Here is a 225655-nt window from a genome sequence, read left to right as displayed (position 1 = left end):
CTTCGACCTCGGGGTTGCGGTTGGTGCGGTCCAGGCCGATCACGTCGCCGTTGATGAGCTTGCCGCGCGGTTGCTCGGGTGCGGGCGGATCGGCCAGCTCGACGTACTTCTCACCGAGCAGGCTGGATTGGCGCAGCCGCGCGATGGCGTTGCCCGGCAGCTTGACGTCCCGGTTGACCTGCAGCGTCGCCTCGGCGTCCCAGGAACCGTCGGCGAGCCCGATCGCGCTGACCCGGCCGACCGGCACGTCGTTGACCCGCACCGCCGCGTTGGGCACCAGGTCGAGCACGTCCCGGAAGCGCACCTTGACCTGCAAGGGCTTGTCGCCGACGTCGGCGCCGCCGGGCAGCGGCAGCTGCGAGACGCCGGTGAACCCGCAGCCGGTCAGCAGCACCAGCGCGGCGACGGCCAGGCCGAGCAGTTTGCCCGCGCGCCCGCGGTTGAGCGTGATCACTGGCCACCTCCGGTGACGAGCGGTGCCCCGGCCGAACCGAGCGGCATCGCCGGCCCGCCGGATGCCCCGCCGCTCTGCGCGGGCGGATTGCCCTGCGCCTGGGACAGCAGATCGGCGATGCTGGAGACCGGCAGCAGCCCGTCCAGCACCGGCTGGATCGCCTTGCAGGCGTCGAGCACGTTGCCGGGCAGTTCGACCGGGGTACCGCCGGTGGGCTGGCGGACGAGCTTGCACACCGAGACCAGCGGCGGCTGGTTCAGCTCGTTGATCACCGCGCGGGTGTCCAGCGTCCCGGACGCGGCGTTGTAGGAGTTCTGCAGGTTGCCCAGCGCCAGCGGCGCGTCGGTCAGCGACTCGGCCAGCGCCGACTTCTGGTCGACCAGCACCTTGGCCACCGAGTTGAGCTGGTCCACATTGGACTTCAGGTTCTCCCGGTTGTCCCGGACGAAGCTCTCCACCTTGCCCAGCGCCACGGCGAGTTCGGCCATCGAGGCGCCGAGGTCCTCGCGCTCGCCGGCCAGCAGCGAGCTGACCTCCTGCATCTGGTCGTTGAACCGGCGCACCTGCTGGTCGTTGGCCGAGAGCATCCCGGTGAACTTCTGCAGGTTGTCCACCGTGGCGAACAGGTCCTTGCTGCTGCCGGAGAGCGTGGTGCCTGCCTGCCCCAGGTGCTGCAACGTGTCGGCGAGCGCCTGTCCGTTGCCGTCCAGGTTGGCCGCGCCGGTGTTGAGCAGATCGGTCAGCGCGCCGTTCTTGTTCGCTCCCTGCGGGCCGAGCGCGTGGGTGAGGTCGTTGAGGCTGCGGTAGACCTCGTCCAGCTCGACCGGCGTGGCGGTGCGCTCCTTCGGGATCACCGCGCCGTCGCGCAGCTGCGGCCCTCCCTTGTAGACGGGCGCCAGCTGCACGTACCGGTCGCTGACCACGCTCGGCGAAACCGCGACCGCGCGGGCTTCGGCGGGCACGTTCACGTCCCGGTCCAGCGACATGGTCACGCGCACCGTGCGGCCCTGCGGGACCACTTCGTCGACGGTGCCCATCGGCACGCCGAGCATCCGCACGTCCCCGCCGGGGTAGATGCCGACGGCCGCGGTGAAGTAGGCGGTGACGCGCTTGTCGTTGCCGGAGAACATCCACCACACGCCAGCGGTGGCCAGCAGCACCACCGCGCAGCCGATGGCCAGCAGGCGGGTGATCGGGAATTTCGCGGACCGGGTGCTCATGGCTTGCAGCCCTCCGGGTTGATCGGGCCGACGGCGGGCGGCAGCAGCCCGCAGATGTAGGTGTCGAACCAGCGACCGGTGCCGAGCACGTTGGAGAACAACCTGGTGAACGGTCCGAAGGCGGCGATGCTGCGGTTCAGGTTGTCCTGGTTGCGCTCCAGCATCGCGGTGACCTTGTCGAGCTGCTGCAGCGTGGGGCCGAGCTGCGCCTGGTTGTCGTCGACGAGTCCGCTCAGCTGCACCGACAACGCGCGGGTGCCGTCCAGCAGCGAGCTGATCTGCTCCCGCCGGTCGCGGATCTCCTCCAGCAGCAGGTTCCCGTCCTTGAGCAGCTTCTCGAACTCGGCGTTGCGGTCGGCGACCGTCTTGGACACGTTCGAGGTGTTCTCCAGCAGCTGCTTGAGCTGCTGGTCGCGGGAGGCGATCGTCTGCGAGAGCGCGGAGAGCCCGTTCAGCGCGCCCCGCACGTCACCCGGGGTGTTCGCGAAGGTGTCGGACATGACGCGGAAGCTCTGCGCGAGCTGATCGGAGTCGATCGAACCGACGGTGCGCTGCAACCCGCTGAACGCCTCGATGACGTCGTAGGGCGCCATCGTCCGGGACATCGGAATCGGGTCCGAACTGGACTGCTCGGCATCGCCGCGCGGGTCCAGCGCGAGGTACTTCTGCCCGAGCAGCGTCTTGATCTTGATGGCGGCGGTGGTGTTGTTGCCCACCCAGGAGTCGGTGACCCGGAACTTCACCGCCACGTGGTCGCCTTCCAGCTCCACCGAGCTGACCGTGCCGACCTTCACCCCGGCGACCCGGACCTCGTTGTCGGTCTTCAACCCGGCGGCTTCGCTGAAGTTCGCCTGGTACGTGGTGCCGCTGATCAGCGGCAACCGCTCGAAGTTCATCGCGAGGACGAACCCGAGCACCAGCACCAGCAACCCGGCGATGCCGATCTTGAGCGGGTCGCGTTTCTGGAAAGACGTCATCCTTGGCACCTCGGCTGGGTCGCCGGCAGCAGCGGCAGCGGCAGGTTCACGTCACCGACACCGACATTCCCGGAGACCCCGCACAGGAAGAAGTTGAACCAGGCACCGTGCGAAGCGGTCCGCGAGATCGTGTTCAGCTTGTCCGGCATGTTCTGCAGCACCCGCTCGGTGATGTCCTCGTTGTCGTTGAGGTTCTTGGACAGTTCGCCGAGCTGGTTGATGTCCTCCCGCAGCGGCGGGCGGGCCTCGGAGAGCAGTCCGGCGGTGGTGTTGGTCAGCCCGTCCAGCGCGCCGACCGCGTCCCCGATCGAGTCCCGGTCCGCCGAGAGCCCGGAAACGACCTGCTGCAGCTGCACGATCAGTCCGGACAGCTGCTGGTCGCGGGCGTTGACGGTGCCCAGCACGCCGTTGAGGTTGTTCACGACCTGGCCGATCACCTGGTCCTTCGCCGCGATCGCCGAAGTCAGCGACGAGGTGTGCGACAGCAGGCTCTGCACGGTGCCGCCCTCGCCCTGCAAGACCTGGATGATCTCGTAGGACAGCTGGTTCACGTCCTTCGGCGACAACGCCTGGAACAGCGGCTTGAACCCGCCGAGCAGCGTGGTCAGGTCCAGCGCGGGCTTGGTCTGCGCCAGCGGGATGGTGCCGCCTGCGGGCAAGTGCTGGTTGACCGGGCCGGGGCCCTGCTCCAGCGCGAGGTAGCGCTGACCGACCAGGTTCCGGTACTTGATCGTGGCGGTGACCGACTTCGGCAGCTCGCGCTGGGCGACGCTGAACTTCACCTCGGCCAGCCGCCGGTCGACCACCCGGATGTTCTCGATCTCGCCGACCTTGACCCCGGAGATCCGCACCTCGTCGCCCTCGTTCAGCGCGGTCACGTCGGTGAACCGGGCGGTGTAGGAGTTCGAGGAGCGCAGGTCGTTGTTCGCGATGGTCATGATCAGCAGGCCGGTGGCCAGCACGGTGACCAGCACGAAGATCAGGAATTTGACCAGCGGGCCGGTGATGCCGCGACCGTTCATCGGTAGCTCACCTCCGCTCCGCGCAAGACCGGGCCGACCAGCAGCGATCCCCAGCCGGGAACCTCCTTGGCAGGCACGCCCATCGACGGGGCAAGCACCGTGGAAACCATGTCCCGCTCCATCGGCGAGTTCTGCAGACCGAGTTCACCGCCGGCGGCCCCGGAAGCGGACTGCGGCGACGTGCTCGCGGGCGCGCCGCCTCCTGCGCCACCGCCCGAGCCGGGCAGCAACCCTTGATCGGCCGGGCGGGCGGCGGGCGGCGGCACCGAGCCGTCGTGCAGCGGGCCGTCCGGCGGGTACTGCGGGAACGGGTTCGGGCCGTTGCGGAAGTCGTAGCAGCGCGGCCCGCGCTTGTCCCCGTACTCCGGCTCGTCCTGGTTCGGTTCGTACTTGCCGCGGTTGGGCACGACCTCGAGCGTGATGTGCAGGCCCGGTTCGTCGGTGCCCGCGCCGAAGGCTTGGTTGACCCGCGGGATGAACTCGGCCATGTCCTTGGTGAAGCACGGGTAGGCCGGGGAGTACTTGGACAGCACGTCCAGCGTGGGCCGGGAGGTCTCGCCGAACCGGATCAGGTTCTGGCCGTTGGCTTCGAAGAACTTCGTCGCGTCCCCCGACGTCGTGGTCAGCTGCGAGGTCAGCGTCCGCAGGTTCTGCTGCTGATCCACCAGCGTCCGCGCCGTGGTCGAGAGGTTGCCCAACGCCTGCAGCACGTCCGGCGCCGCCTGCTCGTAGGTCTCCGCGACCCCGACCACCTCGCGCAGGTTCGCCTGCAGATCCGGCAACGACGGATTCAACTCGGACACGTAGGAGTTCAACCGCGAAATCGTGTCGCCGATCGACTGGCCCCGGCCCTCCAGCGCGTGGTTCAGCGAGTTCAGCGTCGTCGCCAGCTCGGCCGGATGGATCGCCTCCAGCACCGGCATCGTGTCCGACAGGACCTGCTCCAGCTCCACCGACGCCCGCGTGCGGTCCTGCGAGATCACATCCCCCGCCTGCAACCGGCCCGCCGGATCCTCGGGCGTGTCCAGGGACACGTACCGCTCACCGAACAACGTCCGCGGCAGCAGCCGCGCCGAAACGTTGGCGGGCAACAACTTCGCCTTGTCCGGCTCCAACTCCAGGTGCACCGCCGAGCCGTTGCGCGTCGGCTCCACTTCGGACACCCGGCCGACGATCATGCCGTGGGTCTTCACGTCCGAGTCCGGCAGCAGCTGGTTCCCGGTCGAAGCCGCCTTCAACACCACGTCCGTGCTGGAGGTGAACGCGCGCTGATACGTCGCCACCGTCAGGGCCAAGAACAGCACGATGCACATCAGCAGTGCTAAGCCCAATAGGCGCCGTCGCGCCGTGAACAGAGCGGTGCGAGTACTCATCCCGTGATCCGAACCGTCGTAGTGGTGCCCCAGATCGCGAGGCTGAGGAAGAAGTCGAGCAGCGCGGTCGTCACGATCGCGGTGCGCACCGCGCGGCCGACCGCGATGCCGACGCCCGCCGGTCCGCCGCTGGCCCGGTAGCCGTAGTAGCAGTGCGTCATGATCACCACGACGCTGAAGACCAGCACCTTGCCGAACGACCACAACACGTCTTCGGGTGGCAAGAACAAGTTGAAGTAGTGGTCGTAGGTGCCCGCGGACTGCCCGTAGAGCATCACCGTCACGGCCCGCGAGGAGATGTACGAGGTCAGCAGGCCCAGCACGTAGAGCGGCACCACCGCGACGAACCCGGCCACCACCCGCGTCGTCACCAGGTACGGCAGGCTCGGCACGCCCATGACCTCGAGCGCGTCGATCTCGTCGGAGATCCGCATCGCGCCGAGCTGCGCGGTGAACCCGGAACCGACCGTGGCCGACAGCGCCAGACCGGCCACCAGCGGCGCGATCTCGCGGGTGTTGAAGTACGCCGAGATGAACCCGGCGAACGCCGAGGTGCCCAGCTGGTTCAGCGCCGCGTAGCCCTGCAGCCCGACGACGGTGCCGGTGAACAGCGTCATGCCGATCATCACGCCGACCGTGCCGCCGATGACCGCCAGCGCCCCGCTGCCGAAGCTGACCTCGGTCAGCAGCCGCAGGGTTTCCTTGATGTAGCGGGTGAGCGCCTTCGGCACCCAGGCCAGCGTCCGCAGGTAGAACGACATCTGGTCGCCCAGGTCGTCCAGCGTCTCCAGCGGTCGCCGGAACACGCGCTTCGCGCGCTGCGAGATCGTCGTCATGACCCGCTCACATCCCCTTGGGCGGCACGAGCTGCATGTAGACCGTGGTGAGGATGAAGTTCACCGCGAACAGCAGCAGGAAGGTGATCACCACTGCCTGGTTCACCGCATCGCCAACGCCCTTGGGCCCTGGCGGCGGGTTCAGCCCGCGGTAGGCGGCGACCACCCCGGCCAGGAAGCCGAAGATCACCGCCTTGAGCTCGCTGATCCACACGTCCGGCAGCTGCGCCAGCGCGTTGAAGCTGGCCATGTAGGCACCCGGGGTGCCGCCCTGCATGATCACGTTGAAGAAGTAGCCGCCGAGCACGCCGACGACGCTGACCATGCCGTTGAGCAGCAGCGCCACCAGGATCGCCGCCAGCACCCGCGGCACCACCAGGCGCTGCACGACGGAGACGCCGAGTACCTCCATGGCGTCGATCTCGTCGCGGATCTTGCGCGACCCCAGGTCGGCGCAGATCGCCGAACCACCGGCGCCCGCGATCAGCAACGCGGTCACGATCGGGGCGGCCTGCTGGATGATCGCCAGCACGCTGGCCGCACCGGTGAACGACTGCGCGCCGATCTGCCTGGTCAGCGAGCCGAGCTGGAGCGCGATCACCGCGCCGAACGGGATCGACACCAGTGCGGTCGGCAGGATGGTGACGCTTGCGATGAACCAGCACTGCTGGATGAACTCGCGGTATTGGAACGGCCTGCTCGGCAGCTGCCGGCACACGTCGAGCCCGAGCGCGAACAACCGTCCCGTCTCACGCAGCCCTCCCGCTCCCGGGAAGGACCGTGCGCTGCTCGCCCGCGACTTCGTGGGCGGTGCGCTCACTGCTCACCGCCTTTCCGGCGACCGAACCAGCGGCGCCGTGCGCGCACCGGTTCCTCATCTGGCTGGTGCCCGGACGAGAACGGGGGCTCGCCGGGGTGCGGACGCGGCCGGGGCCGCGGGGTCGGGCCGGGTCGGGCCCCTCCGTCCTGCGCCGGGTTCGGCGGGAACTGGCCGGGGCCGGACTGATTCGCCGGACCGGGTTGATTCGCCGGACCGGGCTGGTTCGCCGGCCCCGGCTGGTTGGCCGGGCGGGGCTGATTGGCAGGACGGGCCTGGTTGGCCGGGCCGGGCTGGTGTGCCGGCGCCTGCTGGTGCTGCGGCGCGGCTTGCTGCTGGCGCTGCGCGGGCTGCTGGTGCTGCGGCGCTTGCTGCTGCGACGGAACCCGAGCCACATCGGCGGTCGGCAACGACCCGCTCATCGACGCGGCCGGAACCGGCGCAGCGCCCTCGCGTATGCCGTAGTACTCGCGGTCTTTCGCGCTGAGGCTGTTGACGATCTCGCGCTGAGCTTCCGGGGGCAGCGAACCGAGATTCGCCATCACCCGGTTCTGCCTGCGCCGCACCGCGGCCCGCTCCGGCAGTCCCGCGGTGGCCTCCAGCTGCGGAATGATGTGCGGCACCCGCGACTCGTCCTGCAACTCCGCGAGCTCGGCGGCGGCCTGCCCGGCGTCCTTCTCCTCGCTCATCCCGATCGGACCCTGCTTGCGGCCGTTGAGGAACTGCTCCACCACCGGCTCGGTGGAGGTCAGCAGCATTTCCCGCGGCCCGTACATCGCGAGGTTGCGGCGGAACAGCATTCCGATGTTGTCCGGCACCGTGCGCGCGGTGTTGATGTCGTGCGTGACGATCAGGCAGGTCGCGTCGATCTGCGCGTTCAAGTCGACGATCAACTGATTCAGATATGCGGTGCGCACCGGGTCCAGACCGGAGTCCGGCTCGTCGAACAGCAGGATCTCCGGATCCAGCACCAGCGCGCGCGCCAGGCCCGCGCGCTTGCGCATACCGCCGGAGATCTCACCGGGCAACTTGTCCTCGGCACCGATGAGACCGACCATCTCCATCTTCTCGAGGACCACTTCGCGGACCTGCGACTCGCCCTTGCGGGTGTGCTCGCGCAACGGGAACGCGATGTTGTCGTAAAGGTTCATCGAACCGAACAGCGCACCGTCCTGGAACAGCACGCCGAACAGCTTGCGCACCTCGTAAAGCTTGCTCTCCGAACAGTCGCAGACGTCCACGCCGTCGATCAGCACGCTGCCCTGCTCCGGTTTGAGCAAGCCGACCAGCGATTTCAGGAACACGGATTTACCGGTGCCGGAAGGTCCGAGCAGCACGCTGATCTCCCCGGTCGGCAGGGTCAGCGATACGTCCCGCCAGATGGTCTGCGCGCCGAAGGACTTGGACAAGCCCTCGACCTTCACCTCGACACCCATCCGGCACCTCCGCGTTCCGTCGTTGGCCGCGTTGCTCGTCGGCAGCGCTTCCGCCAGGTGCAGTAGTGCAACCCGGCCGGGAGCCTCGCATACGTGACTCGACTAACGAACGTCAGTAGCGTCACACCTGGCTAACGAGCGAGACCCGGACAGGTTACTCACGAGTTCAGTTGATTCCCAGAGGCGCACCGGAACTGTTCCGAAGTGTCCGAAACCATCGATCCGGCGGCCGAAATGATCAAGCGTTCGTGCGCGGAGCGCAAAAAAGCGGGCACTCTGCGCGAGTACCCGCTTGCAAAACCTTGCACGGCAGCCGTTCGAGCGGCAGCCGCATCCCGCGACGCCGAACCGCGGAACAGTCCGGCCGCCCCGCGAATCGTTATCGGATCGAACCTGCGGTCGTCGGCCACCGCAGATGAATGCGCGCGGAACGCGCGACAAAAGCCATTCGACGGGCGCGGAACGCGCGCCCGGGCGAACTATTCCGGAAAACGGAAAAGCCGACCGGTCCCGGGACCCTTGCGGCCCCGGGACCGAACGGTGAAGATCACTTCAGGGAGATCTTGGCGCCGGACTCCTCCAGCTTGGCCTTGGCGTCGTCGGCCTTCTCCTTGTCGACCTTCTCCAGGACGACCTTCGGGGCGCCCTCCACCATTTCCTTGGCCTCCTTCAGACCAAGGCCGGAGACGACCTCGCGGACGACCTTAATGACCTGGATCTTCTTGTCACCGGCGTCGTCGATGACGACGTCGAACTCGTCCTGCTCCTCCTCCTCGGCGGCCTCGGCACCGGCGGCGGCCGGGGCGGCGGCCGCGACCGGGGCGGCGGCGGTGACGTCGAAGGTCTCCTCGAACTGCTTCACGAACTCGGACAGCTCCAGGAGGGTCATCTCCTTGAAGACGTCCAGCAGCTCGTCGTTGCTCAGCTTGGCCATGTCGGCATTCCTTTCAGATCTGCGCCCGCCGCAGGCACGTGCGGGCGAGCGGTGCGGTGCACGGGCGTGGTCCCCGGTTGCGCGGCGCAGTCAGGGCCGGGCGGGTCGGGGCCGGGGGCGGATCAGGAGGCCGCCTCGTCGCCCTTCTTCTCCTCCAGCGCAGCGGCCATCCGTGCGACCTGCGAAGCAGGGGCGGCGAACAGGCTCGCGGCCTCGTTCAACTTGCCCTTCAGCGCACCGGCCAGCTTGCTGAGGGTGGCCTCGCGGGAGTCCAGCTCCGCGATGCGCTCGACCTCGGAGACCGAGATCGGGCGGCCGTCCATGTAGCCGCCCTTGATGACCAGGTTGCTGTTGGTCTTCTGGAACTCACGCAGCGCCTTGGCCGCGTCCACCGGTTCGCCCTCGATGAAGGCGATCGCGGTCGGCCCCAGGAACAGCTCGTCGAGCCCCTCCACCCCGGACTGCTCCGCGGCGCGCTTGACCAGCGTGTTCTTCGCGACCCGGTAGGTCGTGCCCTCGCCGAGGGCGTCGCGCAGCTGCCCGAGCTGCGCCATGGACAACCCGCGGTACTCGGTCACTACGGCGGCCGTGGCGGTGTTGAACCGCTCGGCGATCTCGTCGACCGCGTTGACCTTCTCGGGCTTTGCCATGTCGCCTCCTCTCTTCTAACGACTCGCCAACCCGCGGTGCGGGTTCGTAGCCGGCAAGTGATCCCGAGGAGACGAAAAACGCCCCGGCGCAGCAGGCACGGGGCGTACGTGGCACCGGCGCGAAAGCGTCCTGAATGAGGTGCCGCCTCGTCCTCCTGCGCGGGCCGCCCGCATCGCACGGGACCTTCGTTCCCCGGACCGGCGTGCGGCGCGGGGAAAGACCAGCGGTCTTAGGTGGAACTGCGGCGACTATACACGGCGGTTCACCAGGCACTCCGCGGCCACCCCCGGATTGCGCGGCAGGCCGCGGTGACATTGGCGCGGCAAAGCCGCGGCGACATTCGGGCGGCCCAGCCGCGGCGACATTCGGGCGGCCCAGCCGCGGCGACATCCCGGCGGCGCAACCGCACTGCATTGGTGCGGCACAGCCGCGGTGACTTTGGTGCGGCAAAGCCGCGGTGACATTGGTGCGGCAACGCCGCGGCGACATTCCGCAGCCGAGATCCGGCGACCTTGCCCGGCACGGCAGGATGTCAGGCGTGGCCGACCCGAACGAGTCGCACCGCGACGACCGATCCCAGCGCCCGGACGCGAAACCTGCTGCCGAGGCCGCCGACTCCGCCGAGATCGTGGAAGCAGAACTGGTCGAAACCCCGCCGGAGGCCGACCGGCAGCGCGCCGCGCCCGGCCCCGCCGACGACGAGCAGTTCCGGCAGTACCAGCAATTCCTCGAGTTCCAGCGGTTCCAGGAATGGCAGCGCCAGCAGGGCACGACCCAGCAGGGCGAAACACCGCCGGGCACGCCCCCGCCGGAGCAGGACGGCTCCGCCACCGGCTCGCCGCGGCGGCCCGAGCAGCGCGCACCCGGCTGGAAGAAGGCGCTGGGGCTGCTCCGGTACAAGATCGTGCGCAGGTTGATCTACCTCGTCGTGATCCTGCTGGTGCTGTACTACCTGCTGCACTCGCTGCTGGTCTCGTTCACCGGAGGGAGCGGCGGCTCCTCCGCGCCCGGCACGGGCGGTGGTTCGCAGGCTGCCGCGCCGATCGCACCGGGAGAGCCGGACCTGGCGATCTACGCGCTGTACAACTACATCGGCGGGAACTCGCCGGAACAGGCGTGCGCGTTGTTCACCGATACCGGCAAGGCGGCCTTCGCCGCGAGTTACGGCACCGGCGACTGCCCGTCCGCCGCGCGCCAGGCCCGGGCAGCGGTCACCGGACCGGCGAGCTACCGCGACCCGATGTTCCTCAACGCGCTGCAATCCACCGGCACCCAGACCAAGGTCGACTCCTGCGCGGTGCAGGTCGGCGGCGGTCCGGCGCTGGGCACCATGCGCATCAGCAGGCAGCCCGACGGCGGCTGGCTGATCGACCAGTACGCGCCCGCGAACTGCGGCTGAACGCAAAAAGGTGGGCCGCCCATCGCGGGACGGCCCACCTTCAGCTGCGGTGCTCGATCAGGCGGAAGCCTCGGTGAGGTTCCGCGTCAGCGCCGGGTCGACCGGGATGCCCGGGCCCATCGTCGTGGTGAAGGTGACCTTCTTCAGGTACCGGCCCTTCGAGGTGGACGGCTTGGACCGCAGGACCTCGTCCAGCGCGGCCGCGTAGTTCTCCACCAGCGCGTTGTTGTCGAACGACGCCTTGCCGATCACGAAGTGCAGGTTGGCCTGCTTGTCCACCCGGAAGCTGATCTTGCCGCCCTTGATGTCCGCGACGGCCTTGGAGACGTTCGGGGTGACGGTGCCGGTCTTCGGGTTCGGCATCAGGCCGCGCGGGCCGAGCACCCGCGCGATCTTGCCGACCTTGGCCATCTGGTCCGGGGTGGCGATCGCCGCGTCGAAATCGAGCCAGCCGCCCTGAATGCGCTCGATCAGCTCCTCCGAGCCGACCGCGTCCGCCCCGGCGGTCTCGGCCTCAGCGGCCTTGTCGCCGGTCGCGAACACGATGACCCGGGCGGTCTTGCCGGTGCCGTGCGGCAGGTTCACGGTGCCGCGGACCATCTGGTCGGCCTTGCGCGGGTCGACGCCCAGCCGCAACGCCACCTCGACGGTGGGGTCCATCTTGACCTTGGAGGTCTTCTTGGCCAGCTCGACGGCCTCCAGCGGCGCGTACAACCGCGCGCGGTCGACCAGCTCGGCGGCCTGCAGGTATGCCTTGCTGCGCTTAGTCATTTCCTCTGTCCTTAACGGGATCAGTCGTGGTCGAGCAGGGCTGCGCGAGCCCTCCCACACGGGCCTGGTCAGCCCTCGACGGTCAGGCCCATCGACTTGGCGGTACCGGTGATGATCTTCTCCGCCTGGTCCATGCTCTTGGCGTTGAGGTCGACCCACTTGGTCTGCGCGATCTCGCGGATCTGGTCCACGGTCACCTTGCCGACCTTGGACTTGTGCGGCTCACCGCTGCCCTTCTGCACGCCCGCGGCCTTGAGCAGCAGCTTCGCCGCCGGCGGGGTCTTCAGGTTGAAGGTGAACGAACGGTCCTCGAACACCGAGATCTCGACGGGCACCACGTCGCCGCGCTGGTTCTCGGTGGCGGCGTTGTAGGCCTTGCAGAACTCCATGATGTTCACGCCGTGCTGGCCGAGCGCGGGACCGACCGGCGGTGCCGGGTTGGCCTGGCCGGCCGAGATCTGCAGCTTGATGATCGCTGCGAGCTTCTTCTTCTTGGGCGGCATCTTCAGCTTCCTGTGTCCTCGGAGTGCTCGCCCGGCCCGTTCTCCCGGACCGGGCACGGGCGCGGGCCACGATGGCTTCGCCCGTCGCCGCGGGAGGTCCTGCCTGGTCCTCCCGCGGCCGGCCGGAATCCCCGTGTCGGCCGGTGGCGGCGCGGGGAGCCGGTCAGATCTTGGAGACCTGGTTGAACGACAGCTCGACCGGCGTCTCCCGGCCGAAGATCGAAACCAGCACCTTGAGCTTCTGGTTGTCCGCGTTGACCTCGCTGATCGTCGCGGGCAGCGTCGCGAACGGGCCGTCCATCACGGTGATCGACTCGCCCACCTCGAAGTCCACCTCGACCGACGGCTTCGCGGAAGCCGCGGCCGGCTCGGCGGCCTTCTTGCCCGGCTCCGGCTTGGCCTCCTTCTCGGCCTGCGGCGCCAGGAACTTCAGCACGTCGTTGATGCTCAGCGGCGAAGGCTGCGAGGTCGCGCCGATGAAGCCGGTTACCCCCGGCGTGTTGCGCACGGCGCTCCACGAGGAGTCGTTGAGCTCCATGCGCACCAGGATGTACCCGGGCAGCACCTTGCGCTGCACCATCTTGCGCTGGCCGTTCTTGATCTCGGTGACCTCTTCGGTGGGCACCTCGACCTGGAAGATGTAGTCCTCCACGTCCAGCGTCTGCGCGCGGGTCTCCAGGTTCGTCTTGACCTTGTTCTCGTAGCCCGCGTACGAGTGGATCACGTACCACTCGCCGGGAGCGCGGCGCAGTGCGGCGCGCAGCTCCTCGACCGGGTCCGGCTCGGCCTCGCCTTCGGTCTCCGCCTCGGCGTCGGTCTCCGTGCCGGTCGATTCCGCCTCGTCGGCCTGCTCGGCCGCGTCGGCGGAACCGGGGGCATCCGCGCCGGTGCTGTCCTGCTGCGCGTCGGCGCCGGCGGCTTCGGGCGAACCGGTGTCCTCGCCGGAGTCGGCGGCGCGCGCGGAGTCGACGGCCGCGGAGCCCGGGACCGCCTCGGCGGCCTCCGGCTCCTCGTTGCGGCCGGTCAGCTCCTGGCCCTCGTGGGGAGTCCCCTCTCCTGAGGTCACAGTCGGTCTCGCTTCCTCTCGTGCGTTGTGCGCCGGGTCGATGGCGGCTCGGCCCGCGTGGTCCGCCGGGCCGGTGGCGCTCAGCCGAACAGCCAGAGCACGCCCTTGGCGAACAGCACGTCCAGACCCGCCACGAACGCCACCATGATGCTGACGAACACCAGCACCACCAGCGTGTAGGTCACCAGCGCCCGGCGTGTCGGCCAGATGACCTTGCGCAGCTCGGCGACGACCTCGCGCAGGAAGCGCCAAACCTTGCGGAACGGCGAGACCCGACCCTGCCGACCGTCCCGCGAAGGGGTCGGCCGGCCCTTCGACTCGGTTGTGCGCGTCGAGCCGTTCGACCCGCTCGCGCTTTCCTGCCCGCCCTTGCGGGCGGCGGCACGGGAGGAGCGGCGCTCGCGTCGTGCGGCGGCGCCGGAAGGCTGGGCGGCGTCATCACGCTGCTCGTCCGGGCCAGCCCCCTGTTCGCGGTCGTCGCTCACGCCTGCATCCTCCGCTCACCGTGTGCATCGACGCAGGGGTGACAGGACTCGAACCTGCAACCTGCGGTTTTGGAGACCGCTGCTCTGCCAATTGAGCTACACCCCTTCGCGACCGGCGGTCGCGACGGCACACACGATACAGCCCGCTCCAGCACGACCGACGCCCAGTTCGGCCGCCCAGGTGCGAGTGCACCGGTATCCCGGGACGGGAAGTCTACGGCACGGTGCTGATCACTTCGCACGCGCGTCCCCGTTCGCCCGCCGCCCGCAGGTGGGGAGCGTGCCCGCAGCCGCGGTCCTCTGCAAAGATGCCCGCATGGCCGCACCAGAAACACAGCACACGAAGGCGCGCGTGTCCGCGCGCATCGGAGGGATCAGCGAGTCCGCGACGCTGGCGGTCGACGCCAAGGCGAAGGCGCTCAAGGCCGCGGGCAGGCCGGTGATCGGTTTCGGTGCCGGCGAGCCCGACTTCCCGACCCCGCAGCCCGTCGTCGACGCCGCGATCGCCGCGTGCTCCGACCCGCGCAACCACCGCTACAGCCCGGCTTCGGGCCTGCCGGAGCTGCGCGAGGCGGTCGCGGCCAAGACGCTGCGGGACTCCGGCTACCAGGTCGAGCCGAGCCAGGTCCTGATCACCAACGGCGGCAAGCAGGCCGTCTACCAGGCGTTCGCCGCGCTGCTCGACCCTGGCGACGAGGTCCTGCTGCCGGCGCCGTACTGGACCACCTACCCGGAGGCGATCACCCTCGCCGATGGCAAGCCGGTCGTGGTGCCCACCGACGACTCCACCGGCTACCTGGCGAGCGTCGAGCAGCTGGAGGCGGCGCGCACCCCGCGCACCAAGGTCCTGCTGTTCAACTCGCCCTCCAATCCGACCGGCGCGGTGTACCCGCCGGAGCAGATCGCCGCGATCGGCCGGTGGGCCGTCGAGCACGGCATCTGGGTGATCACCGACGAGATCTACGAGCACCTGGTCTACGGCGACGCCGAGCACGTCTCGATGCCGGTGGCGGTGCCGGAACTGGCCGACACCTGCGTGGTGCTCAACGGGGTCGCCAAGACCTACGCGATGACCGGCTGGCGGGTCGGCTGGATGATCGGCCCGAACGACGTCATCAAGGCGTCGACGAACCTGCAGTCGCACCTGTCGTCGAACGTCGCGAACGTTTCGCAGCGCGCGGCGCTGGAGGCCGTCAGCGGGCCGCTGGACGCGGTGGCCGAGATGCGGTCGGCCTTCGACCGCCGCCGCCGCAAGATCGTGGACCTGCTCTCGGCGATCCCCGGCGTGTCCTGCCCGGAACCGGAGGGCGCGTTCTACGTCTACCCGTCGGTGAAGGGGCTGCTGGGCAAGGAGATCCGCGGGCAGCGCCCGCAGACCAGCGTGGAGCTCGCGGAGATCGTGCTGGAGCAGGCCGAGGTCGCGGTCGTGCCCGGCGAGGCGTTCGGCACTCCCGGCTACTTCCGGTTGTCCTACGCGCTCGGCGACGACGACCTGGCCGAGGGCGTCGGCCGGGTCGCGGAGCTGCTCGGCGAAGCCGAGTAACCGCCCGGGCGACCGAAGACGAACGGACCGCGCATCCTCCGGGTGCGCGGTCCGTTTCAGTTCGTGCCGGAGTTCGCCGGGCGGGCCGCGGCACCGACCGTCCGGTTGATCCGGCGCGGCGCCTGAACTCGCGGCACCGGTTACTCCGGCAACCGGACGACGGCGCTGGCACCGCCGAGCACGCTCTGCTCGGCGCTGCGGGCGGTGATGTTCACCTTCACCGTGCCGTCCTCGTTGACCGCGGCGACCTTCCCGGACAGCTCGACGACGGCGCCGCCCTCGTCCGGCGCGGCACCGTCGTCGGGCACGGCGACGGGCCGGGTGAACCGCACCGAGTGGTCGACGATCGCGGCCGGGTCTCCGGTCCACTCGGTGACCAGCCGCGCCGAGAGCGCCATCGTGAGCATTCCGTGCGCGATCACGTCGGGCAGTCCCACCTCGGCGGCAAACCGCTCGTTCCAGTGGATCGGGTTGAAGTCGCCGGAGGCGCCCGCGTAGCGCACCAGGTCCGCGCGGGTCAGCGGCACGCTCAGCGGCGGCAGTTCGTCGCCCTTGGCGACCTCGGACGCACGTACCTTCACGCCTGCTCCTCCTCCGCTGCCGTACCGCGAGCCACCAGCGTGGACAGCGCGGTGCACACCGGTTCTCCCTCGACCGTGCCGATCTCGGCGCGCACGGTCAGGAAGTCGTTGCCCGCGCGGGCCTTGATGTCGTCCACGAAGACCGTGGCGCGCAACCGGTCCCCGGCCCGGATCGGGCGGTGGTGGGTGAAGCGCTGGTTGCCGTGCACGACCTTGCTGTAGTCCAGTCCGAGCGCCGGATCGTCGACCAAGGCGTCCTGCGCGCGCATGGTCAGGATGATCGCGAAGGTCGGCGGCGCGATCACGTCCGGGTGGCCCGCCGCCTTGGCGGCCTCCGGGTCCCGGTGCAGCGCCGAGCCGTCGTGGATCGCGTCGGCGAACTCGCGGATCTTCTCCCGGCCCACCTCGTAAGGCTCGGTCGGCGGGTACTCACGTCCGATGAATGCTTGGTCGAGCGGCACGCCACGCAGATTACCGCCGTCCGTCGCGCAGGCAGCCAGCGCGCGGTCGTCGCGCGTCGGGCGCCACCAAGTCGATAGGGCCGCCGGACGCGAAAAACCCGCCGCGGCCGGAGCCGGGCGGGTTTTCGGTGATCGGGAGACCGCTGTGCCTCAGCGGGTCTCCTTGTGCGTGCGATGCGTGCCGCAGTGCGTGCAGAACTTCTTCATCGCCAGCCGGTCGGGGTTGTTCCGCCGGTTCTTGTTGGTGATGTAGTTCCGGTTCTTGCACTCCTCGCAGGCCAGCGTGATCTTGGGGCGAACGTCGGTGGTGGCCACAGAGGTGCCCTTTCTCTCTAGTACTGCGTACCGGTCGGCTCGCTCGGGAAATGGGCGAACCACGAGCTGGTAGCGGTGGCCGGACTTGAACCGACGACACAGCGATTATGAGCCGCTTGCTCTACCGACTGAGCTACACCGCCATCCTGAGACCACCGGCTCGGCAGGTCTCAGCACCACCGAGGGTATCTCATGCAAAACAGCCGCAGCACCCAGGTAACCGAGCACCGCGACTGTCTACCGAGCCCCAATACGGAATCGAACCGTAGACCTTCTCCTTACCATGGAGACGCTCTACCGACTGAGCTATTGGGGCGTGCCCTTGCGGAGCGATTAGAACTCTACACACCCGCTGACCATGGTCGACAACCGGGGTCTGGTTCTATTGAACGCGCAGGTCAACGGCACTATTCCGGCGTTGGACCGGCGGCGGCGAGCGGAACCGGCCGATCAGTGCACGAGTGTGAGCACGGTCTCGGATCGCGATCCGCGCGCCTTCACCGTGCGGGCCTGCAACCACGCCTCGAACCGATCCTCCGGCAGCGGGCGCGAGATCAGGTAGCCCTGCGCGATGTCGCAGCGCATCCCGACGAGCTGGTCGCGAGCGGCGTCGTCCTCCACGCCCTCGGCCACGACCCGCAGATCCAGCGAGTGGCCCAGCTCGACGATGGTGCGCACCACCGCCATGTCGCTGAGGTCGGTGCCCATGCCGAGCACGAAGCTCTTGTCGATCTTCACCTCGTCCACCGGCAGCGTGCGCAGGTAGGCCAGCGAGGAGTAACCGGTGCCGAAATCGTCCACGGCCAGCACCACGCCCAGCGCGTGCAACCGCCGCAGCACCGGCATGGACCGCTCCGGCTCCTCCATCACCGACGACTCGGTGAGCTCGAAGGTCAGCAGCTCCGGCGGGATGTCGTGACGCAGCAGCGCCTCGCCGACGCGGTCCGGGAAGGACTCGTCGTTGAGGTTGCGCACCGAGAGGTTCACCGCGACCGACATCCGCAGATCCCGGTCCAGCCACTCCCGCACCTTGATCAACGCGCGCTCCAGCACGAACGAGGTCAGCGCGTCGACCAGGCCGGTCGCCTCGACCACCGGCACGAACTCGTCCGGGTCCAGCCGCCCGTACTCCGGGTGCCACCAGCGCACCAGCGCCTCGGCGCCGACGACCTGCCTGCCCGGCAGCGCGACCTTCGGCTGGTAGTGCACCTCGACCTGGCCGGTGTCCAGCGCCTGCCGGAACTGGGTGACCAGCTGGAAGCGGCGCAGGAAGACCTGCCCCATCGCGGGCGCGTAGCCGCGGACCACGTCTTTGCCGTTGCGGGCGGCCCGCACCGCCACGTCGGCGTGCTGCAGCAGGGTGTCGATGTCGTCCTCGTCATCGGCGTCGGCGGGCGCGGAAGACGAATACCCGGCGACCCCGGTGGCTTCGACCACCAGCCGGTCCAGCGGGTAGGGCTCGGCGATCACCTCGCAGAGCCGTTCGCCGAGCTGGTGCGCCTGCTGCTCGGTGCGGTCGATCAGCAGCACCGCGAACGAGTTGGCCTCCAGCCGCGCCAGCGGCACTTCGTGGCCGAGCTCGTCGCGCATCCGCTGCCCGGCGGCCACGACCATGCGGTCGCCCCAGGTGTAGCCGAGCGCTTCGCTGACCGTGGTGAGCAGGTCCAGATCCACCCGCAGCACGACCGCCGTGCGCTCGTTGCGCAGCTGCTCGGCGGCCATCTCGCGGAACCCGGCGCGGTTGAGCAGCCCGGTGAGCAGGTCGTGGTAGGCGTCGTGGCGCAGCCGCGCCAGCAGCCGCCGGTTGTCCATCGCGGTGGCCAAGTGGCTGGCCAGGGTGTGCAGCAGCCGCACGTCGGCCTGGCCGAAGCCGCGCCAGCGGCTGACCCTGTCGTGCGCCTCCACCGCGCCGAGCAGCTGGTTCGCGCCGCGCAGCGGCACCACCAAGGACTCGTAGGCGCCGCGCAGCCGCAACGCGCGACGCACCTCCTCGGGCGCTTCCAGCGTCCGGAACGAGCGGACGTGGGTGCCGGGCAGCTGCAGCAGCGGGTCGTCGCGCAGTGCCTGCGGGCTCGCCGACTCGGCCGCCTCGGGCAGCGGCTCACCTGCGACGAGCGTGCTGACTTCGCCACGGGGGTCCAGACGCAGGCGGACCACGACGCGCGTGGCGTTGAGCTGTTCGCGGATGCGTTCGGCGACCGGTTCCCACTCGCTGACCGAGGTCTCCGGGTCCGCCGCCTCCGCCGGAGCGCGCACCGCGGACTGCCCGGAACGCGCCACGCTGAGGCTGACGTCGCTGAGCGCCTCCAGGTCGCGCTGTTCGCGCAGCAGCCCGGAATACGCGCGGTAGAGCCCGATCACGGCGACGGCGACCAGCGCGACCAGCAACCATCCCCACTTGGTGCTGCGGGCCACCTCGTAGCCGATCAAGCCGACCGAGGTGTTCAGCAATCCGACCGCCAGGGTGCGCACCGCCAGCCGTGCGGCCGCGGTCAACCGCATGCCGCCGCCCAGCACGTGCAACGCCGCCAGCGCGAACCCGCAGGAGATCAGCGGAGAGGTCAGCGTGCCCAGCACCGGGCCGAACCAGGCCGGCGCGATCGGGTTCAGCGGATCGTCCAGCGCGTTGTTGACCGCGGTCGCCACCGCGAACGGCACCGCTACCTCGAGGCAGAAGACCCCGGCGTTGTAGACGACGTGGGTGGCCGCGCGCCGACCGACCTGCGCGCCCAGCCCGGCGAGCAGGTTCGCCGCGAGCACCACCTCGAACGGAGCGGTCAGCAGGCCGAGGATCAGCGGGATCTCGGTGAACGAGATGGTCCAGCCGACCCGCTTCACGTCCACGTCGATGGTCAGCTGCTCGGCCAGCAGGAACCCGACGGCCAGCAGCGGCCCGATGATCAGCAGCTCGGGGCCGTATTCGTGCCGCGTCCAGTAGGAGGTGAGTCCGGAGACCAGCAACCCGGCCAGCAGCACGAGCACGGAGAAGGTGGTGAACGAGCGCCTGCGCGCCGGATCGACCTCGGCTCGCACGGGCGGGCGCGGCGGGTCCAGCGTCGCCTGTGGATCGAGGGTGTGGTGACGCTCGATCATCCACCCTCCTCTGCCCGGCGACACGAATGTCGCACCGGAATGCCGCGCCGATCGTGACGCACGACGGCCACGGTTGGCCAGGGCCGGATGCCCCAGTCACCGCGCGCGCGGGCGGCGCAATCGCCCGTACCGGTATCGGGTGCCGACCGATTCGCCTGCGCAGAGCTTGGACTGACCAGCGCGTTCCGCGAACTGGCCGAGTGCGGGCGGGTCGTGCGGGAAAGCCCGCGGCGGCCCTGCGAGCGCTGTGAGAAAGGCCGCAGCAACCGATCACCATGCGCGCGGAGAGTGTTCATGGAACACCCTCCGTGATGTCGATTCCGTCGATCAGGGCAATGGGGACGGAGCGAGCCCGCTCCCGCCGCGGCTCGCCGGCAGGATCATGTCAAGCCGAGCTCGTCCAGGTAATCCCGCAACGCGCGGTCGAGGTCGGCCAAGCCCGACTCCTCGGACGGCAGGTGCCCGGCCCCGTGCAGCGCAGCGAACCGGCCCGCCGGACCGAGCCGGTCGAAGAACTCCCTGGAGAACCGCAGCGGCGTCCACCGGTCTTCCGCCGGATGCGCCAGCAGCACCGGCGGGCCCGCGTAGTCCTCCGGCTCCACCGCGGGCGGCGCGCAGACGAAGCTGCGCAGGAATCCCAGCGACATCCAGTTCCCGCCGCCCAGCGGATCCGCCCAGATCGCGTGCGCGAACTGGGCGTGGTTGGACATCGCGGCGATGTTGACCAGCCAGCGCGCCGGTGCCCACGCGGGCGGCAGCGGCATCGACACCGCCCCCGGCAGCAACCCGAGCAGCACCGACCACCGGCCGAGTTCCGGGGTGCTCGCCAGCCGGCGGCGAACGACCTCCCGCCGCGGGTCGGCCAGGCCGGTGGCCACGACTCCGGCGATGGGTGCGACCCCGGCGACGGGTGCGCCGCCGCTTCCCGCGCGGGCGGCCACGTCGTAGGCCAGCCGCCCGGCCGAGCCCACTCCCATCAGCACGATCGGCCGCTGATCCTTGCGCTGCTCGGCCACCACCAGGTCCGTGACGCACTGCTGCCAGGTCCGGTAGGTGACCTGCCGCAGCCCGCTGGCGGTGAGGCCGAAGCCGGGCAGGTCGGGGGCGAGGAACTCGACGTCCAGCGAGGGCAGCCTGCTGTAGGGCGCCAGCATCCGGCCGTATCCGCCGATGCCGTGCAGCGCGATGAGCTTCGCCGGGGCGTCCGGGCGCGGCACCCGGTCCACGTGCACCCGTCTGCCCCGCCACGACCACCAGCTCTCCGCCGGCGCTTCGCCGGGCGAGTCGAAGCTCATGCCGCTGGGGAAGTACTCCTGGTAGCGCAGCCAATGCTCGTGCTGCGCGTAGCTGGGACCGACGACGCTGTCGGAACCTGGGGAATGGACGGTACGCACGTCTCGAAAATACGGAGCGGGTTCAGCGATGCGCATCAGCCAGGAGAAGGCACGCTACTGGTTCTCGACCTCCCGAGTCGCCCGGTTGGGAACCGCCGATTCGGCCGGTGCACCGCACTTGGTGCCGGTGACTTTCGCGGTGCGCGAGAACGTGGTCGTCACCGCAGTGGACCACAAGCCGAAAACGACCACGTCGCTGAAACGGCTGCGCAACATCACCGAGAACCCTCGGGTGTCGTTGCTGGTCGACCACTACGAACACGATTGGTCGGCGCTGTGGTGGGTGCGCGCGGACGGCGTCGCCGAGATCGTCGCGGCCGCCGATCACCCGGAGCTCACCGAAGCGCTGGCGGCGAAATATGAGCAATATCGCAACCAGCCGCCGCAGCATTCGATGATCGTCGCGCGGATCGAGCGCTGGAGCGGCTGGAGCGCTTCCTGATGGTTCGACTTGCTCATTCGCGGATTTCCGCGTTCAGCCCGCCGGTTCCATGAGGTAGAACCGACGCCCCTGGTCGTCCGAGCAGCTCGCCAGCCGCCCGAACGGCCGCTGCTGCGACGGCTCGGCCTGCCCGCCGAGCTCGCGCACGCGCGCCAGCGAGGCGTCGATGTCGTCGACCCGGAAGCACAGCTGCACGTCGTCGTGCTGCCCGCCGTGCATTCCGGCCATCGGGTGCACGCCGTCGATCTGCCAACCGTCCGGGACGTTGCCGGCGGAGAAGCGCCAGCCGAGCAATCCGCCGTAGAACTCCTTCGCCGCCTCGGAATCCGGAGTGGCGATGGTGATGTAGTCGATGTCGCCCTGCCGCGGCCTGCGCGGTGCTTCCGCGAAGCCCGCCGCGGGAGTCGTGATCTGCCAGCGGTGCCCGAACGGGTCGTCGAGCCGTCCGGAGCGGCCGTAGAACCGGTCCTCGGCGTCCCAGATCTTCGGCGCGCCCGCGTCCCGCGCGCGCTGCAGCACCGCGTCGACGTCCGCGACCTGGAGGTTCAGGTTCACGCTGGCACCGCCGCGGGTCGCCGGGCTCGCCATGTCGATCTCCGGGAACTCGTCGGCGAGCATCAGCGCGCAACCGTCGACGTCGAGTTCGGCGTGCCCGATGCGGCCGTCGTCCATCACGTGCGGCTCGCCGCGCAGGCGCGCGCCGAAGACCGTGCCGTACCACTCGATCGCCTGCCTGGCGCCGTTGACCGCGAGGTACGGAGTGAGGGCGGTGCCGGTCCGTTCAACGGTGGTCATGGCGGTGCTCCCCTCGTCGTGCGCAGCCGCGTCGCTGCGCTCGCCCCATGGTGTCCCCGGGCACCGACATCGCGTCGGTTCCGGCGCGCCGGGTCGTAAGGTGCGTGGCGTGCCCGAACCGTCCGAACAGCAGGTCGCCACCGCAGAGCTGTCCCGCTTGGCGGCGGCGCTGGACGTGGTCGACGCCCGCGCCGAGCTGAACCACCGCTACCGCAAGCTGATCACCGATTCGCGGCAGGCGCTGGCCGCGCCCCGGGTCCGGCTCACCCAGGCCCGCGGTATCGGCAAGAAGCTGATGGTGCTGGTGAAAGCGGCCGGGCCGGACTTCCGCGCGGCGTTGGACGATGCCGAAGCCGCGGCGATCGACGCGGGGCTCGCGCAGGCCGACGAGCTCGTGTACGGGACGTGAGCCGGATTTCCGGCAGCGGGCACCGCCGGCTTTCGGCGGAACGCGGCGGCGAAGCTTGATCGACCGGTTCGGCGGGCACCCTCCCGGTGCACCCCCGCGAAACGGAGGACCGATGAACGCCCCCGAGCCGAACACCGAGCAGATCACCATCTGGCGCAACCTGCTGGACTCCTTCGCCCAGCTCAGCGCGGCCTGGCAGGCGGCGGAACAAGCGCAGCGCACCGCCGAGCAAGGCGCCGGACCCGGCACGTTGCAGATGCCGGAGTCGCTGGTCACGTCGTTCTCCCGAGCCGGGTCGGAGGCCTCCGACGCGCTCAGCGGTGTCGCCGCGGTGCTGTCCAGGCAGACCGGGAACGACGAGACGTTCGAGGGAGTCGCCGAATCGCAGCGCGAAGCCAGGGACGCTTGGGCTGCAGCGCATTCCGCGTTGTCCGACGAGGAGTCCTGAACCGGTTTCGGACCCGCACGATCTTGGCCGGGAAATACCCTGAGTCGAGCGTAGAACACGCATCGTGCGAAACCGCCCGGAAATCGCGCACGACCTTGAAGCCGACCGCCTTGATCTGAGTAGAATCCCCGATGCCCGACGGCGGTGATCTCCGCTGTGATCGGGTGGAACCGAACTGGGGAGTTCCCGCGTCATAGCGGTTCGCGAACACGGTCGCCACTGGTGGCAGCGGCGAGAACCGGGAGGGTGTTGCGTGAAGTTCGACATGGGGTCGTCGACGTTGTCGGCGTTGACGAAGCAGACGCAGGGTTCCAGCGATGATCTGGGCGCGTTGATCCGCCAGCTCATCACCGCCGCGGAACCCCTCGAAGGCAAGTTCAACGGGGCCGGGCGGGCCGCGTTCGACTCGTTCAAGGCACGGGCCGACGAGATCACCGGCGAGCTCAACGGCTCGCTGTCGGCGATCTTGGGCGGGCAGTCCGGCATGGACCGCTCGTTCGGCCAGGGCGATACCGAAATGGCCGACAACGCCTCGGCCAACCAAGGCTCGGCCAACTTCGACGCGGCCCGCTTCGGCGCCCGCTGAACCCGGGGGAATCGTCATGAGCATGGACCGGCGCAGCTTCGACACCGGCATCTCGCAATCCGTCCAAGGCGACATTCAAGGCATCATCGGACGCCTGGAATCGGTGATCTCGCAACGCGACCAGGCCGTGGCCGCAGCGATGGCCGACTTTCAGGCCGACGGCGTCTCCGACGACTACCACCACGTCGAGCAGCGCTGGAAGTCCGCGGCCACCGAAGTCCGCCAGATCATCAACCTGCTCAAGCAGACCATGGCCCAGAACGACGACTCCGCCAACAGCGCACTGTCGCGGGCGCGCTCCGCGGTGCAAGGCATCGGCTGACGCCGGCGAACTGGGGAGGGAACCGTCGTGGGCCGGTGGGACATCCAGCCGTCCGGAGTGCAGGGCGTGCTGCAGCGCGTGGAAGGCGTGGCCGAGCAGTTCGAGAGCCACGTGCGCTCGATCAACGAGGCGATGCAGGGCGCGGGCGCGGAAGCGTCGTCCGGGATCGTCGGGCAGGCGCTGCAAGGCTTCGCGGAGTCGCAGCGCAGCGACATCCAGTTCGTGTTCAGCCGCACCGGCGCCGCGATGACCGGTGTGGCCAACGCCACCCAGGCGTACGTCCAGGGTGATCTGGAGATGGCGGCCAACGCGCAGAGCAGCGCGAGCGCCGCACCGGAGCCCCGGATGCCCGGAGGCCCGCGGTGATCAACCCCGCCGAGATCCCGCAGATCCCCGGCGACATGGAGGCGCTGCGCGGGCACGCCGCCACGCTGCGCAGCTCCGGCTCGTCGTTCAGCTCGACCGGTGCGAACGTGCACTCCACCTGGCAGGGCCTGGCCGCGGTCTACGAGGCGCCGGAAGCCGGGCAGCTGCTGAACGCGACCCGCCCGGTCTCCGAGATCAGCGATTCCATCGGCGGCGACGTCGAACTCGTCGCGAAAGCGCTGACCACCTACGCCGACACCGTCGCGCCGATCAAAGCGCGGCTGGAGTCGCTGCGCACGCAGGCTCGGGCGTTCGTCGGCTCCGTCGAAGGCCACGACGACTGGCGCGAGGACGAGGGCAAGGTCGGCGCGCACAACCAGCTCCTCTCGCAGGTCAACGAGGCCGTCGCGGAATGGATGGCGGCGCAGCGCGCCTGCGCGAACGCGATCAACGCGACTTACGGCGGCACCCGGTACGTCGCCGACAACGGCGATGGGCGCCGGGAGGGCAACGAGTTCGGCTACTCCAAGGACCAGCTCAACTCGGCCATGGCCGGCGAGGGGCTGCCGTGGGGCAAGCCGGAGGAGCACGACGGCGGCATCCTCGGCGACGTCTCGGACTTCTTCGTCGGCATCAAGGACGGTGCCGTGCAGATGGTCACCGACCTCGGCGCGCTGATCGGCTACTCCGACGGGCAGTGGAGCTGGTCGACGGCCGGTGCGGCGTGGAAAGGCCTCGGCACCTTCGCGCTGGCGATCGGCACGTACTCGATGCCCGGTGGCATGACGCTGGACCAGTCGGTCGGCCTGCCCGGCTTCAAGCGCGGCGAGATGGGCGGCACGCTGCTCAACGCCGGCAAGTCCATCATCGCCTACGACCAGTGGGGCAACGGCCACAACGGCCGCGCCGCGGGCCAGGCCACTTTCAACGTCGTCTCCGCCGTGGTCGGCACCAAAGGCGCGGGCGGCGCGCTGCGCGGCACCGGAGCCGCCATCCAGGGCGCGAAAGCCGCCGGGACGGGCGCCCGCGTAGGCGGCGCCATGGTCCGCGCCGGGGACTTCGTCGCCAAGATGCCCACCGTCGGCGAACTCGGCCTCAAGGTCGCCAACAAGCTCGACGTCCACATCCCGCACCTCGGCCCGACACCCGCGGTCGCGGGCGCCGGACACCACGTCGACATGCACGTCCCGGAAACCCGCGGGCCGGAGGTCGCGCGGATGGACGGCGGCGGGCACGGCGACGGGCCGAGCCTGGGCGATGGGAGGCATCGGGGATCGGACGGGCCAACTACGTCCCAGTCGAGTGCACACGTCGGAGACGCGGCGGACGGCGGACACAAGCACGTTCCAAACGCCCCACAGACCCACCACGTACCGCAGGACGCACCCCACCTGACGCCGCACGAATCCGGCCACAGTCAGCACGCGCCGGACGGACACGGCGACACGCATAGCGGCACCAGTCACCCCGACACCGGTGACCACACCGATATCGACCATAGTGGAGCGCACGACAGCGGTCGCGGCGCAACACCGCACTCGCCCGACACCGAGCCTCAAGGGGTCCAGCCCGACGGATCTTGGCAGGGCGAACACGGGCTGCGCCTCGATCCTGGCGCCAACGCGGCAGCCGAGCGGTTCATCGAGCGTTCCGCGGCCAACGAACCCCGCATCACCGAACACATGCGGGTGATCGAAGGCTCCATCGACCACGGGCGCTTGGAAGGGCTGGACTTCCGCCTCAAAGGCGAGGATTCGCTCAAGCGCAAGCTCGCCACGGACATGGCCGAGGACATCAACGTCGCCCCGGACGAAGCGCTCGCCGGAATCCGCGACTCGGTCCGCTACACGCTGGAAGTCCCCTCCGGCAACTACAGCCACGGCGTCCAGCACGCGGTCCACCAACTGCAGTCCCAAGGCTTCGAGAACATCAAGTTCAAGAACACCTGGGACGAAAGCGGCTACAAGGGCATCAACTCGACCTGGCGCGACCCGGCCACCGGCCAGACCTTCGAGCTCCAGTTCCACACACCCGAGAGCTTCGCGGCCAAGATGGACGCGCACGAGCTCTACGAGCAGCAGCGCCTGCCGGGCAATTCACCGGAACGCATCGAGCAACTCCAAGCCCAGCAACGCGAGATCTTCGACCGCTTGCATCGGCCCTCCGGGACCGGGGAGCTGGCCGTGCAGTCTCACCCGGACGCGGCGCCGGATCTTGGTGACAACGTTGTTCCCGAAGGCCACCCAACAGGGCACAATGCCGACTCAGGAGGTACGGACCCGACTTCCGATGATCCTGGATCGGGCGAACACGCTGGTGCGGTCCACGACCCGGTTCATCGGCAGCAGCTGATCGACGAAGTCGAACGGCTTGGCCACAAGATCAATCGGGATGACGTCGTGCAAATCGGGCGCAACCGCGATATGCAGGTGACCTGGCTCGAAGGCGGCAACGAGCGAGCAGGACTCGGGCATATGCTCACGGACAAGCGTGTCGCGGAGTTCGACCGCGCCGGCATTCCGCGTGAAGACATCGGCGAGGTCGCGTTTCGAGCAGCCACCGAGGGAGAGCCAGTTGGCATCTCCGGCAAGGACCGGATCGTCTACGAGGTCGATTACCATGGAGAAACCAAACGGATCGCGGCGACGGTGGGTGACAACGGTTACATCGTCGGGGCCAATCCGATCAGCGCTGACAAGAAGTTGAAGCCGCTGCCCGGACTGGATGTGGAGTGAACAGATGAATCTCGTCGTGACCTTGATGTGCGAGTGGCGCGAGGCGCCACTCTGGGTTTCGCGGGACGGTGGCGTCGCGGATCCGTACGAGGTCGATGAGATCTCCGAAATGATCCTGCTGGACGACTCCCTGCTGCGAGATGTGGCCGAGTGGGACGCGCGGTTCCAAGCAACCTATCAACCTATCGACCCCGCAAGTTCAGGTTTTGCGACCAATGAGGATAAGCAGAAATTCCTCGCTGATGGCCGCGTCTTGGCCCAGCGATTGCGCGACTCGGTGGACGGTTCCGCCGTATCGGTGGAATACGCCGGTGACGGCTCGATCGAAGTCGAACCCGTCGGCCCGCCCGATAACGTCTTCTACTACGCCAAGATCGACGAAAATCACCCTCGCACCGATCCTCGCGGCGTCGTCCGGCGCCGGTTCGTAGACGAGGCTGCGCATGACGAGGCATTCACGCGGAACCTGCGCTGGGAGCCGACCGAATACCTCCGGCGCTACGAGTTGGGTCACAACGATGTGGAGCACGTGGAGATCAGCATCAGCGAGGCTGAGGAGTTCGTGCAACGGATGACCCGAGAATTCAGCCAGTGATCACCACCTTCGAGCAGTCCGCTGAAGCCGGACCGCATATCACTGCCATCCTCGGCGGCCGACGAGGTGGGAAATGGATCGATTGATGTCGAGATCGGAGGCGCTTGCAGCGGCCGAGGAGCTGCTCCGGGGTGAGTTCGGTCAAGAGATGCGGACGGAGCGCAGCGACGAGGTCGTCCTTCTGGAAGAGGACATGATCGAGTACGGAACGGCCTGGCTGGTCCCGTTCAACTCGCGCACCTACGTCGAGACGGGGAATCCCGTCAAGTTCCTCGTGCCCGGAGCCTGCTTGGCCCCCAAGGACGTTGCGATCGCCCCGCACTTCCCTCCGAGCGCCTTGCCCGTGGAGGAGTACCTCGACAAGGTACGGTCGAGATGAATTGGGCCATCTGATCGAGATCACGTAAAATAAGAATTCTTCTTGACAGCGCTCGGGTGCTGAGTGGTTCGACGCGCACCGAGATCAGGCGCAAATGAATCGATCCTTGGAAAACCCATCCGCTGGATGGCGCTCGAGCATGTCGCAGGCTCCGCCCGGTAGCCATGAAGCCCGAAGCAGGCTGCATGAATTCCTCGTGCGGCACTTCGGGGAAGAACTAAGCCACCCGGAGCTGGGGCCGATCGCTGTGCGCGAAGGGGTTGCGCAGGATTTCGATGTCGCCGAGACGTTCGTGGTCGACACCGTCCGAGCCATCGGCAACGGGAATCCGGCCGACGGCCTGATGAGCGGCGGGGTCGTGGTTCCGAAGGACGGCTCGCCGGTGCAATGGGCGCCTACGACAGTGCCGGTGGAGGAGTACGTGCAGGCTGTCTCCGACGGCGAGCGCTGGTGGTCGACCGGCGGCGCCAAACCGGTCGGAAGTCGTCTACTACGGGTTGATCACGCCGGGGCGTACGCGCAGCGATCCGAGTGGAATCCTGCGTCGGCGCACCGCAGCGGGAAAGACGAGCGACGAAGTCTTCACGAGAAATCTCCGGTGGGAGCCGACCGCCCACTTCCGCAAGTACGAACTCGGCCACAACGACGACGACCACGTCGAGATCACCCCCGCGGAAGCGGCCGCGTTCGTCCGGCGAGTCGCACACCGTGCGAGGCCCCAGAACGTCGACGAACCCCGCGCGTACTCCCGGACCGAAGAAAAGCAGGCGTTCCTGGCGAACGCCAAGGAATCGGCGAAGCGGCGGCGCGAGATGCCGCCGGAGGAGCAACGGCCGTTCCCGCGGCCGGATCGGTTCTCGGGCGAACCGCTCGGGACGGACGGCGACGGGCACATCAGGACCCGCCGGTCCGAGTGAGCTACTCGCGGGCGGACTGCCCGAAGTGTTCGAGGACGTCGGTGAGCACCTCGTACGGTGCCCGCGAGTCATCGGTGAGCGAGCACCAGGCCGCTTGCCGGCGGTCGAGTCCGAGCAGCTGGACCTGCGCGGGCGCGCGCCGGGCGTGTTCGGCGCCGTGTTCCGCGACTATTCGATGGCCGAGCAGGATGCCGTGGGGCAGCGGGGGCGGGTTCGGCTTGTTCCAGCGCAGGCCGTCGAGGCGGCCGGGTTGGGTCGCGACCAGCATGGAGCGGGCGTTGCCTGCCACTGCGGCCGCGAGCTGGTCGATCGCGGCTCGGCCGACCGCGCGGGCAGCGGGCCCGGCCAGCCGCAGGCGCTCCCGCACCCCCTCCTGGACTCGAGTCACTTCAATCGTGCCGATCGCGGTCGCGGAATCCTGACCGCCGACGAGAACCACCGTGGACGGATTCGGCGCGCGCTGTTCGCAGTGCCGGGTGAGCTCCCGCGGCGACCACGGTTCGGAAGCCGGTTCGGCCACGCCCCAACCGCTCGGCCGACCGCCGGTGAGCGCCTGCACCGCCGCTTCCGCGCTCAAGCCGAGCTGCAGCGAAGCATGGGCGCCGTGCAGCGTGGTGACCTGCACTTCGACGCTTTCCGAACCGGTGGCCACCAGCGGGCCCGGCGCCCCGGCGGCGGCGAACCGGGCGCCGTCCCAGTGCAGCGGCTCACCGGTGAAACCGTCGCGGAACCGCTCCTCGTCCTCGCGCACGATCCACTGCGCGTGCCCGTCGTCGATGAACAGTTCGAGCGGGTAGGTGATCTGGCTGCGCAGCGGCGTGAGGATCTGCAGCACCCGGCCGTCCCGCGCCGCGCTCACCGCGGCGTCGGTGAGCCAGCCGGTCAGCGCCACCACCCGCCGGTCCTGCTCGACGACGACGGCCTGCGCGGTTTCCCGGTCGGCGGCGGGGTGGTTCAGCGGGTCGACCACGACACACCCCCGGACGCGGCGATCAGCGCGCCGGTGAAGTTCCGGGCCGCTGCCTCGGCTTCCGGATCGCGCCCAGGGGCGTGGGTTTCCACCCACCACGCGGGATGCGGCGCGTCGCCGACGCCGAGCAGCCGCTGCGCCTCACCGGGAACCTGGACGAGGCGGGCGCCTTCGGTGCTCAGCAGCAACCGGCCGTCCTCGCGGTAGAGCTGGATCAGCTTGGACTCGTCGATCGTGTTGACCCGCAGCTGCGTTCCCGCGGCCCGCATCGCGGCGATCAGCTCGCCAGGGCCCGGCTGGTCGCGGCACAGCGCGACGATGTCGAAAGTCACGATCTTCTCCCAGTGCTCGCCCTCAGTGTTAATAGCAGCGGTTACGTGTCCCCCAGATAAGCGCTCTGCACCATGCGCATCGGATCGCCCGGCCTGATCAGCTGCGCCCGCCCCGGCGGCAAGGTCGTGGGCCGGACGCCGGGGAACAACTGGCCCTCCGAACGGTCGCCGGACATCAGCAGGCTCAGGCAACCGGACTCCCGGACACCCATGGTGAACGGCTCGAACAATCCGCGGGCCGCACCCATCACCCGCCGCGTCAGCACCACGTGCAGCCCGAGGTCGCGGCCAGCGGCCAGGTGCGGCACGAACGGCGCCAGCGGTTGGCTGCCGGAGGCGGCGAGCACGTCGTAGTCGTCGACGACCAGCACGATCCGCGGGCCGGCCGGGTGCTCCGGGTCGCCGCGTTTGACCAGCTCCTGGCACACGGCCTGGGCGAGCTGGTTCGCCAGCGCGTGGTTGGTCGCATAACCGCCCAGGTGCTCGTCCGGCACCAGATCACCGAGCCCGTGCCTCGGGTCGAACACCGCGAAGGTGATCTCGTCGGCCGGATACCGGCGCACCAGCTCGCCGGTGACCAGCTTCAGCAGGTTCGTCTTGCCGGTGGCCGAGTCGCCGAGCACCAGCAGGTGCTGGTCGCGGCCGAACAGGTCCAGCACCGCGGGCTCGAAGTCCTGCTCGAACCGGCCCAGCGGCACCCCGCGGGACTGGGGTGATCCGTCGGACTGGGGTGATCCGTCGGACTGGGGCAGCTCCGCCGGATCCAGCACCGCGGGCAGCACCCGGATCGGCGGCGGCACCGGACCGGTCCACGTGCTGCGCACCAGCGCCGCGGCTTCGGCCAGGCCGCTGCCCGCCGGGTCGGCCACCGAATCCAGCCGCGGCAGCGCGAGCTGCCCGAACAGCTTGTCCGCGGTGAGCGCGCGGCCGTTGTCGGCGATGGTGCGGGCCAGCTTCCCCTCGATGCTGGACTCGGCGGAGTCGGTCAGCTTCAGCTCGATCCGGTTGCCGAAACCGACCTGCTGCGCCCCGCGCACCTCGTTCCAGCGCCGCGCGGTGGCCACCACGTGGATGCCGTAGCGGCCGCCGCGGGCCAGCAGGTCGTGCACCCGCGGCTCGATCGACTCGAAGGCGGCCGCCAGCTGGCCGTAGCCGTCGAGCAGCAGCACCACCTCGGTGCAAGGCAGCTCGCCGGGCTCACCGCGCAGTTGCGCGATGTCGTCGATCTGCTTGCGCTGGAACAGCTTCTCCCGGTCGGCGAGCATCCCGTGCAGTTCGTCGATGGTGCGGCGCACCCGCTCGAAGTCGTCGCGCCCGGCGACACCGCCCACGTGCGGCAGCTCGGCCAGCCCGCGCAGGCCGTTGCCGAGCAGGTCGATGGCGTAAACGCCGACGTCGGTCGGCCGGTGGGTGCTCGCCAGGCCCAGCGCCAGAGTGCGCAGCGCGGTCGTCTTCCCGGTGCCGGGACCGCCGAGGATCATCAGGTTGCCGCCGGACTCGGCCAGGTCGAGCGTCCAGGTGCCTTGCCACTGGTGCGCCGGATCGTCCAGCAGCCCGACCGGCACCGGCAGCCCGCCGTCCGATTTCGCGCGCAGCCGCAACCCGTCCTCGGTGATGTCGAAACCGCCCGCGGCCCGGTCCAGCGACACCGCCCGTGGCAACGGTTCCAGCCAGATCGGCGCCACCGGTGCACCGACCGGTTCGAGCTGAGCCACGATCGTCGAAAGCAGCGTCGGTCCGTCGGTGCGGCGGGTGGCCTGCGCCTGATCCGCCTGCTCCGCCGCGCCGGGTTCGCCGTAGGCCGGGACCGGCAGCACCCGCGGCCGGTCGGTCGCGGCGGGCTGCGGCTCCGCGGACTCGTCCGGCGGGCCGGACACGTAGGCGGATTTGAACTGGTCGTAGACGCTGGTGTCGACCTTGAGGTACCCGGCGCCGGGCAGCGGCGGCAGGTGGAACGCGTCCGGGGTGTCCAGCACCGTGCGGCTCTCCATCTCGGAGAGCGTGCGCAGCCCCAGCCGGTAGGACAGGTAGGTGTCCAGCCCGCGCAGCTTGCCGCCTTCGATGCGCTGGCTGGACAGCAGCAGGTGCACCCCGCCGGACCGGCCGATCCGGCCGATGCGCAGGAACAGCTCGATGAACTCCGGTTTCGCGGTCATCAGCTCGCCGAACTCGTCGATGACCACGAACAGGTGCTGCAGCGGTGGCAGTTCCGGCGGTTCGCCCAGCGCCGCGCGGCGCATCGCGTACTGGGTGATGTCCACGCTCTTGTCCGCGTCGGCCAGCAGCTGCTGCCTGCGCTGCACCTCGCCGTCGAGGCTGGCGTACATCCGCTCCACCAGCGAGGAGTCCGACTCCAGGTTCGTGATCAGCCCCGCCACGTGCGGCAGGTTCTCGAACGGGGCGAACGTGGCGCCGCCCTTGTAGTCGACCAGCACCATGCTGACCTGCTCCGGCGGGTGCGTGACCGCCAGCGCCAGCACCAGCGTGCGCAGCAGCTCGCTCTTGCCGGAACCGGTGGCGCCGACGCACAGCCCGTGCGGGCCCATGCCGAGCTGCGCGGACTCCTTCAGATCCAGCAGCGTCGGGCTGCCCAGCCCGGTGACGCCGATCGGCACCCGCAGGAAGTCCCGCTCGCCGCGCCTGCTGCGCAACTTGTCCGGGTCCAGGCGCGCCGGGTCGTCGATGCCCAGCAGCGACAGGAAATCCGCCGGCGGCGTGCCGGAACCGTCGTCGTAGGAGTCCGCGGACAGCCGGAGCGGAGCGAGTTCCCGGGCGAGTCCGGTGGCGAACGCCTGCGAAGTCAGCTCCAGCGCACCGCTGATCGAAGCGGCCGGGGAGAGCTGCTCCACGGTGAGCCCGTCGCCCACGGTGATCCGGCTGGAGATCTCGCTCGGCTCGTGCAGCCGGTCGGCCAGCAGGTGCAGCACCGTCACCCCGAGCCGGTCCAGGCCCACGCCCTGGTCCGGTGTGGACAGCGCACCGGCGACGCCGCCGTAGGCGTCGTCGATCACCAGCAGCCGCGAGCGGGTCACCGACTCGGACTGCCCGGAACCGTGCCGGAACGCCTGCGCGGCGCGGGTGGCCCGGTCGGAGAGGTCGTCGGCGAGCAGCGCGGCGAGGCGTTGCGCGTCCGGCGCGAACAGCGGTTGCGGGCCTGCGGGACCGATGGAGCCGCGGTCCAGCGCGTGCGGTAGCCAGCGCACCCACGCCCATTCCGGTTCCCGCTCCGGCGGTGCGATCACCGCGATGGTGACGTCGTCCGGTGCGTGCGTGGCCGCGACCTGCACCAGCAGCGTCCGCGCGGCGTCGAGCACCTCGGCCCGGTCTGCGCCGATCAGCGAAACATCGCCCGCGCGGTCCAAGTTCGCCCGCAGCGGCAGGTGCGGGACGGTGCCGAAGCGGCGGCGCAGCGCCTCGGCCTCGGCGAGCATGAACGGGTCCGGCGGGTTGACCGGGTTGCCCTCCACCCGCATCCGCAGCTCCCGCACCGGCTGGTGCCCGGTGCCCAGCCGGACCCGCAGGAAGTCCGGGTCGCGGCGGCGGCGTTCCCACAGCCGCGCCGGATCGCCGACCAGGTCCAGCAGTTCCGCGGCGGGCGGGTCGGGTGCGGCGGCGCGGCGCTGGAAGTCCCGCTCCCAGTCGCGCAGCTGGTCCCGGAGCTGTTCGAGGTGGTCGAGGTAGCGCTCGCGCTGCTGGCGGCGCTTGCGGGTGGCCTGCCCGCGCTGGGTGACGTAGAACAGCCCGGCCGCGCACACCGACACCAGCATCACGCAGGCGCCGAGCGCGGCGAACCCGGTGCCGCGGAAGACCATCATCATGGTCATCGACGCGGCCGCCCCGGCCATCGGCAGCAGTCCCTGCACACCGGCGGCGGTCTTGCCCTCGGGCAGCAGCGGCGGCGGGTCCAGGTCCAGCGGTTCCTGCGCTTGCAGCGGGCGCACCGCGCGCGCCGGCCGGTGCACCAGGCGGGTGGTCAACTGCGCCTCCTCCCTACAGCGTCCGCGACCGGCGCAACGACCAGGCCGCGAGCCGGGAGCCCGCGGTGATCGTGGGCTCGGCGAGCCGCCCCGGGTCGATGGTGCCGCCGGACGCGACGTGCCGGTCGTAGGGCAGCACCACGACGGGAAGGCCGAGGCGGGAGAACAGCGCCTCCGCTGGACCTCGCTTCAGCGTCGCGACGCCCTGCTGGTCCGCGGCGTTCAACGCCACCACGACGTGTTGGAGGGCGGCCGGGCCGATGCGCGCCAGCGCGTCCGCGGTCGTGCGCACTCCGTCCGGGGTCGCAGGGGTCACGACGACCACCGAATGCGCGTCGGAGAGCACCGCGCTGGTCGCCGGAGCGTTCAGCCCCGTTCCGCAATCCAGCACCGCGACCGCGAACAGCCGGGACAGCGCCCGCGTCACGTCCCGCGCGAGCTGATGCTGCGCGCCGGACGATCCGGGCGCGACCCACAACCCGCGCGAGGTGCGCGGCAGCAACCGCTCGATGCTGCCGAGGCTCTGCCCGCTGGCGGTGCGCAGCGCGGGAGCCAGGCCGGGCAGCGTCATCGCGGTGTCCACGCCGAGCCGCCAAGCCAGCGAGCCGGATTCCGGTTCGGCGTCCAGCGCCAGCACCGGCTCGGTCCGGCGGGTCGCGAACACCGAACCGAGCAGTGCCGCGACCGCGGTCTTGCCCGCACCGCCGCGCACCGAGGTCACCGCGATGCGGCGCCCGGTGGTGATCGGGGCCTGCACGGCCGCGAGGACTTCTTCGAGTTCGCGCGGCTGCTTCGAGCTGCCGAACACGCGCGCCACGGCCCGGGTGACGCGGCGGGCGGTGCTGTCGCCGCGCGGTGCCTGCCCGGTGAGTTCGCTGCGCTTCGGCGGCTGGTTCGGCGCGGGTTGCTGCGGCGCGGGTTGCTGGGGCCCGGGTGGCTGGAACCCGGGTTGTTGCGGACCGGACGGGTCCGTCGCAGCCGGATTCGGTCCCGGCGCGGCCGGTGCGGCGAACGGGCCGGGCTGGGATTGCGGATGAGCCCAATTCGACGGATTCCGGCTCGGCGGATTCGGGCTCGGCGGCCCTTGGCCGGGCTGGATCTGCGGCGGCTGGTCGGAATGTTCCGGGTACGGGTGGGTTCGGCCGTGCGGTGACCAACCTTGGTGCGGCTGGGCCTGGACGGGGCCGGAGCTGTTCGTGCCGGAATGGGTCGAGCCGGAATGGGTCGAGCCGGGGCGGCCCGCCTGGCCGCGGCCCGCCGGGCCGGCCTCCGGATGCCCGCCAGGAAGCGGCTGGTCCGGCCGCGTCCGCTCCTCCTGCGCCCGTTGACCTTGGAACCGGCTCGGGTCGATCCGCTGGGTGCGCTCCGCGCCCTGACCTTGCGCCTCCGCTGGGCTCTGCACAGCGTCCTGCCCGGACTGCGGCTGCTGCCCGGACTGCGCTCCGGACGTCTCCGGAGCGGATTCCGGAGCCCCGGCAGCTTCGGACGCCCGGTCGCTACCGGCGGCTCCCGGCAGCTGATCCGGCCGCACCTGCTGGGTCGCGTCGGCGTCCTGCTCCCACGGCGGCCGGTCGGTCGCGCCACCTCGCCACGGCCGCCCGGCGGGCGGTTCCGGCGTGCGATCCGATGTGGACACTTTCGAGCGCCTTTCCTGGTTGCGGGTGTGCGGGGGAGCCGGCGAGGCCGCGGAACTAGTTCAGCAACTGCGAGTAGAGCCCGAACACGCCGACCGCGACCGGCACCATCGCGATCACCGCGATCCCTTCGACGCGGTCGGCGATCTGCCGGGCACGCGCCTGCACGTGCGCGGGCGGCCGGTAGGTCAACGCCACGAATCCGGCCGCGAGCACCAGCAGGGCGACCAGCGCGGCACCCCACCACTGGGCGGGCAGCGCCTCGGCCCATCGGCTCACCAGCCCGGCCACCACTACCAGCGTCGCCGCGGTCAGCGCCGCGACTTCCACGACCAGCGGGCAGGCGCGGGTGCGCAGGAAAGTGCTCACCCCCAGCAGGCAGGCCAATGCAAGGGCCCAAGCATTGGCGCCGTGCGCGAGCACCCAGCCCGCCACCGCGGCCGAGGCGGCAGTGCACAGCACGGCCAGCGCCAGTCCGCGGTGCGCCGAGTCCACCGCGGCCCGGACGGACCCCCGGCTCGCGGGCCGCTCACCGAGCTGCTGATCATCGAGCCTGGTCAGCCCGGAGGTCACCAATGCGATCCGCGGCAGCAGTCCCAACAGGACGGTGCTGGCCAACGCCAGCACCGTCGCCGTCCACAGCAGCGGAAACCCGAGCACGGGCGGAACGACCCACAACGCCAGCAGCCCGAACAGCGCTCCCGCCCCGGTCAGCCCGGAACGCGGCCGCCGGTTCGCCGCACTGGCGCCCAGCACGGTCAGGCCGGCCAACGCGATCCACGCGACCAAGCGCTGCGGCCATTCCGGCGACCACTGCGGCACCGCGGTGGCCGCGACCGCAGCGCCCGCCAGCAGCACGGCCGTCCCGGCCGCGCGCACCCCGCCGATCCCGAGCGCACTACCCGCGATCAGCACGACCAACCCGGCCGCGAGCGCGGCAACGGGCGGCACGACCGGCAGCGCCATCGCCACCGCCCACGCCCCGGCCGCGGCGATGACGCCGGTAGCCACCCAGCGCCGAGCCGCGTCGCCCCAGCGGCCCGGCCGCCGTTCCAGGTCGTCGGCGACTTCGTCGGTCACGTCGTGCACGACCGCGGGCATCGGCGCATCGCTGATCCGGTCCACGCGCAGCAGCGCACCATCGGCGATGTCCGCCGAGCGCGGGCTCTGGTCGAGTTCCACGACCGTGCCGTCGAACAGCGAAAGCCGGTACGACTGCGGCGACTCGACGGTGCGGTAACCGAGCAGCCGCACGATCTCCGGCAACAGCTCGCCCAGCGCCGTCTCGGACGGGATGACCAGGTCCACCCGCCGCCAGGGCGCGGCGAGGGTGACGCGGGTGAGCGTGCCCGTGGCCGCTGCGGGGTTCATCGCACCACCTGGCTCTGCTTCTGCTGCGTCAGCGCGTTCTCCAGGAACGAGAAGCCGACGCAGCCCGCGCAGGCCACCGCGGCCACGATGAGGCTGATCGCGAAGCGCTTCAGGTTGTCGACGGTCGCCCGCTGGCGGCGCGCACGCCCCCACAGCAACGACTCCCGCAACCGTCCGCGCCGGACGGCCACCGATTCGAGCAGCTGGGCGTCGTACTCTCGTGCCACTCGCGGCATGGTACTCAGCCGATTACTGATCATGCGGGCTAATCGGTGCTCCCGGGGGGGCGTCGGAGTTCCCGGGGCTCATCGATGATCCCGGCGCCCGGCTGCGATCTCGGGGCGCATCAGTGCCCGCGGCGCTCAGAGCATCCGGACCATGTTGTCGATGGTGGCCACCGACGGCAGCTCCGCGCGGCTGCGCACCAGCGGTTCCAGCTGCTCCCAGCGGGACTTCAGCCGATGCGGCCGCGGTTCGTCGTCGGCGAGTTCCTCTTGCAGCACCTCGAGGTGCCGCCGCGCTTCCCGGAACTCCTCGCGCGCCGACCCGGTCAGTTCCGCGCCCAGTTCGCCGACCTTCGCGCGCAGCGAGTCGAGCTCACCGGCTGCGGCGTTGTACACGACCGAACCGACGTGCACCTCGTTGTGATCTCCGATGGTGTTCGCGCCCGTGAAGTTCCCGCCTTGCACGATCGTCGTGTTCTTCGGTTCCTCGGCAGGAGGTCGCGCCGCAGGGCTCATGACTCCTCCTGCGGCTCGGCGGGTTGTGCGGCGTTCGCGGTCTCGACCCGGGCCGCCGAGTTCGCGCCGAAGGTGTTCGCGCCGGTGAAGGTGCCGCCGTTGATGACCGTGGTGTTGATGACCGCGTTGCGCCGCGCTTCGAACTCGTCGGTGGAGAAGCCGTTGTCGTGCAGGTGGCGGTGCACCGCCGACAGCGTTCTCCGTTCGATCAGCTTGACGTAGCGCAGGCCGTCCAACTCCTGGAACTCGTTGCCGAATTCGGTGGCTGCGACCACCTCGCGGATGCTCTGCACGCTGCCGTAGTCGGCTTCCCGCGAGGCGCCGTGCTCCGGCAGCACCATCCGGCGCAGCCCACCGGCCGCGGTGCGCACCCGGGAGGGCAGGCTCGACGGGAACCGCAGCAGCTCCAGCGCCGCCGCGCGCACCGAGCCGCCGGAAGCGGCCGGACCGCTGTGCCTGCTGTCGATCGGCAGCAGGCAGTAGGCGCTCCACTCCAGGTAGAGCGTCCGGTCGTCGCAGCCGACGTGGAAGAAGGTGGACACCACGACGTCCGATTCCCACCCGGCGACCGAGCTGCGCTGGAAGTGCCGCGCCCACTCCGGCCCGCGGTCGGCGATCTGCTCGACCAGCTCCGGAGCAACCGCGGGCACCGGGCGCCCGCCCCGGTCCGGCAGCAGCGTCCGGCCGAGCGGGCTCTCGGCGTGGGCCGACATCGTTCCCGCGTGCACCGCGACCACCGGGTCGACGGTGAGCCCGCGCAGCCGCGAACCCGGAACCAGCAGGTCGGACGAGTGCATCTGGCGCAGTTCCGCGGCGACCGCGCGGTACAGGTCGAGCGGCCGCACGTCGGCACCACCGGCTTCGCCTTCCGGCAGCCCCTCCTTGTGCAGCGGGATCACCATCGACCACTGGTTCAGCCGGTCGCCATGTCCCGGGAAGGCGCTCCACCCGGATTGCACCAGGACGTTCCCGGAATCCGGGCGGGCGGACATCTCACCCAGCAGGCGGCCGTGACGCCGCGTCCCCACCGTTCGCACGGCCTTGCCCAGCCGCGCGACCGGCGAGTCGGTGCCGCCCGAGACGAGCAGCTGATCACTCACCAGCACGGCGAACAAACCCGCCAGCCAAGCGATCACGAGCAACGACGACAGCGGCGAATCGGGCAGCGCGTGCAGCGAGTCGTCGATGTCGAACGCGTCGTCCAGCGGGCCTTCCAACTCCGACGCCAGCAGTGACCACAGCAGGAACGCGACGATCACGTGCGCCACCCCGGCGCGTAACCGCTCCGGCACGCGCCTGCGCCGGAAAACCCGCGCCAGCAGCCGCACGAGCAGCCAAACGGCGATGAAACCGAGCCAGAACCACACGAGCCCCGCATCCGCGTAGTACAGCGCCACGCCCATGACCAGGCTGAACACCAGCAGCACCAGGTCGCGGAGGCCGCGCCGGTACCGGGCGGCCAGTGAATGGCCCAGCACCGCGGCCGCGTCCACTCCCGGTTCGGGCGGCAGCGCCTGCTGGGGACTGCGCAGGTAGGCACCGATCACCGCGTCCGAAAGCTTGGGGACATGTCCCGTGGCCGTGGCCAGCCGCTGCGTGTTCCGCTCCCGCTGCCGCGCCAGCCCGGCTGCGTCGTCCGCGGTGACCGCGGCCGACGGCGTTGTCCCGTTGTTCAATCGGACCCCCGTGGCAGTCGATGTCGCGCAATTGTGGTGACGTCGACGATCAGGGAAGCCGCTTCCGTGCGGTTTTCACCCGCTGAGCCCATTCGTGCGCGGGGTCGCACGCGAAACGGCCGGGCACCCGCGGAATCGCGGATGCCCGGCCGGGCCGGCGCGGTGCGCCGCTTCTCGCCGGAAGTCAGGCCCGTTCGGCCTGCAAGTGCCACATCGGGAAGGTGAACCGGCCGTTGTCGTCGGTGATCGCCGCACCGGCGTCGAAGGGCATGAATTGCTCGAAATGGCGCGCCGCGGTTTCCGGGTCGAACGCCCCGGAGTAGCGGACCTGCTCGATCGCGTTGATCCGCCAGTGCTCGCCGAGGTTCGTGCGCAGGTCGTCCTGGCTGACCGTCGCGGGCGCCGGTGCGTCTTCGACGTCGGCGAAGCAGAGCACGTGCAGCTTGGCGCCGGGTTTGGTGACCCGGTGCAGCGCTGCGCCGTACGCGGCGCGCGACTCCGCGGGCAGGCAGTGGTAGAGGGCGCTGTCCAGGACGGTGTCGAACTCCTGCGGAACCCCTTCCATGGTGGTCGCGTCGGCGACCTGGAAGTCGGCCCGGACCCCGCGGGCGGCCGCGCGTTCACGCGCCGTTCCGAGCGCCGTCGCCGATCCGTCCACACCGGTCACGGAATAGCCGCGCTCGGCGAGGAAGATCGCGTTGTCGCCGGGCCCGCATCCGGCGTCGAGCACGCGGCCGGTGATGCCGCCGTCCCGCTCCAGCTGCACGAGCACCGGCTGGGGCTCGCCGATGTCCCACGGCGCGCGGTCGAACTCGATGTCGGCGAACCCGCCTTCACCTCGGTAGAAGGACTCGAAGTCGACGCTTCCGATGTCGATTCCGGCTCCGGACCGATTGGTCATGCATCGCTCCCTGGCTGTATTAATCGGACGGTCGGTAGATTACTCCGGCCGTCAAGCTGACCCTGTCCGCTAGCCTCTGCCCCTCGAGGAGGTCCGAAATGGCACGAACGACCGGTAGCTCCGCGGCCCGCACCCGGGCGCGGGTGCTGCAAGCGGCCCGCGAGCTGTTCACCGAGCGCAGCTACGCGGGCACGTCGATCCGGGACATCGCCGAGCGCCTGGAGATGACGAAAGCCGCGCTGTACTACCACTTCCCGGCCAAGGAGGACCTGCTGCGCGAGCTCGTCGCGCCGGTCGTCGACGAGCTCGGCGCGTGCGTGCGGGCGGCCGAGGACGGCAGCGAATCCTCGCGGCGGCTGCTGCGCCGGGTCGTCGACCTCTTCGACGACCACCGGCACATCATCCGCGGCACCCTCTACGACGCTTCGGCGCGCAGCGTGCTGCTGGCCAAGGACGACATGTTCGCCGACGTCCGGGCGCTGGAGAACGCCTTGGCAGCCTCCGACGACCCGGCCGACCTGCTGCTGGCCCGGTGCGCGATCGGCACGGTGCGCGGCGCGATCATCTCCACCGGCGACATCGACTCGCTGGCGCTGAACCGACCGCCGGAGGCCGACGTCGGTCCGCGCCTTTCCGAGCAGGACCGCGAGCTGGTCACGAACGCGGCGGTCGCGGTGCTCGACACCGGTGCGCGCGACGACTGAGGCCGGGCCCGCGCGACGACGCGGGCCCGGCCGCGGGTTCAGCCGCCGAACCCGGCGCCCGCCGCGCCCGCGGGCACCGGCTCGTCCTTCGCCAGCGCGCCGAACAGCTGGGCGGCCTTCTCCGCATCCCACTTGATCACCGACGCGCCGTCGCTGCTCTCGCCGAAACCGCTCATCGGCACCGTGGTCGTGATGCCCTTGCCGGAGGCGATCCCGTTCATCGCGAACGCCAGGGCGCCCAGATGCCACACGTGCTCGTCGCGACCGACCAGGAACGCCCCGGAGGTGTCGGTGATCAGCGGGAACAACCGGAACGGGTTGAGCAGCACCTGCGGACTCGACGCCCGCTCGGTCAGCGCGGCGAGGAATTCCCGCTGGTGCTCGACGCGGTCGAGGTCGCCGCGGGAGGACGCGCGGCTGCGCACGTAGCCCAGCGCCTGCGGGCCGTTCACCGTCTGGCAACCGGGCTGCAGGTCCAAGCTCGCCTTCGGGTCGGTCATCCGCTCCTTGACGCACAGGTCGACGCCGCCGACGGCGTCGGTGATGTCGGCGAAGCCGCCGAGGCCGATCTCCGCGTAGTGATCGATGCGCACTCCGGTGGCGCCCTCGACGGTGCGGCTGAGCAGCTCCGGCCCGCCGTAGGCGAAGGCTGCGTTGAGCTTGTCCTTGCCCTTGCCCGGGATCCGCACGTAGGAGTCGCGCGGCAGGCTCACCATCGTCGGCTCCCCGCCGCTTTCCGGGATGTGCACCAGCATCATCGTGTCGGTGCGCCTACCGGCCGCATCGCCGGTGCCCAGTTCGGCCTGCCGCTCGGCGTCCAGCCCTTCGCGGCTGTCCGAACCCACCAGCAGCCAGTTCGTGCCGGGACCGGCAGCGGGCCGTTCGCCGCCCGCGGGCAACGCGTCCTCCCGCTTCAACGACATGTCCACGTACAGGCCGAAGCCGGCCAGGGCCAGCAGCAGCACGACGAGGACGATCAGGACGTTTCGTCCGGTACGCCGTTTCCGGCGAGTTCGCCGCGGCGGTGCGTCATTCGGCTGTCGCGCTGTGTAAGTCATTCCGCCCTCGAATTCGCGCCCAGCGGCGCACCGTTGTCCTGTGCCGTGCGGCGCGCAAGCATGGCCAAAATGCGCGTGCCGGGTTAGGACGAAAACCACACGGAAAAGCAACGATGCGCAAACGCGGCCATCACGCAGGAATAACTCGTTGCATTCATCGACTAATCCGTTGCGGATTTCAACAATCGTTTCCGCTGGCACGGTCGGGGGTGCCGAACGATTTTCGCGTTCGTCGCGCGTTACTGCGCCGTCCCGCCCACTTCGCGCGCGACCGGCGCGGGGTTGTTGCCGCCTGTCAGCGGTCCGCACAATCGCCGCCCATGAACCATCCCCAGCGCGGCCCTAATCAGTACCCGCAGTACGGAAATCCGCCCCCGCCCGGGCACGGACCGCATTACGGGTACGACCAGAATCCTTACCCGCCGCACCAGTACGATCACGGTGCGCCGCCGGACGGCTATTACGACCGGCCACCGGAAGGCCGCTCCAGGGACGGGCGCGGCGACCGCGGCGACTCCGGCGCCAATACGCTCGCCAACATCGTCGACGTCCTCACCAGCGTGATCGTGCTGGCTTTCGTGCTGCACATCCTGTTCGTCGTTTTCGACGCGAACCAGGGAAACCAATTCGTCTCCGCCGTCTACACCCTGGCCAAGACGCTGGTGCTGGGCTTGGGCGACGTGTTCACGCCGAACGACGCGCTGCTGGGCGTCGTGCTCAACTACGGGGTGGCGGCGCTGGTCTACCTGGTCATCGGCCGACTGATCGCCAGAGCGCTCCGGCGCAGGTGAACCGCTTCCCGGCGGCGTGCGCGCGCAGCCACGCGCGCACGCCGCCGCGGCCGCACGAAGACCGCGGTCAGCGGCGCGGCAGCCACCTCCGGCGGCGCAGCTCCCCGCGCCGGGAAAGCCAACCGGCGAATTCCGCGGCATCCGCGCGAGCTTTGGAACCGGCCGCGCGCGGCTGCTCCGCGGCGTAGCGCTCGAACAACGACCGGAACCGGTCGCCGAGCAGTTCCGGCAAGTCCGGACGCAGCCGCGCGACGACTCGCCGCCGCTTGTCCAGCAACGCCTGCTGCTGAACCCGCAACTGCGCGCGGTCGAACCCCGGCGGGTCCTGGCGCTGACCGAGCAACGCGCCCAGCAGTTCCGCTTGCTGGGCCGCCAGCCGCTCCCGGCTCACCGCGCCACCGCCCGGCGAATCGCGGCGAGCTCGGCGGCCAGCTCGTCGTCATCGGGGAACCGGTCGTCCCGTTCCAGCAGCACCCCGCGCGGCCGGGTGCGCGCACCCAGCTCGCAGAGCAGTTCCAGCACTTCCGGCAACACCGGGTGAGCGTGCGTGTCGTGGTAGGTGCCGTCGCGCCAGACACCGCCACCGACGTGCACGTAAGCGACTCGTTCCAGCGGCACGGTGTCCAGGAACGCAGCGGGGTCGGTGCCGAGGTTGTGCGCGTTGGCGTAGAGGTTGGCGACGTCCACGATCAGCAGGCAGCCGGTGCGCTCGACGAGCCTGGCGAGGAACTCCGCTTCGCCGAACTCGGCACCCGGCCATTCCACCAGCGCGGCCACGTGCTCCAGGGCCAGCGGGACCGGGAGCTCGTCCTGGGCGCGCCGCACGTTGTCGACCAGCACGTCCAGCGATTCGCGGGTGCGCGGTGGCGGGAGGATGTGCCCGGCTTCCCACTCGCCGGCGCGGGTGAATGCGACGTGGTCGCTGACCAGCGGCGCGTCGACCGCCGCGGCCACTCGCGCCAGGTGCCGCACCCGCTCGGTCCGCAGCGGTTCCGCTCCGGCCAGCGACAGCGACACGGCGTGCGGCAAGGCGGGCGTTCCCCGTTGCAGCAGCAGGCGCAGCGACTCCGGGATGCGGCGCGGGTCGACGTCCTCGGCGATGAACTCGACGAAATCGGTCCGCAGCCGTTCCACGGTGAGATCGATTTCGGCCCGCCAGCCGATCCCGACACCCAGCACCGGTGATTCCGAGGCGGTCAACCGCCGCCTCCTCCGCCGCAGCCACCACCACCGCCACCGCCGCAGCCACCGCCACCACCGACGCCGCCCGCTCGTCCGCCGCGAGCGGAGTTCGGCGGCTCCAGCAGCTCCGCGATCGTCCGGTCCGGGTAGGCGCTCAGGCCGTACGCGGCGACCTGGTTGGCGGCGTCATCCTCCGGCAACCGGGAAGCGTGGTCCTGCGTGCCGCTCTCGGCGTGCTTGCCCGTGCTCGGCCGCACAACGGCGTCCCCGGCGTCCGTGGGCATCGGGTGCCCGCATTTCCCGGCCGCGAACAGCCACACGAAAAGCGTGATCGCCAACTCGATGATCAGGCCGCCGATCGGGAAGCCGAGCTCTGCCCCGTTGACCGCCCGCACCACGTTGATCAGCATCAACACCGGAAAGCCCCACAGCAGGACCAGCAACATCGTGCGATGGCGGGCGGAGACGATCAGGCGGTCTTCGCGCAGCAGGTGCAGCAGCGAGTCGCAGTACTCGCTCTCCTTGAACTGCGCGCGAACTCGGCTGACGGTGCTGCGGTCACCGAGCCCCTCCAGCAGTTGGCGCTGCACGTCGTCGGCGGGCCTGCGGCCGGTGCTGTAGAGCTCGCGGCGCCGGTTCACCCGAACCGCCCCGAGTTCGATCAATCCCGCCAACGCGGTGTCGGCCACCCGTCCCGACGCGCCGTTGAGGTATGCCCTGGCGTAGAGACCGGGATCCGTTTTCTCGCCCGCCCAGACCTGCTTCTCCTTCGCCTGCGCGCGAACCGCGAACAGGCATACGCACAACATGGCCAGGACCAGCGCGTACGCCAGCAGGTAATCCGGGCCGTTCAGTCCCCACGGACTGTCCACGCGTTCCCCCTCGACATGGCATCCCCCGAGCTGCACCGCACTTTAGAACAACCAAGCCGATCGCAGAGAGGGCTGATCCGGGGAAACGGAAACGGGCTGCACCGGGCGCGAACAGCCGAATGGCGGGCGACCGCAGCCGCCCGCCATTCGTGAATTCGCCGGTCAGACCGCGGCCAGCTCCGGTTCGCGCTGCGGCCGGGCCGGCGCGAGCTCGTCGGTCCCGGACCCCTCGGCCACCGTCTCCTCGGACGCGGCCTCCTCGGACACCGACTCGTCGGACGCCGACCGGGCGGGGACCTTGCGCTGAACCTTGCGGTCCACGCTCGCCGACACCACGGCCAGCCCCAGCCCGAGCATGGTCAACGCGGACCCGACCATGCTGGGACCGGTCAGCCCGAGCCCGTGGGCGATGGCGAGACCGCCCAGGCAGGCGCCGATGGAGTTCGCGATGTTGAAGGCGGACTGCACGGCCGCCGAGACCAGCAGCGGCGTTCCACCGGCCTTCTCCATGATCATCGCTTGCATGATCGGCGCGACCATGAAGCCGCCGACACCGATCAGGAAGACCGTCACCGCGGCGGCCACCTGGTTGCCCGATGTGACCGTGAACGCACCGAGCACCGCCGCGACGCCGATCAGCGCGGCGTAGAGGCCGGGCACCAGCGCCTTGTCGGCCACCCGGCCGCCGAGGACGTTGCCGACCGTCATGCCGAGCCCGGCCACCATCAGCAGCACCGTCGCGCCGGTCTCGGAGTAACCGGACACGCCGGTGAGGATGGGCGTCAGGTAGCTCAGGCACGCGAACGTGCCGCCCAGACCGAAGGTGACGATCGCCAGCGCCAGCCACACCTGCGGCTTGCGGAAGGCGGCGAGCTGGCCGCGCACCGAGGTCTCCTCCGGCCCCGGCCTGCCCATGGCGGGCAGCAAGCGGGCGATGGCGGCGATGGCGAGGACGCCGACCGCGGCGACGACGGCGAACGTGGCGCGCCAGCCGACCTGCTGGCCCAGCAGCGTGCCCAGCGGGACGCCGACGACGTTGGCCAGCGTCAGGCCCATGAACATCATCGAGACGGCCTTGGCCCGGTCGGCCTTGCGCACGAGGCCGGCTGCGACCACGGCCCCGACGCCGAAGAAGGCGCCGTGCGGCAGCCCGGCCACGAAGCGGAACGCCATGCCCACTCCGGCGCTCGGCGCCAGCGCGAACAGCGCATTGCCCGCGGTGAACAGCCCCATGGTTCCCATCAGGACGGTCTTCCTGGGTAGCCGGTTGCCCAGCAGCGTGAGGGTCGGCGCCCCGATCACGACCCCCAGCGCGTAGCCGGTGATCAGGTTCCCGGCAGTGGATATCGAAACGCCGAGGTCGGCGGCGGCCTGCGGCAGCACGCCCATCATGACGAATTCGGTCGTGCCGATACCGAATGCGCCGAGGGCGAGTGCGAGCAGCGCTATGGGCACAGTTCTCCTCTCGGGGGAAGCGGAGTGATGAGGCAGCGCCATTGCTGAATCGATACAGGCTTTGCTCAAAAGAAGAGACAGTCGGTCGCGGTGGAGGTCGCTGTCGGCTGTCTTGGTTCCCAGTCTCCGAGCTCCGCCGAGGACGTGTCCACCCAGCTGGCGGTGAACCTCACCACCGGGCGTAGCAACGGCGGCGTCCGGTTGTCACCCACTCGTTGGGCCAACCTGCGGAGTCCTCTCGCAGGTCACGCGAGTGATGGCACCCCGTGACCGACTGCAGCGCACCCAGCGCTGCACCGCCCCGAACACCGACGAATCAGACAATGCACAGCTTCGCTGAGCTAGTTCTAGCCGACGTCTCGGGGGTGCTGATCAATTGCGGCGTCGCCGAGTTGGCACCCATCCCATGACCAGGCCCAGCACCACGAGGCTCACGACGATTGCCGCGCCCGCAACGACCAAGTTCGGTGTTCTGATCAAGTCGAACAGGTTCAGCGCAGCCAACGCCACAACACCGCCGCAGAGCACGAGCAGCACGCCGACCGCGATCCGTTGTTTGACCGGATGACTCATAGCGCCGTTGCCCGAACGGATTGCAGACCACCGGCGTGAACGGCGGCGCACCGATCAAGTACACGTAGCTCGAGCCGTTCTCGTGCTTGCACACGTTCACCACGGCGGAAAGGAACGCGAGCACTGCTGAAATGGCGCCGGCAGGCGCGCTGTTCCCCAGCTGCACCGACACCGGCCACAATGACCGATTCACCCGCGGCGCAGGTCGAGACCTTGCCGGCAAGATACGAGTCCAAGCTGACGGCGCCCGTCCGAATCAAATGCGCGGCCACGCGGCGACGAGCTCCCGGTCGCCGCTGACGAACAGGCCCAGCGGGTCACGCCGGTGCCACAGTCCGAGCAGCAGGTCGGAAGCAGCGCCGCGCAGGGTGGTCACCGGGCCCGGGCGCGGCAGATCGCGGCGGACGTGCCGGTCGAGATCGGTCATTTCGAGGACGATCGTGGCCTCCGCCTCGGGTGTCGCGCCACCGGCGAGCGCGGTGCCGATGAACACGTGCAGGTACTCATCGACGCCGTCGAGCGCGATGTCGGCAGGCACCGGGTCCGGACTGCGACTGATCAGCCGCGCCGCGTCCCAGCGGTGAATCGCCACGTCCTGCGCGCAGCGGCGCAGCCAAAACTTCGCGGTCTGCGGCCCGATCGACCAGTTCGGCACCGCTGCCTGCGGATCGGTCCCGCGCAGCAGCGAGAGCAGCTCCTCGAGAGTCCGATCCCACTCCAGCGTGCAAGCCCCGGGATCGATAACGGGAACCGGAGCCGCGATGTCGCCCTTCCCGTCGTACAAGCCGCGCAGCCAGCGGGTGAAACCGGTCAGGTGCGCGAGCAGATCCGCGCCGGTCCAGTCCGGACAGCTCGGCACGGTCTGCGCAGGGTGCAACCGGCACAGCCGGCCGATCTCGGCGCCGTCCACGGCGATGCTGTCGAGGTAACGACCGGGGGCCAGCGGCGACATCATGGCGTCGAGTGTTTCAACTCGACGCCGAGGCGGCGCCCGATTTCGCCGACCTCCCGGCATCTCACCGCGACCATGCTCCCCGCCTCGGGGTGCGAGAGCTCGCTAATCAGCGAGTAATCCGTTCGCGAGAGCGGTGCAGGAGCCTCCCGCAGCCTGCTGATCGGACCCCGTGCCACCAGAACTCCCGGCGAAGGAGTCAGGGGTCGTCGGTGTCCTTGCGGCGGCGTGACGTGATGAACGCTCTGATTCCGATCACGATCCCGATGAGGATGGCGAGTTCGCCCATCGTGATCAGTGTTGCGGCTCCGAAGTGAACCCCCGTGCCGGGAGTGTGGACCGATAAGGACCACACGAGTCCCGCGACGAACACGGCCACACCGGACAGGACGACGCTCAACGGACGTGCAGCGGGTTTACGCGCGAGACCCATCACAGCGGATTTCCTTGTCGGACAGCGCACAATGACCCGGTGACCGTTTCGGCAGGTCACCGGGGCGTCGTGGCTGGTGTGCCGGGTAGAGGATTCGAACCTTTGAAGCTTGCGCGGCTGATTTACAGTCAGCTCCCTGACCACACCTGGCCTGCCAGTCAAGGCCGAGCACAGGTTGCCATGGCCGGTGATCGGCCAGACGACTCCGCCCGGCGGTCGGCCCACGGCCGGGTGCCCGCGAGCCGTCGGTGGTTGATCGGGTCAGCGCTCGGTCGTAGCGGGTTTCGAGTCGAGTTCGGCCTCGATGCGAGCGAGGCGCTGGTTAATCTCTGCTAGCTCGTCGCTGTGCACCGAGTGGGTTTCATACACAGCCTGCTCAACGATCTCTCGCAGCAGAGCGGTGTACCGGACCCCCCGTGCTTGAGCGAGCTTCTTCAACGCCTCGACCACATCGGCCGGAAGCCGCAGAGATGTCGTCTTCATCGGCTGTGGTTCGACCCACTGCCCTTGTTCCATCTCTTCGGAGGTGTCATGTGCGTCGTAGTAGGCGGCCAGCTCATCGAGCTCTTCGGTCGACCTCGCTTGACCTTGATCCTTTTTCTTCGTTGCCGTCATAGTTATCGCGCCTTCCGCAGGAACGTTTGCTTCTCGCTCGGCGTCATATCGCGTGCGGTCACGATGTAAGCCGCACCAGGGTGGCCGTTGGCAGGCGCTACCACCACGAACAGGTAGCGCCCTGCATAGGTGCGTCCGTAAATCAGCGTGGTGTTGCCCCGCCCAGAGACCATCCAGTGCGGACGTTCGAGGATGGCTTCTCGGGTCTCTTTCAGCGTCACGCCATGCCGAGCGATGTGCTGTGCGGACCTCTCGCTCTCTTTCACCTCCTTGAACTGAGCCATAGGCACAGCGTAATGCAAACGCATTACGCAATGCAAGCGCATTACGTCGGCCCTGCCTAGCGGCGCTACGGCCGCGCGGCAACACAAAACGGCCCGGTGCCCTGTCTGTGCAGGTCACCGGGCCGTCGTGGCTGGTGTGCCGGGTAGAGGATTCGAACCTCTGAAGCTTGCGCGGCTGATTTACAGTCAGCTCCCTTTGGCCACTCGGGCAACCCGGCGGTGCGAACCAGCGCCTGCTGGCTTGCGGGCTCAAGGGTACAGAAGCGCGGCGAACGGCTCGGCGAGGGGGGGCGGGCCGGTAGCGTGGCCGGGCGAAGTGACTGACGTCAGCAGGAGGTTGTGCGGTGGCAGACCCGTCGTTCGACGTGGTGAGCAAGGTGGACCGGCAGGAGGTGGACAACGCGCTGAACCAGGCGAGCAAGGAGCTGTCCAACCGTTTCGACTTCCGCGGCACCGGTACCAAGATCGAGTGGTCCGGGCAGGAGGCGATCACGCTGGAGTCCGAGACCGAGGAGCGCTGCCGGGCCGCGATCGACGTGTTCAAGGAGAAGTTGATCAAGCGCGGGGTCTCGTTGAAGGCGTTCGACGTCGGCGATCCCGCCAACTCCGGCCAGGTGTACCGGGTCACCGGCAAGGTCAAGCAGGGCATCGAGCAGGACGTCGCGAAGAAGATCTCCAAGAAGATCCGCGACGAGGCGCCGAAGGGCGTGCAGGCCCAGATCCAGGGCGACCAGCTGCGGGTGTCCGGCAAGAAGAAGGACCACTTGCAGGACGTGATCCAGCTGCTGAAGTCGTCGGACTTCGAGGTCGCGCTGCAGTTCGAGAACTTCCGCTGAAGATCCGCGCGCCCGGGCCGGGTGCCGCTCGGGGGACAGGCGGCACCCGGTCCGGGCGTTCGAGGCTCCGGGAACCGCCCGGAGCACCCCGAGTGGGATGCGGAGACCCCGCGGGATGTGTCGCTCGGCGGGCGGTTGAACGTTTCACCAGTTCTGCCCGCCCACGGCAACGAGTCCTGGTGGAAACTGCCATCCGGCCGTCGGGATTCCTCTACGGTGGTGAGCGACCGAACGGGCGCTGGAGGGATGCCGGGTGAAGGGAATCGTGCTGGCCGGTGGCAGCGGCACCCGGCTGCACCCGTTGACGCAGGGCGTGTCCAAGCAGCTGCTGCCGGTTTACGACAAGCCGATGGTCTACTACCCGCTGTCGGTGCTGATGCTCGCCGGGATCCGCGACGTACTGCTGATCTCCACCCCGGTCGACCTGCCGCTGTTCCAGCGGCTGCTCGGGGACGGTTCGCAGTTCGGGCTGCGCATCGAATACGCCGAGCAGCCGCAGCCGAACGGGCTCGCCGAGGCGTTCGTGATCGGCGCGGATTTCATCGGCGATGATCCGGTGGCGCTGGTGCTGGGCGACAACATCTTCTACGGGCAGGGCTTCTCGCGGGTGTTGCAGCGCAGCGCCCAAGAACTGGACGGCTGCATGCTGTTCGGATACCCGGTGCGCGACCCGCAGCGCTACGGCGTCGGCGAGATCGACGCGGACGGCAAGCTCCGATCGATCGTGGAGAAGCCGCAGCAGCCGCGCTCCAACAAGGCCATCACCGGCCTGTACTTCTACGACAACGACGTGGTCCGCATCGCAGGCGAGCTGCGGCCGTCGGCGCGCGGCGAACTCGAGATCACCGACGTCAACAACGCGTACGTGGCGGCCGGGCGGGCGCAGCTGACCGAACTCGGCCGCGGCTACGCCTGGCTGGACACCGGTACGCACGACTCGCTGCTGGAAGCCGGCCAGTTCGTGCAGGTGCTGGAGCACCGCCAAGGGGTGCGGATCGCGTGCCTCGAGGAGATAGCGCTGCGGATGGGCTACATCTCCGCCGACGACTGCCACGCGCTGGGCAGCAAGCTCGCCAAATCCGCCTACGGCGAGTACGTCATGGACATCGCGCGCGCCGCGGGCGCCACCGGCTGAACCGGAGCGGGTCTGCGGCGTCGGACCGAATCAGGGTTCCGGGGCGGAATCATGGCGCCGAGCGCCGACCCGCCATGCCTTCCAAGCGCTGCACCCGGTCGCTGATCGGCGGGTGCGTGGAGAACATCCGCGCCATCCGCTCACCCGGCCGGAACGGGTTCGCGATCATCAGGTGCGATTGCGAAACCAGCTGCGGCTCCGGTGCCAGCGGCGCCTGCTGCGTACCGCGCTCCAGCTTGCGCAGCGCCGAGGCCAACGCCAGGGGGTCACCGGTGAGCTCCGAGCCCGACGCGTCCGCCTGGTACTCCCGCGAGCGGCTCACCGCCATCTGCACCACCGCGGCCGCGACCGGCCCCAGCAGCGCGACGAGCAGCATCGCCACCGGGCTCGGCCGGTCCTCGTCGTCGCCGCCGAACATGCCGAACAACATCCCGAAGTTCGCCAGGAACGTCACCACCGACGCCAGCGCACCGGCCACGCTGGAGATCAGGATGTCCCGGTTGTACACGTGCGAGAGCTCGTGCCCGAGCACCGCGCGCAGCTCCCGCTCGTCCAGCAGCTCCAGGATTCCGGTGGTGCAGCACACCGCGGCGTTGCGCGGGTTGCGGCCGGTGGCGAACGCGTTCGGTGCCTTGGTGGGGCTGATGTAGAGCGTCGGCATCGGTTGCCGCGCCGAGGTCGCCAGCTCCCGCACGATCCGGTACATGGCGGGCTGCTGCGCCTCCGAGACCGGCTGCGCGTGCATCGAGCGCAACGCCAGCTTCGCCGAGTTGAAGTACGAGTACCCGTTCATCCCCAGCGCCACCAGCAGCCCCACGACGAGGCCGACCCGCCCGAACAGCCCGCCGATCAGCACGACCAGCGCACTCAGGCCGCCGAGCAGCACCGCGGTCTTCAGACCGTTGAGGTGCCCGCCGAATCCGTGTCCGCGCATGGTCTCGCCCACTCGTCCTTCGCCTCCGGGTGCCGCGTGCCACGACCCGCGCCCAGCGCCGGGTCCACTTGGGAAACGAGCGGTGCGGGGGCGAAGTTCCGCTATCGGGACGTGCCGCAGGCCACCCGCCGGCGGAACCGGAGTTTTTTCGTCCGCTGTGCACGTTGCAACGCTGACCTGCACCGGAACGATCAGCCCGCACGGGACCGGATGCGCAAGATCGACCGGGCCTAGCATGACCCGCGCCACCTAGTCGCACGACTTTCCCGCCCGGGGGGTGGCGGGAGAGCGGAAAGGAACGAAGAGATGTTCGCCAGACTGCGCAAACGCCGATCGAGCAACGGCGCCGCGCCCCGCCCCGGTGCGGGCAACGCCGGCTACCTTCCCGAAACCCCCCTCGACGGCGGTGTGATCAGCTGCCAGGTGCACGACGAGCAGGGCAGGCTGCTGCCGGGCGCCACCGTCACGATCAACGACCGGCTCGGCCAGGTGATCGCCCAAGCAGACACCGACACCTACGGATCGTTCCTGGCCACCGTCCAGCCGGGGGAGCACAAGATCTCCATCAACGCGGGGGGCTACAAGCGCAAGAGCACCCGCATCGAGGTGCGGGTCAACCAGCACACCTCGCTCGGCGGGGTGCAGCTGGAACAGGACGAGTCGCTCGCGCTGCCGCAGCCCGGGGTGTGGAACTTCGACCCGATGCACACCGAGATGCACTTCGTGGCCCAGCACGTGGGCATGTCGAAGATCCGCGGCCGGTTCAACAACTTCGAGGGCCGCATCCAGATCGCGCCGCGGTTCGAGGACTCGCGGATCGACGTGGTGATCGACGCGGACAGCATCGACACCGGCGTCGACATGCGCGACAACCACCTGCGCTCCAGCGACTTCCTGGACGTGGAGAAGTACCCGAAGCTGTACTTCACCAGCAGCAAGTTCCAGCAGGTGCGCGGGGACCGCTGGCTGATCGACGGGATGTTCACGCTGCGCGGCACCAGCAGTCCCGTGCAGCTCGACACCGCCTACCTCGGGCAGCGGTACTGGAACGCCCCCGGAACCGGTTTCGACCCGCACCAGCGGGCGGCGTGCAAGGCCACGACCACGCTCCGCCGCGAGGATTACGCGGTGAACTGGAAGACCGCCCTGTCCACCGGCATCGCGATCGTCGGTTCCACGATCGACATCGAACTCGGCGTGCAGGCCGTGCTGGAGGAGTGACCGCCCGCGCCGGCGGTTGCGGGGAACCGTCGGCGCTTCGCAGACGCGAGCGGCTGCGGGCCGCTGCGAGCGGGTTCGGGGAAGCGGCGAAGACGCTTGCGGCCGAGCAGCCGGCACCGCACGCGACTCCTCCCTAGAAGCTGTGCAGCTCCATCGTGCAGCACTTCGGGCCGCCGCCGGACTTGCGCAGCTCCGAGACGTCGAGCAGCACCGGCTCATAGCCGCGTGCGCGCAAGTGCGCGGCCAGGCCGGTCGCCTCCAGCGGCAGCACCACGTTGCGGCCGTCCGAGACGCCATTGAGGCCCAGGCAGGACGCATCGGCCTCGTCGGCGATCACCGCGTCCGGGTACAGCCGCTCCAGCACCCGGCGGGACCCCGCGGAGAACGCCTCGGGGTAGTAGGCGATCTGCGGCTGCGCCCCCTGCTCCAGCACGAACAACGCGGTGTCCAGGTGGTAGAACCGGCTGTCGACCAGCTGCAAGGACACCACCGGCACCCCGAGCGCCTCCTGCGCCTCGGCGTGCGCGGCCGGTTCCGTGCGGAACCCCGACCCGGCGAGCAGCAGACCACCGGTCCAGGCGAAGTCGCCTTCCGCTTCGTTGACCCGGGACGGCATCACGATCTCGCGGTGCCCGCATTCGGTGAACCAGCGGCGGAAGTGCTCGGCCTCCGCGGCGCGCTCCGGGGCGCGGAACCGGGCGCCGAGGGCGCGACCGCCGATCACGACACCGGTGTTGGCCGCGAACACCATGTCCGGCAGACCCGGGTGCGCGGGCCTGACCTGCACCGAATGCCCCAACCGCTGGTAGGTGCGGCGCAATTCGAGCCACTGCTGCATCGCCACGCTGGTGTCCACCGGCTCGTCCGGATCCATCCACGGGTTGATCGCGTACTCCACGGCGAAGTGCTCCGGAGGGCACATCACGTAGCTGCGGCGGGTGGTGGTGCGCTGCTGGACGGGCGTGACCGCGAGAGCGGCTGTGTCGGTCATGATGCGAAATCTAGACGCGGCTTTGGCGGCATTCAACAACGCTGCATTGCTTTCCATGCGCCAGAATGTTGCGCATGGACTCCTTGGACCAGCGAATCGTTTCGCAGCTCGTCTCCGACGCGCGCGCGAGCTACGCCGAAATCGGAACGGCGGTCGGGCTTTCCGCGCCCGCGGTGAAGCGGCGCGTGGACAAACTGCTGGACCTGGGGATCCTGCGCGGGTTCACGGCCGTGGTCGATCCGGAGGCGCTGGGCTGGGGCACCGAAGCGTTCGTCGAGGTGCACTGCCACGGCAACGTGCCCACGCATCGGATCCGCAGCGGGCTGGAACCGCTGCCGGAAGTGGTGGCCGCCTACACCGTCTCCGGTCCGGCGGACGCGATCGTGCACCTGCGGGCGGCCGACATCCACCACCTGGAAACCGCGCTGGAGCGGTTGCGGGCCGTGGAGTTCATCAACCGCACGGTCTCCACGGTCGTGCTCTCGCGGTTGCTGGAGCGGCCTCCGCAACCGTGAAACGGCAACGCCGGGAACTCAGCCCTCGGCGTCCCACGGCTCGAAACCGGCTTCTTCGGCATCGGCGGTGGTCCGGAACCACACCTCGGCGACGATCCGGTCGTACTGCGGCGAGTCCGGGGTGTGGTACTGCCGCGAGGCGAAGTGCCCCTTGATCATGCCGTCCTGCTGCTCCGGCTCCTGCGGCTCGGCCAGCGACGCCCGCCTGCGGTTGGCCTGGGCCTGCGGGTCGTGCGCCCATTCCGGGGCACCCCGCTTGCCCGGCCGGGGACCGGCCCCGGGCGTGCGGCGCGGCAGCGGCGTCTGCTCGGACTCGTCGACGATCGGGATCTGGGTGGTGACCTCGGACTCGCCGGGGCGCTCGGCGGCGAGGTCCTGCGAACGGTTCTCGACCAGCGTGCGCAGGTTGTCGGCGAAACCGGGCGGGCCCTCGCGGCCGTCGGTTCCCGGCTCGTCCGCGGGCGCCTGCCGATCGGTGTGGTCGGCCACCGGTTCCGCCGGTGCGCCCGGATCCGGCCAGTCCGGCAGCTCCTTCTGCTGGAACCACGAGCTGGAGGACTCGGCGGGGCGGTCCGCCGCCGGGTCCGCGTCCGGCCGGTTCCGGGTGAACGCGGCGGCGCTCCCGCCGAGCCCGGAGATCGCCGGGCGGTTCAGCGAAACGGTGTCCTCGGCCCGAGCTGCGCTGCCGTTCGTGCCCGCGGAGCCGACACCGCTGGTGTCCCAGGCATCGGCGCCGTTCGTGCCCGCGGCGTCGGTCCCGTTCGACCACGCGGGGTCGGCGCCGTTCGACACGGCGCGGCCGGTGTGCTCGCCCGGTGCCGCGCTCGGCCACCAACCGCCGGGCTGAGCCGGGTCGGCGTCCTCGGCCCAAGCCCGGACTCGCTCACGCACCGAAGAACTATCGCTGCGGTCTTGCTCCGCAGCGCGGGCCTGCTCCGGCTGTTCGGCGTCAGCCGCCCTGCCGGGCTCGGCGTAGTCGTCGAGCACCAAGTCGGCGACCTGCGAGCCGCCGCCAGCGCGCACCGACACCGCGGCCCGGTCGTCCGGCGCAGCGGGCTCGTCCGCTTCCGCGATCGGCAACCGCGCGGTGCCCTCCGGCGAAGCCCACACGCGGTCCGGGTCGAACCGTTCCTCCTCGGCGGGTCCCGGCACCGGCTCGGCCACCGCGGTTTCGTCGAGCGGCGCGGACGGTTCGTGCGACCGCCAGACCTGGCGTTCCCGGCGCGCCTCGGTGGCGGCCACGTAGTCGTCGTAGTCCCGCGCCACCGCACGCAGCCTGCGGCGCGCGGGCCAGGCGAACAGCAACCAGGTGATCAACGATCCGAGCAGGAACCCGGCTATGCTCCAAAGCCACACCTGCGTAAACAGCCACACCACCGGCGACGTCCCTCCTCAAAGGCCACCTAGGTTCTGTTTAAGAAGCGGCGTTAGCCGCTTGCGGGTGCCCGAGGACTCAGCCGGACCACCGGCGGGTTCTCAGGCGTCTTCTGGCGAGGACAGCTCAGACGCCGAGTAGGGAACTACTTAAGGATGAGATCCCGGAGCCAGAAGGCGCCTGAGGTTCCGCCACCCGACCAGCTACCCGAACCAATTCCAAACCTCTCCTAGGGGCACTGAGCCCAGCCAGGCTACGTCCCCGAGCCAGCGGCCTGTACCCAGGCGTCCCGGCGGGCACCCGAATTCACGATCGGGGGATGCGTTCAGCGGTTCACCGGGTGCGGGCCACGACGTAGTGCACGAGCGCCGTCAACGCCTCCCTGGCCGGGCAGTCCGGCAGGGCGCTGAGCACCCGCTGCGCCTGCTCGGCGTAATCGTCCAGCGTCTCCCGCGCGCTCTCCAGGCCACTGGATTCGCGCAGCAGCTTCAACGCCTCGGCTACGTCGGCGTCCGCGGTCAACGGCTCGGCCAGCAGTTCCCGCAGCCGCGGATCGGTGTCCGCGGCGCTGAGCGCGTACAGCATCGGCAGCGTCCGCACGCCTTCCCGCAGGTCGGTGCCCGGGGTCTTGCCGGAGTCCGTCGCGGGCGAGGCGATGTCGATCACGTCGTCGGAGATCTGGAACGCGATCCCGATGAGCTTGCCGAACTCCTCCAGCGCCGCGACGTGCGCGGGCGGCGCCCCCGAGGCGTTGCCGCCGAACCGGCCCGCCGTGGCGATCAGCGAACCGGTCTTCTCGTAGATCACCTGCAGGTAGTGCTGCACCGGATCGTCGTCTTCGCGGGCACCCACGGTCTCCCGCATCTGGCCGGTGACCAGCGCCTCGAACGTGATCGCGATCTGGCGCACCGCGTCAGGGCCGAGGTCGGCCACCAGCCGCGAAGCGTGCGCCATCAGGAAGTCGCCGGTCAGGATCGCCACCGAGTTGTCCCAGCGCACGTTCGCGCTGGTGGCGCCGCGGCGCATGGTGGCCTCGTCCATCACGTCGTCGTGGTAGAGCGTGGACAGGTGCACCATCTCGATCACCGTCGCCGAGGTGATCACCGCGTCCGGCGCCGGGTCGGCGAAGTGCGCGGCCAGCAGCGTGAACAGCGGGCGGAACCGCTTGCCGCCCGCGTCCACCAGGTGCAGCGAAGTGCGGGTGGCGAAGTCGAAATCGCTGCGCACCGAGTCGTGCAGCAAGGCTTCGACGCGGTCCATGCCCGCCGAGACGGACTCCGCCAGCGCCGGATCGGCGATGTCGAAGCCGCTCGCCGCCGCCTGGGCCGCCCGCGACACGTCCCTGATCGGATCACCAGATGGGCTGCTCACGTCACCGTCGCCTTCGCTCCCCCACCGAAACGCCCTACGGGCGGGCACTCTACGACACGAAACCACCCACACCGGCCCAGTCCAGGGCCACCGTCGGCAGCACGCCCAGCAACAGCGTCACGACCACGCCCAGCGTGATCGCCGCGGTCGTGAACGCTCCCGGCACGCTCACGGTGGGCCCGTCCGCGGCCGGTTCGCTGAAGTACATCAGCACGATGACACGAAGGTAGAAGAACGCCGCAACCGCACTGGCCACCAGGGCCACCACCACCAGCGGCGCCATGCCGTCCGCGAACGCGGCCTCGAAAACGACGAATTTCCCGACGAAACCGCTCGTCAGCGGAATCCCGGCCAGCGCGAACAGCAGGAACGTGAACACCGCCGCCAGCAGCGGCGACCGCTTCGCCAGCCCGGCCCAGTCGGAAAGGTGAGTAGCCTCACCATCCGCCGTGCGCACGAGGCTGATCACGCCGAACACCGCGATCGTGGTGAAGCCGTAGGCCAGCAGGTAGAACATCGTGCCGGACAGCCCGCGGTCGGTGAGCGCGATCGCCCCGATCAGCAGGAACCCCGCGTGCGCGATGGACGAGTACGCGATCATGCGCTTGATGTCGCTCTGGGTCAGGCCGAGCACCACGCCGATCACCATCGAGACGATCGCCACGGCCCACAGCACGCCGCGCCACTCCCAGCTCGAAGCCTGGAACGCGACCTGCAGCACCCGCAGGATCCCGCCGAACGCGGCGACCTTCGTGCAGGCGGCCATGAATCCGGTGACCGCGGTCGGCGCACCGTGGTAGACGTCCGGCGTCCAGGTGTGGAACGGGCCGACCGAGCCCTTGAACAGCAGGCCCACCACCAGCAGGCCCAGCCCGGCGAACAGCAGCGTGTCCGAGCGGTCGGTACCCGCGGTGGCCTCGGCGATCGCCGCGAGCCGCACCGAACCGGCGTAGCCGTACAGCAGCGCCAGCCCGTACAGGAAGAACGCGGACGCGAACGCGCCGAGCAGGAAGTACTTCACCGCGGCTTCCTGCGACAGCAGCCTGCGCCGCTTGGCCAGCCCGCACATCAGGTACAGCGGCAGGCTCAGCACCTCGAGCGCGATGAACATCGTGAGCAGGTCGTTCGCCGCGCAGAACACCATCATCCCGCCCAGCGAGAACAGGGCGAGCGGGAACACCTCGGTGCGCATCCCGGCGGTGGGAGCGCGCTCGGCGCCGGGCCCGGGTTTGGGCGCCGCGGCCTCCGCGACGAACGCGCCGCCCGGTTCCACCGAGCGGTCCGCGATCAGCAGGATCGCCGCCAGCCCCAGGCCCAGCAGCGTGCCCCACAGGAACAGCGTCGGCGGGTCCACGGCGATCGAGTCGGACAGCGTGGTCAGGCCGGTGGTGCTGCTGCCGCCGGCGAAGACGCCGAGCGCGATCCCGGCGGCGATCAGCGACAGCAGGCTCAGCGCGACCTGGCTGCTCCAGCGGCCGCGCCGCGGCACGAAGGCTTCGACGAGCACGCCGACGCAGGCGGCGCCGAGCACGATCAGCACCGGCGTGATCGCCGCGTAGTCGATCGGCGGGGGCTTGATCTGCTGCTGCGCGAGGACCGCGACCTGGTCAGTGGCACCCACTTCAGTTCCCTCCCTGCGAGGTCACGGGGTCGGACGCGCCGACATCGCTCATGGTCGCCCCGACCGCGGGCGAGATCACCTCCAGCACCGGCTTCGGGTAGAAGCCCAGCGCCAGCACCAGCACGATCAGCGGAGTGAGCACGGCGATCTCGCGCGGTTTGAGGTCGGTGACCCGCGCCCGATGCGCGCCGGTCTTGTTCGGGTCCGTGACCGCGCCCGGCCCGCCCGCGGTGCCGACCAGCGCGTCGCCGCGCACCGGGCCTTGCATGATCCGCTGGTAGAGCCACAGCACGTAGACGGCGGCGAGCACCATGCCGACCGTGGCCAGCACCGTGTAGACGGGCCTGGTCGGGAAGGCGCCCAGCAGCACCAGGAACTCGCTGATGAACGAGTTCGTGCCGGGCAGCGACAACGTGCTCAGCCCGGCGATCAGCAGCGTGCCCGCCAGCAGCGGCGTGACCTTGGACATGCCGCCGTAGTCGGCGATCCGGGTGGACCCGCCGCGCGCGATGATCATGCCGATGACCAGGATCAGCAGGCCGGTCGCGATGCTGTGGTTGATCATGTACGAGACCGCGCCGACCTGCGCCTGCGAGGTGTAGGCGAAGATCCCCAGCGCGATGAACCCGAAGTGCGCGATAGACACGTAGGCGATGAACCGCTTGAGATCGGTCTGCCCGAACGCCTGCAGCGAGCCGTAGAGCACCCCGAGCACCGCCAGCACCAGCACCAGCGGCGCCAGCACCCGCGAGGCCTCCGGCGTCAGCGGCAGGCTGTAGCGCAGGAAGCCGAACGTGCCGACCTTGTCCAGCACGCCGACGACGATCACCGCGACGCCGATCGGCGCCTGCTGCGCCGCGTCCGGCAGCCAGGTGTGCAGCGGCACCAGCGGCGCCTTGATCGCGAACGCGGTGAAGAAGCCGAGGAAGATCCACACCTGCACGCTCAGCGGCGCGTCCGCCAGGATCGGCACCAGCGCGGCCCAGTCGAACGTTCCCTGGCCGGTGGCCTGCGCGGCGTAGGCGTAGGCGCCGATGGCGGAGCCCAGCATGATCAGGCCGCCGAGGAACGAGTACAGGAAGAACTTCACCGCCGCGTACTTGCCGCGCTCGCCGCCGTACCCCCCGATCAGGAAGTACATCGGGATCAGCATGATCTCGAACAGCACGTAGAACAGGAACACGTCGGTCGCGGCGAACACCGCCACCGTCAGCGCCTGCTCCACCAGCAGCAGCGCGAAGAACCCGCCGTGGCTGCGGCCCGCGGGCAGCCGCTCGCCCCAGCTGAAGCCGAGCACCAGCGGCATCAGCAGCGCGATCACCGCGACCATCACCAGCGCGATGCCGTCCACGGCGAACGACAGCCGGATGTCGAAGGCCGGGATCCACTCCACCGAGGAGGCCAGCTGCAGCCGCGGCCCGGCCGGGTCGTAGGCGAACCAGGCGCCCGCGGCGAGCGCGAACTCGGCCAGCGAGACCGCCAGCGCGGTCCACTTCGCGGCCGGTGCGTTGTGCCGCAGCAGCCCCACCGCCACGGCCCCGGCCAGCGGTAGCAGGATCAACGCGAGGAGCAGGGTCATCGGGTCTCCTCCCTCGATGCCTCGATGACGGGCAGTTCTCCGGAGGGAACCGCGAGAAGGCGCTCGGCGATCATGGCGTCCCCACCGCCATCAGCGCGGCGATCAGGATCACGCCGCCGCAGAGCATCGACAGCGCGTACGAGCGCACGAAGCCGGTCTGCCAGCGCCGCATCCAGCCGGAGCCGCCCTGCAGCGCACCGGCCAGGCCGTTCACCGCGCCGTCGACGGCCTTGTCGTCGAACGCGACCAGGCCGCGGGTGAGCCCGAACGCCGGTTTCACCGCGACGAGGTCGTTGAGCCGGTTCCCGCCCAGGTCGGCCCGCGCGGCCCGCACCACCGGCGACACCCGCTGCGGACGGGTGACCGGCACCTGCTTGCGCCCGACGGCCAGCCAGGCGACCAGCACGCCCGCGGCCGAGAGCGCGACGGTCAGCACCGGGATCACCGAGTGCGGCAGCGCCCCGCCGTGCGCTTCCTGGAGTTCACCGAGCGACGGCGCGAGGAACGTGACGAGCCGGTCGCCGACCGCGAAGAACGCGCCCGCGCCGATCGAACCGATCGCCAGCACGATCATCGGGCCGGTCATGATCGGCGGGGATTCGTGCGGGTGGAATTCCTGACCGTCCGCGGACTTCAGGTTCTCCCAGCGCTTCTCGCCGAAGAACGTCAGCAGCATCAGCCGCGTCATGTAGAACGCGGTCAGCGCCGCGCCCAGCAGGGCCGCCCCGCCGAACACCCAGCCCTGCCAGCCTTCTTGGCCGAACGCGGCCTCGATGATCGCGTCCTTGGAGTAGTAGCCGGACAGGAACGGGAACCCGATCAGCGCCAGGTAGCCGAGCCCGAAGGTGGCGAAGGTGATCGGCAGGTGCTTGGCCAGCCCGCCGAACTTGCGCATGTCGACCTCGTCGCGCATCGCGTGCATCACCGAGCCGGCGCCGAGGAACAGCCCGGCCTTGAAGAACCCGTGCGTGAGCAGGTGCATGATCCCGAGCGCGTACCCGGCCGGGCCGAGCCCGACGGCGAGGATCATGTAGCCGATCTGGCTCACCGTGGAGTACGCGAGGACCTTCTTGATGTCGTCGTAGGCGCAGCCGATCACGCACCCGACCAGCAGCGTCACCGCGCCGATGACGGTGACCACCAGCCGCCCGTCCGGCGAGAGCGTGAACAGCGGGTTGGCGCGCGCGATCAGGTACACGCCCGCGGTGACCATGGTGGCCGCGTGGATCAGCGCGGAAACCGGCGTCGGGCCTTCCATCGCGTCCGGCAGCCACGCCTGCAACGGCACCTGACCGGACTTGCCGCACGCGCCCAGCAGCAGCAACAAGGTGATCGCCAGCAGCACGCCCGGGGTGAGCTCGTCCGCGCGGGCGAAGACCTCGGTGTACTGCGTGGTGCCGAGCTTCGCGAACAGCAGGAAGATCGCCAGCGCCAGGCCGACGTCGCCGACCCGGTTCATCACGAACGCCTTGGTCGCCGCCGCGGCCGCCGACGGCCGGTGCTGCCAGAACCCGATCAGCAGGTAGGACGCCAGCCCGACGCCCTCCCAGCCGAGGTAGAGCGTCACGAAGCTGTTGCCCAGCACCAGGATCAGCATCGCGGCCACGAACAGGTTCAGGTAGCCGAAGAACCGCCGCCGCTCGGAGTTGTCCCGGCCCTCGCGCCCCTGCTGGTCGTGCGCCATGTAGCCGACCGAGTAGAGGTGGATCAGCGCGCCCACTCCGGTGATCAGCAGCACGAACACCATCGACAGCGGATCCAGCCGCAGGCCGAAGTCCACCTGCAGCGCGTTCACCGGGATCCACGAGAACAGGTGCAGCTCGCGCACCGGGGCCACGTCACCGGAGATGGAGGTGAACAGCAGCACCCCGTAGGCGAAGGCCGCGATCACGGTGGCGCAGCCGAGCAGGTGCCCCCACCCGTTGGCGCGCCGCCCGGCCAGCAGCAGCACCGCCGCGCCGAGCAGCGGCAGCGCGATCAGCAGCCAGGCGTTGCCCTGGATGGCGCCCTGCGCGGCCTGCACGGCCGAGCCGGGACCTGCTAGCTCGGGGCCTGCCAGCTCGGGGCCTGCCAGCTCGGGGCCTGCCAGCTCAAGACCGACAGCCGGAAACGTCGTCGTCACGCCAGGTCTCCCTCGATGAGCGCGGTCAGTACTTGAGCAGGTTCGCGTCGTCGACCGAGGCCGACCGGCGGGTGCGGAAGATCGACATGATGATCGCCAGCCCCACCACGACCTCGGCTGCGGCGACGACCATCACGAAGAACGCCATCACCTGCCCGTGCACCGAGCCCTCGATCCGGGCGAAGGTCACCAGCGTGAGGTTGACCGCGTTGAGCATCAGCTCCACGCACATGAACACGACGATCGCGTTGCGCCGCACCAGCACGCCGACGGCGCCGATGCTGAACAGCAGCGCGGACAGCAACAGGTAGTAGGTCGGGGTCACTGCCGGACCTCCTCGGGTGCGGCGTGCCCGGACTCGGACCGCCCGTTGTTGCCGTTGTCCCCGTTGCCGTTGCCCTCGTCGCCGGACCGGGTTCCGTTGCGCTGCCCGGGTTCCGCGGTGTCCGGTGCGGACTCGGGCTTCTCGTGCTTGCCGCGCCGTTCGGGCGTGGTGAGCGCGTGCGGGTCCGGCTGCTCGGTGCGGCCCGCGACGGCGGCGCGTTCGCGGGTGAGCCGTTCCGCAGGCAGGTTGTCCAAGATCTCGGACAGCGACTCGGGAGCCACCGTGCCGTCCGGCAGCAGCGCGGGCGTGGCGACCGAGTTGGCGGTCGCGTACACGCCGGGACCCGGTAGCGGCGACGGCCGCGCACCGCGGAACCGGGCGTCGGCCCGCTCCCGCTGGCCGATCTTGGCCGCCCGGCCCTTGCCGCCGTAGGCCAGCACCATCGCGCCGATCGCCGCGGTGATCAGCAGCGCGGAGGTCAGCTCGAACGGGAACAGGTAGTCGGTGAAGATCAGCGCACCGAGCCCGCCTGCGCCGCCGCCCTGCGGCGACCACGGGTCCAGCGGCGCCGCCACCGGCACGTCGGTCAGCGACCGCGCCAGCCCGGTCACCAGCAGCAGCGCGAAGCCCACCCCGGCCACCGCGGCCGCCAGCCGCTGCCCGCGCAGCACTTCCACCACCGAGTCCGACGAGTCCCGCCCGACCATCATCAGCACGAACAGGAACAGCATCATGATCGCGCCGGTGTAGACGATGATCTGGGTGAACCCGAGGAACTGCGCGCTCTGCGCCATGTAGAGCACCCCGAGGCTGAGCATCGTCAGCACCAGCCACAGCGCCGAGTGCACGGCGTTGCGGGCGAACACCATGCCGAGCGCCCCGACCAGCGACAGCGGGCCGAGGATCCAGAACACCGCGGTCTCACCGGCGCCGACCACGTCCGCGGCCTGCTGCTGGGCGAGCACCGCCGTTGCCGCGAGCATCACCGCCGCGCCTCCTCTTGGCCGGTCTCGACGGTCTCGCCCGACGGCACTCCGGCCTGCCGCGCGAGTTCGGGGCCGCGCACGTAGTAGTCCTGCTCGTCCTCGCCGAGCCGCATCGGGTGCGGCGGCTGCTCCATGCCGGGCAGCAGCGGCGCCAGCAGGTCCTCCTTGGTGTAGATCAGGTTCTGCCGGTTGTCGTCGGCGGTCTCGTACTCGTTGGTCATGGTCAGCGACCGCGTCGGGCACGCCTCGATGCACAGGCCGCAGCCGATGCAGCGCAGGTAGTTGATCTGGTAGTCGGCGCCGAAGCGCTCACCGGGCGAGTACCGCGCGTCGTCGGTGTTGTCCCCGCCCTCGACGAAGATCGCGTCGGCCGGGCAGGCCCAGGCGCACAGTTCGCAGCCCACGCACTTCTCCAGCCCGTCCGGGTGCCGGTTGAGCTGGTGGCGGCCGTGGAACCGGGGCGCGGTGACCTTCTTGACCTCGGGGTACTCCTCGGTGACGACCTTCTTGAACATGGTCGAGAAGGTGACGCCGAAACCTTTCAGCGGATCAAACACTGCCCGCTCCCTCCTTCGAGCCGTCCTCGGCCCCGGACGGCACCTGCCGCCGCCGCGGTGGGGTCGGGGGCACTTGCAGGTCCAGCGGTGGCACCGGGTAGCCGCTGCCGGACAGCGGCGCCGCGGGCTCCTCCGGTTCCGGTTCGCCGCGGCCGGGCAGCAGGAACACGACTGCGGCCAGCGCGACGATCACGACCGCGCCGATGATCAGTGCCGGTGGCGAGGCGAGCAGCTGCTCGTTGCGCAGCGCGCGGATCACGGTGACCACCACGATCCACACCAGGCTCACCGGGACCAGCAGCTTCCAGCCGAGGTTCATGAACTGGTCGTAGCGCAGCCGCGGCAGCGTGCCGCGCAGCCACACGAACACGAACAGGAAGAACAGCGTCTTGCCGAGGAACCACAGCACGGGCCACCAGCCGGTGTTGAGCACCCCGTCGCCGATCAGGCTCAGCGGCCACGGCGCGTGCCAGCCGCCGAGGAACAGCGTGGTGGCCAGCGCCGAGACGGTGACCATGTTGATGTACTCGGCGAGGAAGAACAGCGCGAACTTCAGCGAGGAGTACTCGGTGTGGAACCCGCCGACCAGCTCGGACTCGGCTTCCGGCAGGTCGAACGGGGCGCGGTTGGTCTCGCCGACCATGGACACCGCGTAGACCAGGAAGCTGACCGGCAGCACCAGCGCGAACCAGCCGTTCGTCTGCGCCTCGACGATGCCCGATGTGGACAGCGTGCCCGAGTACATGATCACCGCGACGAACGACAGGCCCATCGCGATCTCGTAGGAGATCACCTGAGCGGCCGAGCGCAACGACCCCAGCAGCGGGTACGGCGAACCGGACGCCCACCCGGCGAGCACGATGCCGTAGACGCCGATGGAGGCCATCGCCAGCACGACCAGCAACCCGACCGGCAGCTCCACCAGCTGCAGCGCGGTGCGCTCCCCGAAGATCGTGACCTCCGGCCCGATCGGCATCACCGAGAACGACACCAGCGCGGGCGCCGCGGAGATCACCGGCGCCAGGAAGTACACCCACTTGTCCGCCAGCACCGGGCGGATGTCCTCCTTGAACGCGAGCTTGAGCCCGTCGGCCAGCGACTGCAGGATGCCGAACGGTCCGGCGCGGTTCGGTCCGGGCCGGTGCTGCATCCGCCCGAGCACGCGGCGCTCGGCCCAGATCGTCAGCAGCGTCATCAGGACCAGGAAGGCGAAGATCGCGACGACCTTGATCAGGACCAGCCAGATCGGGTCGTCGGCGATCAGCTCCGCGGTGTGGGTCATGACCGGCTCCCCTCGGCGTCCGGACCTGCCGGCGCCTGCCCGGTGTGCCCGTTACCGGTGTGCCCGTTGGCCCCGTTGATGCCGTGCCCGGCGACGCTGTCGCCCCCGGCTGGGAACGTGGCGGCGGGCGCGAGCGCGACCGCGGCGCCGTGCCCGACGCCGAGCGCCCGGTTCACCTTCGACGGCCCGGATTCCGACGGCAGCCAGACCACGTCGTCCGGCATCTCGGTCACCTCGGCTTCCAGCGAGATCGCGCCGCGGTCACCGCGGACCTCGACCTGCTGCCGCGGCCCGAGCCCGAGCCGCCGCGCGGTGCCCGGCGAAAGCATCGCGACCGGGCGGCGCCGGGTGCCCGCGAGGTTCGGTTCCCCGTCCTGCAGCGACCCGTCGTCGAGCAGCAGCCGCCAGGTCGCCAGCAGCGCACGGCCCGGTCCTGGTGGGGACACCGGCCGCACCGGTTCTTCCGGTGGTGCTGCCCGCGGCCGGTCGCTTATCCCGAGCCGGTCGAGCTCGGCGCGGGATGCCGCCGGGGTCTGGGTGAACAGGTCGGCGTCCATCTCCACCGCGAGGGTGTCCAGCACGCGGCAGTCCGGCAGCGCACCGCTGCCTTCGATCGTGACGGCGAACTCGCGGCGGCGGCCTTCCCAGTTCAGGTAGCTGCCGGACTTCTCGACGCTCGGCGCGATCGGCAGCACCACGTCGGCGTGTTCGGTGACGCCGCTGGGTCGCAGTTCCAGGCTCACCACGAACCCGGCGCGCGCCAGGGCTTGGGCGGCCAGTTCCGGATCGGGCAGGTCGTCCGGGTCGACGCCGCCGACCAGCAGCCCGGACAGTTCGCCGCGCGCGGCGGCGGTGAGGATGCCGGTGGTGTCCCGGCCGGGGATGCCGGGCAGGCTCGGCTGTCCCCACTCGCGGGCGAGTTCCACGCAGGAGTTCAGGTCGGTGACGCTGCGCCCGCCGGGCAGCAGGTTCGGCAACGCGCCCGCTTCGACCGCGCCGCGTTCCCCGGCACGCCGCGGGATCCAGGCGATCCCGGCGCCGGTGCGCGCGGCGGTGCGCACGATTTCGGAGTACAGCCCGGGAATCTGCGCGGCGCGCTCACCGACGGCGAGCACCGCGCCGTCCGCGCGCAGCAGTTCGTCCACTTCGGACGGAAGCGCGGCGAGCGCGGCGGCCTCCCCACCGGGCGGGCAAGGCAGCAGCGCACCGGCGTCGATCGGCCCGCCACCGCCCATGATCCGGGTGGTCTTCTCCACCCCGGGCGAGTTCCACTGCCCGAGGTGGAAGACCTTCGTGCTGCCCTTGCGAGCCGCTTTGCGCAGCCGCAGGAACACGATCGGCGATTCCTCCTCCGGCTCGAAGGCCACGCACAGCACCGCGGGCGCGGCCTCCAGGTCCGCGTAGGTCACCGCGCCGGAGCCCGGCCCCATGCCGACCACAGTGGACTCCAGGAACGCCAGCTCCTCGTCCGAGTGCGCCCGCGCACGGGCGTCGATGTCGTTGGTGCGCAACGCGATCCGCGCGAACTTCGAGTAGGCGTAGGCGTCCTCGACGGTCAGCCGCCCGCCCGGCAGCACACCGACGCCGTGTTCGTCGCGCGCGGCGATGAGCCCGTCGGCGGCCGTGCGCAACGCCTCCGTCCACGACGCCGGTCGCAGCGCACCGTTCTCCCGCACCTGCGGCCGCGTGAACCGGTCGGTGGCGGTGGCGTAGCGGAACGCGAACCGGCCCTTGTCGCAGGTCCACTCCTCGTTGACCTCCGGGTCCTCACCCGCGAGCCGGCGCATCACCTTGCCGCGCCGCCAGTCCGTGCGGGTAGCGCAGCCCGAAGAGCAGTGCTCGCACACACCGGGCGTGGACACCAGGTCGAACGGCCGGGACCGGAACCGGTAGGCCGCACTGGTCAACGCGCCCACCGGGCAGATCTGGATGGTGTTGCCGGAGAAGTAGGACTGGAACGGCTGCTGCTCGGCGATCCCGATCTGCTGCACCGCGCCGCGCTCCAGCAGCTCGATGAACGGATCACCCGCGATCTGCTTGGAAAAGCGGGTGCAGCGCTGGCACAGCACGCAACGCTCGCGGTCCAGCAGCACCTGCGCCGAGATCGGCACCGGCTTGGCGAAGGTCCGCTTGGTGTCGTGGAACCGGGATTCCGCGCGCCCGTGCTTGAGCGCCTGGTTCTGCAGCGGGCACTCGCCGCCCTTGTCGCAGATCGGGCAGTCCAGCGGGTGGTTGATCAGCAGCAGCTCCATCATGCCCTGCTGCGCCTTGTCCGCCACCGGTGAGCTGCGCTGCGTCTTGACGACCATCCCGTCTGCGACGGTGATGGTGCAGCTGGCCTGCGGCTTGGGCATCGCCCGGCCGTTCATCTCCACCTCGACCAGGCACTGCCTGCACGCGCCCGCGGGATCCAGCAGCGGGTGGTCGCAGAAGCGCGGGATGGTGATGCCCATCCGCTCGGCGGTGCGGATCAGCAGCTCGCCCTTCGGCGCGTCGATCTCGACGCCGTCGATGGTGAGCCGGACGTGCCCCTCCGGGACCGGCTTGCTCTCTCGCTCGGGTGCCACCGTCATCGGGCCGCTCCTGCCAGTGCGGGCTCGCCCGGCTCGGCGCCGGGCCGGTTCTGCTGACACAGCGCGAGGAATTCCTCGCGGAAGTACTTGATGCCGCTGGTGATCGGACTGACCGCGCCGTCGCCGAGCGCGCAGAACGAGCGGCCGAAGATGTTGTCGCAGACGTCGAGCAGCGTCTCGATGTCCTCTTCGGTGCCGTTGCCGCCGACCATCCGCTCCAGCACCTGCGCGAGCCAGAACGTGCCCTCGCGGCAGGGCGTGCACTTGCCGCAGGACTCGTGCTCGTAGAACTGGGTCCACTTCATGACCGCCCACGGCACCGAAACCGTCTCGTTGAACACCATCAGCGCCGTGGTGCCCAGCATCGATCCGGCCTCGGCCGCGCCCTCGAAGTCCAGCGGCACGTCCAGGTGCTCGGCGGTGAACAGCGGTGTCGAGGAACCGCCCGGGGTCCAGAACTTCAGCGGAATCCCGTCTTTCATCCCGCCGGCGAGTTCCAGCAGCTCCCGCAGCGTGGTGCCCAGCGGTGCCTCGTACTGGCCGGGCCGCTCGACGTGGCCGGACAGCGAGAAGATCTTCGGCCCCGGCGACTTCTCCCGCCCCATGGTGCGGAACCAGTCCGAACCGCCGTTGACGATGAACGGCACCGAGGCGATCGTCTCGACGTTGTTCACCGTCGTCGGGCAGGCGTAGAGCCCTGCCGCGGCCGGGAACGGCGGTTTGAGCCGCGGCTGGCCGCGCTTGCCTTCCAGCGAGTCCAGCAGCGCGGTCTCCTCACCGCAGATGTAGGCGCCCGCACCCGCGTGCACGACGATGTCGCAGTCGAACCCGGAACCGAGGATGTTCTTGCCCAGGTAGCCCGCCTCGTACGCCTCCTGCACCGCGTTGTTCAGCCGCCGGATGCAGTGCAGCGCCTCGCCCCGCACGTAGATCAGGCAGTGGTGCGCGCGCATGGCGTAGCTCGCGATGATGCAGCCCTCGATCAGCGAGTGCGGATCGGCCATCATCAGCGGGATGTCCTTGCAGGTGCCCGGTTCGCCCTCGTCCGCGTTGATCACGAGGTAGTGCGGTTTGACCGGCTCCTTCGGCATGAATCCCCACTTCACGCCCGCCGGGAACCCGGCACCGCCGCGGCCGCGCAGGCCCGCGGTCTTGACCAGCTCGATCAGCTCGTCCGGCTGCGCGGCCAGCGCCTTGCGCAGCGCGGTGTAGCCCTCCAGCCGCTCGTAGGTGCGGATGCTCCACGAGTCCGGCGACAGCCACCGCTTGGTGAGCACCGGGGTCAGCGGGTCCGGCCGGGAGTTCGCGTCGGTCATGGTCACTCCTTCTCCGGCAGCGGCGGGATCGGTGCGTCGTCCGGCATCGCGGGGGAGGTCCATCCGCGCTGCTCGGCCATCCCGGCGCCGCGCAGCGTCTCCGGCGCGGCCGACGGCCCGTCCACTGTGTCGCCGAGGCGAGCGCCCGGCCGGTCGAAGAACCCGGCGAGCTGGCGCTCGGTGGTGCGGAAGTCGGTCAGCGGGGCGCCGCGCGTGGGCGCCGGCTTCTCCCCGCGCTGCAACGCTTTCACCAGTTCCAGCGCGGATTCCGGCTGCTGCTTGTCGTAGTACTCGTAATCGACCTGCAGCACCGGGGCGAGGTCGCAGGCCGCGAGGCATTCCGCGTGCTCCAACGTCAGCGAGCCCTCTTCGCCCGGTGTGCCCGCGGTTTCGTCGTGCCCGACGCCCAAGTGCTCGGAGAGTCCCTTGTAGATCTCGTCGCCGCCGAGCGCCGCGCACAACGTGTTCGTGCAAACGCTGACGATGTGCCGCCCGCACGGCGTGCGCTTGTACATCGTGTAGAAGGTGGCGACCGCGCTGACCTCCGCGGCCGACAGCGCGAGCTGCTCGGCGCAGAACTCGATGCCGTCGTTGCTGACGTGGCCCTGCACCGACTGCACCAGGTGCAGCATCGGCAGCAGCGCCGACCGCGACTCCGGGTAGCGCTCGACGATCTTGCGCGCGTCGGCGCGCACGTCCTCGCCGAACACCTGCTCCCGCGGCGGGGAGATCGTGTGCTCGGTGGTGGTGAAATCGAACTGCTCGGTCATCGGTCCACCCCGCCCATCACCGGATCGATCGAGGCGACCGCCGCGATCACGTCCGCTACCAGGCCGCCCTCGGACATCGCCGGGAACGCCTGGAGGTTCACGAAGCTCGGTTCCCGCACGTGCACCCGCATCGGCCGGGTGCCGCCGTCGGAGACCAGGTGGTAGCCGAGCTCGCCGCGCGGCGACTCCACCGGCGAGTACACCTGCCCCGGCGGCACGTCGAAGCCCTCGGTGACCAGCTTGAAGTGGTGGATCAGGGACTCCATGGACTGGCCCATGATCTTGCGGACGTGCTCCAGCGAGTTGCCCATGCCGTCCGGTCCGATGCTCAGCTTCGCGGGCCAGGCGATCTTCGGGTCCTCGACCATGACCGGGCCGGGCTCGAGCTTGTCCAGGCACTGCCGGACGATCTTCAGCGACTGGTGGATCTCCTCCAGCCGCAGCTGGAACCGCGCGAAGCAGTCCCCGTCGGTGCTGGTCGGCACCTCGAACTCGAAGTCCTCGTAGCCGCAGTACGGCTCGATCTTGCGCAGGTCCCACGCGATGCCCGCGGAACGCAGCATCGGGCCGGTCACGCCGAGCTGCAGCGCGCCGTCCAGCGGCAGGTAGCCGACGTCCTGCAGGCGCTGCTTCCAGATCGGCTGGCCGGAGAACAGCTTGTGGTAGTCCGGCAGCCGGGAGTCCATGACCTTGATGAACTCCAGCACCTTCTCCCGGTAGCCCTCCGGCAGGTCCTGGGCGACCCCGCCGGGCCGGATGAAGGCGTGGTTCATCCGCAGCCCGGTGAGGAACTCCAGCAGGTGCAGCACTTCCTCGCGGTCGCGGAAGCCGAAGGTCATGCCGGTGGTGGAACCGAGCTCCATCGCGCCGGTGGCCATGAACACCAGGTGCGAGGAGATCCGGTTCAGCTCCATGAGCATGACCCGGAACGTCTGCGCCCGCGGCGGAGCCTCGATCTCCAGCAGCTTCTCCACGCCGAGGCAGTACGCGGCCTCGTTGTACAGCGGCGCCAGGTAGTCCATCCGCGTCACGAACGTGACGCCCTGGGTCCAGGTGCGGTACTCGGTGTTCTTCTCGATCCCGGTGTGCAGGTAGCCGATCACCGAGCGGGCCTGGGTGACCGTCTCGCCCTCCAGCTCCAGGACCAGGCGCAGCACGCCGTGCGTGGACGGGTGCTGCGGTCCCAGGTTGATGACGACGCGCTCGTCACCGGCCGTCTCGTCCAGGAACTCGTCCCAGTCGCCGCCGGTGACGGTGTAGATCCGGCCCTCGGTGGTCTCCCGCGGCGCGGCGGGATCGGTCGGACCGGTGGTGGGATCGGTCAGTGGTTCGGTGGTCATGTTCAGCACCTCTCCGCGTGCTGCCTACCGGTGATCATGTGTAGGCCCGGCGCTGGTCCGGCGGCGGTATTTCGGCGCCGCCCTTGTACTCCACGGGAATCCCGCCCAGCGGGTAGTCCTTGCGCTGCGGGTGCCCGTCCCAGTCGTCCGGCATCAGGATCCGGGTCAGCGCGGGGTGCCCGTCGTAGATCAGGCCGAACATGTCCCACGCTTCCCGCTCCTGGAAATCCGCGGTCGGGTAGACGGAAACGACCGAGGGCAGGTGCGGATCGTCGACGTCCACGGCCACTTCCAGCCGGATGCGGCGGCGGTAGGTCATCGACGTCAGGTGGTAGACCGAGTGCAGCCGCTGCGGCACGTCCGGGCCGTAGTCCACTCCGGACACCGAGCTGCACAGCTCGAACCGCAGGGCTTCGTCGTCGCGCAGCGAGCGGCAGGTTTCCACCAGGTGCTCGCGGTCGATGTAGAAGGTGATCTCCCCGCGGTCCACTGTGGTCTGCTGCACCGCGGACTCGATCCCCTTGTCGCGCAACGCTTCCAGCAGCGCGTCCGCGACGTCGTCGAACCATCCGCCGAACGGCCGCTGCGCCTGCTGCGGGACGTGCGCGGGCAGCTGCAGCCCGCCGTAGCCGGAGGTGTCACCGCTGCCCTGCACGCCGAACATGCCCTTGCGGGCGCGTCCGGCCACGACCGGACCCTGCCGGTGCGCGGCAGCGCCTTCACCTTCCCTGGCCGGTTCCAGCCCCTGCCCGGGGCGTTCCGCGCTGGAGCCCTTCTCGCCGGGGTCGGGTGTGGTCCGCTTCGAGTCCGTCATGGCTCACCTGCCCGCCCCGAGCTGCCGCTCGACTTGTTCGCGCTGCGCGCCGGTCTCGACGGCCAGCGCCCCCTCGGAACCCATTTCCTTCTGCTGCGCCCGTTGCTGGCGCTCGGCCCGCTTGCGCTGGGAGCGGTTCTTCGGCGCGTAGCGCTCGGAGGAGGCGACGAGTTCGGTGCGCTCGCCGCTGTCCGCGCGGATCGCGGCGCGCTTGGCGTTGATCGGCTCGTCCATGACCTTGGCGTGCAGCTTCAAGATCGCGTCGAGCAGCATCTCCGGACGCGGCGGGCAGCCCGGCAGGTACATGTCCACCGGCACCACGTGGTCCACGCCCTGCACGACCGCGTAGTTGTTGAACATGCCGCCGGTGGAGGCGCACACGCCCATCGCCAGCACCCAGCGCGGCTCCGGCATCTGGTCGTAGATCTGCCGCAGCACCGGGGCCATCTTGTTGGTCACCCGGCCCGCGACGATCATCAGATCGGCCTGCCGCGGGGTGGCCGAGAAGCGCTCCATGCCGAACCGCGCGACGTCGTAGCGGGACCCGCCGATCGTCATCATCTCGATCGCGCAGCAGGCCAACCCGAAGGTCGCCGGCCACATCGACGTCTTCCGGGTCCAGTTGACGAGCTTTTCGACGTTGGCCAACAGGATGCCGTTGGGCAACTGCTCCTCTAGGCCCATCTCGGCACTTCCTTCCGCTTCGCCATTGAGAACGGTCAGTGCTCGCCCGAGGCCGCGCCGGGCGCTAATTCCAGTCGAGTCCCCCTCGGCGCCACACGTAGGCGTAGGCGAAGCCGACGGTGGCGATGAACAGCACGACCTCGACCACGCCGAACAGGCCGAGGGAGTCCGCGGAGACCGCGAACGGGTAGAGGAAGACCATCTCGATGTCGAACAGGATGAACAGCATCGCCGTGAGGTAGTAGGCGATCGGCATCCGGCCGCCGCCCATCACCGGCTGCGGCGACGGTTCGATCCCGCACTCGTAGGCGTCGAGCTTGGCCTTGTTGTAGCGGCGGGGGCCGACGATCGGGGCGATGGCGACCGAGAACACGGCGAATCCCAGCGCCAGCGCGAACATCAGCACCAGCGGGACGTACGGGTCGAGAACACCCGAAGCACTCGAACCACCCACGGCACTGCCCTCCTTGCGGCCCCCGCCGCGACGAACGTCACGTCTGCGGTTGTCGGTTGCGCACTCTATGCGCTCGCCCGTTTCCGTTTTGCAGTGAGGCGAACCTAACTTTGTGAGTTCTCACACCGTCTGGCGACCATCTGACCAGACGCGGACTCTCAGGCGCTAGGGGTGAGCCGAGTAGTGGCGCTGATCACACGGTCCATCGCGTCGCCGTCGCGTCCGTCGTAGAGATTTGCCAGCAGTTTCAACACGAAACGCATCAACGTGCGGCGCGGCAGACCGTGCTTGGTCGCCATCCGCATCACGGTCGGATTGCCTATCAACTTGCTGAAGATGTTGCCCATCCGGAAGTAGCCGCCCATCGCTTCGGAAACCGCGGCCGGGTACCGGTGCAGCGCGTGCTCCCGCGACGGCCCCGCCGGACGGGCGAACGCCTGCGCCACGCATTCGGCGGCCAGCCGTGCCGACTCCATGGCGTAGGCGATTCCTTCGCCGTTGAACGGGTTGACCATCCCGCCCGCGTCACCGACCAGCAGCAGCCCGTCGCGGTAGTGCGGCTTGCGGTTGAAGCCCATCGGCAGCGCCGCGCCGCCGACCCGGCCGTTGGCGTTCTCGTCCCGGAAACCCCATTCCTCCGGGGTGCCGTCCAGCCACGACTTGAGCAGCTGGCGGTAGTCGGTCTTGCCGTAGGCGCTGGAGGTGGACAGGATGCCCAGCCCCACGTTCACCGTCCCGTCGCCCATCCCGAAGATCCAGCCGTAGCCGGGCAGCAGCTTCGGATCGTCCGGCGCGGAGCGGTCCCACAGCTCCAGGTGCGACTCCATGAAGTCGTCCTTGGTGCGCGGGCTGTCGTAGTAGCGGCGCACCGCCACGCCCATCGGGCGCTGGTCGCTCTTCTCGATGCCCATCGACAGCGCGAGCCGGGCGGAGACGCCGTCGCAACCGACCACGATCGGCGCGCGGTAGGTCACCGGCACCTTATCGGGGCCGGACTTGGCGGTGACGCCTTCGACGCGGCCGGTGCGCTCGTTGCGCACGGCCCCGGTCACGCTGGTCTGCTGCACCATGCGGGCACCCGCTTGCTGGGCGCCGCGGGCGAGCAGGTCGTCGAAGTCGTTGCGCGGGCGGACCACACCGTAGGGCGGGAATTCCGCCAGCTCCGGCCAGTCCAGTTCGAGCGTGACACCGCCGCCGACGACCCGAAGTCCCCTGTTGTGCAGCCAGCCCGCCTCCTCGCGGGTGTCCACCCCGAGGTCGATGAGCTGCTTGACGCCGCGCGGCGTGATGCCGTCGCCGCAGACCTTCTCGCGGGGGAAGACGCTCTTCTCCAGCAGCAGGACGTCCAGGCCCGACCGGGCCAGGTACGTCGCCGCGGTCGCTCCGGCCGGTCCGGCGCCGACGACGATGACGTCGGCGTCGTCGTTCGGGCCGCGTCGACTGGGGGCGCTGGTCATGACACTCCTTGATCGCCGTGCTCGGTGCGCGCCGCGGCGGGGCCCGGCCCGGGCGGTGACCGGCTCCCGGCCCCGGTCCCGCGGGCCCGCGCTGCTCGGAGCCCGGTGCCCGGTTCGACCGGAGTCCCGTTCGCCGGGCGGCCGCCCGGCCCGCGCCGCCCCACCACGACGCCGGAGAACCCGCTTGTGAACGAGTTCACTATCTCCCCGAGTCTAGGCCGGTCAACGGACTCGATCGACCCCGTTCGGTAGGCCGCTCGGGTGACTGTCATCGCAGGTGGGGCTCGTGATCTGGGGATGCCGTGCGGCGGCTCACCCGGATGCCGCCGCCTGCTGCGGCGGTTCGGCGGGCCGGACTCAATCCGGCAGCGGCATGGCCAGCAGTCGGTAGCTGAGGCACTTGCCGTGGGTGTCCAGTGCCAGCGAGGTGGTCACGCCGCCGTCCAGGGCCTGGTGGCAAACGAACTGCAAGCCGCACAGCAGCGGCAATTCGTAGCGGACGACCTCGCCGCGCACGTGATCGGCCAGGTGCGCGCGCACCCGCTCGGCGGTGATCTCCCGGACCAACCGGTCGTAGTCGCGGTCGTCGCGCGGGAACAGCGACAGCGTCGAGGTGTCGCCCTTGTCGCCTGCTCGGCAGTGCGCGATCTCATGCAGCAGCATCGCCGGTCTCCAGCACGGTCACCTCGGGCGTCACCTGGTCCCGCGGCAGCAGCGCGGAGACGACGCCGAGCACTTCGCGCACGGACGTGCGCACTCCGCCGCCGCCCGCCGGGCCGTTGGTGTAGAGCGCTTCGACCTCGTGGCAGACCAGCTCGGCGGTCTCCGCGGTCGGCGCCATCGCCGCGATCCGCAGGCGGCAGTCGGCTGCGGCGCCGTCCACCTCCACGGGCCCGGCGGCACCGCCGGCTCCATCGGCACCACCGGCTCGGCCGGCTCCGTCGCCGCCATCGACACCGCCGACGCCACGCACCTCCGCGCGCATCCGCAGGTCAGCGCCGCGCAACCGCTCGGTCACCACGTCCGCCGCCAGCCGCGCGCGGCGTGCCGCGTTCGGACCGGCGTAGCTGATCTCGGCCTCGGCCCGGTGCCCGGCGCGGTAGCCGACGCTGACCTTGAGCCGGTCCGGACGTTCCCGGCCGCGCGCGCCCGCGACCCGCACCCGGTCCGGACCGGCCGGTTCGGCCGTGACGCCGCGGAAGTCCAGCACGACGTCCGGGGTGATGTAGCCGGTCGGGTCGGTGACCTCGTAGAGCAGCTGCTCGCGCACGGTCGCTCGCGAGATCGTCCCGCCGGTGCCCGCGAGTTTGCCGAGCACGGCCGGACCGTCCGCGGCGACGTCGGCGAACGGGAAGCCGAGCTCGGCCGGTCGCGGAACGTCGTTGAGCCCCGGGTCGGCGAAGTAGCCGCCGGTGACCTGGCCCGCGCACTCCAGCAGGTGCCCGGTCAGCGTTCCCGCCGCGGCGAGCGCCGGATCGCGCAGGTCCCAGCCGAGGCGGTGCGCGATCGGCGCCAGGAACAGCGACGGATCGGCGACCCGTCCGGTCAGCACCACCGAGGCGCCGGTCCGCAACGCGGGCAGCAGGTCCTCGGCGCCGAGGTAGGCGTTCGCCGAGACGACTTCGCCGTGCTCGCCGAGCGGCCTGCCGTCCTCCAGCGCCGGGGCCGACAGATCGATCCGATCCAGCACGTCATCGCCGGTCAGCACGGCCACCCGGCCGGTGAGGCCGTGCTCGCGCAGCAGATCGCGAGCCACCTCGGCCGCGGCCGGAGGGTTCGCCGCGCCCATGTTGCTCACCAGCCGCACCCCGCGCCGCGCCGCCACCGGCAGCAACCTGCGCAGCCGGGCGCGCAGCATCGGGTCGTAGCCGGTGGCCGGGTCGGCGAGCCTGCGCTGCTGGCCGAGCGCGATGGTGCGTTCGGCGAGGCACTCCAGCACCAGGTCGTCGAGCCCGGCGTGCTCGGCCAGCGCCGCCGCGGGCTCGATCCGGTCTCCGGCGAAACCCGCTCCGCTGCCGATCCGCGTCGTCCGGTTCACAGTCGTCCGGTTCACAGTCGTCCGGTTCACAGTCGTCCGGTTCACAGTCGTCCGGTTCACAGTCGTCCGGTTCACAGGGCTCCCGTCAGCAGCGCCACCGCGCTCATCACCAGCGTCGTGCCGAACGCCCACTTGAAGATGAACCGCTGGTGCTCGCCGAGGTCCACGCCGGTCATGCCGAGCAGGATGAACGTGGAGGCGGTCAGCGGGCTCAGCGGGAAACCGGTGGTCATCTGCCCGAGCACCGCGGCCCGGCCGACCGACAGCGGATCGCCGCCGAGCGCGGCGGTGGTCTCGGCCAGCACCGGCACGACGCCGAAGTAGTAGGCGTCCGGGGTGAACACCAGGCTCAGCGGCATCCCGAGCACGGCGCTGACCACGGGCAGCGCACCGCTCGCCCCGCTCGGCACGACCGCGACCAGCGTCTCGGCCATCGCCCGGATCATGCCGGTGCCGGTGAGCACGCCGGTGAACACGCCCGCCGCGAAGATCATCGTGGTGACCAGCACGACGTTGTGGCCGTGCCGGGTGAACAGCTCGCGCTGGGCGTCCCAGCCCGGCCGGTTGATCAGCAGCGCGAGCAGGAACGCCAGGATGAACAGCACCTCGAGGTCGGCCAGCTGGGTCAGCAGCGCCACGACCAGCAGCAGCGTCAACGCCGCGTTGAGCCGGAAGCGGATGCGCGCCGGGCGGTTGAGCCGGGGCCGGTCCACCTCCGGCGCGGCACCGACGCCGATGCGCCTGCGCTCGGCCCGGCCGATCAGGTAGGCCGCCACCAGCACCCAGGCGATGCCCGCCAGCATCGCGGGCAGCACCGGCAGGAACAGCTCCGCACCGTCGGTGCCCAGCGCGGCCATCGCGCGAGCCGTCGGACCGCCCCACGGGACCATGTTCATCACGCCCGCGCCCAGGCACACGACTCCGGCCAGCACCAGCGGGCGCATCCCGAGCCGCCGGTAGATCGGCAGCAGCGCGGACACGGTGATCAGGAACGTGGAGGCGCCGTCGCCGTCGAGCGCCACCAGCAGCGTGAGCACCGCGGTGCCGACGGTGATCTTGAGCGGGTCGCCGCCCGCCCAGCGCAGGATTCGGGACACCACCGGGTCGAACAGCCCGGCATCGACCATCAGGCTGAAGTACAGCACCGCGAACGTGATCATGATGGCGACCGGGGCGACCGTGCTCAGCCCGTCGGCGACGAGCTCGCCCAGCCGCGGTCCCGCGCCGATCACCACCGCCGCGAGCAGCGGCACCAGGGTCAGCGCCAGCAGCACCGACACCCGCCGGGACAGCACCAGGGCCAGGAATATCCCGATCGTCAGGAAACCGGCAACGGCGAGCATCGGACCTCCGGCGTTGGAGCTGCGAGCACTGTGAGCCGCGTCGCACATCGCGGTCAAACATCGATTCCGGATAGATTCATGGCCGATGCGCATGGATCTCACGTTGCAGCAGCTCAGGCTGGTGGTCGCGGTGCACGACGCGGGCGGCTTCACGCTCGCCGCGCAGCGGTTGCACCTGGCCCAGTCCTCGCTGAGCCGGACCGTGCGCGAGGTGGAGCGCAAGCTCGGCGTCGAGCTGTTCCGGCGCACCACCCGCGAGCTGGCGAGCACCCCGGAGGGCGCGGAGTTCTGCGCCGTCGCGCGCCGGATCGTGGGCTCCTTCGACGCCGGGATGAACCACTTCGACGGCTTCCTCGCCGGGGCCCGCGGCCAGGTCCGGATCGCGACGCTGCCGTCGCCGGCTGCGATGCTGCTGCCGCCGGTGATCTCCGCCTACCGCGCGGCGCACCCGCACGTCGACGTCGCCATCGAAGACGCGTTGTCCGGCGAGGTGCTGCGGCGGGTCCGCTCCGGTGCGGTCGATCTCGCGGTGACCGTGCGGCTGGACGGCTCGGAGGACGACCTGGAGGTGTACCCGCTGGCCGCCGACCGGTTCTGCTGCGTTTTCCCGGCAGGGCACCGGTTCGCGGACCGCACCCGGCTGGAGTGGGCCGATCTCGCCGATGAGCCCTGCATCGCGTTCGACACCAGCAGCAGCATCCGCTGGCACACCGACCGCGCCGTGCCGAACGCACGGCCGGCGCTGGAGGCGCGCAACATCGCGGCCGTCGCCGGGCTGGTCGCGGCCGGGCTCGGGGTTTCCGCGGTGCCCGGGCTGGTGCTGCCGCTGATGGAATTCGCCGGGCTCGGCCACCTGCCGCTGTCCGGGCCGGAGGTGCACCGGCGCGTCGTGGTCATCCGCGACCCGGCGCGGCCGTTGGCACCGGCGGCCGACGCGTTCCTGCGGACCTTGCGCAGCCCGGCGGGCGAGCTGCCCGCGGAGGCGTCTTGGCAGCTGCGCTGATCATGCTCAGCAGCGCCGCTCCCGGAGCGAACGCGGGCTGCTCAGCCGAGTTCGGGTTTGAACGCGCGGTGCACCGCCACCGCGCCGCCCATCAGGTCGCGCCAAGCGACCTTCGACCAACCGGCGGAGCCGATCTTCGCGGCCAGCGCGGGCTGGTGCGGCCACGCCCGGATCGACTCGGCGAGGTAGACGTAGGCGTCCGGGTTGGACGAGACCGCGCGGGCGATCGGCGGCAACGCGCGCATCACGTAGTTCATGTAGACCGTCCGGAACGGTTCCCAGGTGGGCGTGGAGAACTCGCACACCACGAGCCGCCCGCCGGGGCGCACCACGCGCGCCATCTCACGCAGTCCCGCGACCGTGTCCACCAGGTTGCGCAGCCCGAACGAGATCGTCACCGCGTCGAACGCGGCGTCGGCGAACGGCAGCCGCAGCGCGTCCGCGGCCACCAGCGGCAACCCCCGGTCGCGGCCGACCGAGAGCATCCCGAGCGAGAAGTCGGCCGCCACGCACCACGCGCCGGACTCGGCGAACTCCGCGGTCGAGACGCCGCTGCCCGCGGCCAGGTCGAGCACCCGCTCGCCCGGCTCGGGCGCCAGCGCTTCGCGGGTGACGCGCCGCCAGTGCCGGTCCTGGCCGAACGACAGCACCGTGTTGGTCAGGTCGTAGCGCTTCGCGACGCCGTCGAACATCGCGGCGACCTCGCGAGGGTCCTTGTCCAAACCGGCCCGAGACACGCTCGCAGCCTACGTGCCGCGAGCGCTCACGCGGCCATCCGGTCGTCGCGCGGACGCCCGATGACCTCCGCGTAGTGCTCGATGAGTTCTTCGCACACGGCAGGCCACGTGCGTTGCGCGACGGAATTGCGCGCGGCCGAACCGAACCTCGCACGCAGCAGCGGATCCCGAAGCGCCTGCACCGCATCCCGCAACGCCTGCGCGTGCGCGTCCGGGTCGTGCGGGGGCAGCAGGTAACCGGTGCGTCCGGGCTGCACGAGGTCGCGCGGGCCACCGGCGTCCGGTGCGATCGCGGGAACGCCGGAAGCCATCGCCTCCTGCACCGCCTGGCAGAACGTCTCGTACGGGCCGGTGTGCACGAACACGTCCAGGCTCGCGTAGATCCGCGCCAGTTCCTCTCCGGTCTGCAAGCCGAGGAACGCGGCGTCCGGCAACTGCTCGGCGAGGTCTTGGCGCTGCGGCCCGTCGCCGACCACCACGACCCGCACACCCGGCACGTCGTGCAGCGCGGCCAACCTTTCGATGTGCTTCTCCGGCGCGAGCCTGCCCACGTAGCCGACGAGCAGTTCGCCGTTCGGAGCGAGTTCGGCGCGCAACGCCCGATCCCGCTTGCCCGGCGCGAACCGCGCGGTGTCGACGCCGCGGCCCCAGCGGTGCACTCGCGGAATCCCGCGCTCGCGCAAGGCTTCGGCCGCCCAGGTGGACGGCGCCAGCGTGCGGTCCGCGCCGCAGTGCAACCGCCGCGTCCAGCGCCAAGCCGCCCGCGCGGTCAGCCCGAGCCCGTAGGACTCGGCGAATCCGGCGACATCGGTCTGGTAAACCGCGACCGACGGCACACCGAGCTTGCGCGCCGCCGCCAAGCCGCGCGCCCCGACCACGAACGGCGATGCCAGGTGCACGAGGTCCGGGCCGAATTCCTGCATCGCGTGCAGCAACCGGCGGGTCGGGAACCCGATCGGCAGCGACGAGACCACCGGCAGGTCCACGGCGGGCAGCCGGATCACGGGGGTTCCTTCGTGCTCCTCCGGGCCGGCACCCGGGGCGATCACGAGGGCCTGGCCGCCTCGGCGGCGCACGTGCTCGACCACCCGCAACACGGAGTTCGTGACCCCGTTGACCTGCGGCAGAAAGCTTTCCGACACGATGGCGATCCGCACGGTGCACACCGTGGCGAGCCATCCCGGCGCCCAGACGACCGCCACGTGACGGCAGGCCCAACGTCTTCCGAAACTCCTCCCAACACGCAGGCGGCTCCCGATCCCGCAGGTGGTCCTTCGCAGGTGGCGCGGTACCGCCACGGAACGCTCGTCGCGACTCCCATTCACGTCCACCTCCGCGTAGCGCCCCGGTCACCCGCAGCGCGCACGCTGGAGCGGCATGACGGTCTTGCCCTCCCAACCGCGCATCGAACCCGGGCTGTTGTCGCGCGCGCTGGAAGTCGCCGGGCGCCTCGCGAACGATGCGGCGGACGTGATCACCGCGACGGCCGGGCGGGGCGCCAGCCCGGCCGACACCGACTCGCCGTTCGACTGGGTGACCGACACCGGGCGCACCCTGGAACGGCACACCAGGCGCGTGCTCGCCGACGAATTCCCCGGCGTGCCGGTGTTCGGCGAGGAATTCGACTCCACGCCCGACGCGGGCACGACCGTCGCCGAACAGCTCACCGCACGCGGCTCCTCGGCGCGTTACCGCTGGTCGGTGGACCCGGTGGACGGCACAGCGAACTACGTGGCCGGGTTGCCGTGGTGCGCCTACAGCCTGGCGATGCTCGACGAGCACGGGCCGGTGGTGGGCGTGGTCGCCGACCCGTACCGCTCGCAGATCTACGCGGCCGCGCGGGACCGCGGGATGCGGGCGAACGGCAGCCCGGTGCGGTTGGCGGACCGGCAGGACACCCGCGCGGGCATCGTGTGCACCGAGCTCACCCGCAGCGGCCCGTGGCCGGGCATAGACCGGTTCATCAGCAATGCGGCCGCCGCGCAAGTGGGAGTCCGGTTGCTGGGCTCGCCCGCGCTGGCGATCACGCAGGTGGCGCTGGGCCACGCCATGGCCGCGGTGCTGGATGCCTACGAGGAGTGGGACGTGGCCGGTGCGTTGTCGCTGGCCGCGGAGTCCGGTGCCGCCGTGCTGGATCGGCGCGGTGAGCCGTCGCCGCTGCCCGCGGGCGGGCTGCTGGTGGCGGCGCCTGCGGTGGCCGGTGAAGTGCTGGACTGGTGGCGGCAGGCGACCGGCTGATCAGGTTTCCAGCGGACAGGTAGCCGAATCTCAGCGCCCAAGTCCCGCCCGGGTTCCGACCTCTCGGGTCCCGGCGCAGTGGCCTCCGACGGCATCGGCGCGGCAGGTTCCTGCCGGAGAACCGCGGACATCGGCCGCAGCAGCGGGAACTGGTCGCGCAGCACCGCGACGTCACCGCGCAGGCGGGACAGGTCCGGATCCGCCACCAGCCGCTGAACGATCTCCAACAGCTCCTCGGCGATCGAGCCGAAGCGTTCGGCGGCATCGGCGACCTGCCCGCAGACCCGTCCCCGCACCTGGGCGCCGCGCGCCTGCTCCGGCGGGTTCTCGGCCGCCAAACCGCGCCCCAGCTCGACCAGCGCGGCCACGTTCGGCAGCTCGGCGTCCATCCGCCGGACCACCATGAGCAGTCCCTCGCGGGCGGGCGCGGACGAGACCGAATGCACCGCGCTCGCAGCGCGCGACACGGCTTGCTCACAACGGTCCAGGTCACGAGCCCAACAGTCGTAGCGGGCCGGTCGCACCGGGGCCGGCGCGGACGTGGTCCGGCTGCTGCGCGCGCTCAACAGCCGCAACAGCGCCGCAGCAAGCGCGCCCGCGACCGCACCGGCCAGCACCGCCGACCACAAAGCGTTCATCACCAGGTGTGCCTTCCGCTTGGCTTCCGCGCACCGATCTCGCCCCTTGCGTCGGTGGCGGACCACGGCGGGGGATCTTCGGCGACACCGCCTCCACAGTGCACCCGGCACGGCCCGGATTTCGTCCGGGAAAGTACTCATTCGTCAACGATGATCAGGACATTTCGACCGGATCCGCGCGCACCAGGTGCTGCATGTCCGCGAGCACGAACGGCATCGACTCGGTGTGCACCCCGTACCGGCCGCCGCGTTCGGAGAACTCGGCCCGCGCCAAGTCCGGCAACTGGAGCCGGGCCACCGACAACGCCTCGTCCACGGCGGTGGCCACGTCGGTGCGCACCGAATCCGGATGCACCGCCGCACCCGCCTCGGCCAACCTGACCTCCACCGGGTGTGCGGCGAACAACTCCCCGGCGAGCGGCCACAACCGGTGCAGCGCCGCCAGCATCCGCCGCCGGGATTCGCCGTCGCCGAGCAGGATCACCCACTGCGCGGCGTGTTCCCGGTGCCTGCGCAGGTCCTGCCCGCACCGCTGGGCGATGTCGCTGAGCACCGGATCCCGGCTGCTCGCCAGCCGCTCGAAAATCGCGTGCCGCCAGGTGGCGAACAGCAGCAACCTGCCGATCGTGCCGGCGAAATCACCACCCGGTCCCGGCCCGCAGTCGATCTCGGCGAGCCGGACGTTCCGGAACTGACCGCTGTCCCGGTGGTAGGCGAGCCGATCGACGTCCGCACCGGTGAGTTCCGCCGCGCGGGACAGCAGCGTCCGCGCCTGGTCCAGCAGGTCGATCGCGATGCCCGCCAGCGCGGCGCTCTCCTCCAGGTCCGGCCCGCGCACGCCCCAACCGGAAAGCCGGTGCGCCATCAGCAACGCGTCATCGCCGAGCATCAGGCCGTACTGCGCGAGGTCCACGGCGGCGACGCCCGGCGGGACCGAACGGTTCACGATCCGCGACGGCGGTGTCCCCAGCACCCAGCCACGCTGCTGGTCAGCGCCGGTGTCCCGCTCGGTGGCGTGGCCGCCGGAACCGGCCGGCTGCTGCCTGCCCACCGGCCTGATGCGGGTCCGCTCGATGGGATGTCCCGGTCCGGAGTCGAAGCTCACTGCGTTCATCTCGCTCACCACCTCACGGCGGTGCCGGCGTCGGCGCCCGCGAAAACACCCGCGTCTCGGGATCACGGCTCCACTGTGAACCCGCCCGAGGCGGCGCAGAAGGGACGGATTCCCCGGATCAGCTGCCTGCGGAGCGCTCGGCGGAGCGGCGCAACAACCACCACGCCGGCAACACGACCAGCCAGAGCACGACGAGCACACCGGCCACCGGCAGCAGCGAGAGCACCATGCCGCGGCCGGCGACGCGCACCAGGTCGGGGTTGCGGGTGTCGTACTCGACCTGCACGTACTGGCCCTTCTGCAAACCGGCCGGGTAGAGCACCCCGTTCGCCGGGATGTAGACGCCGCCTTCCGGGGTGCTGAACCGGACGACCGTGCGGGTCATCGACGTGCCGACCACTTCGGCGACGCCGCTGCCGCGGGATTCGGAGATCGTGCGGTCGTCGATCGCGCAGGCCACCACGACCGACAGGCCCAGCAAGCTGATCAGCACGCCCAGCGCCAGCACCGCCCGGGCCCCGACGCGGCGCACCCGGTGCGCGGGCCAACGAGATGCCGCGGTCCCGCCCGCACCGCCGGCCGCTTCCGACTCCGCTTCGCTCGCCACGGCCGCCGATTGTAGGGAGCCGGACCTCGGCTACCGCGGGGCAGTGCGCATACCCTCGGCGGAGTGGCGACCCCGAGCCCTCTCCGCGTCCGCACCCGCGAGATCCCCGACGACGATCCCCGCTACCACCGCCCGCTGCTGGACCTGCTGCCGAACCGCGCCGCGATGAGCTGGGTGCGGGACGGGTCCGGGCTGGTCGGCTGGGGCGTGGCCGCCAGGTTCGACACCGCTGGACCGGACCGCTTCGCCGAGACCGACACGTATTGGCACGAGCTGTGCGCACGGATGGACGTCGACGACGAGGTCCGGCTGCCCGGCACCGGTCCCGTCGCGTTCACCAGCTTGGCGTTCGGTGACCAGCCGGGAGATTCCGTGCTGCTGGTGCCTCGGGTGGTGATCGGCCAGCGGGACGGCGTCCGCTGGATCACCACCGTCGGCGAAGACGCCGCCGACGGAAACGCAGCCGACGAACCGGTGTTGCCGGTGCACGGACCGGGCACTGTGCGCTACGGCGACGGCCGGTTGCCGGCCACCGGATACCGCGACGTGGTCGCCGAGGCGGTGCGGACGCTGGCCAATGGCGGCGAGGTGCGGAAGGTGGTGCTCGCGCACGACCTGCTGGCCGAGACCTCGGAACCGCTGGATCCGCGGTTCCTGCTGGACAACCTGGCCAGGCGGTATCCGAGCTGCTGGACGTTCGCGGTCGACGGGCTGGTCGGTGCCACACCGGAGCTGCTGCTGGAGCGCACCGGGCACCGGGTGCGCTCGCACGTGCTGGCCGGGACGGCCTGGCCCCGTCCGGGCGTCAGCGCCGACGAACTGGCCGCGGGTTTGCTCGACTCGGCCAAGGACCGCGCGGAGCACGCGTTCGCCACGGAATCGGTCGCCGCGGAACTGCGCCCGTTCTGCGGGGAGCTGGCGGTGCCTGCGCAGCCGGAGGTGTTGCGGCTGCGCAACGTGCTGCACCTGGCTTCGCTGATCAGCGGCGAACTGCACCAGCACGCGGCGAGCAACGGCGTCGCCGCACTGCTGCGGCTGGCCTCCGCGCTGCACCCGACCGCAGCCGTCGGTGGCACTCCGACCGCCGAAGCGGTCGAACTCATCGAGAAGCTCGAGCCCATGGACCGCGGCCGGTACACCGGCCCGGTCGGCTGGGTCGACGGAGCAGGCAACGGTGCGCTGGGTCTCGCGTTGCGCTGCGCGCAGATCGAGCACCAGCCGGGCGACAGCGCCGCAGTGCCGGACGGCGGCAGCACGGTCCGGCTGTTCGCCGGCGGCGGCATCGTCACGGGCTCCGATCCCGATCAAGAGGTCGCCGAGGCCGCGGCGAAACTGCGTCCGATTCGCGAAGCCCTGGAAGGCGACGCCTGAACGCACCGCCCGGCCCGCGCGCAGGTGGGCGGCGCGTCCGGCGAGCGATCAGTGGTGGTCGTGCACCCGCTGATGCGTTGCGTCGATCTCGGCCACCGACTTCGGCGGTGTGCTCCCGGCACGGGTCGCCGACTCCGGGATCCCGCTGTCCGCTCCCGGCGCGGGCTTGCCCGGTGTGAACAGCCAGATCCGGAAGAACTCGTCGAGCTGCTTGCCGGAACGCTGCCCGGCCAGCGCGATGAAGTCCTCGATCTTCCCGTTGGAATACCGCTTCTCCGAGACCCAGGTGCGCACCGCGTCCAGCAGCGCCTCGTCCCCGATGACGTTGCGCAAGGCGTGCAAGGTCATCGCACCGCGGTCGTAGACGGCGTCGCCGAAGACGTTCTCCACACCGGGATCACCTGGCGGCACCTGCCAGAACGGGTCGTCCGCTGGAAGTGCCGAGTAGTAGTGGTCGAACAGCTCCTGCGCGGTGCCGTTGCCCTTCGCCTCCGACCAGAGCCACTCCGCGTAGGTCGCGAAGCCCTCGTTGAGCCAGATGTTGCGCCAGGTGTCCACCGACACCGAGTCGCCGAACCATTGGTGGGCGTTCTCGTGCACCACCACGGACGTGTTCGCGCCGTCGTCGAAGAACTTCGGGCTGTAGGTGGGCCGCCCCTGGTTCTCCAGCGCGAAGCCCATGTCCTGCGACGCGGACACGAGCCCGCCCTGGGTCTGGAACGGGTACTCGCCGAACAGCCCGGACAGGAACTCCAAGATCTCCGGGGTGCGTTCCACGCTGGCCCGCGCCGCACCGGCGTTCGGCCCGAGATCCTCCGCGTACGCCGTGACCGACTGCTGACCGAACGCGCCGGGCTTGGTCTCGACCGCGTACTGCCCGATGCCGATGAAGGCCAGGTAGGTCGCGGTGGGCTTCGGGTTGCGCCACTTCCAGGTGGTCCACCCGGCCTGCGACTCGGTGTCGGTGTTGGTGCCGTTGGAGACCACCTTGGTGCCGTCCGGCACCGCGACCGAGATGTCGAAGGTGGCCTTGTCCCGCGGGTGGTCGTTGCCGGGGAACCACCACGCGGAGATCTCGGGCTGACCGACCGCGAGCGCGCCGTCCGGTGTCCGGATCCACGGGTTGGTGCCGCCGACCTCGACGCTGGAGGGCACCCCGGCGTACTCGACGACGAAGGTGGCGGGCGCGCCTTCGGGCAGGTCCTGCGACGGCGTGACGGTGAGCTCGCTGCCCCGCTGGCCGAACTCGGCGGGCGCGCCGTTGACCCGGATCGACTTCACCGGGAGCGCGAAGTCGAGGTTGAACGCGGACAGGTCCTGCGTCGGGTTCGCCACGATCGTCGTGGTCCCCGCCAGGTGATCATCGGCCGGGTCGTAGCGCAGCTGCACGTCGTAGTGCGAGACGTCGTAGCCGCCGTTGCCGTACTCCGGGAAGTACGGGTCGCCCAGACCCGGTGCGCCCGGGCTCCCGGTGCCCGCCGCCGCGGGCTGCGCGAGGAAGGCCGCGGCACAGCACGTGGCGGCGGCGACTCGCAGTCCATGTCGTCGGAACACCAGGACACACCTCCCGAAGATCAGGTTCGCTCGCCGCAGCCTACGAATCGCACCGCAAACCCCGCGACACACTGCCGGGTGGGTTTTTTCCCAGAGGAAGCGAGAATTTTCGGCAATGCCGCCGGTGTCCGCGTGCGGAGCACTGTCGCGCAATCACGCGACCCGCTCAGATCGACTCACGCCGCAGGTCAAGAGTGTCCACTAAGGACTGCGCGGCGACGTGCACCGCTTTCCGCCGACACCGGGAGCACAGCGCTGGAGCCGCGATGAGCAGAAGCGGCCCGCCGATGCGCCTCCCGATGATTGGGAACCGGTGATCTCAACAGGTGGCGGCGAAGGGATCAGCCGAGCAGCGCGGAATTCACCACCGCTTGCAGGCGCCCGTGCAGACTCCGCGTCTGCGTCCGGTCCGCCTGGACCTCGACCACCCGCAGGCCCCGCGCACCGTGCAACGCCTGCGCGAACTCCGAACGCTGCCGCACCCGGACGTGCTCCACCCCGTGCGCGGCGCAGAGCGCGGCGAGATCGGTGCCGTGCGGGGTGCCGAAGACCCGCTCGAACGAGGCCCGGTGCTCCGGAGTGCCCTGCTCCAGCAGCGAGAAGATCCCGCCGCCGTCGTCGTTGAACACGACCATCGTCAGGTCCGGGCGCTGCTCGTGCGGCCCCAGCAGCAGCCCGTTGCTGTCGTGCAGGAAGGTCAGGTCCCCGAGCAGCGCGTAGCACGGACCGTCGTGCGCGGTGGCCGCACCGACGGCGGTGGACACCGTTCCGTCGATGCCCGCCACTCCCCGGTTCCGGTGCACCGTCACGTCCGGACGGTGCCGAGCGGCCAACGCCACGTCCCTGGTCGGGTTGGACGATCCGAGCACCAGCAGCGACCGCGCGGGCAGCTCGTCGACCAGGTCGCGGGCCAGCACCGGTCCGTTCGGCCAGCGCTCCAGGTCCAGCGCCGCGTGCAGCGCGGCGGACACCTTCTGGTCGGCCTGCTGCCACGCGGTGAGCCAGTCCGGGTCGGCCTCCAGCTCCGGCGCGGCACCGAAGGAACGGGCCACCTCCCGCACGGCGTGCCCGGGCGCGGGCCAGTCGACCGCGGCGCCGTGCGCCAGCAGCACCTCCACCCCGGCATCGGTCAACAGCGACTGCACCTGCCGGAAGACCGTGGGCCTGCCCACGCACAGCACCTGTTCCGGCCGGTGCTCGCGCACGAACTCGGGCAGGTTCAGCAGCCACATGCCGGTGTCCACGGCCGCCGAACCGGCCAGCCCCACCCCGCCGGTCTCCGAAACGACCGGCCACCCGTGGCGCTCGCCCCAGTCCGCGGCCGCCTCGGCGTCTCCGTCGGCGACCAGCACCAGACCGCGCCGGGCGGTCAGCCCGCGCAGGCTGCTCGGCGCACCACCGCGTTCGGCGATCTCGGTCCACCGCGCCCCGCCGGGACGTCCGTCCAGCGACTCGCACCAGTCGAGGTCGCCGTCCGGCACCAGCGGCTCGCGGAACGGCAGGTTCAAGTGCACCGGCCCCGAGTGCGGGGAACCCCCGGCCGCGTTTGCCGCGCGGCAGGTCTGGCTGCGCCAGTACGCCTGCTGACCGGGCCGGTTCTCGGCCACCGCCAGCTCGTCGAACATCCGGACTTCGGAGCCGAACATCCGGTGCTGGTCGATCGTCTGGTTCGCGCCCGCTGCCCGCAGCTCCGGCGGCCGGTCGGCGGTGAGCACCAGCAGCGGTATCCCGGAGTGCGCGGCCTCGCTCACCGCGGGATGCAGGTTCGCCGCCGCCGTGCCGGAAGTGCCCACGACGGCGACCGGCCTGCCGTCGACGGCGGCCAGCCCCAGCGCCAGGAACCCCGCGCTGCGCTCGTCGATGCGCACGTGCAGCCGCAGCCGCCCTGCCGCGTCCGCGGCGTGCAGCGCGAAGGACAGCGGTGCGTTGCGCGATCCCGGGGAGAGCACGACGTGGCCGATCTCGTTGCGGATCAGTTCGTCGACGATGACCTCGGCCTGTGCCGCGGACGGATTCAACCCATCACCCCGGACTCCCTCGAAAGCTGCCCCCTGCGGACCGCTCCCAGTGTCGCCCGGGACACCGGACCATTCGGACCCGGTACCGGCTGCGCCACCGGAACGGGCGGCCGCTGGGCCCCCGGGACGGACAAGCGCTGGGCCGCCGCACCGCGCGGCCGGCGCCCTCCTGATGTTCCGGGCGCCGGGGCTCGGCCTATTGTCCCAGGCGTGCTGAACTCCCGTGTTTCTGAGCTGTTCGACCCGGCCGCGTGGGAGCCGGTGGCCGGGTTCGACTTCACCGACATCACCTATCACCGCTGCGTCGAGGACGGTCCGGGACGCGGCACCGTCCGGATCGCCTTCGACCGCCCGGACGTGCGCAACGCCTTCCGCCCGCACACCGTCGACGAGCTGTTCCGCGCGCTCGATCACGCGCGGATGACCAGCGACGTCGGGTGCGTGCTGCTGACCGGCAACGGCCCGTCCGCGAAGGACGGCGGCTGGGCCTTCTGCTCCGGTGGTGATCAGCGCATCCGCGGCCGTTCCGGATACCAGTACGCCTCCGGGGACACCTCGGAGACCGTCGATCCCGCCCGCGCGGGCCGGCTGCACATCCTGGAGGTGCAGCGCCTGATCCGGTTCATGCCCAAGGTCGTGATCGCCGTGGTCCCGGGCTGGGCCGCCGGCGGCGGGCACAGCTTGCACGTGGTGTGCGATCTCACGCTGGCCAGCGACGAGCACGCCCGCTTCAAGCAGACCGACGCCGACGTCGGCAGCTTCGACGGCGGGTTCGGCAGCGCCTACCTGGCTCGCCAGGCCGGGCAGAAGTTCGCCCGCGAGATCTTCTTCCTCGGCCGCCCGTACTCCGCCCAGCAGGCCCACGAGATGGGGATGGTCAACGAGGTCGTCGAGCACGCCGAGCTGGAGTCGACCGCGTTGCAGTGGGCGCGGGAGGTCAACGGCAAGTCGCCCACCGCGCAGCGGATGCTCAAGTACGCCTTCAACGCCATCGACGACGGGCTGATCGGCCAGCAGCTGTTCGCGGGCGAGACCACCCGGCTCGCGTACATGACCGACGAAGCGGTCGAGGGCCGCGATGCGTTCTTGCAGCGCAGGGAGCCGGACTGGAGCGAGTTCCCCTGGTACTACTGACCGCGCCACCGGGCCGCGGGCAGCGCTGAGCGCCGGTGGCCGGGGCGCCTCCGCCGCGGCCACCGGCAGCGCGCAGGGAAGTTCGCAGCCGTTGCGGTCCTGGAGCCGCACGCCCATCGTCATCACCGCTTCCGCTCGTCACCGGTCTCTGCAAGAACCATCGGCCGGCCGGGTCGAACAGTTGAGCGAGTTCATCCGAACTGGTGATCGAGTTGTGATGGACGGAACCGTTGCCGCAGGCCGCCGACCCGCCGCGAGCACCGGCAGGCGCAAGATGAGCGGTATGCCGACCGCCCGCGAACCCCGGCCCGGTGCGCTCCGCTCCCGGGAACTCCGAGAACTGCCCGTCCCCGCGGGAGCAGCGGCGCTGACCGTGCTGCCCGACCTGCGCCGGGCCCTCAGCGGCGAAGGCCCGGCGCTGCTCCCGGTGCCAGCGGGCAGCGACCCCGCACCCGCCTTGGGCGCGGGTGAACCGCTGGAGTCCGATGAGGACGATCCCGCGGACCCGACGGCCCTGGTCATCGCGACGTCCGGTTCCACAGGAACACCCAAGGGCGTGCTGCTGCCCGCGACCGCGCTGCGCGCATCGGCCGAGTCGACGCACCGCCACCTCGGCGGCCCGGGGCACTGGCTGCTGGCGATGCCTGCGCACCACATCGCAGGCATCCAGGTGCTGGTCCGGTCCCTGATCGCCGGAACGGACCCGGATGCGGTGGACACTTCGGACGGTTTCCGCCCGGATCGGTTCGCCGAAGCCGCGCAACGGACTTTGACCACCCGGGGAAGGCACTACACCGCGTTGGTTCCCACTCAGCTGCACCGCCTGCTCGACGACGCCTCCGCCGGCCTGGAAGCCCTGCGCGGATTCGACGCGGTCCTGCTCGGCGGAGCGGCCACGCCACCCGCGCTGCTGCGCCGCGCGCGCGAGACCGGTGTCCGGGTGGTCACCACCTACGGCATGAGCGAGACCTCCGGTGGCTGCGTCTACGACGGCGTGCCGTTGGACGGGGTACGGGTGCGAGTCGAGGCCCCCTCCGGTGCCGCGGAGTCCGGCACGGCCGGTCCGGTGTCGCTGTCCGGCCCGACGCTGGCCCGCGGCTACCGGCGGCAGACTCCGGCCGCGGCGTTCGACGACGGCTGGTTCCGCACCGGCGACCTCGGCCGGTGGTCGGGGGACCGGTTGGAGATCGTGGGCCGCGCCGACGACTTGATCATCACCGGCGGCGTGAACATCGCCCCGGCCCAGGTGGAACGCGTGCTCGGCGAACTCGACGGCGTGCGCGAGGTCTGCGTGCTCGGGGTGGACGACGCCGAATGGGGCCAGGCGGTGGTGGCCGCGGTCGTGCCCGCCGACCCGGCGGCGCCCCCGCGGGCGGAAGCGCTGCGCGCGGCGGTGCGCGCCGAAGCGGGCCCCGCGGCCGTGCCCAAGCGGGTGGAGTTCCTGGCCGAACTGCCGTTGCGCGGGCCGGGCAAGCCGGACCGGCGGGCGTTGCGGTCGACTCTTCATCAGTGACCACGAGCGGTGCGAGATGATGACCCCCATGGCGACTGTCACTCAGTGGATCGAAGGCGCGCGGCTGCGCACATTGCCGAACGCGATCACGCCCGTGCTGGTCGGAACCGGCGCGGCCGCCGGGGTGGACGGGTGGTCCGCACCGATCGCGCTGCTGGCGCTGGCGGTGTCGGTGCTGCTGATCATCGGGGTGAACTTCGCCAACGACTACTCGGACGGAGTCCGCGGCACCGATGACAGCCGGGTCGGGCCGATGCGCCTGGTCGGCTCCGGCGCAGCGACGCCGGGGTCGGTGCGCACGGCCGCGTTCACCTGCTTCGGCTTGGGCGCGCTGGCCGGGATCGGCGTGGTGCTGCTCAGCGGTCAGTGGTGGATGCTGCTGGTCGGGCTGCTGTGCATCGGTGGCGCCTGGTTCTACACCGGCGGCAAGCGCCCGTACGGCTATTCCGGGCTCGGTGAGGTCGCCGTGTTCGTCTTCTTCGGCCTGGTCGCGGTGCTGGGGACGATGTTCGCGCAGGCGGGCACGGTCAGCGGGTTCGCCATCGGTGGCGCGGTCGCGGTGGGCGCGTTCTCCAGCGCCGTGCTCGTGGCGAACAACCTGCGCGACATCCCCGGCGACCGGGTCACCGGCAAGCGCACCCTGGCGGTGCTGCTCGGCGATCGGGACACCCGCACGCTCTACTTGGCGCTGGTGCTGATCCCGTTCCTGATCACGGTGCTGACCGGGCTGCGCAATTCGTGGGCACTGGTGGGTTTCCTCGCGCTGCCGCTGCTGATCAACCCGGTGCGGGCGGTGACCGGCGGCGCTTCCGGGCGCGGGCTGATCCCGACGCTGCGGGACACCGGCCTGGCGATGCTGGTGTGGGGCGCGGCGACCGGGGTCGCGCTGGCCGCCGGCTGAGCCCCGGCTCAGCTCGTCGACACAGCTGAGCTCCGGCTCGGCCCGTCGACACAGCTGAGCTCCGGCTCAGCCCGTCGACACAGCTGAACCCCGGCTCAGCCTGCGGACACAGCCGAGCTCGCCTCAGCGCACCCCGGCCAGCACGTACTGCGCGACCCCCTGCGCGGTCTCGCAGTCGTCCGAGTCGGCTTCCGGCGCGTTCACCGTGACCTGCAAGGTCGCCCCGGCCTGCGGCGCGAACACGGTGCAGTCGTTGACGTGCAGCTGCTGGGTGCCGCGCACCGCGCCGAGCTCGACCTCTTCGTCGCCGAGCCCGCCGAAACCGTCCGGTTGCGAGCCGATCAGGATCGACCGCGACCCGTTCTGCGCCTCGAACTGGCAGCCGCGCACCGACGGCTCCAAGCCGATCTCGCGCGGCGCGCCCGCGCCCACCGGGAACGCGAGCTTGCCGAGTTCGTCCACCGTGACCAGCCCGCACAGCTGTTTCGCTGAGGCGTCCGCGAGCGCGCGGCGCTGCTCCGGCGGCACCTGCCGAGTGATCGACGGGGCGACCGACTCGGGCTGACTGGTGGTGGTCCCCGGCGAGGTGGTCGCGGGTGCGGGACCGGGCCCGCCCTGGGTGCATCCGGCCGCGAGCAGGGTGATCAGCGCGGCGGGCACGATCGCGCGCATGTCACCTCCTGGAACGACTGCTGATCGCAGAGTACGTGCCGTCGCCAGGACCGCCGCGGACGGCTCAGCCCGCGACCGGCCACGCGCCGGTGCGGTGGAACTCCGCCAGCACCTCGAGGGGCCCGCTCAGGTCCATCCCTTGCGCGGCCACCCATTCGTCGTCGTAGTAGGTGTTCGCGTAGCGCTCGCCGCCGTCGCAGAGCAGCGTGACGATGCTGCCGCCGCGCCCGTCCCGCACCATCTCGGCGATCAAGCCGAACGCGCCCCACAGGTTCGTCCCGGTGGATCCGCCGACCCGGCGGCCGAGCACGTCCGCGGCCCAGCGGACGGTGGCGATGGAGGCCGCGTCGGTGACCTTGACCATGCGGTCGATGGCCTCTCCGACGAAGGAGGGCTCCACCCGGGGCCTGCCGATGCCCTCGATCAGCGAGCCGCGGGAACCGGTCTGCGCCGGATCGCCGCGGCGCCAGGCGTCGAAGAAGACCGAGTGCTCCGGGTCGACCACCGCGAGCCGGGTGCGGTGCCGCCGGTAGCGGATGTAGCGGCCGAGGGTCGCGCTGGTGCCGCCGGTTCCCGCGCCGGTGACGATCCACTCCGGCACCGGGTGCCGCTCCAACGCCATCTGCTCGAAGATCGACTCGGCGATGTTGTTGTTCCCGCGCCAGTCGGTGGCGCGTTCGGCGTGGGTGAACTGGTCCATGAAGTGCCCGCCGAGTTCGCCGGCGAGCCGCCGGGACTCCGCGTAGATCGCGTCCGCGCGATCCACGTAGTGGCAGGTGCCGCCGTGCCGTTCGATGAGCGCGACCTTCTCCGCGCTGGTCGAGCGGGGCATCACGGCGATGAACGGCAGGCCGAGCAGGTGCGCGAAGTGCGCCTCGGAAACCGCGGTGGAACCGGAGGACGCCTCGATCACCGGCGTGTTCTCCGTCACCCATCCGTTGCAGATGGCGTAGAGGAACAGCGATCGGGCCAACCGGTGTTTGAGCGAACCGGTCGGATGCGTTGACTCGTCCTTGAGGTAAAGGTCGATGCCCCACTCCGGCGGCAGCGGGAACCGCAGCAGGTGAGTGTCGGCGCTGCGGTTCGCGTCGGCCTCGATGAGCCGGACGGCTTCGTTGCACCAGGCCCGCGTGCTCCCGCAGGAGCGGTCCACGACAGCGCGGGCCCGCTCGACGTCACTGCTGGTCATCGGACTCGTCGCGGTCGCCGCGGAGCTGCGCGCGGAGTTCTTCGCGGCGCTGCGCCCGGTGCACCATGCCCGCCGCGACGCGGCGGCGCAGCTTGCCGAACACCAGCATCGACAACGGCATCACGACCACTACGGACACGGCCGCGGCCACCAGCACCGGCACCTGGCAGGCGGCGATCACGGCGGTGACCGCGACCAGCAGTCCCAGCCTCGCCAAGGTGTAAAGCGCGATGTCCCGCGCCAGGTTCGTCCGCCCGTCCGGCCCCGCGTGCTCGGCCACCTGCTGTTCCTGCACGTCAGCCAGGGTAGAGCACGGCCGTTGCGGCCCAGCGCCCGGCGGTCCCGCCCGATGCGCCGGTTTCGTCCCTTACCTTCCCTTTACCTGGAGCCAAATGTTCGAGTACCTGACCATCCGGGTGCCAGGATGCGACCGGAATGCCCGAAAACCGTCCGCATTGTGGAGGTCCGCTGTGACCGCGACGACTCCCCAGTCTCGTCAGAACGGCCAGGAACAACTGCTCACCCCTGGTGAGGTCGCCTCGCTGTTCCGGGTCGACCCCAAGACGGTCACGAGATGGGCGACCGCGGGCCGGATCGGCTCCATCCGCACGCCCGGCGGGCACCGCCGGTTCCGCGAGTCGGAGGTCCGCACGCTGCTGGCCGAGCTCACCAACGACGTCCGCTCCGCTTGATCCGCACCCGGGGGACCCGCCCGCGCGGCGGGCTCCCCGGGTCGTTGCCTGATCGGCGCACCCACCGACCCCGCCACTCGGGCTAGTCTCGGCGGGGAAGTGTTGGAGGTGTCCGATGATCTACGTCCTGGCAGCGATCGGCGCGCTCACCGTCGCCGTACTGATGTGGCGGGCCTTCGGCCCGATGCGCGACGACGAACCGGAAAGCGCCTCCGGCCGCAGGACGGTGGCACCCGACGACGATCCCGAGTTCCTGCGGCGGCTCGGCGAGCAGCAGCAGCGCAACACCGGCGACCACGACCAGGACTGATCCCGGCCGACCAGGACTGATCCGGGCGCGGCCGCCCGCGGTCACACCTGCCGCTGCCTGCCGAACGCCTGCGGGAAGTCGTCGGCGACGATCGCGGCCAGCTCCAGCAGCGCCAGCCTGGTCGGCGCGGCGAGCTGGTCGAGCTCCACCTCGGCGCCCTCTTCCAGGTGCGCGTCGAACGGGATGCGCGCCACCGAGCGGCAACGCGACCCGAAGTGCGCGCTGAGCTTGTCCACGTCGACCTTGCCGGAACCCGGCCGCACCGAATTGATCACCGCGACCGAGCGCGCCACCAGCGAGCCGTAGCCGTGCGCGTCCAGCCAGTCCAATGTGGCCGAAGCACTGCGCGCACCGTCTATCGAGCCGGGCGAGACGATCACCAGTGAGTCCGCGACGTCCAGCACGCCCTTCATCGCCGAGTGCATCAGTCCGGTGCCGCAGTCGGTGAGCAGGATGTTGTAGAAGTGCTCCAGCAGCGTCACGGTGCGCTGGTAGTCGTCCTCGCTGAACGCCTCGGAGACCGCCGGGTCCTGCTCGCTGGCGAGGATCTCCAACCGGCTCGGGCCCTGCGAGGTGTACGAGCGCACGTCGCTGTACTTGCGGATGCGCTGCGCGTCGCGCAGCAGGTGCCGCACCGTCGCGGTCGTCTCCAGCGGGATCTTCTGGCTGAGCGTGCCGCGGTCCGGGTTCGCGTCCACCGCGATCACCCGGTCACCGCGCAGCGACGAGAAGGTGGAGCCCAGCGTCGCGGTGGTGGTGGTCTTGCCGACGCCGCCCTTCAGGCTCAGCATCGCGATCTTGTAGCAGCCCTGCAGCGGCTGGTTGATCCGGCCGATCAGCTCCCGGCGGCGCACGTCCGAAGCGGATTCGCCCAGGTTGATCGAGCGGCCGCTGGCCACGTAGAGGGCCTTGCGCCAACCGGACTGCGGTGGGCGCCTGGTCTGCCGGAGCAGCTGCGCCGAGGACAGGTCCTGGCCGAACGCCTGCTGGTTGCCGCCCTGCGGCGGTTGCTGCGGCGGGAACCCCTGGGGCTGCCCGGGATTCGGCTGCTGGGGGTTCTGCGGGTATCCGGGCTGCTGCGGGAACGGACCGGCCGCGGGCGCGTACGGCCCGGACGGGACACCGCCCACCTGGTGCGGCCCGGACTGCCCGGGCGGTGCCGGGAACGGCCCGGAGCCCCCCGGCGGCACCTGGTGCGGTCCGGACTGTCCACCTTGGACGGGCTGGGGGCCGGGCGGGCCCTGCGCCGGGTTCGGCCCGGGCGCGCCGGCCTGCTGCTGCGGGCCGGACTGGGTCGGGTCGACGTAGAGCGGCCCGGACTGCGGGCGGACGTCCGGGAACGGCTGTCCACCTTGGACACCGGGTGCCGGGTAGTGCTGCGGCGGCATCTCCGGCGGCTGCAGCGGGGTGTTGTTCGGCGTCGTGCCCGGCTCGACGTACGGCGCTTGGGCGGACTCCTGCGGGCCGTAGCCGTAATCCGGTGCGCCGTGCCCGGCCGGGCCGTTCGACGCCGCGGACGGGTTCCGGGCTTCCGTGGACGCCTCCGGGCGCGGGCCGTCAGCGGCCGCACCGGGCGACGTCGAACCCGCCTCGCGCTGCGTTTCGGGCTCTTCGTAGCGTCCGGTCACCGTTCCCGTACCTCCTGCACTTGGCTCGATCATTACCGGGACGAGTGCCGGCCGCCCGCGTGACGCGGGTGGCCGGACGCCGCGCTCCGGCTCGGATCATGGACTCACAGCCCAGCGTACGAGTGCAGCCCGGAGACGACGATGTTGATGAAGAACAGGTTGAAGATCATCACGGCCAGCCCGGCGATGTTGACCCAGGCGGCCCGCACGCCGCGCCATCCCGCGGTCGCGCGCGCGTGCAAGTACGCAGCGTAGACGACCCAGGCGATGAACGAGCAGGTCTCCTTCGGGTCCCAGCCCCAGAACCGGCCCCAGGCGGCCTCCGCCCAGATCGCCCCGGCGATGATCGCGAACGTCCACACCGGGAAGATGATCACGGTGGCGCGGTAGGCCATCCGGTCCAGCGCCTGCCCGGCGGGCAGCCGGGAACCGAATTTCACCATTTTCAGCGGGTTGTTCTCGTACCGCGCGCGCAGCAGGTACAGCACGCTGGCGGTACCCGCGAACATCAGCGCACCGCTGGAGATGATCGCCGCGGTCACGTGGATCACGATCCAGTAGGACTGCAGCGCGGGCTGCAGCGGAGCCGCCTTCGCGTACAGCACCGTGCCGGACAGGAACAGCAGCAGCACCACCGGCAGCAGCAGGAAACCGCCGAGCCCGCGCAACTGCGCCGGAGTCGCGTCGCGGCGCTCGGCCCGCATCTGCCGGAACAGCACGATCGTCCAGGCGATCACCGCCGCGAGGCAGATCGCCGAGCCGAACTCGTACATGTTGCCCCACGGCGCCCGGCCGGTCGCGACCCCGCGGAAGATCAACGAGGCGGCGTGCACCAGCGCGCCGAGCACCGTCATCGACACCGCCATGCCGCCGAAGCGCTCGGACAGCGGGCGGCCCTGCGGCTGCTCGACCCGGCCGACGCCGCCGTTGGACTCCGCGGCCGAGCCACCGCCCGCGGTGACCAGCTCCGCCTCCCGCGCGGCCTTGACCTGCTTGCGACCGCCGTAGGCGAATTCGGCGAAGTACAGCAGCATGGCCGCGATGTAGATCACGACCGAGGTCGCGAAGGCCATGTCGCTGTAGGTGGACAGCGTCTGGTTGACCGGCATCAGCTCTTCCTTCCGCGCACGGATTCCGACCCGGAAGGCTCCGCGTCGGAGCCATCGGTCCCGAGCAAGTCCTTGGCCAACCTGGTGAATTCTTCGCCATAGCCGGCCTGATCGGTCCGGGCGAGTCCGCCGACCTCGACAACGGTACGCGCGGAACCGTCCTGTTCGGCCTCCGGGTGCGAGGCCACCCGCACCCAGATCCGGCGGCGCTTGATGCTCAGCGAAGCGGTCAGCCCGAAGATCACCGCGATCGCCGCGATCAGCACGTACTGCTGGGACGGGTCGTGCGAGACCTGCAGGTTGGCCCACCGCTCGACGCCGTCGAAGTGCACCTTGGTGCCGTCGGCGAGCCGGAGCTCCTGCCCGACGCGCAGGTTCTCCCGCGCGACCCGCTGCAGCCGCCCGGACTCGACCATCTTCTGGTCCACGCCGAAGATCGACTGCCCGCGTCCGGAGTCCAGCCCGAGGTCGCCGCGCAGCACGTCCACCGCCGCAGCCGGGTCCAGCAGGTCCGGGAACCGCGAACCGAGCACCTTGCCGTCGTAGCCGGCCGTCGGCGCGAACAGCCCGGTAACCGCCATCTGGGTCTCGCGCCGCTGCTTCTCATCGGTCACGCCGGGCTGGTCGAACTTGGTGGCGCCCTGGGACAACTTCGTCGTCGTGTCCATCGGCTGCCACTGCACGGTGCTGGTGCGCTTCTGCCCGTCCGGCCAGGTGACGGTGAACGTCGGCGCGTAGCCCTCACCGGTCAGGTAGACCCGGTCGCCAGCAGTGCGCAGCGGATGGTTCACCTGCAGATCGTGCTGCTGCCAGTCGCCGCTGGCCAGGTCCTCCCCGGACTGGTAGTCCACGTCGGCCTGGAAACCCGCAGGCTGTCCGGTGTGCTGGTACTTGACGTTGAGGTCGTTGACCCGCAAGCAGAACGGGCTCAGCCGGGTTCCGTCCACGTTCAGCCCGGCGCGGAACGAGTCGTAGTTGTAGGTGCCGGAGTTGCAGAACTCCGAACCGTCGGCCATCACGATGACCTGGCCCTCGTAGCTGTAGAGCTTGCCGCCCGCGAGCCCGATCAACAGGGCCACCAGTGCGAAGTGGAACACCAGGTTCCCGGCCTCGCGCAGGTAGCCGCGCTCCGCGCTGATCGAGCGGCGGCCTTCGTCGTCGGTGCGCTCGTCCTTGCGCCAGCCGCGCAGCTTGCGGTTCGCGGTTGCCAGCACCTCGTCCGGCGTTCCGTCCACAGTGGCCGTCGCGTGGTGCGGCATCCGCTCGAGATTCCGCGGCGTGCGCACCGGTCTGCCGCGCAGCTGCCGGTAGTACTCCAGGCAGCGCGGCAGCAGGCAGCCGATCAGCGAGATGAACAGCAGCACGTAGATCGAGGCGAACCAGACCGAGCTGAACACCTCGAACACGCCCAGCTTGTCCAGGATCGGCGCGACCTTCGGGTAATCCTTGAAGTACTTGTCGACCTCGCCCGGGTTCAGCGAGCGCTGCGGGATCAGCGCGCCGGGCAGCGCGGCCATCGCCAGCAGGAACAGCAGCACCAGCGCGGTGCGCATGGACGTCAGGCCGCGCCAGGTGTTGCGCAGGAAAGCCAGGGCGGTGCGGACTCGGGACATCAGATCGGTGTCTCGAATCCGTTTACAGGTTCACGCAAAACCGCGATCAGTTCTCCCCAAAGACCGGTGACGAGCAGCAAGCCCACCACTACCAGCAGCGCACCACCGGCGATCTGGATGACGCGCCCGCGGCCGCGCAGCCAGCCCGCGCTGCGCACCGCCCACCGGGCACCCAGCGCCAGCAGCACGAACGGGAGGCCGAGGCCGAAGCAGTAGGCGGCAACGAGCAGCACACCGCGCACGGCCGTGCTGGTGCTCACGTCGGTGCCGATCGCCAGCGACATCACACCGGTCAACGTCGGCCCGAGGCACGGTGTCCACCCGAGACCGAACACGGCACCCAGCAGCGGGGCGCCCCACAGTCCGGCCTGCGGGACCTTGTGCACCCGCACGTCGCGTTGCAGCGCGGGCACCAGGCCGATGAACACGAGTCCCATCGCGACCGTGATCACTCCGCCGATGCGTTGCAGCAGCGGCTCGTTGGCCAGCAACGCGTCGGACAACCCGAGCAGCAGCAGCGAACTGGCGCCGAACACGACGCTGAACCCGGCCACGAACAGCAGCGCGGCCCCGGCGACCCGCCAGCGGCCGCGGCGCGTGCGCTGCGCCTCGCCCGCGTCGATCGGCGGGGATTCCGCGCCGACGACGCCCGCGAGGTAGGCGAGATAGCCCGGCACCAGCGGGACCACGCACGGCGAAGCGAAGCTGACGGCCCCGGCGAGCACCGCGATGACGGCCGCGAACAGCAGCGGGCCGGACGCGGCGAGCTCGGTCGGGTTCACGGCTCCGAGGGTAGGGCCGAGGCTAGTGTGGCTACGCACCACCCCGCGTGACCACGCGCACAACCACTTGCCAGGCCCGCACCGGCTCGCGCTCGGGCGCGCCGGAGCGATCAGCAGCCGCTCGCGGACCGGCCGGATTCCGCTCAGCGCCGAAGACCTGCAAGCGGCAACGGCGGAGCACTACGCGGGAACGTGGTCGGCCTCGAGCTGCGCGGCCCGCTCGGTGATCAGCCGGACCGAGTCGTCCGCGGACAGCGCGGCTCCGGCCACCCGGGACAGCGACTCGAAGAACGGCGCGGTTTCCGCGCTGTCGTCCAGGAAAGCACCGGACCGCAGGTGCTCGACGTGCACGATGGGCCGTTGCCGCCGGAACTCCAGCAGCATCTGATCGCCGTTCATGCCCGCGTGCGCACCCGCCGCGAACGGCACGACCTGCACCGTGATGTGCGCGCGCCGGGCCATCCGCAGCACGTGCCGGAGCTGGTCGAGCATCACCTCCGGCCCGCCGACGGGGCGGCACAGCACCGCCTCGTCCAGGTAGGCGCGGAACCGCACCGGCTCCTGCTCCCTGGTCAGCACGCCTTGCCTGCCGAGCCGCAGCGCGACGTGCGATTCCAGGTCGGCACCGGTGACACCGCCCGCGGTCAGCACCGCCCGCGCGTAGTCGGCGGTCTGCAGCAGCCCCGGCACCAGCGCCAGCGCGACATCGGTGATCTCGGTGGCGAACCGCTCGTAGTCGATCAGCGCGGCCAGTGCAGCCGGTGTTCCGGCGTGCCCGCCGACCTCCCACCAGCGCGGCTCGGCGGCGGCCTGCACCAGCTCGAAGAGCCGGGCGCGTTCCGGGCCGGTGACCCCCAAGGTGCCCAGCAGCGTCGCCATCTCGGTTTCACCGGGAACGCGTTCGCCGGATTCGATGCGGCCCAGCGTCGCCCTGGACCATCCGCAGCGCTGCGCGAGTTGTTCCAGCCGCAGCGCGGCGTTCTTGCGCAACGTGCGGATTTCCATGCCGAGGCTGCGGGCGCGGACGCTGGATCCGGCCGCGCCGGGAGTGCGCTGTTGAGCAGGGCTTTCCCCGGCGTCGGTTGCTCGAACGCTGGACATAGCAGGAATCTATTTTCTGCGCTGAGACCGTGCCATCGCTCGATTCGGTGAAGCGGATTGCCTTTCCGCGTTCCGGGACGGTCTCATTCTGGAATGAGCGCGACCGCGCGGCCCCGCTCCGGCAAACCGACCCCGGCATACCGACTGCGGCAACACCGACGGGGCAACACCGACTCGGCAACGCGAACCGCCGCAACACCGGCCGACTGCGGCGACCCGGTCACCGTCCGCCAGCCGCTCCGCCGGAACACCGCAGGCGGACCGGGACCGCTCGACCACCGGTCGCACCTGCCGCGCCGGTCGAGGCGCGAACCGAACGACGCGGAATGGAGCCACGATGCCCCGGCAGCAAGGCTTGACCTACGTGTGGCGCCCGATCCCGACCGGGCGGCACGCCTTCGCTGCCGCAGCACTGGACGCGGCGCCGGATTCGCCGGTCACCTCCTACTGCGGAGTGCACACCGAAGCGGGCGAGCTGCACGGGCGGACCGAGCGGGAATGGGTGCAGCAGGGCACCTGCATGGAATGCTGGCGGGCCTTGACCGGATCCCGCGTCCAATAGGTGCGCCCGTGAGTCAGCCTCGGGCAGCCTGCTCCGACGCGATCTTCTGCACTTCGGGGAGCAGTTCGCTCTCCAGCATCTCGGTCAGGAAGATCGCAGCCACCCGGTGCTGCCGGTCCAGCACGATGGTGGAAGGCACGGCGCTGCGCGGATAGTTGCGCAACGCCAGCAGCGAACGACCCGACGCGTCGAAAATGGACGGGTAGGTGAGTCCGCGATCGCGGTGGAAGTCCCGCGCCGCCGAGCGGCTGTCCCGCACGTCGATGCCGAGCACCTGCACGCCCTGCGGACCCAACTTGTCCTGCACCGCCTGCAGGTCGTCGGCCTCCGAGCGGCATGGGCCGCACCACGAACCCCACAGGTTCAGCACCACGACCTGGTTCGGGAAGTCCTTGATCCCGATCTGCTCGCCTTCCTCCAGCAAGCTGTCCCCGCCCAGGCTGGCCAGCGGCTTGCGCTCGGCGGGCGGGTAGAAGATGCGGGTCTGCCCGCCCGGCGAGACGAACGTGAACTCGGAGCCCTGGTCCACCGCGTCCTTGCCCGCCGTGGCGCAGCCGCCCACCAGCGCGAGCACCGTGACCGCGAGCACCAACCGCAGCAACAGCTTCCTCATGCCCCGGTCACCCTCGGATCGGTTTCGCCTGCCGGTTCCGCGTAAGCCACCCGCACCAGTTCCTCGTCCCGGAAGACCAGGCTGGTCAGCGAAGCCAGCGAGCACTGCCGGTTGCGCGGGTCGTGCCACATCCGCTTTCCCTCCACGAAGCGGCGCAACGTCCAGATCGGGAGCTGGTGCGACACGCACACCGCCTCGTTGCCCGCGGCGGCGGCCCTGGCGCGCTGCGCGGCGGCGAGCATCCGGTGCGCGACGCGCAGGTAGGGCTCGCCCCAGGACGGGGCGAACGGGTTCCACAGCTTCGGCCAGTGCTGCGGCGAGCGCAGCGCGCCGTCACCGACGGAAACCCGCAGGCCCTCGAACTTGTTCTCGGACTCGATCAGCCGCTCGTCGGTGTGCACGTCCAGCGCGAACGCCGCGGTGATCGGTTCCGCGGTCTGCTGGGCGCGCTGCAGCGGCGAGGCCGCGACGTGCGTCACCGGGCGCCCGGTCAGGAACTCCGCGACCGTCTTCGCCTGGCGTTCGCCCTGGTCGGACAGCCGGTAGCCGGGCAGCCGCCCGTAGAGGACCTGCTCCGGGTTGTAGACCTCGCCGTGCCGCAGGAAGTGCACGATCGTCTTGACCGGGCTCACGCGGGCTCCTTCGCCGCGGCCGCGGCGGCCGCGGCGTGCGGAGCGGCTTCGGCGATCCGCTCGAACGCCCCCTCGTCCATCGCGGCGTTGACGAACCAGCACTCGAACGCGCTCGGCGGCGGGTAGACGCCGCGGTCCAGGAAGGCGTTGAAGAAGGCCGGGAAGCGCCACGCCTGCTGCGCCTGCGCCTGCTCGTAGTTCGTCACCGGCGTTTCGCTGAAGAACACGCTGACCAGGTTGCCCGCGAACGCGACCTGGTGCGGCACGCCTTGCGCGGACAGCGCCGAGCCGAGCAGATCGCCCAGCCGCGCCGCGTTGCGGTCCAGCGCCGCGTAGACGTCCGCGTCCGCGGCGCGCAGGTTGGCCAGCCCGGCAGCGACCGCGACCGGGTTCCCGGCCAAGGTGCCCGCCTGGTACACCGGCCCGGTCGGCGCCAGCAGCTCCATCACGTCGGCGCGGCCGCCGAACGCCGCGGCGGGCAGGCCACCGGACATGACCTTGCCGAAGGAGTAGAGGTCGCCTGCCACGCCGTCCAGGCCGAACCAGCCCGAAGCCGAGACTCGGAAGCCGGTCATCACCTCGTCCATGATCAGCAGCGCCCCGGCGGCGCTGGTGATCTCGCGCAGCGCCGCGTTGAAGCCGGGCTGCGGAGCGATCGCGCCCATGTTGCCCGCGGCGGCCTCGGTGATCACGCACGCGATGTCGTCGCCGTGCTCGGCGAACGCGGTGCGCACCGCGTCGACGTCGTTGTACGGCAGGACGATGGTGTCCGCGGCCTGCGCGCCGGTGACCCCCGGCGTGCTCGGCAGCCCCAGCGTCGCCAGCCCCGAACCCGCGCCTGCCAGCAGCGAGTCGACGTGCCCGTGGTAACAGCCCGCGAACTTCACCACCTTGCGCTTGCCGGTGAACGCGCGCGCCAGCCGCACCGAGCTCATCGTGGCCTCGGTGCCGGAGTTGACCAGCCGGACCTGCTGCACCGGCTCGACCCGGCGGATGATCTCGGCGGAGAGCTCGATCTCACCGACGCCCGGCGTGCCGAAGGACAGCCCGCTGCCCGCGGCGTCCTGCACGGCCTTGACCACGTCCGGATGCGCGTGCCCGTTGACCATCGGCCCCCACGAGGAGACGAGGTCGACGTACTCGTTGCCGTCGGCGTCCCACATGCGAGGACCTTCGGCGCGCACCATGAACCGCGGGGTGCCACCGACGGACCGGAAGGCGCGCACCGGGGAATTGACGCCACCCGGGGTGACTTCCTGCGCTCGATCGAACAACTCCCGCGAACGGGGCGCCGCAGGATTCGGGTTGCCAGGGGTTTCGGCTGTCACGCCTCCAGTCTGACAGGCCGCGGAGTGTGCGTTGCCGCACCCCGCGCGGGCCCCGGCCGTCAGCGGCGCGGTCCGCGGGAGCGGCGCACCCGCCATGCCAGCATCGACTGCCGGACCACGTCGATCACGGCGAAGGCCGCCGCGGTCGCGGCGGTGACGCTGAGCCCGACCCAGTTGCCCGCGATCCGGGTCGAGTGCATCGGCGCCCCGTCCGCACCCGGCACCTCGACGCTCGATCGCGACTCGCCCCAGCACCACCACGCGGCGAACACGAGCGCGATGATCAGCAGAACTTCCCCGGCTGCGATGGCCAGCCGCCACGGCTGCGCCAGCCGCCCGGCCGGGGCAGCGGTGTTCGCGGTGTCCTCGTGCGGCATCGGCCCGTCGGCCGAACACGGTTCCGGAAACGTCACGCCACGCAGGGTCTCACGCGGTCGTGCGACCCGACGCCGCGTCGTGGGTCCACGGCTCCGCCCGGCTCTTGAGCTCTGTCCGGTCCGCGGCGCAGCCGCTGAGCAGCCGCCTAGGGCTCGACCAGCAGCGGCCGCAGTTCCTCGAGCAAAGCTGCGGGGTCCTTGGCCCAGGCCAGCACTACGCGGTCGTCCGCTAACCGCAGCGGAATCTCGCCCATGCCCTTCGGCGGGGTGAAACCGCCGCCCAGCACCGGCACGCCCATCGGCGCTCCCACGTCGGTGATCGCGGCGATCCGCGCGATCTCCAGGTCTTCCCGGCCGACCGTGAGCAGCGTCGGCGTCAACCGCACCAGCAGCGCGCGCCGCCGCGCGTACACCCACGCCGCGGCCGCCACGGCCAGCACTCCGGCCAGCAGCAGCCACGCGGCGAGGTTCACGACACCGGGTGTGAGGAGTTCGACGAGCAGTCCGCAGCCGGCGAAGACCGGCCCCCACGCGACGGGCCACCAGGTCGAACCGTCCTCGGCGTAGAGGACCGGGCCGGTTTCGGCGTCACTCATGCTCGCCGGTCACCCATTCCGTTCCGGTCTTCGACCAGCAGCACCACGCGGCCGCGCCGCCGAGCACCAGCACGATGAGGTTGACCACGGTCAGGGATTGGCTGCCGAGCATCATCACCACCTGCACCGCCAGCAGCACGGACACCCCGATCCTGGACCACGGCCGCCGGGTCAGGATCAGCAGCCCCAGCACGACGTATCCGGCGGCGAAGACCACCGCGATGCCGGTGTTGATCAGCAGCAGTTGCAGCGTCCGGTCCGCCGCCTGCTCGGGTGCCGCCGCGTGGTTGGCCACCAGCTGCTGCTGCAGCGCGGACCGTCCCGCCCACGAGAAGGCCGTCTGCACGAGCAGGAAGGCCGCCAGCGCGCACCAGAGCCCGACGCCCGCGCGCACCGCCTGCGGCGCGGTGTTCGCGGCGCTCACCGGTACGACCTCGCTGCGAAGTACCACTGCGAAGGCTTGAGGTAGCTGAGCACGATGAACGCGGCCATCGCGACGAGTTCCAAGGCGCTGCGCGCGTAGCCGAGCGCGACGAGGCCGGCGGGTTCGACCACGCCGGGCGGCAGTTCACCCTCGCCCCAGCCCGAACCGCCGACGATCAGGCCGGACAACGCGGCGAGCACCCAGACCGCGGCGAACACGGTGAGCGTGACCCGCGCCCAGTTCCGGCCCGCGCGGAGGCTGAACCCGAAGATGATCCACAACGCGGTCAGCACCACCAGCACGACCGTGGCGACCACGAAGAACGCCACGAGCACGTTGGCAGCGGTCTGCGCCGCCAGTTCTTGCTGCCCGCCTGCGAACTCCGCGGCCAAGAGTTCCCGCGTGAAGCCCTGGGTCTGGAAGAAGCTCACCGCGTAGAGCACCGTGGCCACCACCGGCACCACCACCGCGAGCCAGAATGCGGCTTCGACGGTTCCCGGCCTGCGCGGCTCGCCCGGATCCGGTGCGGACGGCGCCGCGTACGGGTCGGCCTGCTGGTATTGCGGGTAGCCGCCCGGCTGCTGCGGAAATCCACTCGGTGGCGGCTGCTGGCCGCGCTGCTGCCAAGGATCGTGCGGTGACGTCACGTGCAGAACAGTAGAAATCCGGCAAGGTCGCTGTCCACCTGTTCGATCAACATCACCGGTTCGCGAGCACCTGGCGTGCCGATCAGGGGCGGTAGGTGAAGTGATCGCGCGCCGAGCTCGCGAACATGCACAGCACCGTCGCGCTCAGCGCCACGACCTGCGCCGCCTCCAGCACCACGTACAGCGGGCCGTACGGGTTCTTGCCCACCAGCGCCAGCAGGCTCGAGACCGCCCACACGAACGCGATGGAGGTCAGCACCAGTCGTGCCCACTCGCGGCCGCGGAGCATCGCGAACAGCAACAGCGACCACAACGCCGCCGCGAGCACGGCCATCGCCACCAGGCCGCCGAGGATGCCGAGGTAGACGCTGCGGACGTCGCCGCCGGTGAGCAGGAACTCGGCGTCTCCGAGCATCCGCAGCAGCAGGTCGTCGGAGGCGACGCATTGCACCGCCAGCAGCGCCGAGCCGATCATCACGTCGACCACGCCGAGCCAGAACGCCGCGGTCACCGGCCGCGGGCGGCCCGCATCGGGCTCGCCGACCCAAGCCGGGGAATCGACGGCGCCGGCCTGCGGCCAGGGCGACGCTTGCAGCGCGCCGGAACCGCCGGGCGAGGAATCCGAGTCCGGTTCCGGCCGGGAATCCTGCGAGCTGTTCACATCATCGAGCGTAGATCAGAACAGCCGGATGCTCCCGCGCCGAAATAGCGGGAAACCCCACTACCGGAGGAACGGCGGCCCCTGCATCGGCGGCCCCTGCATCGGCGGGAACGACCGCGGCGCACCGCGCTGGTAGAACCGGTTGGAGTCCGGCAGGAACATCAACACCAGCGCGGCCGCGTGCAACAGCGCCACGAAGACGCTGAAGACGATGTCCAGCGGCGCGATGTCCGCGCCGACCATCCGCACCACCTCGGCGCGCCCCAGCACCGCGAGCGTCAGCAGCGTGACCAGCGTGCCGAACACGCCGAACCCGCCGAACACCGCCAGCACCACGCGCGCCCAGTTGCGGCCTTGCAGCATCCGGGTCGACAAACCGGCGTAGACCACGACAATCGCCGAGGCGAACAGCAGCGTGATCAGCACCCCGTTGTTCGCGGCCGCGTCCAGCTCCTGCTGGTTGAGCTGCGGAGCCGCACCGTGCAGCTCGTTGATCAGCCGCTCCCGGTCGGCCAGCTGCCACAGCGACCGCACGAACTCGAACGCCGCGGCCGCGATCCACAACCACCGGGCCAGCTCCAACGTCCGCGGCGCGGGTGGCTGTCCCTGCGGTTCGGAAGCACCCTCGGACGACTGCGGTGCGATCACTTGAGCCCCAGGCTTTCCCGGTACCACTGGGACAGCTCGGTCGCGTAGTAGGTCAGCACGATGTCCGCGCCCGCGCGCCGGATGGAGGTCACCGTCTCCTGCACGATGCGCCGCCGGTCCAGCCAGCCGTGCGCGGCGGTCGCCTCGATCATCGAGTACTCACCGGAGACCTGGTAGGCCGCGACCGGCACGTCGGACAGCGCCGCCACGTCGCGCAGCACGTCCAGGTAGGACATGGCGGGCTTGACCATCACCATGTCCGCACCCTCGGCCAGGTCCAGGTCCGCTTCGCGCAGCCCTTCCCGGCCGTTGCCGGGGTCCTGCTGGTAGGTGTTGCGGTCCCCGGACAGCTGCGAGTCCACGGCCTCCCGGAACGGCCCGTAGAACGCCGAGGCGTACTTCGCCGAGTAGGCCAGCACCGAGGTGTCGGCGAACCCGGTCGCGTCCAGCGAATCCCGGATCACCGAAACCTGGCCGTCCATCATGCCGCTCGGCGAGATCACCTGCGCCCCGGCCTCGGCCTGCGCGACCGCCATCTCGCCGTAGACCTGCAGCGTCCGGTCGTTGTCCACCACGCCGTCGTCGTCCAGCACACCGCAGTGGCCGTGGTCGGTGAACTCGTCCAGGCAGGTGTCGGCCATCAGGACCGTGCTGTCGCCGACCTCGGCGGCCAGGTCCCGCAGCCCGGTGTTGAGCACGCCGTTCGGGTCCACCGCGCCGGAACCGGTGGCGTCGTGCTCGGCGGGCACGCCGAACAGCATCAGCCCGCCCACTCCGGCGCTGACCGCTTCGGTCGCAGCTTTGCGCAGCGAATCCCGGCTGTGGTGCACCACGCCCGGCATGGAGGTGATGCCCACCGGTTCGGACAAGCCCTCCCGCAGGAACATCGGCAGCACCAGGTGCCTCGGTTCCACGCTCGTTTCGGAAACCAGCCGGCGCACGGCGGCGGTGCGGCGCAACCTGCGCGGGCGATGCGACGGATACATCGGCGAGCTCCTCGCGACGACGAACGGCGACCGGCGAGCGGTCGCGAATCAGGCGGATCTCCGGGCACCGCGAGCCGGTGTCCACGGCCTCCCCAGGACCAGCCTGCCAGTGCCGGAAAGCAACGTGGCCCGGACCCCGCGTTCGCGAGATCCGGGCCACGACGTCGTCAGCTCCGGCGGGCGCGCTTGGCCTTCTTCGGCGGCGGCAGCGCTCCCTCGGCGCGCAGCTTGGCCGCGTGCTCGGCCAGCGCGTCGACCAGCGCCGGTACCTGCGCCAGCTCGGGCTGCACGTCCACCCGCAGGCCGAATTCCTTGGCCGTCTCGGCCGTGTTCGGGCCGATGCAGGCCACCAGCGTGCGCGCGTGCGGCTTGCCCGCGATGCCGACCAGGTTCCGCACCGTCGACGAGGAGGTGAAGCACACCGCGTCGAACCCGCCGGTCTTGATCATCTCGCGGGTCTCGGCGGGCGGCGGCGCGGCCCGCACCGTGCGGTAGGCCGTCACGTCGTCGATCTCCCAGCCGCGCTCGCGCAACCCCGCCGACAGCGTCTCGGTGGCGATGTCCGCGCGCGGCAGCAGCACCCGGTCCACCGGGTCGAGCACGTCGTCGTGCGGCGGGAAGTCCTGCAGCAGTCCTTCGCTGGTCTGGTCGCCCGAGGGCAGCAGCTCCGGGGTGATGCCGAACGAGCGGACCTTCTCCGCGGTGGCCTCGCCGACGCAGGCGAGCTTCACACCGGAGAACGCGCGCGCGTCCAGGCCGAACTCGCGGAACTTCTCCCACACCGCGCGGACCGCGTTGGTCGAGGTGAACACCACCCACTGGTAGCGGCCGTCGACCAGGCCCTTCACCGCGCGCTCCATCTGCGCGGGGCTGCGCGGCGGCTCCACCGAGATCGTCGGCACCTCGTGCGAGACGGCGCCGTGCGACCAGAGCCGCTCGCTCATCGAACCGGCCTGCTCCTTGGTGCGCGGCACCAGGATCTTCCAGCCGTACAGCGCGCGGGACTCCCACCAGGACAGCCCGGAGCGCTCCGAGCTGACCGATCCGATCGTCACCACCAGCGGGCCTTGCAGCTCACCCGCGTCCGCGGGCAGCGAGGCCAGCGTGGTGTCGATCGTGCGCTGCTGGACCGTGGTTCCGGACGAGGTCACCGCGACCGGGGTCTGCGCGGCCATGCCGTGCTCGACCAGCGCCGAAGCGGCCTCCGCCAGGTGGCTGCCGGTCGCGTGCAGCACCAGCGCACCCGGCTGCGCGGCCAGCGCCGCCCAGTCCACCTCACCGCGCACGTCGACCTCGGTGTGGCCGGCGCCGAGCGCGACACCCGCGTAGGCGGGCACCGCGCTGCCCGGCGAAACCCCGGGCACGATGTCGAACGCGGCGTCGGTGCGCGCGACCTCGCGGACCTCGCGGACCACGGCGTCCGAGGTCAGCGGGTCACCGGAGACCAGCCGGACCACCGGCCGCCCGGTTCCCGCCTCGTTCGCCAGGTCCTGGGCCACCTCGCCCGGCTCGCCCACGGCGGGGCGCACCTCGGAGCCGTCCGCGGCCATCGCGACCACGTCGGCGGGCACATCCGGATCGGTCACCACCAGCGAAGCAGTGGTGAGCACATACTTCGCCCGAACGGTGAGCAGTCCCGCGTCACCGGGGCCGGAGCCCACGAATGCGATCCGTCCTGGGCTCTTGCGTGTCATCAGGGCACTCCCCATCAACTACTACCGGGACCGCTGAGCAAAGCGTCCCTGGCATCGAGCAGCTCGGCGGCCAGCGCCCGGCCGAGCTGCTCTGCGGCGGTCGTCTCACCAGTGCTGGAGGCGCGCACCAAACGATTCCCGTCGGTCGCCACGACCCCGCGCACGGACAGCCGCTGTGCCAGGCCGCCGTCCGGTTCGAGGTCCTCCACCACTTCGGCCAGCGCGCCGATCGGCGCACTGCAACCGGCCTCCAGCGCAGCCAACATGGCGCGCTCGGCGGTCACCGCGGCGCGGCAGGCCGGGTCGTCCAGAACGGACTGGAGCAGGTGCTCGTTGTCCACGTCGTCGACGCGGCATTCCACGGCCAGCGCGCCCTGGGCGGGCGCGGGCAGCATCTGGAGTGGATCGAGCGATTCCGTGATCACCCCGAGCCGGCCGACTCGGGCCAGCCCGGCGCGCGCGAGCACGACGGCGTCCATCTCGCCGTCGCTCACCTTGCGCAGGCGGGTGTCCACGTTGCCGCGGATGCCGCGCACCTCCAGACCGAGGCCGAGGGCCTCCAGCTGGCTGGCGCGACGCGGCGAACCGGTGCCCACGACGGAGCCCGGAGGAAGTTCGCCGAGCGTCAAACCGTCCCGTGCCACCAGCGCGTCCCGCGGGTCCTCCCGGGCGGGTACGGCGGCCAGCGACAACCGGGGGTCCGGTTCGGTCGGCAGGTCTTTGTAGGAATGCACCGCGACGTCCACCTCGCCGCCCGCGAGCGCCTCGCGCAGCGCGGAGGTGAACACCCCGACGCCGATCTCGGCGATCGGAGCCATCGAGCGGTCCCCGGGCGTGGCCACCCGCACCAGCTCGGTCGAGTAACCCGCGGCTTCCAGCGCTTCGGCGACCGTGCTGCTTTGCGCCATCGCCAGCGCGCTGCCCCGGGTCCCGATGCGCAGCGTCTTGTTCACCGGTTTTCACCGTCCTGTTCCGGCCCGTCCGGCTCGGAGGCGCCCTGTTCGGAGCTCCGCAGCAATGCCTGCGCGGAGCGTGCGCCGGTGACCGGCACGTCCTCTGCCGAACGGGGCGCGCGAATCGCGGCGGGGGATTGCGGGTCGAGTTCGAACAGCTCGCGCAGCGCCTCGGCGTAGCCGGAGCCGCCGGGCACCGAGGCGAGCTCCTTGACCCGCACGGTCGGCGCGTGCAGCAGCTTGTCCACCACGCGGCGCACCGTGCGGTTCAGCTCGTTGCGCACGTCGCCGTCCAGGTCGGCGGGCAGCCGGGAGTCCAGCCGCAGCAGCTCGGAATCCACCACCTCGGCGGCGCGCTTGCGCAGCGCCGTCACGGTCGGGGTGACCTCCGCCGAGCGCTGCGCGGCCAGGTAGCCGCGCAGCTCTTCGGCCACGATCCGGTCGGCGCGTTCGCTCTCGCTGCCACCGCGCTGCTCGGTCAGCCGCTGCTGCAGGGTCTCCAGGTCGACCACGGCCACTCCGGCCAGCTCGGCCACGCCGGGAGAGGTGTCCCGCGGCAGCCCGAGGTCGCAGAACAGCAGCGGCCGCTGCGGATCCTGCCGGTCCTGCACCGCACCGGCGACGATGTCCTCGGTGACCACCGCACCGACCGCGCCGGTGCAGGTCACCACGAGGTCGGCGGCGGTGATCGCGGTTCGCAGCCGGTCCAGTTCGACGGTGCCGGCCGCGACGCCCTCGGCGCGCAGCGACTCGGCGAGCCGCGCACCGTTGGCGGCGGTCCGGTTGGCGATCGTCACCTCGGCGATCCCGGCGCGCCGCAGCTGCGCGGCGGCCAGCGCGCCCATCGAGCCCGCGCCGACCAGCAGCGCGCGCCGACCGGCCACGCCGCCCAAAGCGGCCTCGGCGTCCGAAAGCGCCTCGGAGACCACCGAGGCACCGGCGCCGTCGATCTCGGTTTCGGCGTGCACCCGCTTGCCGACGCGCAACGCCTGCTGCGCCAGCTCGTGCAGCGTGCGGCCAACGGTCCCGGCCTGATCGGCGACCCCGTACGCCTGCCGCAGCTGACCCAGGATCTGGGCCTCGCCGACGACCATCGAGTCCAGGCCGGCGGCAACCGAGAACAGGTGCTCGACGGCCGCACCGGCGTAGTGCACGTAGAAGTGGTCGGCCAGCTCGGCGACCTCGGCACCGGCCTGCCTGGCCAGCACCGCGGTCACGTCGTCCAGCCCGCCGTGGAAGGTCTCGGCGACCGCGTACACCTCGACGCGGTTGCAGGTGGAGACCAGGAAGGCCTCGCTGATGTGGTCCCGGGCGATCAGCTCGTCGAGCACCTTGCCGACGTCCTCGGCGCCGATCGCGGCGCGCTCCAGCACCCGGACCGGCGCGGTCCGGTGCGAAAGCCCGACGGTGAGCAGGTTCACGGCCGAACCACCATCCCGTCCGCATCCTCGCGCTGCTGCGCGGGTTCCGAATTCCCTTCGCCGTCCGCGCCGCGGCCCGGCGGACCCCCGTCGCCCGCGATGCCGGTACCGACGGCCGCCGCCTCCTGATTGCGCCGCGCCACGTGGAACGAAAGGATCTGCATCTCCACCGCCAGGTCGACCTTGCGCACCTCGACGTGCTCGGGGACCTGCAGGACGACCGGTGCGAAGTTCAGGATGCACACCACGCCGCCCTCGACCAACCGATCGCACACCTCCTGCGCGCCTTCGGCCGGGGTGGCGATCACGCCGATGGTGACCTCCCGCTCGCGGCAGACATCGACGATGTCCTCGACCGCGTTGACCGGGATGCCGCCGACCGGCACGTCCAGCAGATCCGGATCCAGGTCGAACAGCGCGGCGACCGGGAAGCCGCGGTTGAGGAAGCCGCCGTAGTTCGCGAGCGCGTGCCCCAGGTTACCGATACCCACGACGGCGACGCGGTGCTTGCGGGTCAGCCCCAGCGTCCGCTCGATCTGCCCGATCAGCACGCCGACCTCGTAGCCGACGCCGCGGGTTCCGTAGGAGCCGATGTAGGACAGGTCCTTGCGCAGCTTCGCCGAGTTCACTCCGGCGAACGCGGCCAGTTCCTCGCTGGAAACGGTTCCGGTGCCCTGCTCGTCCAGGCTGGAGAGCACGCGCAGGTACACGGCCAGCCGCGCGACGGCCGCCTCCGGGATGGCCCTCGCGCGCTCCCGCGCGGCGGGTACGTCGATCGACTCGGGTGACCGTCCGGACCCGGACGGGACTTCCGCCGACTGCCCGGCTTCGTCCCGCACGCCCTCTCCGTGGGCCGTCACTGGCGCTCCCTTGACCTGCCTTGGTGATGCTGCCCGCCGCGCCCGCTCCGCGGGAGCGCACACCGGCGAACACGGGGTGCGAACCGCCGACTCCGCTGGCACGGCTCCGTCGACCACCGTAGCCACTTGTGAAGACGGGCACAAAGTCCGCGTGCGCTGCCTACGACGGCCGCACGAGCACCCCGCTCCATGATGTCCGAAACGCCGCCGGGAACCAAAACGGCTGGTCAGCGCGATGGCTGAGAATGCCCCCGCGAGCGGCGGAGGCGGTGCTGCCGGGTACCGGCGGATCAGTCGTTGATCTTGAACGGTGCCGAACGACACATGCCAGGACAGCCGTGCTCAGCGCTGCAGCGCCGCCCGCAACCGCGCGGGCTCGACCTTCCAGAAGCCGTGCTCGGCGCCGTCCACCAGGATCACCGGGACCCGGTCGCCGTACTCGGCGCGCTGCTCGGCGTCCGCGTCGACGTCCTCGGTCGTGCAGCGGGCGCCGAGTTCGGAGCAGATCTCGCGCACCGCGGTCACCGCCTCGTCGCAAAGGTGGCACTGCTCGCGCACCAGCACCGTCACCGCGTGCCCGCTGCCCGGCTGCTCGGACACCGCCACCTCCCCGCTTCGTTCGGCCCGCTTCGTTCGGCCCGCGTCGTTCGCCGTCCGACCGTACTGAACGGCTCACTCGGCCGGCCGCGAGCCGCGCAGCGGCCTGCGGGCGACCTTGCCCGTCGGCGAGTGCGGCAACGAGGCCGCGAACACGACCGACGCGGGCACCTTGAACTTCGCCAGCCGCGCGGCGCAGTGCTCGCGCACGCCGTCCGCGGTGAGCCCCGCGTCCGGATCGGCGACCACGACGGCTTTGATCGTTTCGCCCTGCGCCTCGTCCGGCACGCCGATCGCGGCCGCCTCCCGCACCCCGGGCAGCTCGGCCAGCACCGACTCGATCTCGTGCGGGAACACGTTGAAACCGTGCACCACGATCAGGTCGGTGGCCCGGTCCACCAGGTGCAGGTCACCGTCGGCGTCGAAGTAGCCGACGTCGCCGGTGCGGAACCAGCCGTCCTGGTCCGGGCCGTGCACCGCGTCCGGCCAGTAGCCGCGGAACAGGTTCGGCCCGCGCGCCGCTACCCGCCCGGTGTCCCCTTCCTCGATGGACGAACCGTCGGCGTCGACCAGCCGCAGCTGCACGTCCGGCAGCGGGCGGCCCACCGAACCCGGCTTCGCCCGCGCGCTGGCCAGCGTCGTGGTCAGCACCGGACCGGTCTCGGTGAGCCCGTAGCCCTCGAAGATGTCCAGCCCGGTCGCCGAGCGCACCGCCGTGGCCACGTCCACGCCCAGCGGAGCGGCGCCGGAGGTCAGCAACCGGACCGTCGACATGCTTTGCCGCAGGCGCTGCGCCGGGACCTTCAGCCACGCCTGGTACATCGGCGGCACGCCGACCACGGCGGTGACCCGGAATTCGGCGATCGCGGCCAGAGCCTCCTCCGGGTCGAACTCGGGCAGCAGCACCGCCGTGGCGCCGACCGAGGCGACCTGCAGCAGCCCAGGGCCGAGCCCGTAGACGTGGTACATCGGCAGCGCGAGCAGCACCCGGTCGGCGGCGTTGACCGGCATCGGCCGCAGCCGCGCGCATTGGCGCACGTTGGCCAGCAGCGCCGAGTGCGACAGCATCGCGCCGCGCGCGGGCCCGGAGGTGCCCGAGGTGTAGCAGAGCACGGCCAGGTCGCTGCCCGGTGACTCGACCTCAGCCCCGGCCGCTTCGGTGTCCACCGTCGGCGCCAGCACCGCGACCCCGTCGAACGACTCGTTGCCCAGCAACAGCCGTGCACCGCTGTCCTCGAGCACGCGCAACGTCTCGAGCCGCGGAGACGCGGGGGACAGCGGCACGGCGATGGCACCGGCGCGCAGCACCGCGAACAGCGCGACGCAGAACTCCACGCCGTTCGGCAGCGCCATCGCGACCCGGTCGCCGGGCTGCACGCCGGCCGCGCGCAGCCGCAGGGCTTGCCCGGTCACCGCGGCGTCCAGTTCGGACCAGGTCAGTTCGCGACCGGTGCCCGCGTCCAGCACCGCCGGGTGCTGCGGCCCGCGTTCGGCGGCCGACCGCAGCAGGCGCGCCAGGTTCGGGTCCTGCTCGGCACCGCCGCCCAGCAGCGGCGGGCAGGTTTCGGCCGACATGGCTGCACCTCCTTTCGGGCGCCGGTCAAACGGGTGGTCCGGCACCGGGCTGACCCCCGCAGTCTTGCACGGAGTGTTTTACGTCACCCGAGCGCGCGTCCCGCATGCCGCGCAAACCGCGATGAATCCGAGACCTGCAAGCACTACCTACTTCTGAGTAACAACCCGTATGCTCCGGCGCACGCCCCCGACTCAGATCGTTGCACCAGGCCAGCAGCCAACTCGGTGACCCGGGGTGCGGCGGTCGGCACCGCGGCAGGGTCGCCCCCACGGCAGGAGGTCGGTCGAAACAATGCCCACCAGCACGCTGCCCAGCCCGGCACCATCGCCCGCTACGGCACCGGCCACCGGCCGGCACGCGGGCCTCGCGGCACGCAGGCACGCACCGACCCGTCCGGCCGCGGCGCCGCACAGCGACAGCTGGCGCCACGTCGACGCGGCGCAGAACGGCGACAACGACGCCTTCGGCAGGCTCTACGACGAGTACTCGCACATCGTCTACCGGTACGTGCTGTTCCGGGTCAGCGATCACTGCCTGGCCGAGGACATCACCAGCGAGACCTTCCTGCGGGCGCTGCGGCGCATCGCGACCGTCAGCTACCAGGGCCGGGACGTGGCCGCGTGGTTCATCACGATCGCCAAGAACCTCGTGCTCGACCACGTGAAGTCCAGCCGCAACCGGCTGGAGGTCCCGGCCGCCGACCTCACCGACACGCACCGGCCGCAGACCCAGTGCGGGCCGGAGCAGCAAGTGCTCGACGCCGCCACCCAGCACGAGCTGTTGCACTGCGTCCGGCAGCTCAACCCGGACCAGCGGGAGTGCATCCGACTGCGATTCATGCAGGGGCTCTCGGTCACCGAGACCGCGCAGCGGATGCAGCGCGGAGAAGGGGCGGTCAAAGCCCTGCAGCATCGCGCGGTGCGCCGCCTCGCGCACCTGCTGCCGGACGACGTGCGCTGAGCGAACGGATCACGATCATGTTCCGGCCGGGTCGATCGGCGTGGACCGGGCCAACCGGACGGCAGGCAGCCTCTAAGCTGGGAGCCTGCTGATCCGGGTCGCCGCGCCGGCGGCAACGGCCCGCGCACCAGCCACCAGACCAGGAGACACACCAAGCCGGAGACCGGGAGGCGCGGCGGTGCCGACACGTCCAGGCTCAGCCGGAGGCCAGGGCGACGGCTGTCCGGGCGACGACCAGCGCAGCCTCGGCGGGCACGATGCCGACCAGCCGAACCGGAACGGCACCGGCGACGGCCCGGCCGAAGGCCGCGCGCGCAACGGCCGGGGCAGCGACGATCCGAACGGCCCGGTTCCGGCGCAGCTCCCGCTGGACAGCGCGAAGCTCGCCGGACGCGCCTCCGCGGAGGCCGCCGTCGCCGGTGCCGAACCGGACGGCGCGCTGGCCGCGCCCCCCGACCTCACCGCGGCGGCGTTCTTCGACGTGGACAACACGATGATGATGGGCGCGTCGCTGTTCCACTTCGCCCGCGGGATGGCCGCGCGGAAGTTCTTCACCGCCGCCGACCTGGCCGGATTCGCCTGGCAGCAGCTCAAGTTCCGCGTCGGCGGCCGGGAGAGCGCGGGCGACGTGCAGGCCAGCCGGGAGCAGGCGCTGTCGTTCGTGGCCGGGCGCAGCGTCGCCGAGCTGGTCGAACTCAGCGAGGAGATCTACGACGAGCTGCTGGCCGACCGGATCTGGGCGGGCACCCGCGCGCTGGCCCAGATGCACCTGGACGCCGGTCAGCGGGTGTGGCTGGTCACCGCGACCCCGGTGGAGCTGGCGCAGATCATCGCGCGGCGGCTCGGGCTGACCGGAGCGCTCGGCACGGTGGCCGGGCACGCCGACGGTGTCTACACCGGCCGGCTGGTCGGGGAGATGCTGCACGGCCGGGCCAAGGCGCACGCGGTGCGCGCCCTCGCGGCCAGCGAGGGGCTGGACCTGCGCCGCTGCACCGCGTACTCGGACTCGGCCAACGACGTGCCGATGCTGTCCGCGGTGGGCACCGCGGTCGCGGTGAACCCGGACCAGCGCTTGCGGGACATCGCGCGCTCGCGCGGCTGGGAGATCCGCGACTTCCGCACCGGCCGCAAGGCGGCCCGCATCGGCGCGCAGTCGATGCTCGGCGCCGGTGCCGTGGCCGGAGCGATCGCCGCAGGACTCGCCTACCGGCGCCGGGACCGCTCCTGAGCGAGGCGGCGGGCTGTTCAGCCGAGGAAGACGCTGCGGCGCTGGGAGAGCAGCCGGTAGAGGGTCTGCTGGATGATCTCCCGGACCTGGTCGCTGAGGCTGAACACCACCATCGGATCGTCCGCGGCGCCGTCCCCGTACGAAGCGGTCTCCACCGGCTCGCCGAACTCGATGTACCACTTCGACGGCAGCGGAACCGCCCCGAGCGGCCCGAAGTGCGGGAAGAACGGCGTCACCGGGAAGTACGGCAGCCCCAGCAGCCGGGCCAGCGGCTTGAGGTCGCCGATCTTCGGGTAGATCTCCTCCGCGCCGACGATCGAGCAGGGCACGATCGGCACCCCGGTCCGCATCGCCGCCGAGACGAACCCGCCGCGGCCGAACCGCTGCAACTTGTAGCGGTCCCGGAACGGCTTGCCGACGCCCTTGAAGCCCTCCGGCCACACCCCGACCAGCTCGCCAGCCCGCATCAGCCGCTCCGCGTCCGGGTTGCAGGCCAGCGTGTGCCCGGCCTTGCGGGCGATGGACCCGACCACCGGCAGCCGGAACACCAGGTCCGCGCCCAGCATCCGCAGGTGCCGCCCGGGATCGTGGTGATCGCGCAGCGCCACCGTCGTCATCAGCGCGTCCAGCGGCAGCGTGCCGGAGTGGTTCGCGACGACCAGCGCGCCAGAGTCGGGCACGTTGTGCAGCCCGATGGTCTCGACCCGGAACCACTTCTCGTACAGCGGCCGCAGCGGCGGCACGACGAGGTGGTCGGTGAGGTCCTCGTCGAAGCCGAACTCGTCCACCCGGTAGTCGCCGAGCAGCCGGCGCCGGGCGAAGGCCATCGCATCGGCGACCGCGTCCTCCCAGCCGCCGTCCGCGGGCACCGCGTCCGGCACCGGCGCCACCGGCCCGCGGCGGGTTCCGGGGCCGCGCTGCTCCGCCGGGTGCAGCGGGATCACGCGCGCATCAGCCATCAGGTCTCCCATCACCGCAGTCGGGCGAGCAGGTCACCGACGCCGTGCTCCAGCGCGGTGACGCGCTCCGGGTCGATCACCGGGTGCAGGTCCCGCCCGCGCACGAAGTCGTCGAACGCCTGCTGGGTCGTCCAGCGCGGGGTGAACCCGAAGCGCTCCCGCAGCTTCGTGGTGTCCACCACCCGGCCGAAGTTGAGGAACCGCATCTGCTCGGGGGAGAAGTCCACCAGCCGGGCACCGCGGAAGAACCGGCTCATCGCGGGCACCCCCAGCCGCGGCACCGGGACCGCGACGCGACCGGCGCGGCGGATCGCCTGCGAGAGCATCAGGACCCCGTCGCCGCCGACGTTGAAGACCCCGGGCAACGCCTGCGCGGTCGCCTTCTCCAGCACCGCCAGCGCGTCCTCGGAGTGCAGCAGCTGCATCCGGGCGTCGTAGCCGAGCACGGTCGGCACCAGCGGCAGGGCGAAGTAGCGGGTGAGGTCGGCGTCGATGCGCGGTCCGATCAAGTGCGTGAACCGCAGCGTCGTGATGTCCACGTCGGGCCTGCGCCTGCCGAAGCCGCGCACGTAGCCCTCGATCTCCCCGGCGTCCTTGGCGTAACCGGAGGACGGCACGTCCTTGGGTTCCATGTCCTCGGTGAACACCGCCGGATCGCGCGGGCTCGCGCCGTAAACGGCGGTCGTGGACTTCACCACCAGCCTGCGCACCAGCGGCGATTTCTGGCAGGCGGCCAGCAGTTGCATGGTGCCGATGACGTTGAGCTCCTTCATCGCGGCCCGCCCTTCGGGGCCGGCGTTCGAGCTCACCGCCGCGTGCACGACCGTGTCCACGTTCGCCCCGGAGATCACCTTGGCGATCAGCGGGTTGCGGATGTCGGCGCGCACGAACTCGGTGCGGCCGAGCCTGCGCTGCAGGTCCGGACGCGGCGGGGCGGTGTCCACGCCGAGCACTCGTTCGATCGCGGGGTCCGCGGCCAGCCGGGCGGCGAGGTGCCCGCCGAGGAAGCTGCTGACGCCGGTCACGAGCACGACGTTCGGCACCATGGTTCTCCCCGAGATGTGCGGCCGGAAAGCGATCGCTCGCGCTTGCGCGAACCAGCGCGGCACCGAAAGCACGAACCTCGCTCGTGATGCTACCGAGAGCGCGCGAGGCCCCGGTTACGTGCGCGGAAACGCCGAGGGCGATCGGTGGGAACCCCAACAGCGCACCCGGAGCCGGGCAACCCGAGATCGCGTACACCACCGGAGCGGGTGGTAAACGAACCGCCGCCGACCGCAACGGGTCGGCGGCGGTGCAAAACGCCGGGCGGCGCGCCCCCGGGTACCGGGTCGCGTCGGCGCGAGGTCTTACTTGCCCAACTTGCGACGCTGGACGCGGGTCCGGCGCAGAAGCTTGCGGTGCTTCTTCTTGGACATGCGCTTGCGGCGCTTCTTGATGACCGAGCCCATGCGGCATCCTTCGCTGTCGGCGGTGCTACGAATCCCGTGCCGGTGCGGGCCGCTCCCTGGCGCAGCCGGTGTGGCACCGGCACCAGGCACGAACGATCCCGCAGCTTACCGCGCCGCCGGTGCCGCCCTGACGGAGTGGTCCCGGCACGGCGGCACGGCGTGCGCGGCGAGCACCGCGCTCGAACAGCGAATCCGTTGCTGCGGAGCGAAAAACCGCTCCTCAACCCGCGTTGTAGTAGGCGTGCTCCAGGTAGTGGTGCACGTCGCTCTCCGCCACGCGGAAGGAACGGCCCACTCGCGCGGCGGGGAGCTCACCTGCGTGCACCAGCCGGTACACGGTCATCTTGGACACCCGCATCATCCTGGCCACCTCGGCCACGGTGAGGAACTGCACCTGACCGGCCTGCGGGGGCGCTTGCTGGCTGGGTTCCGAGTTCGCGGACATGCTTCACCGAGCCCTTCGCACACCACGCTCCGCCGGCTTCCCCTCCGGCGGACACTGCACGGGCGTGCCCTGTCGAGAGTAGCGGGACGGCTGGGATGGCTGCGATGCACGAACGACCCGGTTTCAGGAGTTTGCGCCCGTCAGCGGCGGGGAAGCGGGCGCTCAGTCGTGCGCGCGGCCCAGTTCCGCCGATCGGTTCCTGGCGGCCTCGACGGCGTCGGTGAGCGCGGCGCGCACCCCGTGCTTGTCGAGTTCGCGGATGCCCGCGGCGGTCGTGCCCGCCGGGGACGTCACCGCTTCGCGCAGCAGCGCCGGATGGTTCTCCGGTCCGTCGCGCAGCATCGTGGCCGCGCCCATCGCGGCCTGCACCACCAGGTCCTTGGCGGTGCCGCGCGGGACGCCGAGCAGGACTCCCGCGTCCGTCATGGCCTCGACCAGGTAGAAGAAGTAGGCGGGCCCGGACCCGGACAGCGCGGTCACCGCGTCCTGCTGCTGCTCCGGCACGCGCGCCACGCGGCCGACGCTGCCGAGCAGTTCCTCCGCCAGGTCCAGGTGCTCGTCGGTGGCGTGCGCGCCGCCGGAGATCGCGCTCATCGCCTCGCCCACCAGCATCGGAGTGTTCGGCATGACGCGGATGACCGGCGTGCCCTCGGCCAGCCGCCGCTCGAAGAGCTTGGCGGGCAGACCCGCGCACATCGACACCAGCAGCTTGTCCGGCCCCAGCAACGGCGCGACCTCGTCCAGCAGCGGGTCGATGTCCTGCGGCTTGACCGCCACCACCAGCACGTCCGCGCGGTTCGCCGCGGTGGGCACGTCGACGTGCTCGATGCCGTACTTCCCGGTCAGTTCGGCGGCCCGCTGCGAGTAGCGCTCGGTGAACATCAGCTCGGCCGGGGCACGCCCGGCGTCCAGCAGCCCCGCGAGCAGCGACTCGCCGATCTTGCCCGCTCCGAGTACGGCAATGGTCTTCATGCGGCACAGGGTGCCAGAACACCTGGAGTAGACCCTCCCCCAGGCGGCGGGCGCGCGGTTAGTGTGTCCGCACCCTGAAGCGTGCCGGACGAGGAGGTCCGAATCCGATGCTGAGCACCATGCACGACGGCCCGCTGTCGATCGCCAGGATCCTGGCACAAGGCACCGGTCCGCACGGCTCCTCCGAGGTCGTGACCTGGACCGGCGCGGAGCCGAGGCGGCGCAGCTACGCCGAGGTCGGCAGGCGGGTGGCTCAGCTGGCGCACGCGCTGCGGCAGCTCGGCGTCACCGGTGACCAGCGGGTCGCCACGTTCATGTGGAACAACGCCGAGCACCTGGAGACCTACCTGGCGGTGCCGTCGATGGGCGCCGTGCTGCACACGCTGAACATCCGGCTGTTCCCGGAGCAGATCACTTACATCGCCGACCACGCCGAGGACCACGTGGTCGTCGTGGACGGCAGCCTGCTGCCGCTGTTCGGGAAGATCCTGCCGACGCTGAGCACCGTCCGGCACGTGATCGTCGCCAACGGCGACGCGTCGGCCCTGGAAGCGCCCGCGGGCGTTCAGGTGCACGACTACGACCAGCTGCTGCGCGGCCACCCGGACACCTTCGACTGGCCCGAAGTGGACGAACACGCCGCCGCCGCGATGTGCTACACCTCCGGCACCACCGGCAACCCGAAGGGCGTCGTCTACTCGCACCGCTCGATCTGGCTGCACTCGATGCAGGTGTGCATGTCGGACGGGATGGGCCTGGCGCAGTCCGACCGCGGGCTGGCCGTGGTGCCGATGTTCCACGCCATGTCCTGGGGCCTGCCCTACGCCGCGTTGATGGTCGGCGCCTCGCTGGTGATGCCGGACCGGTTCTTGCAGCCCGAGCCGCTGGTGCGGATGCTCAGCACGCTGCACCCGACGATGGCGGCCGCGGTGCCGACGATCTGGCAGGGCGTGCTGCAGCACCTCGACGCCGATCCGCAGGACATCTCCGCGCTGCGGGAGGTCGTGGTGGGCGGCTCGGCGTGCCCGCCCTCGCTGATGCGGAGCTTCCAGGAGCGCTACGGCGTGCCGGTGCTGCACGCGTGGGGCATGACCGAGACCTCGCCGCTGGGCAGCGTCGCGCGCCCGCCCGCCGCCGCGACCGGCGAGGCGCAATGGCCCTACCGGGAGTCGCAGGGCCGGCTGTCGTCTGCCGTCGAGGCGCGGCTGATCGGCGAGGGCGGCACCGAGCAGCCGTGGGACGGCAAGAGCGTCGGTGAGCTGGAGGTGCGCGGCCCGTGGGTCGCCTCGTCCTATTACCGCGACGACGACCCGGACAAGTTCGACGACGGCTGGCTGCGCACCGGCGACGTCGGCACGCTGTCCCCGGACGGCTTCCTGCGGCTGACCGACCGGGCCAAGGACGTGATCAAGTCCGGTGGCGAGTGGATCTCCTCGGTGGAGCTGGAGAACCAGATCGTCGCGCACCCCGCCGTGGCCGAGGCGATGGTCGTCGGCGTGCCGGACGAGAAGTGGGACGAGCGGCCGCTTGCCGCCGTGGTGCTGCTCGATGGCCAGCAGGCCGACGCCGCCGAGCTGCGGGAGTTCCTGACCGGGCGGGTCGCCAAGTGGCAGGTTCCGGACCACTGGGCGTTCCTGGCGGAGGCACCGAAGACCAGCGTCGGCAAGTACGACAAGAAGCATCTGCGCAAGCAGCACGCCGAAGGCGGCTTGGACATCAAGCACGCCTAGGACCCCTGATCGGCGATCGCCGGAGGGGCCGCCGCGCCATCGGCCGAATCGTGCTGGTGATCCGGCGCCGACCGCGGCCTTGCGAGGCCGCGGTCGGCGCGGGTCACTCCTCGGTCTGCTCGGACTCGTCCGCGGCATCGGACTCCGCGGAGTCGATCGACTTCTCCTTCTTGCGCTCCGCTCCGGAGAACGTGCCCTGCAGGTCCTCCAGGTGCTCCCGCGCCAGATGCGTCAGGTGCAGCGACCGGTCGTAGGCGGCGCCCTGCACGGTCGGCTGCGCCGCCGCGGTCCACTGCTCCTGCGCACCGCAGAGCTTGCAGAACTGCCCGCCGCCGGAGTGCCGGTACTCCTGCTGCAGCGGGTGGATGCGCACGGTGGGCACGGTGATCTCCCTCGTTCGACGGTGGCGGACCGCCAGCCTAACCCCGGCACCGCGGCACGACGCCGACGTCGATCAGTCCGGCGCGCGCAACGGGCTCAGCGCGAGCTGCCTCGCCTGGCACACCAGCTTGCCGGTGGAGTCGATCACCAGCGTGTCCTCGTCGAACCAGGCACCGTGCACCGCCTTCGACTCCACCACCAGCCGCAGCCAGCCGTTCGCCGGGCGCGCCCGCAGCAGCGCCGTGAGCTGCACCGTCGGCGACCAGCCGAACCTGCCCAGGTTGAACGTCACGGGCATCGTCAGGTCGCCTGCGACCAGGCCGAACAGCACGTCCGGCTGCCCGGCGTGCGGTCGCACCCACAGCCGCAGCCGCAGCGGATCCGAGGTGCTGCCGCGCAGGAAACCGGCACCGCGCGGATCGATCCGCATGTCGCAGGTGCGCGTGAGGCCCGGCGCGGCGCGGGTGTCCGGGTTGGCGAGGTCGACCGCGTCCTGCGGCGGATTCACCGGCATCTCCGGCAGGTCCGAGTACGCCGGTTCCTCGTCCGGCAGCTCGCCGAGCGTGATCATGGCGTCCACGCAGGTCTGCCCGCTCTGCTCCAGCACCGAGCGCACCGCGGTCACGGTCCGCCCGGCCTTGAGCCGTTCGGTGCGCAGCAGCACCGGGCCCACCTTCGGCGGGCGCAGGTATTGCGCGCTGACCGAGAGCGGTTGCAGCGAACCGCCGCCGACGGCTGCCCGGCTCAGCAGGGCCAGCAAGTAGCCGCCGTGCGGACGTTCGCCCACCGCCCAGTCGGGGTGCAGATCGGCGGCGAACGTGCCGTTGCCGAGCGGTCGGATGGCGAGGGTGTCGAAGAAGGGGGTGGCGTTCACGCGTGGCCTGCGAAGTGCCGGCGCGGCCCGTTTCCGGGCGAGACGCGCAGATTATTCATGAGCACGATTCTACGAACCCGCGAGGAAGTTGATCACTACCCGGTGTGCGGAGCATCCTGTCGAGGCGCGCCCGGCGCCTGCAGGTGCAGCCGGCAGAACACCAGCGCCTCCGCGAGCTGCGCAGCCCGTTCCTGCGGTGTGCGCGCCTTGCGGGTGTTGACCTCCAGCACCACCGAGCCGGGATACCCGTCCGCGGCCAGCGCCTCGCAGACCTGCGCGCACGGCTGGCCGCCGTGGCCGGGGACGAGATGTTCATCACGCGGAGCGCCGGTGCCGTCCGCCAGGTGCACGTGCGCCAGCCGGTCCTGCATCCGCTTGTACAGCTCCAGCACGTCCGCGTGCGCCGCCGCGGCGTGCGAGATGTCCAGCGTGTAGCTGCGGTAGCCGACGTCGGTCGGGTCCGGGGAGGGTGTGAACGCCGACAGCCCCGAAGACCGGCCGCCGCGCAACCGGTTCAGCCGGTTCGGCGGGCGGATCGGGAACATGTTCTCCACCGCGACCCGGATGCCGCTGGTCTCCTCCAGCTCGCCGACCAGCTCGCCGAAGCCGTCGGCGTAGCGGCGCTGCCAGCGGAACGGGGGATGCACCACGACCGTCGAGGCACCGAGATCACTCGCGGCCGCCACCGCCCGGCGCAGCCGCTCCTCCGGTTCCGGCGACCACACCCGCTGCGTGATCAGCAGGCACGGCGCGTGCACCGCGAGGATCGGCACCCCGTGCTCCTGCGCCAGCCGGTGCAGCGCGTCGACGTCCTGGCTGACCGCGTCCGCCCACACCATCACCTCGACCCCGTCGAAGCCCAGGTCGGCGGCCATCTCGAAAGCAGCCCGCGCGGGCTGCGGCCACACCGAGGCGCTGGACAGGCCCACCGGGATCTCCGGACGCGCTTGGTCGAGCGGAGCCGGCTGTGCTTGCGGTGCCATCTCCTGTCCTACCGTCGCGCTCACCCGCCGCCCGGTGCCGCCCCGCCTTCCCCGGGCAGGCCCGCCGAAGCCGGGCATGCGCGGCGCGACCGGGCTCACTGGCTGATCAGCAGCAGCGCGGCGGGCGACACGGTGCAGATCAGGCCGACCAGCACCGCGAGCAGGATCGTCTGCAGGTCGTCGGTGCGCAAGAACTTCCGGGCGATGAACACCAGCGCACCGGTGATCGCCAGCGCCGCGACCAGCGCGGCGATCGGGATGGAGGTCCACAGCCAGCGGAACGCCACCCAGACCACGCCGCCCGCGACCAGCCCGGCGCCGCCCTGCAGCGCCAGCACCGCCCACTCCTTGCCGGTGGTCTGGTGCGGCTCCTCGTCGTCCGCGTCGTAGTCGGCGCGGTAGTCGTCGGCGTCCATCCCGGCGGGCAGCGCCGCGTCGTAGTCGTCGGCGTCGTAAGCGTCGTAGTCGGCACCACCGGCCGGGTAGTCGTCGTAGTCGCCGCGCGCGTAGTCGTCCTGGCGGTATCCCTCGTAGTCGTAGTCCTCGTAGGGATAGTCGTAGGGGTCGTCCGCAGGCGCGTCCTCGCCGACGCCGGGATAGGCCATCATCGCGGTGCCGTCGCCCGCGCTCCTGGCTTCCGCCTGCACCCGGGGCAGCTGTTCGGTGGCACCTTCGACCGGAGGCGCCGCCATGTTCGACGGGTTCTGCACCGGCGGGACCTGCGAGCCGGTGCCCAGCGGTGGGTGCTGGACCGTCGAGGGCCCGTCCGGGCCCGCCCCGTCACCGGCGTCGGCGGGCGCGTTGCGCGGCGGCGAACCGGCTGCGGCGAACCGGCGGGCCCAGAAGCTCACGCCGCTCTCGCCCACTGCCGGGCCTTCTTCCTCGGCCTGGTGGGCTTCCGGCGGCATGGCGCTGCCGGGCGGAGCTTGACCCGGCTGCGGCGCGGCGCGTTGCGGGCCGGTGGACGGGCCGAACTGTCCGGTGGGCGGCGGTGCTTGCGGGGGCGCTGGGTTCTGGGCAGCCGGATTCTGGGCGGCCGGACTCTGGGCAGCCGAACTCTGGGCGGCCGGATTCTGGGCGGCCGGACTCTGGGCGGCCGGACTCTGGGCGGCCGGACTCTGGGCGGGAGGTGGCTGCGCGGGCGGCGGGCCTGCGGGCGGGGCCTGCGGCGCCGGTGGCTGCGCGTTCGCCGGATTCCCGGCGGGCGGCTGCGCGGTCGGAGCCGGGGCGCTCGGCGGCTGCGCATTCGGAGGTTGGGCGTTCGGGGCCGGACCACCTGCCTGCGGCGGGTTCGGCGGACCGGCGGGCGGCTGCGGAACCGGCGGCTGCTGCGCCCCGCTCGCGGAATCGGCACCGGGCTCCCGGACCTCTTCCTGAATGGCCCGCATCTGCCCGCTGTCCGAGAGCACCCGGTCGATGATCGCCTGCGGAGCCGTTTCGCTCGGGTCCTCGGCACGCCTGCGGCGCCGGTGGGCGCTGCGCTGCGAGCCACCGCCGTACTCGGCGAGCAGCTCCGCGACGGTGCGCTGGCTCGGGTGCTCCGACCCGCTGTCCCGACTCATCGATCCCACCGTGCCGTTTGCTGGGCTTGCCGTCCAGTTCCCCGATCAGCGTGTGCCTGCGCCGCGGGTGTCGACCCGACCGGTGCCCCGACCGATGCAATAGTGCGCATCGCAGTGTGGTCCTCTCCGTTGGCGTGGTCCAGCCGCCGGAGGATGATCCCTTCACGCAGCGCCCACGGGCAGATGTCGAGCTCTTCGACCTGCAGTGCGCGCAGCACCGCCTCGGCGACCAGCGCACCGCTGACCAGCTGGTGCGCGCGGGCGCTGCTCACCCCGTCCAGCGCGGCCAGGTCCGCCGAGGACATCCGGGTGATGAACGCCAGCAGCTGCTGCAACCCGGTGGCGGTGAGCTTGCGCGGCGCCCGCGGACCGGCCGAGGCCGGGGCGGCACCGGTCAGCCGGGCCAGCGAGCGGAACGTCTTGGACGTCGCCACCGCGCGGTCCGGACGCCCGTTCGCGCGGAAGTCCTCTGCGGTCGGCGCGAGCTGCTCGTCCAGCCATTCGCGCAGTTCACCGACCTGCTGCTGGCTCGGCGGATCCTGCGGCAGCCTGGTGCGGTTGACGCGTCCGGCCCCGAGCGGCAGCGAAGCGGCCAGGTCCGGCAGCTCGTCGATGCCGATCGCCATCTCCAGCGAACCGCCACCGATGTCGGCCAGCAGCAACCGCCCGGCCGACCAGCCGAACCAGCGGCGCACGGCGAGGAACGTCAGCCGCGCTTCCTGCTCGCCGCTGAGCACTTGCAGCTCGACACCCGTCTCGTCGTGCACCCGCTGCAGCACTTCCGCGGAGTTCTCGGCTTCCCGGATCGCCGAGGTCGCGAAGCCCATCAGGTCCTCGCAGCCGGTCCGCACCGCCGCGGTTTCGGCTTCCGCGACGGTGCGCACCAGCTCATCGGCGTCGGCCGCGGCCAGTCTGCGCTCCGGGCCGATCCGCTCGGCCAGCCGCAGCACCGTCTTCTCCGAAGTCATCGGGGTCGGATGCGCACCACGAAAGGCGTCCACCACGAGCAGGTGGACGGTGTTTGATCCGACGTCGAGCACCCCTAGGCGCATGTCCGCCAACGTTACCGGCCGCAACCGGGCGGCCGGTCCGGGTGGGGGCGGAAAACCGTTCGAGCCCGGCGCAGCGCCGTTCTCACACCTCGAACTTGTAACCGAGGCCACGCACGGTGACCAGGTACTGCGGTTCCGCAGGGTCCGGTTCCAACTTGGAACGCAGTCGCTTGACGTGCACGTCGAGGGTCTTGGTGTCGCCGACGTAGTCCGCACCCCACACCCGGTCGATCAGCTGGCCGCGGGTGAGCACCCGGCCCACGTTGCGCAGCAGGTACTCCAGCAGGTCGAACTCCTTGAGCGGCAGGCTGATCTCCTCGCCCGCGACCGTGACGACGTGCCGCTCCACGTCCATCCGCACCGGCCCGGCCTCGAGGGCCTGCGGCAGCAGCTCCTCGGCCTCGCCGCCGCGGCGCAGCACCGCGCGCACCCGCGCGATCAGCTCCCGCGCCGAGTACGGCTTGGTGACGTAGTCGTCGGCGCCGAGCTCCAGGCCGACCACCTTGTCGATCTCGCTGTCCCGGGCGGTGACCATGATCACCGGCACCGCGGAGCGCTGCCGCAACTGCTTGCACACGTCGGTGCCGCTCATGCCGGGCAGCATCAGGTCCAGCAGCACGATGTCCGCGCCGTTGCGGTCGAACTCGTCCAGCGCCTCCTGGCCGGTCGGCGCGACCGCCGCGGTGAATCCCTCCTTGCGCAGCATGAACGCCAGTGGGTCGGCGAAGGACTCCTCGTCCTCCACGATCAGCACCCTGGTCACCGGACTCCTCCCGTTTCGACGGTCGTACTCCCGCTGTCGGTCACGGCCCGGCCCGCACCGCGGTCCCGATCCGCCGTTGCGTGCCGGTCGTGCCCCTGTTCGTCCTCGTCCGCGGGTTGCTCCTGCTCACCGGCTGCGCCGGGTTCGGCCTCCTCCTGCCCGGCGCCGTGCCGCGGAATGCGGAGCGTGAACGTGGAGCCGGTGCCGGGCCTGCTCCACAGCTTCACCTCGCCGCCGTGGTTGGCGGCCACGTGCTTGACGATGGCCAGCCCCAGCCCGGTGCCGCCGGTTGCGCGCGAGCGAGCCGGGTCGACCCGGAAGAAGCGCTCGAACACGCGCTGCTGGTGCTGCGGTTCGATGCCGATGCCCCGGTCGGTCACCGCGATCTCGACGAACTCGCCCGCCATCCGGCGGCTGATCGAGACCGGCGAACCGTGCGGGGAGTACGACACCGCGTTGTCGATCAGGTTGCTCAGCGCGGTGACCAGCAACGTGCTGTCGCCGTCCAGCAGCAGGCCGGTCGGCTCGTCCACGGCGATCTCGATGCCCGCGGACTCCGCGGCGACCCGGGAGCGGCCGAGCGCTTCCTCGATCACCGCGTCGACCTCGACGGTGGTCAGCTCCGGCAGCCGTTCCGCGCCCTGCAACCGGGACAGCGCGATCAGCTCGGAGACCAGGGTTCCCAGCCGGGTCGACTCGTGCAGGATCTTGGTGGAGAAGCGGCGCACCTCTTCGGGGTCGTCGGCCGCGTCCAGCACCGCCTCCGCCAGCAGCGCGAGCGCGCCAACGGGAGTTTTCAGCTCGTGCGAAACGTTGGCCACGAAGTCCCGGCGGGTCGCCTCCAGCCGCACCGCGTCGGACTCGTCGCCCGCGTCGATCACGGTGAATCCGTCGCCGAGCGGGCGGACCTCGCCGTGCACCGCCGCGGGCCCCCGCCCGCGCAGCGAGCGGTTGACCGGGGAGAGGTCCACCGCGACCGGTTCCCCGGATTCCAGCGCCTGCCCGGCGGCCGTGCGCGCGCGGACGTCGGCCTGGTTGTCCCGTACGAAGCCGAGTTCGTCGGCGCGCGGGTTGTGCAGCACGACGTCGCCGAAGCGGTTCAGCACGACGATGCCGTTGTTGGTGGCGTGCACCAGCCGCTGCAACAAGTCGGCGACGGTCGGCCCCGCCGGCCTGCGGGGGGTGCGGTGACTCGTCGCCCGCGCGGCCAGGAAGCCGGCCGCCACACCGATCGCCAGCACGCCGATGATCAGGGCGGTATAGCCCAATGCGGTCACGTCAGCATCGTAAGCAGGCGACGGCGGGGGTGGACCAGCCCGCGAGCTCGATCCGTGATGCCCGTGACACGAACCGGCGAGTTCTTCACCCGCGGTTCACCGTCCGGTGCGCGGCGGTTCAGCCGTGGACCGGGCTCGTGTCGCCGCGGGTGGACGCGGCGGAGCCGGAACGCCCGCGCATCTCCTGTTCGAGTGACCGGCTGCGCGGCTACCGAAGGTATCCGTGCCGCCACCCGGCGCATTGCCCGGCGGCGGCACGGTCCTGCTTCGTTCAGCGGCCCTTCGTTCAGCGGCCCTTCGTTCAGCCGCCCTTCGTTCAGCGGCCTGGGTTCAGCCGCCCTGGGTTCAGCCGCCCTGGGTTCAGCGGCCCTGCTTGGCCACGGCCGCGGCGGCCGACGCGGCGGCATCGGGGTCCAGGTAGGTACCGCCCGGGTTGGTCGGTGCCAGGTCGGCGTCGAGGTCGTAGCGCAGCGGGATTCCGGTCGGGATGTTCAGCCCGGCGATGTCCGAGTCGGAGATCCCGTCCAAGTGCTTGACCATCGCGCGCAGCGAGTTGCCGTGCGCGGCGACCAGCACCGTCCGCCCGGCCCGCAGGTCCGGCACCACCGCGCTCTCCCAGTAGGGCAGCAGCCGCGCCACCACGTCCTTGAGGCACTCGGTGCGCGGCATCTCCGCGCCGAGATCGGCGTAGCGCGGGTCGCCTTCCTGGCTGTACTCGTCGGTCGGCTCGATCTCCGGCGGCGGCGTGTCGTAGGAGCGGCGCCAGAGCATGAACTGCTCCTCGCCGTACGTCTCCATCGTCTGCTTCTTGTTCTTGCCCTGAAGCGCGCCGTAGTGCCGCTCGTTGAGGCGCCAGTCCCGGCGCACCGGGATCCAGTGCCGCTCGGCGGTGTCCAGCGCGATGTTGGCGGTGGTGATCGCCCGGCGCAGCAGCGAGGTGTGCAGCACATCGGGCAGCACACCGGTCTCGCGGAGCAGCTCGCCGCCGCGTTGCGCCTCGCCCTTGCCCTTCTCCGACAGGGGGACGTCGACCCAGCCCGTGAACAGGTTCTCGGCGTTCCAGGTGCTTTCCCCGTGCCGCAGCAGTACCAGAGTCCCGACAGTCATGGCTTCAGGTTATGCCAGGGCGCGCGGCGGGCGTGCCGGGCCGTTCGGGGCGGGCGCTCGGCCCTTCACGGTGGACGCGAATTGATCACGTTGCGCCAGCGGGCCACCGTTTCGAGTGACGATCTTCGGGTGCGCGGAGCGACCGCGGCGGCTCGCGGATTTCGTTGCTCTTGTCACCTTACGGTTATCGATTCACCGTGGCGCCGTGACACGTGCGAGCAGGCGATCACTCTGCAGTGCAGGATCTCCGGCCTGCGATTTCGTTGCGTTACGTCCCGTGTCGAATATCACTCGTACGGAGTAATGCGTCGGCCTTGTGGCCAGTGCGTGACTCTGCGAAGTTGTCACTGCTCTCGCTGATCGGCTCCCACGCACTCCCCGATCGCGCGAGAGCGAACGAGCGCGGTTCGTCTCCCCCGTCGATCCGCGCCCCGCCGGGCCTGGGGTGCCCCCCGCCCACTTGGCCCGCTGGCGGGACCCCCACGCGGGGCGGTTCGAGCTCGCGACTCCCCCTCTCTCCCGAGCCGTCCCGCGCGGTCCGCTAGTTCGCAGGCGGACGAATTCCAGCCGCCGTGCCGCTCACACCGCTCTGCTGAGCACGGCGCTGCGCTCACACAGCTGTGCCGAGCACGCAGTTCGGCCGATCACACCGTCGTGTCGAGCACGCAGCTGCGTCGCTCAGGAGTCGGGCCGAGCACGCAGCTGTGCCGATCACCGCGCCTCGCCGACCGGGCTCTCCGGCGCCTGCGCGTCGTCCGCGGGCCACAACGGCCCGTCCCGCCGGACCAGCTCGGTGAACGGCCGGAGGTTCGCCAGCGACTCGCCGCGCGACTCCCGCCAGCCCCACTCCCGCCGGATGGCGGTGCGGAACCCCAGCTCCAGCAGCGTGTTGAAGTCGCCGTCGGCGGCTTCCAGCACCTGGCCCAGCACCCGGTCGAGCTCGTCCGCGGTCACCGCGTGCAAACCGACGCGCCCCACCAAGTAGATGTCGCCGGTGCTGTCGATCGTGTAGTGCACGCCGTAGAGCCTGGCGTTGCGCCGCAGCAGGTAGCGGTAGACGTCCTCGTGCGCCTCGTCCGGCTGCCTGCACACGAACGCCTCCACCACCAGCGCGTGCTCGGCGACGATCAGCCAGCAGTTGGTCTGCAACTTCTTGGTGCCGGGCAAGGTCACGAAGAACCGGCCCGGGGACTCGTGCCGGTAGTCGAGTTCGCTCGAATCGAGCGCGGACTTGATGGTCGCGTCGGCGGTCACGCCGTCACCTCCCGGAAGCTGAACTGCGAGTGGAAAGTTCTCCTCGCTCGCGCATAAGTGTCCAGCAACGCCTCCGTGGTGCGATCCCAGGAGAACCGCTGCGCGTGCTCGACCGTGCCCGCCGCCAGCCGCCGCCGGTGCGCGGGATCGGCGACCGAGCTCAGCGCGTCCGCCCACTGCTCGATGCGGTGCCCCTGCACGAGCAGTCCGGAACGCTCGTCGGCCACTGCGACCGGGAGCCCGCCGACGGCCGCGGCGACCACCGGCGTCCCGCACGCCTGCGCTTCCAGGGCCACCAGGCCGAACGATTCGTTGTAGCTGGGCACCGCGACAACGTCGGCGGCGCGGTAGACGTCGGCCAGCGCCTCGCCGCGCTGCGGCGGCAGGAACCGGACCACGTCGGTGATGCCGAGCTGCGCGGCCAGCTCGTGCAGCGACTCGGGCCGGTCCAGCCCGCTGCCGGACGGACCGCCGACGATCAGCACGGTCAGTTCCGCGCGCAGTTCGGGGCGCCGCCGGAGCAGTTCCGCGGCCGCCCGCAGCAGCACGTCCGGCGCCTTCAACGGCTGGATCCGGCCAACGAACGCGAACACCAGCGACGCGGCGGGCAGCCCCAGCCGAGCCCGCGCCGCATCAGCAGCGCCCGGGGTGAACCGGCGCAGGTCCACTCCCGGCGGGATCGTGGCCACCGCTTCCGGTTCCGCGCCGTAGAGCTCCACCAGATCGGCGGCCTCCACACCGGTGTTCGCGACCAGCCGGTCCGCTTCGGACACGACCTGCTCCTCGCCGACCACGCGGACCCGCGGTTCCGGGGTGTCGCCTTCGGCCAGCGCGGCGTTCTTGACCTTCGCCAAGGTGTGCGCGGTGTGCACCAGCGGGACGCCCCAGCGTTCCCGCGCCAGCCAGCCGACCTGTCCGGACAGCCAGTAGTGCGAGTGGACGATGTCGTAGAAGCCGGGCTCGTGGCGCGCTTCCGCCCGCAACGCGCCTGCCGCGAACGCGCATAACTGGGCGGGGAGCTCGTGCTTGTCCAGCCCCTCGAACGGTCCGGCCACCACGTGCCGCACGGTCACGCCGGGAGCCAGCTCGGCGACGGGCGGCATCTCCGACGAGGTCGCACGGGTGAAGATCTCCACCTCGGTGCCCTGCTCGGCCAGCCTGGTCGCGGTCTGGGCGATGTAGACGTTCATCCCGCCCGCGTCGCCGGTGCCGGGCTGCTCCAGCGGCGAAGTGTGCAACGAGAACACGGCGGCCCGGCGCGGCCGCATCCGGACGGTGCTGGAAGTCATCGGCTGCCCATCGCAGATCGGGAACGCACCACGGCGCCCGAGCTGGTCCGCGCGCGCGTGGGCGGGCATCCGCCTTCCCGGACGCCTTGAGTCCCGACGCCGCACCCGGGGAAAACATTCCTGGGAGCCGGAACGCGGTGCGCCACGCCGCGCACCCGCCCGCGCCGACCAGGCTCGTCCCGCAGCCCGCGTGACCGCGTTCACACCCCGCGATTGCGAAGGTCCCGTGCCGGTGGGCACTCCCACCAGCACGGGACCGGCACGTTCGCACACGGTGTCGGCGCGCTGCTCGCGCCGGGATGCGGATCAGCGGTGCGCGCCGACGGTGCGGCGACTCCGGCCGATCCGGAAAGGACCGATCCTCACAGCGCCGACTTCTGCTGCCACTGACCCCAGTCCAGCAGCCAGTCGAACACCTCGTAGCGCGGCTCCATCGCCCGCACACCACCGCTGACCTCGATCGGATCGCCGACCATGGCGCTGTCGAAGTACGCCTTGGCGTCCGCCTCGGACAGGTTGATGCAGCCGTGCGAAGTGTTGACCTTGCCGAGGTTGGCGCGGTTCTCCTCGTTCTCGTGGATGAACTCGCCGTGGTTGGACATCCGGATGGCCCACTTCTTCTCCACGTCGGTGTAGCCGTACCGCGGGTTGTCCATGATCTCGACGGGGTTCTTCTGCATCACCATGTAGGTGCCGTTCGGCGTGTTCAGCTCCGGATCCTTGTCCTTGCCGTAGCTGGCCGCGTAGCTGGCGACCTGCTTGCCGTCCCGCTCGACCACCATCTGGTGCGTCTGCGCGTCGGCCTTCACGATCTGCGCGCGGCCGATGCTGAACTTGGTGGTCAGGTCCTCGCGTCCGTAGGCGCCCTTGCCGTAGTGCACCCCGTAGAGGTTCGCGTCCACTTCGACCTGGGTGTTCGCCGGCCAGTACTCCTTCGGCCGCCAGTCCACCTGGGTGCTGGACAGCCATGCCCAGGAGCCTTCGACCGGGACCGAGGTGCGCACCGCCAGCGCCCGCTCCGCGGCGGCCTTGTCGGTGACCGGCTCGTCGAACTTCACGCTGATCGGCATCGCGATGCCGACCTCGCTGTGGTCGGTGGGGTTGATCGTGGCGCGCACCTTCTTGTCCGGCGACACCGTGCGGAACGAGCCCTGCACCTGCACGGTCTTGCCGTCGACGCCGGTAGCCTGGCCGGACCAGGTGTAGTCCTTGCCGTAGCCGAGCGCTTCGCCCGCGGTCCAGCTGTGCCCGTCGGGGGAGAGCTGACCGCCGACCTCCTTGCCGTCGCCGTTGGTGAGCTTGACCGAGTCGAGCCGTCCCTGCTCGACGCTGGCGCGGATCGGAGCGGCGGGGTTGATGTCGGCACCGCCGCCGGGCTCCAGGTGCACCTGCGCCTTCGGCGCCGACGCCCGGGAACCCGATCCGCCGCCGGACGCGGATTGGGCTCCGCACCCCGATATCAGCAGCACGGCCGCCAGCGCTCCCGCCAGCGCAGCCCACAGCAGCCGTATCCGCGACCGACTCACCCTGCTCAGCACTCCTTGACCCCGATCCGTTCCGACATGACTTGCATTGGGTAGACGTGCGGCGCTCCGCCAAGATGCCGCCGATCAGCAGTGTGTCGCGTCACAGCTGTCGGCCTTCGGGCGGGCCGGTGCCGTGGATCGCTTCCCCGGGTAGTCGGGCGGCGACTCGGGGTGCGCCGATGACCTGCGGCGATCTTCATCGGCGAGCGCGCGGGGGCGGGATCGGAGCGGACCGCGCGGAAATCGACGGTCCACAATGGAACAGATCACGGTCCGGGAACGTGTGCGAACTCACCGCGGTCACACGCCGATGTGCTGGTGCTGCACGCAAAGTTCCACATCGAGTTCGGCGAGCACGTCCACGATCGGACTGGCGAACCCGGTCGATCCGGTGCGGCACCCCGCGAACAGCAAACCGACCACCCGCCCGTCGCTGTTGACCACCGCGCTGCCCGCGTCACCGGAGGCGGTGAAGCAACCATCGACGGCGTCGATCCGGATCTGCTCGCGCAGCACCCGCACCCCGAGCGCCGCGCCGTGATCCACCCGCAGCGTCGCGTCCACAGAGGACACGACTCCTGCGGTGAGCCCGCTGCCGTGCCCGCTCTTGCGCACCGGCTCGCCCGGGTAAGCCGCGCACTGACCGGCGATCGGGCCGATGCCCGGGATCACCGGCGAGTGCTGCACGCCGCATCCGAGAGTCACCGCCGCCGCATCGACCCGCCCGGACAGCGCACCGCGCGCCAGCTCGGCGAACACGTACCCGGTGTCCGGATCGACCATCCGGTCGCCGACCGCCCAAGCATCGTCCAGGCACGCGACGTCGAACGTCGTCAGCCCCATGGCCGCTGCCGCGGGCTGGTGCCCGATCACCAGCGCACCCAGCGTTCCGGTGCGGCGGTAGCGGCCCGCGTTGCGGACCTCCGGCGGGGACAGCTGCACCGACCGGCACGGCGCCACGCCGTCCCCGCCGGTGACCGCGCCGTCGTGCGCGAAATCGCGGCCGCGCAACGCCACCGACTCCTCCGCGCCGTGGTGGGCGTGCTGCAGAACCGGCTTTTCCTCGATGACGTCGGTGGGGATGCCCAGCACGTCCGGCGGGATCTGCGTGCCGGGCCAAACCCGGTCGGGCGCGCGCTTGCGCGCCACCGACACCACGATTCCCTGCCTGCCGGTGCCCCGGCCTGCGATGCGCTTCTCGCCGATGTCGACGGCCGTCACCCCGGGGAGGTCCAGCAGCTGGTCCTCCACCGCGCGTTTGATCGGCCGAATGACCGCTCTGTCCCGAAGTTCCCTGATGCTGAGCATGGCGGCCCTCCAGCTACCATTTAACACTCAGGGTAAGCATTAGTCACGAAGAGTCACTCCGACGGCCCTCCGGAACGCTGGAAACCGCCCCGGCCGAACGCCCTTGCGGACTCCTCGGACAGCGAGCCCGGAAAACACGCTTCAGATCGAACAGTCCACGAGTACCGGTTCCGGTGCCAGCGACACGCCGAACGCGGAACGTACCCCCTCGCGCACTTCACGCGCGAGACCCAGCAGGTCTTCGGTGCAGGCCGAGCCGCGGTTGGTCAACGCCAGCGTGTGCTTGCCGGACAACGCGGCCCGCGCCGCGCCACCGGGGTGCCCCTTGCCGAACCCGGCGCGTTCGATCAGCCAGGCCGCGGAGAGCTTGGTGCGCCCGTCGCCCGCCGGGTACTGCGGAACCCGCTCGTCCGGGCCGACCCGAGTGGCGATCAGCTCCAGCACCCCGGGAAGGTCGGCGGTGTCCACGATCGGATTGGTGAAGAACGAGCCGGCGCTCCAGGTGTCGTGGTCGGCCGGGTCGAGCACCATCCCCTTCGTCCGCCGCAACTCCAGCACCGCTTCCCGAGCGCGGGCGACGTCGACCCGCGCGCCCGGCTGCACCTCCAGCGCGCGGGCGAGTTCGGCGTAGCGGATCGGCGCGGACTCGGCGCCGTCCCGCAGCAGGTAGCGGGCGCGCAGCACCACCGCTTCGTCGCTGTGCTTGAGCGAGCTGCCGCGGTAGACCAGCCCCAGATCCTCGGCCAGCACGGTGCGGATCCGGCCCGTGCGCCGGTCCAGCAGGTCCACCGAGACCAGCATCTCGGAGATCTCCACGCCGTAGGCACCGACGTTCTGCACCGGTGTCGCACCGGTCAGCCCCGGAATCCCGGACAGGCACTCCAGATTCCCCAGGCCCTGGTGCACCGTGTCGGCGACGACGTCGTCCCAGTCCTCACCGGCCTCGACGGTCAGCTGCACGAAACCGTCCACGATGTCGTAGCTGCGGCCGCGGGTGGCGACCCGCACCACCCGGCCGTCGAACCCGGAGTCGGCGACGACGAGGTTCGACCCGCCGCCCAGCACCAGCAGCGGCTGGCCGGCGGCGTCCGACTCGCGGACCGCCTCGGCCAGTTCGTCGGGATGCTCGGCGAGCACGAACTCTGCGGCCGGGCCGCCCAGCCGCAGCGTCGTGTACTCCGCCAAGGGGTGTTCGCCGGGGGTTCGAGCGCCGGCCGGGCCGCCGCGGATTCCTTCGGCACCGGACATCGAGGAGTTCACGACTGCCAAAGGTAACCTTCCGCCCATGGCACGCCGCATCGAGCACCGGAGCACCTCCGAGTGGGCATCGTCGCAGGTGCACCAGGCGCTCATCGACATCGACTACCTGCGGGACCGGCTCGCCGAGCTCGGCGGCACCCGCAACGAGCTGGTCAAGCACGACGTCCTCGGTGATGCGGTCCGCTTCCAGCTGCGCCAGGGGGTCAGCACGGAGGCGCTGCCGCCGGTCGCGCGCACCGTGGCTGGCGCGGGTGATCTGGTGATCGACCGCACCGAGTCCTGGCGGTGCGAAGAGCCCGGCCACTACAACGGCGAGATCGCCGCCGAGGTCGCCGGGGTGCCGTGCACCATCACCGGTTCGATGTGGCTGCGGGACCTGCCCGAGACCGGCAGCGAGTTCCTCGTGGACGGCGAGGTGCGGGTGAACGTGCCGTTCGTCGGCGGGCGGGTGGAAGACCTGGTGGCCGAGCAGGTGCAGAAACTGCTCGCCCGGGAGGAGCAGTTCACCGGGGAATGGCTCGCGAAGCATTCGCAGTGAACCACCCGTCGTCCGGCGATTCCGCCCCTGCCATGCCTTCGCACGCCCGAATCCGCAGGTCCATGCCTTGAACCAGCCGCGCAAACGCGCCCCGCGACTCGCCGCGGGCCGCGCCAGGGCACTCGGCATGGCCACCCGGGGCACCACCAACCCGAACCGGCTGCGGCGCGTGGACCGCTGGATCACCGGCGCACCGTGGGCCGCCCGCGCGCTGCGATCGGCGGCGGATCCGCTGGTCGTCGATCTCGGATTCGGCTCGGCACCGACCACCACGGTCGAGCTCGCCGAACGGCTGCGGCCGCTGCGGCCGGATGCGCGGGTGTTCGGCCTGGAGATCGATCCCGAGCGGGTCGAAGCCGGGCGGCGGGTCGCGGTACCGCCCGGCCTGAACTTCCGGCGCGGCGGATTCGAGCTGGCGGGCCTGGCGGCGGGCATCGGCGGCGCGGCCGGTCCCGTGCTCGTGCGCGCGTTCAACGTGCTGCGCCAGTACACCGAGCCGGAAGCCTGGAAGGCGTGGGAGGAGCTGCGCGGCAGGCTCGCCCCCGGCGGGTTGCTGGTGGAGGGCACCTGCGACGAGATCGGACGACGTTGCTGCTGGGTCACGCTGGACCGCGGCGGGCCCCGCACGTTCACGCTGGCCTGCCTGCCCGCGGACCTGGCGCGACCGTCCGATCTGGCCGAACGGCTGCCGAAGACGCTGATCCACCGCAACGTCCCCGGCGAGAAGGTGCACGCGTTGCTCAGCGACCTCGACTCCTGCTGGGCGCGGGCCGCGCCGCTGGTCCCGTACGGCCCGCGGGCCCGCTGGGCGGAGTCGGTGCGGTCGCTGGCCGCCCGCGGCTGGCCGGTGCTGGATCGCCCGCGGCGCTGGCGCGCCGGCGAGCTGACCGTCGCCTGGTCCGCCGTGGCTCCCGCTGGTGCTACCGGCTCGTAGACTCCGCGGCATGGTCGGCGAACTTTCGCAAGCAGTGTTGAAAGAGCAGGTCGGAGCGTTCCGCGCGGCTGCGGTGGCAGCTGGTCCGGACGCCACCGTGCCCACCTGCCCCGGCTGGGACGTGCGCAAGCTGCTGCGCCACCTGGCCCGCGTCTACGCGATGGTGCAGCTGGGCCTCGAAACCGGCCCGGACGATCAGCGGCCACGGCCGCCGGCCGCGCCCGACGCGTTCGACGCGGCGCTGACCTGGTTCGACGAGCGCTTCGCCGAACTCACCACGGCGCTTTCCGCGCCGGACCCGCAGCGGGCGGTGTGGGCGTTCTTCCCGGGTGGCACACCCGAGTCGTGGACCCGGCGCATGACGCACGAAACCGCGATCCACCGCCTCGACGCGGTGCTGGCCGCGGACGGCGGTTCGGAGCTGATCTTCGATCCGGAGCTGGCCGCGGACGGGATCGACGAGATGCTCACCGTCATCGCGCCGCTGGGCGACTGGTCGCAGTCCGCGCACCAGGGCCGGGTGCTCTACCACGCCGCCGACGCCGGGCGGACCTGGCTGGTGCGGTTCCTGGCCGGGCAGCCACCGCAGATCGGAGCGCCCGCCGATGCCGCGCTGGGCGCCGACGAGGTCGACGCGACCGTCGCGGGCACCGCCGACGCGGTCTACCGCCGGGTCTGGGGCCGCCCGAGCGGCGCGATGATCACCGGCGACGCAGCGCTCGGCGGGCTCGTCGCCGGGCGTTGATCCCGGCCGAGACGGCCTTGCGGTGCGAGAATGCGCAGCTGTGTCGTACGTGATCAGCCTCAGCTGCCCGGACCGCACCGGGATCGTCGCCCGCATCACGTCGTTCCTCGCCGAGCACGGCGGATGGATCGTCGAGGCCGGTTACCACACCGACCCGGACACCAACTGGTTCTTCACCCGCCAGGTCGTCCGCGCGGACTCGCTGCCGTTCGGCGTGGACGAACTGCGGGAACGCGTCGGCCGGGTCGCCGCGGAGCTGGGCAGCACGAGCTGGCAGGTCACCGACACCGAACAGCGGCGGCGCGTGGTGATCCTGGTTTCCCGCGAAGGCCACTGCCTGCACGACCTGCTCGGGCGGATCTCCTCCGGGGAGATCGACGTGGACCTGCGGGCGGTGATCGGCAACCACCCGCGGCTGCGCCCGATCACCGAGGCGCACGGCGTGCCGTTCCACCACGTGCCGTTCCCGCCCGCGGCGGACCCGGAAGGCAAGGCCGCTGCCTTCCAGGAGATCCGCGCACTGGCGGACGGCCACCAGCCGCACGCGCTCGTGCTGGCCCGGTTCATGCAGGTCGTGCCGTCCGAGCTCTGCGAAGCGTGGGCGGGCAGGGCGTTGAACATCCACCACAGCTTCCTGCCGTCGTTCGCCGGTGCCCGCCCGTACCACCAGGCGTACGAGCGCGGGGTGAAGCTGGTGGGCGCCACCTGCCACTACGTGACGGCCGAGCTCGACGCGGGGCCGATCATCGAGCAGGACGTGACCCGCGTCGACCACACCGACTCCGTCGCGGACATCATCCGGCAGGGCCGCGACATCGAGAAGATCGTGCTGGCCCGCGGGCTGCGGGCGCACCTGGAGGACCGCGTCCTGGTGCACGGCAAACGCACCGTCGTGTTCTGAGCGCCGATCGGCACGCTCAGGCACTTCACCGCGCGCCGCGCCGTAGTGGGCGGGCCTTCACTCCGCGGGCGCGGGGCGGGCCAGGTCGGGGAGTGTTTCGGCGCCGGGCAGATCGGCCAGCACCTCGCCCGCCGTGAGGATCTTGCTGCCGCGCAGGCCGCTGCCGACCACCACGGCCGGAGTGCGCGCCACCGCCGCGTCGACCAGCACCGGCCACCCGGCGGGCAGCCCGAACGCAGTGATGCCGCCGTAGGCCATGCCGGTCAGCGACACCGCGTCGTCCATCGCCGTGAACGAGGCTTTCCGCACGTCCAGCCGCCGCCGGACCACGCCGTTCACATCAGCGCGGGTGGTCGCCAGCACCAAGCAAGCCGCGTGCCGGACTTCGCCGCCGCGCTTGCCGGTAACCACGACGCAGTTCGCCGACAGCTCCAACGGCGAGCCGTAGTGCGCGCAGAACTCGGCGGTGTCGGCCAGCGCCGGGTCGATCTCGGCGACACCGACGCGAGCGGCTTCGGTCCCCGGCAACGCCCGTACCGCGGCGAGCACCGGCTCAGCCAGCAGTTCCGGGCGGTCGAGGGCGGGCGAGACCTGCAACGTCCCGGCCGCGAGCGACCAGTCAACAGCCATGCGCCGACGATACGGGGTCCTGCCGAGGAATCAGCCGCCCAGGAAACCGCTCAGCAACGCCCGCACTTCGCGGCGGTGGGTGACCATCGGCGCGCGGGAATCCAGCAATTCCAGCCGTGCGCCCGGAAAAGCTTCGGCGGTTCGCCGCGCCGCCGAAGCCGGATGCATCGGATCCTCGGTGGCCCCGATGACCAGCACCTCGGAACGCACCGCGCGCAAGGTTCCCGCGTCGTCGAGCACCCGCTGATCGCTCAGGGCGTGCAATGCGGCCCCCAGGCGCTGCAGCGCCGACACGCGGAGTTCGACATGCTCGCCGACCTGCGCTTCGGGCGGAAACTCGGCGGCGACCAGCTCGCGCAGCGCCGCGCCGCCGTCGTCCGCGGCGACGGCCTCGGCCAGCCGCTCCAACGCCCACGCCGAGGTCACCTCGCGGGGACCGTCCAACGCGGCGGGCAGCAGCAGCGCCAACCGCTCGAACCGCCCAGGGCGTTCGGCGACGATCCTGGTCAACGCCCCGGTGCCGAGCGAGACGCCGACCGCGCGGGTCGCGCCGACCGCGTCCGCGACCGACCGCACGTCCTCGGCGATCGTCCCGTAACGCCAGTAGCCCTCCGGCGCATCCGGCGCGTTCCCATGGCTCGGCAGCGTGAGCACGACCCGGGTGCCGGGCAGGCCGGACGCGGGGATCCGCGCTTCACCTTCGGTCGCGCCCAGACCGTGCGCCACCAGCGTGACCGGCGAACCCCGGCCGTAGGAGTTCCAGCGCGCACCCGAAGGCAGCTCACCGGCGGGCCCGGCCGAGGCGCCGGTGGCTACCAGGAGCTGCCCTTCTGCACTTCGGTGACCTTGGGCCGGACGTCGACCAGGTAGACCAGCACGGCGATCAGCGCGGCGATCCAGATGATCGTGATCGGACCGCTGGTGAGCACCGCGAGCAGGATCAGGCCGGCACCGGTGATGCCCAGCCACGCGGGCTTGGACAGCTTCCCGACGGCCGTGAACGCGTCGGAGCGCTGCAACAGCGCGTGCACGAAGGCGTACAGCCCGGTCGGGATCCCCGCCAGCCAGATGATCTTGAGGATCCAGAACTGCAGCAGCAGCTCCGGCACTACGGATGACAAACCCACGAGTTCACCTTACGTGCGTCGGGGGCCCCGGAGAACCGTCCGGGGCCCCGACGTGCCGTGCGGGCTCAGCTGCCCGCCTTGCCCTTGCTCTGCTTCGAGCCGGTGCCCTTCGCGGAGCCGGTGGACTTGGCCGCCGAGGTGCGGTTGGCCGTCTTCTGCGCGGTGCTGCGCGTCGCCGTCGCGGTCTCCGAACCGGTCTCCTCGACCGACTCGGCCACGTCGTCGGAGGTTTCGCGCACCGTCTGGGCGGCGGAGGCGCTGGCCTGCTCGGTGCTCCGCGCGGCCTTCTCGCCGAACGAGCGGCTCGCGGTGCTCACCTTGCCGAGCACGTCGTCGGCCAGCCCGCGCGCGTCGGTCACGGCCGCTTCCATCCGGCCCTGCGCCTGCTCGACCTGGCCCCAGGCGCGCTGCACACCGGGCTGGGACTGGAAGCGCTCGAACGCGGTCTCACCGCGCTCGGCGAGGTAGCCGTAGAGCTGCACGGCCGACTGGGTGTATTCGTCGACGAGCTTGCGCAGCTCCGCCGGATCGAACCGCTCGCGCAGGTCCTGCGGCAGCTCGTTGACGCCGCTGCGGGCGGACTCGGCGCCTTCGTTCAGCTTGCTGCGCAGCTTGCCGAGCGCATCGGCGATGGTGTGCGCGGCGAGATCGCCCGCGCCGAGCGCGGCCAGCAGCGGCGTGCGGGCCTGGTCCACGGCCTCACCCAGCGGCTGGCCGTTGCCGGTCTCGTTCGTCTTGGTGGTGCCTTCGGTGCGCGTCGCCATAGCGGATCACTCCTTGAGCAGGTCGGTGCCGTCCGGCTCCGGCGCGTCGGTGGATTCGGAGCCGTCGTGTTCTCGCCGGAACGAGGCGTAGATGTCGAGCAGGACCTGCTTCTGCCGCTCGCTGAGTTCGTCGTCGGCGAGGATCGCGTCCACCACCGGCCCGCCCTCGCGGCGTTCCAAGATCCCGGCCTGCACGTACAGCGCCTCCGCGGAGATCCGCAGTGCCGTGGCGATCTGCTGCAGGATCTCCGCGCTGGGTTTGCGCAGGCCGCGTTCGACCTGGCTGAGGTACGGGTTGGACACGCCCGCGCTCTTCGCGAGCTGGCGCAGCGAGATCTGGGCGTTGCTGCGTTGCGCCCGGATGTAACCGCCGAGGTCGCTGACCGCCTGGTTCACGGCCTTGTTGACGGTCTTGTCCACCCGCTCCATCGCCTGCGCTCCTTCCGGTTCGCCGTCCACGGTAGGCGCGAGTGCTAGCTCTAGCAAGCAGGGTGCTTGCACCCCTCCGAGTGAGCTGCGCAACGCCGGGCAGGAACCCCCTGAGCAGCACCGACTCCGTCAGGAGCCTGCGCACATGCAGAACGGGTGCCCGTCCGGATCGGCGTACACGCGGAAAGTCGCATCGAGCTGATCGGACGGCTGCGGCAGTTGGCGCGCACCGGCGGCCACCGCGCGCTCGTGCCCTTCGGCGAGCGTCGCCACCCGCACGTCGACGTGCATCATCTGCGGGCGCGCACGATCCGGCCAGGTCGGCGGCACGAACCCGGGGTCGAGCTGGAAGGCCAGCCGCGTGCCGCCCGATGGGTCCGCCAGCTCCACCCATTCCTCGGCGGATTCGGGCTCATCGATCTCCCAACCCAGCAAGCGCCCGTAGAACTCCGCGAGCGCGCGCGGATCCGGGGTGTCGATCGCGAACGCCGCGAGGCGCAGCGGGGAAGTGGTAGCAGCGGTCATGGCGGAACCCCTCGTCTCGTCCTGTTCTCCCAGCCCTGCTCCGCGAACCAACGCCCTTCGAGGAACCAGTAAAAAGATTATGGCGGTTATCCGTGCTAGCTGCAACCGGCTAATCGCCTACGATGGTGTTCGTGAACAGCAAAGCCGTCGCCGACCGAGCTCCTGCGCAGGCTTTCGCGGACCTGGACCCCGAACGCGACGTCGAGCTGGTGCTGGCTTTCCTCAACACCTGCGACGCCGAAGCGGGAACCGAGATGCTCGGGACGGCCGAGTCGTGGCGGCAGTGGTGCGCCGGACAGGGCCTGGGTGCGGCCGAGGCCCCGGGACGAGCGCAAGACATCCGCGACGCCATGCGCCACGCCGTGTCCTGCGACCACGCCGCTTTTCCACCCGAATCCGCGCCCGGCAGTCCGATGAGCTGGAACGTTCCGGTGGTACTGCGGGACGGGATCCCCGTGCTCGCCGGCGCCGATGCACTCGGACGAGTGCTGGTGGCGGCTGTGCACCTGGTGCACACCGGCCACTGGGACCGGATCAAGATCTGCCCAGCGTCGAACTGCCTGTGGGCGTTCTACGACAGATCCCGGAACAAGTCCCGGACGTGGTGCTCCATGCGGGTCTGCGGGAACCGGGAGAAGGCCCGGTCCTGGCGGGAACGCCACACCGCACCGGGCTGATCCCGCCGCCGTGCCCGCCGCACCGGCGCGCCCGGCCGCTCAGAGCACGAGCTGGGTGAGGGTGTAGATCGCCAGGCCGGCCAGCGCGCCGACCACGGTGCCGTTGATCCGGATGAACTGGAGATCGCGGCCCACCTGGAGCTCGATCTTGCGGGAGGTCTCCTCGGCGTCCCAGCGCTCCACGGTGTCCGTGATCAGCGTGGTGATCTCGGCGCGGTAGTGCGAGACGACGTACACCGCGGCGCCTTCCAGCCATCCGTCGACCTTGGCGCGCAGCTCGGGCTCTTCGACGAGGCGCCTTCCGAGTCCCTGCAGTCCGTCGCGGACCCGCAGCCGCAGCTCGCTGGAGGGGTCCTCGGCCGCGTCCAGCAGCATCCTCTTGGCAGTGCCCCACGCGGAGGCGACCAGGTTCTGCACCTCCGGGTGCGCGATCACCTGGCGCTTGATCTGCTCGGCCTTGGCGATCGTTTGCTCGTCGTGCTGCAGGTCGTGCGCGAAGTCGACCAGGAACCGGTCCACCGCCTTGCGCATCTGGTGGTCCGGGTCGGTCTTGACCGCCCACGCGAACGACAGCACCTCGGCGTAGATCTTGTCCGCGACCATGCCGTCGAAGAACTTCGGCGACCACGAGGGCGCCCGCTGGCTGACCACGCGCAGCACCGTTTCGTGGTTGTCCCGCACCCAGTCGTAAGCGCGGTCGCAGACCAGATCGACCAGCCGGTGGTGCGAACCGTCCGCGAAGACCTGCCCGAGGATCCGGCCCAGCGGTGGCCCCCACGGCTGGGCGAGGACTTTGCGCAGCACCGCCTGCTCCAGGACGGCCTGCACGTCCTCGTCCCGGAAGACCTGCACGGCGCCGCGCACCGCGGTCGCCAGCTCCGAGGTCACGCGCTCGGCGTGGTCGGCGTCGTCGAGCCACACCCCGACCCGGTGGCCGATGTCGGCCCGGCCCAGCTTGTCCCGCACCACCGGCTCGGCCAGGAAGTTCGAGCCGACGAATTCCCCGAGGTTGTGTCCCAGCGCGTCCTTGCGGGTGGGGATGATCGCGGTGTGCGGGATCGGCAGTCCCATCGGACGCCGGAACAGCGCCGTCACCGCGAACCAGTCCGCCAGCGCACCGACCATGCCCGCTTCGGCCGCGGCCCGGACGTAGCCGGCCCACGCCGCCCCCTCGTGCTCCCGCCACTGCGCGAGCACGTAGATCACGGCGACGGCGAGCAGCAGACCGCCCGCGACGGTCTTCATCCGCCGCAGCGCACGTCGCTTGAGCTCGTCCGCCTCGGTCGCCCCTGTCGTTCGCACCCCTCGATTCTTACAGCACACCGCCGCCCGTCCGGCGTGATCGAGCCCGGCGACACCGCCGGAAGCGGGTCCGCAGGGCGGGACGGGCCGAGTGCACCCGTTCGGATCGGCCGTCGATTCGACTACGCTGCCGTGCCGTGCGTTCTGAAGCTCTCACCTCCCGGTTGCGCCCGTTCACCTCGACGATCTTCGCCGAGATCACCGAACTGGCCCGGCGGACCGGCGCGGTGAACCTGGGGCAGGGCTTCCCGGACACCGACGGACCGGCGGGCATGCTCCAGGCCGCGCAGCGGGCCATCGCCGACGGCGTCAACCAGTACCCGCCCGGCGCGGGCGAGCCCGAGCTGCGCGCCGCGATCTCCGAGCACCGCCGTGCGCACTACGGCATCGAGCACGATCCGGAGGGCGAGGTCCTGGTGACCGTCGGCGCCACCGAAGCGATCACCGCTTCGATGCTCGCGCTGATCGAGCCCGGCGACGAAGTGGTCCTCGTCGAGCCCTACTACGACTCCTACCCGGTCGCCGTGGCCATGGCAGGTGGCGTCCGCCGCACCGTCGGCCTGCGGCAGGGACCGGACCACCGCTTCGAGCTCGACCTGGACGCCCTGCGCGCGGCAGTGGGGCCGCGGACCCGCGCGCTGGTGCTGAACTCGCCGCACAACCCCACGGGCACGGTGCTCACCGACACCGAGCTGGCCGCGGTCGCGCAGGTCTGCCGCGAGAACGACCTGATCGCCATCACCGACGAGGTCTACGAGCACCTGCTCTACGACGGGCGGGCGCACACCCCGCTGGCCACGCTGCCGGGGATGGCCGAGCGCACCGTGTCGATCTCCAGCGTCGGCAAGAGCTTCAGCGCCACCGGCTGGAAGATCGGCTGGGCGTGCGGCCCGGCCGAGCTGATCGCCGCGGTGCGGGCGGCCAAGCAGTTCCTCACCTTCGTCGGCGGCGCCCCGTTCCAGCCCGCGGTGGCGCACGCCCTGCGGCACGAACTCGACTGGGTCCGGGATCTGCGGGATGGCTTGCAGCGCAAGCGGGACCGACTCGCCAACGGACTCGCCGAGGCCGGTCTGGACGTGCTGGCCAGCGAAGGCACCTACTTCATCTGCGCGGACGTGCGCCCGCTCGGTTTCACCGACGGGGCCGAGCTGGCCCGGGCACTGCCGGAGAAGGTCGGGGTCGCCGCGATCCCGGTGCAGGTGTTCTGCGACAACCCGGAGGACACCCGGCACCTGGTGCGCTTCGCGTTCTGCAAACGGGACGAGATGTTGGACGAAGGTATCCGGCGGCTGCACAAGCTCGCCTCGTCCTGATCCGCGGGCACGCAGCAGCGCCTGGCCGGTCATGATCGGCCTCCGTATCCGAGGCAGAGGAACCCCGTTTCGCCGTGCCGCGCCTGCGCCGAGGCCAGCGCCTCGGCCGGGGCCACGCCGCGACGGAGCGAATCGTGCAGCGCCACCATCACGTGCACGGTCCGCTCGTCGGGAATCGGCACGACGCTGGCGATCACCGTCACCGTCCCCCGCCCGAGCAGCGTCGCGGCGAGGCCGGTGAGCTGGTCGGCGCGGCCCACCACCGAGCGGCCCGCTTCGCAGGCCGACAGCACCACCGTGCGCGGGCCGCTGCGCAGCCGGTCCAGGTCGTAGCCGTACAGCGGCCCGTCGGCCAGGTCCAGGCAGGACAGCAGCGGCTGGTCGGCGCGGAACCAACCGTGTGCCGCGATGTGCGCCGCACCGGCACCGTCCACAGCGGACAGGACCTGTTCTGCACCGGCGTCTGCGCCGGTCAGCAACCGGCCGCCGCCGGCGCGGTGCAACGCCCGCACCTCCCGTTCAGCGTGTTCCAGACCAGGGCCCGCGACCCACACCGATTCCCCGTCGGATTCGCTTCGACCGTCCGCCCTGCCGCGCATCCAACAGCGCAGCGAAGGCGCCACCGTGACGCTGCGTCCGCGGCAGGCGGGCAAGGCCGACCACGGGACGGCGTGCAACCGACCGGTGGGAACCACCAGCAAACTGCGACCTCCGGACAGCGAGTCGACCAGCGGGCCGAGTAGGCGCTGCTGGAGAGCATCCGCCGTGACCTGCGCGCTGCTCAGGAAGGCTGCGTGCTGTCGTTCGTCCCCGGACTCCGCGGCCCTGCCCAGCGCGTGGCGCAGCCGTTGCGCCTCGGCCACCGCGCCGTCTTCCGAACCGAGCGAGTGCAACTGGATCCGACCGTCCACAACGGACACGGCGTGCAACTCCCCGTCGTGCGCGAACAAGGTCAGCAGCACCGCATCGCCGATGGCGGTGACCACCTCGTCGATCCCGAACGCGCCCGCGGACTCCCCGGCCCCGCCCTCGACCAGCAGTGCCCGATCCCGGACGTGCCGTTCCAACGTGCTGATCTCGGACATCGCATGACGCAACCGCGCGTCCTTCGCGCCCCACATCCCGGCCACCGCCGAGCGCAGCCGCACCAGCGCCGTGCGCAGCTCCGGATCGGAGGGCGGGCGCAGCGCCCGGCGGTGCAACGCGCTCACCCGGCCGCGTTCGGTCCAGCGCAGCGCGGTTCGAGGATCACCGGTGCGCAGTGCCGCCCGGACCGCCGTCGCGCCGAGTTCCTCCGCCAGTCCGAACGCTTCGATCCGCAGCTCCAGCGCCGCGATACCGGCCGCGTGCGTCTCGACGGCGCGCAGACCTTCGCGGCAGGAGTCGAACAGCCGAACCGTGTCACCGGCGTCCTCGGCCAGCAGTGCCTCGGCGAGCCGGCCCAACGCCAGTTGTCGCGCGTCACCCGGTGCCGCACCGCGCACCGTCGCCGCCAGTTCCAGCAGGTGTCGCGCCGTAGTCCGGTGGCCGCGGCCCGCGGCCACCCGGGCCGCGGTGAGCCACAGCTCGGCCGCCGCAGTGCTCCACCCGTGCGCCGCGCAGGCCGAACCGGCACGCCGCGCCGACGCGAGATCGCGCCGGGTCGCCTCCCCGGCCCGCAACCTCGCCTGCCACCGGGTCGCAACCGCCAGTGCGGTCCACGCCGGACGACGCTGGGAGCGGAACAACCGAGCGGCCTGCTGCGCAGCGTTGATCGCTTCCAGCGGTTCTCCCGCGCGCAGCGCACATCCCGCCAGCGCCAGCCTGGTCTCGGCGAGCCGCACCGCGCGGCCGAGCCGTTCCAGCCGGTCGGCCGCTCGCAGCAGCTCGGCTCGCGCGGGCTCGTGCATACCTGCGCCTGCGAGTGCCTCCGCGCGGTCCACCAGGACCTCCGGGCACTGGTCGGGGTCCACGCCCCGCACCCGCGCCTGGTCGAACAGCTGCAACGCGCGCGGCAGATCTCCCGCCCGCAACGCCACGCAGCCCCGGTTGTGCCTGCACAGCGCGGCACGGTTGACCCGGCCATGGGTGCGGAACGTCCGTTCGGCCGCGGCCAGGTCCGACTCCGCCTCGTCGAGCCGGTTGCGGTACAGGTGCGCCAGCCCGCGCCCGACCAGCGCATTCGCCGCCCACTGGTGGTCGTTGTGCCCGGTCAACCGCGGCAATGCCGCGGACAGGTCGCGGACCGCCTCGTCATAGCGGTCCTCCTGGCACCGCAGCAGGCCGCGCAGGCAGGTGGCCCTCGCGAGGTCACCGCCGCTCAGGTGCGGCTCCGCGGTCAGCAGGTGCTGCCACGCGGCATCCGGATCACCGCGGTCCAACTCGGTCCACGCGTAGGTCAGCCGCACCTGCGCCGCCCGATCCCATAGCCGCGCGCGGAGCGCGGCCGCAAGAGCGAGCCGGGCGTGTTGCCGCGCGTCCGACGAACGCCCCTGCTCGACCGCGACCAGGCAGGCGACGTGCCTGGCGAGCACTCGCAGCTGCGGATCCCCGGCTGTGGCCAGCACTTCCTCGGCGACGCGCAAGGCGCCAGCCGGGTCCACACCGACCCGATCCCGCCACCACAGCACCGACGACTCGGAGATCCTCGCCGGTGCGACGGCGGTCCCCGCGCTCAACAGACCAGCCAATCAGCCACGGCGGGCGCCGCCGCGCCCGCCGGCCGGAACACGACGCTCAACGGCCCGCTGTGCAGATCGGCCGCACCGTACCGGCCGTTCTCGTCCAGCTCCGCGATGTGGTGATCATCGGCGCAGCGCAAGACGACCTCACCTTGCGGAACGCCATCGCCCGCTTGGTTGAGCACGATCCCGGACGCTCGGAGCATCCCGCCGACCATCAGCACCAAGTCGACCTCGACGATCCGCCCCGGCATCAGATACGTCAGCACCCGCGTCCGAGACGCGGCGCCGTGCAGCCGGGTGTTGGCCGGTTCGTCGGCCGAGTCCCCGATCAGCTCCAACCCCGACGGATCTTCGAAACCGTGCGCCCGGCCCACGGCTGCATAAGCGGCGGTGAGCATCCGTCCCGGTGGCGGATCGCACTGGTGGAACAGATCGTCCAGCACGCGCAGCTCCGCTGGTTTCCGCGTCCTCATCCGGCGGCCTCCTCCGGAACCGAGCCACCGGAAAGCTGCTCCCGCAGCGCCGCCAGGCACCGCCCCTTCTTCGGGCCGATGCTGCCCCGCGGCATCCCCAGGGCCTTGCCGACCTGCTCGTAGCTGGCATCCGGCGCCACCGCGACCACCCGCAACAATTGCTGGCACCGCAACGACATCTGCGCGAACGCCTGCCACATCCGGGAAACCGTCAGCGAGCGCAGCGCGCTGCTCTCCGGCCCGTCGCCCCCGTCGACCACGTCCAGGATCCCGTTCTCGAATCCGACCGGTGACTCCCGACGCCGCGCCTTCGACAACCGGACGGCCTCCCGCCGCGCGGTCGTGGCCAGCCATCCCGGTAACGCACGGGGATCACGCACGCTCCCCAGCTTCTCCGCGAGCAGCAGCCACGTCGCCTGGCACACGTCTTCCGCATCGGTCACCGTGGGCGAATACGCTCTGGCTGCAGCCCACACGACCGCGCTGTTGCGGTCCACGAGCTCCCGCCAGGCCAACTGGTCCCCGGCCGCCGCCCGCTCCATCAGCTCCGGCTCCCCAGCCGGATCGGAACCGTCCTGCACGGCACGCATCGGGCACCTCCCCTCTTGATCGCCTTCTCGCGATTAAGAGGGGCGAGACCGCCGATCAGATTCACCCCACCCCAATTAACCCTCGAACGGGTAACGCCGGAGGACGGTACTGATCGCGTCGTCCCTGCTCCGCCCTTCCCGGAGTGCGGCCGCCACCGCGGCCGCGACCTGCGGTGCGGCGAACGAGGTCCCACTCCAGCGCGCGAAGCCGTAGTCGCGCTCGCTCCCGGGCCGCAGCCGCACGAAACTGCTCACCACGTCCACGCCCGGCGCACACGCATCGACCCAGCCGCCGGAGTTCGAGAACTCGGCGAGCCCGCCTTGCCTGTCACCCGCGGCCACCCCCAGGACCCGCGGCGACGCGGCGGGCCAGAACGGCCGCGACGAGCTGTGGTTGCCCGCAGCCGCCACCAGCACGCTGCCCGCGAACCGCTCGATCTCCGCCCGCAACACCGGTGGGCATTCGTCGTCGGGCGTGTGGCAGCCGGAGGTCATCACGACCACGCCGACCGGCTCACCGCGCCGCCGGGCATCGGCGCGCAACGCCCGCAGTCCGGCCACGACCGTCATGTCGTCGGTGAACCCCAGCGAGGAAAGCACCTTCTGCACCCGGAGCGCGGCGCCCGGCGCGTGGCGCAGCACCACACCGGACACGAACGTTCCGTGCCCCGCTTGGCGGTCCTGATCGCTGTCGTCGTCGGCGTCCAGGACTTCCGGCACCTCCTCGAACCAAGATCGCCCGGCGAACCAGGGATGCGGGTCGCAGCCGGTGTCCAGCACACCCACGGTCACGTCCCAGTGCTGGTCCGAGGGCTCGGGGACCGGCGGCGCCGGGTCCGGCTCCGCCCCGCTGCCGAACATCACCGGCGTGCCGAACATGACCGGCGAACCGATGTGCAGGTGGTTCGCGCAGGCGTCCGGCACGTCGCAGGCGATGTCCACGCAGCGATCCCGCTCGGACGGCCGCAATCGAATCCGCGCAAGTTCCAGATCGTCGTCCTGCTGAACCCGATCGACCCAACGGCGCACCCGCGACAACGCCGCGTCGAGGGAGTCCCGCGCGACGACCAGTTCACCTCGGCGCACCAGGCATTCCGTGGGGCCGCCCTGGTCGTGCACCAGGACGTCGTGGCCGTAGTGCGCCCAGTTCCGGCCCAGTTCGGCGGCGCTGAACCGGCCTCCGATCGTAGAGTCCACAGCGGACACTGTGCGGTCGGTCACCGGGTTCGTCCACTCGGGACACACCGTAGTGGCAAGCGGCGCGGGTCTCGTCGCGGTACGCGCGTGATCTGCGCTGCGAACGGCTTCAGTAGACCGCCTGTACGGGTGGTTGAAACCGGTGTGGGCTCCCGACCATCCTGTAGCGGGGGACCATTGATCCCACTTGTTCCGGGCTCCGGCCGCCAGACGGGCCGGCCGGAGAAGGCGGTCCGCCGGGACCGCGGCCGAGCAGCCGGAACGACAGCAGTCGACGAACAGGCCGCCAGGAAACAGGCAGCCGGAAATTGGCGGTGGTGCAGGTGACCGGTAGCTGCGCGCGGCGCAGGCACTGGTCCCGCCTGCGCGCCTGCACCACGCGGGCCGTCGCCGCCGCGGGCATCGCGGCCGGTGCCTGGCTGCTCGGCACCGGCGTCGCGGCGGCCGAGCCGGAACGGTTGCCGGACGTGTCCGCGCAGGTGCAGGAAGCCATGCCGGACATCGCCGCGCGAACCGAAGCCGCGCAGCCCGACGAGATCGAGATCGCCGAACCGCGCTCCCCGGAAGTCGAACAAGTCCGAGTCGAAGAACCCGACGTCCAGCTGACCACGGCCGTGCAAGAACCGATCGACGCCTCGCTCGGCGAGGAAGTCACGGCACCCGCGCGCGGCGTCGAGCAGGCCGACGAGGCCGTTTCGCCGGAGAGCTCCGCACCACCGGCGACCACATCTCTGACACCGCAAAAGCCGATCCCGAACGCCGAAATCCCCGTCCCGGCTCCACCGCGGGCCGACGCTGCACGCCCCGCAGAGCAACACATCGGCCACGCCGACAGCGCGTGGAGCCCGCCCGACGCCGTGCAAGCGCCGGAAGTGCACCAAAAGGCACCACCTGAACCGTCGCCGGTTCCACCGCCACCCGCACCCAGCACGATCACCGCACCTACCTCGTCCGCGCCGGGACATGAGTTGCGCGGGCCGCATGCCGTCCTGCCCGCGCAAGTCCGGCTATCCGGGCCTGCTCGCGCCGCAGGCGGCCACGCCGAGCCGCCCGCCTTGCGCGGCATCGCTCTGGGCGAACCGTCCGCCGCACCCGACTGAACCGGGGTCCGGCCGGGCCTCCGGCGCGCACATCGCAACCGCAGTCTCCCGTCCCGCCGCCTGCGCCCGGCCGGACGGGATCGGGGGCGCTTTCCGGACGAGCGAATGTTGACCTGACCTGTCACTCGCCCGGAAGCCCCGACCCCGGTGCCGCACTGCCCCTGCGGCACCGGGGTGCCCGCGGTCGCTCTCCGGCACGACGAGGGGCCGTGCCGGAGGGCGAACCGCCGGGCGTCAATTCACCGGAACGTCCAGCGGACACGGACTGGTGGTGCCGCCGAGCGGCGCGGCCACCGCCGCGATCCGCCGCACCGACTGCCGGAGTTCATCCACGGGCAGGGTGTACGGGAACCGCAGATAGCGCTCCAGCGAGCCCTGCACCGCGAACCGGCTGCCCGGAACCAGCCGCAGCCCGTGCTGTTCGGCGGCCACGACCAACCGGCTGCTCACCGGGGAACCCAAGTCGCACCACAACGACAGCCCGCCGTCCGGAACGCGGAACCGCCAGCCGGGAAGGTGCTCCGCCAGCTCGGCGATCAAGACATCCCGCAGCCGCGCCACCTCTTCGCGTCTGCGGCGCAACACCGGATCCGGATCGCGGAGCAGTTCGGTCAGCAGCAGTTGCTCCAGGACTGGACTGCCGAGATCCACCGCAGCCCGGTCCAGCAGCAGGCGCTGCACCAGGTCCTCCGGCGCCCGGACCCAGCCCAGCCGCAGACCGCCCCAGAACGACTTGCCCGCCGACCCGAGCGTGATCACCCGGCCCTCGTCGAACGCGGCCACCGGCGCGGGCGCTTCGCCGTCGGTCAGGTCCAGATCGACCAACGTCTCGTCGATCACCGCGGGAGTTCTGGTCCGGCGCAGCATCCCGGCGAGCCGTTCCCGCCCGTCGGCGCCCATCCGGATGCCGGTCGGGTTCTGGAAGTCCGGGATCAGGTACGCGAGCTTCGGGTTGGCCTGGTGCAGCGTCGCCGACATCAACTCGAGGTCCCACCCCTGCGCGAGCATCGGCACGGCCACCGCCTCGGCACCGACGCCCCGAATGGCCTGCAGCGGGTTCGGGTAGGTGGGGTGCTCCACCAGCACCCGTTCACCCGGAGACACCAGTGCGCGCAGCACGAGCGCGAAGCCGTGCTGGGCGCCGTTGGTCACCAGGATCTGCTGCGGGTTCGTGGGCAGACCGCGGCGCGCGTAGCTCGCGGCGATCAGTTCGCGCAGCTCGGGGAGGCCGAACGCCTGGTAGCCGTGCCCGCTGAGGTGCTCGGGCAGCAGGCACCGGGCGCGATCCAGTGCAGTGGTCAGCTCCGGTGGCGCGGGCAGCGTCGCTTGCGCGAGGTTGATGAACTCGCCGGTCGCCGGGGGCCAGCCGCCCGGATCGGGGTTCGCGCGGTCGCCGGGGAGCCGGACCCAAGAACCGGATCCCTGCCTGCTGGCTGCGAAACCCTCTTCGCGCAGCAGTTCCAGCGCGCGCACCACGAGGGTGCGGCTCACCCCGAGCGCTTCGGCGAACTCGCGCTCGGCAGGCAGCCGGGTACCGGGCGGCAACCGGCCGTCGAGGACGAGCCGCCGCACGGCGCGGTGCAGGCCGCGGGAGCTGGGGCGGCCGGAGTGCCAGTCCTGGAGCAGGTCCGCGATACCGCGGGCGCCGACTCGACCGATCACGCGGGACATGGGTCCAATAATTGCAGATTGGACCTCGTACTCGGTACCAATACCCGGGTACCTCTCGAAACATGACTTCGACAACGGCTCAGGTGGATCTTTCGCCGATACCGGTGCGAGTGCGCCCGGCCGCCCGGCTGCCGCAGCTGCTGATCGGGCTTTGGCTCTACGGCACGAGCATGGCGTTGATGGTCCGCGCCGGGCTCGGATTGTCGCCGTGGGACGTGCTGCACGACGGGCTGACCAACCGGCTGGGCTGGAGCTTCGGTGCTGTCACGGCGTTGACCAGCATCATCGTGCTGCTGCTGTGGGTGCCGCTGCGGCAGCGACCGGGCATCGGCACCGTCGCCAACGTCGTGGTCGTAGCCGGGTCGGTGGATGTGGCGCTGGCCGTGCTGCCGCAGGCGCACGCGCTGGTCTGGCAGCTCGCGTTGCTGGTGGGGGGAGTGCTGCTGAACGGCGCGGCCACTGCGGTGTACGTCGGCGCCCGGCTCGGCCCCGGGCCGCGGGACGGCCTGATGACCGGCTTGCACGCGCGCACCGGCTGGTCGGTGCGGGTGGCGCGGACCGTTGTCGAACTCGTCGTGCTCGCCGCCGGGTGGCTGCTGGGCGGTTCCGTCGGCGTCGGGACCGTCGTGTACGCCCTGCTGATCGGGGTTCTCACGCAGTCGCTGCTGCCGTTGGTCGCGGTGCGCCGCAGCGGACAATCGGACCATGCCTAGCGTTGAAGTCGCGGAACAGGCCGGTGATCACTTCTCCGGACCCGACCGGAGCGAGGACGTGGTGCTGGTGCTGCCCAACGCGGTGGCGGTGCTCGATGGCGCGACGTCGTTGAGTCCGGCGGCACGCTCCGGAGGCTGGTACGCCGCGCAGCTCGCCGAGGCGTTGCGGCCGCGCTTGGCCGTTCCGGGCGCGGACCTGGCGGATGTGCTCGCCGAGGCGATCAGCGATGTGGCGGACACCTGGGAACTCCGGCCCGGCGCCTCCCCTTCGAGCACTGCATCGCTGTTGCGCTGGGACGACGACCACGTCGAGGCCCTGGTTCTCGCGGACAGCCCGATCGTGGTGTTCACCGGGGACGGCCCGCAGCCGGTGATCGACGACCAGCTCGCGGCGCTGGGCAGCGGCGGCGGTTACCGCGAACGCCTGCTTTCCGGCGGCGGATTCGGCGCAGGGCACCGCCGCGCGCTGGGTTCGTCGATGGATCGTACGTCCCGCTGGCGCAATGTCGACGGAGGTTTCTGGGTCGCCGAGGCAGTCCCCGAAGCAGCGTTCCACGCCGCCCGCGCCGACTGGCCGCGGCCTGCGGTGCGAGCGGCCTTGGCGGCCACCGACGGTGTGTCCTGCGGGGTGCAGGAGTACGGCAGCTACGAGGACTGGTCGGCGATGCTCGAGGAGGCGTCCCGCGCCGGGCCCCGAGCCGTGCTGGACCGAGTGCGCGCAGCCGAGGAGGCAGACCCGGACGGAACCCGCTGGCCGCGACCGAAACGGCACGACGATCAGGCGCTCGCACTGGTTCGGTTCGCTAGTCCGATCGTGTGATGTTGCACACCGGGCTCCTGGAAAAAAGATCTCTGCACCTAGAGACATTCGGCATACCACCAAGTAACCTGGAAGGCGTCCACCTGACCCCCAGGGGTGGACTTAACGCCCCCGCACTCCCGGTGACCCCCAGGCCGGTTGAGCGCGGGGGCGTCCTACTTTCAGGGGTAATTCACTTTCTCGCGCAACTTTGCGGATGCTCACTCGTTTGTGTGGACAAGGGAACCTGTCACCGCCGCCCGCGGTCTCATCCGGTGGCCGCACGCAAGACTCCAGCCCTGGGAGGGATCACCCGTGGACCTGCACACTCGGATCGAGCTGTTCGGTGGCCCCGAGGACGGCCGGGAGATCACGCTGCCTGCCGGGGCCGACGGCGCTCCGCTATCGCCGCTGCCCGTGCCGCGAGACGGTTCGGAACCCGCCGATGAAACCCCCGCGTGGTACGTGAAGGATCACCAGCGTCCGCACGGCGTCTGGGTGTACAAGTACACGATCTCCCCGTCCGTCCGTGAGACCCGCGTGCAGTGAACCGGCGGCCGATCAGCGCTCAGCACGTCTTCCCCCACCACGCACACCGCATGATCAGCCGCGCCGAGCACAGGCGCCCGCTTCCAAGCAGCCCCGCACATTGGCGGAATTCGAAACAAGCGAGCCCACCGGAATCGGTGCTCAGCTCAGGGCGCGTCAGCCGCTGGTCCTCGGCGTCCCCGACCGGACCGTCATGGACATGATGGGTTGGTCGACGTTGTCGATGAAGAAGCGCTACGTCACCGACGAGATCCGGCTAGACGCGGCGGGCAGGCTGAACGCCTTCCTTGGGGAAGCGACTGAGACCTCAACGGAGACCTGAAAAAGCCCCACCGGCAACCGGTGGGGCTTTTTGGCTGGTCTGAGCGGTGGCCAGGGGCGGGGTCGAACCGCCGACCTTCCGCTTTTCAGGTCTGCGAAACCCCGTTCGGTGGCGTTCAACGCGTTCATACAAGCTGGTCACGGGATTGCGCACATGCTGCTGAACCGCCTTGAACGCTGACGAATGAGACCAAAACTGAGACCAGCGACGCCGCGGCTGTGGCCCGCACCGACCAGCGCGCTCTTGCACAAGCCGGTTTCGCATGGACGACGTTGAAACAGCCACAGGAACGAGGCGACTGTGGCACATTCAAACCATGATCGGCTCTCGTCGTCTCGGTGGCCGTAAGCGTGCCCGACAGCCCGCCCGGCCAGTCGGGCTGGGCATACGCCGCCCGGCTGGCACTCGCCGGAAGACCCGCTCCCCTCCGGCGGGGACTCAACCCCGGCTGCGGCGCCGCCTCGATATGACTCAGCTCCTTACGCTATGCGCCGCGCTGGGCACGCTCGCGTTGGCCATACCGCAGCTCATCAGCGCCAACGCCCAGAGCCACAACCTGGAGCAACAGCAGATCACCGAGCGGTTGAGCAAAGCCACTGAGCAGCTGGCCAACCACGACATCCTTGAGGTCCGCCTAGGCGGCATCTACAGCCTAGAACGCATCGCCCGCGACTCCGAAGCCGATCAGCCCACCGTAGTCAACCTGCTGGCTACCTTCGTGCGCGAAACCACGAAGCGGGGCGGGCCGGGGGCGCGGGATTCCGGCACCGTCCCGGCCGATGTGCAGGCCGCACTGACCACCCTCGGCAAGCGTCGTCCGTTACCCACTGATCCAGCCATCGATCTCAGCTTCGCCAACCTCGGCTTCGCCAACCTCAACGGCGCCGACCTCACCAACGCCAACCTCAACGGCGCCGACCTCACCAACGCCAACCTCGACGGCGCCAACCTCACCGGCGCCGGCCTCACCGTTGCCGGCCTCTACGGCGCCAGCCTCACCAACGCCGATCTCGGCGCCGCCAGCCTCACCGGCGCCAACCTCAACGGCGCCGACCTCACCGGCGCCAACCTCACCAACGCCAGCCTCACCAACGCCAGCCTCGCCGCCGCCGACCTCAACGGCGCCGACCTCACCAACGCCAACCTTCACGGCGCCAAACTCCCCTACGCCAACCTCGGCGGTGCCAACCTCAACGGCGCCAACCTAACGGGTGTTTGGGGGTTGCCACCGCCGTAATCTCAGGTGCGACGAATGCCCATAATCCACATTATCGTTACGATCTGCTGCTTGACCAGGTGCTCTTATAAGGACAAATTTCCTCTATGGACGCCGAGGCGGGAAGCAGCTGAGAACCGGTTCGCGCGACTGCTGATTTACAGACCACGCGACGCGGGGCGTTGACCAGGAATAACGACTGCTTCCTGATAGATTTGGGCACAGATTTGGCACACTGCACGCGCCGGCGGGATGGAGCGGCTGGCTAGGGCACTCTCGCCTTCAAGCTCTGAGCAGGCATGCTCGCTCCCGTCCGTCGCAGTCGGTTCTAATTCTGGAACTCTCTGTCGGCGCCAAGGCAAACGCGAGCGAACTCTTGCGAATGCATTCGGAAACGCAATCGAGGCGTGGATATCCGGCTGTGGCCGACTAGCGCATGAGTAGCGTAAGTTCCGAGACTCGTTACGTCTGGTAGTGCTTGGCGAGGTGGTCACGGAGCCGCGCGTGGCGGAATTGGTAGACGGCTCCTGTCGTTCGCAGTACGCCGTAGTCGTTGGCGTCTTCGAGGAATCGTTTCGGGCGCCATGGCAACCGTCCGGTCAGCGGTAGCCACAGCCTCGCGAGTAGGATCCAGCTTCCCCACGCAGAGAGTACGAAGCGCATTGGCGCCATGTTGATCCCGAGTGTTGGGTCGAATCCGAATCCGAATGGTACTGGTATCATGGCTGCGACCACGATCGTCGTGGCGGTCCTGATAAGCGTGACGGTTCGGTCACGGGTCAAGAGTGTCCATGGGCCAGTCGCTTGGGAATCGGAGGCATCCCCGACAGCCGCCAAGAAAATGCTTGGACCCCCGAGTGCACATCCGTACGTGAGCCCGAATACGAGCCCGAAAAACAGCCCGACTGCAAGCCCGGACCCAAACCCATTCGCAAGCACGTCCAAAATCGCGACCGTGAGCCCGACCACCAGTCCGGTTACGAACCCAACCGTGAATTCGAAGGTGGACGTCTTGAAGTAGGTAACCCACCTGGCGCGTGTTTGGCCACCTCGTCGGCGCAGGCTTAGACGCAGGCGCTCTGGATTCCAGGTGTGACCGCCGGAAAATCGCACTTCGTTGACTAACCCGGCCGTGAGCCCCGCTGTGAGCCCCGCTGTGAGCCCCACATTAACCGCGGACGTGAGCCCCACTGTGAGACCAGCCGTGGGTTCGCGTGGGACCCCAAGCCCGATCCCGACGGCAAGCGCGATCTGGATTCCGCCCGTAAGCACGTACATGAGCGCCGCAAAGAGCCCGACCGCGAGCACGACGAGTGCTGTGGTGATGAGGATTCGCGTGTGGCGGTGGAGGGTGGCGGGGAGGTGCCACCAGGTGAGGTCGTGGGTGTTGCGTTGTTGGAGGTGGGTGGCGAGGTAACCGAGCCAGTGACGGGCACGGCCGGGGTCCCAGTTCGGGCGGGATGGTCTGCCTGGACCGGTGTTCGGGTGTGCGTAGACGGTAGTGATGTATTGATCTAGGAGGTGTTCTTCTACAGCTGTTTTAGTGGGGAAGCGCCGTCTGTCGAGCAGATCGAGTGGCTTGGGGCCTGCGGTGTCGTTGTAGACGGTGCGGGCGAGCACGATCATCAAGGGCGTGCTCAGCACGGTCCGCAAGTCTTGGTTGACAGGTTCGGTGGGTGCGACCGAAAGGTGCTCGAATACCTCTCCCCAGGCGGGGGCGCGGTCTTTGCTGGTGGTGCGGCAGAGATAGTCGCGGGCTTCGTCGAGACTGAGGGGTTCGAGGGCGATGGCCGCTGCGCCGCTGACGGCTTTGATTCCGCGTGCCGCGGTTGCGTATTCATCTGGTCGGCTGGTTACGATTAGTGGTCGATCGAGCGTGCCGATCTTCTTGATCGCGCCTGAGTGATGGCGTTCGGAGATCTCGTCGAATCCGTCTAAGATGGGCAGGATGAGTCCACGTTCGATGAACACTTCAGCTTGTCTCGCCTTGGTGACGGAGTCACGAACTCCCAAGTAGGGAAAGTCTTGGACCAGTTGCTTGGCCAGCCAGCGAGGCAACTCGGTTTCGCTGGGGTTCCATCCGCCGAGACTGAACAGCACGGGTACCGGTCTGGCGTGCTCGATTTCCCGTTTCTTTAGCAAACTGAGGATGAGGCGATGGGCGAGCACGGTCTTTCCCGCACCGGCCTCCCCGAGGATCACCAGCCGCTTCGACGGGACGGCCTCGTAGGTGTCCAGGATCTTCGTGAACCGGCCGTCGAGCGGCAGCGGCTCGGAGCTGCCGTCGATCTTTTCCGGGTGGTCGACCAGGTCGTCCGCAGCGGTGTGCCAGCGCACCGGCAACGCGTCCTGATCACGGATACCCCACGTGCCCAGCTCTCGATCACTCGCCGCCCCCACTTGCCAGGCGAGATTTCGAAGCAGATCTGCTTGCTTCTCGTCGAGGTCCCGTTGGCCGGAGCGGCCGGACGACATCCAGATGGAACCGTAGTTGGCACCGATCTGGTTGCTGTCCCCACCCACCTGGCCGCTGAGGTCGTTGTGGATCTCGTTGTCCCCTGTCACCTCGCACAGTGTGCCGCAAAAGATCTACGTGCCGTGCACGAGTTTCGCCAAGCACCTTGCCTTGACAGCAGACCCTCAACTACTCGTCGTGCTGCCACTGATCCCGGAGCTGGGTCTTAACGCTTTCAAGATCGAATCGAAAGTGGCCGCTGGGCAAGGTCACGTCGGGGACTACCCATCCGCGGTCAACCCAACGCTGCACGGTCCTAGTTGACACACTCAGCTGTTCAGCAAGTTCTCGGGTCATCAGTAGGCCCACAAGCTCACTGTTGTCCGCGCGTGAGCGTCGTGCAACCCACCTGTACATCTATGTTCACTCAAGTGATCTATAGTCCACTAGTGTCGCCGTGTGTCGTTTTTTGTCCGTTTTTGGCGTGGAGGAGGTCCAGGCGTCGCCGTTGGTGAAGCGGCCCTACGACCTCCGCCACGCCACGGTGTCCACGTGGCTCAACGCGGGTGTGGAACCAACGCGAGTCGCTGAGTGGGCGGGACACAGCGTGCACGTCCTGCTCCGGGTCTACGCGAAGTGCCTCGACGGGGGCGAGCAGGCGGCTCGGCAGCGAGTTCAGGACCTCCTCGGCGACGCCGAACTGTGGCACGTATATGGCACAGACGGCCGTGAAACCCCGTAGTTAGCCGGACACGGCCGGACAACAGAAAACGGCCCGGTTGCCCTGTCATTGCAGGTCACCGGGCCGTTGTGGCTGGTGTGCCGGGTAGAGGATTCGAACCTCTGAAGCTTGCGTGGCTGATTTACAGACCACAGGACACAACGCCCTGACCAGCCAAAACGACTATCGATAGGCCAACTTGGGCACGGATTTGGCACAGACGCCGTCGGAACCACGCTCCTGCTACCTGTGGCCCGGGTTGACCGTCGGGAGAGACTGCGTCGCATGGGGAACTGGGAGAACCACGATCAGGTTGTGGCGAACACCGACGTTGGCGGTAGCGGGATCTTCGGCAGCCACGTACAGCAGGGCACCAGCGGCGAAGTCGTCGAGACCCGCACGGGACTGTTCGAGTCGTACGCGACCGTGAAGTTCGACAACGGTTACACCGAAGAGGTCCGCGCCAGCGACCTGAAGAAGGGCAGCTGGTGGTGAGTGTTCAGAGCTGGGCTGCGGTTCTACCGCGACGGACACCTGTCCGCCGGCGCCTCGAAGCTGGTCTGACGGCCCTGGCGGCCATGCCGGTCACCTTCACCCCGTGTCCGGTCTCAATCAGCGACGCCTAAACCCTGCAGGACAAGTTCGGCTCACTGAACACAACAGCGGGTCAGCACCCGGAGGCACTGACCCGCTGGTCAGACAGCTGCAATAACGTCGAACGTGCCTAGAGCTAAGGATCATCACGACGGGTTGTCAGTGTCCTTGCGGCGGCGTCGGCGTGACGTGATGAACGCTCTGATCCCGATCACGATCCCGATGAGGATGGCGAGTTCGCCCACCGTGATCAGTGCTGCGGCTCCGAAGTGAACCCCCGTGCCGGGAGTGTGGGCCAGTGCGGACCACACGAGTCCCGCGACCAACACGGCCACACCAGACAGGATGACGATCAGCGGGCGTGCAGCGGGTTTACTCGCGAGACCCATCACAACGGATTTCCTTGTCCTTCGTAGAAGTTCCAGCCCGCGCCACGGACAGCGCCGTAGTAGGCGCTGGTGACCTCGTCGCAGGACACTCTCCGGGGGTCGACCCACACCGGGTACGCCTCCGCGCATGCATCGAGGAGATCCGACCAGAACTGGTTGTCACAGTCCAGCCGGTCGGTGGTGGAGTCTTTCGAGTAGCAGGCATCGTGGGTATCGCATGAGGGGCGGAAGTTGGCGTCTAGGTAGGAGTCGGGCGCGCTGGTACAGCCGTTGCCCATGATGTGATCGGGCATGGGCGTCAGGGGGCCGAGTTCGCTGATGTCGGGCACCGAGGCAGGGTCGATGCCTGCGGGGAGCCGATCGGGTTCTCCGGGGGTTGGGGTCGCGGTGACGGTGCGTCCGCCGTCAGTGCTGGTGTAGGTGATGCCGTGCCACGTATAGGACTGTTCCTGCGTAGTACCGATGGCGGGTGTGGTGGTGGCGAGGCACAGTGCGGCGGCGGCGACGAGGGTGCCGAAGACTCGGTGTAAGTAGCTCATATCGGCGAGCGTGGCCTGGGTCCGGTGCCGGCGTGCTGATTTTCCGATCAGCCCACCCATTCAGAGCAGGAACAGTGAGCAGGACAAACGGTCGTTCCTGCGCGACGCGGAAGCCGCTGCAGGCTGCCAGCGGTCGAGTTCGGACGCTGGCGCCACCGCCCCACGTCCTGCGCATCCGCCCGGACCTACGCGCCACCGACCTCTGAGCACACGTCACGTATCGCGCGGCCGCACCAGACGGGACGGCAACCAGTGCGTCAACATCATCCCGCCACCCGAACCATCAGCACGACCGAGCCGGTAGCGCACCAACGCGATCCACGCACCCGTCGACGCCCGACCCCAACAGCACAGCTCACCCGGCGCTTGCTCGCCGACAGCCCACCCCGACCCGAACACCACATCCCCGGCACCGAACAGCCCCGGCAGATCGATCCACACCGGCCGCGGCGGCCGCACCGGACGGTCCTGGTCGAGAAAACTCGGCGGCGGAGCCTGCAAGTCGAACACGCGTTCATAGTGCTAGTTGCGCACGCAAGATCGCCATACTGGGAGCAGGAACGATCAGGCCCCTACCTATCGTGGCTGTAAGTGCACCGAAGTCACCGACTCTGAGGTCTACCGGATGAGCAGCAGGAACCAACCGACCGTTGCCGTGGTTGGTGTGGGCAGTGTCGGGGCGATGGCGTTGTGGCAGCTCGCCAAGCGAGGCGTGCCGGTCGTGGGTTACGACAGCTATTCCCCTGGGCATGATCGAGGCGCGGCTGGCGGGGAGAGCCGGATTCTGCGGGCCGCGCCTCGGCGGGGTCCGCAGTACGTGCCGCTGCTGCGGCGTGCTCGCGAGCTGTGGCAGGAACTCGAAGACGAGAGCGGGCATCGGCTGTTTCACCAGACCGGCTGCGTCACCGTCGGCCCGGCGGAACACGCCGGACTTCGCGCAGTCAAGGACATCGCCGAGGCACAGGACCTGCCGCTCGAGCGGTTGGAAGCAGCCGAGGCCGCGCGTCGGGTGCCGGAACATCCGCTCCGCGACGGGGAAGCCATGGTGCTGGACCCGGATGGCGGACTGCTGCGGCCCGAGGTCAGCCTGCTCGCAGCCGCATCCCGCGCGGAGGCGCTCGGCGCGCAGATCCGCCGCTATACGCCCGTCGTGGAAGTCCAGAATCACGGCGACTTGGCGACCGTGGTCACCGAGCACGGTAGGCAGAGCTACGACCGCGTGATCCTCGCTCCAGGCCCGTGGCTCCAGGGATTTCCGGTGATCCCGTCCCGCGACGTGACCGTGAGCAAGGTCGATGTCCTTTGGTTCGCCCGCCGCTCGCCCGGGACCTTCCTGCCCGAGCGGACCCCGGTGGCCATGCGGGTCGGGGAGCCGGCCATGTCGTGCTGTCCTGGAGCAGACGGCGCGAAGATCGTGCCGCGCGAACAGGACAAGGCCGAGATCGACTTTCCCGAGACGCTGCCGCGCGACGTTCTTGCCAACCAGGTCGCGCAGGCTCATGATGCCGTCGAGCAGGTCATGCCCGGGCTCTTCCCCAGTCCGATCCGCACGGCCACCTACAGCGAGGCATACACCGCCGACGGGCACGGACTGCTTGGCACACCAGGCATTAACGAGGCACTGGTCATCGCCGCCGCGTTCTCCGGGCACGGCTTCCAACTCGCGCCCGTCCTCGGCGAGATCAGCACCGATCTCGCCCTCACCGGCACCACGCCCCACAACGTCGCGTTCCTCGCCCCGGACCGCCAGCAGCACGGCTGACGCTCACTCGACACACTCCCGAACCGCGCGATCAAGGCACAGCACGCCACCCATCCCACGGGCGTGGGCCGTTGCGTCCCTGCAGGCAGGCCAGCCGGTGAACGAGCTGTTCGCCAACCACAGGGTTCTTCTCGGCGACCTGGGCGGCCATGGTGGTCATGCGGAGTTCGCGGATGTCGCGCAGGACCTCGAAGCCGTCCCAGGTGGTGACGTCGTAACCGTAGGTGCGGCAGTACTGCGTCCAGGTCTCGACGTCGAGCCAGCCCGTGGTCACACGCGAGACCGCAGTAGAGACCAGGTCCCACTCCGGCGGCCCGTAGGCACAGCGCTCGAAATCGAGCAGCACCACACCGGCCGAGGTCGCAGCGACGTTGCCGCGCCAGGCATCCCCGTGCACCAACCGCCACGGAATGCCTGCGGGCAACTCGGCATAGGCGTCCTGCAGCTCGGACAGCCGCTTCTGCAGCCAATCGCGATCAGCCGGAGCGAGCGAACTCGCGGCCTCGATGCGCTCGGCCAACCGCACGAACGGCGCGAGTTCGGGCAGGTTCAACGAATCCGGCGAAGCCAGACTGTGCAAGTCCCGCAGCAGCGCGGCGACATCGGTCGTGGTGCCCTGCGCGTGCGACGGAAGCTCGTGCCAGAACGTCACCGGCCGCTCCCCGATGAGGACCGGCCTGTCCTGGTCACTCCACGGGCGCACGACCGAGACCCCGGAACCCGCAAGCCAGCGCGTCACCAGCAACTCTTTCCGCGCTGCAGCCGTTTGGCCGGCGCGGGCAATGCGTGCGACGACGCCTCCACGCAGGCGGTACAGAACGTTCTCGCCATCGCGGATCAGCTCGGCCGACGCATGGTCCAAGCCGACCTGATCGCACGCCTGCCGCAGCACGTCCGCAGTTCCCACGCTCATACCGTGGCCACCGCTGATTCGATGCGACCACGCAGCTCGGTGACCTCGTCGACTTCCTGATGAGCACGTGCGTACCCGCTCAGCACCCGGAGATCGTCGGCGGCACGCCGGGACTTGATCGGCGTAGCCGCTTCCAACGCGCTGCTTCCCAAGCCCGCCGCTTCGATCGGATCGCCGGTGACCATCACCAGGGACGCAAGCTTGGTCTGGCTGATCGCGCGCGACCGCGCCGCGGTGTCCCCGTGCCCTCGTACTGCCATGTCCAGCCGCGTCGTTGCGTCAGTGATGAAACGGCCCTGGATGGCCAATTCCCACAGCGCATGACCGGTATCGCCAGCATGTTGGGCAGCGTCGTAGTACGCCATCCACGGCGGATCATTCGCCGGTTCAGCATGTCCGAACGCTTCATCGGCATTGCCGACGGCCATCGCCGTCTCCTGAAATCGCTGAAGCTTGCCCAAAGCCCGCGCCCGTGCCGTGTGCAACATCGCCTGCTCCGTGGCCGCGAGCCGGTCGCAACGAACCAACGCCATCTCGGAGAAGGTCAGACCCGAGTCCGGATCGCCGCACCAAATCGCCTGTCGCGCCATCGAGGACAAGATCTTGGCGCGCAAGTGCCAGTCACCGGCGTCTTCGGCGCAGCCCAGTGCGAACCGGAACATCCGACGCGCATCGTCGTGCGCGTAGGCGTCGAATGCCATGAAGCCGGTGACGTGGCCGAGGTAGCCGACCGCGGAAAGCAGTTCGGCCCGCGTCCGCTCTGAGCACCGCGCGTTGAGGAGCTGCACTGCGAATCGCAGTTGAGCCATCACCGCTTCACGGACGAAACCGCCGCCATAGCGGGCATCCCAGCTCCCGAAAGCTTGCGCTGCGGCACGCACTTCGGCGACCTCGGACGCCCCGACCACAGGCGGGACGGGAGTCGGCTCGGTGAACGCGAACATGTCGATGATGCGTGCGCTGCCCATCGAGGCCGCGCCGACTCCGGTCGTGCGTAAGAACTGCTGCCTGTCCACGTTGTCCTCGTGACGGTGCTCCCGCCGCGGGCGCCGGAATCCAAGCTCGCTGTCGGTGTCCACACCCAGCGTCCCGCGCAGCGCTGCACGTCGATGCTCGTCCTGCGGCCAGCGGATTTTTCCCTGCTCAAGCTTGCCGACGTAGTTGGCGTCGATCTCCGCGATGTTGGTGGCTTCGGTGTTCTCGTAGATCCACGCATTGACCAGCTCGGCAAGCTCCTGGCGCGTCAATGGTTCCCCGGAGGCGTTCGGTGACTCGACGCCCTCCCGAGCACGACGCAGCAGCTCATTAGCCTCTGGCATGGACGGCCCCTCATCCACGGTTTGGGAGTTCCCTCACACAAACAGTAACCGTGGTGGCGCAGCTCGATCTTCCCTCAATCCTCCCCCTCCATTCCCCTTGACGGCCCCGCAATCCGCCGTCCCGCCCATCAGGCTCCGGCGCCAGTCTGTACGCAGCGTGAGCAACGACGCCGAGGTAGCGGCTCGCCGATCAATGGGGAGGTAGTCGATCCATGTCGCACGAAGAGGTCGAGCATGGAAGGGCGCGGGCGGATGTCGAGTTCTCGTTGGCGGACTACCGCTTTCGTTACGTCCCGGGAATCGTCGGCGAGTCCAAGCGGGTGGTTCACCAGGCTGTCTTCACCGATGGCGCGTCGGTCTGGTCCCTGTGCCGGAACAAGTTCGGCATCGCCGAGGTCGAGGAAGTCGGACGCTGGGGAATGCCGTGCATGCAATGCACCGCCCGAGCGGCCGCGGCGGCGACGAAACCTGCGCTCAATGCAGGTTCGCAGGTCATCGAGGGAAGTGACGTGCGATGACCGGCGCGGTCCTGGTTCTACTTCTGCTCGCGATCAGCCTTGGCTTGCTCGCCTGGCCGCCGGATGCCCCACCCCAGCACGAACAGAACCCGGTCAGGCCGTGGAGTCGCTGATGACGGGACTGGTGTGGACGGCGAGCATCACGGAATCGCAGTGGCACGCCGTGATTCGGTGGGAGTGGTGCGGTGCTCGACCAGTGGCCGTCTGCGGCCACGTCATTCCGGGCAAGGTCCACGGCCGCCGAAACGTCGAGCCACCGCAGGACCTTGGCCGATCGTCGTGCGCTGCGTGCTGCGCCGCGTTGGCGGTCGAATACGGCCGGATGTCCGGCTCGCCTGCTGCGCAGGCAAGGGAGCCCGACGCGACCGAGGTGTTCGAAGCCCTGGCGAACAAGGAAACCGCTCGCGACTTCGAGCTAGCGAGTGTGCTGGAGCGGTTTCCGTGCTGGCCGTCGGTCGACCCGGACAGGCGTGCGCTGAGGAATCCGCGACATGTGTCCTGGTTAGCCGCCTGAACCCCGTGACCGCGACTCGCCTGTCAGGCCCAGCCGTGGGCCGTCTCGATCCCCGGTCGGCGGTGTTGGTCCCGATACAGCACCGCTGACCGGTTTCCACCTGTTCAGGCCGAGGGCGCCACCTAGGCAGCCGTTCGGCCTGCCCGTAGCCTTAAGCGAGCCGATGAGGAGCAGCGCTTGATGGAGAACGCGACGTTCACGCCGCAGACCACCCGCCAAGTTCTGGAGACCGCGAGCGAAGCCGCAGGAGTGGACCCCCGCGGCGCCGAGCTTGTCCGGATGGGCGAGAACGCCATGTTCCGCCTCGCCACCGCCCCGATCATCGCCCGCGTCGGCCGCTCGGTCACCGCCGCCCGCAAGGAAACCCGCGTGGCCAGCTGGCTTGCCGCGCACCAGATGCCCGCCGTCAGGCTCGCCCCGACCGATCGGGAGTTCTTAGCCGTCGGCGACCTGGTGGTGACCTTCTGGGAGTTCATCGAGGAAAGCGACCAGCCGGTCACTTCCGGCGAACTCGGGGACATGCTTCGTCGGCTGCACGCCATCCCCGAGCCTTCAGACCTCGCGCTGCCGTTCTTCGAGCCCATGCCGAAGGTTGAGAGCCGCCTCAAGAACATCGGCTCGGCGCTGTCCGACGACGAACGCGCGTTCCTCAGCAGCCGCAAGGCCGAGCTCGACAAGCAGTTCGCCAGCCTGAGCTTCCAACTCGGGTTCGGCCCGGTGCACGGCGACTACCACAAGGCCAACCTCATGCGGGACCACAGCGGGACCGTGCGGGTCATCGACTTCGAAGACTTCTGCTGGGGACCGCGCGAGTGGGACGCCTGCGTCGAAGCCGTCCGATACCAAGCCATGGGCTGGGTCAGCAATGGTGACTACACCGCCTACATCGACGCCTACGGCTTCGACCCGTTGGAGTGGCCAGGGTTTCCGGTCATCCGGGCCATCCGCGAACTCAACATGACTACATGGCTCGCCCAGCAGACCGGTCAGTCCCCAGAGGTCGACGACGAGGTCCGCAAGCGAATAAAGGACCTACGTGACAGCGAGCGCCCGCGCCACTGGCGCACATTCTAAGTGTGGAACACTGCCCTCATGAATGCTCAAGCCTGGATCGCACTGTATGCGGCCGTGGTTTCAACAGGAACGTTGCTCTGGCAAGCAACTTCCTACTGGCACACAAACCGACCACAACTAATTCTGACATTGAAGCCGTACCATATACCGAAAAAGTTGCCAGAAAATATATCACTGTGGGGCCTCGACGAGAAAATTCGACAAGGCAAAGGGAGAGCAACTTCCCTGTTTGATATTTCCATCTTCAATCCTCGCCCCACTAAGACACAGGTTACCCGAGTAACCATGTACCAACGCATCGACGACAAATACAGAAACTGGGACGTAAGTCCAGCGTTAGGCGTTCCATTCTGGCTGGAAGCTGGCGAAGAGAAGCGCTTTGTGCTTGACAGCATCGACCTTTCAAACCCGATTTTTGAAGGAGAGTTTGGAGTCTTTGCCCAGGTCGGCGCAAGAAGGAGGGCCTTCCAGGCAACGGCAGACGCCAACCGCGACGGTCAAGTAATCCTCGACCCCGAATACTATCAGAAACTAAAAGAGGTCGCGGACGAGGAGCCCCCAACCATCCACTATGAGTACGTCGAACCTTGGCGGCCCGGCAATGAAGGCAACCAGCCCAAGTAGCCACAATTAAAAGCCGACGGCTAATGAGCTAGTATGCCGTTTTCTGCGTCACGTATTTTTCAAACTCAGCAACGGAAGGTACATCCGATTTTTTGCGGAGTCGGGCGCGGAACTCGTCGAGGTAGGAGTTGACGCGGTACGACTTGAGGCCAGCGGCAGTGTCGACGACCTCGCGGGCGATGGTGACAGCCTGCTCGACTTCGTTCGCCTGCAAATAGGACGTGGCGAGCACGGTTCGGCAGAAGGACAGGCTGCGGACGTAGAGGCTTTCGGATGCCTCGATGGACTTGGCTGCGTGCTCGGTGGCCAGATCCGGTTTTTCGAGGTCGCGGAAGCAGTGGGCGAACTCGGCGTTCAGTTCGGCGGCGTCGAAGTACTTGATCCACTCGGGATCGTTCTCGGGGTTGCTGGCGCTGAGCTGCTTTTCGGCTTCCAACATCGCCGCAGTGGTTTCCTGCTCGTTGCCCTGCGAGGACAGCGCGCGAGCCTCCATGGAGTGGAACAGCGCCATCGCCGTCGGCGTCGCCTGCCCACGTGCGCCCTGCGCGGCCGCGCGCGCCAGGTGCACGGCTTGCTCGTAGTAGCCCAGGAAGTTCGCCTGGTGGCTCATGCCCGCGAGGATGCGTCCGGCCAGCGGTCGATCCCCTGCGGCCCGCGCGAGCCGGAACGCCTGGTGCAGGTAGCGCTGCGCGAGCGCGTGCTGTCCAGTGTCGTAACAAGTCCACCCGGCCAATCGAGTCAGCGCGGCGACCTCCTGGAAGTACCGCTGCCCTAGCTCGGTGCCTGGGGAGACATGAGGCAGCAGCGGAAGGACTTCGCTTTCCAAGTACTGCGCGACCAGCGGCTTCGGCCGACCTCCGCCATAGCGGTAGTCATACCCGGCGAACATCGCCGTCGCGTCGTGCACAGCCTGGACGTCGAACTCGCTGATCGGCCGCGGCTCCACCGGCCTCGAACGCTCGTCATCGCTGCCGAACATCCACTTGACCAGCAGGTTGCTCCACGCAGCCGGAACTACGAGCAGCTTGTCCGACTGCCCGGTCGGCCTCAGCTCGAACTCGGCGAGCCTGGTCAACGTCGTGATCGAGTGGCTGACGGTCTCCGGGTACTCAAGCGTGTCGTCGACGTTCTCGGCCGGTACCTCGCCGTAGCCGACGTCATCGACCGTCACCGGCCGCCCTACCGCGTGGCTAAGCACCCTGACCAGGACATGACAGGTTCGAGCCTTCGGCCGCCTGGTCGCCCCGCTCAGCCACTTCTCGACGTTGGTGTGCGTAGGAGCGATCGCTTCCCCGCCGTCGATGTTGCTGAGGTCGGTCATGCGCTTGGCCAGACCCTTGTTGGTCATGCCCGCTTCGCGCATCAACGCAGCTAGACGGCGGTTCGGTTCCCTCTCAGCCATGATCGATTGCCTCCGCCGAGTAGTAAAACATGCGGGCCAACCGCAAGGGGCACAAACGACATGTGGCGTGTGCCCCCTGTGCGCCAATGCGCCCCCACGTGTGCGCTGCCGTAAGAGCGCTGCGGCGCGGATTCTTGAGTCATGGCAACGGAGACGGAGTCCGGGAGCGATCAGCCCCGGCGTTCCGAGTCCACAGTGCAGAGAGGAGAAAGCCATGGCCAAGCAGTCGTTCCCCATGCCCGGCACCAGCGGCGGAGGGTTGCTGCCGAAAGTTCTTGGCACGCTGGTGACGCTGGCGGTCGTGACGCTGGTAGTGAAGGACCCCGTCGGAGCCGCGCACCTGGCCGGTCAGCTCGCCGGGTTCCTCGGGACCGTGGTCACCGGGCTGGCGACGTTCCTGCAGAACGTCCTCGGCTAGCTCAGGCGTTGTTCCAGGTGTTCCACGCGCTTCCGCAGCGAGCGCAGCTCGGACCGGATTGCTTCCAGGGTCTCCGAATCGCTGTCCGGAGTGGACACCTCCCCGCCGCGCAAGACTTTCTGCAGGTGGTCCTCCGGCCACCCGAGGGCCTTCGAGATGCGGCTCAGCGTCCGGGGATTCCGCCGACGGGTGCTCAGGACGTGCACCAGCTCGCGCACGGTCGTCAGCGAGATCTCGGCCTGCCCCGCGAGATCGGTCATCGTCATGCCGCGCTCGTCCAGCCGCTCGCCGATGGCTTGGCCGACCGCGTACCAGTCCTCGTTCAAGGGGCCTCCCGCCCGTCGTGACCTGCAGCAAGCCTAGCTGAGCCGATCACTTCACTCCCAATCCACTACCGAAACCGTTGACAATCCACTGCCAATTCACTATCAATATGAGCGTTAATCGACACCGGGAGGACGACATGAACGAACCCGTCCGCGAAGTTCCCAGCGCCGCCGAACTGGCTGGGATCGAAGCCGAGTTGCCTGAAGAGGACCGCCTGCGTGTGCGGGACTACTGGGAGGCCGTGATCTCCGAGGAGTTGGGAGCGCCGGAGCGTCCGGCGACGCCGCAGGTGTGGTCGGTGCTGGGCTCGGGCGAGCGGGTGCGGTTGCGCCGCTATCAACGGCGGGCGGGGAACGCGGTGCTTCGGCTGGTCACCGCCGAGAGCGATGCCCCGTCCGTTCCGCAGGGCGGGGAGGCTGCCTGATGATCGGCCACCTTGGACCCGCGGTCACGTTCGCCGCGACGTTGCCCGCGCTGCTGGTGGCTCATCACGTGGCTGATCACTGGGTGCAGACCTCGCACCAGTCGGCGAACAAGGGGCGCCCGGACGGGCTGGGCCGGTGGAGCTGCGCCAAGCACGTCCTGTCCTACACCACCGTGACCGCCGCAGTGGTCGGGCTGCTGTGGGCGGTGCTCGGTCTGCCGATCACCGCTCCCGGATTCCTCACCGGCCAGGTGGTCAGCGCTGTCACCCACTACTGGGCGGATCGGCGTTTCACCCTCGCTGCGCTGGCTGAGCGGGTCGGCAATGGCGAGTTCTACCGGGTCGGTACGCCGCGGACCGGCCACGACGACAACCCGACGTTGGGCACCGGTGCCTACGTGCTCGATCAAGCCTGGCACTGGCTGTGGCTCGCCGTCGCCGCCTTGATCACCGCGGTTCTCTGACCATCCCCATTTGTCCACTGTGTTCGCTCAGTTTGAAAGGACCGTCATGAGCAGCGACGACTTCGCCATCCAGATCAACGGCCGGAGCTACACCGCCGAGGACATCGCCGCGGGCGAGCACCACGACGACCCGGCAATCTCCGAGTCCGGCAACAGCGTCGTCAACGTCAATCTCGGGTCGGCCGTGGCCAGCGTTCAGGCCGAGTTCATCTTCGGCGACCTCACCTTCGACTGACCGAGCCCTCGCATCACGGCCCGAACACATCCTGAGCAGGAAAGGCACTGCCTTGTCTGAGATCACGAACGCCAGTCTGACCACCGATGTCGTGCTGTTCGCCGAGCACGACGGCTTTGATCACGTGTTGTTGATCCGCCGCGGCTGGGACCCGTTCGCCGGGCGCTGGGCGTTGCCCGGTGGCTACGTCGACACCGGGGAGCAGTTCGCCGACGCCGCGCGGCGCGAACTGCGCGAAGAAACCGGTCTTGCCGCCGAGCGCCTGATCCGCGTCGGCGTCTACGACGAGCCGCACCGCGACCCCCGAGGCCGAGTCATCTCCGTGGCCTACACCGCCCGGCTCACGACCATGCCGCAGGCCCGAGCCGGAGACGACGCCCGCGACGCCCAGTGGATGCCCGTTACCCAAGCCCTAACCAGCCCGCTGGCGTTCGACCACACCGACATCGTCCGCGACGCACTACGCCACATCCACAGCTAACGGCACCCCGAACCAGCCGCACCACTGTCCAGAAAGGACACCCGGCGTGACACAGACCCGACGCCCCGATGGCAAGCCCGAAACCCCTGCCGACACGAAGTTTTTCGATCAGCGCGCGGGCGGGTACCGCGGGCCGATCGACCGGCACGGCAACGCGACGACCGAGCAGAAGTTCCTGCGCAGTACCGCGAGGAACTGGAAGCCGAACCGCAAGTAGCGGTGCCCCCGGCCCAGCCATCCCGCCAAGAACGCGCTGGGCCGGGGCTCCCAACCAATGCCTGATCAATCAGGAGGAATTCGATGCTAGTGCGCCTGTTCCGGCTCGTCGCCGCACCCGTGCGGGTGACCTGCCGGGAGCTGCGATGGGTGGTTCTGCCGATCGCGCTGCTGATCGTGCTGTCGCTGTGCTCCGGGCTCGTGCGCACCGCCGCGCTGTGTGCGTTCGCCGTGGTCGTGCTGCTGCGCGCCGCGATTGTGTCCGTCGATTACCTCGCCGAGCACGTCCCGGCGCCGCGATTGAACTGGGAGGTGACCCGATGACGACGGCGACGAAAAGCGCCTACCCGGTCCCCGTGGACGACTTGCTGCCGCAGGCACGCCAGCTCTCCGAAGACCTCGGCGAGGTTCCGTCGCGGAACCGGCTGATGTCGGAACTGCGGATCGGCGCGAAGAAAGCCAACACGCTGCTGGATCTGCTCGGCACGTCGACGGCGCAGGCGAGCCCATCCCTGCACCTGGTCTCGGCGGCGGACTCGCAGGGCGCCGCCGACGAGCCGACGCAACCACTCGCCGAGGACCACGACACCGAGCAAATCCCGGAACCGGAGCCTGTCGAGTCCGGTACCGCTGACGCCGACGAGCCGGAGCACCCGGCGCCGCACAGCGCTCGGGAGTCGGTCGGCTCGGAGCAGGTCAGCGTTCACGCGAGCCCGGAGCCGTCGCCGGTTGGCAGGCCGGTGCCGCGGTGGCCGGTGTTGTTGCTGGCGTTGCCCGCGTTCGTGGCGATCTGGTCCGGCTGGGTCGGCCTCGGCGGCCTGACCGGGTTCGGCATCGTGCACCCGCTTCCCGGTATCTGGTCCGGGTTCGAAGTCAACACGGCCATCACGCTGCCGATCGGTGTCGAGACCTACGCCGCCTACGCCCTGCGGGTGTGGCTATCCGGCCGGGTCCCTTACCGCGCTCGCCGGTTCGCCAAGATCTCCGCGCTCGGCTCCTTGGGGCTCGGCGCGCTCGGCCAGATCGCTTATCACCTGATGACCGCCGCAGGCATGACCACCGCCCCGTGGTGGATCACCACGGTGGTCGCCTGCCTGCCCGTCGCCGTGCTCGGCATGGGCGCCGCCCTGACCCACCTGCTGCACACCGATCCTCCGGAGGTGTCCCCATGAACCAGCACCACGAGGAACACCACGACCAGGCCCAGCAGGAACCCGACACCGCGCGGGTGCTGCGGTTGCCGTCCGAACGCATCGACGCTCCCAATAGCGCCACGGCCGGACCGGCTGACGAGTCCCGCGAGGCCGAGGCGCCCGAGCACGAACCGGCCACGGAGTCGACCGAGTCGGACTCGGGCGAGGCGCCGGTGATCGAGGGCGAAGTTGTCGACTCGCCGCAGGTGGACCAGCCCGAGTCCAAGTCCGAGCCGGGTTCGTCGCTGGCGCGGTCGGAAAAGCGGTTGCCGATCCTGCCCGCCTGGGCCAAGGACCCGCAGGAATTCCAGGCCACCGCCCGATGGGCACTCGGGTATGCCGCGCACACCAGCGGCTACCACGCTGTTCGCTGCCCGGTGTATCTCGCGCGGATCCTCGCTCGGGTTCCGCAGGGCACCCTGCGGCTGATCCAGGCGGTGTCCCGGTGGATCGGCGACGCCGAAGGCCGCCCCGTCCGGCACGCCTCCGCCCGGCGCGAAGACGCTGCCGAGTACTTGAAGCTCTCGCAGCAGCGGGACGGCCGCGTGCGTGCCCGCGCGGCACTCGCGGCCGGGCTCGGCGCAGCGAGCATCACCGCGATCGTGCTGGGCTATGAGCTGTTGCCGTCGCTGGTGCAGTGGGTGGCGGTGGCCGCCATGATCGGCGGGCTCGGTTGGTTGGGAGCCCCGTCGGACAAGCCGATTGCTTCGCGGGCGGTGGAGTCGACCAAGGTCCCCAAGCTCACCTCCGGTGCGGTCGAAACCGCGCTGGCCTCGCTCGGGATCTCGCTGATCAACCAAGCACTCGGTAAGGGCGGCGGCGGGGTCGGGTTCCCCCGGCCGATCGCCCGCGACGGCAAGGGGTGGCGGGCGGATATCGACCTGCCGCCGGGTGTGATCCCGGGCGACATCATGGAGCGCCGCGCCAAGCTCGCCTCCGGGCTGCGCCGCCCCGTCGGCTGCGTGTGGCCGGAGTCCGACAACAGCGAGCACGCCGGACGCCTGGTGTTGTGGGTCGGGGATCAGGACATGCGCAAGGCCGCGCAACCGGCATGGAAGCTGCGCAAGGGCGCCCGCGTGGACTTGTTCCAGTCGCAGCCGTTCGGGACCGACCAGCGCGGCCGGTGGGTCGACCTGCGGTTGATGTTCACCAGTGTGGTCATCGGCGCGATCCCGCGCATGGGCAAAACGTTCGCGCTGCGTGAGTTGCTGCTGATCGCCGCTCTCGACCCCCGATCCCAACTGCACACCTACGACCTCAAGGGCACCGGTGACCTCGATCCTCTGGAACCGGTCACCCATGTGCACGGGGTCGGTGACGAGCCGGAGGAGATCGACAAGGCCGTGGCGGACATGCGCGGGCTGCGTCAGGAGCTGCGCCGGAGGGCGAAGCTGATCCGCGACTTGGCCAAGCAGGGCCTGTGCCCGGAGAACAAGGTCACTCCCGACCTGGCCAGCAAGCCCTCGCTGGGGTTGCAGCCGATCGTCATCGGGGTGGATGAGTGCCAGGTGTGGTTCGAGCACCCCGACTACGGCGAAGAGCTGGAAGAAATCTGCACCGACCTGGTCAAGCGGGGTCCGGCGTTGGGGATCGTGCTCATGCTCGCCACCCAGCGGCCCGACGCGAAGTCCCTGCCCACGGGGATTTCCGCGAACGCCTCGACCCGGCTGTGCCTGAAAGTCCAGGGACAGACCGAAAACGACATGGTCCTAGGTACCTCGAAGTACAAGCAGGGCGTACGCGCCACGACCTTCGCGTGGGAAGACAAAGGCATCGGCTACCTCGTCGGAGAAGGCTCGGACGCACAGATCGTGCGGTCGGTCGCCGGACTCGACGGACCGGCCGCGGAGAAGATCGCCGCCTACGCCCGGCACCTGCGGGAGCAGGCCGGAACCCTGTCCGGCCACGCCATCGGCGAACAGGTGGAGTCCGAAGAGAACACCCGTAGGGACACGCTGCTCGAAGACATCCTGACCGTCGTGCCCGAAACGGAGAAGAAGGTCTGGAACGAGCGCGTCATCGCCCGGCTCTACGAGCTACGGCCCGAGGTCTACGGCACCTACCGCGAGGCAGCCGACCTGACCGCCGCCTTGAAGCGGCACGGCATCCGCACCGCCCAAGTCTGGGGCAGCACCGACGACGGCAAGGGTGCGAGCCGCATCGGCATCACCCGCGCCGACATCACCGCGGAAGTTGCGGAGCGTAACCGCAGCAGCGGTGCCGCCTAGCCCTCGACAGGTCTCTAGACCTAGAGCCTGCCGCTTCTAGGTCTAGAGACCCCGCTAGACACCCCTTCCCGCCATCACCAGCGCCCTAGTGCCTAGAGGCGCCCGGGCCGACCTGTGCCCAAAACCGCCCAGGAGGCATCTGTGACCCCCGACGGCTCCACCACCGTGTTCCTGCTCCTGACCCTCACGCTTTTTACTCTGGGTTACATCGCGAGCTGCAAACTCTGGCCGTTCAAGCCCTGCCGCACCTGCCACGGCGAAGGCAAGCTGCGCTCCCCGTTCATCCGCGCCCTCCGCCACTGCCCGCCCTGCGGCGGCACCGGACTACGGCCCCGCATCGGGCTCAAGGCGTGGAACGCCTACCGCCGCGTGCAGCGCGACAACCGCCGCAACCGCTGACCGACAGAGCCGCGGTCCCGCCCGCCCAACTCTGGCCAGAGAAGCCGGGCGCGACCACGTCACCCCCTGCGCAGGAGGCGCATCGCATGTTCGCAGAGATCACCCTGCCGCTGGCGACCGCCGGATGGGCGGCCATCGCCACCGCCACCACCCTCACGCTGCACCGTCGCTTGCACACCGACGAGACGACCGGGCTCGGCAACCGCGCCGCCCTACGACGCCACGCCCGCCGCATGGGTCGCTCGGGGCTGGTCGGGGTGCTGCTGATCGACCTGGACCAGTTCAAAGCCATCAACGACACCCACGGCCACGACTACGGCAACAAGATCCTGGCTGCCGTCGGTGCCCGACTCGCTGAGGCCACCGAGCCCAGTGAACGGGCGGTGCGGCTGCACGGCGACGAGTTCGCCGTGCACCTCGGCCGCATCCCGAACCGAGCGCACGCCTGGCAACGGGCCGCAGAGATCGCCGCCGCGCTCGCCGAACCCCTCGATGTCGGCGGCCGCTCGATCACCGCACTCGGCAGCGTTGGACACGCCGTCGCCGAAGCCGGAACTCCGCTCGGCGATCTGCTCGGCGCGGCTGACCGCCGGATGTACCGGACCAAGCACACCAAGCAGGCCCGTCGCGTCCCGTCGCTGCCGACCGGGCGGCCACAGCGCCCCCGCGATCTGCCGCCGCCCGACCACGCCGCATGAACCACTCCAGGGAGCACCACATGACGACATCGTTTGACCGAGCCACATGGCTCGCCCGCCACGGGCTGCACGTCTTCCCGCTGCGCCCGTCCTGCAAGCGGCCCTTCGGCAACTGCCTGCCGTGCAAGGCCGACCAGTGCACGCCCGGCGAGTGCCGGTGCCGGACCGCAGTGCGGCCGTGCCATGGCTACCTCGCAGCGACCACGAATCCGGCCATGCTCCGGCGTTGGTGGACGCACACGCCCCGCGCCAACGTCGGCATCAGCACCGGACCCTCCGGGCTGGTCGTGCTCGATCTCGACCGCAAGTCCAAGCCACCGCAACCGGCCACGCGTGACGTACCCACCCTCGCCGCAGACGGGTTGGTAGCCCTCCACGCCCTCACCACGGCCGAAGGTGCGGCCTGGCCGGACACACTCACCGTCGAGACCCCCAGCGGCGGGCGACACCTCTTCTTCCGCGCCCCGGAAGGGCTGGAGGTCACCAGCGACGCCACCGGCCGCGTCGGGCACCAAATCGACGTCCGCGCCCACGGCGGCTACGTCGTCGCGCCCGGCTCTTCGATCACCACACCGCCGGAAGACTCCGCCGGTAGCTACACGCGGATTTCCGACACCACCGACATCGCACCGCTACCCGCGTGGCTGTACCGCCGTGTCGCGCCGCCGCGCCCGTCGATCAAACGGCCCGAGGCTCCCAACCTCGCAGCAATCCGGACGGGCAACCACGCCCCCGGCTACTGGGACCGGATCTGGGGAGACGAACTGAGCAAGGTCGAGAACCGCGATGGCGAGCGGTGGCGCCTGCTCTACGCCTCCGCCAGACGCCTGGCCAACCTCGCCACCCACGACACCGCCCCCTGGGCCGAACACGACGCCATCGACGCACTCGTGAACGCCGCCATCCGCCGCCGCCAGCGCACCGGCAAACCGACCGAAGAGACCACCGCTCGCCGCAACGCCGTCCGCGGCTGGCGCCGCGGCACCCAGGACGGCCCCGACTCACTGTGCGGCCTCGGCCGAACCGCATGACCACAACCCCGACCCCTGGAGAACCCCTGATGACGCCTCAACCCGCCTGGCCCGGAGACGCGCTGCTCGACGAGCTGCACGACGCGCTGACTCGGTACGTGATCCTGCCCAGCCAGCACGCCACCAATGCCGTCGTGCTCTGGATCGCCGCCACCCACGCACAACCCGCCTGGGCACACGCCCCGCGGCTGGTCATCCGCGCCCCCGAGAAGCGCTGCGGCAAATCGCGATTGCTCGACGTTGTGGAGGCCACCAGCCACGACCCATTCCTGACCGTCAACGCCAGCACCGCCGCGGTCTACCGCTCCATCACCGACGACCCACCCACCATGCTCGTCGACGAAGCCGACACCATCTTCGGCGCCAACGCCGAAGCGAACGAAGACCTACGGGGTCTGCTCAACGCCGGGCACCAACGCAACCGGCCGGCCAAGCGCTACGACGCCGCCACCCACCAAGTCGAATCCATCCCCACCTTCGCCATGGCGGCCCTAGCCGGGATCGGCACGATGCCCGACACCATCGAAGACCGCGCCGTGATCGTGCGGATGCGCCGCCGCGCACCCGGCGAGTCGGTACTGCCCTACCGGCACCGGCGCGACCGCCCGGCGCTGCTCGAACTCGCCGAACAGGTCGGCAACTGGCTCCGCAGCGACCTTCCCGTCCTGGAGCGCGCCGCGCCCTCGATGCCCGTCGAGGATCGTGCGGCTGACACGTGGGAACCGCTGATCGTCGTCGCTGACCACGCGGGCGGTGACTGGCCCGACCGTGCCAGGCAAGCAGCCCTTGCGCTCATCGCCGAAGCCCAAGGCGACAACGAAGGAACCCTGCGCACCCGCCTGCTTATCGACTGCCGCACGGTCTTCGGCGACCAGTCAGAAATCTCCAGCGCCGATCTCACGCGGCAGCTCAACGCCGACCCCGAAGCCCCGTGGCACGACTACGGCAGCCATGGGCTCACCCAAGCCAAGCTCGCCAAGTTACTGACCGAGTTCGACATCAAGTCCGGCAACGTCCGCTTCCCCGACGGCAGCCAAGCGAAGGGCTACCGCCGCAGCGACTTCCACGACGCCTGGAACCGCTACTGCCCAGCCGACGAGGGCGAGCCGTCCCCGCCGTCCCAAGCGTCTCCGCCCAGCTCAGCGCGGGACGGCTTGACCCTCTGGGACGGCTTAAGCCGTCCCACCGAACCCAGCCGTCCCAACCTGACCAGCATCGCGACGCCTGGGACGGCTGGGACGGGCACCCCCACCACCGACGAGAAGGGAGCCGCGTGACCGACCGCTCCACCGAGATCGCCGCCACCCTCGCGAAGCTCGCCGCGCTGCTGGCCGAGGAAGAGCCCGCCCCACCAGTGGAAGAACGGACGGTCCGCTCCCTGCCGAGCCGAGTGCTGCTCACCGTCGAGGAAGCCGCCCAGCAACTCGGCATCGGCCGTACCACCGCCTACGCATTGGTCCGTTCCGGCGAACTCGAATCAGTTCACATCGGCCGACTCCGCCGTATCCCCAAGGAGGCCATCGATCAGTACGCGGCCCGACTCATCCAGGAACGCCCGAGCCAGCAACAAGCAGCCTGAGGAGCCTCGTGTGGAGAAAAAGGCCAGGAACGCCAACGGCCGCTCGAGCATCTACCTGGGCGCTAACGGTTATTGGCACGGCCGGGTCACGATGGGCGTTGCCGACGACGGCGAGCCCATTCGACGACACGTGCAGCGTAAGGACCGAGATGAGGTTGTCGACGAAGTCGAAAAACTCGAACGCGCCCGTGCCGAGGGGAGGGTTGACCAGCCGGGCCGTACGAGGTTCCGACGAGTCGAAGATCTGCTGACCTACTGGGTGGAGGAGGTCGCGCCGCTGACGGTTCGATACAAGACGCTGCGCGGATACCGCACTGCGATCTACAAGCACCTGAACCCTGGCATCGGTGCGCATCGGCTCGACCGCATCCAGCAACACCCGGAGTACTTCGAGAAGCTGTACCGGAAGATGCTGGACGCCGGATACCAACCGGCGACGGTGCACCAAGCACACCGCACCGCCCGGACCGCCTTCGGTGAAGCGCTGCGGCGCGGCTACATCCACCGCAACCCGGTAGCGCTTGCCAAGGCTCCCAGGGTTGAGGAAGAAGAGATCGAGCCGTTGGATCCCGACGAGGTCCAACAGGTGCTCAAGGCCGCTCTTCAACGGCGGAATGGAGTCCGGTACGTGGTCGCACTCGCTCTGGGCATCCGCCAGGGCGAGGCGCTGGGACTCAAGTGGAAACACTTCGACCGGCGCAAGAAGGCCCTGAAGATCCGAGAAGCGATACAGCGCCGAACTTGGGAGCACGGCTGCTCCGATCCGCACACGTGCGGCGCGAAGTACCACAAGGTCAAGCCGTGCCCGCCGACCTGCAAGCGCCACACTCGCGCGTGCCCACCACCGTGCCCGCAGGATTGCACCGACCATGCAAGGTGGTGCCCCAAGCGGCACGGCGGCGGCCTTGTCCTGGTGGAGCTGAAGTCCTCTGCGGGGCGGCGCACGATCGGATTGCCTGACGAGCTGTTCCAGACCCTCTTGCAGCATGAAGAGCAGCAAAAGGCCGAACGGGACCTAGCAGGCACCGAGTGGCACGAAGGCGGGTTCGTCTTCACACAGCCCAACGGCAAACCGCTCGACCCGCGGCGGGACCTCGACGAGTGGAAGGAACTGCTGGAGGAGGCTGGTGTTCGTGAAGCTCGACTGCACGACGCACGTCACACCGCAGCAACCACCCTGCTGATCCTCGGAGTCCCCGACCGGACGGTCATGGAGCTGATGGGCTGGTCCACCCCGACGATGAAGAAGCGCTACATGCACGTCACCGACGAGATCCGGCGAGACGTCGCCGACCGGCTCAACGCGCTCCTGTGGAACGACAACTGAGACCAAAACTGAGACCAAACGAGCCCCACCGAAAGTGGTGGGGCTCGTTTTTGCTGGTATGAGCGGTGGCCAGGGGCGGGGTCGAACCGCCGACCTTCCGCTTTTCAGGCGGACGCTCGTACCAACTGAGCTACCTGGCCGTGGCGCCCGGCTCCTCAGCCGATCGCTCTGGCGACCCAGACGGGACTTGAACCCGCGACCTCCGCCGTGACAGGGCGGCGCGCTGACCAACTGCGCCACTGGGCCATGTGCTGTTGTAGCGTACCCCCAACGGGATTCGAACCCGCGCTACCGCCTTGAAAGGGCGGCGTCCTAGGCCGCTAGACGATGGGGGCTTGGCCGATTCGGAACCGACCCGGCCTTGCCTCCTACCGGCTTTCCCTTCGCGGGGCGCCCCGTTCGGAGTGATTAAAGCTTACGACACGACCTTGGCGGGCTCCAAACCGGGGGGTCCGTTGCGCGCGGGCCGCCCTCCCGCGGCCGCCGGAGCGGCCGCGACAATGCCTAATAGTAGCGCTTTGACCAGCGTTTTTCACGCCTCAGCCGGGGTGCTTCGATGGGCGCCGGGCAGCCGGCGGAGGTGGCCGAGCGGGGTCGGCGAGCGCTTCGGAGGCGCTCCGCGGCTAAAAACCGGATCGTGTGACGCCGCTCTCAGCGGCCAGCGGGGGGAGCGCTCACCGACGGGTTCTCCCGCAACCACTCCGCGCTGGCGATACCGCCGAGCATCACCCGCCACACGTCGCCGATCTGCTGGGTCATGCCGGTCGCGCGTCGCTGCGCGCCGAGCACCCGCACGCCGACGAGGGCCGCGTGCACCACGCGGGTCGCCGCCACCGGATCGACCCCGGAACGCAGCAGGCCGCGCTGCGCGGAACGCCGGAACAGCTCTCCGAGCCGCTGCTCCCAGTCCAGCGCGGAGCCGTTGTCGCGCTGCGCCAGTTGCGTGCCCGCGCGGATCACCACGTCCCGCTCCAGGATCCGCACCGCCTCGTCGACGATGCCGACCGCGGTGGTCAGCGGGTCGAGTCCGCGTTCGGTCCAGCGCTGCCAGACCTTCGACCACGCCTGCGACTGGAAGCGGACCAGCGCGGCGGCTACCGCCTCCTTCGACGGGAAGTGGAAGTAGAACGCGCCTTTGGTGACGCCGCTGCGGCGAAGGATGGCGCTCAACGGCGTGGCCTCGTAGCCGGTGCGGTCGAACTCCTCGGCAGCAGCGATGACGATGGCACGACGGGTGACTTGCGCCCGGCGCTGCTGGGGCATGGCGCGGCTCCGGCGGCTGGAACGTGGACCGCGCCGCTGCGCGAGCGGTGACATTCACCAATGCGGTGACGCAGTCCACGAAAGGATGATCAACTACGCCACGCGAAGTTACCGCGCTGCACCGTCGGCTGCCCATGCGCCGTGCCCGTGTCACACCGGTGACCACTGCGGGACCGAGCGGTGACCTGGACGGAACGGGAAAGAAACCTCGCGGTATGTTTCCCGCAGGCCGGGCGCGGCTCGGCCGGTTCCTTCCCCCGCGAGGCGGGCGACCGGGGGGTGCACGCCTCGCGGGGAAGGTTCCGCACGCCGGATCGCCGATCCGCTCCCGGGATCGCCGCCGAGCAGGCGCGGCCGCGGACGGTGCGCTTCTCCGAAGTAGCAGAGTCCGACACCGCGCAGCGCGGTTCGCCGACACCGCAACCGTTTCCGGCCGCGGCCGCGGGTTCAGCGGATGACCGGCGGCTCGCCGTCCTCGTCGTCCGGGACGAGTCCGAGCATGTCCAGCAGCAGCCGGCAGTCCTCGGTGTCCGCCGCGCTGCGGGCGACCGCTATGCGCGCTCTGTGCACCTGGTCGGCGGTGATCCGGGCGGGCTCACCGCTGCGCGGAGCGGGCACCGCCGAGGATCCTCGGTGGGCGGTTTCCTCCTGCTGCCACAGGAACTTTCGCACGTCCAGCGACCCGTACATGACGCCTCCCCGGCTCGGGTTTCGGCCGCAGGTTATCCACAGGCTGTCAACAGCCGCAGCCCCCCACAGAGTGATTCGTTTAGGACGCTGCGTAATCAGACGCTCTGATCGATCCACTTCGGAATCACCCAGCGAGCCCGCTCCGGCGACACCCGACAAGCGATCCACATCGGACGCACGGGCGGTAGCCGGCGCCCGCGAGCGGTCGGCGGCGCTGCGCGTTTCGCCAGAGGGAACGGGTCCGGCGCAAGCGGTGCGGTTCTCCGCGAATCCCTCCCCAAATCAGGGAGCGCGTGCCACAATCAGGTCGCTGACACACCCCCGGTCAGCGACTGTGGAGATCCCCTCCGACCCCCGCGCTCCTCCCCCTGGCGTGGGGGTCCTCCGCTGTTCGGGGCAAGTGTGTCGACACCGTCGGTCATCCGCTCAGACGCGCGGCGGGCAGCACCTGGAGCTCCGCCCGAGCAGTGCCGACCACCCAGACGTCGCCGTTGCGCGGATCCACCGCGACGTCGTTGGGCTGCTGCACCGCGGGAAGCAACCGCGGCGCGGCGGGCGTCCCATCCGGCCGGATGTCGAGCACCGCGAGCTGGTTCGTGTTCGCCGAGGTCGCGTACGCCCTGCCGCGCGCCGGGTCGGTTGCCAGGCCGTACGCCCGCCCGGGCAGCGGTGCGGCGCCGAGCTGCCGCGGCCGCCCGGTGACCGAAAAGGTGAGCACCGCATGTCCGCGCGTGTCGGCCACCGCTACGCGGCCTTCGCCGATCGGCCGGACATGGCTCGGCCCCAGACCTGCCGGCAGCACCGCGACCTCGCGCAGCGTCGACGCGTCGAACACGTGCAGCCGGTTGCCGCGGACGTCCACGGCGGCGATGCGCCCGCCGGTGGCGGTGAGGCCGCCGGGCTGGGCCAAGCCGGGCAGCTCCCGCACCATCCGCCCGTCGCGCACCACACCGACGGATCCGCCCATCTCGTTGCTCACGAACACGGTTTCGCCGACCTGCGCGGCGTCGTGCGGTTGCGGGCCGACGGGGACCTCGCCGAGGACCTGTCCGCTCGGCACGGCCACCCGGGCCACTCGCCCGGTGTTCTCCCCGAGCACCAGGACTTCGCCGGGCCGCCCGGTGACCAGGTGCCGGGCCGCCCCGGGTGCGGGCACGACGTCGACCCGCCGGGTGTCGAGGTCGACCATGGCGAGCCGGTCGGGTTCGCGCAGCGCCACGACGAGCGTGCGCGAGCCCGGTTCGACCACCGCGCCTTCGGGAGCGCCCGCGGGCAGCGAAAGGTCACCGGTGGCCGCGGTCTGCGCGGGCGCTTGCTCGGGTTCGGCCGGCGGTGGCAGCGGCTGCGGCGCAGCGGGCGGTGGCGGAGGAGGCGGTGCGGGTGGCGCGGCGCATCCGGTGAGCGCGGTAGCGATCGCGAACAACAGCAAGGCGGGTTTGCGCATGGGTTTTCCTCAGCCGCGGGAGAGTTCGGCGAACCAGCGGTGGCGGTCCTGCGCCGTCCAGATCAGGGCGAAACCGGCGGCCTCGCCCAACCGGCGCAGCGTGTCGGTGTCGAGCTCGGCCCACGGGAACCACGGACCGCGGTGCAGTCGTGCGGAGCCGGTGCGCAGCCCGGTTCCGGGAGAACCGGTCTCGATCAGCGCGGTCCCGCCCGGGCGCAGCAGCGCCCGCACCCGCCCGAGCAGTTCGACGGGATTCCCGCCGATGCCGATGTTCCCGTCGGCGAGCAGCACGTGCTGCCACTCGCCTTCGTCCGGCACGTCGTCGAAAACGCTGCCCAGCATTGCGCGGCAGCCGTGTCCGGTGGTGAGCCGCACGGCCTCCGGTGAGGTGTCGATCCCCAGCACCGGTACATCGCGGACCGCCAACGCGCGGACGAACCGGCCCGGTCCGCAGCCGACGTCCAGCGTGCTGCCGCGGCAGCGCCGCACCAACCGGGCATCGAGGTCGTCGGGATCGGCGAACCAGCGCCGCACTTGCAGCTCGGTGGTGGTGCCGTTGTCGTGCTCCAGCACGCTGGCGCGGCCCTGCAGGACGGCGTCGAACGCGGCGCTCAACGCGCCTCCCCGACCGGCGCGGGCACGTCGCTCAGTGCGGCGGCGAAGCGGGTTCGCGGGGCGAGCGCGGCGACCTGGTGGGCGTCGTCGATCGTGTCCACGTCGGCGAGCGCGGGCAGCGACAGCACCGAAAGTCCGCGTCCGAGCAACGCGGAGCGGGTGTGCTCGCCGGTGTCCGGCCGGGACATGGGCACGTTCCGCAGCACGTCGGCGTGGCGCGGGTCGCGCAGCCCGAGGCCCCACCAGCCACCGTCCTCGGCGGGTCCGAGCACCGCGTCCGGGAGGCGCTGCGCGGGACCGCGCGCCAGGCGGGCCAGCGCCGCTTCGAGCAGGGCGCTGGTGATCTGCGGGGTGTCCATGCCGATCTGGAGCACCGGAGCTCCGGGCAACGCGGCCGCGACGTCGCTGTGCGCGGCGGCGAGCCGTTCGCCGAGACCGTCGCCGCGTTGTTGGAACACCGTCACGCCTGCCAGGGCCTCTGCGACATCGGTGGCGCGCGCCGCGTTGCCGAGGTCGCCGGTCCACCCGACGAACGTCCGCCCGCCTGCGACGTCACCGGCGGCTTCGAGGGTGTCGAGCAGGCTGGCTGCGGCGATGTCGGCGGCGGCCGCAGCGCCTGCCGCGGGCGCCAGTCTGGTTTTGGCCTTGCCCGGTTCGGGGGCTTTGGCGATCACCAGGATCGCCGCCTCCGCGGGGACTTCCCGCTGGGCGGGCGGCGGACAGTCGGACTCCGGCATGGCGGCGCTCCACGGTCGGTGAAATGTCTACATGTGCATTTCGGAGCCGATCAGTGCGCCGATTGGGCGGAATTCGTCTCAGGCCGGCGGGTAGCCCAGCGGGGTCCGGTCCCCTTCCCAGCCCCAGCGGCGTTGCGAGCTGGTCGCGGTGTCGTAGGCGTCGCGGCGCATCGGGTAGTCGACTTGCACCAGGCTTCCCCAATCCTGGTGCAGCGGCTCGTCCTCGGCCCCCAGCAACCGGGTCGCCATGGTCGTTTCCCGGCCGACCTGCCGGATGCCCGCGAAGGCCCCGCCGATCTCGCGCACGAACGACGCCTGGCCGTCGAATCCCAATTCCTTGGGCGGGGTGAGCAGCATCGTCGGTGCTTGCGCGAGCCCGCCCGACACGCGGGGGGTGCGTCGGACGCACGGCGCGTCCCAGATCATCGACCAGTCGACGTAGGTCGGTCCGCGGCCGAGGGAAGCCCGCAGCGGCGCGATGTCGCGCACGCGCGGACCAGTGGTGGCGAGCCACCCGCCGGAGTCGACCGTGGCGTCGACGGCCTTGATCCGCACCGTGTTCGCCTCCGGCGGCACGTCGCGGACGGACAGCTCGCGCCAGGACGGGTGATCCTGCGGCGTGTCTTCCACGACGCGATCGCTGGGATAGGTGCGCCGCGCGGCGCGGTCGTCGCCGGAGTCGTCCAGCACCCGCTGCCCGAGCGGCTGGGCGTCGCGGCCGAACTCCAGCACCAGCCGGTTTCCGTCGCCGGTGCGACCGGCCGCCGAGACGGTGAGTTCCTGGTTCTGCCGCAGCTCGGGCAGGCCGAACCAGCGCGTGGTGAGTTCACCGGTACCGGCGGCGCCGCCGTCGAGGCTGCCCCAGAGGTTCTTGGCGCTGCCGCTACCGGGCGCCGACGGCGGCGGCGAGTTCTTCGCGTAGCCGCCGAGCTCGGTGAACCCGGTGGATTCGTCGGTGCCGCCGGAAGGTTCCAGCGTGCGCACGTCGGTGGTGGTCACGACCTCGTCCACGATGCCGCAGTCGTCGCCGGTCAAGGCATCGATGTTCTGCCCGCCGACGGAGTAGCCGTCGCTTTGCCGGATGGGGGCGATGACGAACGAGGCGAGCAGCACCGCCACTCCGGTCGCGACGGCCAGCCCGCCGAGCCACGCGGGCATCCGGCCGAGCGCGGCGCGCCAATGCCGCCTGCCGAAGATCAGCAGCACCACTGCGAGCCCGATCCACAGCAGCGGGCTGTTGAACGGCGCGAACGGCGTTTCCTCGTGCGGCACGCCGAAATCGCCGTAGAGGAACCACTCGTTCTTGCCGGCGAACGCGACGCTGACGCCGATCACCAGCAGCACGCTGCCGAACAACCCGACCAGCTCGTTCCGCGCGGCCACCAGCAGCACCGCGGAGACCGTCAACGCGACGGCTCCGATGCCCGCGAGCGCTCCGAAGTAATGCGTCCACTTCGACGGCGTGAACCACAGCAGCCCGAGCGCCACCGCGAGCGACACCGGCGCGACGTGCGCGTTGCGCAGGCCGGGCAGCCCGCGCCCGCCGCGCGCGAGCAGCAGTCCAGCACAAGCCAGCAGCGGCAACGTGATCAACACCGGCAATCGGCGACCGAGACCGCCTTGCTCGTCATCGAAGCCCAGCAGGTACTCGTAGCGCCGGATCTCCTCGAACCACGGCACGTTCGGCCCGTAGAACTGGTGCAGCTCGGTGGCTCTGCTGACCCCGTACCAGGACTGATCGGCGAACATCGCCACGAGCCCCACCGCCGCGAGGCACGCCATGAGGGCGAACGCGCCCCACGGCGCTCCCGATGCGCGCAACGTCCGCCGGATCCGCGGGGCCAGGATCAGCAGCGGTGCTGCCGCGGTGAGCCCGACCGGGTTCACGGCCACGGTGAGGCCGGTGGCCAGCGCGCCGCAGCCGAGCAGCAGCAGGCTCTCGCGCTGCAGGCCGCGCAGCACGCACGTGAGCACGGCAGTCGCGCCGAACGCGACGAACGGCTCCGGCCGCACCCCCAGGTCGAACGGCAGCCACCACACGAGCAGCGCGCCGGCCAGCAGGGCCCGCACCCATGGTCGCCGCGCGTGCTCCGGCAGCAGCACCGGAAGTGCACCGCGGCTGAGCAGCAGCCAGGTGGCGAGCACCGCGATCAGGCTCGGCACCCGCAGCAGCAGCGGGCTCGCGTGCGCCGCGATCAGCGGCTGGACGAGGTGGAGCACCGCGGTGAACGGTGATTCGGCCGCGTTCTCCCAGCGGAAGTAGTTCGTGAACGCGCCGGAGCCGAGCCCGTTGCGGACGATGCCTTCGGTGAACCCGTCGTCGGGAGTGCGCGGCCCGAGCAGCGTCCACGCGAGCAGTGCGACGAGCATCCCCAGGTCTACGCCCCAGCGCATTGAGCGGCGGATGCGACTCGAGTCCGCAGTGGACGAATCGGACGTCGCCGGTTCGTCGGACGAGTCCGCGGGACGCACCCGCACCCGCCCGAGCAGGACGAGCGCGGCGGCCGCGAGGGCGAGCTGCACGGCGATCAGCGCGATCTTCCCGCCGGTCGGCGAACTCTCGAACCACGTGCTGGTCCGCGCCCGGACCGTCATCCCGTCGCCTTGATCGCCGGACAGGTCGGTGGCGAACGCGAAGACCTCGCGCACCCGGTCCTGCGGGTACTGCGAGGTGTTCGCGCCGACGCGGACCGTGCTGCCGTCGCCGGTGGCGTCGAGCCGCACCGAGCAGTCACCCGCCGGGATCGGGGTGCGCTGCACCTGCCTGCCGCCGATCTGCACCAGCAGATCGCCGTCGGCGGTCACGAGCGCGAAGCCCTTGGAAGCCGCGCCGGGGTTGGTGCTGGAGACCAGCGTCGCCGGTTCTGGACGCGCCTGCGCTGCGCGCACCACCGGGCACGGGACGTCGACGTGGGTTTCGGCGGGCGCGTACGGGACGAAGAACGCGGTGGTGGATTCCGGGGACTCGCCCGCTTTCGGCCACGTCACGGTGGTCTCGTCGGCGAGCACCGGCGCGAACGGCAGCAGCACCGCCGCCAGCAACCCGAGGATGCCGATGACCAGCGCGGGAGCCGATCTCAGCGGGGAACCGGCGGCGGAGTTCGGATGCGCGGACACGCCCGGACACTGCCATCCCGGTGCTGCGGCCCTGCGGCCGAGGCCGACACGCGGGCGGTGAGTGACCACACAAGGCTCGGTCGTTCGCAATAGAACCGTTATCGTGTCCGGCGTGGCTCTAGGACGAATCAAGGCCGGACTACGGCAGCAGGAACAACGCGGCAGGCCCGCGAACCAGCAGCCCGAGGAACCGGATCACGAAATGGACTCCTACCTCGCAGCCCTCGCGCCGGAGGAGGACAGCAGCAACGAGACCACCGGCACGGGTCAGCGGTTCGGCGGCTCGCAGGTCTACCAGCTGCGGCTGCCGCTGATGGCCAACGAGCAGCTCAAGGAGATCGCGGCCCGGCGCGGCACCTCGCCAGCGGCGCTGGCCAGGGACTGGGTGATGCAGCACCTGTCGGACTCGCCCAGCCCGGCACCGGCCGACCCGGAACCGATGCGGACGCACCACACCCCGGACGGCACGCCCGCTTGGCCGCAGCAGGAGGACACCCGCCGGTTCGGCGGCGATCCCGCGGCGCACTACGGTTTCCCGGCCGCGGAGACCGACACCGAGATCACCATTCCGCGCGGTCCGCTGCGCTGACCCCCCGCCCGATCCGACCCCCGAACCCCCATCTGAAACCGCAGCACGCTTTCCCCGAACTTCCCCCCGAAACCCCGGATCCTGCTGCCGGTGAAGGCGCCCCCCGACCGCCTTCACCGGCAGCTCTTCCGCGCCTCAGCCGACGCCGAGCTCCCGGGAGATCAGCATCCGCTGCACCTCGCTGGTGCCTTCACCGATCTCCAGGATCTTCGCGTCGCGGTAGAACCGACCGACCGGCGTCTCGTTCATGAACCCGTAGCCGCCGAAGATCTGGGTGGCCTCCCGCGCGTTGTCCATCGCCGCGTTCGACGAGGTCAGCTTGGCCAGCGCGGCCTGCTTGCGGAACGGTTCGCCGCGCAGCATCCGCGAGGCCGCGTCGTAGTAGGCCAGCCGCGCGGTGTGCGCGCGCAACTCCATGTCCGCGATCTTGAACTGGATCGCCTGGTACTCGCCGATGTGCTGGCCGAAGGCTTCGCGTTCCGCGGCGTAGCGCACGCATTCGTCGACGCAGCCCTGCGCGAGCCCGGTGCCCAGCGCGGCGATCGCGATCCGCCCCTCGGCGAGGATCGACAGGAACTGCGCGTAGCCGCGGCCGCGTTCGCCGAGCAGGTTCGCGGCGGGCACCCGGCAGTCGTCGAAGCCGAGTTCGTGGGTGTCCGATGCGTTCCAGCCGACCTTCGAGTACTTCGGCGCGACGGTGAACCCTGGCGTGCCGGAGGGCACGACGATGGTGGAGATCTCCTTGCCACCGTCGGGTTTCCGGCCGGTGACGGCGGTGACGGTGACGAACGCGGTCAGGTCGGTGCCGGAGTTGGTGATGAACGACTTGGAGCCGTTGATGACCCACTCGTCGCCGTCCAGCGCGGCGGTGGTCCGGGTGGCGCCCGCGTCGGAGCCGCCGCCCGGTTCGGTCAGCCCGAACGCGCCGAGCACCTCCCCGCTGCACAGGCCGGGCAGCCAGCGCCCGCGCTGCGCGCTGTCGCCGAAGCGGCGGATCGGCATGATGCCGAGGGAAACGCCGGCCTCCAGCGTGATCGCCAGCGAGGAGTCCACTTTGGCCAATTCCTCCAGCGCCAGGCACAGCGCGAAGTAGTCCCCGCCCATGCCGCCGTAGGACTCCTCGACCGGCAGCCCGAACAGCCCCATCGAGCCCATGGTGCGCACCAGCGGGTAAGGGAATTCGGCGCGCTCGTAGTAGTCGCCGATGACCGGAGCGACTTCCTTGCGGGCGAAGGTCCGCACGGAGTCGCGCAGTGCCTCGTGCTCCTCGCTGAGCCGGTGGTCGATCATTTCAGGACTCCTCGTGGTGAGCGGGATGCGCGGTGACGACGGCCAGCGGCTCGTCCAGGCCCACCGACTGTCCTTTTCGGACGTTCACGGCGGTGATCGTGCCGTCGGCGGGAGAAGTGACGATGTGCTCCATCTTCATCGCCTCGACGACGAACAGCGTCTGTCCCTTGTGGACTTCTGCGCCGGTGGTGGCGTCCGCGCTGAGCACCGTGCCGGGCATCGGGCTGGTGACCGCACCGCCCGCGCCGCCCGCGTCCTCATCGGGGCCTGCCAGCAGCCGGTGCTCGTGCACCGCCCAGGTCCGCCCCTCCGCCGCCAGCCACGTCGTGTCGCCGTCGCGTGCGCAGCGGAAGCGGTGCGTCCGGCGGCGATAGGTGAGGGTGAGCAGATCGCCGTCGAGCACCGCGCTCGCGGGGCCGCCCTCCTCGCCGGTCGCGACCTCCGCATCGGCGGCGCGCCCGCGCACCCGCACCTCGCCGGCCGCGAAGCGCCACGTGCTCCACGCCGGTTCGCCGAGCCGCCAACCGCTCGGCACCTCCCACGGGTCGACCACCGGACCGCCCGGTTCGGCCGCGGCGAGGTCGAACAGCGCCGCCGCGACCGGCACTTCCGGCGGCATCGGATCGGTGGTGAGCGCTTCGGACTCCCGCTCGACCAGCCCGGTGTCCAGCCGCCCGGCCAGCACGTCGGGATGGCCGAGCAGGTTGCGCAGGAACGCGATGTTCGTGGTCAGGCCCAGCACCGCCGTTTCGGCCAGCGCGGCGTCCAGCTTGCGCACCGCGTCCGCGCGCGCCGGGCCCCATGCGACGACCTTCGCCAGCATCGGGTCGTAGTCCGAGCCGACGACCGTGCCCTGCGAGATCCCGGAATCCACCCGCACACCGGCGGGTTCGTGCACCGCGAGCACTCGGCCGCCGGTGGGCAGGAAGCCGCGGGTGGGATCTTCCGCGTAGACGCGGGCCTCCACGGCGTGCCCGTCGAGGCGCAGGTCCTCCTGCGCGAAGGGCAGCGCCTCCCCGGCCGCGACGCGGACCTGCTGCTCGACCAGGTCGACGCCGCGCTGTTCGCCGACGGCGGTGACCAGCTCGGTCACCGGGTGCTCGACCTGCAGCCGGGTGTTCATCTCCATGAAGAAGAACTCGTCCGGCCGGTCCGCGGAGACGATGAACTCCACCGTTCCCGCCCCGGCGTAGCCCACCGAGCGGGCGACGGCGACCGCCGCGGCACCGATGCGCTCCCGCGTCGAGGCGTCCAGCAGCGCGGACGGCGCCTCCTCGATGATCTTCTGGTGGCGGCGCTGCAAGCTGCACTCGCGCTCGCCGAGGTGGACAGCGCCGCCGCGGGAATCAGCGAGGACCTGCACCTCGATGTGCCGCGGGCGGGCCACGAAGCGCTCCGCGAACAGCGTGTCGTCGCCGAACGCGGCGGCGGCCTCGCGGCGCGCGGAGGTGATCTGCTCGGGCAGCCGCTCCGGGGACTCGACCAGCCGCATCCCCTTGCCACCGCCACCTGCGGACGGCTTGAGCAGCACCGGATACCCCACTTCGCGGGCTGCTTCGACGAGGTCCGCGTCGGTCATGCCGGGATCGCTGCGGCCGGGCACCACCGGGACTCCGGCCGCGGTCACGGTGGCCTTGGCGCGGATCTTGTCGCCCATCGCTTCGATCGCGCTCGCTGGCGGTCCGATGAAGGCCAGGCCCGCGTCTTCGCAGGCGCGGGCGAACTCCGCGTTCTCGGACAGGAAGCCGTAACCGGGGTGCACGGCCTGCGCACCGGTCCGCTCGGCGGCTTCGAGCACCCTGGCGGCGTCGAGGTAGCTCCGATTCGCTCCGATGTGGACGGAGGTGTCGGCCTCGGCCACGTGCCGCGCGCCGCGGTCGGCATCGGTGTGCACCGCGATGGCGCGGACGCCCATCCGCCGCAGCGTCCGGATCACCCGGACCGCGATCTCGCCCCGGTTCGCCACCAGCACCGCGCCGATGGATCCCGTCACAGCACCTCACCTCACATCCGGAAGACGCCGTAGCCGACCTGCTCCAGCGGCGCGTTGCCCGCAGCCGACAGCGCCAGGCCGAGCACCGTGCGGGTCTGCTTCGGGTCGATCACGCCGTCGTCCCACAACCGAGCCGTCGAGTAGTACGGATGCCCCTGCTGCTCGTACTGCTCGCGGACCGGGCGCTTGAACTCCTCCTCGGCCTCGGCGGGCCAGTCCTCGCCGCGGGACTCCTTCTGGTCGCGGCGCACGGTCGAGAGCACCGAGGCGGCCTGCTCGCCGCCCATCACGGAGATCCGCGCGTTCGGCCACATCCACAGGAACCGCGGCGAATACGCCCGCCCGCACATCGAGTAGTTCCCGGCGCCGAACGAACCGCCGATGACCACGGTGAACTTCGGGACCCGCGCGCAGGCCACGGCGGTGACCATCTTCGCGCCGTGCTTGGCGATCCCGCTCGCCTCGTAGTCCTTGCCGACCATGAACCCGGAGATGTTCTGCAGGAACACCAACGGGATCGAGCGCTTGTCGCAGAGTTCGATGAAGTGCGCGCCCTTGAGCGCGGACTCGCCGAACAGGATGCCGTTGTTGGCCACGATCCCCACCGGATGCCCGTGCAGCCGGGCGAATCCGGTGACCAGCGTGCTGCCGTAGTCGCGCTTGAACTCCTGGAACCGGCTCCCGTCCACGATCCGCGCGATGACCTCGTGCACGTCGTAAGGAGTTCTGCTGTCGGTGGGCACCGCCGCGTACAGATCTTCCGGTGGCACGACGGGTTCCTCGATCGGCAGGACGTCCCACGGCCGCGGCTCGCGCGGGCCGAGCGTGCTGACGATGGAGCGCACGATGCGCAGCGCGTCGGCGTCGTCGGCCGCGAGGTGGTCGGTCACCCCGGAAGTGCGCGAATGCAGCTCACCGCCGCCGAGCTCCTCGGCGGTGACCTCCGCGCCGGTCGCGGCCTTCACCAGCGGCGGACCGCCGAGGAAGATCGTGCCCTGCGCGCGCACGATCACCGCTTCATCGCTCATCGCGGGGACGTAGGCGCCACCGGCGGTGCAGGAGCCGAGCACCGCGGCGATCTGCGGGATGCCGCGGGCCGACATCGTGGCCTGGTTGAAGAAGATCCGCCCGAAGTGCTCGCGGTCCGGGAAAACCTCGTCCTGCCGCGGCAGGAACGCGCCGCCGGAGTCCACCAGGTACAGGCACGGCAGGTTGTTGTGCAGCGCGACCTCTTGCGCGCGCAGGTGCTTCTTGACCGTCATCGGGTAGTAGGTGCCGCCCTTGACGGTGGCGTCGTTGGCGACGATCACGCACTCGCGCCCGGAGACCCGTCCGATGCCGGTGATGATCCCGGCCGAGGGCGCTTCGTCGTCGTAGAGGCCGTGCGCGGCCATCGGCGCGAGCTCCAGGAACGGCGAGCCCCGGTCCAGCAGCGCGTCCACCCGGTCGCGCGGCAGCAGCTTGCCGCGCTCGGTGTGCCGGGCGCGGGACTTCTCCGGACCGCCGAGCCGGGCGCGGGCGAGCTCGGCGTTGAGGTCGTCGACCAGCGCCTCGTGCTCGGCGGCGAACCGCGCGGCGGGTTCGGCGGCCGGGTCGAGTGCGCTGCTCAGAATGGGTGCGTCCACGGGCGAACCTTCCGCTCGCGCGGTGCCGATGGGGATCGGTTAGTCATCGTTAACATGGCCGATGTTAACGAGCGCTAACCGATGCGTCTAGTATCGGTTCCGATGACCGGCACCGCACGTCCGACCCGCCGCGAGCAACTGCTCGACGCTGCGGCGGAGCTGTTCGCCCGCTACGGCTTCCACGGCGTGGGCATCGACGACATCGGCCGGGCCGTCGGCATCTCCGGTCCCGCGCTGTACCGGCACTTCCGCAGCAAGGACGCGATGCTCGCGGAGATGCTCACCGGCATCAGCGACCGGCTGCTCGACGGCGGCCGCAGCCGCGCGGACACGACCGGCGAACCGCGGGCGGCGCTGGAGGAGCTGGTGCGCTGGCACGTCGAGTTCGCCCTCACCAACCCCGCGCTGATCAGCGTGCACATGCGCGACCTGGACAGCCTCGCGGAAACCGATCACCACCGGGTGCGCGAGGTGCAGCGCTCGTACGTGGAGGTCTGGGTGGAGGTGCTGCGCCGGGCGCGGCCGGACCTGGACGTGCCGACGGCGCGGGCGGCCGCGCACGCGGTGCTCGGGCTGATCAACTCGACGCCGTACAGCGCGCACCTGGACACCGCCGCGATGGGCGCGCTGCTGCACCGCATGGCACTGGCCGCGCTGGAAGGCTGAGCCGCCGGAACACGGCGCGCTGCCCGGGTTCCGGCGAGCTACCCGGGTTCCGGGGAGCCACCCAGACCCAGTGAGCTACCCGGTGCTGGCGAGCCACTGGGGTTCCGGCGAGCTACCCGGTCCCGGTGAGTTACCCGAACTCCGGCGAGCTACCCGGCCAGCGGCACGCCGTCGACTTCGGTGGTCAACCCGTCCGCGTGCAGGCACAGGTACCCGGCGATCGCGCGGGCACCGTCCAACGGTTCCGGGTAGGACCAGGCCGCGTCCGGGATGAGCCGGTCATCCGTGTGCAGCGAGCGGTAGGACGCGGTGCCCTTGTACGGGCACACCGTGTGCGTCGCGCTCGGCCCGAACAGGTCGGTGCGCACGTCCTCGGGCGGCAGGTAGTAGCGGTTCGGCAGACCGGTCTCGGACAGCAGCTTCGCGCGCCTGCTCTCGGCCACCACGACATCCCCGGCCAGCACCCGCACGTGCCGTCCGGTGCTGCGCACGTCGACCCGGTGGTACGGGTCGCGGATGTGGCCGAAGACCTCTTCGTCCTCGTCGAACCAGGCGTCCATCGCAGCCCAGTAGACGGCGGCGTAGCCGTCCAGCCAGGTCGCGTCCTCGGTGGGCTGCGGGTAGGTCCACACCGCGTTCTCCGCGATGCGATCACCGACGCGCACGGAGCGGTAGGCGGCGTCGCCCTTGAACGGGCAGTGCGTGCTGTGCGCGGTGGGTTCGAGCAGGTCCGTGCGCAGGTCCCGCTCCGGGACGTAGAGCTGCGGGAGCAGGTTGCTCTCGTGCAGCAGCTTCGCGCCGGTGCTGTCGAGGACCACCTGCCCGCCGAACAGCGCCCGCACGCGGCGCGGGAAGTCGTGCCAGAACAACCGGTGCGGCGGGCCGTCGATGCGGTAGTTCACCGTCTCCGGCGGCCGGGTGGTCAGCGGGCCGCCGCCGAGCGTGAGCGCCATGGTTCCCTCCGATGTCAGCCGTGATGCCGTACCTGGGCAACGCCCTGGCGAGCAGCGGCCTTCCACCGCTCACGGATCAAGCGCCGCACCGGATTGCAGGCGCCCACGACCGGGTCAAGACTGGCCGAACCGCCCGAGCAGCGGACAACACGTCGCCGAGCCGCAGGAGCTGGCATGGCCACCGTGCAACGACCCGTCCCGGAACCGACCCGCGCTTCCACCACGCCCCGGCCGTCGAAGAGTTCCAAGGTCGTTTCCTGGGCGCACAGCACGGACCCGAAGGTGATCGGCAAGCTCTACCTCGCCACGGCCTTCGGATATTTCGTCGCGGGTGGCCTGATGGCGCTGCTGATCCGGGGCGAGCTGGCGCAGCCGGGCCTGCAGTTCCTGTCCACCGAGCAGTACAACCAGCTGTTCACCATGCACGGCACGATCATGCTGCTGCTGTTCGCGACACCGATCGTGTTCGGTTTCGCCAACGTGATCCTGCCGCTGCAGATCGGTGCGCCGGACGTGGCGTTCCCGCGGCTCAACGCGCTGTCCTACTGGTTGTTCCTGTTCGGCGGGCTGATGGTGCTCAGCGGGTTCGTCTTCCCCGGCGGCGCGGCCGACTTCGGCTGGACCGGGTACACGCCGCTGTCCCGGTCGATGTTCAGCGCCGGGTTCGGCGGCGACATCTGGATCACCGGGCTGGTGGTCAGCGGGCTCGGCACCATTCTCGGCGGGGTCAACATGATCACGACGATCGTGTGCATGCGCGCACCCGGCATGACGATGTGGCGGATGCCGATCTTCACCTGGAACATCCTGGTGACCAGCATCCTGATCCTGATCGCCTTCCCGATCCTGACCGCGGCGCTGATGGGGCTGCTGGCCGACCGGCACCTCGGAGCGCACGTGTTCGACCCGGCCAACGGCGGGGTGATCCTCTGGCAGCACCTGTTCTGGTTCTTCGGGCACCCCGAGGTCTACATCGTGGCGCTGCCGTTCTTCGGCATCATCACCGAGATCATCCCGGTGTTCAGCCGCAAACCGCTGTTCGGCTACACCGGCCTGGTCTTCGCGACGCTGCTGATCGGCGGGCTCTCGGCGGTGGTCTGGGCGCACCACATGTTCGCCACCGGTGCGGTGCTGCTGCCGTTCTTCTCGTTCACCACGTTCCTGATCGCGGTGCCGACGGGGGTGAAGTTCTTCAACTGGATCGGCACCATGTGGCGCGGGCACATCACCTTCGAGACGCCGATGCTGTTCTCGGTCGGCTTCCTGGTCACGTTCCTGCTCGGCGGGCTGACGGGGGTGCTGCTGGCCGAGCCGGGCGTGGACTTCCACGTGCACGACACGTACTTCGTGGTGGCGCACTTCCACTACGTGCTGTTCGGCACGATCGTCTTCGCGGTGTTCGCCGGGATGTACTTCTGGTTCCCGAAGATGACCGGCCGGATGATGGACGAGCGGCTGGGCAAGCTGCACTTCTGGCTCACCTTCATCGGCTTCCACACCACGTTCCTGGTGCAGCACTGGCTCGGCAACGCCGGGATGCCGCGCCGCTACGCGGACTACCTGCCATCGGACGGGTTCACCGGGATGAACGTGGCCTCGACGGTGGGGGCGTTCATCCTGGGCGCTTCGATGCTGCCGTTCCTGTGGAACGTGTTCGTCAGCGCCCGGTTCGGCACCCCGGTGACCGTGGACGACCCCTGGGGGCACGGCAACTCGCTGGAGTGGGCCACTTCGTCCCCGCCGCCGCGGCACAACTTCACCGAACTGCCCCGCATCCGCTCGATCCGGCCGGCGTTCGAGCTGCACTACCCGCACATGGCGCGGCGGTTGGAGGAAGAGGCGCACGTCGGGCGCAGAGCCGGCTCCGAATGATCCGGGGCTCAGCGCCCGCGGACTCGGCCGTGATCACGGTGGGCGCTGTGCACAACGGCTTCGCGGCGAGCGTCCGACCTCGCACAAATCGTTTCGCGACCGGTAACGCGGGGGCAGGGGCGCACGACGCACCGGACGACGCCGCCGAACGGGTGAGAAGGCTCGGGTGCCGCAGTGGCCCGCTTCATATCCTCCTCGGGAACATCAGTCGCACTGGCTAGTGTTGTGCGCGTCGGGAGCGGCCAGCGTCGGCCGGTCTTCCTGAATCCATTGAGCACGCACCGCCGGAAAAGCCGGCGGCGCCTGCACGTGCCGCTGTCGAATCGGTTCGGTCGCGGCATTGACCCTGGTCCGGCACGCTCGCACAGGAGACCGCCTTGCCCATTGCCCTGCTGGCTCTGGCCATCGCCGCATTCGGCATCGGCACCACCGAGTTCGTGATGATGGGGCTGCTGCCCGAAGTGGCCTCGAACTTCCACGTGTCGCTGTCCGACGCCAGCGGCTACATCTCGCTGTACGCGCTGGGCGTCGTCGTCGGCGCACCGCTGCTGACCGCCGCCGGGATGCGCGTCCGGCGCAAGACCATCCTGATCAGCATGATGGGGCTGTTCACGCTGGGGAACCTGGCCTCGGCGCTGGCCCCGACGCACGGCACGCTGCTGGCGGCGCGGTTCGTCGCCGGACTGCCGCACGGCACCTTCTTCGGCGTGGGCGCCGTCGTGGCCGCGGGACTCGTGGCCCGCGACAAGCGCGCGCAAGCCATCTCGATGATGTTCATCGGGCTCACCGTGGCCAACATCGTCGGTGTCCCGCTGGGCACGCTGCTCGGCCAGAACTTCGGGTGGCGCTTCACGTTCGGCGTGGTGGCGGTGATCGGCGTGGTGGCGCTGGCCGCCGTGGCCGCGCTGGTGCCGCAACAGCCGAAGCCGACCGACGTGAGCCTGCGCGGCGAGCTCGTCGCGTTCAAGCGCCCGCAGGTGTGGCTGGCGTTCGCGGTGGTGGTGTTCGGCTTCGCCGCGACGTTCTCGTTCTACAGCTACATCAAGCCGCTGCTGACCGACGTCACCGGCTACACCCCGGCGATGGCGACCGCGCTGCTGGCGCTGTTCGGCGTCGGCATGACCGTCGGCACCATGATCGGCGGGCGGCTGGCGGACCGGGCGCCGATGCGCACGCTCTACGCGTTCCTCGCCGCGCTGGCGCTGGCGCTGACCGGGTTCCTGTTCACCGCGCACAGCATGACGCTGGCCGCGATCAACGTGTTCCTGGTCGGGCTGGCCGGGTTCGCCGCGATCCCCAGCATCCAGGCGCGGATCCTGGACAAGGCCAAGGAGGCCCCGGCGCTGGGCTCGGCCAGCATCCAGTCCACGTTCAACATCGCCAACTCGCTGGGCGCCTACCTCGGCGGGCTGGTCATCGCGGGCGGCTTCGGGCTGACCGCGCCGAGCTGGGTGGGTGCGCTGCTGGCCCTGGTCGGGCTCGGGTTCGCCGGACTGTCGGGCTGGCTGGACCGCGGGCCGAAGGCGGGCGAACTCGTCGCCTCGCACCGCGCGGAGCAGCAGGGTTCCGCCGCGCAGGCCGAGGCGCCGCACGCGAGCTGAGCTCGGCGCGGGACCGGCAGGTGCGGATAGCTCGCCGTCCGGCGGCGTGCTGTGATGGAACGCGCCCCGGCGGGAATCCGCGCCCCGCGCAGCTGGTTGCACGGGGCGGCTCCCCCGCACGACGCGCCGACGGTGCGGGCCACGACAACGTTCGACCCGAAAGGTACGAGTAGATGACCCAGGTTCCGAACCTCACGCTCAACACCGGCGCAGAGATCCCGCAGATCGGCTTCGGCGTTTTCCAGGTGCCGCCGGACGAGGTGATCGAGCCGGTGCAGGCGGCGATCGAGGCCGGGTACCGCAGCATTGACACCGCTGCCGCGTACGGCAACGAAGAAGGGGTCGGCAAGGCGATCGCCGAATCGGGGGTCCGGCGCTCGGACCTGTTCGTCACCACCAAGCTGTGGAACGACCGGCAGGGCTACGACGAGACGCTGAAGGCGTTCGACGAGAGCATCACCAAGCTCGGCCTCGACTACGTGGACCTGTACTTGATCCACTGGCCCGCCGCAGGTCAGGACAAGTACGTCGAGACCTGGAAGGCGTTCGAGAAGCTGCACGCCGACGGCCGGGTCAAGTCCATCGGCGTGTCCAACTTCCAGATCCCGCACCTGCGCCGGCTGTTCGAGGAAACCGAGATCACGCCCGCGCTGAACCAGATCGAGCTGCACCCGAACCTGCAGCAGAGCGACCTGCGCGCGTTCCACCGCGAGCACGGCATCGTCACCGAGGCGTGGAGCCCGATCGGGCAGGGCAAGGGCCTGCTGGAGGACTCCACGCTGGTCTCGCTCGCCGAGAAGTACGGCAAGTCCGCTGCGCAGATCGTGCTGCGCTGGCACGTGCAGCTGGGCAACGTCGCGATCCCGAAGTCGGCGACGCCCGCGCGGATCCGGCAGAACATCGAGGTCTTCGACTTCGAGCTCGCCGACGACGACATGACGGTGCTGGCAGGGCTGGAGACCGGCAAGCGCGTCGGCCCGGACCCGGACGTCTTCGGCGCGTGATCGACACCACTCATCGCTGATCGAAGCGACGCCAAGGCCCGCTCGGCACCCGCCGGGCGGGCCTTTTCGCGGCCGGGCTCCGGGCGCAGCGCCGATCGGAGTGCAGGGGTGTTCCGGCTTCAGGTGGCGGGCAGGGGGCGCAGGACGGTGCTGCCGGAGCGCAGCGACGCGACCTGGCTTCGGGTGGCGATCGACTTCGGCATCCGGCCGAGCCGCTGCAGCGGCGTGCTGCGCTGCGCCGAGGTGAGCGCGGCGGTGCGCGACACCTTCAGCACGCGTGACCTGCGTTCGCACTCGTAGCTGCGCAGCGCCTCCTCCGGATGCCGCTCGACGGCCCCGAGCAGGTGCGACAGCAGCCAGGCGTCCTCCAGCGTCTGGTTCGCCGCCTGCGCCACCGCGGGCGGCATCGCGTGCACGGCGTCACCGATCAGCGTGGTGCGCGGCCCGCCCCAGATCCGCGGAACCTTGTGCCGGATGTGCGGGAAGAAGCCCACGTCCTCCGGGCCGATCTCCTCCAGCAGCGGCCAAACCGGATCCGGCCAGCCGGCGAACGCCCGGCGCAGCTCGCGGACCGATCCGATCGGCTCGCCGTCCTGCCACGGCAGGTCGAACCACCAGTGCAGCAGGCCGCCGCCTGCCGGGATGAATCCGCAGTGCGCGACCCGCCCCGCGATGTTCACGGTCTGGTTCCCCTGCGCCATGGGCAGGTCGCTGCGGGTGAGTCCTTGCCAGCTCGCCCAGCCGGTCATCCGCGCGGGCCGCCCGCCGAGCACCTGGTTGCGCACCACCGAGCGCTGCCCGTCCGCGCCGATCAGCACGTCTCCTTCGGCGCTGGTGCCGTCGGCGAAGCGCGCGACGACCCGGTCCGCGGTCTCCGCGACGCCGGTGCAGCGGCGGCCGAAGTGCAGCACGTGCGTGGGCAGCGCGGCCGCCAGCTTGCCGGTGAGCAGCCTGCGCGGGGTTTCGATGGTGGGGGAGCCGAGGCGTTCGGTGACGTCGGCGAGGTCGGCTTCCCACAGCAGCCGCCCGGAATCGGTGATCGAGCGGAGGCTGTGCAGCGGCCTGCCCACGTCGGCCAGCGACACACCGAGCTGGCCGAGCGCCGCGGTTCCGTTGCTCCACACCGTCACCGCCGCGCCGCCGTCCCGCAGCGCCTCCGCGTGCTCGAAGACCTCCACGTCGTGACCGGCCTCGAGCAGTCCTTTGGCCGCGGCGAGGCCACCGATCCCGGCGCCGATGACGAGAACGCGCATGGTCTCCATCCGTCCCGCGAAGCTGGTCTGCCGTGGCGATATTTTAGCCACCCGTCCGGAGTATCCCGGTTGTCGTTACTCACATATGGTGACGAATGCCTCCCTGCGGGCCGGTTGCGCTGGGATCATCCGCCCAGTGGCAAGCGGGCTCCGCACGGCCTCGCGGCGGGCAGTATCTTGCCGGGCCATGACCCCTCGCGTCGCACCGCCGTTCCGCGCCGACCACGTCGGCAGCCTGCTCCGCCCGCCCCGCTTGCTGGAGGCCCGCGACGAGTTCGCGGCCGGTCGCCTGGACGCCGCCGGGCTGCGGCAGGCCGAGGACGAAGCGGTCACCGACGTGGTCGCGATGCAGGAAGAGGTGGGCCTGTCCAGCGCCACCGACGGCGAGTTCCGCCGCAGCTCCTGGCACATGGACTTCCTGTACCAGCTGCGCGGGATCTCCCAGGTGCAGGACTCGTCGCTGACCGTGCAGTTCCACAACGCCGCGGGCGACATCGAGTTCGCCACCCCGGAGATGCGGGTGGACGGCAAGCTCGGGCTGGACGAGCCGATCTTCGGCGACGCCTTCACCGCGCTGGCCGACCGCACGACCAGGACCACGCCGAAGCTGACCATCCCGTCGCCGGGGATGGTGCAGTACCGCGGCGGCCGGGCGGCGATCGATCCGGAGGTGTACCCGGACCTGGCCGAGTTCCGCGCGGACCTCGCCGCGGCCTACCGCGCCGAGGTGCACGCGCTGGCCGGGATGGGCTGCCACTACCTGCAGCTGGACGACACCAGCCTCGCCTACCTCAACGACCCCAAGCAGCGCGAGCAGCTGGCCGCGCGCGGCGACGACGCCGAGCACGAGCACCTGCGGACCATCGAGCTGATCAACGCTTCGCTGGCCGAGCGCCCGAAGTCGATGTCGGTGACCACGCACATGTGCCGCGGCAACTACCGCTCGTCCTGGGTGGCCGAGGGCGGCTACGAGTTCGTGGCCGAGTCGCTGTTCAACCAGCTCGACGTGGACGGGTTCTTCCTGGAGTTCGACGACGCCCGCTCCGGCGGATTCGCCCCGCTGCGGTTCGTGCCGAAGGGCAAGCAGGTGGTGCTCGGGCTGGTCACCACGAAGAGCGGCGAGCTGGAGTCGGCCGACGAGCTCAAGCGCCGGATCGAAGAGGCGTCCCGCTACGTCGACCTGGACCAGCTGTGCCTGTCACCGCAGTGCGGATTCGCCTCCACCAAGGAAGGCAACGCGCTCAGCTACGAGCAGGAGGTCGCGAAGCTGCGGCTGGTCGTGCAGGTCGCCCAGGACGTCTGGGGCTGAGCGGAGCCCGCGCGGCGGTCCTGCCGCGGGACCGCCGTGAGGAGGTTCCGTCGTGCATGGCAGCAGTGCCCGCGGCGGCGCACCGCCGCGCACCCTCGGTCCCGGCGCTCAGGCGGCGGCTGGTTCGAGGAACCGGCCCGCCACCAGCCCCGGCTCCTCCTCGCCGTCGAACCGGACCCACAGCACTGGGCCGTCGAAGACGTCGGGAAGCCCTGACGCGGTCTCCACCACCGTGCCGACCTGATCGCGGAACCGGCCGAACGAGGCACGCACCCTGGTGCCAGGCTCCAGCGGACTCGATGACTGCTCCATGACCGAGGACGTTACGTCCCCGTGAGGCGGAACGGAAAATCGCGTCCGGGTGACGCCAGGATGAACGGGATGACCTGCGGTAGCGACCCCGCGACGCCCCCGCTGCCGGGCGAATCGGGCTTGTTCAGGTGACTGACCTCACCATCGTCGCAGGTAGAAGCGTTGCGATCGGGAAGGGGAGTCGATGCGCCGAATTCGCGCCGACGGCGAGCACGAGCTGGTGATCAAGCGCTCCCGATTCCGCTGCGTGCTCGCCCGGGTGGAGACCGAGCAGCAGGCCAAGGACTTCGTCGCCGAGCAGCGCAAGCTGCACCACGAGGCGCGGCACCACTGCTCGGCGCAGGTGCTCGACCACGGCCGCACCCAGCGGTCCAACGACGACGGCGAGCCGGCCGGCACCGCGGGTGCGCCGATGCTGGAAGTGTTGCGGCGCAACGAGATCACCGGCGTGATCGCCGTGGTGTCGCGCTACTTCGGCGGAGTGCTGCTCGGCGCGGGCGGGCTGGTCCGCGCCTACGGCTCAGCGGTGTCGGCGGCGCTGGAGCAGGTGGGCCTGGTCGAGCTGCGGCCGGTGCGCGTGGTCTTCACCACTGTTGACCACGCCGCGGCGGGAAGGCTGGACAACGACCTGCGGGCGGCCGGATTCACGGTGTCCGATGTGGACTACGCGGCGCGGGTGCGGTTCGAGCTGCACGTGCCGGTGGACGAGGTCGAAGCGTTCGAGGTGTGGCTCGCGCAGGCCACCAACGGGTCCGCACAGGCCGAACTCGGCGCGGTCCGCTACGCCGAAGTCCCGATCTGACCAGCTCAAACCGCCAGCAGGTAACCCGCCCCGCCTGCGACGATCCCCATCAGGGCACCGACCACGACCTGAGCCGCGGTGTGCTCGCCCAGCCGCACCCGCGACCACCCGATGGCCACCACCAGCAGCCACAGCACCAGCAACCAGCCGGAGTAGACGACCGCCAGGATCGCCACCGCACCGGCTGCGACCGCGGTGTGCACCGAAACCTTCCACCACACCGTGATCAGCGCGATCGCCAGCAGCGCGGTGAGCATCGCGACGTCCAGCGCGACCATCAGGTGCGGTGCGCCCGCCCGCAGCAGCACTCCGAGGCCGAGCGAACTCAGCACGATTAGCAGCGCGAACGGGATCAGCCTGCCTTCCCGGTTGCGCACGTGGTGGCCGTCCCACCAGCCGAGCCGGGAGCCGGCGACGATCCCCGACATCGGCAGCACGCTGCTGGTCAGCGACACGAACAGGCCCCAGCCCAGGGTCGCCCACGGCTCGTGCGTCGCGCTCCAGGCCACTGCCAGCGGCAGCACCAGCACGATCAGCGACGGGGAGAACAGTTCGGTCAGCAGCAGCGCTAATACGTCCGCGGAGGCGCGCTGCGCCCATGCGGCCTCGAACCTCGCTCTGGTCCTCGTGTTGACCTCGGTCATGTCCGACCTCCCCGGCTGGTGCCCTGCGCCTCCCGCACCATGATCACTCAACTCAGTGGATCTCGCCGTGGAAATTCCCCGCTGATCGGAGGGGCGCAGCATCGGCGCCCGCCGAGCGACCCACCGCGCGGAGCTCCGCCTGCGCTGACGAAGATCACCCGGTCAGCGGTTACCGAGAGCGATCAACCGACGACAGCATGAGCCGGTTGCGGCACCGCCTGCTGGGGAGGATCGGGTCATCGCCGAACGAACGAACTCCGATGCCATCGAGTGGCCGGACGCCAGCCTGCTCGCGCGGTTGCGCCCGCCGACCCGGGACGCGCTGCTCGGGCTGGGCACGGTGAAGATCTTCGAGGCGGGCGAGACGATCCTGCGCCAGGGCGACGAGAGCACCCACGTCGTCCTGCTGCTGCACGGTTCGGCGAAGGTGCAGGCGGTCTCGGCGGCCGGCGGGTTCGCGCTGCTCGGCGTGCGGTTCGGCGGCGACCTGGTCGGCGAGATGGCCGCGATGGAGCAGCGCCCCCGCTCGGCGATGGTCACCGCGGGCACGCGCGCACGCGCGAAGCTGGTCAAGTCCGCGGACTTCAACGACTTCCTGCACCGGCACGCGGACGCTTCCTTCGAACTCACCAGGATGGTCAACGAGCGGCTGCGCTGGGCCAACCGGCGCCGGGTGGACAACGCGCAGCACAGCGCGCCGGACCGGGTGCAGCGCGTGCTGCTGGAGGTCATGCAGACCTACGGAGTCCTGGACCGGGACGGCAGCCACCGGCTCGGCACCCCGCTGAGCCACGACGATCTGGCTTCGCTGTCCGGAGTTCGGCGCCGCACGGTGGAGAAGGTGCTGCACGGCTTGGAGAAGCAGGGCATCGTGCTGCGGCGCTACCGGCAGGTGATCGTCACGGACCTGGACGAACTGCGCCGCCTGCTGGGCGACTCGGGCTGAGCCCGCACCCGCACCGAACTCGGCAGATCAAGTGACCTGAGTCACCAAACCGTCTCCGCCGAATCGCGGAATCGGTTGATCCATTGATCTGTGCGATGTTGCTCAGGAGGTGTGGGTTCAATGCCGAACCTGACTCGCCCGCGAAAGATCGGCAGCCTCGGGACCGCGGTGGCGGCGATGGCGCTCGCCACCGCGGGCACGTCGATCCCGGCAGCCGTCCAACCAGCGGCTGCCGATCCGGCGGCCGACGAACTCCCGGTGGTCAACTCCGGGGTGGCCGCGCTGGCCAACGCGACCGCCCGGCCCGGGTCCGATCCCGCCGGTGCCAACGACTTCACCTGCAAACCCTCCGCGGAACACCCCCGGCCGGTGGTCCTGGTGCACGGCACCGTCGAGAACATGACCTACAACGGGTTCTCGCTGGCACCGCGGCTGGCCAACGAGGGCTACTGCGTCTTCGCGTTCAACTACGGGCAGGACACCGGACTCGGCGTCGGGCTGCCCGGCGCCTTCCCCACCGGAGGCACCGCGCCGGTGCCGCAGTCGGCCGCTGAACTGTCCGGGTTCGTCGACGAGGTCCGCGCCGCCACCGGCAGCGATCAGGTCGACATCGTCGGGCACTCGCAGGGCGGCATGATGCCGCGCTACTACCTGAAGGAACTCAGCGGCGCGGACAAGGTCCGGCACCTGGTGGGACTCGCGCCGTCCAACCACGGCACCGACGTGGACGGGCTCGCGCACCTGCCCGGCGTGCCGGAACTGCTGCAGGCCGGACTCGGTGACTCGGTGCGGGACCAGATGCACGACTCCGCGTTCCTGGCCGACTTGAACGCCGGCGGCGACACCGTTCCCGGTGTCGACTACACCGTCGTCGCAACCCGCTACGACGAGATCGTGACCCCGTACACCTCGGCCTTCCTCGACGGCCCGAACGTCACGAACGTCCTGCTGCAGGACGGTTGCGAGATCAACGCCACCGACCACTTGGGCATCTCGTTCGACCGCCGCGCCGAGCAGTACGTGCTCAACGCCCTCGACCCGGCCGGCGCCGAAGAACCGCCGTGCGTCCCGAGCCCGCCGGTGAACGGGGCGAACGCTCCGCAGCACTGATCCGCGAAGGGCGGCCTACGCCTCCCGCGCTGCTCGCTAGACTTCGGCGACGGCGCGGCGCATCGCGCCGCGCCCACCCGAGCGACCAGTGAAGGATCGTCGATCGCCATGTCCGAGAACGCTCCTGCCCGCCCGGCCGCGCGACCCGCGGGCAGGCGGCTCGCGATGATCGCCGGTGCGCTGCGCGGATCCGCTTCGCTCTCGCTGGCGGAGCCGGAACTGCGGGGGCTGGCGGAGCTGGTGCGCCCGGGTGATGTCTGCTTCGACATCGGCGCCGCCTACGGGATGTACAGCTTCACGCTGGCGAGCCTGGCCGGGCCCGCGGGCGCGGTGTACTCGTTCGAGCCGCAGCCGAAGCCCCGGCGCGTGCTGCGGACGGGCGTTCGCGCGTGCGGCTTGCAAAACGTGCGCGTCACCGACGCCGCGGTGGGCAGCGAACCCGGGTCGCTGGAGATGGCGCTGCCGGTGAAGTTCGGATTCGCCCCGATCCACGGGCACGCGCACGTCAACGACGGCGTGCGGCAGACCAGGCCGGACACGACGTTCACCAAGACCCGCTCCTGGCGCACCCCGATCCGCGTGGTCGACGAGTTCTGCGCGCAGCAGAGCGTCGAGCGGGTCGACTTCATGAAGGTGGACGTGGAAGGTTTCGAGCCGAACGTCGTCGAAGGCGCGGCGGCGACCGTCGAACGCCACCACCCGACGCTGCTGCTGGAGATCGAGGACCGGCACCTGTCCCGCTACCGCACGAGCGCCGCCGAGTTCACCGACCACCTGCACGGGCTCGGGTACGCGATGTACACCTGGAACAAGCGTTCCTGGGTGCGCACCGCGGAAGTCACCACCGGAACCCGGAACTACCTGTTCGCCGTCGACTCCGCCTGGGGACGCTGACCGGACGGCCGGTGGCGGGCCGGCTCAGCCGAACTCCCGCCGCACGTGTCCCAGCAGATCCGGGTAGCGCCGCAGGTGCGCGCCTCCGTTGAGGTCCATCACCTCGCCGGTCATCCATTCGTTCCGGCTGATGAACACGGCAGCGTCCGCGATCTCCTCCGGCCGTCCGGATCGGCCGAGCGGCGTGTTCGCCAGGTAGTCCTCGTGCACACCAGGAACGTCCAGGGCGGGAGCGGTCAACGGTGTCGCGACCAGGCCCGGCGAGATCGCGTTGACCCGGATGCCGCGTGCCGCCAGCTCCAGCGCGGCCACCTCGGTGAGCATCGCCAGACCGGCCTTTGCCGAGCAGTAGGCCGCCATGCCCTCGGCGGGCTGGCGCGCGTTGAGCGAGGCCAGCGACACGACGCAGCCGCCGGACGACATGTTCCGGCCCGCGTGCTTGATCACCAGGAACGCGCCGCTCAGGCACACGTCGAGCACCCGGCGGAATTCCTCCGCCGCCAGGTCCGTGATCGGCGCGAGCGTGCTCACGCCGACGCTGTTGACCACCACGTCCAGCCGCTTCTCGCGTTCGGCCACGTCCTCGAACAGCGCGCGCACCGATTCCTCGTCGGTGACGTCCACCGCGACGTCCGGGGTGTGCTGCGCGGCGGCGAGATCGGCGGTGATCACCCGGCAGCCGTCGTCGCGCAGCGCCTGCGCCGTGGCGGCCCCGATTCCCGAGGCGCCCCCGACGACCAAAGCCACTCGTTCGCCGGTCCGGTCCGCAGCACCCATCTGGACTCCTGTCTGGACAAGATTTTCGGCTGCTGCCAACATACGATCCGGCCGCCTGCGTTGACCAGGGGCGAACCGGCGGATCGCCGGAAGCGCTCCGCGAGGAGTGCTCATGGCCCCCACCGCCGCGATCATCGGAGCAGGGATCAGCGGGTTGACCGCGGGCAAGATGCTCGGCGACTACGGGGTGGGCTACAGCTGCTTCGAGTCGTCCGACCGCATCGGCGGCAACTGGGCGTTCGGGAACCCGAACGGGCGCAGCAGCGCCTACCGGTCACTGCACATCGACACTTCCAAGCACCAGCTGTCCTTCCGGGACTTCCCGATTCCCGCGGAGTTCCCGGACTTCCCGCACCACACGCAGATCAAGCAGTACCTGGACGGCTACGCCGCCGCGTTCGGGCTCACCGACCGCATCGAGTTCGGCAACGAGGTCTTGCACGCGCGACGAGTTCCGGGAGGCGGCTGGGAGCTCGACACCCAGCGGGGGCAGCGCAGGCACTTCGACCTGCTCGTGGTCGCCAACGGACACCACTGGGACCCGCGCTTCCCGCAGTTCGACGGGGAATTCACCGGCGAGCGGATCCACTCGCACGCCTACGTGGACCCGCACGATCCGCTCGAGCTCACCGGGAAGTCGATCCTGGTCGTCGGCATCGGCAACAGCGCCGCGGACATCGCCGTCGAGCTGTCCTCGAAGACGTTGCGCAACGAGGTGACGCTGTCCACCCGCTCCGGCGCGTGGGTGGTGCCCAAGTACATCGCGGGCGCTCCGGCGGACAAGTACTTCCGGGCCACGCCGCACCTGCCGCTGTCGTGGCAGCGCAAGCTGGTCCAACTGCTCCAGCCGCTCGCCGCGGGGCGTCCGCAGGACTACGGGCTGCCGACGCCGAACCACAAGCTGTTCGAGGCGCACCCGACGCAGTCCGTGGAGCTGCCGGTGCGCCTCGGCTCCGGCGACCTGGTGGCCAACGGCGACGTGGCGCGCGTCGACGGGCGGACCGTGCACTTCCAGGACGGCTCCAGCGGTCAGTTCGACGTCATCGTCTGCGCCACCGGGTACAACATCACCTTCCCGTTCTTCGACGAAGAGTTCCTCAGCGCCCCGGACAACCACTTCCCGCTCTACAAGCGGATGTTCAAGCCCGGCTTCGACGACCTCGCGTTCGCCGGGTTCGCGCAGGCGGTGCCGACGCTGTTCCCGTTCGTCGAGTGCCAGGCGCGGCTGCTCGCGGCGTGGGCGGCCGAGCTGTACCGGTTGCCGCCGATCGCCGAGATGCAGCGGGTGATCACCGCCGATGAGCGCCGGTTCATCGGGCACATGGTGCCCTCGGCGCGGCACACCCAGCAGGTGGACTACTTCATCTACGAGCACGACCTGCGCACTCGGGAACTGCCGGAAGGGCTGCGGCGCGCACGTGCGGCGGGGATCGCGCCGTCCGGTGGCGGATGAACCCGCATCCCACGCTGATCGAACGCACACCGGCCGCGGACCGAGAAAGGGACGGAGCATGACCGAACGCCTGGAAGAAGCGGCGTCCCCGTACCGGCCGCTGACCTTCGACTCCGGCGGCGACGAGTGCCACGCCTGGCACTTCCCGGCCACCGACGACTCCTGCAGCACGGCCGACGGCCGACCGTGCGTGGTCATGGCGCACGGTTTGGCCGGCACCAAGGATTCCGGGCTACGCCCCTTCGCCGAGGGATTGGCGGCGGCCGGGCTCGACGTCCTCGCGTTCGACTACCGCGGCTTCGGCGCGAGCGCAGGGACGCCTCGGCAAACGGTGTCGGTGCAGCGGCAGATCGCGGACTACCGGGCCGCGATGCGCGCGGCCGCGAAGCTGCCCGATGTGCACGCGCAGCGCCTGGTGCTGTGGGGCGTCTCGCTGGCCGGTGGACACGTCATCACCGCGGCGGCCGGGCGCGACGACGTCGCGGCGGTCGTGTCGCTGACCCCGCTCGTCGACGGGCTCGCGGGCGGGAGGCAAGCGCTGGCCACGCATCGGCCGACCGCGCTGCTGCGCTCGTTCGCGGCCGGGATCGGCAGCAGGCTCACCGCTTTCACCGGCGGGACGCCGACGACTATGCCGGTCGTCGGCAAGCCCGGTGAGCGGGCAGCGCTTTCGCTGCCCGGTTGCTACGAGGACTACCTGTCGATCGCAGGCCCCACCTGGCGCAACGAGACCGACACCGGCATCGGCCCGGAACTCGCCGCGCACCGCCCGAACCGCCACGCGGCGCAGCTGCGCTGCCCGTGGCTGGTGCAGATCGCCGACCTCGACCGCAGCGCCCCGCCGCACGCCGCCGCAAAAGCCGCGTTCAACGGCGGCGCCGAGGTCCGGCACTACCCGTGCGACCACTTCGACGTGTGGTCCGGCCGGTCCTGGCACGAACCGGCCGTCGCCCACCAAGCAGCCTTCCTGCGCAGACACCTCACCCCGGCGACCTGACCGGCGCTGCCATGATCGATTGCATGGGCGAACAAAAGGACCGGATGCTGCGCGGTGAGTGGTACCTCGACGAACCCGACCTGGCCGCGGACCGGCGACGCTGCTGGCGACTGCTCGACCGGTTCAACGCGACGGGCGCGGATGACGATTCCGAGCGGGACCGGATCCTGACCGACCTGCTCGGCGAGCTGGGCTCCGGCGCGGCAGTGCTCCCGCGCTTCCAGTGCAGCTACGGTTTCCGGATCAGCATCGGCGCCCCTGTCGACGACCTCCGCCGATCCTGTTGACCGCACCGGCAGGGCACACTCGCGGACATGTCGGAGTCGCCATCGACACCGGCTGGCTCTTGCACGCAGGAGCCGCATGAAGGGCCGGCACGGCAAGCAAACGGAGGGATCCGGCGTGACAGGCGGACAGGGTGAGCCCGGCCCAGTGCTCTACCACTACGGGCCCGAGGACGACCACGTCGGCGATCTGTGGCTGCCCGAGGGCTCCGGCCCCCATCCGGTCGCGGTCGTGCTGCACGGCGGCTATTGGCGGGCGTACTTCACCCGTGCCCTGATGGACGAGCTGTGTGCCGATCTGGCCAGGCGCGGATGGGCGGCATGGAACCTCGAGTACCGCCGAGTGGGCGCCGGTGGGGGCTGGCCCGCCACCTTCCGGGACGTGGCCACCGGCGTCGACCACCTCAGCCTGCTCGCCGAGCGCTATCCCCTCGACCTCGGGCGTCTCGTGTCGGTGGGCCACTCCGCCGGTGGCCAGCTGGCGCTTTGGACGGCCGCCCGTGCGGGACTCCCACCCGGGGCGCCCGGCGCGGAGCCGATCGTGCGGCCGGTCGGAGTGGTCGACCTGGCTGGGCTCGCCGACCTGCGGTTGGCGGAACAGCTCGAGCAAGGCAGCCATGCCAGTGCCGAATTGCTCGGTGGCACCCCGCAACAGCACCCCGACCGGTACGCAGTCACCTCCCCGGCGCAGCGACTCCCGCTCGGCGTGCCCCAAGGCGTCGTGCACGGCGATGCGGACGTCAACGTCGCCCCCGAGATCAGCGATGCTTACGCCACCGCGGCCCGGACCGCCGGAGACGATGTCGAACTCGTCCGGGTCCCGGGCGCCGACCACTTCGCGCTCATCGACCCTGCCGGTCCGGGGTGGGCGGCCGCGCTCGCACAGCTCGACCGAGTCGCCCGCAGCGCGACCTGACCCGGACCGCGGCGAAAACCGCTGCAGCTCCAGATGACGGGGTAACAGTGTCGCCGAGCTGGCGTAGTGCTGCCACGCTGGCTCGATGACGCTCGACATCCACAACGTGGTTATCAACTGTGAAAACCCACAACGATTGGCCGAATTCTGGACGCGAGCTCTGGAGATGGACGTGCTGGAGGACCACGGCTCGTTCGTCTTGCTCGGACGCCGAGGATCGCCGGTCACCCTTGGCCTGCAGCGCGTTCCCGAGTCACACATCGGCAAGAATCGTGTCCATTTCGACATCCACGGAGAATCCCGCGACGTCGCGGTACAGCGCTTGGTCGACTTGGGAGCCGCGCTCCAAGGTGAACAGCGCCCACCGGGTCTAAATCTGGTGTGGACCGTGTTGACCGATCCGGACGGCAATGAGTTCTGCATCACCGGCTAGTGACCCGTTTCGTGGTTTCCCGGGCGAACCCTGCCGCGCTGACTTTCGTGGACTCTGCGGAGCAGTTCCGAAAAAGGCAACCGGCTTCGGAAACCGCCAACCCGACCCCTGTGAACTGGGTTTGTTGTGGACCTGACGCTTCAGAACACGAATACCTCGGCCAACGCTGTTAGCACCGGAAGGCTGACCCAAAGAGCAGTCCGGGAACAAAAAAGCGGTGCGGAGCCGACGGAAATCGGCCACCGCACCTTGGGGGCCGCGGGGGCTAGGCCCCGCGACCAACACAACGGGCAACGGCGAAACCGCAGCTGCGGCCAGCAGCATGCACCGCCTCGTGGGGCGCCTGGGGATCGAACCCAGAACCCACGGATTAAAAGTCCGTTGCTCTGCCAGTTGAGCTAACGCCCCGTCCGGGTCAGCCTACAAGCACGCGGCGATCTTGTGGGGCGCGGGCGGGAGGTCGTCGCCCGGGAACGTACGGCTGCTGCCGGTGATCGGGTCGGGTCGGGGACAATGGGCGGGATGACCGCTCTTGACCTGCCCGCCGCGCCCAGCGCGTCCGGTGCCGCACCGTTGCGGATCGGCCCGTACCCGGTCGATCCGCCGGTGGTGCTGGCGCCGATGGCGGGGATCACCAACGTCGCGTTCCGCAGGTTGTGCCGGGAGTACGGCGCGGGGCTGTACGTCTGCGAGATGATCACCAGCCGGGCGCTGGTCGAACGGCACCCCAAGACGCTGGAGATGATCACGTTCGACGCGGCCGAGCGGCCGCGTTCCATGCAGCTCTACGGCGTCGATCCGCAGACCATGGGCGAAGCCGTCCGGATGATCGTGGACGAGGACCTCGCCGATCACGTGGACATGAACTTCGGCTGCCCCGTCCCGAAGGTGACGCGCAAGGGCGGCGGCTCCGCGCTGCCGTACAAGAGGCGGCTGTTCGCCGACATCGTGGCCGCCGCGGTGCGCGCAGCCGAGCCGGCGGGGATCCCGGTGACGGTGAAGTTCCGGATCGGCATCGACGACGAGCACATCACCTACCGCGACGCAGGCCGCCTCGCCGAGGAGAACGGAGCCGCGGCCGTCGCCCTGCACGGGCGAACCGCCGCCCAGCGCTACTCCGGGGAGGCCGACTGGTCGGCGATCGCCGATCTGAAGGACACCGTCCGCAGCATCCCCGTGCTCGGCAACGGCGACATCTTCAGCGCCGCCGACGCACTGCGGATGATGTCCGAAACCGGATGCGACGGGGTCGTCGTCGGCCGCGGCTGCCTCGGTCGGCCGTGGTTGTTCCGGGATCTGCAGGCCGCGTTCGCCGGTCTTCCCACCCCGGAACCGCCGAACCTCGGCGAAGTGCGCCGCGTGCTGCGCAGGCACGCCGAATTGCTCTGCGAGCACATGGGTGAGCAGAAGGGCATGCGGGACCTGCGCAAACACATGGCGCAGTACCTGCGCGGCTTCCCCGTCGGGTCGGACCTGCGGCATCGGTCCGGCGTCGTCGGATCGCTGGCCGAACTCGACGACCTGCTCGCCGATCTCGATCCGGACGTCCCGTTTCCCGCTGACGCGGAAGGCCCACGCGGGCGGCAGGGCTCCGCGGGCAAGGTGGTGCTGCCGGAAGGCTGGCTCGACGATCCGGACGACCGCTGCGTCCCCGCGGGCGCTGAGATCGACCACAGCGGCGGCTGAGCCGGGAATGCGCACGATCGCCCTGTGCTCGGCGGCGCTCGCGCTGGCCGGATGCTCAGCGGCGCCGCAGGAGCCGTCGCCGCAGCGGCAGGTGCAGGATTACTTCGCGGCGAACAACGCCGCCGCGCGGCAGGGACCCGCGGCGCAGCAGGAGTTCTTCGATCGGACCCAGCACCCCGAGTTCGGCGACCAGGTCTGCGAGCTCGACGGGCTCACCGTGCAGCTCGAGCCGGCGCTGTCCACGCTGCGCCCGGACCCCGGCTACTCGCCGGACGGCGCCGGGCCGCCGCGCGGAAAGGTGTTCGTGGTCGGTGTGGAGGTGACGGTGCGCCGGGACGGGACGATCACGGGCAGGCAAGTCGGCTCGCAGCACGTCGTGCTGCTGGACGGAACGACGCACGGTTTCGCGCCGTGCCCGAGCGGATCAGGGTCGTGATGCGCGGACTGGAAACCTCCGATTTGCATCGGCGTGACAGAAAACACAAACTGCTCGGCTCCTCCGTGCGGGTGGGGCCGCGCCGTTTCGCTTCCACCGGCCCGCACGGCCCGGTACACACCAAGACAGCCCGACGACGTGAGAAGCGCTCACCAATTCGGAGCAAAGGCTGGTAAGCCGGATGAGCGAATTACAAGATGCCCGCGTCCCGGCGCCTCAAGGCACCCGCCGCAGCCGACGACACCACGGACGGGAGGTGACAGCGATGACCGGACCGCGCGACGGTTTCGCCGGACCCGATCCGCTGCGCGAAGACGTCGCGCGGGCGTGGTGCCCGGCCGCACCGCCGGAGTTCGGGCCGCGGCGCACCCGCCAGGACCTGGCCAGCGAGGGCGGCATGGTGGAGCTGCACGAGTCCATCGCTGCGCTGCTGGCCTCGCGCGGTCAGTGGCGGCAGGCCTACCACCACCTGCGTTCCGCGCTCGACCTGCTGTCCACCCAGGACACCCCGCGCGTTCCGGAACAGCTGCGGCACGAGGTCAACCGGCTGCGCAAGGAGCACGCCGAAGCCCGCGAGCAGAGCCTGCGGGACAGCCTCACCGCCAGCTACAACCGCCGCTACCTGGACGAGCGGCTGGCCGACCTGCTCGCGGTGACCGGCACCGGCGGGCTCGCCGTCGGCCTGGTCGACCTGGACTGGTTCAAGCAGGTCAACGACACCTACGGGCACCTGCTCGGAGATCGCGTGCTGCAGCGCGTCGTCGAGCTGCTGCAAGAGGCGCTGCCCTCGGGCGCGTTCTGCGCCCGCTACGGCGGCGAGGAGTTCGTGCTGGTGCTGCCGACCATCGACGCCGCACGCGCGCTCGCGGTGTGTGAGGCGGCACGCATCCGGATCGAGCGGTTTCCTTGGTCACAGATGGCGCCCGGGCTGCGCGTCACCGTCAGCATCGGCATGGCCCACGTTCCCGACACCGGCCACGAATGCGCCGAGGACACCGCGGAACAGCAGCTCATCGGCGCCGACGCGCTGCTGTACGCGGCGAAGCAGTCCGGCCGCAACGCGGTCGCCTACCGCACCGGGAACGAGGTGCACATCGCCGGGCGCAGCAGTGACCAGCACTCCGGCGCAGGCGCGCACGCCCTCGGGCACTGAACGGCCAGGAATCCGGCACGGACCGTATTTCCGCCGGTCACGCTACCTATCACAGTTAGCGAGCTCGGCCTAGGGCAGCTGTTGCTTCGTGCACTTATTGTGAAGAAATTGTCGCCCACTATCGTCAGTTCGGGCGATCGGCCGTACTATCTCGGCAGCGTTCGGCGATACGGCTTCGGGGGGTCGGCCGCTGACGCCCAACACCAACGACGACACCGACGAGCTCGACGGTGGGGAGGGAACACAGGTGCCGCAGGACCCCCGGCACGGCCAGCATGGGCACCAGAGTCCCGACCCAGCAGGGGCGGCAGACGAGGGCGACAGCCCGCAGGCCGGCCGCAGGCGCCGCGCGTTAGGCGACGACGGAACCGGCGGGACGCGAGTCCTCGACCTGCTCAACAAGCACGGCAAGGCGCCCAGTGCGGGCACCGGCTCGCACCGCAGGGCCGCCGAACCGGAGCAGTCGGACGGCGGAGGCGGTAGGCGGTCACGCTCCGCGCCTCCGGCGCAACCCTCGCAACCTTCGGGATCCCGGAACGGCTCGCGGCCGCCCGAGACTCCGTCCGGCGAGTTCGCGCGGAACGGTTCGCAGGCGCCCGCCGGCCCGCCGCAGAACGGCGCACAGCCGCCGGAGGCGCCGCCGCGTCGGTCGGCCGGGCCGCAGCACGGGATGCAGCCAGGAGCTCCGCAACACGGATCTCCGCAGCACGACCCCCAGCCGGACGGGTACCAGCAGAACGGGCAGCAGCAGCTCGGCGCTCCGCACCACGGGCAGAACGGGCAGCAGCCCGGTCCGCAGCAGAACGGCAGCCACCCCGGGCCGCCGCAAGCACCGGCGCGGAGCCGCCAGTCCCGCAACGGTCCGCCGTCGGAGCGGCGCGCGGACTGGACACCGCCGCCGGAATCCCCGTCGCGTCCGCCTGCAGGGCACGCGCGCCCGCCCGCACCGTCGCGGCCCGGAACCGGCAGGTATCCGGAGCCCCGCGGCAACCAGCCCGCGTCGCAGGCACCACCGGCGCCGCAAGCCCCGGCGCGGCCGGCCCAGATGCCGCCCGCTGCGCCGCAGCCCGGTCCGGCGCAGCAACCGCGTCCGCAGCCCCCGCAGGAACCGCGCAACGGCACTCCCGCAGCCGCCGAGCCGAACGCAACGGAAGCGCGGACGGCCACACCGCCGCCCGCGCCGCCGCAGCCGGGTCGCCCCGCTCCCGGACCAGCGCAGCGGCCTCCGCAGGAGCAGCGGCCGCAGGCCACGCCGCCACCGCCGTCCGCAGCGCCCAGCGCGCCCGCTGCGCCGAACGACCAATCGACCAAGATCACCCAGGCGCTCTCCGGCGAGCCCGCCAAGCCGCAGCGCAAGCCGGACCAGAGCGGCTCGGGCCGACCGGCCGCGCCCGGCCGTCCCGCCGGCCGACCCGGGCGGCCCGCCCCGTCCGCTCCGTCCGGAGATCCCGAGGCGACCGCTCAGCACCCGGCGGTGCCCGCCGAAGAACCCGCCGACGGACCGGCGGAGCAGACCACCGTCGCCCCGGTCCCGCAGCCGGACAACGACGAGACGATGGTCGCCGCCCCGGTCCTCGACGAGGACGACGACGAGTTCGTCGAGGACGACGATGACGAGGTCCGCCAGATCGACGCGACGCTGGCCAGGTTCTCCGCCGTGCACGACCAGATCGCCGAAGAGGAAGCCGAGCGCCGCAAGAAGCTCTCCTGGCTGTTCGGGATGCGCAAGGAGCCCGAGCTCGGCCGCGACATGCCGTTCGACTTCGTCGAAGGCCGCGACGCGGGCGCCTCCCGGATGGACTGGAAGAAGGAGCAGCGCAAGCGCCGCAGCAAACGCACCTGGCAGGTCGCCGCGGTGGCCGCGGTCCTGATCATCTGCGTGGTGACCGGCATCGGGCTGATCGCGTAGGCGGTCGATCTTCCCAGCCGGACCTGGGCCGGGCGGTGGTTGGCCGCGGTGGAGCGGGGTGCGACGCTGGTAGCGGCGGGATCGGCCACGGACGAACGGCGGGCTGCGGAGCGCGGGCCGCGGCACCGCCGCCGCGGCGGAACCGAGCGCATCGACCCGAACACCGCTGGTGAGCGGTGCGCGCCCGGACGAACGGCGGCATCATGTTCGTTCACCACCGGTTCACCGTCGTGCGTCTTGTCCGATTCTTGCCGGAAGTAGGGTGACCGACATGCGTGAGGCTTACCAGGAACAGCTCGGCGAGCTCGCCGAGGAACTCGCCTCGATGTCCACCATGGTCGGAACGGCGATGGAACGCGCCACGCGTGCGCTGCTGGAGGCCGACCTGACCCTGGCCGAGCAGGTCATCGAGGAAGACGTGCAGGTCGACGACGTGCGCGCGCGTGCCGAGGAGCAGGCGTTCGGCCTGCTGGCGCTGCAGGCACCGGTCGCGGGCGATCTGCGCACGGTGATCTCCACCATCCACGCCGCCGAGGACATGGAGCGCATGGGCGACCTCGCGCTGCACGTCGCGAAGGCGGCCCGGCGCAGGCACCCGCAACCGGTGCTGCCGGAGCCGGTGCAGCCGTACTTCGACGAGATGGGCCGGGTCGCGGTCGACCTGGCCGGGCGGGCGGCGCAGGTGATCCGCTCCCAGGACGTCGATGCCGCCCGGGATCTGGAGAACGCCGACGACGCCATGGACGATCTGCACCGGCACCTGTTCAGCGTGATGATGGGTTCGGACTGGTCGCACGGCGTTGCCGCGGCCGTCGACGTGACCCTGCTTGGCCGGTTCTACGAGCGGTTCGCCGACCACGCGGTCGCGGTGGCGCGCCGGGTGGTGTTCACCGTTACCGGCAGCATGCCCACCACCAGCTGACCGTGCATCTCCGACGCCGCCCCGCGTTCCGCGGGGCGGCGTTCACTTGAGCGGGTGCAGCGCGCGGCGGCTGTCGCGCGAGTCGCAGTCGCGGCGGGTGATCGGCGGATCACGGATTCGTCCGGAACGGCGCCGAATCGGCAACCGACGTATTAATACTCGGTCTCAGCACCGGGTCGATCAACTGACGTGTGCGATCGTCGGGATCGTGAGCACCAGCGATGTACCGAACTCCGTCCCCGCCGCCGAGCCGCGGGAGGTCCGGGGTGCATAACAGCCCGACCGTGCACCGCCGCAGGCTCGGCAGCGAACTGCGCAAGTTGCGCGAAGCCGCCGGCCGCACCCACCGCGAGGTCGCCGCGCACCTGGACTGCTCGCAGGGCAAGATCAGCCAGATCGAGCTGGGCCGAGTGCCGGTGCGCACCTCGGACGTGCGGCTGATGGCCGAGTTCTACGGCGCCCCCGGCGAGCGGACCGGCGAACTGATCGACCTCGCCCAGGGCTCGAAGGAGCGCGGGTGGTGGCAGCAGTACCCCACGACCGCGCAGCGCCCCGGCTTCGAAACGCACCTCGGTCTGGAGACCGCGGCCAAAGCGGTCAGCTGCTTCGGCGCCGACCCCATCCCGGAACTGCTGCAGACCGCGGACTACAACGGCGCGCTGCTCGGCAGCGAACTGCGCGAACCCGCCGACGCCGAGAGCCAGGAACGGCTCACCGTCACCGCGACGCGGCAGCAGCGGCTGCTGGGCAACGAACCGCTCGAGCTGTGGGCGGTGCTGGACGAAGCTGCATTGCGCCGCTCGATCGGCGGGCCCGCAGTGATGCGCCAGCAGCTGGAGCACCTCGTGCTGATGGGGTACCGGCGCAACGTGACCATCCAGGTGCTGCCGTTCGGGCTGGGCGGGCACCCGCTGATGGGCGAGCGGATCTCGGTGTTCTCGTTCCCGGACGACGCGGACCCGCAGGTGGTGCACGTCGGCGACCGGACCGGCTCGCGCTTCCTGGACAAGACCGCCGACACCGCGGACTACCTGGCGGCCTTCGAGCGGGTCTGCTCCGCCGCGCTGCCCCCGAAGGAATCCAGCGCGTTCATCTCCAGCGTCGCCGACGACTGGCAGAGCTGACCACCCCGGAAACGACCGCGGGCCGGCCCCCGCTGGGAGGCCGGCCCGCCGGGTGTAACCCGCTCAGCCGAAGCGACCGGAGATGTAGTCCTCGGTGGCCTTCTGGCTGGGGTTGGAGAAGATCCGCCCGGTCTCGTCGATCTCCACCAGCTCGCCCGGCTCGCCCACGGCGCGCAGGTTGAAGAACGCGGTCTGGTCGCTGACCCGCGCCGCCTGCTGCATGTTGTGGGTGACGATGACGATCGTGTACTCCTGCTTCAGCGTGGCGATCAGGTCCTCGATCGCCAGCGTGGAGATCGGGTCCAGCGCTGAGCAGGGCTCGTCCATCAGCAGCACGTCCGGCTGCACCGCGATGGCGCGGGCGATGCACAGCCGCTGCTGCTGACCGCCGGAGAGGCCGCCGCCGGGCTTGCCCAGCCGGTCCTTGACCTCTTCCCACAGGTTGGCGCCGCGCAGCGCCCGCTCGGCGATGTCGTCGAGCTGCTTCTTGTTCTTCTGCCCGGACAGCTTCAGCCCGGCTACCACGTTGTCCCGGATGGACATCGTGGGGAACGGGTTCGGCCGCTGGAACACCATGCCGATCGTGCGGCGCACCTGCACCGGGTCGACCCCGGCGCCGTAGATGTCCTCCCCGTCGAGCAGCACCTTGCCGTCGACGCGGGCACCGGCGATGACCTCGTGCATCCGGTTCAGCGACCGCAGCACGGTGGACTTTCCGCAACCCGACGGTCCGATGAACGCGGTGACGCTGCGGGCCGGGACCTGCAACGTCGCGTCCTGCACGGCGTGGAACTTGCCGTAGTAGAGGTTCAGGTCCTTGATATCGAGACGCTTGGCCATGGGATCCGCCCTACTTGGTCTTGACGGCGAACAGCCTCGACAGCAGCGTCGCCGCGAGGTTGATCAGCATGATGATGAGCACGAGGGTCAGCGCGGCGCCCCAGACGCGGGCGTCGCCCGCTGCGGTCCCGGTGGCGCGCTCGGTGTAGATCACCAGCGGCAGCGAGGCCAGTTCGCCCTCGAAGAGGTTGAAGCTGATGGCCTTCGCGTAGCCCACCAGGATCAGCAGCGGCGCGGTCTCGCCCAGCACCCGGGCGAGGCCGAGCATGATGCCGGTGAGGATGCCGGACAGCGCGGTGGGCAGCACGATCTTCACGATCGTCTTCCACTTGGGCACGCCCAGCGCGTAGGAGGCTTCGCGCAGCTCGTCCGGGACGATCAGCAGCATCGTCTCGGTGACCCGCACGACCACCGGCACCATCAGCAGCACCAGCGACAGCGCCACCGCGAAGCCGCTCTTGCTGAACCCGAACGTGGTGATCCACAGCGCGTAGATGAACAGGCCGGCCACGATGGACGGCAGGCCGCTGAGGATGTCCACGGTGAACGTCGTGATCTTCGCGAACCGCGAGTCCTGGCCGTACTCGATCAGGTAGATCCCGACCAGCAC

General features: G+C 70.4%; 228 protein-coding genes, 9 tRNA genes and 3 pseudogenes (2 of these 240 only partly in view). 86 read left to right on the top strand and 154 right to left on the bottom strand.

All coding sequences use genetic code 11. The annotated features are described in order from the left end of the window. The 10 genes and pseudogenes from INP57_RS05935 to rplJ form a co-directional block, all read right to left on the bottom strand. On the bottom strand, positions 1-454 hold the 5' portion of the coding sequence (locus tag INP57_RS05935) for an MCE family protein (RefSeq protein ID WP_374220916.1). The gene continues 752 nt to the left of window position 1, outside the view; the window shows 454 of its 1206 coding nt (coding positions 1-454); the start codon lies at positions 452-454; the stop codon falls past the left edge of the window. Further along, entirely contained in the window at positions 451-1674 is a 1224-nt protein-coding gene (locus INP57_RS05930) for an MCE family protein (RefSeq protein ID WP_233626957.1), read from the bottom strand. Before INP57_RS05930 ends, INP57_RS05935 begins: the two co-directional genes overlap by 4 nt. Continuing rightward, on the bottom strand, positions 1671-2651 hold the full coding sequence (locus tag INP57_RS05925; protein WP_200069015.1) for an MCE family protein: 981 nt from the start codon (positions 2649-2651) through the stop codon (positions 1671-1673). The genes INP57_RS05930 and INP57_RS05925 overlap by 4 nt, the downstream gene beginning before the upstream one ends. Then, positions 2648-3673, bottom strand: coding sequence for an MCE family protein (locus INP57_RS05920; RefSeq protein ID WP_200069014.1), 1026 nt, complete (start codon positions 3671-3673; stop codon positions 2648-2650). Before INP57_RS05920 ends, INP57_RS05925 begins: the two co-directional genes overlap by 4 nt. After that, a complete protein-coding gene (locus INP57_RS05915) occupies positions 3670-5046 on the bottom strand; it encodes an MCE family protein (RefSeq protein WP_200069013.1) in 1377 nt (458 codons plus the stop codon). The genes INP57_RS05920 and INP57_RS05915 overlap by 4 nt, the downstream gene beginning before the upstream one ends. Continuing rightward, on the bottom strand, positions 5043-5882 hold the full coding sequence (locus INP57_RS05910) for an MlaE family ABC transporter permease (protein WP_200069012.1): 840 nt from the start codon (positions 5880-5882) through the stop codon (positions 5043-5045). The genes INP57_RS05915 and INP57_RS05910 overlap by 4 nt, the downstream gene beginning before the upstream one ends. A gap of 7 nt (positions 5883-5889) precedes the next feature. After that, a complete protein-coding gene (locus INP57_RS05905) occupies positions 5890-6702 on the bottom strand; it encodes an MlaE family ABC transporter permease (protein WP_200069011.1) in 813 nt (270 codons plus the stop codon). A gap of 284 nt (positions 6703-6986) precedes the next feature. Then, positions 6987-8135, bottom strand: a pseudogene (locus tag INP57_RS05900) (ABC transporter ATP-binding protein); the annotation flags it as partial. A 547-nt stretch (positions 8136-8682) separates the two neighbouring features. Continuing rightward, entirely contained in the window at positions 8683-9069 is a 387-nt protein-coding gene (gene rplL / locus INP57_RS05895; RefSeq protein ID WP_200069009.1) for a 50S ribosomal protein L7/L12, read from the bottom strand. Between the two features lie 122 nt (positions 9070-9191). Further along, complete coding sequence (gene rplJ, locus INP57_RS05890) at positions 9192-9719, bottom strand: 50S ribosomal protein L10 (protein WP_200069008.1); 528 nt, start codon at positions 9717-9719, stop codon at positions 9192-9194. 539 nt (positions 9720-10258) lie between these two features. Here rplJ and INP57_RS05885 point away from each other — a divergent pair. Next, a complete protein-coding gene (locus INP57_RS05885; RefSeq protein ID WP_200069007.1) occupies positions 10259-11119 on the top strand; it encodes a hypothetical protein in 861 nt (286 codons plus the stop codon). A 57-nt stretch (positions 11120-11176) separates the two neighbouring features. On the opposite strand, the gene rplA is transcribed toward INP57_RS05885, so the two are convergent. The 5 genes from rplA to INP57_RS05860 form a co-directional block, all read right to left on the bottom strand. Then, complete coding sequence (gene rplA / locus INP57_RS05880; protein WP_200069006.1) at positions 11177-11890, bottom strand: 50S ribosomal protein L1; 714 nt, start codon at positions 11888-11890, stop codon at positions 11177-11179. A gap of 68 nt (positions 11891-11958) precedes the next feature. Beyond that, positions 11959-12393: a 50S ribosomal protein L11 gene (rplK, locus tag INP57_RS05875; protein WP_200069005.1), complete on the bottom strand. Its 435-nt coding sequence runs from the start codon at positions 12391-12393 to the stop codon at positions 11959-11961. Positions 12394-12556: 163 nt separating this feature from the next. Beyond that, the gene (gene nusG / locus INP57_RS05870) at positions 12557-13459 is read right to left on the bottom strand and encodes a transcription termination/antitermination protein NusG (protein ID WP_200069004.1); all 903 of its coding nucleotides are present in this window, start codon (positions 13457-13459) and stop codon (positions 12557-12559) included. Between the two features lie 80 nt (positions 13460-13539). Beyond that, positions 13540-13944, bottom strand: a complete 405-nt coding sequence (gene secE, locus INP57_RS05865; RefSeq protein WP_200069003.1) for a preprotein translocase subunit SecE — start codon at positions 13942-13944, stop codon at positions 13540-13542. Positions 13945-13977: 33 nt separating this feature from the next. After that, positions 13978-14050, bottom strand: a tRNA-Trp gene (locus tag INP57_RS05860). 246 nt (positions 14051-14296) lie between these two features. Between INP57_RS05860 and INP57_RS05855 the strand changes: the two genes are divergently transcribed. Further along, positions 14297-15487, top strand: coding sequence for a pyridoxal phosphate-dependent aminotransferase (locus INP57_RS05855; protein ID WP_200069002.1), 1191 nt, complete (start codon positions 14297-14299; stop codon positions 15485-15487). 140 nt (positions 15488-15627) lie between these two features. On the opposite strand, the gene INP57_RS05850 is transcribed toward INP57_RS05855, so the two are convergent. From INP57_RS05850 to INP57_RS05820, 7 genes are all read right to left on the bottom strand, one after another. Further along, a complete protein-coding gene (locus INP57_RS05850) occupies positions 15628-16068 on the bottom strand; it encodes a MaoC family dehydratase (protein WP_200069001.1) in 441 nt (146 codons plus the stop codon). After that, positions 16065-16529, bottom strand: a complete 465-nt coding sequence (locus INP57_RS05845) for a MaoC family dehydratase N-terminal domain-containing protein (RefSeq protein ID WP_200069000.1) — start codon at positions 16527-16529, stop codon at positions 16065-16067. Before INP57_RS05845 ends, INP57_RS05850 begins: the two co-directional genes overlap by 4 nt. 150 nt (positions 16530-16679) lie before the next feature. Next, positions 16680-16844 carry a 50S ribosomal protein L33 gene (gene rpmG / locus INP57_RS05840; RefSeq protein ID WP_200068999.1) on the bottom strand — a complete coding sequence of 55 codons (165 nt, stop codon included), beginning with the start codon at positions 16842-16844 and terminating at the stop codon, positions 16680-16682. Positions 16845-16911: 67 nt separating this feature from the next. Next, a tRNA-Met gene (locus tag INP57_RS05835) sits at positions 16912-16987 on the bottom strand. 100 nt (positions 16988-17087) lie between these two features. Next, positions 17088-17160 (bottom strand) — tRNA-Thr (locus INP57_RS05830). A 134-nt stretch (positions 17161-17294) separates the two neighbouring features. Beyond that, a complete protein-coding gene (locus tag INP57_RS05825) occupies positions 17295-19937 on the bottom strand; it encodes a putative bifunctional diguanylate cyclase/phosphodiesterase (protein WP_200068998.1) in 2643 nt (880 codons plus the stop codon). Positions 19938-20317: 380 nt separating this feature from the next. After that, a complete protein-coding gene (locus INP57_RS05820) occupies positions 20318-21331 on the bottom strand; it encodes an alpha/beta hydrolase (RefSeq protein WP_307849928.1) in 1014 nt (337 codons plus the stop codon). A 28-nt stretch (positions 21332-21359) separates the two neighbouring features. Between INP57_RS05820 and INP57_RS05815 the strand changes: the two genes are divergently transcribed. Continuing rightward, a complete protein-coding gene (locus INP57_RS05815; RefSeq protein WP_200068996.1) occupies positions 21360-21773 on the top strand; it encodes a TIGR03668 family PPOX class F420-dependent oxidoreductase in 414 nt (137 codons plus the stop codon). A 33-nt stretch (positions 21774-21806) separates the two neighbouring features. Here the strand turns inward: INP57_RS05815 and INP57_RS05810 are convergent, their stop codons facing one another. Continuing rightward, a complete protein-coding gene (locus INP57_RS05810) occupies positions 21807-22568 on the bottom strand; it encodes a VOC family protein (protein ID WP_200068995.1) in 762 nt (253 codons plus the stop codon). 109 nt (positions 22569-22677) lie between these two features. On the opposite strand from INP57_RS05810, the gene INP57_RS05805 reads away from it, so the two are divergent. The 9 genes from INP57_RS05805 (at position 22678) to INP57_RS29370 (ending at position 29325) form a co-directional block, all read left to right on the top strand. Further along, complete coding sequence (locus INP57_RS05805; RefSeq protein WP_200068994.1) at positions 22678-22977, top strand: hypothetical protein; 300 nt, start codon at positions 22678-22680, stop codon at positions 22975-22977. 112 nt (positions 22978-23089) lie between these two features. Then, positions 23090-23425: a hypothetical protein gene (locus tag INP57_RS05800; RefSeq protein WP_200068993.1), complete on the top strand. Its 336-nt coding sequence runs from the start codon at positions 23090-23092 to the stop codon at positions 23423-23425. A 253-nt stretch (positions 23426-23678) separates the two neighbouring features. Beyond that, complete coding sequence (locus INP57_RS05795; RefSeq protein ID WP_200068992.1) at positions 23679-24011, top strand: hypothetical protein; 333 nt, start codon at positions 23679-23681, stop codon at positions 24009-24011. Positions 24012-24027: 16 nt separating this feature from the next. Then, complete coding sequence (locus tag INP57_RS05790; protein ID WP_200068991.1) at positions 24028-24333, top strand: pore-forming ESAT-6 family protein; 306 nt, start codon at positions 24028-24030, stop codon at positions 24331-24333. Between the two features lie 27 nt (positions 24334-24360). Then, positions 24361-24699 carry a DUF6507 family protein gene (locus INP57_RS05785; RefSeq protein ID WP_200068990.1) on the top strand — a complete coding sequence of 113 codons (339 nt, stop codon included), beginning with the start codon at positions 24361-24363 and terminating at the stop codon, positions 24697-24699. Further along, positions 24696-27434 (top strand): ICP22 family protein, encoded by a 2739-nt coding sequence (locus tag INP57_RS29375; protein ID WP_307849927.1) that lies wholly within the window; start codon positions 24696-24698, stop codon positions 27432-27434. The genes INP57_RS05785 and INP57_RS29375 overlap by 4 nt, the downstream gene beginning before the upstream one ends. A 4-nt stretch (positions 27435-27438) precedes the next feature. After that, a complete protein-coding gene (locus tag INP57_RS05775; RefSeq protein WP_200068989.1) occupies positions 27439-28029 on the top strand; it encodes an immunity protein CdiI family protein in 591 nt (196 codons plus the stop codon). 73 nt (positions 28030-28102) lie between these two features. Then, positions 28103-28408 (top strand): YrhB domain-containing protein, encoded by a 306-nt coding sequence (locus INP57_RS05770; protein ID WP_200068988.1) that lies wholly within the window; start codon positions 28103-28105, stop codon positions 28406-28408. A 497-nt stretch (positions 28409-28905) separates the two neighbouring features. After that, on the top strand, positions 28906-29325 hold the full coding sequence (locus INP57_RS29370) for a hypothetical protein (RefSeq protein ID WP_233626955.1): 420 nt from the start codon (positions 28906-28908) through the stop codon (positions 29323-29325). A gap of 1 nt (position 29326) precedes the next feature. On the opposite strand, the gene INP57_RS05760 is transcribed toward INP57_RS29370, so the two are convergent. The 9 genes from INP57_RS05760 to INP57_RS05720 all read right to left on the bottom strand — a co-directional run bounded on the left by INP57_RS05760 (position 29327) and on the right by INP57_RS05720 (position 40926). Further along, positions 29327-30295, bottom strand: a complete 969-nt coding sequence (locus INP57_RS05760) for a DUF6177 family protein (RefSeq protein ID WP_200068987.1) — start codon at positions 30293-30295, stop codon at positions 29327-29329. After that, positions 30280-30627, bottom strand: a complete 348-nt coding sequence (locus INP57_RS05755; protein ID WP_200068986.1) for a hypothetical protein — start codon at positions 30625-30627, stop codon at positions 30280-30282. Before INP57_RS05755 ends, INP57_RS05760 begins: the two co-directional genes overlap by 16 nt. A gap of 41 nt (positions 30628-30668) precedes the next feature. Continuing rightward, positions 30669-34604 (bottom strand): type VII secretion protein EccCa, encoded by a 3936-nt coding sequence (eccCa, locus tag INP57_RS05750; RefSeq protein WP_200068985.1) that lies wholly within the window; start codon positions 34602-34604, stop codon positions 30669-30671. Between the two features lie 13 nt (positions 34605-34617). Continuing rightward, entirely contained in the window at positions 34618-36240 is a 1623-nt protein-coding gene (locus tag INP57_RS29365) for a MinD/ParA family ATP-binding protein (RefSeq protein WP_233626954.1), read from the bottom strand. A gap of 55 nt (positions 36241-36295) precedes the next feature. Continuing rightward, positions 36296-37609, bottom strand: a complete 1314-nt coding sequence (locus tag INP57_RS05740) for an EsaB/YukD family protein (RefSeq protein ID WP_200068984.1) — start codon at positions 37607-37609, stop codon at positions 36296-36298. Beyond that, positions 37606-37845, bottom strand: a complete 240-nt coding sequence (locus INP57_RS05735; RefSeq protein ID WP_233626953.1) for a hypothetical protein — start codon at positions 37843-37845, stop codon at positions 37606-37608. Before INP57_RS05735 ends, INP57_RS05740 begins: the two co-directional genes overlap by 4 nt. Positions 37846-37971: 126 nt before the next feature. Beyond that, positions 37972-38349: a hypothetical protein gene (locus INP57_RS05730; protein ID WP_200068982.1), complete on the bottom strand. Its 378-nt coding sequence runs from the start codon at positions 38347-38349 to the stop codon at positions 37972-37974. Further along, entirely contained in the window at positions 38346-40025 is a 1680-nt protein-coding gene (locus INP57_RS05725; RefSeq protein ID WP_200068981.1) for an AbeC-like domain-containing protein, read from the bottom strand. The genes INP57_RS05730 and INP57_RS05725 overlap by 4 nt, the downstream gene beginning before the upstream one ends. 184 nt (positions 40026-40209) lie before the next feature. Continuing rightward, positions 40210-40926, bottom strand: a complete 717-nt coding sequence (locus INP57_RS05720; RefSeq protein ID WP_200068980.1) for a class I SAM-dependent methyltransferase — start codon at positions 40924-40926, stop codon at positions 40210-40212. Between the two features lie 98 nt (positions 40927-41024). On the opposite strand from INP57_RS05720, the gene INP57_RS05715 reads away from it, so the two are divergent. Then, positions 41025-41630, top strand: a complete 606-nt coding sequence (locus INP57_RS05715) for a TetR family transcriptional regulator (RefSeq protein WP_200068979.1) — start codon at positions 41025-41027, stop codon at positions 41628-41630. 38 nt (positions 41631-41668) lie between these two features. On the opposite strand, the gene INP57_RS05710 is transcribed toward INP57_RS05715, so the two are convergent. After that, positions 41669-42595: an LCP family protein gene (locus INP57_RS05710; RefSeq protein WP_295149588.1), complete on the bottom strand. Its 927-nt coding sequence runs from the start codon at positions 42593-42595 to the stop codon at positions 41669-41671. 413 nt (positions 42596-43008) lie between these two features. On the opposite strand from INP57_RS05710, the gene INP57_RS29360 reads away from it, so the two are divergent. Further along, on the top strand, positions 43009-43479 hold the full coding sequence (locus INP57_RS29360; protein ID WP_233626952.1) for a hypothetical protein: 471 nt from the start codon (positions 43009-43011) through the stop codon (positions 43477-43479). Positions 43480-43546: 67 nt separating this feature from the next. Here INP57_RS29360 and INP57_RS05700 read toward each other — a convergent pair whose 3' ends face one another. From INP57_RS05700 to INP57_RS05650, 11 genes are all read right to left on the bottom strand, one after another. Further along, positions 43547-43870, bottom strand: a complete 324-nt coding sequence (locus INP57_RS05700; protein WP_200068977.1) for an SCO6045 C-terminal-like domain-containing protein — start codon at positions 43868-43870, stop codon at positions 43547-43549. Further along, a complete protein-coding gene (locus tag INP57_RS05695; protein ID WP_233626951.1) occupies positions 43867-44679 on the bottom strand; it encodes an MbnB/TglH/ChrH family RiPP precursor modification enzyme in 813 nt (270 codons plus the stop codon). The genes INP57_RS05700 and INP57_RS05695 overlap by 4 nt, the downstream gene beginning before the upstream one ends. After that, a complete protein-coding gene (locus INP57_RS05690; RefSeq protein WP_200068976.1) occupies positions 44676-45533 on the bottom strand; it encodes a TIGR04222 domain-containing membrane protein in 858 nt (285 codons plus the stop codon). Before INP57_RS05690 ends, INP57_RS05695 begins: the two co-directional genes overlap by 4 nt. Before the next feature lie 162 nt (positions 45534-45695). Then, positions 45696-46988: an MFS transporter gene (locus INP57_RS05685; protein ID WP_200068975.1), complete on the bottom strand. Its 1293-nt coding sequence runs from the start codon at positions 46986-46988 to the stop codon at positions 45696-45698. Between the two features lie 372 nt (positions 46989-47360). Next, a complete protein-coding gene (locus INP57_RS05680; protein ID WP_200068974.1) occupies positions 47361-47561 on the bottom strand; it encodes a hypothetical protein in 201 nt (66 codons plus the stop codon). 256 nt (positions 47562-47817) lie between these two features. Then, entirely contained in the window at positions 47818-48516 is a 699-nt protein-coding gene (locus INP57_RS05675; protein WP_233626950.1) for a maleylpyruvate isomerase family mycothiol-dependent enzyme, read from the bottom strand. A 196-nt stretch (positions 48517-48712) separates the two neighbouring features. Continuing rightward, the gene (locus INP57_RS05670; RefSeq protein ID WP_200068973.1) at positions 48713-48949 is read right to left on the bottom strand and encodes a hypothetical protein; all 237 of its coding nucleotides are present in this window, start codon (positions 48947-48949) and stop codon (positions 48713-48715) included. A 76-nt stretch (positions 48950-49025) separates the two neighbouring features. Then, positions 49026-49097, bottom strand: a tRNA-OTHER gene (locus INP57_RS05665). Positions 49098-49207: 110 nt separating this feature from the next. Further along, entirely contained in the window at positions 49208-49561 is a 354-nt protein-coding gene (locus INP57_RS05660) for a CopG family antitoxin (protein ID WP_200068972.1), read from the bottom strand. A gap of 2 nt (positions 49562-49563) precedes the next feature. Further along, complete coding sequence (locus INP57_RS05655) at positions 49564-49845, bottom strand: hypothetical protein (RefSeq protein WP_200068971.1); 282 nt, start codon at positions 49843-49845, stop codon at positions 49564-49566. A gap of 137 nt (positions 49846-49982) precedes the next feature. Then, positions 49983-50063, bottom strand: a tRNA-Tyr gene (locus INP57_RS05650). 126 nt (positions 50064-50189) lie between these two features. Between INP57_RS05650 and INP57_RS05645 the strand changes: the two genes are divergently transcribed. Both INP57_RS05645 and rfbA read left to right on the top strand, forming a co-directional pair. Next, positions 50190-50681 (top strand): YajQ family cyclic di-GMP-binding protein, encoded by a 492-nt coding sequence (locus INP57_RS05645; protein WP_200068970.1) that lies wholly within the window; start codon positions 50190-50192, stop codon positions 50679-50681. Positions 50682-50934: 253 nt separating this feature from the next. After that, complete coding sequence (gene rfbA / locus INP57_RS05640; protein ID WP_200068969.1) at positions 50935-51816, top strand: glucose-1-phosphate thymidylyltransferase RfbA; 882 nt, start codon at positions 50935-50937, stop codon at positions 51814-51816. Between the two features lie 49 nt (positions 51817-51865). Here the strand turns inward: rfbA and htpX are convergent, their stop codons facing one another. After that, entirely contained in the window at positions 51866-52750 is an 885-nt protein-coding gene (gene htpX / locus INP57_RS05635) for a zinc metalloprotease HtpX (protein WP_200069373.1), read from the bottom strand. 306 nt (positions 52751-53056) lie between these two features. Here htpX and INP57_RS05630 point away from each other — a divergent pair, with 306 nt between their 5' ends. Continuing rightward, positions 53057-53971, top strand: a complete 915-nt coding sequence (locus INP57_RS05630; protein ID WP_200068968.1) for a YceI family protein — start codon at positions 53057-53059, stop codon at positions 53969-53971. A 133-nt stretch (positions 53972-54104) separates the two neighbouring features. Here the strand turns inward: INP57_RS05630 and ddaH are convergent, their stop codons facing one another. Then, complete coding sequence (ddaH, locus tag INP57_RS05625; RefSeq protein WP_233626949.1) at positions 54105-54962, bottom strand: dimethylargininase; 858 nt, start codon at positions 54960-54962, stop codon at positions 54105-54107. Between the two features lie 74 nt (positions 54963-55036). Here ddaH and INP57_RS05620 point away from each other — a divergent pair, with 74 nt between their 5' ends. Continuing rightward, positions 55037-55477: an Lrp/AsnC family transcriptional regulator gene (locus tag INP57_RS05620; RefSeq protein ID WP_200068967.1), complete on the top strand. Its 441-nt coding sequence runs from the start codon at positions 55037-55039 to the stop codon at positions 55475-55477. A gap of 18 nt (positions 55478-55495) precedes the next feature. Here the strand turns inward: INP57_RS05620 and INP57_RS05615 are convergent, their stop codons facing one another. From INP57_RS05615 to INP57_RS05520, 20 genes are all read right to left on the bottom strand, one after another. Continuing rightward, positions 55496-56854, bottom strand: a complete 1359-nt coding sequence (locus tag INP57_RS05615; protein ID WP_200068966.1) for a sunset domain-containing protein — start codon at positions 56852-56854, stop codon at positions 55496-55498. 331 nt (positions 56855-57185) lie between these two features. Continuing rightward, a complete protein-coding gene (locus INP57_RS05610) occupies positions 57186-58223 on the bottom strand; it encodes a polyprenyl synthetase family protein (protein WP_374220915.1) in 1038 nt (345 codons plus the stop codon). Between the two features lie 49 nt (positions 58224-58272). Further along, complete coding sequence (nuoN, locus tag INP57_RS05605) at positions 58273-59844, bottom strand: NADH-quinone oxidoreductase subunit NuoN (RefSeq protein ID WP_200068965.1); 1572 nt, start codon at positions 59842-59844, stop codon at positions 58273-58275. 1 nt (position 59845) lies between these two features. Next, complete coding sequence (locus tag INP57_RS05600; protein WP_200068964.1) at positions 59846-61423, bottom strand: complex I subunit 4 family protein; 1578 nt, start codon at positions 61421-61423, stop codon at positions 59846-59848. A gap of 70 nt (positions 61424-61493) precedes the next feature. Then, positions 61494-63425 (bottom strand): NADH-quinone oxidoreductase subunit L, encoded by a 1932-nt coding sequence (gene nuoL, locus INP57_RS05595; RefSeq protein WP_200069370.1) that lies wholly within the window; start codon positions 63423-63425, stop codon positions 61494-61496. A gap of 145 nt (positions 63426-63570) precedes the next feature. Continuing rightward, on the bottom strand, positions 63571-63870 hold the full coding sequence (gene nuoK, locus INP57_RS05590) for an NADH-quinone oxidoreductase subunit NuoK (RefSeq protein ID WP_200068963.1): 300 nt from the start codon (positions 63868-63870) through the stop codon (positions 63571-63573). Continuing rightward, complete coding sequence (locus INP57_RS05585) at positions 63867-64853, bottom strand: NADH-quinone oxidoreductase subunit J (protein ID WP_200068962.1); 987 nt, start codon at positions 64851-64853, stop codon at positions 63867-63869. Before INP57_RS05585 ends, nuoK begins: the two co-directional genes overlap by 4 nt. Next, entirely contained in the window at positions 64853-65413 is a 561-nt protein-coding gene (gene nuoI, locus INP57_RS05580; protein ID WP_200068961.1) for an NADH-quinone oxidoreductase subunit NuoI, read from the bottom strand. The genes INP57_RS05585 and nuoI overlap by 1 nt, the downstream gene beginning before the upstream one ends. Beyond that, complete coding sequence (nuoH, locus tag INP57_RS05575; protein WP_200068960.1) at positions 65406-66695, bottom strand: NADH-quinone oxidoreductase subunit NuoH; 1290 nt, start codon at positions 66693-66695, stop codon at positions 65406-65408. The genes nuoI and nuoH overlap by 8 nt, the downstream gene beginning before the upstream one ends. Then, entirely contained in the window at positions 66692-69268 is a 2577-nt protein-coding gene (locus INP57_RS05570; RefSeq protein ID WP_200068959.1) for an NADH-quinone oxidoreductase subunit G, read from the bottom strand. Before INP57_RS05570 ends, nuoH begins: the two co-directional genes overlap by 4 nt. After that, positions 69265-70584, bottom strand: a complete 1320-nt coding sequence (nuoF, locus tag INP57_RS05565; protein WP_200068958.1) for an NADH-quinone oxidoreductase subunit NuoF — start codon at positions 70582-70584, stop codon at positions 69265-69267. Before nuoF ends, INP57_RS05570 begins: the two co-directional genes overlap by 4 nt. Before the next feature lie 2 nt (positions 70585-70586). Beyond that, on the bottom strand, positions 70587-71354 hold the full coding sequence (gene nuoE / locus INP57_RS05560; RefSeq protein ID WP_200068957.1) for an NADH-quinone oxidoreductase subunit NuoE: 768 nt from the start codon (positions 71352-71354) through the stop codon (positions 70587-70589). Continuing rightward, positions 71351-72694, bottom strand: coding sequence for an NADH-quinone oxidoreductase subunit D (locus tag INP57_RS05555; RefSeq protein WP_200068956.1), 1344 nt, complete (start codon positions 72692-72694; stop codon positions 71351-71353). The genes nuoE and INP57_RS05555 overlap by 4 nt, the downstream gene beginning before the upstream one ends. A gap of 34 nt (positions 72695-72728) precedes the next feature. Continuing rightward, the gene (locus INP57_RS05550; RefSeq protein WP_200068955.1) at positions 72729-73508 is read right to left on the bottom strand and encodes an NADH-quinone oxidoreductase subunit C; all 780 of its coding nucleotides are present in this window, start codon (positions 73506-73508) and stop codon (positions 72729-72731) included. A gap of 3 nt (positions 73509-73511) precedes the next feature. Next, the gene (locus INP57_RS05545) at positions 73512-74192 is read right to left on the bottom strand and encodes a NuoB/complex I 20 kDa subunit family protein (RefSeq protein ID WP_200068954.1); all 681 of its coding nucleotides are present in this window, start codon (positions 74190-74192) and stop codon (positions 73512-73514) included. Between the two features lie 64 nt (positions 74193-74256). Next, the gene (locus tag INP57_RS05540) at positions 74257-74646 is read right to left on the bottom strand and encodes an NADH-quinone oxidoreductase subunit A (RefSeq protein WP_200068953.1); all 390 of its coding nucleotides are present in this window, start codon (positions 74644-74646) and stop codon (positions 74257-74259) included. A gap of 158 nt (positions 74647-74804) precedes the next feature. Then, complete coding sequence (locus INP57_RS05535; protein ID WP_200068952.1) at positions 74805-76103, bottom strand: geranylgeranyl reductase family protein; 1299 nt, start codon at positions 76101-76103, stop codon at positions 74805-74807. A 357-nt stretch (positions 76104-76460) separates the two neighbouring features. Next, positions 76461-76766 (bottom strand): AtuA-related protein, encoded by a 306-nt coding sequence (locus INP57_RS05530; RefSeq protein WP_200068951.1) that lies wholly within the window; start codon positions 76764-76766, stop codon positions 76461-76463. Next, positions 76753-78141: an acyclic terpene utilization AtuA family protein gene (locus INP57_RS05525; protein WP_307849924.1), complete on the bottom strand. Its 1389-nt coding sequence runs from the start codon at positions 78139-78141 to the stop codon at positions 76753-76755. Before INP57_RS05525 ends, INP57_RS05530 begins: the two co-directional genes overlap by 14 nt. Positions 78142-78212: 71 nt before the next feature. Then, positions 78213-79484, bottom strand: a complete 1272-nt coding sequence (locus tag INP57_RS05520) for a CitMHS family transporter (RefSeq protein ID WP_200068949.1) — start codon at positions 79482-79484, stop codon at positions 78213-78215. An 85-nt stretch (positions 79485-79569) separates the two neighbouring features. Here INP57_RS05520 and INP57_RS05515 point away from each other — a divergent pair, with 85 nt between their 5' ends. Further along, entirely contained in the window at positions 79570-80487 is a 918-nt protein-coding gene (locus INP57_RS05515) for a LysR family transcriptional regulator (RefSeq protein WP_200068948.1), read from the top strand. Between the two features lie 41 nt (positions 80488-80528). Here the strand turns inward: INP57_RS05515 and INP57_RS05510 are convergent, their stop codons facing one another. Continuing rightward, positions 80529-81224, bottom strand: a complete 696-nt coding sequence (locus INP57_RS05510) for a demethylmenaquinone methyltransferase (protein ID WP_200068947.1) — start codon at positions 81222-81224, stop codon at positions 80529-80531. A 26-nt stretch (positions 81225-81250) separates the two neighbouring features. Continuing rightward, entirely contained in the window at positions 81251-82426 is a 1176-nt protein-coding gene (locus INP57_RS05505) for a glycosyltransferase family 4 protein (protein WP_307849923.1), read from the bottom strand. A gap of 175 nt (positions 82427-82601) precedes the next feature. On the opposite strand from INP57_RS05505, the gene INP57_RS05500 reads away from it, so the two are divergent. Further along, the gene (locus tag INP57_RS05500) at positions 82602-83462 is read left to right on the top strand and encodes an inositol monophosphatase family protein (protein WP_200068946.1); all 861 of its coding nucleotides are present in this window, start codon (positions 82602-82604) and stop codon (positions 83460-83462) included. A 792-nt stretch (positions 83463-84254) separates the two neighbouring features. Here the strand turns inward: INP57_RS05500 and paaC are convergent. Further along, positions 84255-85214, bottom strand: a complete 960-nt coding sequence (gene paaC / locus INP57_RS05495) for a 1,2-phenylacetyl-CoA epoxidase subunit PaaC (protein WP_200068945.1) — start codon at positions 85212-85214, stop codon at positions 84255-84257. 118 nt (positions 85215-85332) lie between these two features. Further along, positions 85333-85821: a DUF3592 domain-containing protein gene (locus INP57_RS05490; protein WP_200068944.1), complete on the bottom strand. Its 489-nt coding sequence runs from the start codon at positions 85819-85821 to the stop codon at positions 85333-85335. A 63-nt stretch (positions 85822-85884) separates the two neighbouring features. Between INP57_RS05490 and INP57_RS05485 the strand changes: the two genes are divergently transcribed. Then, positions 85885-87192 carry an isochorismate synthase gene (locus INP57_RS05485; RefSeq protein WP_307849922.1) on the top strand — a complete coding sequence of 436 codons (1308 nt, stop codon included), beginning with the start codon at positions 85885-85887 and terminating at the stop codon, positions 87190-87192. A 48-nt stretch (positions 87193-87240) separates the two neighbouring features. Here the strand turns inward: INP57_RS05485 and INP57_RS05480 are convergent, their stop codons facing one another. Beyond that, positions 87241-88746 carry a M1 family metallopeptidase gene (locus tag INP57_RS05480; RefSeq protein WP_200068943.1) on the bottom strand — a complete coding sequence of 502 codons (1506 nt, stop codon included), beginning with the start codon at positions 88744-88746 and terminating at the stop codon, positions 87241-87243. Between the two features lie 341 nt (positions 88747-89087). Further along, the gene (gene menD, locus INP57_RS05475) at positions 89088-90764 is read right to left on the bottom strand and encodes a 2-succinyl-5-enolpyruvyl-6-hydroxy-3-cyclohexene-1-carboxylic-acid synthase (RefSeq protein ID WP_200068942.1); all 1677 of its coding nucleotides are present in this window, start codon (positions 90762-90764) and stop codon (positions 89088-89090) included. A gap of 210 nt (positions 90765-90974) precedes the next feature. Between menD and INP57_RS05470 the strand changes: the two genes are divergently transcribed. From INP57_RS05470 to INP57_RS05460, 3 genes are all read left to right on the top strand, one after another. Then, on the top strand, positions 90975-91898 hold the full coding sequence (locus INP57_RS05470; protein WP_200068941.1) for a 1,4-dihydroxy-2-naphthoyl-CoA synthase: 924 nt from the start codon (positions 90975-90977) through the stop codon (positions 91896-91898). Between the two features lie 283 nt (positions 91899-92181). Then, positions 92182-93411, top strand: coding sequence for an o-succinylbenzoate--CoA ligase (gene menE / locus INP57_RS05465; protein WP_200069367.1), 1230 nt, complete (start codon positions 92182-92184; stop codon positions 93409-93411). A 28-nt stretch (positions 93412-93439) separates the two neighbouring features. After that, entirely contained in the window at positions 93440-94312 is an 873-nt protein-coding gene (locus INP57_RS05460; protein WP_200068940.1) for a 1,4-dihydroxy-2-naphthoate polyprenyltransferase, read from the top strand. A 123-nt stretch (positions 94313-94435) separates the two neighbouring features. Here INP57_RS05460 and INP57_RS05455 read toward each other — a convergent pair whose 3' ends face one another. The 3 genes from INP57_RS05455 to INP57_RS05445 form a co-directional block, all read right to left on the bottom strand. Then, positions 94436-94984, bottom strand: a complete 549-nt coding sequence (locus INP57_RS05455; RefSeq protein WP_200068939.1) for a DUF3558 family protein — start codon at positions 94982-94984, stop codon at positions 94436-94438. Between the two features lie 64 nt (positions 94985-95048). Further along, positions 95049-96173: an L-cysteine desulfhydrase Cds1 gene (cds1, locus tag INP57_RS05450; RefSeq protein ID WP_200068938.1), complete on the bottom strand. Its 1125-nt coding sequence runs from the start codon at positions 96171-96173 to the stop codon at positions 95049-95051. Continuing rightward, entirely contained in the window at positions 96160-96468 is a 309-nt protein-coding gene (locus tag INP57_RS05445) for a DUF4229 domain-containing protein (protein ID WP_200068937.1), read from the bottom strand. The genes cds1 and INP57_RS05445 overlap by 14 nt, the downstream gene beginning before the upstream one ends. 175 nt (positions 96469-96643) lie before the next feature. Between INP57_RS05445 and INP57_RS05440 the strand changes: the two genes are divergently transcribed. Then, the gene (locus INP57_RS05440; protein WP_184476042.1) at positions 96644-96865 is read left to right on the top strand and encodes a BldC family transcriptional regulator; all 222 of its coding nucleotides are present in this window, start codon (positions 96644-96646) and stop codon (positions 96863-96865) included. A gap of 115 nt (positions 96866-96980) precedes the next feature. Then, complete coding sequence (locus tag INP57_RS05435) at positions 96981-97175, top strand: hypothetical protein (RefSeq protein ID WP_200068936.1); 195 nt, start codon at positions 96981-96983, stop codon at positions 97173-97175. A gap of 41 nt (positions 97176-97216) precedes the next feature. Here the strand turns inward: INP57_RS05435 and INP57_RS05430 are convergent, their stop codons facing one another. The 5 genes from INP57_RS05430 to INP57_RS05410 all read right to left on the bottom strand — a co-directional run bounded on the left by INP57_RS05430 (position 97217) and on the right by INP57_RS05410 (position 103408). After that, positions 97217-98563 carry a MinD/ParA family ATP-binding protein gene (locus tag INP57_RS05430; protein ID WP_233627049.1) on the bottom strand — a complete coding sequence of 449 codons (1347 nt, stop codon included), beginning with the start codon at positions 98561-98563 and terminating at the stop codon, positions 97217-97219. Positions 98564-98907: 344 nt separating this feature from the next. Then, on the bottom strand, positions 98908-99912 hold the full coding sequence (gene ccsB / locus INP57_RS05425; RefSeq protein ID WP_200068934.1) for a c-type cytochrome biogenesis protein CcsB: 1005 nt from the start codon (positions 99910-99912) through the stop codon (positions 98908-98910). Next, positions 99912-101525 (bottom strand): cytochrome c biogenesis protein ResB, encoded by a 1614-nt coding sequence (gene resB / locus INP57_RS05420; protein WP_200068933.1) that lies wholly within the window; start codon positions 101523-101525, stop codon positions 99912-99914. The genes ccsB and resB overlap by 1 nt, the downstream gene beginning before the upstream one ends. Continuing rightward, entirely contained in the window at positions 101525-102307 is a 783-nt protein-coding gene (locus INP57_RS05415) for a cytochrome c biogenesis CcdA family protein (RefSeq protein ID WP_200068932.1), read from the bottom strand. The genes resB and INP57_RS05415 overlap by 1 nt, the downstream gene beginning before the upstream one ends. 180 nt (positions 102308-102487) lie before the next feature. After that, a complete protein-coding gene (locus tag INP57_RS05410; protein WP_200068931.1) occupies positions 102488-103408 on the bottom strand; it encodes a helix-turn-helix domain-containing protein in 921 nt (306 codons plus the stop codon). 337 nt (positions 103409-103745) lie between these two features. Between INP57_RS05410 and INP57_RS05405 the strand changes: the two genes are divergently transcribed. Further along, positions 103746-103970, top strand: a complete 225-nt coding sequence (locus INP57_RS05405) for a hypothetical protein (protein ID WP_200068930.1) — start codon at positions 103746-103748, stop codon at positions 103968-103970. A 13-nt stretch (positions 103971-103983) separates the two neighbouring features. Here the strand turns inward: INP57_RS05405 and INP57_RS05400 are convergent, their stop codons facing one another. The 16 genes from INP57_RS05400 to INP57_RS05325 all read right to left on the bottom strand — a co-directional run bounded on the left by INP57_RS05400 (position 103984) and on the right by INP57_RS05325 (position 117982). After that, a complete protein-coding gene (locus INP57_RS05400) occupies positions 103984-104583 on the bottom strand; it encodes a TlpA family protein disulfide reductase (RefSeq protein ID WP_200068929.1) in 600 nt (199 codons plus the stop codon). After that, the gene (locus tag INP57_RS05395) at positions 104580-105215 is read right to left on the bottom strand and encodes a histidine phosphatase family protein (RefSeq protein WP_200068928.1); all 636 of its coding nucleotides are present in this window, start codon (positions 105213-105215) and stop codon (positions 104580-104582) included. Before INP57_RS05395 ends, INP57_RS05400 begins: the two co-directional genes overlap by 4 nt. Beyond that, entirely contained in the window at positions 105212-106543 is a 1332-nt protein-coding gene (gene hemL / locus INP57_RS05390; RefSeq protein ID WP_307849921.1) for a glutamate-1-semialdehyde 2,1-aminomutase, read from the bottom strand. The genes INP57_RS05395 and hemL overlap by 4 nt, the downstream gene beginning before the upstream one ends. A 59-nt stretch (positions 106544-106602) precedes the next feature. Next, entirely contained in the window at positions 106603-106956 is a 354-nt protein-coding gene (locus INP57_RS05385) for a hypothetical protein (protein WP_200068926.1), read from the bottom strand. A gap of 110 nt (positions 106957-107066) precedes the next feature. Next, positions 107067-107516 carry a transport-regulating membrane protein Mce1N gene (gene mce1N / locus INP57_RS05380; RefSeq protein ID WP_200068925.1) on the bottom strand — a complete coding sequence of 150 codons (450 nt, stop codon included), beginning with the start codon at positions 107514-107516 and terminating at the stop codon, positions 107067-107069. After that, complete coding sequence (locus INP57_RS05375; protein ID WP_200068924.1) at positions 107509-107940, bottom strand: hypothetical protein; 432 nt, start codon at positions 107938-107940, stop codon at positions 107509-107511. The genes mce1N and INP57_RS05375 overlap by 8 nt, the downstream gene beginning before the upstream one ends. After that, the gene (locus INP57_RS05370; protein ID WP_200068923.1) at positions 107937-108587 is read right to left on the bottom strand and encodes a hypothetical protein; all 651 of its coding nucleotides are present in this window, start codon (positions 108585-108587) and stop codon (positions 107937-107939) included. The genes INP57_RS05375 and INP57_RS05370 overlap by 4 nt, the downstream gene beginning before the upstream one ends. 82 nt (positions 108588-108669) lie before the next feature. Next, positions 108670-109248, bottom strand: coding sequence for a hypothetical protein (locus INP57_RS05365; protein ID WP_200068922.1), 579 nt, complete (start codon positions 109246-109248; stop codon positions 108670-108672). A 60-nt stretch (positions 109249-109308) separates the two neighbouring features. Then, entirely contained in the window at positions 109309-109896 is a 588-nt protein-coding gene (locus INP57_RS05360) for a hypothetical protein (RefSeq protein ID WP_200068921.1), read from the bottom strand. Continuing rightward, positions 109893-110882, bottom strand: a complete 990-nt coding sequence (hemB, locus tag INP57_RS05355; protein ID WP_200068920.1) for a porphobilinogen synthase — start codon at positions 110880-110882, stop codon at positions 109893-109895. Before hemB ends, INP57_RS05360 begins: the two co-directional genes overlap by 4 nt. 167 nt (positions 110883-111049) lie before the next feature. Then, positions 111050-112576: a bifunctional uroporphyrinogen-III C-methyltransferase/uroporphyrinogen-III synthase gene (locus INP57_RS05350; RefSeq protein WP_200068919.1), complete on the bottom strand. Its 1527-nt coding sequence runs from the start codon at positions 112574-112576 to the stop codon at positions 111050-111052. 14 nt (positions 112577-112590) lie between these two features. Then, a complete protein-coding gene (gene hemC, locus INP57_RS05345; RefSeq protein ID WP_200068918.1) occupies positions 112591-113529 on the bottom strand; it encodes a hydroxymethylbilane synthase in 939 nt (312 codons plus the stop codon). Further along, complete coding sequence (locus tag INP57_RS05340) at positions 113526-114950, bottom strand: glutamyl-tRNA reductase (RefSeq protein ID WP_200068917.1); 1425 nt, start codon at positions 114948-114950, stop codon at positions 113526-113528. Before INP57_RS05340 ends, hemC begins: the two co-directional genes overlap by 4 nt. Continuing rightward, the gene (locus INP57_RS05335) at positions 114947-115810 is read right to left on the bottom strand and encodes a redox-sensing transcriptional repressor Rex (RefSeq protein ID WP_200068916.1); all 864 of its coding nucleotides are present in this window, start codon (positions 115808-115810) and stop codon (positions 114947-114949) included. Before INP57_RS05335 ends, INP57_RS05340 begins: the two co-directional genes overlap by 4 nt. A gap of 342 nt (positions 115811-116152) precedes the next feature. After that, on the bottom strand, positions 116153-116410 hold the full coding sequence (locus tag INP57_RS05330; RefSeq protein WP_200068915.1) for a glutaredoxin family protein: 258 nt from the start codon (positions 116408-116410) through the stop codon (positions 116153-116155). A 72-nt stretch (positions 116411-116482) separates the two neighbouring features. Beyond that, positions 116483-117982: an AMP-binding protein gene (locus INP57_RS05325; protein ID WP_200068914.1), complete on the bottom strand. Its 1500-nt coding sequence runs from the start codon at positions 117980-117982 to the stop codon at positions 116483-116485. Positions 117983-118274: 292 nt separating this feature from the next. Here INP57_RS05325 and INP57_RS05320 point away from each other — a divergent pair, with 292 nt between their 5' ends. Further along, positions 118275-118943 carry a sigma-70 family RNA polymerase sigma factor gene (locus INP57_RS05320; protein ID WP_200068913.1) on the top strand — a complete coding sequence of 223 codons (669 nt, stop codon included), beginning with the start codon at positions 118275-118277 and terminating at the stop codon, positions 118941-118943. Between the two features lie 367 nt (positions 118944-119310). Then, positions 119311-120171 carry an HAD family hydrolase gene (locus INP57_RS05315; protein WP_200069366.1) on the top strand — a complete coding sequence of 287 codons (861 nt, stop codon included), beginning with the start codon at positions 119311-119313 and terminating at the stop codon, positions 120169-120171. A gap of 17 nt (positions 120172-120188) precedes the next feature. Here the strand turns inward: INP57_RS05315 and INP57_RS05310 are convergent, their stop codons facing one another. The 5 genes from INP57_RS05310 to proC form a co-directional block, all read right to left on the bottom strand. Beyond that, positions 120189-121130 (bottom strand): lysophospholipid acyltransferase family protein, encoded by a 942-nt coding sequence (locus tag INP57_RS05310; protein WP_200068912.1) that lies wholly within the window; start codon positions 121128-121130, stop codon positions 120189-120191. 11 nt (positions 121131-121141) lie between these two features. Further along, positions 121142-122176 (bottom strand): NAD-dependent epimerase/dehydratase family protein, encoded by a 1035-nt coding sequence (locus INP57_RS05305; RefSeq protein WP_200068911.1) that lies wholly within the window; start codon positions 122174-122176, stop codon positions 121142-121144. A gap of 303 nt (positions 122177-122479) precedes the next feature. After that, positions 122480-122581 (bottom strand): 30S ribosomal protein bS22, encoded by a 102-nt coding sequence (locus tag INP57_RS05300; RefSeq protein ID WP_003402602.1) that lies wholly within the window; start codon positions 122579-122581, stop codon positions 122480-122482. Between the two features lie 220 nt (positions 122582-122801). After that, positions 122802-123026, bottom strand: coding sequence for a helix-turn-helix domain-containing protein (locus INP57_RS05295; protein ID WP_200068910.1), 225 nt, complete (start codon positions 123024-123026; stop codon positions 122802-122804). A gap of 162 nt (positions 123027-123188) precedes the next feature. Next, the gene (gene proC / locus INP57_RS05290) at positions 123189-123998 is read right to left on the bottom strand and encodes a pyrroline-5-carboxylate reductase (RefSeq protein WP_200068909.1); all 810 of its coding nucleotides are present in this window, start codon (positions 123996-123998) and stop codon (positions 123189-123191) included. Positions 123999-124105: 107 nt separating this feature from the next. Here proC and INP57_RS05285 point away from each other — a divergent pair, with 107 nt between their 5' ends. After that, on the top strand, positions 124106-125728 hold the full coding sequence (locus INP57_RS05285; RefSeq protein ID WP_200068908.1) for a long-chain fatty acid--CoA ligase: 1623 nt from the start codon (positions 124106-124108) through the stop codon (positions 125726-125728). 103 nt (positions 125729-125831) lie between these two features. Here INP57_RS05285 and INP57_RS05280 read toward each other — a convergent pair whose 3' ends face one another. From INP57_RS05280 to INP57_RS05220, 13 genes are all read right to left on the bottom strand, one after another. Further along, a complete protein-coding gene (locus INP57_RS05280; protein WP_200068907.1) occupies positions 125832-126110 on the bottom strand; it encodes a hypothetical protein in 279 nt (92 codons plus the stop codon). 72 nt (positions 126111-126182) lie between these two features. Then, on the bottom strand, positions 126183-126983 hold the full coding sequence (locus tag INP57_RS05275; RefSeq protein ID WP_295143913.1) for a thioesterase family protein: 801 nt from the start codon (positions 126981-126983) through the stop codon (positions 126183-126185). Between the two features lie 95 nt (positions 126984-127078). After that, on the bottom strand, positions 127079-127966 hold the full coding sequence (locus INP57_RS05270; RefSeq protein WP_200068906.1) for a sugar phosphate isomerase/epimerase family protein: 888 nt from the start codon (positions 127964-127966) through the stop codon (positions 127079-127081). 95 nt (positions 127967-128061) lie between these two features. After that, a complete protein-coding gene (locus INP57_RS05265) occupies positions 128062-129528 on the bottom strand; it encodes an Rv0497 family membrane protein (RefSeq protein WP_200068905.1) in 1467 nt (488 codons plus the stop codon). Then, positions 129525-130580, bottom strand: a complete 1056-nt coding sequence (locus INP57_RS05260) for a Ppx/GppA family phosphatase (RefSeq protein WP_200068904.1) — start codon at positions 130578-130580, stop codon at positions 129525-129527. Before INP57_RS05260 ends, INP57_RS05265 begins: the two co-directional genes overlap by 4 nt. Positions 130581-130662: 82 nt before the next feature. Beyond that, positions 130663-131343, bottom strand: a complete 681-nt coding sequence (locus tag INP57_RS05255; protein ID WP_200068903.1) for a winged helix-turn-helix domain-containing protein — start codon at positions 131341-131343, stop codon at positions 130663-130665. Next, positions 131340-132620, bottom strand: coding sequence for a sensor histidine kinase (locus INP57_RS05250; protein WP_200068902.1), 1281 nt, complete (start codon positions 132618-132620; stop codon positions 131340-131342). The genes INP57_RS05255 and INP57_RS05250 overlap by 4 nt, the downstream gene beginning before the upstream one ends. Before the next feature lie 360 nt (positions 132621-132980). Beyond that, a complete protein-coding gene (locus tag INP57_RS05245) occupies positions 132981-133727 on the bottom strand; it encodes a phosphoglyceromutase (RefSeq protein WP_200068901.1) in 747 nt (248 codons plus the stop codon). Between the two features lie 711 nt (positions 133728-134438). Continuing rightward, positions 134439-134981 (bottom strand): type III secretion system chaperone family protein, encoded by a 543-nt coding sequence (locus INP57_RS05240; RefSeq protein ID WP_200068900.1) that lies wholly within the window; start codon positions 134979-134981, stop codon positions 134439-134441. After that, positions 134978-136270, bottom strand: a complete 1293-nt coding sequence (gene mshA / locus INP57_RS05235; RefSeq protein ID WP_200069364.1) for a D-inositol-3-phosphate glycosyltransferase — start codon at positions 136268-136270, stop codon at positions 134978-134980. The genes INP57_RS05240 and mshA overlap by 4 nt, the downstream gene beginning before the upstream one ends. A gap of 362 nt (positions 136271-136632) precedes the next feature. Beyond that, positions 136633-137796, bottom strand: a complete 1164-nt coding sequence (locus INP57_RS05230; RefSeq protein ID WP_307849920.1) for a L,D-transpeptidase — start codon at positions 137794-137796, stop codon at positions 136633-136635. A gap of 300 nt (positions 137797-138096) precedes the next feature. Then, positions 138097-139104 (bottom strand): chymotrypsin family serine protease, encoded by a 1008-nt coding sequence (locus tag INP57_RS05225; protein WP_200068898.1) that lies wholly within the window; start codon positions 139102-139104, stop codon positions 138097-138099. A gap of 141 nt (positions 139105-139245) precedes the next feature. After that, a complete protein-coding gene (locus INP57_RS05220; RefSeq protein WP_200069363.1) occupies positions 139246-140352 on the bottom strand; it encodes a UDP-N-acetylmuramate dehydrogenase in 1107 nt (368 codons plus the stop codon). 37 nt (positions 140353-140389) lie between these two features. On the opposite strand from INP57_RS05220, the gene INP57_RS05215 reads away from it, so the two are divergent. The 4 genes from INP57_RS05215 (at position 140390) to purU (ending at position 143482) form a co-directional block, all read left to right on the top strand. Further along, a complete protein-coding gene (locus INP57_RS05215; RefSeq protein ID WP_200068897.1) occupies positions 140390-140902 on the top strand; it encodes a DUF2505 domain-containing protein in 513 nt (170 codons plus the stop codon). A 127-nt stretch (positions 140903-141029) separates the two neighbouring features. Beyond that, on the top strand, positions 141030-141836 hold the full coding sequence (locus tag INP57_RS05210; RefSeq protein WP_200069362.1) for a class I SAM-dependent methyltransferase: 807 nt from the start codon (positions 141030-141032) through the stop codon (positions 141834-141836). A 10-nt stretch (positions 141837-141846) separates the two neighbouring features. Beyond that, on the top strand, positions 141847-142581 hold the full coding sequence (locus tag INP57_RS05205) for a maleylpyruvate isomerase family mycothiol-dependent enzyme (RefSeq protein WP_200068896.1): 735 nt from the start codon (positions 141847-141849) through the stop codon (positions 142579-142581). A gap of 49 nt (positions 142582-142630) precedes the next feature. Then, positions 142631-143482, top strand: coding sequence for a formyltetrahydrofolate deformylase (gene purU / locus INP57_RS05200; protein ID WP_200069361.1), 852 nt, complete (start codon positions 142631-142633; stop codon positions 143480-143482). Between the two features lie 57 nt (positions 143483-143539). On the opposite strand, the gene INP57_RS05195 is transcribed toward purU, so the two are convergent. From INP57_RS05195 to INP57_RS05170, 6 genes are all read right to left on the bottom strand, one after another. Then, on the bottom strand, positions 143540-144112 hold the full coding sequence (locus INP57_RS05195) for a YbaK/EbsC family protein (RefSeq protein WP_200068895.1): 573 nt from the start codon (positions 144110-144112) through the stop codon (positions 143540-143542). A 30-nt stretch (positions 144113-144142) separates the two neighbouring features. Further along, positions 144143-144838, bottom strand: coding sequence for an alpha/beta fold hydrolase (locus INP57_RS05190; RefSeq protein WP_307849918.1), 696 nt, complete (start codon positions 144836-144838; stop codon positions 144143-144145). A gap of 86 nt (positions 144839-144924) precedes the next feature. Further along, positions 144925-145239, bottom strand: a complete 315-nt coding sequence (locus INP57_RS05185; RefSeq protein ID WP_374220914.1) for a DUF2516 family protein — start codon at positions 145237-145239, stop codon at positions 144925-144927. 65 nt (positions 145240-145304) lie between these two features. Then, entirely contained in the window at positions 145305-146003 is a 699-nt protein-coding gene (locus tag INP57_RS05180; RefSeq protein WP_233626946.1) for a hypothetical protein, read from the bottom strand. Positions 146004-146009: 6 nt separating this feature from the next. Continuing rightward, positions 146010-146432 (bottom strand): helix-turn-helix domain-containing protein, encoded by a 423-nt coding sequence (locus INP57_RS05175; RefSeq protein ID WP_200068894.1) that lies wholly within the window; start codon positions 146430-146432, stop codon positions 146010-146012. Positions 146433-146561: 129 nt separating this feature from the next. Next, complete coding sequence (locus INP57_RS05170) at positions 146562-146957, bottom strand: VOC family protein (protein WP_200068893.1); 396 nt, start codon at positions 146955-146957, stop codon at positions 146562-146564. 122 nt (positions 146958-147079) lie between these two features. Between INP57_RS05170 and INP57_RS05165 the strand changes: the two genes are divergently transcribed. Continuing rightward, positions 147080-147634: a CGNR zinc finger domain-containing protein gene (locus INP57_RS05165; RefSeq protein ID WP_200068892.1), complete on the top strand. Its 555-nt coding sequence runs from the start codon at positions 147080-147082 to the stop codon at positions 147632-147634. A gap of 39 nt (positions 147635-147673) precedes the next feature. Here INP57_RS05165 and INP57_RS05160 read toward each other — a convergent pair whose 3' ends face one another. Then, positions 147674-148879, bottom strand: coding sequence for a DUF445 domain-containing protein (locus INP57_RS05160; protein WP_200069357.1), 1206 nt, complete (start codon positions 148877-148879; stop codon positions 147674-147676). A 194-nt stretch (positions 148880-149073) separates the two neighbouring features. Between INP57_RS05160 and INP57_RS05155 the strand changes: the two genes are divergently transcribed. Next, positions 149074-150249, top strand: a complete 1176-nt coding sequence (locus INP57_RS05155; RefSeq protein ID WP_200068891.1) for a pyridoxal phosphate-dependent aminotransferase — start codon at positions 149074-149076, stop codon at positions 150247-150249. Positions 150250-150278: 29 nt separating this feature from the next. Here the strand turns inward: INP57_RS05155 and INP57_RS05150 are convergent, their stop codons facing one another. The 4 genes from INP57_RS05150 to INP57_RS05135 all read right to left on the bottom strand — a co-directional run bounded on the left by INP57_RS05150 (position 150279) and on the right by INP57_RS05135 (position 155172). Further along, complete coding sequence (locus INP57_RS05150; RefSeq protein WP_233626945.1) at positions 150279-152906, bottom strand: CHAT domain-containing protein; 2628 nt, start codon at positions 152904-152906, stop codon at positions 150279-150281. Beyond that, on the bottom strand, positions 152903-153385 hold the full coding sequence (locus INP57_RS05145) for a hypothetical protein (protein WP_200068890.1): 483 nt from the start codon (positions 153383-153385) through the stop codon (positions 152903-152905). Before INP57_RS05145 ends, INP57_RS05150 begins: the two co-directional genes overlap by 4 nt. Then, entirely contained in the window at positions 153382-153975 is a 594-nt protein-coding gene (locus INP57_RS05140) for an RNA polymerase sigma factor (protein WP_233626944.1), read from the bottom strand. Before INP57_RS05140 ends, INP57_RS05145 begins: the two co-directional genes overlap by 4 nt. Before the next feature lie 75 nt (positions 153976-154050). Beyond that, positions 154051-155172, bottom strand: coding sequence for a S8 family peptidase (locus tag INP57_RS05135; RefSeq protein WP_307849917.1), 1122 nt, complete (start codon positions 155170-155172; stop codon positions 154051-154053). 308 nt (positions 155173-155480) lie between these two features. Here INP57_RS05135 and INP57_RS05130 point away from each other — a divergent pair, with 308 nt between their 5' ends. Further along, positions 155481-156272, top strand: a complete 792-nt coding sequence (locus INP57_RS05130) for a hypothetical protein (RefSeq protein WP_200068889.1) — start codon at positions 155481-155483, stop codon at positions 156270-156272. A gap of 234 nt (positions 156273-156506) precedes the next feature. Here the strand turns inward: INP57_RS05130 and yczR are convergent, their stop codons facing one another. Then, the gene (gene yczR, locus INP57_RS05125) at positions 156507-157943 is read right to left on the bottom strand and encodes a MocR-like transcription factor YczR (RefSeq protein ID WP_200068888.1); all 1437 of its coding nucleotides are present in this window, start codon (positions 157941-157943) and stop codon (positions 156507-156509) included. A 62-nt stretch (positions 157944-158005) separates the two neighbouring features. Between yczR and yczE the strand changes: the two genes are divergently transcribed. The 5 genes from yczE to INP57_RS05100 all read left to right on the top strand — a co-directional run bounded on the left by yczE (position 158006) and on the right by INP57_RS05100 (position 161563). Continuing rightward, positions 158006-158656 (top strand): membrane protein YczE, encoded by a 651-nt coding sequence (gene yczE, locus INP57_RS05120; protein WP_200068887.1) that lies wholly within the window; start codon positions 158006-158008, stop codon positions 158654-158656. Further along, entirely contained in the window at positions 158649-159476 is an 828-nt protein-coding gene (locus INP57_RS05115) for a hypothetical protein (protein ID WP_200068886.1), read from the top strand. The genes yczE and INP57_RS05115 overlap by 8 nt, the downstream gene beginning before the upstream one ends. Before the next feature lie 294 nt (positions 159477-159770). Then, the gene (locus tag INP57_RS05110; RefSeq protein ID WP_200068885.1) at positions 159771-160004 is read left to right on the top strand and encodes a DUF8847 domain-containing protein; all 234 of its coding nucleotides are present in this window, start codon (positions 159771-159773) and stop codon (positions 160002-160004) included. Between the two features lie 100 nt (positions 160005-160104). Next, positions 160105-160326, top strand: a complete 222-nt coding sequence (locus INP57_RS05105) for a hypothetical protein (protein WP_200068884.1) — start codon at positions 160105-160107, stop codon at positions 160324-160326. Positions 160327-160792: 466 nt separating this feature from the next. Beyond that, positions 160793-161563: a pentapeptide repeat-containing protein gene (locus INP57_RS05100; RefSeq protein ID WP_233626943.1), complete on the top strand. Its 771-nt coding sequence runs from the start codon at positions 160793-160795 to the stop codon at positions 161561-161563. 441 nt (positions 161564-162004) lie between these two features. On the opposite strand, the gene INP57_RS05095 is transcribed toward INP57_RS05100, so the two are convergent. Further along, entirely contained in the window at positions 162005-164107 is a 2103-nt protein-coding gene (locus INP57_RS05095; RefSeq protein WP_200068882.1) for an NACHT domain-containing protein, read from the bottom strand. A gap of 377 nt (positions 164108-164484) precedes the next feature. On the opposite strand from INP57_RS05095, the pseudogene INP57_RS29355 reads away from it, so the two are divergent. Beyond that, positions 164485-164739 (top strand): annotated as a pseudogene (locus tag INP57_RS29355) (hypothetical protein); the annotation flags it as partial. Between the two features lie 264 nt (positions 164740-165003). After that, entirely contained in the window at positions 165004-165213 is a 210-nt protein-coding gene (locus tag INP57_RS05090) for a hypothetical protein (protein ID WP_200068881.1), read from the top strand. Between the two features lie 245 nt (positions 165214-165458). Here INP57_RS05090 and INP57_RS05085 read toward each other — a convergent pair whose 3' ends face one another. The 3 genes from INP57_RS05085 to INP57_RS05075 all read right to left on the bottom strand — a co-directional run bounded on the left by INP57_RS05085 (position 165459) and on the right by INP57_RS05075 (position 166750). Further along, positions 165459-165701 (bottom strand): hypothetical protein, encoded by a 243-nt coding sequence (locus INP57_RS05085; protein ID WP_200068880.1) that lies wholly within the window; start codon positions 165699-165701, stop codon positions 165459-165461. Next, positions 165701-166300, bottom strand: a complete 600-nt coding sequence (locus tag INP57_RS05080; protein ID WP_200068879.1) for a phospholipase A2 — start codon at positions 166298-166300, stop codon at positions 165701-165703. Before INP57_RS05080 ends, INP57_RS05085 begins: the two co-directional genes overlap by 1 nt. A gap of 153 nt (positions 166301-166453) precedes the next feature. Then, positions 166454-166750: a hypothetical protein gene (locus tag INP57_RS05075; RefSeq protein WP_200068878.1), complete on the bottom strand. Its 297-nt coding sequence runs from the start codon at positions 166748-166750 to the stop codon at positions 166454-166456. 115 nt (positions 166751-166865) lie between these two features. On the opposite strand from INP57_RS05075, the gene solA reads away from it, so the two are divergent. Continuing rightward, the gene (gene solA, locus INP57_RS05070) at positions 166866-168002 is read left to right on the top strand and encodes an N-methyl-L-tryptophan oxidase (RefSeq protein ID WP_200068877.1); all 1137 of its coding nucleotides are present in this window, start codon (positions 166866-166868) and stop codon (positions 168000-168002) included. 31 nt (positions 168003-168033) lie between these two features. Here solA and INP57_RS05065 read toward each other — a convergent pair whose 3' ends face one another. Together INP57_RS05065 and INP57_RS05060 are read right to left on the bottom strand one after the other, a co-directional pair. Further along, a complete protein-coding gene (locus tag INP57_RS05065; protein WP_200068876.1) occupies positions 168034-168915 on the bottom strand; it encodes a phosphotransferase enzyme family protein in 882 nt (293 codons plus the stop codon). After that, entirely contained in the window at positions 168912-170162 is a 1251-nt protein-coding gene (locus INP57_RS05060; protein ID WP_233626942.1) for an NsdA family TPR-like regulatory protein, read from the bottom strand. The genes INP57_RS05065 and INP57_RS05060 overlap by 4 nt, the downstream gene beginning before the upstream one ends. A 284-nt stretch (positions 170163-170446) precedes the next feature. Between INP57_RS05060 and INP57_RS05055 the strand changes: the two genes are divergently transcribed. The 4 genes from INP57_RS05055 (at position 170447) to INP57_RS05040 (ending at position 172964) form a co-directional block, all read left to right on the top strand. Beyond that, entirely contained in the window at positions 170447-170752 is a 306-nt protein-coding gene (locus INP57_RS05055) for a hypothetical protein (RefSeq protein ID WP_200068875.1), read from the top strand. 112 nt (positions 170753-170864) lie between these two features. Next, positions 170865-171266, top strand: coding sequence for a hypothetical protein (locus tag INP57_RS05050; protein WP_200068874.1), 402 nt, complete (start codon positions 170865-170867; stop codon positions 171264-171266). A gap of 180 nt (positions 171267-171446) precedes the next feature. Then, the gene (locus INP57_RS05045) at positions 171447-172340 is read left to right on the top strand and encodes a phosphotransferase enzyme family protein (protein WP_200068873.1); all 894 of its coding nucleotides are present in this window, start codon (positions 171447-171449) and stop codon (positions 172338-172340) included. 18 nt (positions 172341-172358) lie between these two features. Then, positions 172359-172964 carry a hypothetical protein gene (locus INP57_RS05040; protein ID WP_200068872.1) on the top strand — a complete coding sequence of 202 codons (606 nt, stop codon included), beginning with the start codon at positions 172359-172361 and terminating at the stop codon, positions 172962-172964. A gap of 28 nt (positions 172965-172992) precedes the next feature. Here INP57_RS05040 and INP57_RS05035 read toward each other — a convergent pair whose 3' ends face one another. Continuing rightward, positions 172993-174366 (bottom strand): NsdA family TPR-like regulatory protein, encoded by a 1374-nt coding sequence (locus INP57_RS05035; protein ID WP_200068871.1) that lies wholly within the window; start codon positions 174364-174366, stop codon positions 172993-172995. Positions 174367-174580: 214 nt separating this feature from the next. Here INP57_RS05035 and INP57_RS05030 point away from each other — a divergent pair, with 214 nt between their 5' ends. Further along, entirely contained in the window at positions 174581-174784 is a 204-nt protein-coding gene (locus INP57_RS05030) for a hypothetical protein (protein WP_200068870.1), read from the top strand. Here the strand turns inward: INP57_RS05030 and INP57_RS05025 are convergent. Next, positions 174781-175110 (bottom strand): helix-turn-helix domain-containing protein, encoded by a 330-nt coding sequence (locus INP57_RS05025; protein WP_200068869.1) that lies wholly within the window; start codon positions 175108-175110, stop codon positions 174781-174783. The genes INP57_RS05030 and INP57_RS05025 overlap by 4 nt on opposite strands. Before the next feature lie 137 nt (positions 175111-175247). Here INP57_RS05025 and INP57_RS05020 point away from each other — a divergent pair, with 137 nt between their 5' ends. The 14 genes from INP57_RS05020 (at position 175248) to INP57_RS04955 (ending at position 185386) form a co-directional block, all read left to right on the top strand. Next, positions 175248-175535: a hypothetical protein gene (locus tag INP57_RS05020; protein ID WP_200068868.1), complete on the top strand. Its 288-nt coding sequence runs from the start codon at positions 175248-175250 to the stop codon at positions 175533-175535. Beyond that, positions 175535-175999 carry a DUF3307 domain-containing protein gene (locus INP57_RS05015; protein ID WP_200068867.1) on the top strand — a complete coding sequence of 155 codons (465 nt, stop codon included), beginning with the start codon at positions 175535-175537 and terminating at the stop codon, positions 175997-175999. Before INP57_RS05020 ends, INP57_RS05015 begins: the two co-directional genes overlap by 1 nt. 46 nt (positions 176000-176045) lie before the next feature. Next, positions 176046-176234 carry a hypothetical protein gene (locus INP57_RS05010; protein WP_200068866.1) on the top strand — a complete coding sequence of 63 codons (189 nt, stop codon included), beginning with the start codon at positions 176046-176048 and terminating at the stop codon, positions 176232-176234. A gap of 52 nt (positions 176235-176286) precedes the next feature. Continuing rightward, complete coding sequence (locus tag INP57_RS05005) at positions 176287-176715, top strand: NUDIX domain-containing protein (protein WP_200068865.1); 429 nt, start codon at positions 176287-176289, stop codon at positions 176713-176715. Positions 176716-176761: 46 nt separating this feature from the next. After that, entirely contained in the window at positions 176762-176932 is a 171-nt protein-coding gene (locus INP57_RS05000; protein WP_200068864.1) for a hypothetical protein, read from the top strand. An 83-nt stretch (positions 176933-177015) separates the two neighbouring features. Next, on the top strand, positions 177016-177255 hold the full coding sequence (locus INP57_RS04995) for a hypothetical protein (RefSeq protein ID WP_233626941.1): 240 nt from the start codon (positions 177016-177018) through the stop codon (positions 177253-177255). Beyond that, positions 177252-178103: an ABC transporter permease gene (locus tag INP57_RS04990; RefSeq protein ID WP_200068863.1), complete on the top strand. Its 852-nt coding sequence runs from the start codon at positions 177252-177254 to the stop codon at positions 178101-178103. The genes INP57_RS04995 and INP57_RS04990 overlap by 4 nt, the downstream gene beginning before the upstream one ends. Continuing rightward, positions 178100-180352: an FtsK/SpoIIIE domain-containing protein gene (locus tag INP57_RS04985; RefSeq protein ID WP_200068862.1), complete on the top strand. Its 2253-nt coding sequence runs from the start codon at positions 178100-178102 to the stop codon at positions 180350-180352. The genes INP57_RS04990 and INP57_RS04985 overlap by 4 nt, the downstream gene beginning before the upstream one ends. A gap of 141 nt (positions 180353-180493) precedes the next feature. Beyond that, positions 180494-180751: a hypothetical protein gene (locus INP57_RS04980; protein WP_200068861.1), complete on the top strand. Its 258-nt coding sequence runs from the start codon at positions 180494-180496 to the stop codon at positions 180749-180751. Between the two features lie 86 nt (positions 180752-180837). Continuing rightward, the gene (locus INP57_RS04975; protein ID WP_200068860.1) at positions 180838-181449 is read left to right on the top strand and encodes a GGDEF domain-containing protein; all 612 of its coding nucleotides are present in this window, start codon (positions 180838-180840) and stop codon (positions 181447-181449) included. A 20-nt stretch (positions 181450-181469) separates the two neighbouring features. Then, positions 181470-182480, top strand: a complete 1011-nt coding sequence (locus INP57_RS04970; protein WP_200068859.1) for a bifunctional DNA primase/polymerase — start codon at positions 181470-181472, stop codon at positions 182478-182480. Positions 182481-182509: 29 nt separating this feature from the next. Beyond that, on the top strand, positions 182510-183757 hold the full coding sequence (locus tag INP57_RS04965) for a DUF3631 domain-containing protein (RefSeq protein ID WP_233626940.1): 1248 nt from the start codon (positions 182510-182512) through the stop codon (positions 183755-183757). Then, positions 183754-184059, top strand: coding sequence for a helix-turn-helix domain-containing protein (locus INP57_RS04960; RefSeq protein ID WP_200068858.1), 306 nt, complete (start codon positions 183754-183756; stop codon positions 184057-184059). Before INP57_RS04965 ends, INP57_RS04960 begins: the two co-directional genes overlap by 4 nt. A 10-nt stretch (positions 184060-184069) precedes the next feature. Next, positions 184070-185386, top strand: coding sequence for a tyrosine-type recombinase/integrase (locus INP57_RS04955; protein WP_307849916.1), 1317 nt, complete (start codon positions 184070-184072; stop codon positions 185384-185386). A 66-nt stretch (positions 185387-185452) separates the two neighbouring features. Here INP57_RS04955 and INP57_RS04950 read toward each other — a convergent pair. From INP57_RS04950 to INP57_RS04910, 9 genes are all read right to left on the bottom strand, one after another. Continuing rightward, positions 185453-185526 (bottom strand) — tRNA-Phe (locus INP57_RS04950). A 29-nt stretch (positions 185527-185555) separates the two neighbouring features. Continuing rightward, positions 185556-185632, bottom strand: a tRNA-Asp gene (locus INP57_RS04945). Positions 185633-185648: 16 nt separating this feature from the next. Beyond that, positions 185649-185721, bottom strand: a tRNA-Glu gene (locus INP57_RS04940). 316 nt (positions 185722-186037) lie between these two features. After that, a complete protein-coding gene (locus tag INP57_RS04935) occupies positions 186038-186649 on the bottom strand; it encodes a TetR family transcriptional regulator (RefSeq protein WP_200068857.1) in 612 nt (203 codons plus the stop codon). A 447-nt stretch (positions 186650-187096) separates the two neighbouring features. Further along, positions 187097-187339: a hypothetical protein gene (locus tag INP57_RS04930; RefSeq protein WP_200068856.1), complete on the bottom strand. Its 243-nt coding sequence runs from the start codon at positions 187337-187339 to the stop codon at positions 187097-187099. 418 nt (positions 187340-187757) lie between these two features. Then, positions 187758-188783, bottom strand: coding sequence for a YncE family protein (locus INP57_RS04925; protein WP_200068855.1), 1026 nt, complete (start codon positions 188781-188783; stop codon positions 187758-187760). Positions 188784-188792: 9 nt separating this feature from the next. Further along, positions 188793-189398 carry a class I SAM-dependent methyltransferase gene (locus INP57_RS04920; RefSeq protein ID WP_233626937.1) on the bottom strand — a complete coding sequence of 202 codons (606 nt, stop codon included), beginning with the start codon at positions 189396-189398 and terminating at the stop codon, positions 188793-188795. Continuing rightward, positions 189395-190135, bottom strand: coding sequence for a TIGR04282 family arsenosugar biosynthesis glycosyltransferase (locus INP57_RS04915; RefSeq protein WP_200068854.1), 741 nt, complete (start codon positions 190133-190135; stop codon positions 189395-189397). Before INP57_RS04915 ends, INP57_RS04920 begins: the two co-directional genes overlap by 4 nt. 78 nt (positions 190136-190213) lie before the next feature. Then, the gene (locus INP57_RS04910) at positions 190214-193252 is read right to left on the bottom strand and encodes an arabinosyltransferase domain-containing protein (protein ID WP_307849915.1); all 3039 of its coding nucleotides are present in this window, start codon (positions 193250-193252) and stop codon (positions 190214-190216) included. Positions 193253-193364: 112 nt separating this feature from the next. On the opposite strand from INP57_RS04910, the gene INP57_RS29350 reads away from it, so the two are divergent. Beyond that, the gene (locus tag INP57_RS29350; RefSeq protein ID WP_295144161.1) at positions 193365-193841 is read left to right on the top strand and encodes a hypothetical protein; all 477 of its coding nucleotides are present in this window, start codon (positions 193365-193367) and stop codon (positions 193839-193841) included. Between the two features lie 135 nt (positions 193842-193976). On the opposite strand, the gene INP57_RS04900 is transcribed toward INP57_RS29350, so the two are convergent. From INP57_RS04900 to INP57_RS04890, 3 genes are read right to left on the bottom strand one after another with little or no spacing between them, the layout of a single operon-like run. After that, the gene (locus tag INP57_RS04900) at positions 193977-195131 is read right to left on the bottom strand and encodes an acyl-CoA dehydrogenase family protein (RefSeq protein WP_200068853.1); all 1155 of its coding nucleotides are present in this window, start codon (positions 195129-195131) and stop codon (positions 193977-193979) included. 1 nt (position 195132) lies between these two features. Then, positions 195133-197124, bottom strand: a complete 1992-nt coding sequence (locus INP57_RS04895; protein ID WP_307849914.1) for an acetyl/propionyl/methylcrotonyl-CoA carboxylase subunit alpha — start codon at positions 197122-197124, stop codon at positions 195133-195135. A gap of 11 nt (positions 197125-197135) precedes the next feature. After that, positions 197136-198749 (bottom strand): carboxyl transferase domain-containing protein, encoded by a 1614-nt coding sequence (locus INP57_RS04890; protein WP_200068852.1) that lies wholly within the window; start codon positions 198747-198749, stop codon positions 197136-197138. Positions 198750-198851: 102 nt separating this feature from the next. On the opposite strand from INP57_RS04890, the gene INP57_RS04885 reads away from it, so the two are divergent. After that, positions 198852-199415 (top strand): SACE_7040 family transcriptional regulator, encoded by a 564-nt coding sequence (locus tag INP57_RS04885; protein WP_200068851.1) that lies wholly within the window; start codon positions 198852-198854, stop codon positions 199413-199415. A gap of 149 nt (positions 199416-199564) precedes the next feature. On the opposite strand, the gene INP57_RS04880 is transcribed toward INP57_RS04885, so the two are convergent. Beyond that, positions 199565-200368 carry a DUF427 domain-containing protein gene (locus INP57_RS04880; RefSeq protein WP_200068850.1) on the bottom strand — a complete coding sequence of 268 codons (804 nt, stop codon included), beginning with the start codon at positions 200366-200368 and terminating at the stop codon, positions 199565-199567. Positions 200369-200542: 174 nt separating this feature from the next. On the opposite strand from INP57_RS04880, the gene ctaD reads away from it, so the two are divergent. From ctaD to INP57_RS04865, 3 genes are all read left to right on the top strand, one after another. Next, positions 200543-202240, top strand: coding sequence for an aa3-type cytochrome oxidase subunit I (gene ctaD / locus INP57_RS04875; protein ID WP_200068849.1), 1698 nt, complete (start codon positions 200543-200545; stop codon positions 202238-202240). A gap of 377 nt (positions 202241-202617) precedes the next feature. Beyond that, positions 202618-203841: an MFS transporter gene (locus INP57_RS04870; RefSeq protein WP_200068848.1), complete on the top strand. Its 1224-nt coding sequence runs from the start codon at positions 202618-202620 to the stop codon at positions 203839-203841. Between the two features lie 173 nt (positions 203842-204014). After that, positions 204015-204845: an aldo/keto reductase gene (locus INP57_RS04865; RefSeq protein ID WP_200068847.1), complete on the top strand. Its 831-nt coding sequence runs from the start codon at positions 204015-204017 to the stop codon at positions 204843-204845. 119 nt (positions 204846-204964) lie between these two features. Here INP57_RS04865 and INP57_RS04860 read toward each other — a convergent pair whose 3' ends face one another. Next, positions 204965-206149, bottom strand: a complete 1185-nt coding sequence (locus INP57_RS04860) for an FAD-dependent oxidoreductase (RefSeq protein ID WP_307849913.1) — start codon at positions 206147-206149, stop codon at positions 204965-204967. Positions 206150-206285: 136 nt separating this feature from the next. Between INP57_RS04860 and INP57_RS04855 the strand changes: the two genes are divergently transcribed. After that, a complete protein-coding gene (locus tag INP57_RS04855; protein WP_200068846.1) occupies positions 206286-207407 on the top strand; it encodes a 5-methyltetrahydropteroyltriglutamate--homocysteine S-methyltransferase in 1122 nt (373 codons plus the stop codon). 108 nt (positions 207408-207515) lie between these two features. Here INP57_RS04855 and INP57_RS04850 read toward each other — a convergent pair whose 3' ends face one another. Continuing rightward, on the bottom strand, positions 207516-207719 hold the full coding sequence (locus INP57_RS04850) for a hypothetical protein (protein WP_200068845.1): 204 nt from the start codon (positions 207717-207719) through the stop codon (positions 207516-207518). A gap of 184 nt (positions 207720-207903) precedes the next feature. Here INP57_RS04850 and INP57_RS04845 point away from each other — a divergent pair, with 184 nt between their 5' ends. Further along, entirely contained in the window at positions 207904-208521 is a 618-nt protein-coding gene (locus INP57_RS04845) for a YigZ family protein (RefSeq protein WP_200068844.1), read from the top strand. A 5-nt stretch (positions 208522-208526) separates the two neighbouring features. On the opposite strand, the gene INP57_RS04840 is transcribed toward INP57_RS04845, so the two are convergent. After that, positions 208527-209165, bottom strand: a complete 639-nt coding sequence (locus tag INP57_RS04840) for a phosphatase PAP2 family protein (protein ID WP_233626935.1) — start codon at positions 209163-209165, stop codon at positions 208527-208529. Between the two features lie 298 nt (positions 209166-209463). Here INP57_RS04840 and INP57_RS04835 point away from each other — a divergent pair, with 298 nt between their 5' ends. The 3 genes from INP57_RS04835 to INP57_RS04825 all read left to right on the top strand — a co-directional run bounded on the left by INP57_RS04835 (position 209464) and on the right by INP57_RS04825 (position 212115). After that, positions 209464-210111, top strand: coding sequence for a Crp/Fnr family transcriptional regulator (locus INP57_RS04835; protein ID WP_200068843.1), 648 nt, complete (start codon positions 209464-209466; stop codon positions 210109-210111). 120 nt (positions 210112-210231) lie between these two features. Then, on the top strand, positions 210232-211221 hold the full coding sequence (locus INP57_RS04830) for an esterase/lipase family protein (protein ID WP_233626930.1): 990 nt from the start codon (positions 210232-210234) through the stop codon (positions 211219-211221). 108 nt (positions 211222-211329) lie between these two features. After that, positions 211330-212115 (top strand): FkbM family methyltransferase, encoded by a 786-nt coding sequence (locus INP57_RS04825; protein WP_200068842.1) that lies wholly within the window; start codon positions 211330-211332, stop codon positions 212113-212115. Between the two features lie 24 nt (positions 212116-212139). Here INP57_RS04825 and INP57_RS04820 read toward each other — a convergent pair whose 3' ends face one another. Continuing rightward, entirely contained in the window at positions 212140-212892 is a 753-nt protein-coding gene (locus INP57_RS04820) for an SDR family NAD(P)-dependent oxidoreductase (RefSeq protein WP_200068841.1), read from the bottom strand. Positions 212893-213004: 112 nt separating this feature from the next. Here INP57_RS04820 and INP57_RS04815 point away from each other — a divergent pair, with 112 nt between their 5' ends. The 6 genes and pseudogenes from INP57_RS04815 (at position 213005) to INP57_RS04795 (ending at position 216975) form a co-directional block, all read left to right on the top strand. Then, positions 213005-214345, top strand: coding sequence for a flavin-containing monooxygenase (locus tag INP57_RS04815; RefSeq protein WP_200068840.1), 1341 nt, complete (start codon positions 213005-213007; stop codon positions 214343-214345). A 58-nt stretch (positions 214346-214403) separates the two neighbouring features. Continuing rightward, positions 214404-215342, top strand: a complete 939-nt coding sequence (locus INP57_RS04810) for an alpha/beta hydrolase (RefSeq protein ID WP_233626922.1) — start codon at positions 214404-214406, stop codon at positions 215340-215342. Positions 215343-215353: 11 nt separating this feature from the next. Further along, positions 215354-215629, top strand: coding sequence for a maltose acetyltransferase domain-containing protein (locus tag INP57_RS04805; protein ID WP_307849912.1), 276 nt, complete (start codon positions 215354-215356; stop codon positions 215627-215629). Beyond that, a pseudogene (locus INP57_RS29345) lies at positions 215611-215706 on the top strand (MBL fold metallo-hydrolase); the annotation flags it as partial. The gene INP57_RS04805 and the pseudogene INP57_RS29345, both read left to right, overlap by 19 nt. Before the next feature lie 38 nt (positions 215707-215744). Beyond that, positions 215745-216542, top strand: a complete 798-nt coding sequence (locus INP57_RS04800; protein WP_200068838.1) for an alpha/beta hydrolase — start codon at positions 215745-215747, stop codon at positions 216540-216542. A gap of 85 nt (positions 216543-216627) precedes the next feature. Next, a complete protein-coding gene (locus tag INP57_RS04795) occupies positions 216628-216975 on the top strand; it encodes a VOC family protein (protein WP_200068837.1) in 348 nt (115 codons plus the stop codon). 335 nt (positions 216976-217310) lie between these two features. Here the strand turns inward: INP57_RS04795 and INP57_RS04790 are convergent. Next, a tRNA-Lys gene (locus INP57_RS04790) sits at positions 217311-217383 on the bottom strand. 114 nt (positions 217384-217497) lie between these two features. On the opposite strand from INP57_RS04790, the gene dusB reads away from it, so the two are divergent. From dusB to INP57_RS04760, 6 genes are all read left to right on the top strand, one after another. After that, positions 217498-218661, top strand: a complete 1164-nt coding sequence (dusB, locus tag INP57_RS04785) for a tRNA dihydrouridine synthase DusB (RefSeq protein WP_200068836.1) — start codon at positions 217498-217500, stop codon at positions 218659-218661. A 7-nt stretch (positions 218662-218668) separates the two neighbouring features. Next, a complete protein-coding gene (locus INP57_RS04780) occupies positions 218669-219097 on the top strand; it encodes a hypothetical protein (protein ID WP_200068835.1) in 429 nt (142 codons plus the stop codon). Between the two features lie 265 nt (positions 219098-219362). Beyond that, positions 219363-220250, top strand: a complete 888-nt coding sequence (locus INP57_RS04775; RefSeq protein ID WP_200068834.1) for a GGDEF domain-containing protein — start codon at positions 219363-219365, stop codon at positions 220248-220250. A 247-nt stretch (positions 220251-220497) separates the two neighbouring features. Next, positions 220498-222159: a hypothetical protein gene (locus INP57_RS04770; protein WP_200068833.1), complete on the top strand. Its 1662-nt coding sequence runs from the start codon at positions 220498-220500 to the stop codon at positions 222157-222159. A 271-nt stretch (positions 222160-222430) separates the two neighbouring features. After that, on the top strand, positions 222431-223081 hold the full coding sequence (phoU, locus tag INP57_RS04765) for a phosphate signaling complex protein PhoU (protein WP_200068832.1): 651 nt from the start codon (positions 222431-222433) through the stop codon (positions 223079-223081). A gap of 266 nt (positions 223082-223347) precedes the next feature. Then, positions 223348-224205 (top strand): helix-turn-helix domain-containing protein, encoded by an 858-nt coding sequence (locus INP57_RS04760; RefSeq protein WP_295146041.1) that lies wholly within the window; start codon positions 223348-223350, stop codon positions 224203-224205. Positions 224206-224268: 63 nt separating this feature from the next. On the opposite strand, the gene pstB is transcribed toward INP57_RS04760, so the two are convergent. Both pstB and pstA read right to left on the bottom strand, forming a co-directional pair. Further along, a complete protein-coding gene (gene pstB / locus INP57_RS04755) occupies positions 224269-225045 on the bottom strand; it encodes a phosphate ABC transporter ATP-binding protein PstB (protein WP_200068831.1) in 777 nt (258 codons plus the stop codon). A 10-nt stretch (positions 225046-225055) separates the two neighbouring features. Beyond that, positions 225056-225655: the 3' portion of a phosphate ABC transporter permease PstA gene (gene pstA / locus INP57_RS04750; protein ID WP_200068830.1), read on the bottom strand. The gene runs 315 nt beyond the window's last position; 600 of the gene's 915 nt are visible here — the last part of the coding sequence; the start codon falls outside the window, past its right edge — the gene reads right to left on this strand; it ends in the stop codon at positions 225056-225058.

This window comes from Saccharopolyspora galaxeae, assembly GCF_016526145.1.
GTDB lineage: Bacteria > Actinomycetota > Actinomycetes > Mycobacteriales > Pseudonocardiaceae > Saccharopolyspora_C > Saccharopolyspora_C galaxeae.
This window is presented reverse-complemented; position numbering and strand designations above follow the sequence as displayed.

Excerpts from the sequence above, each read along its gene's own strand:
- INP57_RS04840 (WP_233626935.1), bottom strand. The coding sequence starts at position 209,165 with ATGACCGAGGTCAACACGAGGACCAGAGCGAGGTTCGAGGCCGCATGG.
- INP57_RS05530 (WP_200068951.1), bottom strand. The coding sequence starts at position 76,766 with ATGCTGCTGCATGAGATCGCGCACTGCCGAGCAGGCGACAAGGGCGAC.
- INP57_RS04995 (WP_233626941.1), top strand. The coding sequence starts at position 177,016 with ATGCTAGTGCGCCTGTTCCGGCTCGTCGCCGCACCCGTGCGGGTGACC.
- proC (WP_200068909.1), bottom strand. The coding sequence starts at position 123,998 with ATGAAGACCATTGCCGTACTCGGAGCGGGCAAGATCGGCGAGTCGCTG.
- pstB (WP_200068831.1), bottom strand. The coding sequence starts at position 225,045 with ATGGCCAAGCGTCTCGATATCAAGGACCTGAACCTCTACTACGGCAAG.
- INP57_RS05085 (WP_200068880.1), bottom strand. The coding sequence starts at position 165,701 with ATGGGTCTCGCGAGTAAACCCGCTGCACGCCCGCTGATCGTCATCCTG.
- INP57_RS05040 (WP_200068872.1), top strand. The coding sequence starts at position 172,359 with ATGAATGCTCAAGCCTGGATCGCACTGTATGCGGCCGTGGTTTCAACA.
- INP57_RS05210 (WP_200069362.1), top strand. The coding sequence starts at position 141,030 with ATGGCCACCCGGGGCACCACCAACCCGAACCGGCTGCGGCGCGTGGAC.
- INP57_RS04850 (WP_200068845.1), bottom strand. The coding sequence starts at position 207,719 with ATGGAGCAGTCATCGAGTCCGCTGGAGCCTGGCACCAGGGTGCGTGCC.
- INP57_RS05050 (WP_200068874.1), top strand. The coding sequence starts at position 170,865 with ATGACGGGACTGGTGTGGACGGCGAGCATCACGGAATCGCAGTGGCAC.
- INP57_RS04865 (WP_200068847.1), top strand. The coding sequence starts at position 204,015 with ATGACCCAGGTTCCGAACCTCACGCTCAACACCGGCGCAGAGATCCCG.
- INP57_RS05090 (WP_200068881.1), top strand. The coding sequence starts at position 165,004 with ATGGGGAACTGGGAGAACCACGATCAGGTTGTGGCGAACACCGACGTT.
- INP57_RS05295 (WP_200068910.1), bottom strand. The coding sequence starts at position 123,026 with ATGTCCGCGAACTCGGAACCCAGCCAGCAAGCGCCCCCGCAGGCCGGT.
- INP57_RS05715 (WP_200068979.1), top strand. The coding sequence starts at position 41,025 with ATGGCACGAACGACCGGTAGCTCCGCGGCCCGCACCCGGGCGCGGGTG.
- mce1N (WP_200068925.1), bottom strand. The coding sequence starts at position 107,516 with ATGAGTGACGCCGAAACCGGCCCGGTCCTCTACGCCGAGGACGGTTCG.
- solA (WP_200068877.1), top strand. The coding sequence starts at position 166,866 with ATGAGCAGCAGGAACCAACCGACCGTTGCCGTGGTTGGTGTGGGCAGT.
- INP57_RS04965 (WP_233626940.1), top strand. The coding sequence starts at position 182,510 with ATGACGCCTCAACCCGCCTGGCCCGGAGACGCGCTGCTCGACGAGCTG.
- INP57_RS05325 (WP_200068914.1), bottom strand. The coding sequence starts at position 117,982 with ATGTCGGCCGAAACCTGCCCGCCGCTGCTGGGCGGCGGTGCCGAGCAG.
- INP57_RS05545 (WP_200068954.1), bottom strand. The coding sequence starts at position 74,192 with ATGGGCCTAGAGGAGCAGTTGCCCAACGGCATCCTGTTGGCCAACGTC.
- INP57_RS04855 (WP_200068846.1), top strand. The coding sequence starts at position 206,286 with ATGACCCCTCGCGTCGCACCGCCGTTCCGCGCCGACCACGTCGGCAGC.
- INP57_RS05920 (WP_200069014.1), bottom strand. The coding sequence starts at position 3,673 with ATGAACGGTCGCGGCATCACCGGCCCGCTGGTCAAATTCCTGATCTTC.
- INP57_RS04815 (WP_200068840.1), top strand. The coding sequence starts at position 213,005 with ATGGCCCCCACCGCCGCGATCATCGGAGCAGGGATCAGCGGGTTGACC.
- INP57_RS04880 (WP_200068850.1), bottom strand. The coding sequence starts at position 200,368 with ATGGCGCTCACGCTCGGCGGCGGCCCGCTGACCACCCGGCCGCCGGAG.
- INP57_RS05030 (WP_200068870.1), top strand. The coding sequence starts at position 174,581 with ATGGCCAAGCAGTCGTTCCCCATGCCCGGCACCAGCGGCGGAGGGTTG.
- INP57_RS05045 (WP_200068873.1), top strand. The coding sequence starts at position 171,447 with ATGGAGAACGCGACGTTCACGCCGCAGACCACCCGCCAAGTTCTGGAG.
- nuoH (WP_200068960.1), bottom strand. The coding sequence starts at position 66,695 with ATGACCCACACCGCGGAGCTGATCGCCGACGACCCGATCTGGCTGGTC.
- INP57_RS04985 (WP_200068862.1), top strand. The coding sequence starts at position 178,100 with ATGAACCAGCACCACGAGGAACACCACGACCAGGCCCAGCAGGAACCC.
- INP57_RS05140 (WP_233626944.1), bottom strand. The coding sequence starts at position 153,975 with ATGCGTGCCGTGCAGGACGGTTCCGATCCGGCTGGGGAGCCGGAGCTG.
- INP57_RS05020 (WP_200068868.1), top strand. The coding sequence starts at position 175,248 with ATGAACGAACCCGTCCGCGAAGTTCCCAGCGCCGCCGAACTGGCTGGG.
- INP57_RS04930 (WP_200068856.1), bottom strand. The coding sequence starts at position 187,339 with ATGTACGGGTCGCTGGACGTGCGAAAGTTCCTGTGGCAGCAGGAGGAA.
- INP57_RS05770 (WP_200068988.1), top strand. The coding sequence starts at position 28,103 with ATGGATCGATTGATGTCGAGATCGGAGGCGCTTGCAGCGGCCGAGGAG.
- INP57_RS05915 (WP_200069013.1), bottom strand. The coding sequence starts at position 5,046 with ATGAGTACTCGCACCGCTCTGTTCACGGCGCGACGGCGCCTATTGGGC.
- INP57_RS05655 (WP_200068971.1), bottom strand. The coding sequence starts at position 49,845 with ATGGCTCAGTTCAAGGAGGTGAAAGAGAGCGAGAGGTCCGCACAGCAC.
- menE (WP_200069367.1), top strand. The coding sequence starts at position 92,182 with ATGCCGACCGCCCGCGAACCCCGGCCCGGTGCGCTCCGCTCCCGGGAA.
- INP57_RS05730 (WP_200068982.1), bottom strand. The coding sequence starts at position 38,349 with ATGAGCCCTGCGGCGCGACCTCCTGCCGAGGAACCGAAGAACACGACG.
- INP57_RS05270 (WP_200068906.1), bottom strand. The coding sequence starts at position 127,966 with ATGGCACCGCAAGCACAGCCGGCTCCGCTCGACCAAGCGCGTCCGGAG.
- INP57_RS04925 (WP_200068855.1), bottom strand. The coding sequence starts at position 188,783 with ATGCGCAAACCCGCCTTGCTGTTGTTCGCGATCGCTACCGCGCTCACC.
- yczE (WP_200068887.1), top strand. The coding sequence starts at position 158,006 with ATGACTTCGACAACGGCTCAGGTGGATCTTTCGCCGATACCGGTGCGA.
- INP57_RS05065 (WP_200068876.1), bottom strand. The coding sequence starts at position 168,915 with ATGAGCGTGGGAACTGCGGACGTGCTGCGGCAGGCGTGCGATCAGGTC.
- INP57_RS05170 (WP_200068893.1), bottom strand. The coding sequence starts at position 146,957 with ATGACCGCTGCTACCACTTCCCCGCTGCGCCTCGCGGCGTTCGCGATC.
- INP57_RS05015 (WP_200068867.1), top strand. The coding sequence starts at position 175,535 with ATGATCGGCCACCTTGGACCCGCGGTCACGTTCGCCGCGACGTTGCCC.
- INP57_RS05570 (WP_200068959.1), bottom strand. The coding sequence starts at position 69,268 with ATGACGGTGGCACCCGAGCGAGAGAGCAAGCCGGTCCCGGAGGGGCAC.
- INP57_RS05790 (WP_200068991.1), top strand. The coding sequence starts at position 24,028 with ATGAGCATGGACCGGCGCAGCTTCGACACCGGCATCTCGCAATCCGTC.
- INP57_RS05720 (WP_200068980.1), bottom strand. The coding sequence starts at position 40,926 with ATGACCAATCGGTCCGGAGCCGGAATCGACATCGGAAGCGTCGACTTC.
- INP57_RS05175 (WP_200068894.1), bottom strand. The coding sequence starts at position 146,432 with ATGGAGCGGGTGGACAAGACCGTCAACAAGGCCGTGAACCAGGCGGTC.
- INP57_RS05350 (WP_200068919.1), bottom strand. The coding sequence starts at position 112,576 with ATGACACGCAAGAGCCCAGGACGGATCGCATTCGTGGGCTCCGGCCCC.
- INP57_RS05810 (WP_200068995.1), bottom strand. The coding sequence starts at position 22,568 with ATGACCACCGTTGAACGGACCGGCACCGCCCTCACTCCGTACCTCGCG.
- rplK (WP_200069005.1), bottom strand. The coding sequence starts at position 12,393 with ATGCCGCCCAAGAAGAAGAAGCTCGCAGCGATCATCAAGCTGCAGATC.
- ddaH (WP_233626949.1), bottom strand. The coding sequence starts at position 54,962 with ATGACCGACACAGCCGCTCTCGCGGTCACGCCCGTCCAGCAGCGCACC.
- INP57_RS05740 (WP_200068984.1), bottom strand. The coding sequence starts at position 37,609 with ATGAACCCCGCAGCGGCCACGGGCACGCTCACCCGCGTCACCCTCGCC.
- INP57_RS04810 (WP_233626922.1), top strand. The coding sequence starts at position 214,404 with ATGACCGAACGCCTGGAAGAAGCGGCGTCCCCGTACCGGCCGCTGACC.
- INP57_RS05910 (WP_200069012.1), bottom strand. The coding sequence starts at position 5,882 with ATGACGACGATCTCGCAGCGCGCGAAGCGCGTGTTCCGGCGACCGCTG.
- ctaD (WP_200068849.1), top strand. The coding sequence starts at position 200,543 with ATGGCCACCGTGCAACGACCCGTCCCGGAACCGACCCGCGCTTCCACC.
- INP57_RS04830 (WP_233626930.1), top strand. The coding sequence starts at position 210,232 with ATGCCGAACCTGACTCGCCCGCGAAAGATCGGCAGCCTCGGGACCGCG.
- INP57_RS05080 (WP_200068879.1), bottom strand. The coding sequence starts at position 166,300 with ATGGGTGGGCTGATCGGAAAATCAGCACGCCGGCACCGGACCCAGGCC.
- INP57_RS05115 (WP_200068886.1), top strand. The coding sequence starts at position 158,649 with ATGCCTAGCGTTGAAGTCGCGGAACAGGCCGGTGATCACTTCTCCGGA.
- dusB (WP_200068836.1), top strand. The coding sequence starts at position 217,498 with ATGACCGCTCTTGACCTGCCCGCCGCGCCCAGCGCGTCCGGTGCCGCA.
- INP57_RS04845 (WP_200068844.1), top strand. The coding sequence starts at position 207,904 with ATGCGCCGAATTCGCGCCGACGGCGAGCACGAGCTGGTGATCAAGCGC.
- INP57_RS05055 (WP_200068875.1), top strand. The coding sequence starts at position 170,447 with ATGTCGCACGAAGAGGTCGAGCATGGAAGGGCGCGGGCGGATGTCGAG.
- INP57_RS05660 (WP_200068972.1), bottom strand. The coding sequence starts at position 49,561 with ATGACGGCAACGAAGAAAAAGGATCAAGGTCAAGCGAGGTCGACCGAA.
- INP57_RS05195 (WP_200068895.1), bottom strand. The coding sequence starts at position 144,112 with ATGGCTGTTGACTGGTCGCTCGCGGCCGGGACGTTGCAGGTCTCGCCC.
- nuoF (WP_200068958.1), bottom strand. The coding sequence starts at position 70,584 with ATGACCGACGCGAACTCCCGGCCGGACCCGCTGACCCCGGTGCTCACC.
- INP57_RS05400 (WP_200068929.1), bottom strand. The coding sequence starts at position 104,583 with ATGAGGAAGCTGTTGCTGCGGTTGGTGCTCGCGGTCACGGTGCTCGCG.
- INP57_RS05550 (WP_200068955.1), bottom strand. The coding sequence starts at position 73,508 with ATGACGGACTCGAAGCGGACCACACCCGACCCCGGCGAGAAGGGCTCC.
- INP57_RS05180 (WP_233626946.1), bottom strand. The coding sequence starts at position 146,003 with ATGGCGACGCGCACCGAAGGCACCACCAAGACGAACGAGACCGGCAAC.
- INP57_RS05215 (WP_200068897.1), top strand. The coding sequence starts at position 140,390 with ATGGCACGCCGCATCGAGCACCGGAGCACCTCCGAGTGGGCATCGTCG.
- INP57_RS05535 (WP_200068952.1), bottom strand. The coding sequence starts at position 76,103 with ATGACCAGCGCCCCCAGTCGACGCGGCCCGAACGACGACGCCGACGTC.
- paaC (WP_200068945.1), bottom strand. The coding sequence starts at position 85,214 with ATGAACGCAGTGAGCTTCGACTCCGGACCGGGACATCCCATCGAGCGG.
- INP57_RS04805 (WP_307849912.1), top strand. The coding sequence starts at position 215,354 with ATGATCGATTGCATGGGCGAACAAAAGGACCGGATGCTGCGCGGTGAG.
- INP57_RS04780 (WP_200068835.1), top strand. The coding sequence starts at position 218,669 with ATGCGCACGATCGCCCTGTGCTCGGCGGCGCTCGCGCTGGCCGGATGC.
- INP57_RS05515 (WP_200068948.1), top strand. The coding sequence starts at position 79,570 with ATGCGCATGGATCTCACGTTGCAGCAGCTCAGGCTGGTGGTCGCGGTG.
- INP57_RS04775 (WP_200068834.1), top strand. The coding sequence starts at position 219,363 with ATGACCGGACCGCGCGACGGTTTCGCCGGACCCGATCCGCTGCGCGAA.
- INP57_RS05825 (WP_200068998.1), bottom strand. The coding sequence starts at position 19,937 with ATGATCGAGCGTCACCACACCCTCGATCCACAGGCGACGCTGGACCCG.
- INP57_RS05500 (WP_200068946.1), top strand. The coding sequence starts at position 82,602 with ATGACGGTCTTGCCCTCCCAACCGCGCATCGAACCCGGGCTGTTGTCG.
- INP57_RS04990 (WP_200068863.1), top strand. The coding sequence starts at position 177,252 with ATGACGACGGCGACGAAAAGCGCCTACCCGGTCCCCGTGGACGACTTG.
- INP57_RS05735 (WP_233626953.1), bottom strand. The coding sequence starts at position 37,845 with ATGCCGCGAGTGGCACGAGAGTACGACGCCCAGCTGCTCGAATCGGTG.
- INP57_RS05675 (WP_233626950.1), bottom strand. The coding sequence starts at position 48,516 with ATGATGTCGCCGCTGGCCCCCGGTCGTTACCTCGACAGCATCGCCGTG.
- INP57_RS05145 (WP_200068890.1), bottom strand. The coding sequence starts at position 153,385 with ATGAGGACGCGGAAACCAGCGGAGCTGCGCGTGCTGGACGATCTGTTC.
- INP57_RS05165 (WP_200068892.1), top strand. The coding sequence starts at position 147,080 with ATGGTGTTCGTGAACAGCAAAGCCGTCGCCGACCGAGCTCCTGCGCAG.
- INP57_RS05305 (WP_200068911.1), bottom strand. The coding sequence starts at position 122,176 with ATGGTGCCGAACGTCGTGCTCGTGACCGGCGTCAGCAGCTTCCTCGGC.
- yczR (WP_200068888.1), bottom strand. The coding sequence starts at position 157,943 with ATGTCCCGCGTGATCGGTCGAGTCGGCGCCCGCGGTATCGCGGACCTG.
- INP57_RS05680 (WP_200068974.1), bottom strand. The coding sequence starts at position 47,561 with ATGAGTCATCCGGTCAAACAACGGATCGCGGTCGGCGTGCTGCTCGTG.
- INP57_RS05460 (WP_200068940.1), top strand. The coding sequence starts at position 93,440 with ATGGCGACTGTCACTCAGTGGATCGAAGGCGCGCGGCTGCGCACATTG.
- INP57_RS04900 (WP_200068853.1), bottom strand. The coding sequence starts at position 195,131 with ATGATCGACCACCGGCTCAGCGAGGAGCACGAGGCACTGCGCGACTCC.
- INP57_RS05435 (WP_200068936.1), top strand. The coding sequence starts at position 96,981 with ATGATCTACGTCCTGGCAGCGATCGGCGCGCTCACCGTCGCCGTACTG.
- INP57_RS05520 (WP_200068949.1), bottom strand. The coding sequence starts at position 79,484 with ATGCTCGCCGTTGCCGGTTTCCTGACGATCGGGATATTCCTGGCCCTG.
- INP57_RS05455 (WP_200068939.1), bottom strand. The coding sequence starts at position 94,984 with ATGCGCGCGATCGTGCCCGCCGCGCTGATCACCCTGCTCGCGGCCGGA.
- INP57_RS05320 (WP_200068913.1), top strand. The coding sequence starts at position 118,275 with ATGCCCACCAGCACGCTGCCCAGCCCGGCACCATCGCCCGCTACGGCA.
- INP57_RS05620 (WP_200068967.1), top strand. The coding sequence starts at position 55,037 with ATGGACTCCTTGGACCAGCGAATCGTTTCGCAGCTCGTCTCCGACGCG.
- INP57_RS05430 (WP_233627049.1), bottom strand. The coding sequence starts at position 98,563 with ATGCCGCCGCAGCACTACCCGGCACCCGGTGTCCAAGGTGGACAGCCG.
- cds1 (WP_200068938.1), bottom strand. The coding sequence starts at position 96,173 with ATGACCAGCAGTGACGTCGAGCGGGCCCGCGCTGTCGTGGACCGCTCC.
- INP57_RS05225 (WP_200068898.1), bottom strand. The coding sequence starts at position 139,104 with ATGCTCAGCATCAGGGAACTTCGGGACAGAGCGGTCATTCGGCCGATC.
- INP57_RS04820 (WP_200068841.1), bottom strand. The coding sequence starts at position 212,892 with ATGGGTGCTGCGGACCGGACCGGCGAACGAGTGGCTTTGGTCGTCGGG.
- INP57_RS05800 (WP_200068993.1), top strand. The coding sequence starts at position 23,090 with ATGAACGCCCCCGAGCCGAACACCGAGCAGATCACCATCTGGCGCAAC.
- ccsB (WP_200068934.1), bottom strand. The coding sequence starts at position 99,912 with ATGCCGGTCAACCAGACGCTGTCCACCTACAGCGACATGGCCTTCGCG.
- INP57_RS04885 (WP_200068851.1), top strand. The coding sequence starts at position 198,852 with ATGACCGGCACCGCACGTCCGACCCGCCGCGAGCAACTGCTCGACGCT.
- INP57_RS05010 (WP_200068866.1), top strand. The coding sequence starts at position 176,046 with ATGAGCAGCGACGACTTCGCCATCCAGATCAACGGCCGGAGCTACACC.
- rplA (WP_200069006.1), bottom strand. The coding sequence starts at position 11,890 with ATGACTAAGCGCAGCAAGGCATACCTGCAGGCCGCCGAGCTGGTCGAC.
- nuoE (WP_200068957.1), bottom strand. The coding sequence starts at position 71,354 with ATGACCGAGCAGTTCGATTTCACCACCACCGAGCACACGATCTCCCCG.
- INP57_RS04975 (WP_200068860.1), top strand. The coding sequence starts at position 180,838 with ATGTTCGCAGAGATCACCCTGCCGCTGGCGACCGCCGGATGGGCGGCC.
- INP57_RS04795 (WP_200068837.1), top strand. The coding sequence starts at position 216,628 with ATGACGCTCGACATCCACAACGTGGTTATCAACTGTGAAAACCCACAA.
- INP57_RS04825 (WP_200068842.1), top strand. The coding sequence starts at position 211,330 with ATGTCCGAGAACGCTCCTGCCCGCCCGGCCGCGCGACCCGCGGGCAGG.
- INP57_RS04915 (WP_200068854.1), bottom strand. The coding sequence starts at position 190,135 with ATGCCGGAGTCCGACTGTCCGCCGCCCGCCCAGCGGGAAGTCCCCGCG.
- INP57_RS05405 (WP_200068930.1), top strand. The coding sequence starts at position 103,746 with ATGCCCCGGCAGCAAGGCTTGACCTACGTGTGGCGCCCGATCCCGACC.
- INP57_RS05630 (WP_200068968.1), top strand. The coding sequence starts at position 53,057 with ATGTTCGCCAGACTGCGCAAACGCCGATCGAGCAACGGCGCCGCGCCC.
- INP57_RS05815 (WP_200068996.1), top strand. The coding sequence starts at position 21,360 with ATGCGCATCAGCCAGGAGAAGGCACGCTACTGGTTCTCGACCTCCCGA.
- INP57_RS05220 (WP_200069363.1), bottom strand. The coding sequence starts at position 140,352 with ATGTCCGGTGCCGAAGGAATCCGCGGCGGCCCGGCCGGCGCTCGAACC.
- rplJ (WP_200069008.1), bottom strand. The coding sequence starts at position 9,719 with ATGGCAAAGCCCGAGAAGGTCAACGCGGTCGACGAGATCGCCGAGCGG.
- resB (WP_200068933.1), bottom strand. The coding sequence starts at position 101,525 with ATGTCCCGAGTCCGCACCGCCCTGGCTTTCCTGCGCAACACCTGGCGC.
- INP57_RS05160 (WP_200069357.1), bottom strand. The coding sequence starts at position 148,879 with ATGAAGACCGTCGCGGGCGGTCTGCTGCTCGCCGTCGCCGTGATCTAC.
- INP57_RS05205 (WP_200068896.1), top strand. The coding sequence starts at position 141,847 with ATGGTCGGCGAACTTTCGCAAGCAGTGTTGAAAGAGCAGGTCGGAGCG.
- INP57_RS05245 (WP_200068901.1), bottom strand. The coding sequence starts at position 133,727 with ATGACTGTCGGGACTCTGGTACTGCTGCGGCACGGGGAAAGCACCTGG.
- phoU (WP_200068832.1), top strand. The coding sequence starts at position 222,431 with ATGCGTGAGGCTTACCAGGAACAGCTCGGCGAGCTCGCCGAGGAACTC.
- INP57_RS05775 (WP_200068989.1), top strand. The coding sequence starts at position 27,439 with ATGAATCTCGTCGTGACCTTGATGTGCGAGTGGCGCGAGGCGCCACTC.
- INP57_RS05310 (WP_200068912.1), bottom strand. The coding sequence starts at position 121,130 with ATGGCTGATGCGCGCGTGATCCCGCTGCACCCGGCGGAGCAGCGCGGC.
- hemB (WP_200068920.1), bottom strand. The coding sequence starts at position 110,882 with ATGTATCCGTCGCATCGCCCGCGCAGGTTGCGCCGCACCGCCGCCGTG.
- INP57_RS04935 (WP_200068857.1), bottom strand. The coding sequence starts at position 186,649 with ATGCCCCAGCAGCGCCGGGCGCAAGTCACCCGTCGTGCCATCGTCATC.
- INP57_RS05555 (WP_200068956.1), bottom strand. The coding sequence starts at position 72,694 with ATGACCACCGAACCACTGACCGATCCCACCACCGGTCCGACCGATCCC.
- INP57_RS05035 (WP_200068871.1), bottom strand. The coding sequence starts at position 174,366 with ATGGCTGAGAGGGAACCGAACCGCCGTCTAGCTGCGTTGATGCGCGAA.
- INP57_RS05600 (WP_200068964.1), bottom strand. The coding sequence starts at position 61,423 with ATGACCCTGCTCCTCGCGTTGATCCTGCTACCGCTGGCCGGGGCCGTG.
- INP57_RS05300 (WP_003402602.1), bottom strand. The coding sequence starts at position 122,581 with ATGGGCTCGGTCATCAAGAAGCGCCGCAAGCGCATGTCCAAGAAGAAG.
- INP57_RS05925 (WP_200069015.1), bottom strand. The coding sequence starts at position 2,651 with ATGACGTCTTTCCAGAAACGCGACCCGCTCAAGATCGGCATCGCCGGG.
- INP57_RS05410 (WP_200068931.1), bottom strand. The coding sequence starts at position 103,408 with ATGTCCAGCGTTCGAGCAACCGACGCCGGGGAAAGCCCTGCTCAACAG.
- INP57_RS05585 (WP_200068962.1), bottom strand. The coding sequence starts at position 64,853 with ATGCTCGCGGCAACGGCGGTGCTCGCCCAGCAGCAGGCCGCGGACGTG.
- INP57_RS29360 (WP_233626952.1), top strand. The coding sequence starts at position 43,009 with ATGAACCATCCCCAGCGCGGCCCTAATCAGTACCCGCAGTACGGAAAT.
- INP57_RS05285 (WP_200068908.1), top strand. The coding sequence starts at position 124,106 with ATGCTGAGCACCATGCACGACGGCCCGCTGTCGATCGCCAGGATCCTG.
- mshA (WP_200069364.1), bottom strand. The coding sequence starts at position 136,270 with ATGACTTCCAGCACCGTCCGGATGCGGCCGCGCCGGGCCGCCGTGTTC.
- rplL (WP_200069009.1), bottom strand. The coding sequence starts at position 9,069 with ATGGCCAAGCTGAGCAACGACGAGCTGCTGGACGTCTTCAAGGAGATG.
- INP57_RS05930 (WP_233626957.1), bottom strand. The coding sequence starts at position 1,674 with ATGAGCACCCGGTCCGCGAAATTCCCGATCACCCGCCTGCTGGCCATC.
- INP57_RS05265 (WP_200068905.1), bottom strand. The coding sequence starts at position 129,528 with ATGAGTCGGGACAGCGGGTCGGAGCACCCGAGCCAGCGCACCGTCGCG.
- htpX (WP_200069373.1), bottom strand. The coding sequence starts at position 52,750 with ATGCGCGGACACGGATTCGGCGGGCACCTCAACGGTCTGAAGACCGCG.
- INP57_RS05100 (WP_233626943.1), top strand. The coding sequence starts at position 160,793 with ATGACTCAGCTCCTTACGCTATGCGCCGCGCTGGGCACGCTCGCGTTG.
- INP57_RS04970 (WP_200068859.1), top strand. The coding sequence starts at position 181,470 with ATGACGACATCGTTTGACCGAGCCACATGGCTCGCCCGCCACGGGCTG.
- INP57_RS05260 (WP_200068904.1), bottom strand. The coding sequence starts at position 130,580 with ATGCGCCTAGGGGTGCTCGACGTCGGATCAAACACCGTCCACCTGCTC.